The sequence below is a fragment of the Pukyongiella litopenaei genome (genome assembly GCF_003008555.2).
In the GTDB taxonomy this organism is placed as follows: Bacteria; Pseudomonadota; Alphaproteobacteria; order Rhodobacterales; family Rhodobacteraceae; genus Pukyongiella; species Pukyongiella litopenaei.
In genome coordinates this window covers 1,502,546-1,730,495 of sequence record NZ_CP027665.1, presented here as the reverse complement: position 1 = coordinate 1,730,495, position 227,950 = coordinate 1,502,546, and the positions used below count along the sequence as shown (strand labels likewise).

Sequence of the window (227,950 nt, the reverse complement as noted above, 5' to 3'; positions counted from 1 at the left end):
CCGCGGGCGAGGCGATCGGGCCCGAGATCTTCGATTTCTACCGGTCGCTGGGGATCAACCTGAAACAGCTCTACGGCCAGACCGAGGCCACGGTGTTCATCACCGTGCAGCCCGATGGCGAGGTGCGCAGCGATACCGTGGGCGTGCCCGCGCCGGGGGTCGAACTCAGGATCGCGGACAGCGGCGAGGTGTTCTATCGCAGCCCCGGCGTGTTCGTGGAGTATTACAAGAACCCCGAAAGCACCGCCGACACCAAGGATCCGGAGGGCTGGGTGGCCACGGGCGATGCCGGTTTCATCGAGGAAGGCACCGGCCACCTGCGCATCATCGACCGGGCCAAGGACGTGGGCAAGATGGCCGATGGCAGCCTGTTCGCGCCGAAATATGTCGAGAACAAGCTGAAATTCTATCCCAGCATCCTCGAGGCGGTGGTGTTCGGCAACGGGCGCGACCAGTGCACCGCCTTCATCAACATCGACCTGGCGGCGGTCGGCAACTGGGCCGAGCGCAACAACATCGCCTATGCGTCCTACCAGGAACTGGCCGGGCACCGGCAGGTGATGGATGCGATCCAGGCCCATGTGGAAGAGGTCAACCGGTCGGTGGCCGAGGATCCGATGCTGTCGGGCTGCCAGGTGCACCGCTTCGTGGTGTTGCACAAGGAACTGGATGCCGATGACGGCGAGATGACCCGCACCCGCAAGGTGCGCCGCCGCATCGTCGAGGAGAAATACCACGACATCATCACCGCGCTCTATGACGGGTCGGCCGAGGTGAGCACGGTGACCGAGGTGACCTATGAGGACGGGCGCAAGGGGTCGATCAGCGCGACGCTGGAAGTGCGCGACGCCGCGGTGGTGCCGGTCGCGCAGAAGGTGGCGGCGGAATGAGCGTGGCGGCCGGACGGGCGGCGCTCGACCTTCGGTCGTCGCCCCGCCCGCCGTCCCGTGAGGCCGGGTGCATCCGGACAGGAAGGGGAACGACAGATGCTTGACGGGTCCGATGGCTATGTGACCGAAGACGGCCGCAAGATCGGCGCCGTGGTGATGGAGATGAAGAACATCACCCTGCGTTTCGGCGGTGTGGTGGCGATCGAGAATATCTCGTTCGACATCCGCGAGGGCGAGATCCGCGCCATCATCGGCCCGAACGGCGCCGGCAAGTCGTCGATGCTGAACGTGATCTCGGGGTTCTACATCCCGCAGGAGGGCGAGGTCTGGTTCCACGGCGCCAAACGGCCGCCGATGAAGCCCTTTGAAGTGGCGCGGCAGGGGATCGCGCGCACGTTCCAGAACATCGCCCTGTTCGAGGGCATGAGCGTGCTCGACAACGTCATGACCGGCCGCCTGACCCACATGACCGCCGGGATCCCGGCGCAGGCGCTGTGGAAGGGGCGGGCCGAGGCCGAGGAGGTCGCCAACCGTGAGGTGGCCGAGAAGATCATCGATTTTCTCGAGATCCAGCATATCCGCAAGACCCCGGTCGCGCGGCTGCCCTACGGGTTGAAGAAGCGGGTCGAACTGGCCCGCGCGCTGGCCGCCGAACCCCGGTTGCTGCTGCTGGACGAACCGATGGCGGGGATGAATGTCGAGGAGAAGGAGGACATGTGCCGCTTTATCCTGGACGTGAACGACGAGTTCGGCACCACCATCGCCCTGATCGAGCATGACATGGGCGTGGTGATGGATCTCAGCGACCGGGTGGTGGTGATGGATTACGGCAAGAAGATCGGCGACGGCACGCCGGACGAGGTGCGCAGCAATCAGGAGGTGATCGACGCCTATCTGGGGGTGTCCCATGACTGATCGGGCGCGCAGCACGGACGGAACCCGCCGGGGAGGGAGACATGCCTGAACAACTGCTTTTCGCGATCGAGGTCACGCTGAACGGGTTGATGGCCGGTGTGCTCTATGCGCTGGTGGCGCTGGGCTTCGTGCTGATCTACAAGGCCTCGGGCATCTTCAACTATGCCCAGGGGGTGATGGCGCTGTTCGCGGCGATGACCCTGGTCGGCATCATGCAGGGGCAGGTGCCGTTCTCGCACCTGATCAACGCGGTTTTCGGCACCGAGGTGCACCATTTCGGCTGGCATGTGCCCGGTGTGGTCGCGATCCTGCTGACCGTCGGGGTGATGGTGGTGCTGGCCTGGATGGTGCAGCAGTTCGTGATGCGCCACCTGGTCAACCAGGAGCCGATCATCCTGTTCATGGCCACCATCGGGCTGGCCTATTTCCTCGAAGGGCTGTCGGACCTGATGTGGGGGTCCGAGATCAAGAAGCTCGACGTGGGATTGCCGCAGGGGCTGAATGCCTGGATCGACGAGACCACTTTCAACCTGTTCGGATACGGTTTCTTCATCGACAATCTCGACATCGTCGCCACGATCATCGCCGCGCTGCTGGTGGCGGCGCTGGTGGCCTTCAGCCAGTATACCAAGCAGGGCCGCGCCATGCGCGCCGTCGCCGACGACCACCAGGCGGCGCTGTCGGTGGGCATTTCGCTCAATTTCATCTGGGTGCTGGTGTGGTCGGTCGCGGGGTTCGTGGCGCTGGTCGCCGGGATCATGTGGGGCACCAAGTCGGGCGTGCAGTTCTCGCTGTCGCTGATCGCGCTGAAGGCGCTGCCGGTGCTGATGCTGGGCGGGTTCACCTCGATCCCCGGCGCGATCGTCGGGGGGCTGATCATCGGCGTGGGCGAGAAGCTGTTCGAGTTCGCGCTGGGCCCGGCGCTGGGAGGCGCGACCGAGAACTGGTTTGCCTATGTGCTGGCGCTGCTGTTCCTGGTGTTCCGGCCGCAGGGCCTGTTCGGGGAGAAGATCATTGAGCGGGTATGAGCCGGCACCGGCGGGGCATCCCGGGGCTCTGCCCCGGACCCCGGAGTTTTTCGGGCAAGATGAAGCAGCGGGGCGGTCCGGCGCGGCCGGACGTGACAAGGGGACGGGCTGATGTTCTATCGCGAGGCGGGTGATTTCAAGACCTCCTACCAGGAGGACAACCAGACCTTTCCGATCCGGTTCGACCGCTACCGGTATTACGCCGTGCTGGCAGTCGGGTTCCTGGTCATTCCGTTCCTGATCAACGACTACTGGGCCAACGCGATCCTGCTGCCGTTCCTGATCTATGCGATCGCCGCCATCGGGCTGAACATCCTGACCGGCTATTGCGGGCAGGTCAGCCTGGGAACGGGCGGGTTCATGGCCGTGGGCGCCTATGCCTGCTACAAGCTGATGACCGCGATGCCCGAGGTCAGCATGTTCATCCATGTCATCCTGGCCGGCGGCGTCACCGCGCTGGTGGGGGTTCTGTTCGGGTTGCCCAGCCTGCGGATCAAGGGGTTCTACCTGGCGGTGGCGACCCTGGCGGCGCAGTTCTTCCTGGTCTGGCTGTTCAACCGGGTGCCGTGGTTCTACAACTATTCCGCCTCGGGGCAGATCAGCGCGCCGGAGCGCGACGTGTTCGGGATCCTGATCACCGGGCCCAACACGCAGGCTTGGGCCACATACCTGTTCTGCCTGATCTTCCTGACCGGCAGCGCGATCATCGCCCGCAACCTGACCCGCGGCAAGCTGGGGCGGACCTGGATGGCGATCCGCGACATGGACATCGCCGCCGAGATCATCGGCGTGAACCCGCTGCGCGCCAAGCTGAGCGCATTTGCCGCCAGTTCCTTTTTCGTCGGCATTTCGGGGGCGCTGTTCTTTTCGGTCTATCTCGGCGCGGTCGAGGTCGGCGAGGCCTTTGGCATCAACAAGTCGTTCCTGGTGCTGTTCATGGTCATCATCGGCGGGCTGGGCTCGATCTTCGGGTCCTTTGCCGGCGCCGCGTTCCTGGTGCTGCTGCCGGTGGCGCTGAAGGTTGTCGGCGTGGACTGGCTGGGCTGGCCCACCGATATCGTCGCTCATCTGCAGCTGATCATCGTCGGCGCGCTGATCGTGGCATTCCTGATCGTCGAGCCGCACGGGCTGGCGCAGCTGTGGCGCGTCGCGAAGGAGAAGCTGAGGCTCTGGCCGTTCCCGCATTAGCGCGGGGGCGTTTCAATCAACAGGCGGGAAGACCTGCTGCATATCGGAAAACCATCAAGGGAGGAATGAATCCGATGAAACTGAGACTGACCACCCTGGCGCTGGGCGCCGCGCTGGCCGCCGGGCCGGCGCTGGCCGACCTGGTATTCCCGTCGCTGGATTATCGCACCGGCCCATACGCCGCCAACGGTATTCCGGTGGCGGATGCCTATGCCGACTATTTCGAGATGATCAACGCCCGCGATGGCGGCATCGGGGGCGTGCCCGCGCGGGTCCTGCCCTGCGAGACCGGCTACAACACCGAGAAGGGCGTGGAATGCTACGAGGCGACCAAGTCCGAAGGGTCGCTGGTCTATCAGCCCTATTCGACCGGCATCACCTACCAGTTGATCCCGAAGGCCACCGCCGACGATATCCCGATCCATTCGATGGGCTATGGCCGCACCTCGGCCAAGAACGGCAAGGTGTTCAGCCATGTGTTCAACTACCCGGCCAACTACTGGGACGGGGCGTCGATCGCGATCAAGCATATCCTCGACCTGAACGGCGGCGACATCAACGGCAAGAAGGTCGCGCTGGTCTATCACAACTCGGCCTATGGCAAGGAACCGATCCGCACGCTCGAGGATCTGGCCAAGAAGCACGGCTATGAGCTGACCCTGCTGCCGGTCGATCATCCGGGCCAGGAGCAGAAGTCGCAATGGCTGCAGATCCGCCGCGAGAAGCCGGATTATGTGCTGATGTGGGGCTGGGGCGTGATGAACCAGGTCGCGATCCAGGAAGCCGCGAACATCCGCTACCCGATGGAGAACTTCATCGGCATCTGGTGGTCCGGGTCGGAAAACGACGTGTTGCCGGTGGGCGAGGGCGCGCATGGCTACAAGGCGCTGGCGCTGACCTCTCCGGGCAGCGATTTCAAGGTCTACGAGGACCTGAAGAAATACGTCTACGATGCCGGCAAGGCCGCGGGCAATGGCGACCAGATGGGCACCGTGCTGTATAACCGCGGGCTCTATGCCGCCGTGCTGGCGGCCGAGGCCGCGCGCATCGCGCAGGAGATCCACGGCACACCGGACATCACGCCGGGCATGATGCGCGACGGCATGGAGGCGCTGGACATCACCGCCGAACGCCTGGCCGAACTGGGGTTCGAAGGCTTTGCGACCCCGTTCAAGGTCAGCTGCGAGAACCATGGCGGCAACGGCATGGGCGCGGTCCAGCAATGGGATGCGCAGGCCAAGACCTGGACCCTGGTGACCGACTTCATCGTGTCGGATGCCGATATCATCGATCCGCTGATCGCCGAGGACAGCGCCGCCTACGCGGCCGAGAACTCGATCGAAGAGCGGTGCAACTGATGTGAAGCCGCCGGCCGCCGTGCATCCGCGCGGTGGCCGGTCCACCCGATTGCCGAACGGAAAGACCGAAACGATGCTGGATATCGCCGCAGGCACCGAGACGCAGGTCGAAACCCTGCTCGAGGTCAACAATATCGAGGTGATCTACAACCATGTGATCCTGGTGCTGAAGGGCGTCAGCCTGAACGTGCCCAAGGGCGGGATCACCGCGTTGCTCGGTGGCAACGGCGCCGGCAAGACCACGACGCTGAAGGCGGTTTCGAACCTGCTGCATTCCGAGCGCGGCGAGGTCACCAAGGGGTCGATCGTCTATCGCGGCAAGCGGGTGCAGGATCTCGACCCGGCCGAGCTGGTGAAGATGGGCGTGATCCAGGTCATGGAAGGCCGGCATTGTTTCGAACATCTCACGGTCGAGGAAAACCTGCTGACCGGGGCCTATACCCGCGGTGACGGCAAGGCCGAAATCCAGCGCGACCTGGATCTGGTCTATACCTATTTCCCGCGCCTCAAGGAACGCCGCCGCAGCCAGGCGGGGTATACCTCGGGCGGCGAACAGCAGATGGTCGCCATGGGGCGTGCCCTGATGTCGCGGCCCGAAACCATCCTTCTGGACGAACCCAGCATGGGGCTGGCGCCGCAGCTGGTCGAAGAGATATTCGGCATCGTGAAGGATCTGAACGAACAGGAAGGCGTGTCCTTCCTGCTGGCCGAGCAGAACACCAACGTGGCGCTTCGCTTTGCCCATTACGGATACATTCTCGAATCCGGCCGCGTGGTGATGGATGGCCCCGCCGCCGATCTGCGCGAAAACCCGGATGTGAAGGAGTTCTACCTCGGCATGTCCGAGGAAGGGCGCAAGAGCTTTCGCGACGTGCGGTCCTATCGTCGCCGCAAGCGGTGGCTCAGCTGATGCCGGCAGCGATATCCGGGATCATGCGGGGGGCTCCCAGCCCTCCGGCCCGTGGGCAAAACTAGGAAAGAGGGCGCCATGCCGCAGGATTTCTACGACAAGCTCGAAACCCGTTCCGCCGACGAACGCGCGGCCGATATTGCCCGCGCATTGCCCGAACAGATCGCGCGCGCGCAGGAGCTCGCGGGGTTCCGTGCCAGCCTGGGCGATATCGACGCGGCCTCGGTGACCGGGGCCGACGCGCTGGCGGCGTTGCCGGTGCTGCGCAAGTCGGAACTGAGCCGGGCGCAGGCGGCGCAGCCGCCCTTTGGCGGGTTCACGGCCAAGCCGACCAGCGGCTTTGCCCATGTGTTTCAGTCGCCGGGGCCGATCTATGAACCGGGGGATATCGACCATGACTGGTGGCGCATGGGCCGGTTCCTGCATGCCGCCGGGATCGGACGCGGCGATATCGTCCAGAACTGTTTCGGCTATCACCTGACCCCGGCGGGCATGATGTTCGAAAGCGGCGCCCGCGCGGTCGGGGCGGCGGTGCTGCCGGCCGGCACCGGCCAGACCGAATTGCAGGTGACCGCCGCGCGCGACGTGGGCTGCACCGCCTATAGCGGCACGCCGGATTATCTCAAGGTGATCCTCGACAAGGCCGACGAGATGGGGGTGAAGCTGGGCTTTGCCAGGGCGGCGGTCGGCGGCGGCGCGCTGTTTCCCAGCCTGCGCGCGGAATATGCCGATCGCGGCATTTCCTGCCTGCAGGGATACGGCACCGCGGATCTCGGCTCGATCGCCTATGAAAGCCCGGCGATGGAGGGCATGATCGTCGACGAACAGGTGATCGTGGAAATCGTCACCCCGGGCACCGGCGACCCGGTCGCGCCGGGAGAGGTCGGCGAGGTCCTGGTGACCACGCTGAACCCGTCCTATCCGCTGATCCGGTTCGCCACCGGCGATCTGAGCGCGGTAATGGAGGGTCAGAGCCCCTGCGGGCGCACCAACATGCGCATCAGGGGCTGGATGGGCCGGGCCGACCAGACCACCAAGATCAAGGGCATGTTCGTGCGTCCCGAACAGGTGGCCGCGCTGGTGGCCCGGCATGACGAGATCGTCAAGGCGCGCGTCATCGCCGACCGCCAGGGCGAAATGGACGCCATGACCGTGCAGATCGAGGCCGAGGGCGGCAACACGGCCAGCTATGCCCGATCGGTGGCCGAACTGCTCAAGCTCAAGGGCGCGGTCGAGGTGGTGAGCCCCGGCAGCCTGCCGCGCGACGGGCTGGTGATCGAGGATCGGCGCAGCTACGACTGAGCAGGCTTTGCATCTGGAAATTCCGACTGGAATAGTCGAATAGGGGCGAGGCGTGCATGGGGCGCGCCTCGTTTGCGTTGGTGGATGGCCGGTCATGACAGAAACGCGACCACTGGCTCCGCATGGGCGGATCAGCCGGCGCCATGGCGGCTCTTGGCTGCTCGGGACCGGCGCAGTGCTGGTCGCGGGGGCCTGCCTGCTGCCGATGCTGGCGGTGCTCCTGGCGGCGCTGACCGGCGGCACCGACACGCTGCGGCACCTGGCCGAAACGGTGCTGCCGGGCTATGTCGCCACCACGCTGATGCTGGTGGGGCTGGTGGCTGCGGGCACGTTCGCGCTGGGCGTGGGCGCGGCCTGGCTGGTGACGATGACGCGGTTCCCCGGCGTGCGGGTGTTCGAGATCGCGCTGGTGCTGCCGATGGCCTTTCCGGCCTATGTGCTGGCCTATGCCTACACGCATCTGCTGGATCATCCGGGGCTGGTGCAGACCGCCCTGCGCGCGGTCACGGGCTGGGGGCCGCGCGACTACTGGTTCCCCGAGATCCGGTCGCCCGGCGGCGCGGCGGCGATGCTGGTGCTGGTGCTGTATCCCTATGTGTATCTGCTGGCGCGCGCGGCCTTCATGCAGCAGAGCGCCGGGGCCTTCCTGGCCGCGCGGGTGCTGGGCGCCAGCCCCTGGCGCGCGTTCTGGACGGTCAGCCTGCCGATGGCGCGGCCAGCCATTGCCGGCGGTGTCCTGCTGGCGGTGATGGAAACCATCGCCGATTTCGGCACCGTTGCCTATTTCAGCGTCCAGACCTTTGCCACCGGTATCTATACCAGCTGGTTCTCGATGGCAGACCGCGCCGCGGCGGCGCAGCTCGCGCTCTGCCTGCTCGGCTTTGCCCTGCTGCTGGCGGTGCTGGAGCGGATCCAGCGCGGGCGGGCCCGGTTCCACCATGCCGACCGGCGCCACATGGCGATGCCGCCCGCCGAACTGGCCGGCTTGCGTGCGGCGCTGGCCTGGGTGACCTGTGCGGTCCCGGTGGTGCTGGGGTTCCTGCTGCCGGTGGTGATCCTGATCGTCATGGGGATGGGATCCGAACAAAACCTGCTCAGCAGCCGCTACATCGGCTTTGTCCGCAACTCGGTGACGCTGGCCGCCGCCGCCGCCCTGCTGACCCTGCTGGCCGCGATCTGCGTCGGGTTCTACCAGCGGCTGCGGCCGGGGCGGGTTTCGGCGGCTGCGGCCCATGTGGCGCGGCTGGGCTATGCGGTGCCGGGCGGCGTGATCGCGGTGGGGCTGCTGGTGCCCTTCGCGGCGCTCGACAACGCGGTGGACGCCTTCATGCGGGCGCGGTTCGATATCTCGACCGGGCTGCTGGTGACCGGGTCGATCTGGCTGCTGGTCGCCGCCTACATGGTGCGGTTCCTCGCAGCGGCGCTGGGCGCCTACGAGGGCGGGCAGACCACCGTTCATGCCAACATGGATGCCGCCGCGCGGTCCCTGGGCCAGTCGCCGCTGGGCACGCTGCGCCGGGTGCATCTGCCGATCCTGACGCCCAGCCTGCTCACCGCGCTGCTGATCGTGTTCGTCGACGTGATGAAGGAACTGCCCGCCACCCTGATCATGCGCCCGTTCAACTTCGATACGCTGGCGGTGCAGGCGCACCGGCTGGCCAGCGATGAACGGCTCGAGGGCGCGGCGGTGCCGAGCCTGGTGATCGTCGCCGTGGGCCTGCTGCCGGTGATCCTGATCTGCCGCCAGGTCGGGCGGCGGGGCCGCTGAGACAACGGCGGTCGGAAACCAACCCGCCGCGCCCTTTCCCGCATATGCGCAAGAGGCAGGTCACGCCTGCCCGAACGTTTGCCGCGTCGCCGGGCTGCTGCACAGGCCCATGAAGCCCGTGGGTCCCGTGCCATGACCGATCCGGGATGGGGTAAGGTGAGAGGCTGGACAACGACCCAAGCGGGGCTCGTTACGGCTGCTTCCTTCCGGACCTGACCGGGTTGGCGAGGTGCCTGCCCGCGCCAACCTCTCGACCCGTCATATAGCAAGAGCCACGGCGGCGTTCAAGCGGGCGGGTCCGCGGGATCGTGCGATCCGGCCCGGTCATTCAGAGCGGCACGGACAGCAGCAGGAACCCGTCCGTGTCCTGGCCGGTGATTTCGACGCCGCGCCCGTCCAGGTCACCCATATGCGCGGTTGCGCCGGGACCGGTGCGCGCCAGCACGCTTGTGCCCGGCATCGGTGCGAACCGCCAGGGCGGCGGGCCGTTCTCGATGGGATCGCGCGGCAGGTCGCGGCTGACATAGCTGGCCAGGGCCTCGCGGATGCCCAGATGGGGCAGCCTGATCCGCGGGGAGTCGCACAGCGCCCGCACATTGCCGCCGCCATTGGCGCGAAAGGAGTTGAGCGCCACGACAAAGCGGTCATCGGGTCGGACGGGCCGGCCGTTGCAGGCAATACCGGTGACACGACCGTGGCCGTGGTCGCGCGGGCTGCCGTCGGGGGCAAACCGCGCCGGGGCGGACAGGTCGATCACGCAGGTGAGCCCATGCAGCACGTCGAACCCGGTGCCGTTCAGGGACGGGTTGCGCAGGCGCGATCCGGTGCTGCCCGGTTCGATCCTGTTGAAATGGCTGGCCGACATTTCGAGCCAGTCGACCAGCTGCGCGCCGTTCAGTTCGACCGCGCATAGCTGGTTGGGATAGATCTGCAACTGGTTCAGGTGGCGCCGCGTCAGGCTGCCGGCGGGAATATCGGTGTAGTTGCCCGGCCCGCTGCGGCCGCCGCATCGCCCCGGCGAGGCGACCGAAACCAGCGGCAGGCCCGCCAGCGGCGTTCCCTCCAGGCAGGGGCGCAGGGCCGCGGCCTGCGCCGCCGCGACCAGCGCCAGCGCGGGGTCGGGGGCAAGGAAGGTGAAATAGCTGTGCAAATCGGTATCGCTGTGGCCGACATGCTGGCGCAGCCGGGCCCGCGTGGCACCGTGATCGGCGCCCAGCAGCGTCAGCAGGCCGGGGTCTTCGGGGCGTCCGGCGGCCGGGCGCAGGGCGCAGCGCGACCCGGCCACCTGCCAGCGGTTCCCGGCGCGATGCAGGCTCAGGTCGATGACGCCAAGGTCGGACCCGTTGAACCCGGGCATGACCATAGGCGTGCCATGCACCTGTCCGGTCTCGGCATCGACGCCGGGCAGCCCGTCATGGTCGGGGCCGGGCAGGCGCTGATGGGTGTGCCCGGCGATGATCGCGTCGAAACCGCCAAGCTCGGCCAGCGCCAGCGCGGCGTTTTCGCCGTCGGGCCTGCCGCCCGCACCCGCCAGCCCGGTATGGGCCAGTGCGATCACCAGGTCGCAGCCCTCGTCCCGCATCCGGGGCAGCCATGCCCGCGCGCTGGCGGCGATCCCGTCGATTTCGACCCGGCCCTCCAGCTGATGGGCCTCCCATTGCAGGGTCTGCGGCGGCAGGAAGGACAGCAGCCCGATCCGCAGCGGTGTCGGCCGGCCGTTCAGCGGCAGATCCCGGTCGAGCACCGCACAGGACCGGATCGACCCGCCCGGGGCATCATCGTTCAGGCGCAGGTTGGAACACAGGACCGGGCAGGGCGCATCGGCGAGAATACGGTCCAGCACCGCGAGACCCCGATAAAAATCGTGGTTGCCCAGCCCGGCGGCGTCATAGCGCAGATAGCCCAGCGCCCGCATCAGCGGGTGCGGGCGGCCCGGTTCGTCGATTTCGTCCAGCGGTGTGCCCTGCAGCGCGTCGCCATTGTCGAGCAACAGCACCGGGGCGCCTGCCCGCGCGGCTTCGGCACGGGCCTCGGCGATGCGCGTGGCGATACGGGTCAGGCCCCGCGCCGGATCGGCCTGGTCGGCGAGATAATCGTGCCCGGTCAGGTGCATGTGCAGGTCAGTCGTCGCCAGCAGGCGCAGGTTGGTGCCTGCGCTCATCTGCGGCGGCGCCACGCAGCGGTGGGCAACAGGGTCATCGTGTATTCCGGCATCAATCTTCTGTTTACCATGAAACGAATATTCGGTGCTCGCGCAAGGGTTGAGTGGACCTGGTTCCGGCACCGGGGCTTGCCCTTGGTCGCCGCCCGTGGCAGCGAAAGGGCGCAACGAGGAGGCGGCGGGCATGAAACTGGCCGAAACGGTGACATTCGGCGGCGCGGGGCTGGATCGCGCCGCGCATCTGCGCGGGGACGCGGCGGCGCTGACGCGGATGCAGGCGCGCGACGACGCCCGCGTGGTGCTGTTCTGGCGCGGCAAGCCGCTGGTCCGGGGCGAGGGCCGCGACCGGCTGGCGCTGCTGCCCTGCGATCACCCGGTGGTCGCGTCGCGGGATACCGGCGATCGGGTGCTGCTGGGGCTGGCGGCCCGCGAGGCGCCGCGTTTCGCCTGCGACCTGTCGAACTGGGAACCGGAGGATCTGGACCGCAACGAGCTGGGGCAGTATCTCGACCCGTCCGAACAGCACCACCCGGACCTGCCCGCCGATCATGTCTTTGCCGAGCTGCGCCGCCTGATGGCGCGGCTGAGCCCGGTGGATGCCGAACTGGCCGCGACCGGCAAGGCCATTCTCGGCTGGCACCACACGCATGGGTTCTGCGCCCGCTGCGGTGCGCCCAGCGACCTGTCGCAGGCGGGCTGGCAGACGACCTGCACCCGCTGCGGCAGCCATCATTTTCCGCGCACCGACCCGGTGGTAATCATGCTGATCACCCATGGCAATTCGGTGCTGATGGGCCGGTCCCCGGGCTGGCCCGAGGGCATGTATTCGCTGCTGGCGGGATTCGTCGAGCCGGGCGAGACGCTGGAGGCCGCCGTGCGCCGCGAAGTGTTCGAGGAGGCCGGCGTCGCGGTGGGGGCGGTGCGCTATCTGGCCAGCCAGCCCTGGCCGTTCCCGTCGTCGCTGATGATCGGCTGCGCGGGCGAGGCGCTGGGCCGCGATCTGAACATCGATCCGCAGGAAATCGAGGATGCCCGCTGGATCGGGCGGGACGACATGATGGTGGCCTTTGCCGGTGACCATCCGGTCCTGAAACCGGCACGGCGCGGCGCGATCGCGCATTTCCTGCTGCAGAACTGGCTTGCAGACCGGCTGGATTGACGCGAAGTTCACCTTTTAGGGGCAGTATCCGAACAGGACATGCAGTTTTCGAGCAAGGAAGATATCGAGGCGCCGGTCGAGGCCGTCTTTGCCATGCTGGCAGAGGTCGAACGCTATGAGCGGGCCGCCATCCGCCGCGGCATCGACGTGCGCCGCCTGTCCGGTGCGGCGGAAACGGGCGCCGGCATGGAATGGGAGGCCCTGTTTTCGCTGCGGGGCAAACCCCGGACCATGCAGGTGCGGCTGAGCGAGCTCGAACCCAATTCACGGCTGCGGTTCGATTCCGAATCGCACGGGCTGACCGGTTTCCTGAACCTCGAACTCCTCGAATTGTCGCCGCGCCGCAGCCGGATGGCGGTGGTGCTGAACCTGAAGCCCAACACGATCCCGGCGCGGCTGCTGATCCAGTCGCTGAAACTGGCCAAGGCGAACCTGACCCGCCGGTTCAAGCTGCGGGTGGCCGACTATGCCCGCGGGCTGGAGGAGCGATACCGGGAAACGCTGTAGCCCGGCGGGCCGAAATCAGTGGTGTTCGGTATTCGCGGGATAGACCCCCAGGATATCGAGCTTGGTGGTGAAGAACCGCAATTCGTCCATCGCCAGCGTCACGTCGCGGTCATCGGGGTGGCCTTCGATATCGGCGTAGAACTGAGTCGCCGTGAACGACCCGCCGACCATGTAGCTTTCCAGCTTGGTCATGTTCACGCCATTGGTCGCAAAGCCGCCCATCGCCTTGTAGAGCGCCGCCGGAATGTTGCGGACCTGAAAGACGAAGCTGGTGATCATGCCATGGTCGCCGCGCCGGCTCAGATCGGCGTCGCGCGACATGATCAGGAACCGTGTGGTGTTGGTGGCGTTGTCCTCGATATGCCGCGCCATCACCTCGAGACCGTAGGTTTCGCCCGCCAGTTCACTGGCCAGCGCGGCGATCCGGGGGTCGGCGTCTTCGGCGACCTGCCGGGCCGAACCGGCGGTATCGGCGCCGGTGATGCGGTGGATCCCGTGTTCCTGCAGGAACCCCCGGCACTGGCCCAGCAGCACCGTGTGGCTCATCGCGTGGGTGATGTCGCCGAGTTTCGCGCCCGGCAGCGTCAGCAGGTTGATATGCACCCGCACGAAGGCTTCGTCGATGATGTGCAGGCCCGAATTGGGCAGCAGCGTGTGGATGTCGGCCACCCGCCCATAGGTCGAGTTCTCGACTGGCAGCATCGCCAGATCGGCCTTGCCGGCGCGGACCGCTTCGATCGCGTCCTCGAAGGTGCGGCAGGGCATCGGCTCCATCTGCGGGCGGGCCTTGCGGCAGGCCTCGTGGCTGTAGGCGCCGGGTTCGCCCTGGAACGCGATGCGGTTTGTCATGGGTCGGATTCCGTGCAACAGGTGTTTCTTTGGCCTTCGGGGCGCTGTCTATACCTTGCCTAAGACAAGGGGAAGGCTTAGACACCGCGCAAACGGATCAACGGGACGAGCGACCAAATGGACACGATGACGACGACCAAGGTAGCCGCAGCCCTGTGCGGGGCATTGCTGGTATTCCTGCTGGGAAAATGGGCGGCGGAGGGGATCTACCACACCGCGCTGCATGGTGAACCGTCCTATGTGATCGACACCGGAGAGGACGAGGCCGCGGATGAAGGCGCCGAGGAGGAGGTCAGCTTCATCGACCTGCTGGCGCAGGCCGATGTCGAAAAGGGCTCCAAGGTGTTCAAGAAATGCTCGGCCTGCCACAAGCTGGAAAAGGGCGCGAACGGCACCGGACCGTATCTCTACGGGGTGGTTGGCCGTCCGGTCGCCTCGGCTGACGGGTTCGGCTATTCGGACGCACTCGCCGGTCTGGGCGGCGACTGGACCCCGGAGCATCTGGACGAATTCCTGACCAAGCCGTCGGCCTATGCCCCGGGCACCACGATGAGCTTTGCCGGCCTCGGCAAGATCGGTGACCGGGCCAACCTGATCGCGTTCCTCAACACCAACAGCGACAGTCCGGTGAGCTTCGAGGCGGCGGAAGCCGCCACCGACGACGCCAGCGAAGCCGCTGACGCTGCAACCGATGCGGCCAGCGACGCGGCTGACGCTGCTACCGATGCGGCTGACGCTGCGACCGATGCGGCCAGCGATGCCGCTGATGCCGTGACCGACGCGGCCAGCGATGCCGCTGACGCTGCGACCGATGCGGCCAGCGATGCGGCAGACGCTGCAACCGATGCGGCCAGCGATGCGGCTGATGCCGTGACCGATGCCGCCAGCGACGCGGCTGACGCTGCAACCGACGCCGCCAGCGACGCCGCTGACGCTGCAACCGACGCCGCCAGCGATGCGGCTGATGCCGCGACCGATGCCGCCAGCGACGCGGCTGATGCCGTGACCGACGCGGCCAGCGATGCGGCAGACGCTGCAACCGATGCGGCCAGCGATGCGGCAGATGCTGCGACCGACGCCGCCAGCGATGCCGCCGATGCTGCAACCGACGCGGCCAGCGACGCGGTCGAAGGATCGGACGCGACGACCTCGGGCAACTGAGCCCCGGTCCCGACCGGGTGCCCCTGCCCATGCCGGAAACCGCCGCTTCACGCGGCGGTTTCACGTTTTGATGAAGCATTCTCGTCTTGAACATCCCCGTGGCGCACCACTAGCTTACGCAGACAGGATTTGACCCGTGAACGGCCCCGATCGCGGTGCCTGACGTGACCACCCGGAGGACGAGCCAGATGCGGCACCCCAGAACCGCCCTACGCTGTCAGGCCATGACCCGCTGGCCGATGCTGGTCAGCCTGTTCACGCTGACCCTGATCTGTCTCCTTGCGCTGGCGCGCATCGCTGCCGCCGAGGAAACGATCATCAAGAGCCACGGGTTTTCCGAATTCGGCGATCTGAAATATGCCGAGGGTTTCGCGCATTTCGACTATGTCGATCCCGACGCGCCGCGGGGCGGTGAGCTCAGCTATGCCGCGCAGGGCACGTTCGACAGTTTCAACCCGTTCACCCGGCAGGGCCGGGCCGGCGCGCGGGCGGCCGAACAATACGAGTCGCTGCTGATCCCGTCCTATGATGAACCCGCCTCCTATTACGGTCTGATCGCCGAAAGCCTCGAATATCCCGAAAGCCAGGACTGGGTGATCTTCAACCTGCGCCCCGAGGCGCGGTTTTCCGACGGAACGCCGGTTACCGCCGAGGACGTGGTGTTCAGCCATGAGATCCTGCTGGACCAGGGGCTGCAATCCTATGCCGAGGCGGTCCGCAAGCGCATCCCCAAGGCCGAGGCCCTGGGCCCGCACCGGGTGAAGTTCCATTTCGCCGATGGCTATCCCCGCCGGGCGATGATCACCCAGGTCGGCGGAACGCCGGTCTTTTCCAAGGCCTGGTTCGAGGCCGACCCGGACAACCGGCGGCTGGACAAGCCGCGGATGGTGCCGGGGATCGGGTCGGGGCCGTATGTGCTGGACAGCTACGACATCAACCGCCGCATCGTCTATCGCCGCAACCCCGACTATTGGGGCGACCATGTGAACGTGAATGTGGGGCGGAACAATTTCGGCACCATCCGGATCGAGTATTTCTCGGACAGCATCGCCGCGATGGAGGCGTTCAAGGCCGGGGAATTCACCTTCCGGCAGGAAAACAACTCGAAAAGCTGGGCCACGGCCTACAATTTCCCGGCGATCACCGAAGGTCATGTGCAGAAGGTGGAACTGCCCGATGGCGACGTGCCCAATGCCACCGGTTTCGTGATGAATCTCGACCGGCCGCAGTTTTCCGACGTGCGTGTCCGCGAGGCGGTCCAGCTGGCCTTCAACTTCGCCTGGACCAACGAGAGCCTGCAATACGGGCTGTTCCAGCACCGGCAATCGTTCTGGGAAGGCACCGATCTGGAGGCCCGCAACCTGCCCCAGGGCCGTGAACTGGAGGTGCTGAAATCGCTGGGTGACGCGCTCGACCCGGTGTTGCTGGAGACCGCACCGCCGGTGTTGCCCGAAGGCCGCGCCGACCGCCAGACCGACCGCAAGAACCTGCGCCGCGCGATGAAGCTGCTGGACGAGGCCGGATGGATGGTGGGCGATGACGGCATCCGCCGCAACACCAGCGGCCAGCAGCTGAGGATCGAATTCCTGTCGGACGATCCGGCGCTGGACCGGCTGGCCTCGCCGTTTGTCGACAATCTCAAGGCCATGGGGATCGCCGCGGCCTACAACCGGATCGACAACGCGCAGTTCACTCTGCGCCGACGTGAACGCGACTTTGACATGATCTCGGGCGGCTACAGCATGTCGCTGCAACCGTCGACCGGGCTCTACCAGCAGTTCGGCACCGAGGCGGCGGCGTTCTCGGTCTTCAACCCGTCGGGCGTGCATGGGCCGGATATCGAACCGCTGATCGACAATATCGTGTCGGCCAGGGAAACCGAGGAACTGGTGGCGAATGTGCGCGCGCTGGACCGGGTGTTGCGGTGGAAACGGTTCATCGTGCCGACCTGGTATCTGGGCAAGCACTGGGTCGCCTACTGGGATCAATACGGCTATCCGGCCAATCTGCCGCCCTATGCGCTGGGGCTCGAGGATCTCTGGTGGGCCGACAAAGAAGGTGCCGCGGCATTGAAGGCCGCCGGCGCGCTGAGGTAGTCCCGCCGCATGGCCGCCTATATCCTTCGCCGCCTTCTGCTGGTGATCCCCACATTGCTGGGCATCATGGTGATCAACTTTGCCCTGGTGCAATTCGTGCCGGGCGGCCCGGTCGAACAGATCATCGCGCAGATGGAAGGCGGCGGCGACGTGTTCGAAGGCTTTGCCGGTGGCGGGGCCGACGTGGACACCCAGTCCGCCGGGGTATCCGACCGCTATGTCGGCGCGCGCGGCCTGCCGCCCGAGTTCATCGAGGAGCTTGAGCGGGAATTCGGGTTCGACAAGCCGCCGCTGGAACGGTTCCTGACGATGCTCGGCAACTATGCCCGGCTGGATTTCGGCGAAAGCTATTTCCGGTCGATCTCGGTGACCGACCTGGTGCTGGAAAAGATGCCGGTGTCGATCAGCCTCGGGCTGTGGTCCACCCTGATCGCCTATATCGTGTCGATCCCGCTGGGCATCCGCAAGGCGGTGAAGGATGGCAGCAGCTTCGATACCTGGACCTCGGGCGCGATCATCGTCGCCTATGCGATCCCCGGTTTCCTGTTCGCGATCCTGCTGCTGGTTCTGTTTGCCGGTGGTTCCTACTGGCAGATCTTCCCGCTGCGCGGCCTGACCAGCGACAACTGGGACAGCCTGAGCCTGATGGGCAAGATCGGCGACTATTTCTGGCACATCGCGCTACCGGTGATCGCCAGCACGATTTCCGCCTTTGCCACGCTGACGCTGCTGACCAAGAACAGCTTTCTCGACGAGATCAAGAAACACTATGTCATGACCGCCCGCGCCAAGGGGCTGAGCGAGAGCAGGGTGCTCTACGGGCATGTGTTCCGCAACGCGATGCTGATCGTGATCGCCGGGTTCCCGGCGGTGTTCATCGGCGTGTTCTTTTCCGGCAGCCTGATCATCGAAACCATCTTTTCGCTCGACGGGTTGGGGCGGCTGGGTTTCGAGGCGGCCGTGGCGCGGGATTACCCGGTGATCTTCGGCACGCTGTTCATCTTCGGCCTGATGAGCCTCGTCGTCGGCATCCTGTCCGACGTGATGTATGTGCTGGTCGATCCGCGGATCGATTTCGAGAAAAGGGAGGGCTGAGATGGCGCTGTCCCCCCTGAACGCCCGCCGCTGGCGCAATTTCAAACGCAACCGCCGCGCCTTCTGGTCGCTGTGGATCTTCGCGGTGCTGTTCAGCCTGTCGCTGTTCGCCGAGTTCCTGGCCAACGACAAGCCGATCCTGGTGCAGTATCGGGGCGACTATTATGCCCCGATCTTCCGGTTCTATCCCGAAACCGCCTTTGGCGGCGATTTCCAGACCGAGGCGATCTATCGCGATCCCGAGGTGGAATGCCTGATCGTGTCAGGCGGGCTGGAAAGCTGTTTCGACGATCCCGAAGGGGTGATCGCCGAGGCCGCGACCGGCATGGTCGCCGGCGAACCGATCGAACGCGGCTGGACCGTCTGGCCGCCGATCCCCTACAGTTTCAACACCACCGTGGATCGTCCGGGCGCGGCGCCGCTGCCGCCCAACCGCCAGAACCTGCTGGGCACCGACGACACCAAGCGCGACGTGCTGGCGCGGGTGATCTACGGGTTCCGCCTGTCGATCCTGTTCACGCTGATCGTGACCGGCGTGGCCAGTCTCGTCGGCGTCTTTGCCGGCGCGATCCAGGGGTATTTCGGCGGCTGGCTGGACCTGGTGTTCCAGCGGGTGATCGAAATCTGGTCGGCGACGCCGTCGCTCTACGTCATCATCATCATGTTCGCGATCCTGGGGCGAAGTTTCTGGCTGCTGGTGTTCCTGATGGTGCTGTTTTCCTGGACCGGGCTGGTCGGCGTGGTCCGCGCCGAGTTCCTGCGCGCGCGCAACCTGGAATATGTGCGCGCGGCCAAGGCGCTGGGGGTGGGCAACATGACGATCATGTTCCGCCACATGCTGCCCAACGCCATGGTGGCGACGCTGACCATGCTGCCCTTTATCGTCACCGGCACGATTTCGGCGCTGGCCAGCCTCGATTTCCTGGGTTTCGGCCTGCCCTCCTCGGCGCCGTCGCTGGGCGAACTGACATTGCAGGCGAAACAGAACCTGCAGGCGCCGTGGCTGGCCTTCACCGCGTTCTTCACCTTCGCGGCGATGCTGTCGCTGCTGGTGTTCATCTTCGAAGGCATCCGCGACGCCTTTGACCCGCGAAAGACGTTTTCATGAGCCTGCTTGCGGTCGAGAACCTCACCGTGTCGTTCCGGCAGGACGGCAAGACCACGCAGGCGGTGCGCGGCGTGTCATTCTCGGTGGACCGGGGCGAAACCGTGGCGCTGGTGGGCGAAAGCGGGTCGGGCAAATCGGTCACGGCGCTGTCCACCGTGTCGCTGCTGGGCGACAGCGCGCAGGTGGACGGGTCGATCACCTATGACGGCCAGCAGATGATCGGGGCCAGCCCGGCGCGGCTGCGGCAGGTGCGCGGCAACGACATCAGCTTTATCTTCCAGGAGCCGATGACATCGCTCAACCCGCTGCACACGATCCGCCGGCAATTGGCGGAATCGCTGGAGCTGCACCAGGGGCTGGTCGGCGAGGCCGCGCATGACCGCATCGTCGACCTGATGACGCGGGTCGGCATCCGCGACGCCGCTGAGCGGCTGGACAGCTATCCGCACCAGCTGTCGGGCGGGCAGCGGCAGCGGGTGATGATCGCGATGGCGCTGGCCAACAAGCCCGATATCCTGATCGCGGACGAACCGACCACCGCGCTCGACGTGACCATACAGGCGCAGATCCTCGATCTGCTGGCGGAACTGAAGCGATCGGAAAACATGGGGCTTCTGTTCATCACCCATGATCTGGGTATCGTGCGCCGGGTGGCCGACCGGGTCTGCGTGATGAAGGATGGCGAGATCGTCGAAACCGGCCCCACGGCCGGGATCTTTGCCAATCCGCGACACCCCTATACGCAGAAACTGCTGGCCGCCGAACCGTCGGGGGCGCCGGACCCGGTATCCGACGGTGCCGGGGAAATCGCCCGCACCGATCACCTGAAGGTCTGGTTTCCCATCCAGCGCGGGTTGTTCAAGCGCACCGTGGGGCATGTGAAGGCGGTCAATGACGCCTCGATCAGCGTGCGCGAGGGCGAAACGCTGGGTATCGTCGGCGAAAGCGGGTCGGGCAAGACCACGCTGGCGCTGGCGCTGATGCGGCTGATCGCCTCCGAAGGCGGCATCACCTTTCGCGACCGCGACGTGCGCAAATGGTCCACCCGCGAATTGCGGCGCCTGCGCAAGGACATGCAGATCGTGTTCCAGGACCCGTTCGGCAGCCTGTCGCCGCGCATGACCTGCGCCCAGATCATCGCCGAGGGCCTGGGCATCCACCATGTCGATCCCGACCGCGACACGCGCGAACTGGTCGCCGAGGCGATGCGGGAAACCGGGCTCGATCCGGCGGCGATGGATCGCTACCCGCACGAATTCTCGGGCGGACAGCGCCAGCGGATCGCCATTGCCCGCGCCATGGTGCTGAGACCCCGGCTGCTGGTTCTCGACGAACCGACATCGGCGCTGGACATGACGGTGCAGGTGCAGATCGTCGATCTCCTGCGCGACCTGCAACGCAAATACGGGCTGGCCTACCTGTTCATTTCCCATGACCTGAAGGTCGTGCGCGCGATGTCGCACAAGGTGCTCGTCATGCGGCATGGCGACGTGGTGGAACAGGGGCCGGTGGACGCGCTCTTTGACGACCCCCAGACCGACTATACCCGCGCGCTGATCGCTGCGGCGGGCTGACGGCCCCTCACCTGTCGCCCCCGTCATTTGGTCCGATGCGGTTTTTCGGATGCGCTCCGGTGCAGCAGTCGATGGGCAAGCGGCGCATGCTGGTCATCGCGGTTTCTGACGCCATCTGATCCTGCCGACCGGTCACATCGCGAGCAATGCCTGAACGGAGCCCGCCCCTGACCGCCGGCCTCGGCGTGTCCGGTCAGACAGGTTACGCATCGGGCCCGGAATGACATGCAAGAATGGCCGGGGCGTCCGCCACCGGCCATTCCGCGTGTCGTTGTCCGGACCCGTTTCCGGATTTCCTAGAGCCCCGGGTCGATGTCGTCGAGATCCAGCCCGGCGGCGAGACCGGCGCCGATCAGGTCGTCGCCATCCATCCCGCCCGCAGCACCGCCCGCGTCGACGGCGCAGGCGTCGGCGCCGCAGGCATCGTCGTTCATGGCCCCGGCATCCGCGCCGCAGGCATAGCCCCCGCACCCGCCCGGCGCGGCTGCGGGCGCCAGGTTCAGATCCTGTCCCGGAAACTCGCCGCCGTTGAAATTGCCCGGTTCGTCACCTTCGTCGTCTTCATCGCCCTCGTTGCCCTCATCGCCCTCGTTGCCTTCGTCGTTCTCGTTGCCTTCGTCATCCTCGTTTCCTTCATTGCCCTCGTTGCCTTCGTCGCCCTCGTCACCTTCATCGCCTTCGTTGTCCTCGTAGCCTTCGTTCCCTTCGTTGTCCTCGTTTCCTTCGTCGCCCTCGTTCCCCTCGTTGGCCTCATCGCCTTCATTGCCCTCGTCGTGTTCGTTGCCTTCGTTGTCCTCGTTTCCTTCGTTGCCCTCGTTGCCCTCATTCCCTTCGTTCCAGCGGCCGGTCATGTTGCCTTCGTCGCCTTCGTCATGCTCGTCGTGTTCGTTGTCCTCGTTGCCTTCGTCGCCCTCGTTGCCCTCGTTTCCTTCGTCGCCTTCGTTGTCCTCGTTGGCCTCGTCGCCCTCGTTGCCTTCGTCGCCCTCATCGCCCTCGTTATGTTCGTCGCCCTCGTCGCCCTCGTTGTATTCATCGCCCTCGTCGTATTCGTCGTCTTCGTTGTCCTCGTCGCCTTCGTTGCCCTCGTCCGGACCCGAGGCCTCGTCGCCCTCATCCCCCTCGTCGTCCTCATCCCCCTCGTCGGCCTCGTCGCCTAGCAGGTCGTCGTCAGGTATTTCGTCGTAGTAATAGGGTTCATCGCCCTCGTCGGCTTCGTCGCCCTCATCTCCCTCGTCGCCTTCATCGCCTTCGTCGCCCTGGGTGCCGTCGAGCTCGTCGCCCTCGTCATGCTCGTCATCCTCGTTGCCCTCGTCGTTCTCGTTGCCCTCGTTGTCCTCGTCGTTCTCGTTGCCTTCGTTGCCCTCGTCGCCCTCGTCATGTTCATCGCCTTCGTTGTCTTCGTCGTCCTCGTTGCCCTCGTCGTGTTCGTCGCCCTCGTTGCCCTCGTTATTTTCGTTGTTCTCGTTTCCTTCGTCGCCTTCGTCGCCCTCGTTGCGTTCATTGCCCTCGTTGCCTTCGTTGCCTTCATCGCCCTCGTTGCCCTCGTCGTAGCGCGGGTTGTTCTCGTTGCCCTCGTTGCCCTCGTCGCCTTCGTCGCCCTCGTTTGATTCGTTGCCCTCGTTTCCTTCGTCGCCCTCGTCGTGCTCGTTGCCTTCGTTGCCCTCGTTGCCTTCGTTGTTCTCGTCGCCCTCGTCGCCTTCGTCGTCCTCGTTGCCCTCGTTGCCTTCGTTTCCTTCGTCGCCTTCGTCGGCCTCGTTGTTCTCGTCGCCTTCGTCGCCTTCGTTGTACTCGTCACCGGTGTCATGGCCGAAGCGGTCGTTGGCGGCGTTCTCGTCGCCTTCGTCGCCCTCGTCATGTTCATCGCCTTCGTTGCTTTCGTCGCCCTCGTCGCCCTCATCGTTCCCGTAGCCGAAAGCGACATCCGGGTCGGGAGCCCCTTCCGTGGTCACGAACGGGACATTGGCGTCGGATTCGCTCTCGTCATATTCATTGCCCTCGTTTCCTTCATCGCCCTCGTCGCCTTCGTTGCCCTCGTCACCCTCGTTGCCCTCATCGCCCTCGTCGCCTTCGTCACCCTCGTTGCCCTCGTTGTGTTCGTCGCCCTCGTTGCCCTCGTTTTCCTCGTCTCCCTCATCGCCCTCGTCGCCTTCATTGGCTTCGTCGTCCTCGTTGCCTTCGTCGCCTTCATTGCCTTCGTTGTCCTCGTCGCCGAGGTTCATCTCGTTGCCTTCATTGCCCTCGTCGCCCTCGTCGCTCTCGTTGCCCTCGTTGCCCTCGTCGCCCTCGTCATTCTCATCGCCCTCATTGGCCTCGTTGCCCTCGTTGCCTTCATCGCCCTCGTTGCCCTCGTCGTAACGCGGGTTGTTCTCGTTGCCCTCGTTGCCCTCATCGCCCTCGTTCCCTTCATTGGCCTCGTTGCCCTCGTCCCCTTCGTCGTTTTCGTCGCCCTCGTTCGATTCGTTGCCTTCATTGCCCTCGTCGCCCTCATCCCCCTCGTTATGTTCGTCGCCTTCGTTGCCCTCGTTGCATTCATCCCCCTCGTCGCCTTCATCGCCCTCGTTGGCTTCGTCGCCCTCATCGCCCTCGTCGTTTTCGTCGCCCTCGTTGCCTTCGTAGCCCTCGTTTCCTTCGTTAAACTCGTCGCCCTCATCGCCCTCGTCGTCCTCGTTGCCCTCGTCGCCTTCGTTGCCCAGGTCGCTTTCGTTGCTGTCGACCGGGAATTCCGGGCTTTCCTCGCCCTCGTCGCCTTCGTCGCCCTCGTTCCCCTCGTCGTTTTCGTCGCCTTCGTCGTCCTCGTTGCCCTCGTCGCCTTCGTTGTTCTCGTCGCCCTCGTCCCCTTCGTTCATCTCGTCGCCTTCATCGCCTTCGTTGCCTTCGTCACCCTCGTTTCCCTCATTGCCCTCGTCGTTTTCGTTTCCTTCATCGCCCTCGTTGCCTTCATCCCCCTCGTCGCCATTGATGAGCTCGTTGCCCTCGTTGCCTTCATCACCCTCGTTTCCCTCGTTCCCTTCGTCGCCCTCATTGCCTTCATCGCCTTCGTTTCCCTCATTGCCTTCGTCACCATCGTGGCGGGTGTCGGTATGCTTGGCGGGATCGGCGGGCATGCCGCCGCGGATGGTCGTCGCGACCGAAGGCTCAAGCGGGCGAAGACCGCTGTCGGCGGCGGCGGGCACGGGGCGCAGAAAAATTGCAAAGCCGTTGCGGAGCGAGGAAAGGGCGGTCATCAAATCGTTCTCCAATCGGTGCCGGACCGGGATCCGGCGGGCCAGGGGCTGAAATTCACCCAAGGGTCAAAAACGGGATGCCGTCATTCGCCCCCTGGAAATGACGGTTTTCAAGGTATCTTAACGAGTTCGGACCGCGTCTGTCGATTCTGAACGCGGGCAAGCCATCCGATGCGGCCCGGCCGCCTTGCGCGACCGGCCCCCGACACCCTAGCCTGACGCCAGGCGCGCCCGCGCAGGTCGAACCGGAGAGGAAGCCAGCCATGCCATTTGCTCTGAAGATCCTTGAAATGCTGGTGCTGTCCTTCGTGACGCTGATCGGGTTCGCCGGGCTGGTGCTCGTGGTGATGTTCATCATCGACCGGACCCAGACCGCCGATGCGATCCGGCGCAACTACCCGGTGATCGGGCGGTTCCGGCGGCGGTTCACCCAGCTGGGCGAATTCTTCCGCCAGTATTTCTTTGCCATGGATCGCGAGGAAATGCCGTTCAACCGGGCGCAGCGGGACTGGATCGACCGCGCCGCCGAAGGCCGGGGCAACACGGTCGCCTTCGGATCGACGCGCAACCTGTCCGTGCCCGGCACCGCGGTGTTCATCAACGCGCCGTTCCCGCCGCTCGACGACCAGTTCGCCAGTGCCGGGCCGCTGGTGATCGGGGCGGGGGCGCGTCATCCCTACGCGGCGCCTTCGTTCTTCAACATCTCGGGCATGAGCTTTGGCGCGATCTCGAAACCCGCCGTGCGGGCGCTGAGCCGGGGCGCGAAACAGGCGGGCATCTGGCTGAACACCGGCGAGGGCGGTCTCAGCGCCCATCACCTCGAAGGCGGCTGCGACATCGTTTTCCAGATCGGCACCGCCAAATACGGGGTGCGCGACGCCGGGGGCGGGCTGGATGATGCCAAGCTGGCCGAGGTGGCCGGCCACCAACAGGTGCGCATGTTCGAGATCAAGCTGGCGCAGGGCGCCAAGCCGGGCAAGGGCGGGATCCTGCCCGGCGCCAAGGTGACCGATGAAATCGCGGCCATTCGCGGCATCCCGGCGGGGCAGGACAGCCTGTCGCCGAACCGGCACCGCGAGGCGCGGGATTTCGACGGGCTGCTGGACCTGATCGCCCATGTGCGCGACATCACCGGCAAACCGACCGGGATCAAGACCGTGGCGGGGGCCGAACCGGCGATGCGCGCCCTGTTCGACGCGATCCGCCGCCGGGGTGAAGCCGCGGCGCCGGATTTCATCACCATCGACGGCGGCGAAGGCGGCACCGGCGCCGCGCCGATGCCGCTGATCGACCTCGTTGGCATGTCGATCCGCGAGGCCCTGCTGATGGTGGTCGACCTGCGCGACGAATACGGGCTGACCGACCGCATCCGGTTGATTGCCAGCGGCAAGCTGGTCAATCCCAGCGACGTGGCCTGGGCGCTGGCGGCGGGGGCGGATTTCGTGACCTCGGCGCGGGGCTTCATGTTCTCGCTGGGCTGCATCCAGGCGCTGAAATGCAACCGCAACACCTGCCCGACCGGGATCACCACGCATGATCCGCGGCTGCAAAAGGGGCTGGTGGTGGCCGACAAGGTCGATCGTGTCGCCCGCTATGCCGCCGGGATCGTGCACGAGGTCGAGGTTATCGCCCATTCGGTCGGGGCGGCGGGGCGCGCGGGCTGGACCGCCACCATGTGCGTATCGTGCAGCCCGCAGGAAACTCGCTGCCGCTGGACGTGATCGCGCCGGGTCGCGGGGCCGTCGCTGAAACGTGACCCGGATTTGTTTGGCCTGCGGGCGAAACACCGGCTACCTCATGGTCGACGGGAACGGAGGGACGCATGGCACATCGCTGGACCAACAACCTGACACGGGCGGATGTCACGCCCTACGGGGCCTATCTGAACCGGCGGGAACTGATGGCCGGACTGGCGGGTCTGGGTTTGGGGCTGGCCGGGATCACCGCGTCCCCCGCGCGGGCAGAGACGCTCGAACCGAACAGCTGGGACGACATCACCAGCTACAACAATTTCTACGAATTCGGCACTCGCAAGGACGACCCCAAGGCCAATGCCGGCGGGATGACCACAACGCCCTGGTCGATCCGGCTGGACGGCATGGTGGATCGCCCCGGCACCTATGACCTGGCCCAAATCCTGCCGCAGATGATGATCGAGGACCGCATCTATCGCCTGCGCTGCGTCGAGGCCTGGTCGATGGTGGTGCCGTGGCAGGGGTTCGAACTGGCCGACCTGCTGGACCTTGCCGGGGTTCAGGACGGCGCGCGCTATGTCGCCTTTGAAACGCTGCTGCGCCGTGACGAGATGCCGGGCACCCGGTATCCGGTTCTCGACTGGCCCTATGTCGAGGGGCTGCGGCTGGACGAGGCCCGCCATCCGCTGACGATCATGGCCACCGGCATCTACGGTAAACCTCTGCCGAACCAGAACGGCGCGCCGCTGCGGCTGGTGGTGCCGTGGAAATACGGGTTCAAGTCGATCAAGTCGGTGGTGCGCATCACCCTGACCGACAGCGAACCGCCGACATCGTGGAACAAGGCGGCCCCGGGCGAATACGGGTTCTACAGCAACGTGAACCCGAACGTCGATCATCCGCGCTGGAGCCAGAAGGCGGAACGGCGCATCGGTGGCGGGCTGTTTGCCAAGAAAGTTCCGACGCTGATGTTCAATGGCTACGAACAGGACGTGGCCGGGCTCTATGACGGCATGGACCTTGCCCGGCATTTCTGAGGCGACGGGCGGGTGCAGGGGGTCCGCCGGTTCGGACCGGGCGGGCCGGCGGCGCTGAGATGTTCGCCGATCGGATCAACCGCGCCCTGAGGCGGCTGCCGGCCTGGCCGGTCTACCTGCTGGCGCTGGCGCATGTGATATGGCTGATCTGGCTGGGCGCGACCGGCGGCCTGGGGATCGAACCGATCGAGGCGCTGGAACATGCGCTGGGGCTGACCGGGCTGAAACTGATGATCGCGGCGCTGGCGGTCACGCCGCTGCGCCGGTTCGCCGGGATCAACCTGCTGAGGTTTCGCCGCGCGCTCGGCCTGACGACGTTCTTCTATGTCACGGTTCATCTGCTGGTGTGGCTGGTTCTCGATATCGGCGATCCGGCGGCGATCTGGGCCGATATCGTCAAGCGCCCATATATCACGGTGGGGATGGCGGGGTTCGTTCTGCTGGTCCCGCTGGCGATCACGTCGAACGACTGGTCGGTGCGCCGGCTCGGGCCGGGCTGGCGCCGGTTGCAACGCCTGTCCTATCCGGCGGCCCTGCTGGGGGCCTCGCACTATGTGATGCTGTCGAAAGGTTTTCAGCTGCAGCCGATGGCCTATCTGGCCGCGGTTCTGGCGCTGTTGGCCCTGCGGCTGCCCTGGAAACGGTGGCGGCGCGAGATTCCCACCGCCTGATCGTGATTCCGCCAGATTCCGCCAGCTCGGGCCAGATCGGGAGATGACGACTCGATTCACCGGTGATTCCGGTGCTGAATCGGACCGATTCAGCACCTAGTTGGGGATAACCCTGTGGAGAACACCACATTTGGTGCCGGGGCCGGAATCGAGTCTCCCGATTCATCGTTGTTGCCAGGTGCATAGACGGGCGCGAAAGCCGGGTGGGCAACTTTTCATACTCACTAACAGATTGATATTGCTGCGTAATAGAAGAAAACGAAAAAAATATGACGTTTCTCGAAAAAAGGGCTTGCGGCCCCCCGGCCCAATCCGTAAATACCCCCTCACCGGCGGCGCTGAGGCGCACAACGGAACGCCAGACGGAACGACGGAGCGACGCTCCAGAGGGAAGCGAGGCAAGAAAAACTGAGGTAACTGAGGCGGGGCGCGCCAAAGAGAATATTGGCGCATCCGGTTGATTTTGTCTCTACGCTCTTTGAAATCGCGAGTATCTGAAGAGATATGTGGGCGGTTTGGTTCATTCGATGGATCAGTCTCGCATATCGCGCTCCTAGGACTTCGGTTCGATAATGGAGTGTCAGCTTCACTGTTTGTATGGACACCGTTCCTTTTGGAACGATGCACGACAAACAGAGACTGTCCCGGTCATGCCGGCCGGGACGATGTGCAGAGGTTCGAACGTCAAGGATAAGCTGGCAACAGCTTTTCAACTTGAGAGTTTGATCCTGGCTCAGAACGAACGCTGGCGGCAGGCCTAACACATGCAAGTCGAGCGCGCCTTCGGGTGAGCGGCGGACGGGTTAGTAACGCGTGGGAACGTGCCTCTCTCTAAGGAATAGTCTCGGGAAACTGAGGGTAATACCTTATACGCCCTTCGGGGGAAAGATTTATCGGAGAGAGATCGGCCCGCGTTAGATTAGGTAGTTGGTGGGGTAACGGCCTACCAAGCCTACGATCTATAGCTGGTTTTAGAGGATGATCAGCAACACTGGGACTGAGACACGGCCCAGACTCCTACGGGAGGCAGCAGTGGGGAATCTTGGACAATGGGCGCAAGCCTGATCCAGCCATGCCGCGTGAGCGATGAAGGCCTTAGGGTTGTAAAGCTCTTTCGCTGGGGAAGATAATGACTGTACCCAGTAAAGAAGTCCCGGCTAACTCCGTGCCAGCAGCCGCGGTAATACGGAGGGGACTAGCGTTGTTCGGAATTACTGGGCGTAAAGCGCGCGTAGGCGGATCAGCAAGTTAGGGGTGAAATCCCGGGGCTCAACCCCGGAACTGCCCTTAAAACTGTTGGTCTAGAGTTCGAGAGAGGTGAGTGGAATTCCGAGTGTAGAGGTGAAATTCGTAGATATTCGGAGGAACACCAGTGGCGAAGGCGGCTCACTGGCTCGATACTGACGCTGAGGTGCGAAAGTGTGGGGAGCAAACAGGATTAGATACCCTGGTAGTCCACACCGTAAACGATGAATGCCAGTCGTCGGCAAGCATGCTTGTCGGTGACACACCTAACGGATTAAGCATTCCGCCTGGGGAGTACGGTCGCAAGATTAAAACTCAAAGGAATTGACGGGGGCCCGCACAAGCGGTGGAGCATGTGGTTTAATTCGAAGCAACGCGCAGAACCTTACCAACCCTTGACATCCTGTGCTACATCCAGAGATGGATGGTTCCCTTCGGGGACGCAGTGACAGGTGCTGCATGGCTGTCGTCAGCTCGTGTCGTGAGATGTTCGGTTAAGTCCGGCAACGAGCGCAACCCACATCTTTAGTTGCCAGCAGTTCGGCTGGGCACTCTAAAGAAACTGCCCGTGATAAGCGGGAGGAAGGTGTGGATGACGTCAAGTCCTCATGGCCCTTACGGGTTGGGCTACACACGTGCTACAATGGCAGTGACAATGGGTTAATCCCAAAAAACTGTCTCAGTTCGGATTGGGGTCTGCAACTCGACCCCATGAAGTCGGAATCGCTAGTAATCGCGTAACAGCATGACGCGGTGAATACGTTCCCGGGCCTTGTACACACCGCCCGTCACACCATGGGAGTTGGGTTCACCCGAAGGCCGTGCGCCAACCTCTTCGGAGGGGGCAGCGGACCACGGTGAGCTCAGCGACTGGGGTGAAGTCGTAACAAGGTAGCCGTAGGGGAACCTGCGGCTGGATCACCTCCTTTCTAAGGATGATCGGGTATCGTTGAGTTCGCTCAACGTCGAAGATCACTTAGCAGAAGTTCTCTACCTTTGGAGAACACATCATACGGACCAGGCCGTCCTCATATCTCTTCAGAACCTGACGAGCTACCGCTCGTTGCTTGGGTCGGTAGCTCAGGTGGTTAGAGCGCACGCCTGATAAGCGTGAGGTCGGAGGTTCAAGTCCTCCTCGACCCACCACCGTCTCTTTTGCCTGCAAGAGATGACGAAATGACAGTGGCATCCGTGCCGGGTGCCATCCATGTCGATCCTGGGGCCTTAGCTCAGCTGGGAGAGCGCCTGATTTGCATTCAGGAGGTCAGGAGTTCGATCCTCCTAGGCTCCACCATCGCCCGATTAGATCGTTAAGAACTGTCCGCAGTTCTTTACCGTCCAATCGGACACCGCTTCTTCGGAAGCTTTGACATCGTAAAGAGAGATACAATATCAACACTGCTTGATCGTGCCGAGTATGGCATGATCTCGGTAGGTGCCCTTCGGGGCAAGCCCGCAGCCGAGGTGCTTCCTCGCCTGGTTGCATGGTATGCCTTCCGAAACGAGCAGCGTTGTCCAAGTCAAGTACACTAACCAAATGTTCTTGCTGACCGACATCAGCAAGAGCGGGATAGTATGCTTTTGGTTCAGAAACAGAAGGCGCCGGTCGAACCAGCCCGGTGCCATGATAGACGCAAGTCTGTCTCTTTCTGGATCAAATCAAGCGCGAGAAGGGCGTTTGGTGAATGCCTTGGCAGCAAGAGGCGATGAAGGACGTGATACTCTGCGATAAGCCATGGGGAGCTGAGAATAAGCTTTGATCCATGGATTTCCGAATGGGGCAACCCACCTGACAGTTCGATATAATTGCCTTCGGGCAGCTTATATCTTGCTGAAACAGGTACTTAAGACCTGAATACATAGGGTTTTAAGAGCAAACCCGGGGAACTGAAACATCTAAGTACCCGGAGGAAAGGACATCAATTGATACTCCCCTAGTAGCGGCGAGCGAACGGGGACCAGCCGAGCCTTGAGAGTGACCAGAACAGTCTGGAAAGACTGGCCATAGCGGGTGACAGCCCCGTATGGGAAGCTCGATAGGACGTATTAAGTAGGGCGGGACACGTGAAATCCTGTCTGAAGATCGGAGGACCACCTTCGAAGGCTAAGTACTCCTTGCTGACCGATAGCGAACCAGTACCGTGAGGGAAAGGTGAAAAGCACCCCGACGAGGGGAGTGAAACAGTACCTGAAACCGAACGCCTACAATCAGTCGGAGCCCCCTTGCGGGGTGACGGCGTACCTTTTGTATAATGGGTCATCGACTTGGTCTCACGTGCAAGCTTAAGCCGATAGGTGTAGGCGCAGCGAAAGCGAGTCTTAATAGGGCGTCGAGTTCGTGGGATCAGACCCGAAACCGAGTGATCTAGGCATGGCCAGGCTGAAGGTAAGGTAACACTTACTGGAGGGCCGAACCCACATCTGTTGAAAAAGATCGGGATGAGCTGTGCCTAGGGGTGAAAGGCCAATCAAACTCGGAGATAGCTGGTTCTCTGCGAAATCTATTTAGGTAGAGCGTCATCCGAATACCCTCGGGGGTAGAGCACTGGATGGGTAATGGGGCCCCACAGGCTTACTGATCCTAACCAAACTCCGAATACCGAGGAGTACTAGATGGCAGACACACTGCGGATGCTAACGTCCGTAGTGGAGAGGGAAACAACCCTGACCTCCAGCTAAGGCCCCCAATTCGTGGCTAAGTGGGAAAGCAGGTGGGATGTCCAAAACAACCAGGAGGTTGGCTTAGAAGCAGCCATCCTTTAAAGATAGCGTAACAGCTCACTGGTCTAATCAAGACGTCCTGCGGCGAAGATGTAACGGGGCTCAAGCCACGAGCCGAAGCTGAGGATGCCGTAAGGCATGGTAGCAGAGCGTAGTGTGACATAACTCCATGTCTCCTTACCGGGACGGTCTTTTCGAAGGCCTGGCCGGATTGGAGACGCGGAGTTTTCTGTGAAGCCGGGGCGTGAGCCATCCGGTGGAGAGATCACTAGCGAGAATGATGACATGAGTAGCGACAAAGAGTGTGAGAGACACTCTCGCCGAAAGTCCAAGGGTTCCTGCTTAAAGCTAATCTGAGCAGGGTAAGCCGGCCCCTAAGCCGAGGCCGAAAGGCGTAGGCGATGGGAACCAGGTTAATATTCCTGGGCCAGGAGGATGTGACGGATCGTGAAGGTTGTTCACCCTTATCGGATTGGGTGGGCCGCTGATCGGTTCCTGGAAATAGCCCTCCACCAGACCGTACCCTAAACCGACACAGGTGGACTGGTAGAGAATACCAAGGCGCTTGAGAGAACGATGTTGAAGGAACTCGGCAAAATACCTCCGTAAGTTCGCGAGAAGGAGGCCCAGTTTCTAGGCAACTAGTGGCTGGGGGCACAAACCAGGGGGTGGCGACTGTTTACTAAAAACACAGGGCTCTGCGAAGTCGCAAGACGACGTATAGGGTCTGACGCCTGCCCGGTGCCTGAAGGTTAAAAGGAGGAGTGAGAGCTCCGAATTGAAGCCCAGGTAAACGGCGGCCGTAACTATAACGGTCCTAAGGTAGCGAAATTCCTTGTCGGGTAAGTTCCGACCTGCACGAATGGCGTAACGACTTCCCCGCTGTCTCCAACATCGACTCAGCGAAATTGAATTGCCTGTCAAGATGCAGGCTTCCCGCGGTTAGACGGAAAGACCCCGTGCACCTTTACTACAGCTTCACATTGGCATTAGGCCGAGCATGTGCAGGATAGGTGGTGGGCTTCGAAGCAGGGACGCCAGTCTCTGTGGAGCCTCCCTTGAGATACCACCCTTGCTCTGCTTGATGTCTAACCGCGGTCCGTTATCCGGATCCGGGACCCTGTGTGGCGGGTAGTTTGACTGGGGCGGTCGCCTCCTAAAGCGTAACGGAGGCGCGCGAAGGTTGGCTCAGAGCGGTCGGAAATCGCTCGTTGAGTGCAATGGCAGAAGCCAGCCTGACTGCGAGACTGACAAGTCGAGCAGAGTCGAAAGACGGCCATAGTGATCCGGTGGTCCCGAGTGGAAGGGCCATCGCTCAACGGATAAAAGGTACGCCGGGGATAACAGGCTGATACTGCCCAAGAGTCCATATCGACGGCAGTGTTTGGCACCTCGATGTCGGCTCATCTCATCCTGGGGCTGGAGCAGGTCCCAAGGGTACGGCTGTTCGCCGTTTAAAGAGGTACGTGAGCTGGGTTTAGAACGTCGTGAGACAGTTCGGTCCCTATCTGCCGTGGGTGTAGGATACTTGAGAGGAGTTGCCCCTAGTACGAGAGGACCGGGGTGAACGATCCACTGGTGGACCTGTTGTCGTGCCAACGGCAGTGCAGGGTAGCTATGATCGGACAGGATAACCGCTGAAGGCATCTAAGCGGGAAGCCCCCCTCAAAACAAGGTATCCCTGAGGGCCGTGGGAGACCACCACGTCGATAGGCCGGAGATGTAAGCGCAGCAATGCGTTCAGTTGACCGGTACTAATTGCCCGATAGGCTTGATTTGATCCAGTAGAAGGCAGACTTCTACGATCACGAGCATACGTCCAGAACGTATTTGACTTGGAGTTCAGAGGTTTTTTTCGGTTTGGTGGTCATAGCGCAAGTGAAACACCCGGTCCCATCCCGAACCCGGCCGTTAAGCACTGTAGCGCCGATGGTACTGCGTCTTAAGACGTGGGAGAGTAGGTCACCGCCAAACCTAAAAAAGCCTCTGAGAACGTATCTCTCTTTCGATGCTCTCCCAACAATGACTGAACTCTTCGCGCCACCGGCGCCCGGCGCGTTCATGCGCGCGGTTCTGTAGATCCGCGGTGATCGCCTGCGGGTTGCCGCATCGCTTGCCCATCGTCCGGCAATGAGAAATAATGCTTGCCTGAGGCTATGTTTTTCCTCGTGCAGAGCGGCTGGGCGACTTTCCGACATATGGCAGACCTTCCCGACATTGCGTCACTCTGGATCGGCGGGCGGTTGTCCTGGCTCGAACAGTTGTGTCTGAAATCATTTGCGGATGCGGGCCATCACATCACGCTCTACAGCTATGAGCCGATCGACAACCTGCCGTTGGGTGTGCATCCGGGCGATGCGGCAGAGATCTTTCCGGCCAAACCTATGCTGCGACATGCGCGCACCGGCAGCCCCGCGATCCATGCGGATATGTGGCGGCTGCACCTGTTGAAGAAGACCGATAAAATCTGGGTCGACGCGGATATGTTCTGCCATCGGCCCTTTGATTTTTCGAACCCTTTCGTCTTCGGGTGGGAAAAGCCCGGTCTGGTCTGCAATGCCGTCCTCGGCCTGCCGAAAACATCGAAAACGCTTTCCTGCCTGATGGAATTCTTCGAGGATGAATATGCCATCGCTCCGTGGCTAAAGCCCTGGCAGGTGGCAGAGCTCGAAGCGGAGCGGGACGCAGGCCGGCCGGTCCATCTGACCGAACAGAACTGGGGGTTTACCGGACCTGCCTCGGTGACATGGTTTCTCACCCAGACCGGCGAGATCCGGCACGCTCTTGGCGAACCGGCATTCTATCCGATTTCCTTCAAGGATCGGAACAAGATGATCCTGTCGCGTTACAACGACTTTGTGGAAGAGCGGATCACGTCCGAAACCTATGGGGTGCACTTCTGGGCGCGTCGGATGAAACCGCGCCTCGAAGAGAAAGAGGGCAACAGCCCCCGCCGGGGCAGCTTCATGGAAAGCCTGATCGACAAACACGGCATCGACATCGCAGCCGCTCCGATCCCGGCCAAGAAAAAACCTGCGGCCAGCCGGTCCGACGACCCCGAATTCAAGGCGATGATCGGGATCGAGGCTCTCAAGGGCGAGGCCAGCATGGACAAGATCTGCCGCGATCACCTGGTCGACAAGCATTTCGTGAAACAATGCCGCGACCGGATTGTCGAAGGCGCGTCGCAGCTTTTCAGGACAGGGTGACGGATGGGTGTTGATCTGACCGGGGAAACCCAATCTTCATCAATCCCCCATATCGCGAAACCGCAGGCAGTTTCGTGAACCGGGCAGATTAGATGGGCAGGACGCGACGCAGGAACCGCATTCACGCATGTCACCTCAGCACGGTCTCCGTGGGCGATGTTGTCATGCTTGACGCCGTGGTGACGGGCGATGGTGACGTGGCGCTCTACTTCACCCACGATACGCTGTTCGATGCGATCAAACCGGGCGAGGGCGTGACAGTCCGGAACGCGGTGTCCGTGGGCAATGCACCGCTGTTTGTCGTGCATGCCGGTGGCGGCGATACGTTGCCGATGGTCTTTGGCGGGGTCGGTGTCGAATTGCACCCGTCAGCCCCCGAACCGGACCTGATGAACGGGCGCAATGTCGGGTTGACCACGCGCAACGGCGAGCCGGCCGAGTCGGTGCTGGACTGGCTGCAATGGCATGCCACGCATCACGGCATGAACGGCGCGGTCATCCTGAACCGGTCGAAACCGGGAACCGATCTGCGCCTTGCCGAGGATCTGTCCGAGGGGATCAGGGCACGGGGGATCGACTGTCATGTGATCCTTGTCGACGTGGATCATCCGCTGGGGCGGCGTGACAGGCCGGCTGAATCGCATCCGTTCTGCGTGCCCGGAGCCCCCGGCAAGGATCGCATGACCGTGCCGCCGCCGGCCCCGTGGGAATCACCCCTTGCCGATGTCCTATACTACCAATGGGCGAGAGCGCGGTTTCTCGGCGCTGCCCGCGCGGTGATGAATGTCGAGATACACGACCTGGTCCTGCCGCATGAGGCAGGGTGCGTGTTCGATCGGGCGGTTGCCAGCGAAACCGGGTATCTGCAGCTGCTGGGGCGGCATTGTTTTCCGTGGCGCGTGCGCAAGGGCGACAAGCCGCATTTTGCCGATCATGGCTGTATCCAGTTCGATGCCAGCGGCGTCACGCGCCGCTGGTGCGTCGTGCCGTCCAGGCTACCGCCGGGATCGATTCTGCGCCCGAATCGGGTCGGGGGTGCGATGCACGCGCCCGACACCCACCATGCCTTTTTCCGGTTCATGGGACTGCGCCACCCGACCGATTCGGTATCGACCATCGTTCCCAAGACATCGCTGATCGAACACCCGCCCCTGCTGCGGCTGATCGAGGGGCATTTTGATCACAAACCCGTCCGCATGCCATCTGAAAATGTGACCAGGGCCAAGAACGGGCGCCGTGCGATCCTCACCACGATGAAGAACGAGGGGCCTTTCATTCTCGAATGGATCGCCTATCACCGCGCCATCGGGTTCGACGATTTCCTGATCTATACCAATGACTGCGACGACGGGACGGTCGAACTGCTCGATCTGTTGCAGGACCGCGGCATCGTGCAGCGCCGCGACAACCCGTTTCAGCAACTCGGGCTGAAGCCGCAACATGCCGCGCTGCAGGACGGGCAGGATCTGCCGGTCATGCGCGACGCCGAATGGTGCATCTGCATGGACGTTGACGAATACGTCAACATCAAATGCGGCGACGGCACGCTGGATGCCCTGTTCGGGGAACTTGGCGACGTGAACATGATTTCCTGCACCTGGCGCCTGTTCGGCAATGCCGATAGGCATGAATTCAAGGATGGATTCGTCGTCGAGCAGTTCTGCCGCAGCGCCCGTGAATTTGCCAACAAGCCGCACCAGGCCTGGGGCTTCAAGACCCTCTACAAGAATGTCGGCCTGTTCAGGAAGATGGGCGTGCACCGCCCCAAGGGGCTGAAATCCCAATTGTGGGAACAGGTCCGCTGGGTCAACGGATCGGGCAAGCCGCTGCCCAAGGCCATGTATCGCAACGCCTGGCGGTCGACATCGTCCACCTATGGCTATGACCTCGTGCAGCTCAATCACTACGCCGTGCGCTCGGCCGAGAGTTTCCTGGTCAAACGCGATCGTGGCCGGGTGAACCATGTCAATCGCGAACAGGGGCTGGCCTACTGGTTCCGGATGAACAACAACGCGGTCGATGAAACCTCGATCCTGAAACGCCTGCCGATGCTCAGGGCCGAATATGACCGGTTGATGAGCGACCCCGAGATCCGCGCCGCGCATGAGCATTGCGTCGCCCGGCATCGCGACAAGATCGACGAATTGAGGGCGACGCCCAAATACGCCCGCTTCTACGAGGACCTGACCGGGCCACGGATGGAAAAGCTGTCAAAGATGCACCGCCATTTCGGCGCCGCGGTGTTCATGCAGGGGCCGGATTCGGTGCCCGACGAGGTGGTCGCCCGCGATCCGGATGCCGAGTTCTTTTTCACCGTGGACGAAAAGAAACACGGCCCCGAAGGTGCTTAGCGGCGCGGAGGTGCCCGCGCCGTTCAGAAATCGAGATTCTCCACGCTCAGGGCGTTCTGCTGGATGAACTCGCGGCGGGGTTCGACCACGTCGCCCATCAGCTTGGTGAACAGATTGTCGGCTTCGACCATGTCATCGACCTTGACCTGCAGCAGCGTGCGCGCGTCCGGGTCCAGCGTGGTTTCCCACAGCTGGTCGGGGTTCATCTCGCCCAGCCCCTTGTAGCGTTGCAGGGTCAGGCCCTTTTCGCCCTCGTCCAGAATCGCGCGCAACAGCCCCAGCGGGCCATGGATCGCCTGTGCCCGGTCGCGCCGGACCAGCGATGCCGTGGTGCCATAGATTTCCTGCAGGCTCTTGGTAAAGCTGCCGGTCTTGCGCGCCTCGCCCGACCGCAGCATCGGCCCGTCCAGCGTGCGCACCTCTTCGACGCCGCGCAGGATACGCGCCAGCCGGATACCGTGATCCTGAGTGATCCGCCCCTGCCAGCCGCGTTCATATTCCAGCGCGATCTGGTCGAGCCGCGCGGCCACCCGGTCGGCGACGCCCTGAAGATCGGCATCGACCGCGCCGGGCACGAACGCCCCGGCAACGGCCGCCTGTTCAAGGATATGATGCGGGTAATGGGTCGGGAAGGCATCGAGAACGCGTTTGAGCTGCCGGGCCTCCTCGACCACGCGGGCCAGATCGGCGCCGGCGATCTCTTCGCCCGATCCCAGCCGCAGCAGCGCGCCCTCGACACCCTGTTCGATCAGGTAGTTGTCCATCTCGGCCTGGTCCTTGAGATAGGTCCCGGACTTGCCGCGGCTGACCTTGTAGAGCGGCGGCTGCGCGATATAGAGATGCCCCATCTCGATCAGTTCGGGCATCTGCCGGTAGAAGAACGTCAGCAGCAGCGTGCGGATATGCGCCCCGTCCACGTCGGCATCCGTCATGATGACGATCTTGTGGTAGCGCAGTTTCGAGATGTCGAATTCATCCCGCCCGATGCCGGTGCCCAGCGCCATCACCAGGTTGCCGATCTCCTGGCTGGACAGCATCCGGTCGAACCGGGCGCGTTCCACGTTCAGGATCTTGCCCTTCAGCGGCAGGATGGCCTGGATGCTGCGGTCGCGCCCGGTCTGGGCCGAGCCGCCGGCGCTGTCGCCTTCGACCAGGAACAACTCGGTCTTGGTGGCGTCCTTCTCGGAACAATCCTTGAGCTTGCCCGCGAGGAAATTCACGTCCATCGCGGTCTTGCGCCGGGTCAGTTCGCGGGCCTTGCGCGCCGCTTCGCGTGCCAGCGCCGCCTCGATGATCTTGCCGACGATGATTTTCGCCTCGTTCGGGTTTTCCTCGAACCATTCGGCCAGTTTTTCGTTCACCAGCCCTTCGACGGCCGGGCGAACCTCGGACGATACCAGCTTGTCCTTGGTCTGCGAACTGAATTTCGGGTCAGGCACCTTGACAGACAGCACGCAGGTCAGGCCCTCGCGGGCGTCGTCGCCGGTAAAGCTGACCTTTTCCTTTTTCGCGATCCCGCTGGACTGCGCATAGTTGTTGATGGTCCGGGTCAGCGCGCCGCGCAGCCCGGCCATATGGGTGCCGCCGTCGCGCTGCGGAATGTTGTTGGTAAAGGGCAGGACGGTTTCGTGGAAACTGTCGTTCCACCACATCGCCACCTCGATCCCGATATCGTCGCGCTCGCCGGTGATGAAGATCGGGTCCTGCATCACCGAATGCTTGTTGCGGTCCAGGTATCGGACGAATTCGCGCACGCCGCCTTCGTAGAACAGTTCGGTGCGCAGTGGCTCGGCGGGGCGTTCGTCGATCAGGATGATGCGCACGCCGGAATTCAGAAACGCCAGTTCGCGCAACCGGCGCTCCAGCACCTCGAAGGAATAGTCCAGGTTGGAGAATGTCTCGGTCGAGGCGAGGAACCGCACCTCGGTCCCGGTGCGGTCGCCCGCTTCGCCCACCACGCGCAGGTGTTCGGCGGTCTCGCCGTTTTCGAACCGCGCGTAATGTTCCTTGCCGTCGCGCCAGATCCGCAGTTCCAGCCAGACCGACAGCGCGTTCACCACCGAGACCCCGACCCCGTGCAGCCCGCCCGACACCTTGTAGGAGTTGCTGTCGAACTTGCCGCCCGCATGCAGCTGGGTCATGATCACTTCGGCTGCCGAAACGCCTTCCTCGGCATGGATGTCCACGGGGATGCCGCGGCCGTTATCGGCCACCGATACGCTGCTGTCGGGGTGGATTTTCACCGTCACAGCGTCGGCGTGACCGGCCAGTGCCTCGTCGATGCCGTTGTCGACGACCTCATACACCATATGGTGCAGGCCCGACCCGTCATCCGTGTCCCCGATATACATGCCGGGGCGCTTGCGGACAGCTTCCAACCCCTTGAGAACCTTGATCGAATCCGCGCCATAATCGTCGCGCGCGGCAGTCTCGTCCGACATCCGGAAAATCCTTGTTGTTCGGATCATGTTATAGGAATTCCTGGGGGGATTGTCACGCCGAACCCCAAGATTTTGTGTCAGGTGAAGGGGATCACCAGCCCCACCGCCACCAGCAGCCAGCCGGACACGAGATTGACCCGCCGCAGCGTGCCGGGGCGGGTCACCAGCTGCCTGGCCTTGCCCACGAAGGCGGCCAGGGCAAGGTTGCCGGCCAGCGGCACGGCCAGCGACAGCAGGGTGATCGCGGCGATATCCGGGACGGACACGGCGGTCAGGTCGAAGAACCCCGGCAGCACGCCCATGTAGAACAGGATCGCCTTGGGATTGCCCAGGATCGCGGCGATGCCGGCGGCAAACCCGGCGCCGATGCCGGGGCGGGTCAGGCTGCGGTTCTCGTCGATCGGTGCGCCGGCACGGCGGATCACCTGCCAGCCGATCAGCAGGAACACCGCGCAGGCGCCATAGCGCAGCAGCGTCATGAACCCGTCGACTTCGGCCACCAGCCAGGCGAGCCCGAGCACGGCGAGCAAGGGCCAAACCATGTCGCCCACCGCAACCCCCAGCGCCAGCGGCCAGGCGGCGGCGAACCCGCCCGACAGCGTGCGTGCGATCAGCGCCAGCCAGACCGGGCCGGGCGTCAGGAACAGGATCAGCAACGCACCCGCATAGAGCACCAGGTCGACCGCCGCGATGGTCATTGCGGTCTCGCCCCGGAAACGCCCGCCGTTTCCGTCACTTCGAAGACCTGCGCGCGTGCGCCGAGTTCGCCGAACAGTTCGGCCCCGGTGCCGGTCATCCAGGCCTGCGTGCCCAGCGCGCAGATTTCGTCGAACAGCGCCGCGCGGCGGTTCGCGTCCAGATGGGCGGCGACCTCGTCCAGCAGAAGCAGCGGCGGCAGCCCGGTCCGCGCCGCCAGCGCGCGGGCATTGGCCAGCACCAGCGAGACCAGCAGCGCCTTCTGTTCGCCGGTGGAGCAGTCCCGCGCCGCCATCTCCTTGGCCGCATAGCTTGCCTGCAGATCGGCGCGGTGCGGTCCGATCAGCGTGCGCCCGGCCGCGATGTCGCGCGGGCGATTTTCGGCCAGCGCCCCGGCCAGCGCCCCGGCATCGCCGGGCAGCGGGCCGTCGGCATGGACCAGCACCAGGTCGGCGGCGGGGAAGGCGGTTTCGGCCCCGTCCTGCGCCCCGTGCAACTCGGCGATCGCGGCGCGGCGGGCGGTGTCGATGGCGCTGCCCGCCTGCGCCATCTGCGCCTCGAGCGCCCCGTACCAGGCCGGATCGCCGATCTGGTCGCGCAACAGCCGGTTGCGTTCGCGCATCGCCTTTTCATAGGTCAGCGTCCGGTCGGCATGGTCGGGATCGAAACTCAGCGTTACACGGTCCAGAAACCGCCGCCGCCCTTCGGCGCCTTCGGTCCACAGCCGGTCCATTGCCGGCACCAGCCACAACACGCGCAACAGCCGCCCCAATGCCAGCTGCGACGCGGATTTGCCGTCGATGCGGACCTGCCGCGCCGCGCCGTTTTCAGACCAGGTGTCGATTTCATGCGCCTGGCCGGGCGTTGCCAGCAGCGCCGAGACCTTCCAGCCCGGCGCATCCGGCCGGCGCATCATCTCGGCGGCGGCGACCCGGCGCAATCCGCGCCCGGGCGACAGCATCGATACCGCTTCGAGGATGTTGGTCTTGCCCGCGCCGTTTGCCCCGTGCAACACAACGGGCCGTCCGTCGAGATCGAGCCGCGTGCGCGGGTGGGACCGGAAATGCGACAGGCCGAGCCGTTCGAGAAAGAGGGCCGTCACACCCGCATCGGCATCACGACATAGACCGCGCTGGGGTCGTTGCCTTCGCGCATCAATGTCGGGTCGCCGGCCGAGTTGAACAGAAACACCGCGTTCTCGCGATCCACCTGGCTGGCGATTTCATGCAGATACTTGGCGTTGAACCCGATCTCCAGCCGTTCGTCGCCATAGGCCACCGGCAGTTCCTCTTCGGCGGCGCCGCTGTCGGGGGCGTTCACCGACAGCACCAGCCGGTCATCCTCCATCAGCAGCTTGACCGCGCGCGACCGTTCCGACGACACCGTGGCGACCCGGTCCACCGCCTGGGCAAAGGCGCTGGCGTCGACTTCCATCCGGCGCGGGTTGGCCTGCGGGATCACCCGCATGTAGTCGGGAAAGGTGCCGTCGATGACCTTGGAGGTCAGCAGGACGCCGGGGGCCTCGAACCGGATCTTGGTTTCGCTGACCGCGACCCTGATGCTGCCCTCGTCGTCATCCAGCAGCTTGCGCAGTTCGTTCACGGTCTTGCGCGGCACGATCACGCCGGGCATGTCCGCCGCGCCCGCGGGCAGGTCCGCGTCGATCCGCGCCAGCCGGTGGCCGTCGGTCGCCACGCAGCGCAGCACCTTTTCGCCGTCGGCCTCGGCCGCATGCATGTAGACGCCATTCAGATAATAGCGGGTTTCCTCGGTCGAGATGGCGAATTTCGACTTGTCGAACAGACGCCGCAGCACCGGCACCGTGGCGGTGAAACTGGTCTGGTAATCGGTCGAGGCCATCTGCGGGAAATCTTCCTTGGGCAGCGTGGCCAGCGAAAAATTGGATCGCCCCGCATCGACCGTCAGCCGGCCGGCGGCGGAATCGGCGGTCAGCGTCACCAGCGCCCCGTCTGGCAGCTTGCGCACGATTTCATGCAGGGTGGTCGCGGCAACGGTGGTCGCGCCCGCGCGTTCGACCTGGGCGACAGCATCGTCGACGATCTCGATATCCAGGTCGGTGGCGCGGAACCGCACCATGTCGCCCTCGGCCTCGATCAGGACGTTGGCCAGAATCGGAATGGTGTTGCGCCGTTCCACGACCGATTGCGCCTGGGCCACGGCCTTGAGCAGCGCGCCGCGTTCGATGCTGATTTTCATCTGTCTCCGTCCTCCCCATTGGCCGGGTCCGGCCGATACGGGGCCGGGAGGCAAACCTAACGGTTTCCCGTCCCGGCACAAGCGTTTCAGGGAAGTTTCTCGGCCCAAAACCGGGCCATCGTCAAGGCGGCACCGGGCGTCGGGTCGCAACTATGGCATCGGTGCCACCGGCTGTTCAGGCTTCGAGCGCGCGGCGCAGGATTTCCACGTCCTCGGCGATCTGCCCGTCGGTGGTCTTGAGCTCCTCGATCCGGCGCACCCCGTGCATCACCGTGGTGTGGTCGCGCCCGCCGAACCTGCGCCCGATTTCGGGCAGGGACCGGCTGGTGAGCTGTTTGCACAGATACATCGCCACCTGGCGGGGCCGCGCATAGGACCGCAGCCGCTTGGGGCCGATGATGTCGCTGAGGCGGATGTTGTAATAGTCCGACACCCGGCGCTGGATCTCTTCGACGCTGATCTTGCGCTCCGAGGCGCGCAGCACGTCCGACAGGCAATCCTGGGTCAGGTCCATGTCGATCTCGCGGCCGACCAGCGACGCAAAGGCGAACAGCCGGGTCAGCGCCCCTTCGAGAACCCGCACGTTGGTCGAAATCCGCTGGGCGAGGAATTCCAGCACGCCATCCGCGATCGTCAGCCTCGGATAGGTGGCGCTGTGCTGCTGCACCTTGTTCTGGAGAATACCCAGCCGCAGCTCGTAATCGGTCGGGTGCAGGTCCACCACCAGGCCGCATTGCAGGCGGGATTTCACCCGGTCCTCGAGATCCTTGATCTCGCCCGGCGCGCGGTCGGCCGAGATGATGATCTGCTTGTTCTGGTCCACCAGCGCGTTGAAGGTGTGAAAGAACTCTTCCTGCGTGCTGTCCTTGCCGGCGATGAACTGCACATCGTCCACCATCAGCACGTCCACCGAGCGGAACAGGTGCTTGAAATCCATCATGCGGCGTTCGCGCAGCGCCTGGACAAAGCGATACATGAACTGTTCCGCCGACAGGTAGAGCACGTTCAGATCCGGGCGGCGGGCGCGCAGTTCCCAGGCGATGGCGTGCATCAGGTGGGTCTTGCCCAGCCCGACCCCGCCATAGAGCACCAGCGGGTTGAAGGTCACGGACGCGCCTTCGGCGACGCGACGCGCGGCGGCATGGGCCAGTTCGTTGGGCTTGCCGACGACAAAGCCCTCGAAGGTAAAGCGCGGGTCCAGCGGCGCGGCCTGCAGTTCCTCGCCATTGGCGGCGGCAGGTTCGGCGCCAGCCGGTTCGGCAGCGGGTTTTTGTGTGGTCGTCGGCCGGTCCGGCCTGTTGGCCACGGCGTTGAAGGCCACCCGCTGGACCTTTTCACCGGCATTGTTCAGTTCATAAAGGATCAGGTCGGCGAAGTTCTGGCTGACATAATTGCCCATGAAATTCGTCGGCACCTGGAACGTGGCCACGCCATCCTGCAGCCGATCGAACTCGAGCGGTTCGATCCAGGTCGTATAATTGTTCTGCCCGACTGTCTTGCGCAGCCTGAGCCTGAGTTCACCCCATTTTTCTTGTGTCATCCGTGCCTCGCGTTATCCGCTGTTGAGTCTTTGTTGACCCGTTGGAGTCTCTATTGACCCGTCCCCTATTATCCCGGTTCTGCCAAACCGGCGGATGCACGTCGCTCGGGGCACAAGAATGCAGTCGGCAGGCAACAAACCTCCCGCGGCCCCGAAATCGGGTCCGTTACGGCAATTGATCGATGCAAACATTCCCACTGATGCGGGGCCGTTTCCGACGACACGCAGCCGTTACACACACTTGCTATGACAGGGCTGAATTCCGGTGCAGCTCCGGATACCCAGCAAGCCGGTTGATCGGTTGTCCCGGTCCCCCGACGATTGCAGTCCCGCCGCCTCGATTCCCGTCGAAACGGCGCGATTGCAGCCTGTCCCCCCAGGCGAGTGAATCGCTGTATCTTTGGTAGCAAGTCGGGGTGCGGAGCGGCAACGAAACTTCGCTGTTGACTCAGCCCATCCGGCCAAAGAATCCCTCGGGGGCGCTCTCTCATAGGTAGAGTGTTGCTTTTTCGTCGCCCCAAAAAGAAGAATCGGGGCACAGCCTGCGGCTTTGCCCCGATTCGATGATTTCGGTTTTTCCAGGTTTTCCGGCGGGTGGGCCAGGATCAGCCCAGCGCCTTCACGCGCGCGCTCAGGCGCGACATTTTCCGGGCGGCGGTGTTCTTGTGATAGACGCCCTTGGTCACGCCGCGCATCAGTTCGGGCTGGGCCGCCCGCAGTGCCGCGGTGGCCGCGGCCTTGTCGCCCGAGGCAATCGCCTCTTCGACCTTGCGCAGATAGGTGCGGATGCGCGAACGGCGCGCCTTGTTGATTGCGAAGCGCTTTTCGTTCTGGAGGGCGCGTTTCTTTGCCTGGGGCGAATTTGCCATCTGTTCAGACCTTCGTCAGGTTTCGGTTCATTTCGATCAGCGCAATGCCAAACCCGAACCGGTCCTGTCCCACCGGAGTGATTCTAGCCTGAGCGGGCTGCACGCGCATATATGGCGGCGGTGCCTACCTGAAACCGCCCCGGTTGCCAACCGGAAAATGCGCGGGCTGGGCGATGCACCCACGGCCGGCGCGGCGGGTTACTTGTCGCGGAATTGCGGCTGGCGTTTTTCCATGAAGGCGGCCATGCCTTCTTTCTGGTCCTCGGTGGCGAACATGGAATGGAACACGCGGCGTTCGAACAGGATGCCTTCGTTCAGCGTGGTCTCGTAGCTGCGGTTCACCGACTCCTTGACCGCCATGACGGTGGGTTGGGATTTCTCGGCGATCTTCTGGGCCGTGCCCTGCGCCTCTTCCATCAGCTTCTTGGCGGGCACCACCCGGCTGACCAGCCCGGCGCGCTCGGCTTCTTCGGCATCCATGAAACGGCCGGTCAGGTTCATTTCCATCGATTTCGATTTGCCGACAAAGCGGGTCAGGCGCTGGGTGCCGCCCAGGCCCGGGATCACGCCCAGGTTGATCTCGGGCTGGCCGAATTTCGCGGTATCTGCGGCGATGATGAAATCGCAGGCCATCGCCAGTTCGCAGCCGCCGCCCAGAGCATAGCCCGCCACCGCGGCAATCACCGGCTTGCGGATCTTCATCAGACGGTCGCTCGGGTCGGCAAAGAGGTTGGTCGCGAACACCTCGGCAAAGCTCATCGACGACATTTCCTTGATGTCGGCGCCGGCGGCAAAGGCTTTCTCGGACCCGGTCACGATGACGCAGCGCACCTTGTCATTGGCATCGGCCTCTTCCAGCGCGGTGCAGAGCTCGGACAGCAGCTGGGTGTTCAGCGCGTTGAGCGCATCCGGCCGGTTCAGGCGGATCAGGGCGACGTGGTCTTCTACTTCGACGATGATCGTCTCAAAGGCCATTGTGGATGCTTTCGGTTGTTCGGTTTCGGGGACGAGTCCATACTCACGGCCTCGCCATGGATCAAGCTATCTTTGACAGCGCGGGCAATGGAAGCTCGAGCGGCCGGACTGAATGACGCGACGTATCGTGCCATCGCAGCCCGGATTGCGGCAGGGCTGGCCCTCGCGGCCATAGACATCGAAACTGTGCTGAAAATAGCCGAGTTCGCCATTCGCCTGCCGGTAATCGCGCAGCGACGACCCGCCGGCGGCAATCGCGTCCTCCAGCACGGTGCGGATGACCGGGACCAGCGCCGCAACGCGCGCCGCGGAAATGTTGCCGGCCTTGCGCAGCGGCGAGATGCCGGCGCGGAACAGGGCTTCGCAGACATAGATATTGCCGAGACCGGCGATGAGCCCCTGGTCCAGCAGCGCCGCCTTGATCGCCGTCCTGCGCCCTTTCAGCGCGTCGATCAGGTAGGGTTCGCCGAATTCGTTACCCAGCGGCTCGGGCCCCAGCACCGCCAGCAGCGGGTGGCGGTCCTGCCCGTCGGAGGCCAGCAGGTCCATGGCCCCGAACCGGCGCGGATCGTTATAGGTGACGCGCGCGCCGTTGCCCATGTGCAGCACCACATGATCGTGTTTTTCCCGCGCGGGATGGTCGTGCGCGAACCGGCCCAGCGGATCGCCCGAGACGGTGATCCGCCCTGACATCCCCAGGTGGACTAGCAGCGTTTCACCGGAATCGAGACCGGCCAGCAGGTATTTCGACCGCCGTCGCAACCGGTCCACCCGCCGCCCCGTCAGCCGCTCGGCCATGCCCTCGGGCAGCGGCCAGCGCAGGTCGGGGCGATTGACCTCGGCCTGCGCGATCACCGCGCCTTCCATCACCGGCGCCAGCCCCCGGCGCACGGTTTCCACTTCGGGTAGTTCCGGCATTTCACCCCCTGTTCGCCGCCCGCGTCAAAAGGGGCGCATTGTGCACAGCCCCCGGCAGCCTATAACAAGGACGAATCGACGATGGCGGCAAGGCTTCATGACCAACGACAGCACGGATAGCGACGGCGAAACCGCCGATTTCGGGTTCCAGACCGTGGCCAGGGCCGACAAGGCCCGGATGGTGCAGGGCGTGTTCAATTCGGTCGCGTCGAAATACGACATCATGAACGACGTGATGAGCATGGGCATCCACCGGCTGTGGAAGGACGCGATGATGGACTGGCTCGCCCCGCGTCCGGGCCAGCGGCTGCTGGACGTGGCGGGGGGCACCGGCGATGTCTCGTTCCGGTTCCTGGCGCGCGCGGGTCACGGCCATGCCACCGTGCTGGACCTGACCGCGCCGATGCTCGAGGCGGGCCGCAAACGCGCCGAGGCCGAGCGGCTGGCCGGCAGTCTCGACTGGGTGGTCGGCGATGCGATGGCGCTGCCCTTTGCCGACAACAGTTTCGATGTTTACACAATCAGTTTCGGCATCCGGAACGTCACCCGGCCCGCCGACGCGCTGGCCGAGGCCTATCGCGTGCTGCGGCCCGGCGGCAGGCTGATGGTGCTGGAATTCAGCCAGATCCCCAACGACATGATGCAGAAGGTCTATGATCTCTATTCCTTCAACGTCATCCCGCGCATGGGCCAGGTCATCGCGGGCGACAGGGACAGCTATCAGTACCTCGTCGAATCGATCCGCCGGTTTCCCGATCAGGACACGTTCCTGTCGATGATCCGCGCCGCCGGGTTCGGAAACGCGAAATACCGCAACCTGAGCCTCGGCATTGCCGCGCTGCATTCCGGCTGGAAACTCTGAGCGATGCGCGGACCTCACAACATCCTGCGGCTGGTGCGCACCGGCGCCACGCTCGAGCGGACCGGCGCGATGGCGGTGGTTCTCGATGCGTTCGAGGCCCCCCGGCCGCTGCGCGTCGTTGCCCGTGTCATCGGCTGGCCGTTCATGTGGCTGGGCTACAAGGGCGACCCGGCCATGCCGCCCGCCACCCGCGCGCTGACCGCGCTGGGACCGGCCTATATCAAGTTCGGGCAGGTGCTTTCGACCCGGCCCGACGTGGTCGGTCTCGAACTGGCCGACCAGCTGCGGGTTCTGCAGGACAAACTGCCGCCATTTCCCGCCGCCGAGGCCCGCGCCGAGATCGAACGCGAACTCGGCCAGCCGGTCGAAGAGCTGTTCACCGAGTTTTCCGAACCCATCGCCGCCGCGTCCATCGCGCAGGTGCATCGGGCGCGGACCGCCGAAACCGGGCAGGATGTCGCGGTCAAGGTGCTGCGGCCGGGTATCGAACGGGCCTTCCGCAAGGATATCGACGCCTTTTACCTCGCCGCCCGCATCGTCGAGCTGTTCGCGCCGGGGGCGCGGCGGCTGCGGCCGATCGAGGTGGTGACCCATTTCGACGGCGTGGTGCAGGGCGAGCTGGATCTGCGGCTGGAAAGCGCCGCGGCCTCGGAATATGCCGCCAATACCGACGGCGATGCCGGGTTTGCCCTGCCGCCGGTCATGTGGTCGCTGTCATCGCGCCGCGTGATGACGCTGGGCTGGGCCGACGGTATTCCGCTGGGCGACAACGCGGCGCTGGATGCCGCCGGCCATGATCGCGTGCGGCTGTCGGAACGGGTGCTGGAACTGTTCCTGTCCCACGCCCTGCGTGACGGCTATTTCCACGCCGACATGCATCAGGGCAATCTCAAGGTGGCTCCGAACGGCGACATCATCGCCTATGATTTCGGGATCATGGGCCATATCGACCAATATACGCGCCGGGTCTATGCCGAGATCCTCTTCGGCTTCATCCGCCGCGACTACAAACGCGTGGCCGAGGTGCATTTCGAGGCCGGCTATGTGCCCGCCGACCGCGATGTGGACGAATTTGCCCGCGCCCTGCGCGCGGTGGGCGAACCGATCTTTGGCATGGACGCGAACCGGATATCGATGGGCCGGCTGCTGAGCTACCTGTTCGAGGTGACCGAACGGTTCGGGATGCAGACCCGGACCGAGCTGATCCTGCTGCAGCGGACCATGGTCGTGGTCGAAGGCGTGTCGCGGTCGCTCAATCCCAACGTCAACATCTGGGAAGTCGCGCGCCCGGTGGTCGGCGACTACATCAAGGTGTCGATCGGGCCGCGCGCGACGCTGGGGGATCTGGCCAGCACCGCGCGGGTGATGGCCCGGTTCGGGCCGCGTCTGCCGCAGCTGGTCGAAAACGCGCTGATCCGTCAGGCGACCCCGCCGGAGCCGCCGCGCGGCAATGGCTGGGGCATCGCGCTGGCCGCCGGGCTGGCCGGCGTTGCGCTGGGGGCGCTGGCCGTGATGGCGCTGGGCTGATCGCCCGCGCCGGAGGCGCCGGTCTCAGAAATCGAGGTCGGTGTAATGCGGCGGCGGGCGAAACCCCGGCACCTGGTCGGCCAGGATCGACCGGAAGGCGGGGCGCGACTTGATCTTGGCATACCAGTCCTTGACCACCGATTGCCGGTTCCAGTCCACGTCGGAGATGTAGTCCAGCGCCGACAGATGCGCCGCGGCGGCGAAATCGGCGAGCGTCATCATGTCGCCCGCCAGCCAGCGCCGCCGGTCCAGCAGCCATGCCATGTAGTCGATGTGATACTTGATCGCCTTCGCCCCGGCCTTGATGTTGCCGCTGTCGGGATAGCCCTGCCCGGTGATCTTCTTGTTGACCCGTTCATAGAGCAGGTTGGCCGTCACCTCGTGGTGAAACTTGTCGTCGAACCAGCCGATCAGGCGCCGCACCTCATAGCGTGCCTCGGGCGTGTCGGGCATCAGCGCCGGTGTGGGGCGGGTTTCCTCAATATATTCGCAGATCGCCGCGCTTTCGGTCAGCAGCTTGCCGTCCAGGCGGATCACCGGCACCTTGGAGGCCGGGTTGCGGCGCAGGAAATCCGGGTCCGCTTCCCAATAGCGTTCCTCGACCAGTTCGACCTCGATCTTCTTTTCCGCCAGCGACAGGCGGACCTTGCGGCAAAACGGCGAGAGCGGGACGTGATAGAGGCGGGCCATGATCAAACTGCACTGGTTCGGGATTGCCGATCAATGCCCGGTCGCGGCGGGGTTTTCAATCCTCGAAACAGGCGGCCCTGCCATCTGCGCGGATCGTGGCCGCCCCGTCCATGATCTGCGCGGCGCGGCTGCGCACGGCGGATGTCGGTTTGCCGGCCGAGCGCGATCTGGGCGCGGGCAGGATCGCGGCGATGCGGGCGGCCTGCGTGGGTGACAGTTTTGCTGCCGTGGTGCCGAAATGGTGACGCGCCGCGGCCTCGACCCCGAACACGCCCGGGCCCATCTCGGCCAGGTTCAGGTAGATCTCGAGAATGCGGCGTTTGGACCAGATCAGTTCGACCACCGGCGTGATCGCGGTTTCCAGCGCCTTGCGCAGCCAGCTGCGCCCCTGCCACAGGAACACGTTCTTGACCACCTGCTGGGTGATCGTCGAGGCGCCGCGCTGACCGCCGCCATCTATCGCCTGCCGGACCGCGGCCACGTCGATGCCCCAATGCAGGCAGAAATTGGCGTCCTCGGCCGCGACCGCCGATCGTGCCATGACCGGGGCGATCGCCTCGATCGCCACCCAGTCGCGGTCGACCCCGCCCAACCGGCGGGATTCGGACCAGATCGTGTAGGTGACAGGCGGATTGACCACCGTGAACAGGACCGTCAGCACCAGCACCAGCGCGACGAGGCCGAGAGCCGCGCGCAGGACCAGCCGGCGCACCCGTTGCCACAGGCGCTGGCCCGGTGGATCCGCAGGTCTTGCGCCCGATTTCTTCCGTGATGTCTTGCGGTCCGTTCGCGCCATGTCCCAGCTATAGGCGGCGCGCGCAGGTCAGGAAAGCACCGGACCGGCGATCCCGCGCCAGACGTGCAGCCGTGCCACGCGCCCCGGTCAGTTCAGCAGCGCGCCGGCGATCAACCGCGATTCGCGGGCCGGTGCCTCGGGGCGGACGGTTCGCACCGGACCCGCCGCGCCGAACAGGGCCGCTGCCTCGGCCCGTGCCGCCGCCGAGGCGAAATGGCTTTCGGTCCAGATCCCTTCGGACCGCACCAGGTGGTGCCGGTCGAAACCCAGGTGCAGGTAGGTGACCGCGCGGCTTTCGACGATCCTGATCCGGTCGCCGTCCACCAGGTGCCGTGCCGGAACCAGGACCCCGTCGATGCCGGCAAAGACCTCGGCCGCCCAGCCTTCGATCAATATGCGGTGCTGGGGGCTGACCAGCAGATCGCGGGTGTTGCCCAATGTTCCGGCCGCGATGCGGACCGGGGCCATGCCGCCACGGGCCGCCACGGTTGCGCAGCCGGTCCAGGCGACCCGCTGCAGCCCTGCATCGGCGGTCAGCACCAGGTCGCCGACGGCGATTCGCTCCACCGGGCGCGACCCGTGGGCGGTGTCGATCAGCACGCCCGGCGTAAAGCAGGACGGCACGAGGCTGTTCACGTCCATCCAGGTCGAGACGGTGACGTATTCCGTATCCTGCAGGGTTCCGTCCTGAAGGGCCTGACCATCCGTCGGGATAAAGACAGGCGGCCCCCCGTCGATATAGAAGGTCACCCCGGCATAGGTCACCGGCCCCTGTCCCGGCACGTTTACCGTCACCTCGTCGCCGTTCCAGACGTTGCGGATCAGCGCGCCTTCGAACCGGTCGCCGGGGCTGATCCGCCCGTCATCGTCATGGTCGATGAATTCAAACTCGCGCACGAACAGACTGGTCCCGTGGCCCGGCGGGTTGGCCGGGTCCATCACATAGAAAAAACTGGTATAGCTCGTCGCCATGACTGCCTTCCGCTGGTTGCGGAGGGCAGGATCACCCTAAGATGTTGCTATTTCGTTCACGGTCCTGTCGCGGCCTTGTTCACGGCGGGTGGGGCGCTGCCATCCGCCGTGACGGTGCCGGGGCGATCAGGCGGCGTCGCGCAGCAACAGGGCTTCGCGGCGCCTGGCGACCGGGCGCGCGGTTTGCGCAAACCCCGCGGAATTGCGCAGCAGCTCCGGGAACAGGTCCAGGGTCTCGCGGTTCACCCCGGCCTCGGCGCGATCCACCGCAAAGGCGGGCAGGAAGCTTTCGGATGCGATACCTTCGGCGAACACGATCTGGTGGCGGTCGAACAGCAGGTGGATGTAGTCCACCGTTTCGGTTTCATCGATCACGATGCTATTGCCGTTCACGAGATGTTTGGCGGCAACCAGGACCTCGTCAGACCCGGTCGCCATTTCGGCGCGCCAGCCCGTGATCAGCATCCGGTGTTCCTGGCTGACGCGCAGGTCGCGCCGATTGCCCAGCGCGCCTTCGCGAATCAGAACCGGCGCGCATTTGCCCCTTGCGCGGAATGTCCGCCGTTCGAGCCCCAGAAGCGTCTGCAATCCGGCATCGGCGGTGCGTACCAGATCGCCGGGCCGCAGCGTTTCAATGGCGCGCGCGCCATCGGCGGTGTCGATCAGCGTGCCGGGGGTAAAGCAGGGCGGGCCGAATCGGTCGGTCGGCACACCACTCTGACCCGGAGACAGTTGTTCCGTGGACTGGAAGTAGGTTTCTTTCAGAACCGTGCCGTCGATTGGCGTAAACAATGTGCCGCCGCCCGCAAAATAGTAGGTGACGCCGGTGATGGAATATTCGCCGCCCGCGATGTTGTCGTCATCTACGCTGATCCTGTCGTCGGGCCAGGATTGCGTGATGGTCCTGCCGTCGATGGTGTCGCCGGGGCCGATCACACCATCGTTGTCCACATCCACCATTTCCAGGAATTGCGGCGTCAGCAGCGTTCCCGGCGAGGGCGGGGAGAAGGGATCAATGTCGTAGAATTGCTCGTTAAATGTCGTCATGGGGCACTCGCGATCGGGCTACTACGATTAACTTTCCCGCCCGATACTAGTTGCCCGATATTGTTTTGAAAAGGCCGCGCCATACTCTGTGTTAACATCGCGGCCTCGTTGTGACAGTTCGGTCGGCTACTCTGCCGGGATGGCCGCATCCTGCTGGCGCAGCGGCGCGGGCAGATGGGCCAGCATCTCCTTGGGGCAGACCTGCAGGAAACTGCCTCTTTCGGTTTCCCAGTGCTGCAGGATGTCAGAGGCCTTGCGGCTTCCGGTCTCGGCGGCGTGGTGTTCGATCAGGCTGCGCAGTTCGGCCTCCCAATGGGGCGTTTCCACCGGTCCGATCACCAGCGTTTCGGTGTTCATCAGGGCCCGTGCGGTGCCGTCGGGGTCATACACATAGGCCATGCCGCCGGTCATGCCGGCGCCGAAATTGGCCCCGATCCGGCCCAGGATCACCGCGACGCCGCCGGTCATGTATTCGCAGCCGTTCGACCCGCAGCCTTCGATCACCACACGGGCGCCCGAATTGCGCACCGCGAAGCGTTCGCCGGCGCGCCCGGCGGCAAAGAGATAGCCGTCGGTGGCGCCATAGAGCACCGTGTTGCCGATGATGGTGTTGTCATCGGGTTTCAGCGGGCTGGCCATGGGCGGGCGCACGACGATGGTGCCGCCGGACAGGCCCTTGCCGACATAGTCGTTGGCATCCCCGGAGACTTCCAGTTTCAGCCCCGGCGCGGCAAAGGCGCCCAGGGATTGCCCGGCGGAGCCCTGCAGCTTGACATGCAGGTGGTCGGGCTGGAACCGGTTGTTCATGCCGAAATTGCGCACGATATGGCTGCTGGTGCGGGTGCCCACGGTGCGGTGCGTGTTCTGCACCGCATAGGACAGCTGCATCTTTTCGCCGTCCTGCAGGAACCGCGCGGCATCGCGCACGATCTGCGCATCCAGCGTGTCGGGCACCGCGTTGCGGTCGCGGTCGCGGTCATAGACGATGCCCGACGACCCGTCGACGGTGATCAGCAGCGGGTTCAGGTCGAGATCGTCCAGATGGGCGCTGCCCCGGCTGACCTGCGCCAGCAGGTCGGCGCGGCCGATGATCTCGTCCACCGACCGGGCGCCCAGCGATGCCAGGATTTCCCGCACCTCCTGCGCGTAGAAGGTGATCAGGTTCACCACCTTGTCGGCGCTGCCGGTGAACTTGGCGCGCAGGGTTTCATCCTGCGTGCAGACGCCGACCGGGCAGGTGTTGGACTGGCACTGGCGCACCATGATGCAGCCCATCGCGATCAGCGCGGCGGTGCCGATGCCGTATTCCTCGGCGCCCATCATCGCGGCCATAACGATGTCGCGCCCGGTGCGCAGCCCGCCATCGGTGCGCAGCGTCACGCGCGACCGCAGGTTGTTCATCGCCAGCACCTGATGCGCCTCGGTCAGGCCCATTTCCCACGGCAGGCCGGCATATTTGATGCTGGTCGCCGGGCTGGCCCCGGTGCCGCCATTGTGGCCCGAGATCAGGATCACGTCGGCCTTGGCCTTGGCCACGCCGGCCGCGATCGTGCCGACACCGCTGGAGGCGACGAGTTTCACCGTCACCTTGGCGCGCGGGTTGATCTGTTTCAGGTCATAGATCAGCTGCGCCAGGTCCTCGATGGAATAGATGTCGTGGTGCGGCGGCGGCGAGATCAGCGTCACGCCCTTGGTCGAATGGCGCAGCCGCGCGATCAGGTCGGTGACCTTCATGCCGGGCAGCTGGCCGCCCTCGCCGGGCTTGGCGCCCTGGGCCACCTTGATTTCCAGTTCCTCGCACTGGTTGAGGTATTCGGCGGTCACGCCGAACCGCCCCGAGGCCACCTGCTTGATCTTGGCGGACGGGTTGTCGCCATTGGGTTCGGGGACGAAATGCGCCGGATCCTCGCCGCCCTCGCCGCTGTCGGATTTCGCGCCGATCCGGTTCATCGCCACGTTCAGCGTCTTGTGCGCCTCGGGGCTGAGCGCGCCCAGGCTCATCCCCGGCGTCACGAACCGCTTGCGGATGGCGGTGATGCTCTCGACCTCTTCCAGCGGGATCGGTTTGCCCAGCGGCTTGAAATCCATCAGGTCGCGCAGATGGATCGGCGGCGCCGACTGCATCTTGGCCGAATACTGTTTCCACAGCTCATAGGACGCCTTGTTGCAGGCCATCTGCATCAGGTGCATCGAGGTCGCTTCCCAGGCGTGGGTCTCGCCCGACTTGCGCGCCTTGTAGAACCCGCCGATGGGCAGCACGTCGATCCCCGAATGCCAGCCCTTGGTGTGAATCGCCTCGGCCTTGGACTGGATCCCGGTCACGCCGATGCCCGAGATTCGGCTGGTCATGCCGGGGAAATACTCGGCGCACATCGCCCGAGACAGGCCGACCGCTTCGAAGTTCAGCCCGCCGCGATAGGACGAGATCACCGATATCCCCATCTTGGCCATGATCTTGAGCAGCCCCTGGTCGATCGCCTCGCGGTAGCGCGCGATGTTCTCGGTCAGGTTTCCGTCGAGCAGCCCGCGATTGATCCGGTCGGCAATCGAATCCTCGGCCAGGTAGGCGTTGACCACGGTCGCTCCGCACCCGATCAGCACCGCGAAGTAATGCGGATCGATACATTCGGCGCTGCGCACGTTGAGCGAACAGAAGGTCCGCAGCCCCTTGCGGGTCAGGTGCGAATGCACCGCAGAGGTGGCGAGGATCATCGGCATCGCCACCTTGTCGGCGTCCGATTTGTGATCGGTCAGCGCCAGGTGCCCCGCGCCCGATGCCACCGCGTCCTCGGCTTCGGAGCGGATCCGCGCCAGCGCCGCCGCCAATGCGCCCTTGCCGGGGCGGAAGGTGCAGTCGATCTCGACCAGGGGCGCGTTGAACTGCTCGGCCAGCTTGTTCCACTGCGCGTTGCCGACAAAGGGGCTCTCCAGCACCACGATCTCGGTCTGGCTGCTGTCCTCGTCCAGCACGTTCTTGAGGTTGCCGAACCGGGTCTTGAGGCTCATCACCCGGTATTCGCGCAGCGAATCGATCGGCGGGTTGGTCACCTGGCTGAAATTCTGCCGGAAGAAATGGCTCAGCGGGCGGTATTGCTTGGACAGCACCGCGCTGGGCGTGTCGTCGCCCATCGACGCGATGCTTTCCTTGCCGTCCTCGGCCATCGGGGCGAGGATCTGTTCGAGTTCTTCGATGGAATACCCGGCGGCGATCTGCCGCTGGCGCAGTTCCGCGCCTTCAAAGAGCGGCTTTTCGGTGACCGAGGCCATGATGCCGTCGGCATCGTTGATCTTGCCGACCCAGTCGCCAAAGGGCAGCGCCGATGCGAGCTTGTCCTTGATTTCGGCGTCGCGGAACAGGACGCCCTTCTGCATGTCCACGGCCAGCAGCTGACCCGGCCCCAGCGCGCCCTTTTCCACGACATTGGCCTCGTCGACCGGCACCATGCCCGCCTCGGACCCGGCGATCACCAGCCCGTCGCCGGTCACCACATAGCGCATCGGGCGCAGCCCGTTGCGGTCGAGCCCGGCGCAGACCCAGCGCCCGTCGGTCATCGCCAGCGCGGCGGGGCCGTCCCAGGGTTCCATCACGCTGTTGCAGTAGGAATACATGTCGCGCCAGGCTTGCGGCAGTTCCACCGCCTGTTTCGACCAGCTTTCCGGCACCAGCATCGTCTTGGCCATCGGCGCCGAACGGCCGGCGCGCACCAGCACCTCGAACACCGCGTCCAGCGCGGCGCTGTCGGACGATCCGCCCGCCACGATCGGCTTGATGTCCTCGGCCATGTCGCCGAAGAAATTCGACGCCATGCGGATCTCGTGGCTCTTCATCCAGTTCAGGTTGCCCTTCAGCGTGTTGATCTCGCCGTTATGGGCCAGCATCCGGAACGGCTGGGCCAGCCACCATTGCGGGAAGGTGTTGGTCGAATAGCGCTGGTGGTAGATGGCAAAGGCGCTTTCGAACCGGTCGTCCATCAGGTCGGGGTAGAACACCGCCACCTGTTCGGCCAGCATCATGCCCTTGTAGATGATCGACCGGCAGGACAGCGAGGCGATGTAGAGCCCGTTGATACCCTGCGCGGCCGCCGCCTTTTCGATCCGGCGGCGGATCACATAGAGTTCGCGTTCAAAGGTCTCCTCGTCCACGCCCTTGGCGTTCGAGATCAGGATCTGCTCGATTTCCGGGCGCGTCGCGTTGGCCTTTTCGCCCAGGCAGGTGACATCGACCGGGACGTGGCGCCAGCCATAGATGTAATAGCCCAGCCGCAGCACCTCGGTTTCGACGATGGTCCGGCAGGTTTCCTGGGCGCCGAAATCGGTGCGCGGCAGGAACACCTGGCCCACGGCGATCATCTCATCCTTGCGCGGCGTGTGCCCGGTGCGTTCGATCTGGTCGTGGAAGAACGGCACCGGGATCTGCACATGGATCCCCGCCCCGTCGCCGGTCTTGCCATCGGCATCCACCGCGCCGCGGTGCCAGATCGCCCTGAGCGCATCGATCCCGGCCTCGACCACCTTGCGGCTGCGCGAGCCGTCCACCGACACGACCAGCCCGACCCCGCAGGAGGAATGTTCCTCGGCCTCGGAATACATGCCGTTTTCGGCCAGCCACTTGCGCTTGGCCTCTTCGCGCGCAACCCATGCGGCATCGTAATTCGTCATTGGCTCTCTCCTTCGGACGGAGGGGCAAAGGCAGCGATCACCTCGGCCTCGGTCATTTTCCTGGTTTCGCCGGCCATGGCATAGGCCGCCGGTTTGTGGTCGATATAGATCTCGGTCGTCAGCTCCAGCCCCGCAAACGAATCCAGCGTTCCGGCGCTGAGGCTCAGCAGGCCCTGCGCCGGGCCGGGGGCGGTCATCCGCCAGAACAGGCTCGATCCGCAGCGGGAACAGAACCCGCGTTCGGCCCAGTCGGAACTGGCGAAGGTGCGGATGAAATCCTCGCCCTGCCAGGTGATGCCGCCCGGCGGCACCTCGATCCCGAGCTCGATGCCGCCCGAGAACCGCCGGCACATGCTGCAATGGCAGGCGTCGATGTGATCGGGCGCGGTTTCGAGCCGATAGCTGACCGCGCCGCAGAGGCATTTGCCGGTCGTCGTTCCCGTCTCGCTCATGTCATCACTTTCTCGAATTCGACCGGCGGCGATGCCGCCCTGTCGGTGGTGCCGTGCCACGGGGGTCGGGCAGGGTGCCGGACAAAGATCCGGGCAGGGTTCCGGGCTATTCCGCCGCCATCGCGGATGCCGCGCCCAGCTTGTCCAGGATCGCGTCGGCGCAGTCGCGCCCGTCGCGGATGGCCCAGACTACCAGCGATGCGCCGCGCACGATGTCGCCGACCGCATAGACCCCCGGAAGATCGGTTTCGCCGGTGGTGAACTGCGCCTTGATGGTTCCCCAGCGGGTCACGGGCAGGTCCGGCTGATCCCACAGGGTCGGCAGGTCTTCGGGTTCGAAACCCAGCGCCTTGATCACCAGGTCGGCCTCTTCCACATAATCCGCGCCCTCGATCACCTCGGGCGATTGCCGGCCCGAGGCATCGGGGGCCCCCAGGCGCATCCGCTGCACCATCACGCCGGTGACCTGCCCGTCGCCGGCAAAGCCCCGGGGCGCGCTGAGCCATTCGAAGATCACGCCTTCTTCCTCGGCATTGGCGACCTCGCGCTGCGATCCGGGCATGTTCAGCCGGTCGCGGCGATAGAGGCATTTCACGCTGTCCGCCCCCTGCCGGATCGCGGTGCGCACGCAATCCATCGCCGTGTCGCCGCCGCCGATCACGACCACCTTGCGGCCATGGGCGTTCAGCCGCCCGCTGTCAAAATCGACCACCGCGTCGCCAAAGCTCTTGCGGTTGGACGCGGTGAGATAGTCGATGGCCTTCTCGATCCCGTCCTGCCCGCTGCCGGGCATCTCCAGGTCGCGCGACTTGTAGACGCCGGTGGCGATGATGACCGCGTCATGTTTCCCGCGGATCTCGTCGAAGGGGATGTCGCGCCCCACCGTGCAGTTCAGCACCAGGCGCACGCCACCGTCCTCGAGCTGCCGGTTGCGGCGCAGGACCACGTCTTTCTCCAGCTTGAAGCCGGGGATGCCATAGGTCATCAGGCCGCCGGCGCGGTCGTGGCTGTCATATACCGTGACCTGGATGCCGGCGCGGCGCAGCCGGTCCGCCGCGGCCAGACCGCCGGGGCCGGCGCCGATGATGCCGACGCTCTCGGGCCGTTCCGAGACCGGTGCGGGCGGCTCAACCCAGCCCTGTTCCCACGCGGTATCGGTGATGTATTTTTCGACCGCGCCGATGGTGACGGTGCCATGCCCCGACTGTTCGATCACGCAATTGCCTTCGCACAGCCGGTCCTGCGGGCAGATGCGGCCGCAGATCTCGGGAAAGGTGTTGGTGGCCTGGCTCAGTTCATAGGCTTCGCGCAGGCGGCCCTCGGCGGTCATGCGCAGCCAGTCGGGAATGTTGTTGTGCAGCGGGCAGTGGCTCTGGCAATAAGGCACGCCGCACTGGCTGCAGCGGCTGGCCTGTTCCGCCGCCTTGGCGCGCGCGAATTCGGCATAGATCTCGTGGAAATCCTCGCGGCGATTGTCGGCTGCCCGCTTCTCCGGCATATCGCGATCGATCTGCACGAATTTCAGCATCGGTTGCTTTGCCAAGGGTGGCTCTCCCTTTCTCGCGCCGGACCGGCGCGGGGTGTGTCATTCAGGTCTGTAGATAGGTCAGCAGACGTGACCAATATATCGGGTGGCTGGCTTCGTTTACCGCGAATCCCGCGCGTTGCGCAACAAATATAAGGAACGATGCGGACCTAAAATCGCTCTTTTCTTTTCAAGCCAAGGGCTTGATACCGTTTCCGACGTGAAAGCCGCCCGAAGGGATGCCCCCGATGCCCCTGTTTCAACTGATCCTCGTCGCCCTGATCCAGGGGGTGACCGAGTTCCTGCCGGTGTCGTCGTCGGGGCATCTGATTCTGCTGCCGGGGCTCACCGGCCTCGAAGATCAGGGGCTGGCCATCGACGTGGCGGTGCATGTGGGCACGCTGGGCGCGGTGGTCCTGTATTTCTGGGCCGACGTGCGCATGGGGCTGGCGGGGCTGCCCCGGCTGCTGACCGGGCGGGCGGACACGCCGGGGGCGCGGCTGGCGCTGGGCCTGATCGTGGCGACCGTGCCGGTGGTGATCGCGGGCGCGCTGCTGAAATTCACCGGGCTGACCGAGGCGCTGCGGTCGGTGGCGGTGATCGGCTGGGCCATGCTGGGCTTTGGGATCGTGCTGTGGTGGGCGGACCGCACCGGCGCCGAAACCGGGCGGTTCGACGACTGGAGCCTGAAACACGCTCTCATCATGGGGCTGTGGCAGGTGCTGGCGCTGATCCCCGGCACGTCCCGGTCCGGGATCACCATCACCGGCGGGCGGCGGCTGGGTTACGGGCGCGAGGATGCGGCAAGGATCGCGATGCTGATGTCGATCCCGACCATCGCCGCGTCGGGGGTGCTGCTGGGGGCCGACGCGGTGGCCCATGCGAACGGCGCCGTGCTGCGTGACGGCGCCATCGCCGCCGCGCTGGCCTTTGGCTCGGCGCTGCTGGCGCTGAAGCTCATGATGCGCCTGCTGCGCTCGGTCAGCTTTACGCCCTATGTGCTGTATCGCGTGCTGCTGGGCGTGGTGCTGCTGGTGATCGCCTATTCCGGCTGAGCCACCGGGATATCAGGCCAGCCGGGCCACCACATAATCGGCCAGGTCGTCGAGCAGGTTGCGGATCGGATGATCGGGCAGGGCCGACAGGGCGGCCCGCGCGCGATCGGCCCAGGCCATCGCGTCGGCACGGGTGTCCGCCAGCGCGCCGTGACGGTGCAGCAGCTTCAGCGCATGATCCAGATCGCCTTCCTGCTGGCGGCCCTTCTCGATGGTCCGCACCCAGAATGCGCGTTCGTCGGCATCGGCCCTCGCCACCGCCTTGATCAGCGGCAGGGTCAGCTTGCGTTCGCGGAAATCGTCGCCGACATTCTTGCCGGTGGCGGTCGCGTCACCCTGATAATCCAGCAGGTCATCGGCGATCTGGAAGGCGATCCCCAGCGCGTCGCCATAGTCGAACAGGGCCTGCACATGCGGCTCGGGCGCCCCCGAGATCACGCCGCCCACCTGGGTGGCGGCGGAAAACAACGCCGCCGTCTTGCCGCGCACGACCTGCAGATAGACCGCTTCGTCGGTGCGCAGGTCGCTGGCCGCGCTCAGTTGCAGCACTTCGCCCTCGGCGATGGTGGCCGCCGCGTTGGACAGGATATCCAGCACCCGCAGCGAGCCGGTCTCGACCATCAGCTGGAACGACCGGGCAAACAGGTAGTCGCCCACCAGCACGCTCGACTGGTTGTCCCACAACAGGTTCGCGGTTGGGCGTCCGCGCCGCTGGGCGCTCTCGTCCACCACGTCGTCATGCAGCAGCGTCGCGGTATGGATGAACTCGACCGTCGCCGCCAGCTTGACGTGATCCGCTCCGCGATAGCCGCACATCCGCGCGGCCGCCAGCGTCAGCATCGGCCGCAGCCGTTTGCCGCCGGCCTCGACCAGATGCGCGGTCACCTCGGGAATGCGCGGGGCATGTTCCGACGCCATGCGGTCGCGGATCAGGGCATTCACGGCGCCCATGTCATCCGCCAGCAGCTCTGCCAGCCGGTCATGTGGTTTGGCGATCGCGGTGGTGTCCATTCGTTTCCCGTTGCAAGGCTCGACTAAGCTGCGCCCTGCCCTTACATCCCCACACATGAAGGAACTGTTCCGCAGCACCGACCCGACCGTCATGGCCTTTGCGTCCGCCCTTCTTCAGGGCGAGGATATAGACTGCTTTCAGATGGACGTAAATATGAGCATTCTCGAAGGCGGAATCGGCATTTTCCCGCGCCGGATGATGGTGCGCACGCAGGATTACGACCGCGCCGCGCGGGTCATGCGGGACAACGGGATCGCGCTGGGCGCGTATTCATGACCGGCGACGCCGACCTGACGCGCAACGCGTTTCTCGGTGGCCGGTTCCATCTCTGGCAGCCGCGCCGCGGCTATCGCGCCGGGGTCGATCCGCTGCTGCTGGCGGCCAGCGTGCCGGCGCGGGCGGGGCAGTCGGTGCTCGAACTGGGATGCGGTGCGGGCGCGGCCAGTCTCGCGCTTGCCGCCCGCGTGCCGGGGCTGGAGCTGACCGGGGTCGAGCTTCAGCACCGCTATGCCGGGCTGGCGCGGCGCAATGCGGCGGAAAACGGGGTCGAACTGGCGGTGACCGAGGCCGACCTTGGCGCACTGCCCCCGGATCTGCGGCAACTGCGTTTCGATCATGTCATCGCCAACCCGCCCTATTTCGTCGCCGGTGCCCATAGCCCCGCGCGGGACGGCGGCCGGCGGGTGGCGCTGGGCGGGGAAACGCCGCTTGGCGACTGGATCGCCGTGGCCGCCCGCCGGCTGGCGCCGCGTGGCCTGCTGCACATGATCCAGCGTGCCGAACGGCTGCCCGAGATGCTGGCGGGCTGTGCCGGGCGGTTGGGCTCGGTCGAGATCCTGCCGCTTTGCGCGCGACAGGGTGACGCACCCGGCCTGGTGATTCTGCGCGCGCGCAAGGATGGCCGCGGGCAGTTCCGGATGCACGCGGCGGTCGCGATGCATGACGCCGGGGCCGGGTTGCCGCAGGGCAAGGACTATACCGCGCGGATCGCCGCCGTCCTGCGCGATGGCGCGCCGATCGGCTGGCCCGGATGATCGGCGCATTTCGTGGCGTGACAGCCGGTCGTGGATATGCTCATATCGTTCGGCAACTTGTTCAGAGGAGGATTCCATGAGCGTTGGCTCGCATCTGGAGGAACTGAAAAGGAAGCACCAGGCACTGAGTGTCAAAGTGGAAGAAGCCCAGCGGGCACCCGGTATCGACGGGCTGCAGCTGGCCGATCTCAAGAAGCAGAAGCTGAAACTGAAGGAAGAAATCGAACGATTGTCTTCCTAGGCGTGGCGCAGGCTGGCGCGCGCCGCAACCAGCGCGCCGGCCGTGATCAGCGCCGCGGCAGCGCCCAGCGCCCATGACGGCGCGGCGATCCCCGTAATGACCAGAATGAGGGTGGACATGAGCGGCGCGGCATAGGACGCGGTGCCCAGCAGCTGGATGTCGCCACGTTTGACCCCGATGTCCCAGACATAGAAGGCCAGCCCGACGGGGCCGAGCCCCAGCGCCAGCGTGGCCCCCCAGCCGATCGCGCCCCGTGGCCAGACGGTGGGCTCGATCCACAGGTGCAGCAGCGCCGACAGCGCCGCCGAGGCCAGGCAGAACACGGCGACCGAGGCCGTAGGCACCTGGCCCAGCCGCCGCGACAGCACCGAATAGCCCGACCATGTCAACGCGCAGAGCAGCGCCATGCCGTAGCCCGGCAGATAGGCGGTGCGGAACCCCAGCCCGCCGGCGCCGCTCAGGATCAGGGCCGCGCCGGCAAAGCCGAGCAGCGCCCCCGCGAGATGGCCGCGCCGCAGCGTTTCGCCGGGCAGCAGGCCGGAAAACAGCACGATCAGCAGCGGCCAGAGATAGGCGATCAGGCCGGCCTGCGCGGGTGGCGCAAGCCGCAGCGCCGAGAAATAGAGCGCGTGATAGCCGAACAGCCCGGCCGCGCCAAAGACATAGACCCCGACCGGCACCTGCCGCAGCTTGCCCAGCTCGCCGCTGGCGGCGACCCAGATCAGCCCCAGCCCGCCGCCGATGCCGAAACAGATGGCATTCAGCAGCAGCGGCGGGGTCGGTGCGCTGCCCACGGTCAGCAGCGCCAGCAGCGCCCAGAGCAGGATCGCGACAAATCCGGTAAACGTGGCTCCGCGGCGGGTCATGGCAGGTCTTCCATCTCGGTGAAGCCGTAGCGTTCGCCCGGCGACGGCACCGCGTCAACCCGCGCCCGGCCGGAAACCCGGCCGGCGGGGCCGGCGCGACGCGTCAGCCGCAAAACGAAGGGGCCGGAGATCGCTCTCCGGCCCCGCCATGCGGATCCGTCCGTGGCTCAGACGAAGAATTGCCCGCCATTGGCCGAGATGGTGGAGCCGTTGATGAAGCCCGCATCGTCAGAGGCGAGGAACACAACGCAGCGCGCGATTTCCTCGGGTTCGCCGAGACGGCCGGCCGGGATCTGGCCGATGATCGCCTCGCGCACCTTTTCCGGCACGGCCATGACCATGTCGGTGGCGATATAGCCGGGGCAGATCGCGTTGGCGGTGATGCCGGCGCGGGCGCCTTCCTGCGCCAGCGATTTCACGATGCCCAGATCGCCGGCCTTGGTGGCGGCATAGTTGACCTGCGCGAACTGGCCTTTCTGGCCGTTGATCGAGCTGATCACGATCACCCGGCCGAACTTGCGGTCGCGCATACCCGGCCAGACCGGGTGCACGGTGTTGAACACGCCGGTCAGGTTGGTGTCGATCACCTCCTGCCACTGCTCCGGGGTCATCTTGTGGAACGGCGCGTCGCGGGTGATGCCGGCATTGGCGACAACCACGTCGACGGGGCCCAGATCGGCCTCGACCTGGGCGATGCCGGCCTTGCTTGCCTCGTAATCCGCCGCGTTCCACTTGAAGGTCTTGATGCCGGTTTCCCCGGTGAACTTGGCGGCGGCTTCGTCATTGCCGGCATATGTGGCGGCGACGGAATAGCCGGCGTCCTTCAACGCCTTGGAAATCGCGGCGCCGATACCGCGGCTGCCACCGGTGACGAGAGCTGTACGGGACATATGGGTCTCCAGAATTGCCTGGGCAACATCGTTGCCGGTAAAGATTCGGGCGCGCAACTATCTTGCGCGCCCATATTCTGTTAGTCGCGTTCGACGCACATGGCAACACCCATGCCGCCGCCAATGCACAGGGTGGCGAGGCCTTTCTTGGCGTCGCGGCGTTTCATCTCGAACAGCAGGGTGTTCAGCACCCGGCAACCCGAGGCGCCGATCGGGTGGCCGATGGCGATGGCACCGCCGTTCACGTTCACGATGGCCGGATCCCAGCCCATGTCCTTGTTCACCGCGCAGGCCTGTGCGGCAAAGGCTTCGTTGGCTTCCACGAGGTCGAGATCCTCGGGTTTCCAGCCGGCCTTTTCCAGCGCCTTGCGGCTGGCATGGATCGGGCCGACGCCCATGATCGACGGGTCCAGGCCGGCGGTGGCGTAGGATGCGATTCGGGCCAGCGGCTCAATCCCGCGCTTGTCGGCGTTCTCGGCCGACATCAGCAGCGTCGCGGCCGCGCCGTCATTGATGCCCGACGCGTTGGCGGCGGTCACCGACCCGTCCCGGGTGAAGGCGGGGCGCAGTTTCTGCATCGCCTCGATGGTGGCGCCGTGGCGGATGTATTCGTCCTTGTCCATCACGATCTCGCCCTTGCGGGTCTTGATGGTGAACGGCACGATTTCATCCGCGAACCTGCCGGCCTTCTGCGCGGCTTCCGCCTTGTTCTGGCTGGCGACGGCGAACTCGTCCTGCTGCTCGCGCGAGATCTGCCATTTCTCGGCCACGTTCTCGGCGGTCTGGCCCATGTGATAGCCGTTGAACGCGTCCCAGAGACCGTCGCGGATCATGGTGTCGATATATTTCATGTCGCCCATCTTGTGACCGGCGCGCAGGGCCGCGGCATGGGGGCTGAGCGTCATGTTTTCCTGGCCGCCGGCGGCCACGATATCGGCATCGCCGAGCTGGATGTGCTGGGCGCCCAGCGCCACGGCGCGCAGCCCGGAACCGCAGACCTGGTTGATGCCCCAGGCCGAGCTGTCGACCGGCAGGCCGGCATTGACATGCGCCTGGCGCGCCGGGTTCTGACCCTGCGCGGCGGTCAGGACCTGGCCCAGGATGGTCTCGCTGACCTCGGCCTTGTCGATGCCGGCGCGTTCGACGACGGCTTCCAGCACGGCGGCGCCAAGGTCATGGGCCGGGGTGTTGGCGAACGAACCGCCAAAGCTGCCGACACCGGTGCGTGCGGCGGATGCGATAACTACGTTGGTCATGGGCTGTGATCCTCTGCCAGCTTGTGGGGAGGACGGTGACGCCGGCGCATGTCCGGGCGAAAGTGACGCAACGTCCATCCTCCCGTTGTTCACAGGATCGGGACATAGAACATCGCTGCACCCGCCACAACTGACAGGGTGTCTCACGGCTGAAATCGGTCACGCGGGGCGCGATTTTCCGCGAATACGGGGCCGCGCCGGGTCAGGCGCTCGCGCGTTCGGCGGCCCCCTCGACCCAGGGCGGCGACACGGTCGGCGCACCGAAGAGGTAGCCCTGCATGCAGTCCACGCCGATCTCGGTCAGCACGGCCGCGTCACGCGCGTCCTCGACCGATTCGGCGATCGTCATCAGGTCGAGTTCGCGGGCCAGGGCGGCCAGCGCGCGCAGCATCGCCGACGCGTCGCGATCCATATGTGCGCCGCGCACGAACTGCCCGTCGATCTTGACGGCGTCGAACAGGAAGTCACGGAAATGCCGGACAGAAAAGCTGCCTGAGCCGAAATCGTCCAGTGCGAACGCGATGCCGTGGCCCTGCAGCCGGTCCATGAAATCGATCACCAGTTCCGGCACCGTCATCGCCGATGCTTCGGAGATTTCGAGGATCAGGCGTTCACCCAGCGACGGGTCGCGCCCGAGATGCCGTTCGAGGATCTGCATCCAGCGGCGAAAGCCGATCGACCGCGCCGACATGTTCACCGACAACCGCAGCCCGGTGTGGCGGGCCAGGGTGCGCAGGCCGGTTTCCAGAGCGTTGCAATCCAGCAACCGTCCGAGTTCGGTGTCCTCGACCTGCCGCATGAAATCGCGGGCGGGAATCATCCGGCCGGTTGCGTCGGGAACCCGCACCAGCCCCTCGTAGAAGGCGATTCTGTCCGGCGCGCGCGTCTGCACCACCGGTTGATAGGCCAGCAGCGTCTGCCGGTGCCTGATCGCGTCGGCCACCATGTCGATGGTCGACCGGTCGCGTGCCGCGACAGCCGCATCCAGCGGGCTGTGGTCGCCATCGGCGAGATCGGCGAATCGACTGCGGTGTTCGGCCATGGCATCGGCTCCGGATTTCCTGTTGCCGCCGGGCGGCTCGGATCATCCTTGGCGCCAATTGGTAAACCGGGGCTTAAGTATCGCAATTTTCCGAAAATCGCGGCAATCTCGGCGCGAACGGAGGTGGCGATGGAACGATGCGGCTGGGCCGGGCCCGAACCGATCTACACGGATTATCACGACCGGGAATGGGGCGTGCCCGAATGGGACAGCCGGGCGTTGTGGGAAAAGCTGATCCTCGACGGGTTCCAGGCCGGGCTGAGCTGGATCACGATCCTGAAGAAACGCGACAATTTCCGGGCCGCCTTTGCCGGTTTCGACCCCCGCGTGATCTGTGGCTGGGGCGAGGCCGAGGTGGCGCGGCTGTTGCAGGACCCCGGCATCGTGCGCCATCGCGGCAAGATCGAGGCGACGATTGCCAATGCCCGCGCCTGGGTCGCGATCGAGGAGGACCGGGGGTTCGACCGGTTCCTGTGGGATTATGTGGATGGGCGCCCGGTCCAGAACCGCTGGCCGGCGCTCGGGGACGTGCCGGGACACACATTGCTGTCGGAGCGGATCTCGAAGGATCTGAAGGCGGCGGGGTTCCGGTTCTGCGGGCCGACCATCGTCTATGCCTTTATGCAGGCGGTGGGCATGGTGAATGACCACGTTCTCACCTGTCCGCGCCACGCCGAGGTGGCGAAGATGGCGGACAGGCCGGGTTTGCGGCCGTGACGCGGGGCGTCAGGCGAAGGCGCCGCGGGCGAGGCCGATCAGCCCGGTCGTGAGCGTCCCGGCGGCGCCCAGGATGGTCAGGGCAAAGCCGAGGGGAATGAGAAAGAACGGTTCGCGCAGGATCCCCTGGTCGTCGACCGTGGCGCCGATGGCGCTGTAGAGAAGCGCACAGGCAAGCCCGGCCAGGCCGATGGCGAGAAACAGCAGCATTGTTCTGGGCAGCGTCAGTCGGTGCATCGAAATCACTCGTACGAAAATGAATTGGCAGACCGTTCCCAGATAAGGGCTGATTCGCAGAATTCAACCTCCGGCGGCCAGATCCGTTAACGCGGACCGGTCAGCGAAAGCCGGGTTCGCCCGCGTCTTCGGGGTGGCGGGCCAGGTGTTGCGCCTTGAGCCCCTCGGTGGTGTCGCGGCTGCCGTCATGGGACCAGCCGGGCGGCCCGAAGGCATAACCCAGCCGCTGGCGCAGGGTCAGGCCGGGCGTCAGGGCATCGCGGAACAGCCCGATCCATTCGTGGAACGCCACCCGGACCGGATTGAACGTGCCGAGGTTGTAGACCAGCCCGTAATCCGGCTTTTCGCTCTCCTGTTCGGGCACGAAGGTGCCGAACAGCCTGTCCCAGACGATGAACACGCCGGCATAATTGGCGTCGAGATAGCGGGCGTTGCGCCCGTGATGCACCCGGTGGTGGCTGGGCGTGTTCATCACCGCTTCGAACCAGCGGGGCATCCGGCCGATGGCCTCGGTATGGATCCAGAACTGGTAGATCAGGTTCAGCCCGCCGCAGAACAGCACCATCGCCGGGTGGAACCCGAGCAGGATCAGCGGCGCGCGCACCACCATCATGAAGGTGAAGGTCCCGGTCCAGGTCTGCCGCAGCGCGGTGGTCAGGTTGTAGTGCTGGGACGAATGGTGGTTCACATGGCTGGCCCATACCCAACGGATGCGATGGCCGAACCGGTGCACCCAGTAGTAGCGCAGATCGTCCAGCACGAAACACAGCGCCACGACCCAGAGCGATGTGCCCAGGTCGAACGGGGTGAGCCGCCACAGAAACATGAAGAACCCCCAGGCGATGAAGCCCAGCAGGATCCCCGAGGCCACGTTGCCCGCGCCCATGATCAGCGACGTGACCGCGTCGCGGGTCTCGTAGCGTCCGCCACGACCCCTGATCGCGATCCACGACAGTTCGATCAGGATCGCGACGATGAAAAAGGGAACCGCCCATTTCACCACATCCGGATAGGTCAGCATGTCGGTCATTGACGGGTGATCCTTTCCAGCCAGTCGTGGCGTTCGGCCCCGGTCAGGTCCAGGGTGACGGTGGGCGCGGTGTGGTCGTGCAGGCGCAGCCGCAACCCGCGGCGGGTGTTTTCGGCCGAACAGCCGTCGAGCCGCCGCGCCACCGTATCCGATCCGAAGGCCCAGACCAGCCCCGGCCCGTCCGGCGTGGCCACCAGCGCGGCGTGACCGTCCCGCGCCACGGTCACTTCGCCCACGCGGTCGCCGGGAAACTGGCGCAGCCACCCGGCGCGTGCCGTGGCCGCCGTCAGCAGCACCCGTTCGGACCGTCCCGTCAGGTGCAGCAACAGCGTGATCGCGCTGATCCCGCCGATGACCAGCACCAGAAGAAGCGTGAGCGGCATTCGGCCCCCGTTTGTCATCGCACGGGCCACATAGCACAGGCCGGCCCACGGCCCTGTCAAGTCGGGCGTGGCGTCAGGCGCGGTGCGGCGGGTCAGCCCGCCGGTGTCTCGGGTACCCGGTTCAGCACCTCGTGGGCCACCACCCGTTCGACAAAGGGCACCAGCCCCTCCGGTCCCGACGCGCGGTCCTTCAGGTGGATGCTCAGGTCGGGCCGCTGCGCGGCGATCACGCCGATCAGCCGTCCGCGTGTGGCATCGTCCAGACCCGCGCCCATGATGACGCAGGCGATGCGCGGTTCGGTCCCGAGCTGGCGCGTGACCTCGCCGGCGTCATGGGCCCCCAGCCATTCGATCGGCAGGTGATCCAGTTGCCGCGCCACATCGCCGATCACATGCGGCAGCTTTCCGATCAGAAGCACAACGGGTTTCATCGCGTCCTCCCTTTCCTCGTCCCCAGTCCAGTATAGCACGGCGGTGGCCGCCGCGCTCACTCGGCCCGGGTCGAGACGAAGAAATAGACCCATTCGCCCTTGAAACCGGAATCGCGCTCGCGGGCTTCAGCGATGCGGGATTTCAGCCAGTCCAGATAGGGCGCCGCCGCTTCCTGAACGGGCCGCAGCCCGTCATAGAGCGGGCTGGAGGCGGCAAAGGCCACCGCGATCTCCTGCCCGTAGGGCGGGCCGATGAACAGCTGCAGCCCGCCATCCCCGCCGCCGACCTCCAGCGCCGCTTTCGCCGTCGTCCGTTCCAGCGGTGCGTGATCGTTGGGCACCAGGTGCAGCACGTTGCCGCCCGCGTCGAAATAATCGACATAGAGATAGGCGTCGTAGTCCGGCGCGGTCATGTCCAGCGTCAGCCGGTCGCCATCGACAAAGCCGAAGACGCGGGCATGGGTATCGGCACCGATCAGCAGCGGGTTGGTGATCTGGTCGGTGGATTGCGGCAGGCCGGCATCGGCGATGCCGGTCAGCATCCCGCATTGCGGGCGCGGCAGGATCAGGATGTTGTCGGACACCGCGATATCGGCGCCCATCTGTGCCTTCAGCGCCGCCAGCACCGGCGCGCGCAGGTCGCCCTCGGGAACGTGGCCATTGACCTGCAGGGTGGCGCTGGCCGGATCGAACCCGACCTGCAGCCGCGAACAGGGCACCTGCGCCAGCAGTGCCGCGATCCCGTCGCGCATCGGGTCGGCCCGGGCGGTGGCGTCGCCGGGGCGCATGAAGCTCTGGAACGCGGCGATGGATACCGGGTCCACGTCACCGTCGCCGCTGCCGGAAAAGGCCAGCGCCGCGGTCAGGCGCAACGGGTCCGGGTCCGAGGCGGCGGCGGGGGCGGCGTCAGGCGTGGCGGCCGGCACGCCCTGCGCCTGCGGCACGGCGGGCGGCACCGATGTGGCGGCGTCCACCTCGGCGCGCAGCGCCACGGGTCGAGGCGTTGCGGCGGGCACCGGCGTGGCGCTGGAACCGGCCGCGCCGATCGGGCGCGGGCGCGGCAGGGTTGCGGCAACGGCCAGCGCCGGTTGCGCGGCGGCGGCGAGCGGGGTCGCGGCGGGGCGGTCCGGCGCGATGGATTGGGCCGCGGGCCGGGCGGGTGCCGCCTGCTGGACCGGCGCCGGGGCTGCCGCGGCCTGAACCCCGGCTGGCAAAGCCGCCGCCAGCCGTCCCGCGGCGGCCTGTGCCGGGGCCAGCCTGTCGGCGGGCGGAACCCGGGCCCGTGCCCGCGACCGCGGGATCGCACCGGGCGCCAGTGCGGCGGTTTCGGCCTGGCTTTCCTCGGCCTGTTGCCCATGCGCCGGGGCCTCGCGTGCCTGCTGGCGGTCGAGCCGGTAGCTCTCGACCTCGAATTCGCTGCCGGGCATGGGCTGTTCGTCGACCGGTTCGGGCCGGATCGCGGCCCAGAGCAGCGCCGCCATGCCCAGATGCGCGGCGGCGGACCCGGCCAGCCCGGCGGCCCAGAGCAACGCCGCGCGGCTCATCCCGGTTCCGGCCGGGGGGTCACCACCAGCACCACGTCGCGTATGCCCGTTGCCTCGGCCAGACCGACCAGCGGCAACACATGGCGCAGCTCGGCCTCGCGATGGGCGTTCACCCGCAGCCGCAGGTCCGGGTCACGCGCCAGCATCTCGGCCAGCCGGCCGCCCAGCCGGTCGCGGTCGATGCCCGTGCCGTCCAGCGCCAGCGCCCCGTCGCGCGCCACCGACAGGGTCGCGCCGCCCGCCGGCATGTCGGTGCCGCTCTGCGCCACCGGCGGGCTGACCTCGAACGGGGCGGTGGCGTCCATGCGCCCGATCAGCATGAAGAACACCAGCAGAAAGAACACCACGTCGATCAGCGCGATGATGGTCTCTGAATGGGCGGGCCGGGCCGGGCGTTTCAGCTTCATGGCCGCGCCTCCAGCCGCACGACCCTCAGCCGCCGGGCGCCCGCCCGCGTGGCCGCGTCCATGACCGAGATCAGCGCCTGCGTGGTTGCCGCGCCCGACGGCAGGACGATCACCTGCGCCAGCGGATCCTCCGCCAACCGGTCGCGCAGCAACGCAGTCAGCGCCGGGCCGGGCAGGGCGCTGCCGCCCACCACCGGTATCCCGTCGCCGCCCAGGCGGATCATCACCGTGTCGCCGGGCGACGGGGCCGGGCTGGGGGCTGGGTCGGGGGCGGCCGGGGCGTCGCTGCGCCGGGCGGCGGGGATCATGTCGAGATCGAGATAGGTCGACGTGACCATGAAGAACACCAGCAGGATCAACATCACGTCGATCATCGGCACCAGCGAGATCAGCGGTCCCGCGCGGGCCGGGCGTTTCAGTGTCATCGCGCTGGTCCGGGTCATGGCCGCGCCGCCTCAGACCGGCGGGTTCTGGTCGATCAGCAGCAGCCGGCCGACGCTGTTCTCGATCATCTGCGCCGCGCTTTCGATCCGCGCCGACAGCAGCCCCGCCGCCACGGCGGCCGGGATCGCCACCAGCAGGCCCGCGGCGGTGGTCAGCAGCGCCTGCCAGATCCCGCCGGCCAGCACCGAGGCATTGGCCGCACCTTCGGCCAGTTCCAGTTCCTGGAACGACTGGATCATTCCCAGCACCGTGCCCAGCAGGCCCAGCAGCGGCGATACCATCGCGATCAGTTCCAGCAGCCGGATCAGCCGGTTCATCTGCGCGACCTCGTCATTGCCACGCCGCTGCAACTCGGCCTCAAGCGCCGGCCCCTTGAACCCGGAAGCCAGCGCCTGCATCGCATAGGCGGTGACGCGGTCGGCGGGCGACCGGCCGGCCTCGACCGCCTTGCGCGCGCCGTGCTTGTCGCCGGATCGCCACATCCCGAACGCCTCGTCCCGCATCGCCGCGCCCGAGCGGCAGTTCCAGAGCGCGAGGCATTTCACCACGATCACCGCCAGCGACAGCAGCGACATCGCGGCCAGCACCGCGATGATCGGCCCGCCGGTGCCCAGCGTGTTCCACCAGCCGGACATGCTATTTGACCAGCGGCGCCGCGGCGCGGCTCGACAGGTCGATGATCGGGAAACAGTCGGTTTCCTCGGCGTTCTGCGGCTTGCACGAGGTGATTTCGTGCAACAGGACCTCGGAAATGTTGGTGCAGGCGATCTGCGGGATCTCGAACAGTTTCAGCGTGGTCCGCGCCACCGGCAGCGGCGCGGCGTCGATCGACAGCAGCCGGTCGATCACCCCCTGCCCGTCGAGAATGGCCAGCGACATCTCGAAACCCTCGAAGCTGTTGCCGGTCTCGTTGCGGAACAGGAAAAACGCGCGGCAGCCGCCTTCGCCGGTGTCCTCGACCTTGTTCAGCTCGACCGCCAGCCGGCCGGTTTCGGCATTGGCCGCCATCCCGCAGAAACAGGCGACCAAGGCCGCGGCGAGGGGTTTGATTGTTCTCATGATGTCCTCCTGTTGGGGGCGCCGGGGCGCCGGCGGTGATCGTGACCGCCCGGCCCGGTTCCGGGTACCCCGGCACGCGCGGGGGGAAAATTCATTGACTTTGAGAAAACGATAAGGCTGAAATTGGGTCAAGGCACTGTATTTGTTTGATTGCGTTTGAAAAGAACGGGGCGCCTGACAACAATATGTTGTGGACCGGATTGGTAAGTGTGCTACCGTTCGTCTCGGAGGAGACTTGATGAACCTTGAGGGGTTCCTGCAACCCATGGACGAGGGTTCGCCCAGCGGCGAAAACCTCGAGTATGATCCGGTGTTCATGGAGCTGGAGCTTGCGGCTCAGCCCAAGGAAGGCACCGAGATGGGCAATGCGGTAACCGAGGCCGAGCCGCCCGATTACCGTGAGATGTCGAAAAAGGCGCAGGAGGTGCTGGAACGCAGCCACGACCTGCGCGCGGCGGTCTATCTGGCGGATGCCGCGCTGAACATGGACGGGATGGCCGGCTTTGCCGAAGTCACCTCGTATATCCGGGGATGTCTCGAACAATACTGGGACAGCTGTCACCCCGAGCTGGACGAGGATGACGACGACGACCCCACCATGCGGATCAACACCATCCAGGGCCTGTGCGGCCAGCCCGACGGGCTGGGCGGGCCGTCGCCCGTGTTCCGGTCGCTGCGCCGGGCCGCGCTGACCAACAGCCGTGGGCTGGGCATCTTCTCGATGCGCGACATCGACCTGGCCACCGGGCAGATCCCGGTGCCCGAAGGCGCGGACGCGCCCGACATGACCACCATAACCGGCGCGTTTCGCGACACCGATGGCGACTGGCTGGCCGGGACGCTGGCGGCGGCGCGGCAGGCCAATGACGACGTGCGCGCGATTTCGGCGGTGTTCGACGAACAGACGCCGGGGCAGGGCCCGGAACTCGACCCGCTGATCAAGCTGCTCTACCGGATCAATCAGACCCTGGGGGAACATGCGGGCGGGGCCGATCCCGCACCCGAGGGCGAGGCGGCACCGGATGCGGCGGCGTTGGCACCGGCGGCGGCGAACGCCGCGGCCCCGGCGGGTGGTGGTGGCGGCGCGGTCGGCGCGATCAACACGCCGGCGGATGTGTCGAACGCGCTGGACCGGATCGTCGACTATTACCGCCGGTCGGAACCGTCGAGCCCGGTGCCGGTGCTGCTCGAACGGGCCAAGCGGCTGGTCAATGCCGATTTCCTGACCATCGTGAAGGACATGGCCCCCGAAGGCCTGGAAAACGTCAACCTCATCGGCGGTATCGTCGAGGAAGAAGAATACTGACAATCCGGCCCGTTCCATGAGGGAACGGCGGGCCGGAAACATGAACCAGCAAGGAGACTTTCATGGCTGACAGTTCACAGAAATTCATCGCCAGGAACCGCGCTCCGCGGGTCCAGATCGAATATGACGTCGAACTCTACGGTGCCGAGAAAAAGGTGCAGCTGCCGTTCGTGATGGGCGTGATGAGCGACCTCGCCGGCAAATCCGAGGTGGAACAGCCCGCGGTGGCCGACCGCAAGTTCCTGGAGATCGACGTCGACAATTTCGACGAACGGATGAAATCCATGGCGCCCCGGGCCGCGTTCACGGTGCCCAACACCCTGACCGGCGAAGGCAACCTGGCGGTCGATATCACGTTCGAGAGCATGGACGATTTCAGCCCCGCCGCGATCGCCCGCAAGGTCGAACCGCTGCGCGAACTGCTGGATGCGCGCAGCCAGTTGTCGAACCTGATGACCTATATGGACGGCAAGACCGGCGCCGAGGAACTGATCGGCAAGATCATCCAGGATCCGGCGCTGCTCAAGACGCTGGCGGCGCAGGCGGCACCCAAGGCCGACGACGGCGCAGAAGAACAGGAGTAACCGATGGCCGAAGAACAAGCCCAGGCAGAAGCCGGCGCCGAACAGACCGCGTTCGGGTCCAGCGAATTCGAGGCGCTGCTGCAAAAGGAGTTCCGCCCCAAGTCCGACCAGGCCAAGACCGCCGTCGAAAGCGCGGTCAAGACGCTGGCCGAACAGGCGCTGGCGCGCACCGACCTGATTTCCGACGACGCGCTTCGGTCGATCGAAAGCATCGTCGCCGAGATCGACAAGAAACTGACCGAGCAGGTGAACCTGATCCTGCACAACCCCGAGTTCCAGCAGCTCGAAAGCGCGTGGCGCGGGCTGCACTATCTCGTCAACAACACCGAAACCGACGAGATGCTGAAGATCCGGGTCATGAACATCTCCAAGAAGGACATGCACAAGACCCTGCGCAAGTTCAAAGGCACCGCCTGGGACCAGTCGCCGATCTTCAAGAAGCTCTATACCGAGGAATTCAGCCAGCTGGGCGGCGAACCCTACGGGTCGCTGGTGGCCGACTACCATTTCGACCATTCGCCCCCGGATGTCGAATTGCTGGGCGAGATGTCCAAGATCGCCGCGGCCGCCCATGCGCCGCTGATCACCGGCGCCAAGCCCGAGCTGTTCCAGATGGACAGCTGGTCGGAACTGTCGAACCCGCGTGACCTGACCAAGATCTTCCAGACCCCGGAATACGCCGCCTGGCGCAGCCTGCGGGAATCGGAGGATTCGAAATATGTGGGCCTGGCGATGCCGCGTTTCCTGGGCCGGCTGCCCTATGGGTCCAAGACCGACCCGGTCGAGGAATTTGCCTTCGAGGAAGATACCGAAGGCGCGGACAGCAACAAATACGCCTGGGTGAACGCCGCCTATGGCATGGCCACCAACATCACCCGGTCGTTCAAGGAATTCGGCTGGTGTTCGCGCATCCGCGGGGTGGAATCGGGCGGGTCGCTCGAAGGTCTGCCGTCGCATACCTTCCCCACCACCGATGGCGGCGTGGATCAGAAATGTCCGACCGAGATCGCGATCGACGACCGGCGCGAGGCGGAACTGGCCAAGAACGGCATGATGCCGCTGATCCACCGCAAGAATACCGATGTGGCAACCTTCATCGGGGCGCAGTCGCTGCACAAGCCGGCGGAATATGACGATCCCGACGCCACCGCCAACGCCAACCTGGCGGCCCGTCTGCCCTATCTCTTCGCGACCTGCCGGTTCGCGCACTACCTGAAATGCATGGTGCGCGACAAGGTGGGCTCGTTCAAGAGCCGGAACGACATGGAGAAATGGCTGCAGGACTGGATCGACAATTATGTGGATTTCAACGCCGATGTTTCCTCGGAAAGGGAAAAGTCGCGCAAACCGCTCGCCGCGGCGGAAGTCGTCGTTGAAGAAGTGGAGGGCAACCCCGGCTATTATTCGTCGAAATTCTATCTTCGCCCCCACTACCAGCTCGAAGGGCTCTCGGTGTCCTTGAGGCTGGTGTCGAAGCTGCCTTCGGAGAAAGGCGGGGGATAATTCTGGCCCCCGACGGAAGGTGTAGTCTGAAAAGGCGCGTAGCGCCGGTTAGTGAAAGGAAAAACCATGGAAAACACATATGTTTTCATCAAAGGTATCGACGGTGAATCGCTTGAGGTCGGCCATCCCAAATGGATCCCGGTCAAGACGATCACCTGGGACGTGAAACGCACGCTGGACATGACCGACCTGGGCACCGCCCAGCGCGGCTATGCCAACACGGCCTTCAACCAGATCAAGATGACCTCGGAACTCAGCCTGCATTCGACCAAGCTGATGCTGTCGGTCGCCGACGGCACGCCGCACAAGGAAATCAAGATCGAGATGTGCCGGGCCGGTGACAGCAAGGGCAAGGGCATGGAGCCCTACCTGATCTTCAAGCTGTCCGATTCGGTGATCGACGAATACGAGGTTTCCGGCGGCGAAGAGCAGATACCGGAAGAAACCTGGTCCATCGCCTATCGTCACATTTCGATCGAATACATGAAGGCCGATCCCAAGTCCGGCGCGCTGTCCAAGGGCGGCACCTTCGACTGGGATGTGATGACCGGTCAGCAGGGCAGCGCCTGATCGCAGGTCCTGACCACCGGACCCGGGCCTGCCGGCCCGGGTTCTTTCTGCACGATATCGAACAAACTTGCTGCATGAGGCCGGCCACATGGTTTCCCCTGGACCCGAAGATCACCTGAAATCCGGCGATCTCGACGCCACGCTGGCGGCGCTGCAGGACAAGGTGCGGGCCGATCCCTCGGATGCCCGGCTGCGGATCTTCCTGTTCCAGCTTTTGTGCGTGCTGGGCGACTGGAAACGCGCGATCACCCAGCTGAAACTCGCCGCCGAGATGGACGAGGCGGCGACGATGATGGCCAAGACCTACCGCGAGGCGATCATCTGCGAGGTCTACCGCGAAAAGGTGTTCGCCGGCGAGAAGGAACCTCTGATCTTCGGCGAGCCGCAGGAATGGCTGGCGCTGCTGATCGAGGCGCAGAAGGTGCTGGCCGGCGGCAACCCGCAGGGCGCGGCCGATCTGCGCGCCCGCGCGTTCGACGCCGCCCCGGCCACGCCGGGCATGATCAACGGCGAACCGTTCGACTGGATCGCCGATGCCGACATGCGTCTCGGCCCGGTGCTCGAGGCGGTGATCAACGGGCGCTATTTCTGGCTGCCCTTCAGCGCCATATCGGCGCTGGAATGCGAGGCGCCCAGCGACCTGCGCGACGCGGTCTGGACCGCGGGTATGCTGACGCTGGCCAATGGCGGCGAGGTGGCCGCGCTGATCCCGACCCGCTATGCCGGGACCACCGCCACCGGCGATCACGCCGCGCTGCTGGCGCGCGCCACCACCTGGGCCGATGCCGGCGCCGACACGTTCACCGGCTGCGGCCAGCGGCTGCTGGCCACCGACAAGTCCGACGTGGCGCTGATGGACATTCGCAGCCTGACCATCACCGGCGCAACCGCAGGGCAGGGCGATGGCTGACAAGACCATTGCCGAACGTCTGCAGCCGTCGCTTCTGGACCGGCTGACGGATGATGCGCCCGGCAACCCCAAGGAAACCCGCGAATCCCGCGTGATCGACCTGTCGCGGCTGCGCGACATCATCCAGCGCGACCTGTCCTGGCTGCTGAACACGTCGAATATCGACAACATGATCGACGCCAAGGCGATGCCCAACGTGGCGAAATCTGTGCTGAACTACGGCCTGACCGAGGTGTCCGGAGAATTCTCGACCCGTGAACGCGCCGAGGCGATCCGTCGCTCGATCCAGCGCGCGGTCATGCTCTACGAACCGCGGATCATGCGCGGGACGGTCGAGGTCACGCTGAGCGCCGATGACAGCAACGACATGACCGTGGCGCTGGAGATCCGGGCCGACATGTGGGCACAGCCGATGCCGCTCGAGCTTTACCTGCGTTCGAAGGTGGATGTGACCACCGGCGAGGTGCAGGTGGAAAGGAGCTACTAGCGCCATGGATACGCGGCTCATGAAGCATTACGAAAGCGAGCTGCTGTTCCTGCGCGACATGGGGGCGGAGTTTGCCGCCGCCTATCCCAAGGTCGCGTCGCGGCTGGGGATGGAGGGGGTCGAGGTGCTCGACCCCTATGTGGAACGGCTGCTGGAGGGCGTGGCGTTCCTCTCGGCCCGCGTGCAGCTCGAACTGGAGCTGCAATATCCCAGCTTTACCTCGAACCTGCTGGAGATCGTCTATCCGCATTACCTGGCGCCGACACCGTCGATGATGATCGCCGCTTTTGAACCGGATGCGTCCAATTCGGCGGTGAAATCGGGCTATGTGCTGCCGCGCCAGTCCGTGGTGCGCAGCCGGCTGATGGAGGGCGAACAGACGCCCTGCGAATTCCGGACCGCCGCGGACCTGACGCTCTGGGCGGTCGAGATCGAACAGGCCGAATATATCGACGGGCGCGGCGAACTGGTGGCCGCCGGTGTCGCCGGGGCCGAAGGCGCGCGGGCGGGCGTCCGGCTGCGGCTGCGGCGCAAGGATGGCGGGCCGATCCGCGATCTGCCGATGGACCGGCTGACCCTGTTCCTGGGCGGGGCCGCGGGAAACAGCTGGGCGCTGCTGGAACTGCTCTGCACCCAGGGTATCGGCATCTGCGGGCGCTCGACCGACCGGCGCGCCGACTGGGTCGAGCGGCTGGAAGGCTGGGGGATCGAACACAAGGGATTCGGCAAGGACGAGGCGCTGCTGCCGCCCACGCGCCGGGTGTTCGATGGCTACCGGCTGCTGCAGGAATATTTCGCGATGCCCGAACGGTTCCTGTTCGTGGAATTGCAGGGGCTGAAACCGGCGCTGAAGCGGGCGACGGGGCCGGACGTGGATCTCTATGTCCTGCTGGGCGAGGGGCGGCGCGACATCGCGTCGATGGTCGTGCCGGATGCCTTCACGCTCAATGCCGTGCCGGCGGTGAACCTGTTCCCGAAACGCTGCGACCGCGTGCATGTCACCGCGCGCGACACCGAACAGCATGTCCTGCCCAGCCGCACGGCGGGGCTGGACTACGAGATCTACCGCATCGAGCGCGTCACCGGGATCACCGGCGGCGGCGGCGACGATGTCGAGTTCCGCCCGTTCTATTCCACCACCGATTTCACCGCGGCCGGGGAAATCCACCCCGCCTATTACACCCTGCGGCGCCGGATGCGGCAGCGGTCGGAAAAGGAACGCCTGCGCGGGGTGCGGACGTCCTATCTCGGCTCCGAGGTGTTCCTGACGCTGGTGGACCGCAGGCAGGCGCCCTATTCGGCGGCGCTGGACCAGCTGGCGGTTTCGGCGTTGTGCACCAATCGCGACCTGCCGCTGCTGCTGGCCACGGGAAACGAGGACGTGTTCCAGCTGCCCGAAGGCGGCCCGGTCAGGAAGATCCGACTGCCGGTCACGCCGACCCGCCCGCACCCGACACTGGCGCAGGGCGATACCGCCTGGCGGCTGATCAGCCATCTCAGCCTGAACTACCTGTCGATCGCCGATGGCGGCAATGGCGATGCCGCCGAGGCGCTGCGCGAACTGGTCGGGCTATATGCGCCGATCGGCAACCGGGTGACAGAAAAACAGCTCGAAGGGCTGGTCTCGGTCGCCTCGCGCCCCATCGTGCGCCGGATGAGCGACGAGGTGCTGTCGACGGCGCTGCGCGGCACCGAGATCACCATCGGCTTTGACGACAGTTTCTTTGAGGGCAGCAGCGTTTATGTGCTGGGCGCGGTGCTGGAGAGGTTCTTCCGGCGGTATGCCACGCTCAACAGTTTTACCGAAACCGTCCTGACGACGCAGACACGGGGGGAGATCGCCAGATGGCGGCCGGAACGGGGCCTGGGTCGGATGATCTGAGGCCCGGGCAATTGAGCCTTGCCGAGCGGCTCGAACGGGAACCTGAAAAACATCATGTTTTTCAGGCGCTTCGGATATTGGAGGCGATGCATCCCGAAACGCCCAGGCTGGGCGAAAGCCGCCGCCCGCGCCAGGACCCGGTGCGGTTGGGGCAGGAAGCGGAAACCGCCTTTCCGCCATCCACGGTTGCCGCGTTCCGCCCCGGCGAAGGCGGCGGGCCGGCGCGGCTGACCAACCGGTTCTTCGGGTTGTTCGGCCCGAACGGGCCGCTGCCGCTGCACCTGACCGCCTATGCCCGCGACCGGCAGCGCAATCACCGCGATCCGACCTTTCTGGCATTCGCCAACATGTTCACCCACCGGATGATGAGCCTGCTCTACCGGGCCTGGGCATCCGGTCAGCCGGCGGTCAGCCACGACCGGGGCGAAGACCCGGTCGCCGACAAGGTGGCCGCGCTGGCCGGGTTTCACGGCGCCGGGCTGAGAAACCGCGATGCGATGCCCGATCTCGCGCGGCTGCATTTCGCCGGGCTGCTGGCGCCGGGGCCACGGCACGCCGAGGGGCTGGTGTCGATCCTGTCGGCGTTTTTCGACGTGCCGGTGCGGGTGCAGCAATTCGTCGGCTGCTGGCTGGACCTGGAGCCCGATGACCGCTGGCAGCTGGGCGCGCGCACCGGGCTGGGGCAGTCCACCAGCATCGGCCAGCGGGTCTGGAGCCGCGCGGCCAAGTTCCGCATCCGCATCGGCCCGCTGGGCCTGCGCGACTATGAACGGCTGTTGCCGGGCAGCGGCGCGCTGGAACGGCTGCGCGCGATCGTGCGCACCTATGCGGGCGACGAGCTTGACTGGGACGTGAACCTGATCCTCGCCGGGGACGAGGTTCCGCGCGCCCGGCTCGACGGCACCACGCGGCTGGGCCACACCGGCTGGATCGGCGGGCGGCTGGGCGGAGACGACGACCGCCCGGATGCAGAGGACCTGTTCCTGCATCCGGGCCTGAACGGGACAGCGGCGCAGCCGTGACCGGCACGCGCAGAGGGAAGGAAAGGACAGAGACATGACCGAGATCAGCCGGGTGGCGTTGTTCGGCAAGCTCAACAGGCTTGGATACCAGGCGGTGGAGGGCGCGACCGTCTTTTGCAAGATGCGCGGCAATCCTTATGTCGAGGTGGTGCACTGGCTGCACCAGATCCTGAACGGACAGGACAGCGACCTGCACCGGATCATCGGGCATTACGATCTCGACCCCGGCAAGATCGCGGCGGAGATGACGCGGGCGCTGGATGCGCTGCCGCGCGGGGCCTCGACCATCTCCGACCTGTCGGATCACCTGATGGACGCGATGGAGCGCGGATGGGTCTGGGGATCGCTGCTGTTCTCTGACAGCAAGGTGCGGACCGGCTACCTGCTGCTGGGGATGCTGAAGACCCCGGCCCTGCGCAACATCCTGAATTCGATGTCGCCCGAACTGGGCCGGATCGGCCCCGACGACCTAGCCGACCATTTCGGCGAGGCCACGGATGGCTCGCCTGAGGAAACGCTGGGCGCGCAGGACGGAACCACCGTCGGCGGCGGGGCCGAGCCGGGCGAGGCCTCGGGCGCGATGGCGCCGGGCGCGATGGGCAAGGGCGAGGCGCTCGAACAGTTCTGCACCGACCTCACCGCGCAGGCCCGCGCCGGAGAGATCGACCCGATCGTGGGCCGCGACGAAGAGATCCGCCAGATCGTCGATGTGCTGATGCGGCGGCGGCAGAACAACCCGATCCTCACCGGCGAGGCCGGGGTGGGCAAGACCGCCGTGGTCGAGGGGTTCGCCCTGCGCATCGCGCGCGGCGACGTGCCGCCCGCACTGAAGGATGTGCGCCTGCTGGTGCTGGATGTGGGCCTGTTGCAGGCGGGCGCCTCGATGAAGGGCGAGTTCGAGAACCGCCTGCGCCAGGTGATCGACGAGGTGCAGGCCAGCCCGACGCCGATCGTGATGTTCGTGGATGAGACCCACACGCTGGTCGGTGCGGGCGGTGCGGCGGGCACCGGCGACGCCGCCAACCTGCTGAAACCGGCGCTGGCGCGTGGCACCCTGCGCACGATCGGCGCGACGACCTGGGCGGAATACAAGAAATACATCGAAAAGGATCCCGCACTGACCCGCCGGTTCCAGGTCGTCCATGTCGAGGAACCGGGCATTCCCAAGGCGGTGCTGATGATGCGCGGCATCGCCTCGATGCTGGAGAAACACCACCAGGTGCAGGTGCTCGACGAGGGTATCGAGGCCGCGGTGACGCTGTCCGCCCGCTACATCCCGGCGCGGCAGTTGCCCGACAAATCCGTGAGCCTGCTGGATACCGCCTGCGCCCGCGTCGCGGTCAGCCAGCACGCGGTGCCGGCCGAGGTGGATGACAGCCGCCGCCGGATCGAGGCGCTGACCACCGAACTCGAGATCATCGACCGCGACGAAACCGCCGGCTACGACGTGGCCGACCGTCGCGTGGCCGTGACCGCCGCGAAAGAGGCCGAGGAAACCCGGCTCGAGGGGCTGACCGACCGCTGGGACCGGGAAAAGGCGGTCGTCGAGGGCATCCTGGACCTGCGCGCGAAACTGCGCGAAGGCGGCACCCCGGTCGAGGCTGAGCCCGGCAGCGAAGAGGCCGAGGCCAGCCCGCTATCCGACGAGGATCGCGGCAGGCTGCTGGACGAATTGCGGGCAAAGAACGCTGAACTGGCCGAGGTTCAGGGCGACAGCCCGCTGATCCTGCCGATCGTCGATCACCAGGCGGTGGCCAGCGTGGTGGGCGACTGGACCGGCATTCCGGTCGGCCGCATGGTCAAGGACGAGATCGAAACGATCCTGAACCTGGACGAGCGCCTGGCGCAGCGGGTGATCGGGCAGGATCATGCCATGAAGATGATCGCCAAGCGGGTGCAGACCTCGCGCGCCGGGCTGGACAACCCGAACAAGCCGATCGGGGTGTTCCTGCTGGCGGGTACGTCGGGCGTGGGCAAGACCGAAACCGCGCTGGCGCTGGCCGAGGTGCTCTATGGCGGCGAACAGAACGTCATCACCATCAACATGAGCGAATACCAGGAGGCGCATACCGTCAGCAGCCTGAAAGGCGCGCCGCCGGGCTATGTCGGCTATGGCGAAGGCGGCGTGCTGACCGAGGCGGTGCGGCGCAAGCCCTATTCGGTGGTGCTGCTGGACGAGGTCGAAAAGGCCCATCCGGACGTGCACGAGATCTTCTTCCAGGTCTTCGACAAGGGCGTGATGGAGGATGGCGAAGGCCGGCTGATCGACTTCAAGAACACGCTGATCCTGCTGACCTCGAATGTCGGGACCGAGATGATCATGGATCTTTGTGCCGATCCCGACCTGATGCCAGACCCCGAAGGCATCGCCAAGGCGCTGCGCGATCCGCTGCTCAAGGTGTTCCCGCCGGCGCTGCTCGGGCGGCTGGTGACGATCCCCTATTATCCGCTCAGCCCGCACATGATTGCCGAGATCACCAAGCTGCAGCTGGGCCGGATCAAGAAACGGGTGACCGAGGCGCATGGCGTGCCGTTCGACTATACCGACGCGGTGGTCGACGAGATCGTCAACCGCTGCCAGGAACTCGAAAGCGGCGGGCGGATGATCGATGCCATCGTGACCAATACCATGCTGCCCGACATCTCGGCCGAATTCCTGCGCAGGATGATGGAGGGCCACGAGGTCAGCAAGGTTGTGATCGACGTTACAGACGGGGAATTCACATACGGGTTTGACTGATCCCGCTCCGGGCGACCGGCCCGGACGGATCGATCGGACCCCGCGGCGGAGGCAATGAATGGAGACGAGTAACCAGACCGGGACCCTGACACTGCGCGCCCGCGCCCGCGATTTCATCGAGCGGCCGAAGGTGACCAATGCCATTCTGGCGGTGATCATCTTCAACGCGGTCACCCTGGGCCTGTCCACGTCGCAGACGATGCAGGACAGCATCGGCGGGCTGCTGACCGTGATCGACAGGGTGGTGCTCACCATTTTCGTGGTCGAGCTGCTGATCAAGTTCTATGCCTATGGCCTGCGGTTCTTCAACAGCGCCTGGAACATTTTCGATCTGGTCGTGGTCAGCGTCGGGCTCTTGCCCGACAAATCGGGCCTGTCGGCGCTGCGCGGGTTGCGGGTGATCCGGTCGCTGCGCCTGCTGTCGGTGATCCCGCAGATGCGGGCTGTGGTGCAGGCGCTGCTGGATGCGCTGCCGGGCATGGGCGCGGTCATCATCATGATCTCGATCATCTTCTATGTGTTCGGGGTGATGGCCACGCTGATGTATGGCGCGGCATTCGACGAATGGTTCGGCACGCTGGGCCGGTCGCTCTATTCGCTGTTCCAGATCATGACGCTGGAAAGCTGGTCGATGGGCATCGTGCGCCCGGTGATGGCCGAGTTCCCGACCGCCTGGGCGTTCTTCGTGCCCTTCATCGTGATCACGGCCTTTTCGGTGCTCAACCTGTTCATCGGCCTGCTGGTCAACACCATGCAATCGGCGGTCGAGGCCGAGGCCGAGGCCGAGTTCGAACAGCTGCGCGAACTGGTGAAATCGGAAACCGACGTGGTGGATGAACATGTGATGGAACTGCACGGTGAAATCCGTGCCCTCCGGGCCGAGGTCGCGGCGCTGAAGGATGGGAGGCGATGAGCGGGTCACAGAAATTCATCGCGCGCAACCGCGCGCCACGGGTCCAGATCGAATATGATGTCGAACTGTATGGCGCGCAGAAAAAGGTGCAGCTGCCGTTCGTGATGGGTGTGCTGTCGGACCTGTCCGGCAAGTCGAAACAGGAACCGCCCGCGGTCGAGGATCGCGGCTTCGTCGAGATCGACGTTGACAATTTCGACGAGCGGATGAAGGCAATGGCCCCGCGGGTGGCCTTCTCGGTGCCCAATACGCTGACGGGCGAGGGCAACCTTGCGGTCGATCTGACCTTCGAGAAGATGTCGGATTTTTCACCCGGCGCGATCGCGGCCAGGGTGGATGCGCTGCGTCCGCTTCTCGAGGCGCGGACGCAACTGACCAACCTGATGACCTATATGGATGGCAAATCCGGCGCGGAAACGCTGATCGAAACCATCCTGAACGATCCCGGTCTGCTCGCCGCGCTGGGCGGGACCGGCGGTGACGGCGCGGACATGACCGCCGCGCTGGAAACCCTGCGCGATGCGCTGCCCGACACGGCTGACGCCACGGACGGCGCGGCCGAGGTTCTCGATGCGCTGAAGGCGCAGGCCCCGGCGGGCGACGCGCCGGCCGATCGCACCGGCGATGTGCTGGCCGGTCTCGCCGCCGCCGCGCCCGGCACGGTTGCGGTGCCGGATGATGAGGCACCGGTGGACACAACATCCGATACGCTCGACGCGCTGCGCGCTGCGGTGCCTGACGACGCGCCCGCCGGGGATGCTGCCGGGGATACCGCCAGTGCCGCGCTGGATGCGCTGCGCGACGCGGCCCCCGCGCCCGAAGAGGACCCGGCGGACAGGCCCGCAGACAAGAGAGACGAGGTGTTGTCCGGCCTCGGCGATCTGGCGCCGCCCGATGCCGCCGGCGATGCGGTGGGCGATGAGGTGTCCGATGCGCTGGGCAGCCTGGCCGCCGCCGCGCCCGAGGGCAGCGCGACACCGGCAGATGACACCGGCGCGGCCCTGGACGGCCTGCGGGCCGCGATACCGGACCAACCCGCCGCCACGGATGCAACCGACGATGTGCTGGCGGGTCTGGAGACCCCCGTATCCGAAACGCCCGAAGCCGATGATCTGGACGACATACTCGGCAGCATCGAGGCGACCGAGGCGCAGGCCGATCCGGGCGGGACAGCCGATGACGTTCTCGCCGGTCTTGAGGATGCCACCCCGGACGCGCCCGAAGCCGATGATCTGGACGACATACTCGGCAGCATCGAGGCGGGCGGAGCCGCGCCTGCCGAAGACGACCCGGCGGATGATGTTCTGGCCGGGCTTGAAAGCGCCGCGCTGGATGAGACCCAACCGGAGGGCGCCGGAGAGGGGGACCTGGATGACATTCTCGGCAGTCTTGAAACGGCAGGGCCCGACACGGTGCAGGACGCTGCGACCGACGATGTTCTTGCAACGCTCGACAGTGCCGAACCCGTCACCGACGGGGATGATGATCTCGACGACCTCCTCGGCAGTCTTGACATGGCGGACCCTGAGCCCGTCGAGGACGGCACGCCGGATGATGGGCCAGTCGATGCGGAAACCCCCGTAGCCGAAACGCCGGAGGCGGATGATCTCGACGATCTTCTCGCCGATCTCGAGGCCACCGAACCGGAACCCGCCGGTGGCGATACGCCGGACGATCTTCTCGCCGATCTCGACGGGCTCGTATCCGAAGCACCCGAGGCGACTGACCCCGCCGCAGATGATGCGGGCGGCGATGATACCGCGTCGGATGATCTCGACGATCTCCTTGGCGATCTGGGGGATGCCGACCCCGAGCCGGAAACCGGTGGGGACGATCTGGACGACCTGCTCGCCGAACTGGGGGCATCCGATGATGCCGAACCCGAATCTGGGCCGGGAGAGGATCTGGACGACCTCGTGGCCGAGCTGGGCAAAGATGAGACCCCGCCCGCAGACGATACGGACGAATTGCCCCGGCCCGGCGACGATCCGGTGGCCTCCGAGGACGCGCCGGACCTCGGCGCCATCCGTCCGGCGGACCCGCAATTTGCCTTTGGCACGATCAGCGCCGACCGGCCCGATGCGCAGAAACTGAACCGCAAACGGTTCCGCATGGCGATTTTCGGCGATTTTACCGGCCGCGCGGTGCGTGGCGATTTGGGCACCGGTGCCGAACTCGCGGCGCGGCGGCCGATCCCGCTCGATCCCGACACCGCCGAGGACGTGATCGCGGGCTTTGCCACCGAACTGGTGCTGCCGATCGGGCGGGACGGGGCCGGCGTCGCGGTAAAACTCGGCGGGCTGGACGACCTGCATCCCGACGAGATCTATGAAAATGTCAGGCTGTTTGCGGAACTGGCCGGGCTGAAACAGCAACTGTCCAGCGGCGCCACGGCCGGGCACGCCGCCGCGACCCTGCGGGACTGGGGCGAGAAACACGGCCAGCGGGTTGCGCCGCCGAAAACGCGGTCTGCCGGCAACGCCGTGCCCGCCGACCTGCGGCTGAGCGAGTTTCAGAAGCTGATCGGCGATACCTCGGGGCAACTGGCGCAGCCCGGTCCGCTCGACGATCTGATGGCCCGGATCGTCGGGCCGCATATCCGTGCAATTCCCGACGCCGATGCGCAGGCGATGCAAAAGGCCGTGGACGAGGCGCTGTCCTCGGCGATGCGGCTGCTGCTGCACCACCCGGAGTTCCAGTCGGTCGAGGCGCAGTGGCGGTCGATCGACCTGATCGCCCGGTCGATCGAAACCGACGACACGCTGGACGTGGTTCTCTACGATGTCTCGGCGGCCGAGATTGCCGCCGACCAGGCGGCGGCGGATGACCTGTCGCAATCCGGGTTGGTGCAACTGCTGACCGGTGAACCGCTGGACGAGGAAAACGGGCGCGGCGGCTATTCCGCCCTGCTGGGGCTCTATACCTTCGAAGAGACGCCGCCCCATGCCGAGCTTCTGGGCCGGATCGCGCGGGTGGCCGCCCATGTCGATGCGCCGTTCTTTGCCGCGATGACGCCCGCGTTTCTCGACACGGCCAACGAGGACCGCCATCCGCTGGTGGCGCGGGCCTGGGACACGCTGCGGGCGATGCCGGAATCCGGCCATCTGGGGCTGGTCACGCCGCGGTTCCTGCTGCGCCGGCCCTATGGCGCGAAAACCGAACCGATCTACGAATTCGAATTCGAGGAATTTACCCTGGCCGAAGGGCTGCGCGGCATGCTCTGGGCCAATCCGGTGCTGCTGGTCGCGATCCTGCTGGCGCGGTCGTTCCGGCAGAACGGCGCCCATATGGGGCTGGGGTCGATCATGTCGCTGGGCGGGATGCCCTACCATTATGTGACCGACCGTTATGGCGACCAGGTGGCGTTGCCCTGCACCGAACGCAACATGGCCGAGGACGGGATCGCCGCCGCGCTGGGGCGCGGTTTCATGCCGGTGGTGTCGATCAAGGGGCGCGACGAGGTGCGTCTGGCCTCGTTCCGGTCGGTCGCGGGGGACGAGATCCTCGGGCCGTGGACCGGCCAGCCCGCACCGCCGCCATCGCCACCCGATCCTGTCGCGGCGCCGGAACCCGTGGCCGGACCCGATACCGGGGATCGCGAACCGGTGGCCGAGGCCGCGGATGACGATACAGGGGCCGATGCGGCGGGCGATACGGGGGCCGATACGGGCGGTGTCGACGACGAACTTGACGCATTGCTGGCCGGGTTCGATGATGGGGGAGATACCGGCAGTGATGACGGCGATATTGACGCCGAGTTGGCGGCACTGCTGGACGATTTGTGAAGATGCTGATTTTATGAAGGTATTTCAGTCAAGTAACGGATTTCCGAATGCGGTGATTCGCGAAAGGATAAGAGTATGCCTGTAAGCAAAGCGACCGACTATTCCGTGGTCTGGATGTCGGGCGACTATGTGTCCGAGGACCTGATGCTGCACAGCGCCATCGTCGACGAGGGGATCAGCAAGCTGACCCGCGCGCGCGTGCTGTTCATGAGCAAGAGCCCCGATATCGACCTGGACGAATTCCTGGGCCGCGCCATGCGGCTGCATGTGCAGACCGAGGGAGAGGCCGAACGCGTCATAACCGGCATCTGCACCTCGGTCGAACATCTGGGATTCCAGGGCACCTACGATTTCTACACCGCCGAATTCCGGCCCAAGCTGTGGCTGCTGACGCGCACCAGCGACTGCCGGGTGTTCCAGAACAAGACGGCGGTCGAGATCATCAAGCAGGTGATGGATGAGGCGGGGCTGACCGACTATACCGACAGCCTGACCGGCACCTACGAAACCCGGACCTATTGCCTGCAATACCGGGAAAGCGATTTCAGTTTCATCTCGCGGCTGATGGAAGAAGAGGGGATCTACTATCTGTTCCGCAACGCGCTGGATTCGACCTCTCCCGAGAACATGATCCTGTGCGACGCGCTGAGCGCGCATGAGGACTGCCCCGAGCGGTCCGAGTTCAAGTATCTACCGCTGAAGAACAAGGAACGCGTCTACGAGGACGCGATCGCCGAGTGGGCGGTGTCGGGCGAAATGCGGCGGGGCAAGGTGACGCTGGCCGATTTCGATTTCGAGGCGCCATCGGCGGATACCACCGTGGTTCAGCAGATCCAGTCGGGCGGAAACCCCCATAACAGCAGCGAGGTCTACGAATATCCCGGCCGCTATCGCAACGTCTCGGCGCTGGGCAATGCGCGGGCCCAGGTGCGGATGGAGGCGGACGCGGCGCGGTATGCCCAGATGCGCGGCACGGGGATGATCCGGACCCTGTGCGCCGGCGGCAAGATGTCCTTCGCCCTGCGGGACGGAACTGAATATTCGCCCAAGGTCGAAGGCTATGTCGGCGATTACATCGTCACCCAGGCGACCCATTACTTCATGGAGGAGTTCAGTTTTCAGGGCGGCGGCAAGCGCGGCAGGGAGCGCGGCGGCGATGCCCGGACCGCCAGCCGGTCGGGCCGGGACACCAAGGACGGGGACGAACCCAAGGTTCTGATGCCACGGAACTGGGATTTCCCCGACGAGATTAAGGACATGCCGTTCCCGGTCTTTACCAGGTTCGGGGCGATCCCCGAGGCGGTGCAGTACCGGGCGCCGCTGACGACCCCGTGGCCCCGGGTCACCGGGCTGCAGACCGCCACCGTCGTCGGGCAGAACGGCGAAGAGATCTGGACCGACGAACATGGCCGGATCAAGATCCAGTTCCACTGGGACCGCGAAGGCAAGGACGATGAAAATTCGTCCTGCTGGGTGCGGGTGGTCACGCCGTGGTCGGGCAAGGAATGGGGCTTTGTCGCGGTGCCGCGCATGGGGCAGGAGGTCGTGATCCAGTTCGAGGAGGGCGACCCCGACAGGCCGATCTGCACCGGCATGCTCTACAATGCCGACACCATGCCCCCCTATACCTATCCGCAGGATGCCACCCAGCTGGGGATCAAGACCCAGAGCAGCAAGGATGCCGAGGGCTATAACGAGCTGATGTTCGACGACAAGGCCGGCGAGGAACTGATGCGCGTCCAGGCGCAAAAGGACCACCAGGTGCTGATCAAGAACAAGTCGGTGGTCACGGTCGGGCTCGACGAGGTCAATGCCGGGGATCACGACGAGGATGGCAGCGTGTCGCGGGTGGTCCGCAACCACGTCACCGAGACCATCCAGGAGGGGGACCATTATTTCACCATCTCCACCGGCAACCAGGAAATCGACATCGCCACCGACCGGACCCAGACCATCGGCGGCAATCACACCAAGACGGTGACGGGCAATGACGACACCACGGTCGAGCAGGGCGACCTGACCATCGGCGTGTCGTCCGGGTCGATCGCCATCGAGGCGGCCATGGAAATCACATTGACCGTCGGCGGCAGTTCCATCACCATCGACAATTCGGGTGTGACGATCAGCGCACCGATGGTCACGATCTCGGCCGACGGCATGGCCGAGATGTCGGGTACGACGACCACCGTCAAGGGCGACACGTTGCTGACGCTCAAGGGCGGCGTCACCAAGATCAACTAGGTGCCGGTATGAGCGAGCGTTTCAAGAACATGGTGAAAGTGCCCGACCAGCCGGCGGCAAAACTGCTGGCGCGGGCGAATATCCGGCTGAAGACCCGCCTCGATGCACCCGCCAGTGCATCCGCCGAGGCGGTGCTGGAGGAACTCGACGGCAAGAAGGCGATGATCGACATGCTGCTGCTGATGTCGGTGCTGCTGCCCCCGCGCGAACGGGTCTGGTGGGCCTGTCTTGCCGCACGGGATTACATCGGCCCGAAATCGGACAAGGATCCGCCGTCGCTGGCCGCGTCCGAGATCTGGGTGTTCAAGCCGACCGAGGAAAACCGCAACGCCGCGCGCAACACGCTGGACCACGCCTATGTGGATGACGACACGGTGAACTGCGCCACCGCGGTGCTCTATGCCGATGGCACGCTGGGTCCGGGCGATCTCAAGGAGTTTCCCGCCCCCGCCGGCGCGGCCGAGGCGGCGGTTTTCACCATGAACATGGTGGCCTTGAAGCACCTTTCTGCTAGATTCGAGGCACATGGCCAACTGCTGATCGACCGGGCCGTGGACATCGCCCGCGGCGGCAGCGGGCGGGTCGAGGCAAAAGTAGCCCAAGAGGAGGCCGGAACATGACCAGACCCCAGGCGCGCGTCTCCGACCAGGTGCTGTGCGCGATGTTCTCGGTCACGCCCGCGGGGGTGACGGTTCCGGGCACGTCGGCGATCATTCCGCCCTGTGCGCCCACGGTTCTGGTGGGCAACCTGCCGGCGGCGCGGATCGGCGACCTGCACCCGTCGGGGACGGGGCCGCATCCGAATGTCAGCTCTTCGGCCACCGTCATCATCCAGAACATGCCGGCCTGCCGGGTCGGCGACTCTACCGCGTGCGGCGGTGCGATCACCAAGGGTGATTTCACCGTGCTGACGGGAGGATAAACGCCGGAATGCCGGTCACGCTGAAATTCCAGTCCTCGGGCACCATGCCCGGCAATGCGCGCCCGATCCAGATGCAGGGCGGTAGCCTGACCGTGGGCCGCGGTCCGGCCAATGACCTGGTGCTGCCCGATCCCGACCGCACCCTGTCCAAGAGCCACTGCGTGATCGAGGACCACAACGGCAACATCGTGATCGTGGACCTGTCGTCGAACGGCACGTTCCTGAACTATTCCAAGATCCCGCTGGGACGCACGCCGACGCCGCTGAACAACGGCGATGTGCTGGCGCTCGGGAGCTATGAGCTGCTGGTCGAGATCAGCGACGACCTGCCCGATATCGACGACCTGATCGCCGCTCCGGCGGCGCAGGGGTCGGTGTCGCCCGGGCGGGCCGAAAACGCGCCCGACCCGATGGCGCTGCTGGACGATGCCGGTCCCGAAGGCGATTTTCTCGACGACCTGCTGGGCGGCAGCAACAAGCCCACCGGGCCGTCGCAGCTCAATCCGGTGGACCCGATCGACGAATTGCTGCCGCCGATCGGTGACGAGGAAGACCCGTTTTTCGGCAAGCCCGATGACGGGCGCGGCGACGGTCCCGCGCAGCCCATGCACAACCCGTCGGGGCAGGATGCCTTTTCGCCACAGGGGACCGGTCAGGGTGCGGGGCAGAGCCTGATCCCCGAGGATTGGGACGACGATTTTCTCAATCCCGACCCGCCTGCCGCCGCGCCGCCGCCTCAGCCCTCGGTCGTCCCGGCGCCACAGTCTGAAACTCCGCCCGGAAATCCGCCCGAAAACCAGCCCGAACCGCCGGCCGACCCGGATGCCGAGCCGACGACCGTGCCCGCCGCGGCCGAACGGCCGGACCCGCCGTCGCGCGGTGCGACCCCGCCCTCTGCGGCCGAGCGCGAGGCGGCACAGCCGGCCGCGCCGCAACCGGCGGCGACCGGCGATGATGCGTTGCTGCGGGCGTTCCTCGAAGCGCTGGGCGCCGAGGGTGTGCAACTGGCGGACGAGGACCCGGCCCGGACCATGGCGCGCATGGGCCGGGTGATGAAAACGCTGGTCACGGGCATGCGGGAAATCCTGATGACCCGCACCTCGATCAAGAGCGAGTTTCGCATCGAACAGACGATGATTTCTGCCGGGGGCAACAACCCGCTGAAATTCTCGGTCAGCCCGGAACAGGCGATCGAGGCGATGGTGAAGCCCGCCGCGCGTGGCTATCTCGGCCCGGAATCGGCCGCCGAACAGGCGCTCGACGACATCAAGGCGCATGAGGTCGCCATGCTGACCGGCATGGAGGCGGCACTGCGCGGGGTGCTGCTCAAGCTCGACCCCGAGGTGCTGGCGGGCCGGATCGAAACCAGTGGCGCGCTGGGCAGCCTCCTGAAAGGCAAGAAGGCGCGGTACTGGGAGGTGTATGAAAAGATGTATGCGGATATTTCCGACCAGGCCGAGAACGATTTTCACGACCTGTTCAGCCGCGAATTTGCACGCGCGTATTCCGAACAGCTCCAGAAGCTGAAGTAGCGCGAGAAGAGGGGGAAACAGGTGTCCTGGGACAGCAAGGTGCTTTGGACCGAAGGGTTGTTCCTGCAACCCCATCATTTCCAGCAATCTGAGCGCTATACCGAGGCGCTGGTGACCGGGCTGGCCCGGCGTATCCGCCCCTATGCCTGGGGGCTGAGCGCGCTGGAACTGGATGACGAGGTGCTCAAGGTCGGGCAGATCGCGCTGAAATCCTGCGCCGGTCTGACCCAGGACGGAACTGTGTTCCGGGTGCCGTCCTCCGACGACCATCCCCCGGCGCTCGAGGTGCCGGAAACGATCAAGGACTGCATCGTCTACCTGACCGTGCCGCAGCGGCGGCAGGGCGCGGTCGAGGTGGACCTGAGCGGCGCCGAGATGTCGGCCAGCCGGCTGCGGCCCTCGGAACTCGAAGTGACCGACACGATGGGCCGCGACCGCAAGCCGACGACGCTGGCGGTGGGCAAGACCCGGCTGCAATTCGCGCTGGCGGTCGATGACCTGGCCGACCGGCTGGCGATCCCGGTGGCGCGGATCATCGAGGTCCGCCCCGACAAGGAAATCGTGCTCGACCAGGCGTTCATACCGTCCTGTCTCGATATCCGCGCCGCCGCGCCGCTCGACGGGTTCCTGCGCGAACTCGAGGGGCTGCTGTCGCACCGGATGCAGGCGCTGGCCGGGCGGTTGTCGGAATCCGGCGGCGCGCGCGGCGTGGCCGAGGTGTCGGATTTCCTGCTGCTGACGATCATCAACCGGATGCTGCCCGTGGTGCGCCACCTGACCACGATCGAGAACCTGCACCCCGAGGACCTGTTCCGCACCTGCGCGGCGCTCGCCGGCGAATTGTCGGTGTTCATGACCGCCGACAAATACCCGCCCGAACTGCCGCCCTATCGCCATGACGACCTGACCCGCAGCTTCACGCCGCTGATCCGGGTGCTGCGGCAATATCTCAGCTCGGTGCTGGAACAGACCGCGATCCCGATCGCGCTGGAGGCGCGCAAATACGGCATCAGCGTGGGTGTGATCGCGGACCGCAAGCTGCTGGGCAATGCCGGGTTCGTGCTGGCGGTGGATGCGGACATGCCGTCCGAGGACGTGCGCCGCCATTTCGCCGGGCAGGCCAAGATCGGCCCGGTCGAGGAAATCCGGCAACTGGTCAACTCGGCGCTGCCGGGGATCACCCTGCGCCCGTTGCCGGTCGCGCCGCGGCAGATCCCCTACCACGCGGGCGTGGTATACTTCGAAATGGACGCCGACAGCCCGTACTGGAGCAAGATGACGACCTCCGGCGGCATAGCGGTGCATGTGTCGGGGCAGTATCCGGGGCTCAAGATGGAGCTTTGGGCGATCCGGAACAGCTGAGGAGCCGATTGGGACGATGATCGACGACGACCCGTTCGCCGAACCGGACGACACCGACAAGACGGTGATCAAGCCCAACCCCGGAGGGCGGCTGTCGGCCACGCCTGCGCAACCCGCGGCGGCGCCGCAGCCCAGCGCCCCCGCCGAACCGGCGGCCCCGGCCGAAGACGCCTTCGGGGTGCCGCAATCGGCGGCCGCGCCGCAGGACCGGCGGTCCGGGGCCAAGGCGCCGGCCATCGCGATGACCGGGATGAACCGGCTGATCGCCTGCGCCAGCCCGTTGTTTTCGCTGATCAGCCGGATTCGCAACCGTGCCCAGCACATGGATCCGGAAAAGCTGCGCCAATCGGTCGTGGCCGAGGTTCGCGCCTTTGAAAACCGCGCCCTGCAGGCGGGTATCCCGGCGCAGACGGTCAAGGTGGCGCGCTATGCGCTCTGCGCGACGCTGGACGATGTGGTGCTGAACACGCCCTGGGGCGGGCAGTCGTCCTGGGGGCTGCAATCCATGGTCGGCACCTTTCACCGCGAAACCGTGGGCGGCGACCGGTTCTATGACCTGCTGGCGCGGCTGGAAAAGGAACCGGGCAACAATATCGACCTGCTCGAATTCCTCTACATGTGCATGTCGCTGGGGTTCGAGGGCCGCCTGCGCGTCGAACAGGGCGGCAGCGAGAAACACCAGCAGATCCGGGCCGCGTTGGCGCGGATCATCCGAGCGCAGCGCGGGCCGCTGGAACATGACCTGTCGCCGCATTGGGAAGGCGTGACCAAGCCGTTCAAGGCGCTGTCGGCCTGGCGGGTCGTCTGGATCGCGCTGGGCGTCACCGCCGGGCTGCTGGTGGCGGAATTCCTGGGGTTGTCCTGGGCCTTGTCGCGCACGACCGAACGGGTGGTCGGGCAGCTGTCGGTGATCGATTCGGGACCCGTGGCCGAGCTTCAGCGCCGCGCGCCGCCACCGCCGCCGACCCCGGCGACGCCCACCGCCGAACAGCAGTTGCTGAAGGTCGAGGGGTTCCTGCAGGAAGAGATCGACGAGGGCATCGTCGAGGTGTTCCGCAAGGGCAACACGCTGATCATCCGGGTCGCCGGCACCGGCATGTTCGGGTCGGGCTCGGACACGCTGCAGAAGGATTTCGTGGCGCGTATCGACCGGGTGGCGAAATCCCTGAACGACGAACCGGGGCCGGTGATCGTGGTCGGCCATTCCGACAACGTGCCGATCCGGTCGTCGCGGTTCCCGTCGAACATGGCGCTGTCGCTGGCGCGGGCAAGATCGGTGATGGAGGGCATGGCGCGGGTGATGGACGATCCGTCGCGGCTGTCGGCCGAAGGCCGCGCCGACAAGGAACCGATCGCCGACAACGCCACCCGAGACGGGCGGGCCAAAAATCGCCGGATCGAGGTGCTGCTGGTGCAGGAGGGTGACGGATGAAGGCGGTTCTGAAGGTTCTCGGCTCGATCTATTTTGCCCTGTTTTTCGCCGCGCTGGTGCTGTCGCTCTGCGTCTGGTTCTTTGCCCCCTTCATCGGCTGGGGCGAATTCCGGCCCTTCGACGGCATCCTGTCCCGGCTGATCACCATCGGCGTGCTGTGGCTCATCTTCGGGCTGATCATGCTGATCATCTTCCTGCGGCGGCGCAAGCGCGACAAGGAAATGGCCGAGGAGATCGCCGAGGTCGCCGAGGCCGCCGCGCCCGAGGACGACATCGCCGCCGAGGAACTGGGCGAGCTCAAGTCCAAGTTCAGGGACGCGATCACCGCGCTGCGCAAGTCCAAGAACGGGCGGCGGCATCTGAACGAATTGCCGTGGTATGTGATGATCGGCCCGCCCGGCGCGGGCAAGACCACGGCCATCGTCAATTCCGGGCTGCAGTTTCCGCTGGCCGCCGAGATGGGCAAATCCGCCATCGGCGGGGTCGGCGGCACCCGCAACTGCGACTGGTGGTTCACCAACGAGGCGGTGCTGATCGACACCGCCGGGCGCTATACCACCCAGGAAAGCGATGCCGAGACCGACAATGCCGCCTGGCTGGGCTTCCTGTCCCTGCTCAAGAAATACCGCAAGCGCCAGCCGATCAACGGCGCCATGGTCGCGATCAGCCTGTCCGACCTCTGCCTGCAGGACGAAATCACCCAAAAGGCCCATGCCGAGGCGGTGCGCCGCCGGCTCAACGAGCTGCGCGAACGGCTGGGGGTGCGGTTCCCGGTCTATGTTCTGTTCACCAAGGCCGACCTGATCGCCGGCTTCGCCGAGTTCTTCGACCATCTGGGCAAGGAGGAACGCGAACAGGTCTGGGGCTTTACCCTGCCGGTCGACAGCGGCAAGGGCGAAGCATCGCCGGTCGCCGGGTTCGACGATGAATTCGCGCAGTTGCTGGGGCAGCTGAACGCGCAATCGCTCGAACGGATGCAGGCCGAAACCGATCACCAGAAACGCGCGCTGATCGCCGGGTTCCCGGCCCAGGTGGCGTCGATGCGCGGGGTGGCGCGGGATTTCCTCAACGAGGTGTTCCAGGAAAACCGCTATCAGCATCGCCACGCCCTGCGCGGGGTCTATTTCACCTCCGGCACGCAGGAAGGCACGCCGATCGACCGGCTGATGCTGGGCATGGCGCAGACCTTCGGCATCGGCCGTCAGGCGGTCGGCAGCGGGCAGGGGTCGGGCCGGTCCTATTTCCTGACGCGCCTGCTGGAAACGGTGATCTTCAACGAGGCCGGGCTGGTTTCGGCGGATGACAAGGTCGAACGCCGCTATCGCTGGACCCGGCGCGCCGCGATCGCCGCGACGGTTCTGATCGCGCTGGCCACCGGCGCGATCTGGGTGCGCAGCTATCTGGGCAATACCGAACTGCTGGCCGCCGCCGAAGACCATGTCAGCCAGTATCAGGCCGCCGCCGCCACGTTGCCGCCCAGCCCGGTGGGCGACACCGACCTGCCGCCGGTGGTGCAGGCGCTGAACATCCTGCGCGACATGCCGGGCAACCCGGTGCTGGACGATCCCGCGCCCGAGGGCCGCCTTCGCTACGGGCTCTACCAGGGCGAGGTGGTCGGCACCCAGGCCGCACAGACCTATCGCGCGGCGCTGAACCAGCGGTTCCTGCCGCGCCTGCTGTTGCGGCTCGAGGAACAGATCGGCGCCAATGTGAACAACCCCGACCTGCTCTACGAGGCGCTCAAGATCTATCTGATGCTGGGCCTGCAGGGACCGATGAACGCGGATCTGGTCAAGGAATGGATGCAGCTCGACTGGTCGCTGGCCTATCCCGGCGTCGCCCGGCAGGATCTGCGCGCCGACCTGGCCAGCCACCTGGACGCGCTGTTGTCGCAGCCGATGCAGGAGGTCGCGCTGAACGGCCCGATGGTCGAACAGGTGCAGGGCATCCTGTCGGAAATGCCGCTGGCGCAGCGGGTCTACAACGGCATCATCAACAGCGCGACCGCCACCGCTCTGCCGAAATGGCGGATCACCGAGGCCGGCGGCCCCGCGGTTTCGCGGGCGCTGGTGCGGTCCTCGGGCAAGCCGCTCAACGAGGGGATCGAGGGCATCTTCACCTATGACGGGTTCAACAACGTGTTCCTGCCCGAGGCGGTCAGCGTCGCCGGGCGGGTGCAGCGCGAAAGCTGGGTTCTGGGGCCGCGCGGCGAGGCGGAACAGACCGAAGGCGCGCTGTTGCAGCTCAGCCGCGATGTGCTCGACCTCTATTACAACGACTATATCGCGCGTTATGATGGCATCCTCGGCGATATCGACATCATGCCGATGGAGTCGCTGTCGCATGCCGCCGAGATCACCAATGTCCTGTCCGGCCCAACCTCGCCGATCCGCAACCTTCTGACCGAGATCAGCAACGAAACCAAGCTGACCGAGGACCGGTCGCTGCTGGAAACCGATTCGCTGGAAAGCGGCGCCAAGACGGTGCTGAGCATCGAGGCGCGGCAACAGCTGAGCATCCAGAGCCAGATCATCCTCGAGGCGCTGACCAGCGCGGCGGCGGCCAATACCGGCGAACCGCCCCGGCCGCCGGGTTATTATGTGGAGGAACGGTTCCGCTGGCTGCACGAACTGGTGGCCCGGCCCGAAGGCCAGCCATCGCAGCTCGACGATCTGCTGGGCGTCCTTACGGATGTCTACAAGCAGCTCAACTCGATGTCCTTTTCCGGCGTGACCTCGAGCGAAGCCAGCGGCGAGGCGATCGCGCAGTTCCAGCAGGTGGCGAGCCGGATCGACGGGCCGATGGAACGCTGGTCGAAACAGATCATCGCCGGATCGTCGGGTATCGCCGCGGACGGCACCCGCGCCTCGATCAACGCGCGCTGGCAGTCGAGCGTGCTGCCCTTCTGCGAAAAGGCGCTGACCGACCGCTACCCGTTCAATCGCCGGGCGCGCGCCGACGTGGCGATGGCCGACTTCTCCAAGCTGTTCGCGCCGGGCGGGCTGATCGACGGGTTTTTCAACGACAATCTGCTGAAATTCGTCGATACGCGCAGCCGGCCCTGGACCTGGAAACGGGTCAACGATGTCGATCTGGGCATTTCGCCCTCGGTGTTGCAGCAGATGCAATATGCGGCCGAGATCAAGGACACCTTCTTTGGCGGATCGCCCCACGCGGCGGTGAAATTCCAGATCACCCCCGAGGCGCTCGATCCCAAGGCCAAGTCGGTGCTGCTGGAAATCGACGGCCAGCAGGTGCCGTTCCAGCACCGGGCCCAGCCCAACCCGGTCGCGGTGACCTGGCCGGGGACCGTCGGCATGGCTCGGGTGACCTTTGCCCCGGACAAGCGCAACCTGGAAAGCCAGGTGTCGCGCGATGGCCCCTGGGCCTGGTTCCGGCTGCTCGATGCCGCCGAGGTGCGCAAGACCAACGCCTCGGACCGCAAGAGGGTGATCTTCAACATCGGCGGGCGCATCGCGATCTTCCAGCTTCAGTCCGGGTCGGTCCTGAACCCGTTCGCGCTGCCGGCGCTGGCCAAGTTCAGCTGCCCGAAGTCAATGTGATGGAGGCAGGGTTCGGCGCTTTCGGCAAGATGCCCGCGGTCGGGGATTTCTTTCGCCTGTCCCCGCCCAAGGGGTTCGTCGCGGTCTGGGACGACTGGGTGCAGCAGACGCTGCTCGCCGCGCAGTCGGCCTTTGGTCCGGACTGGGACGCCCATTACATGTCGGCGCCGATCTGGCGGTTCTCGCTGTCGCCGGGGCTGGCCGGGCCGCGCAAGGCGCAGGGCGTGCTGATGCCGTCGGTGGACCGGGTCGGGCGGCGGTTCCCGCTGACGCTGGTTGCCGGGCTGCCGGGGCCGGGCCCGGCGGCGCTGGATCATTTCGCCGATGCCGGACTGTTTGCCAGGCTCGAGGATGTGGCGCTGGCCGCGCTCGACGATGGCATGACCCGTGACCGGCTGGCCGAAGATCTGGCGCAGGTGCCGGTTCCCGGTCCGCGCGACTGCGCACCGCTGCGCGCGGCGGCGCGCGGGCTGGTGATGACCCAGCCGGGGCCCGGCGGGCTCCTGCCCGATCTGGCCGCCGACCTGCTGGCCGCGCGGACCGACCGGCCCAGCCTCTGGAGCGCGGTGATCGGCGGCGTGCCTCGGCTGATGATCTGCGAAGGCCTGCCGCAGGGCGACGAGGCGCTGGGGCTGTTCAGCCTCACCGCGCCGATCTGGTCCGAGGCGCGGCCGATATGACCGGGCCGGCGAGGTTCCGATACAACGCCAAGACCCATGTCGGTCTGCGACGCAAGGTCAACGAGGATTCGGTTCTGGCGCTGCCGGGGCATGACATCTGGCTGGTCTCCGATGGCATGGGCGGACACGATGCCGGCGATTTCGCCAGCCGGCTGGTGGCGGATTCGGTGGCGATGATCCCCGCGGGGCTGGACCCGACCGCCCGGATGCACGCACTGCGCGATGCCATCCGCGCGGCCCATGGCGCGATCCAGGCCGAGGCCGCGGCCCGCGGCGGCAACACGATCGGGGCCACCGTGGTGGCGCTGATGATCGCCAACGGGCATTTCGTCGGTCTCTGGGCCGGCGACAGCCGCCTCTACCGGCTGCGGGCGGGAGAGATCGAGATGCTCACCACCGATCATTCGGTGGTGGCCGGGCTGGTGCTGGCGGGACAGATGAGCTGGGACGAGGCCGAGAACCACCCGCAATCCAACGCGATCACCCGCGCCGTGGGTATCGGCGACGATTTCGAACTGGACAAGATCCGCGGGCAGATCCGGCCGGGCGACCGTTTCCTGCTGTGTTCCGACGGGCTGACCAAATATGCGGGGGTCGCGACGCTGGCGCGGATGCTGGGATCGCTGCCGCTGGAAACCGTGACCGACGAGCTGGTGCAACTGGCGCTGGCGGGCGGCGGGGCCGACAATATCAGCGTGATCGTCGTGGACGTGATCTGAAAGCTAGGGTTTCGCGGTTTCCAGGATCCGGCTGTCGAGCGACAGGATGCGGGTGCCGTTGACGCCCGCATGGGCCTGCAGCGCCTCGGCATAGCCCTTGGCGGATTCCGAGGTGGGCCGCATCCCGTCGAACAGCGGGGCGGTCGAATGCAGGACCAGGATCTTGCTCTTGCCCAGCGTGCTGTCATCGACGGTAAAGGCGATCTGCCCCGGCCCGGCATCGGCCACCGGATAGGCCACCCGCACCGTGACATCGCCATCCCGGCCGCCGCGCAGGCCGGCCACCGCGTTGTCCTGCCGGTTGATGTTCGGCAGCAGGTGAAACACGTTGCCCGACACGTCGAGGATCGACACCGACAGGTATCCGTCGGTCACATCCGCGGGCAGGGTCAGGTCGATCACCGGGTTCTCGCCCACGAAGAACCGGCCCGAGGGGTTCGGTTCGTCCCGGTCGCCGACCGTGAACCCGATCGCGATCCCGCCGGCGGGGGCGGTGGGCAGGTGGCTTTCGATCAGGCAGAGCGTGGGGTTCAGAACCTCGACATCCACGACCACGTTGCGGTCGCCCGCCAGGTCCCTGAGCCCGTCGAACAGCTGCACCCGCGTTGCCGTGCCCGCCACCTTTCCGGTCACGGTGATCGCCGATTGCGGGCCATAGCCCAGCTGCGGCACGCCGGGCAGCGTCAGCGGGCCGCAATCGGCGAGCCCGTCCAGTTCCGCCTGCACCTCGTCCGGTGCCAGGAACTGCGGCACCAGCGTGATTTCCGCGCGACCCGTCAACGCCCCCGGCAGGCCCGAGGCGAGCGCAGCCGACAACCGTTCCTGCAACGCCTTGTCCGCGGTCGACCCGGTGATGTCGACACTGCTGCCATCGACCACCACCCGCCAGGCGTTCAGGCCATCCATGTCGCGCAGCAATGCCAGCACGTCCGCCCCCCAGCTGTCGGGAATATCGCCGCTGGCCAGTTGCAGCTCCGACGTGCCGAGGCCGGTTTCGGCAAACCCGGCCAGCGCGGCCAGCGCGTCCTCTGACGGGGCATGGCCGGTCAGGTTCACCCCGTCGCCATCGCGTTTCTCGGCGATCAGCGTATAGGGGTCGGCAATCGGGTATTTCGGCCCCAGCAGCCCGTCCAGCGCCCCCGAAAACCATGCCCCCGCCCCGGCGGCGATCAGAACGACCACGGCCAGCATCGCGAACAGCCCGCCGCGCGACCGGGTTTCGCCGCGGCTGGCAGGCGCGGGTTTGTCGCGGGGGTCCGGGGCGGGTGCCACGGTTGCGGCGGGCGCGTCCGCGTTCCGGGCCCGGGGCACGATCACGGTGGCGTCCGGGTCGGCCCCGCCATCGGATGGCGCGGCGGGCGGGGCTGCATCGGGCGCGTCCAGAAAGGCCAGCACCTCGGCCGCGCTCTGCATCCGGTTTTCCGGCTCCGGGGCGGTCATCCGGTCGATCAGGGTCTTGAGCGGCTCGGGGACGCCTTCGGTGTTCAGCGGTTCCGCCTTGCGGGTGACGACCTCCATCGGGCTGTTGCCGATATCGGGCGAAGCGCCACGGAAATTCGCCAGCAACAGCGCCCCCAGCGAATAGATATCCGTCCGCGCGTCGGTGTTTCCGCTGAGCTGTTCCGGCGCGGCATAGGCGTATTTGCCGGCAAACTCGTTGCCGACGATGGTTTCCGCGCCGGGGTTGGTATCCTTGGCGATGCCGAAATCGATGATCACCGCCTGCGCCGGGTCGCCGTCGCGCAGGATGATGTTGTCGGGACTCAGGTCGCGATGGACGATATTGCGGTCATGCGCGGCCTGCAGGCCCTCGGCGACGCGGCGGCAGACGGTCAGGATCTCGTCGGCCGGCATCGGCCCCTGTTTCAGCTTGCGGTCCAGCGCCGGGCCTTCGACATAGTCCATGACCAGGTAGACGAGCCCGTGTTCGGTGCGGTGGTTCTCCGAGTAGCGCACCACCGCGTCGTGGCGCACCTCGCGAATGCCCTCTTCGCGGGTGAGCAGCACCAGGTAGTCGTCATTGCCGGAAAACTCGGCCTTGAGCACCTTCAGCGCCACCAGCCGGCCCGAGATCTCGGACCGTGCCTTGTAGACATCCGAGGTCCCGCCGCGTCCGAGCAGGCTCTCGATGCGATAGGTGTTGTTGACCAGATCGCCGGGCTGGAAGGCATCGCCGGGGCGGGAATCGATCACGGCGCGTCCTCTCCGCCCTGTCTGTTCATGGATGTGCCCAGCGGTTCAGCCCAGGGCCTGGAATTCGACGCGGCGGTTCACGTCCGCGCCGGGGTCGGCGCTGTCAAAGGGCGCGTTTTCGCCCATGCCGATGGCCTGCAGCCGATCATCGGGAATGCCGCAATCGGACACCAGGTGCCGCTTGACCTCTTCGGCGCGCAGCAGCGACAGCCGTTCGTTATAGGCGGCCCCGCCCGAACTGTCGGTGTGGCCGATGATCTGGAACACGGACACGTCGACCGATTTCATGACCTGGCAGAGCGTCGCCAGTTTCGGTTTCTGGTCGGCCCGCAGCGCGGCGCTGTCGAAATCGAAGGAAATCTGGACATTCACCTGATCGGCCTGGTCCACGGCGGTGTAGGCCGGGGTCGCCGCCGGTGTGACGGATGCGGATTCGGTTGCCGCGGCAGGCTGGTCGCCGCCCGATGGTACGATCACGAGCCCGCGCGTTTTCTGTTTCTTGAAGGCCTGGGTCATCTCTTCGGCCGTCATTTCGGTTTCGGACTGTGCGGAAACGGCGAACGGGGCGGCGAGCGCCAGCCCGGCTGCCGCGATGAAAATGGTGATCTTGCTGGGGCGGACCATGGTTGTCATTACCCTTGAATGAATGAAATGAAGGTTACCGATACGAATATATCACAGCCCCTGCGCGGGCAAAGGTCAAGATTTTGTGCCGGCCGGTGTGTTTCGCCCAGAAAATACTTTACTCTCAATGGGCAGATGGGCTGAATTGCGCGGGAATTCAGGAGGTCGGATGCGGGTTCTCCCGGCGGTCATCATTGCAATCGGGCTGGTCTTGGCGCCAGCGGTGTTCTTCGGGCTGAAGCTCCTGTTGTCCGAACAGGATTTCCAGGGCTCGGCGGTTGATTCGGGGGCCCGGATCGAGGTCGAGATGCTGCGCCAGCAGGTCGAGGACCTGCAGGCCCGGATGCAGACGCTGGAACGGTCGGTTGCCGGGTTGTCGGCGGGGGGGATGCAGGCGCCGATGGCCGCCGACCCCGATGCCGAGGATGAAATCCTGCGCGGAACCGGGCCGAACGAGATCCTCGATGCCTATGCGCAGGTGGTGCTGATCGCGGACCGGCTGAACGTGAACCGGGGCCTGAAGGTGGCGACGCCGGATTATCTCGAGGCCAAGCTCGGCCGCCCGCGCGAGGTTCTGTCGGACCAGTGCGAGGCGATGACCAATGCGGCGCTGGCCGAAAAGCTGGTTCTCGAACAGGTCGGGCCGATCCGGGTGCGGATGCTGAGGCCCGCCGCCGAATCGCTGGCCCGCGTGTTCGAGAACGTGAAACGGGCAGATCCCGACCTCTATGCGCGGATCAACACCTCGGGGTCGCTCTGTGTCCGGCGGATCAGGGGCACGCAGGACCGGCTGTCGACCCACAGCTACGGGCTGGCGCTGGATCTCAATATCGACGGGCACCTGGACAATTTCACCGATGGCAAGACCCAGCTGGGCCTGACCATCCTGGCCGATTTCTTCCGCGAGGAAGGCTGGGTCTGGGGCGCCGGGTTCCGGCGCGAGGACAGCATGCATTTCGAGGTCAGCCGCCGCCAGCTGGACGAATGGCTGGCCGCGGGCATGCTCTAGGCGGGTGCCGGTTCCGGGGCCGGCGGTGGCTTCGGGTTATTCCTCGAGGCCAAAGGCCAGCCGGATCGCCTTGCGCGTGCCGGGGCCGAATTCTCCGTCGATGCCGCCCGCATAGAACCCGTTGTCCCTGAGCGTCGTTTGCAGCGCGCGGCGGGTCTGGCGGGTGAACATGGTCGGCCGGTCCGACAGGATGTTCAGGACGTCGGGGCTGCCGGAACGCAGCGCTTCATAGAGATAATGCGCCGAATCCTTCGGCCCCTTGCTTTCGATATGCCCGTCGTCGATCAGCGCGGCAAAGTTGAACTGCGCCTGCGGGTGGCGCAGGTCGGCGGCGCGTTCGAACAGCCGCAGCGCCTCTTGCGGGTTCGGATCCAGCCCCAGCCCGCCCTGGTAGGTGAGAAAACCGAGATCGTTGATCGCATCCGCGAAATCCTGGTTCGCGGCGGCGCGGTATAGTTCGAGCGCGCGGGCCTCATTCACCGGGACGCCGGTGCCGCGCTCGTAGAGCTTGGCCAGTTCGAACTGCGCCTCGGGCGATCCTGCCGCGGCGGCCCGTTCGAGGAATGACACCGCCTCGACGGGGTCGAACCGGCCCTGGTTCGGGTTCAGCCGCATATAGGCCAGACCCAGCATCGACCGGGTGTCGCCAAGTTCGGCCAGCGCCAGCAGCTGTTCCTCCTGGTCGGGGCGGATCGACGACCAGGCGTCGAGCGTGCTGGCATCGGCCACGTCCTGCTGCCCTTCGGCGGCCCCGGCCAGATAGAAGGGCACGCCGGTCAGCGACCCGTAGGTATGCGGTTCCTGCCGGTTGCCGGTCTCGCGCAGGACCATGTCGCGGACCTGCCGGAACATCAGGCTGATCTCGACACCGGGCTGCGCCATCTTTTCCATCAGCGCCGTTGCATAGGGGCTGTTTTCGCCGGTGCCGTCCAGCGCCACCTGACCGTCGCGCGCCGCATAGGCCACCAGCGTGCCGCGATCGGGGTTCGCCACCGCCAGCCCGCCGCCGCCACGGCTGTCGCCCGGCGCGGACGAGGACGCGCCGGTATCGACCGTATCGAGCAGGTCGCCCAGCGGGTTGTCGCGGCAGCTGTCGAGAATGACGATGCGCATCTTGCGCGCCCGTTCGACCGCCGTGAGCATCTGTTTCAGCGAAACCGACTGGCGCTGCACGTCGCGGTTCGATTTCACATCCGCGTCGACCGGGATCATGAAGTTCTCGCCCTGCACCTCGACCCCGTGACCGGCGTAATAGATCAGCGCCAGGTCGGCGGTTTCCGAACGAAAGGCGAAATCGTCCAGCAACTGTCGCATGTCGTCCCCGGTCGGGTCCAGCGCCAGCGTCACGTCGAACCCGATCCGGTCCAGCACGCGGGCCATGCCGGTGGCATCCTTGCGCGGGTTGTCCAGCGGCGTGATGGTGCGATAGTCGCTCAGCCCCAGCACCAGCGCGACCCGGTCGGAGGCGGCCAGCGCCGGGCCGGCCACGATCGCGGTGAACAAAAGAACAATCGTGAAATGTCTGAACATGGATGCAGAAATGCCCTTGGTATCGCGTTTGGCCCGAACCTATCACGACTGCGGCCACGGAACAGTCATTTTGACGGCATCTGCCGTGATCTCCCGCCACCCGTCCGCATCCCGGCGGGTTTGCTTTCCGGCGTGAAATAAAATAACTTTTATGCCATAGTTTTATGTCCAGGATACTGGTTTGGGGGATTCCATTGAAACATTTTGCACTGGCGTCATGGCCGCTTTCGGGGGTTGCATTTGCGATCGTATTTGCCGCGCAACCATCGACAGCCGTGGCCGACGCCCCGGGAATGGTCGCGGCCGAAATTCTTGCGCAGGCTGATATCGTTGCACAGGGCGGCGTCGATACGCTTTTCGGCCAGGATGAAAGCGACGGCGAAACCTGCTGCAGCAACGAACCGGGGCCAGATCCCGAACAGGGCGGCCCCGGCGAAGACGAGGGCGCCGACAATTCGGGCGACAGCGGCATCAACGACAATGACAGTGTCGCAGGCGACGGGTATGAAGGCGACCCGGCCGGAGACTACGAGGGGGACCCGGAGCCCGATCCATCCCCGTCGCCATCCCCGCCCGGAGGAGAAACGAGCCCGGCGGGCGTTGGCGGAAATCCCAGCGCGAATTCGGCGCCGCGCGCGGTGCGCAACCAGCGGATCAACACCGGCCAGGCGCCGCGCACCGAAATCGAACCGCCGCAAACCGTCGAGCCGCCGCGTTCGACGGTGCTGGCGGCCCCGGTGGCCAGCCTCGCCGCCACGGTGGACAGCATCACCACGACGCTGAGCCGGTCGAACACGGTCTGTTCCCAATTGCCGGTCCAGTATCAGGTCGACTGTCTGTCGGTCTATTACCGCAAGGCGCTGGCGGAAACCCCGCGTGACCGCGAGTTCGCCGAGGTCCGCACGGTCCTGCGCGACACCGCCAACAAGCTGGACAAGCTGGCGCGGGCCAACCGCGATACGACCCAGCCCCGGCTGAAAGTGCGCCCCGCCACCGGGCCGGACACGATCAAGACGGGGCCGATCACCGCGGTCAAACCCGAAACGGTCGAGGCGACACGCGCAACCGCGCTCGCGATCATCGAAGAGGCGGAAACCCTGTTGCTCCGGTCGGCGGAAACCCGTGCCGAGGGACAGAACGAATTTGCCCAGATCGCCGAGGCCATCGGGTCGACCAAGGTCCTGCTGCGGTCCTGAACGGCAATGCACATGACGTAGGGTCACGATGAAATCCCGGCTTGCGGGTTTGCACGTCCCACCGGGTTGCGACTAGGTTTTGCGCGACAGACCGGCAGGCAAGGCGAGGGGACGGCATGACCATTGCAATCGACTATGAACGGATCGGGGATATCGCGGTTCTCAAGGCGCAGAACCCGCCGGTGAACGCGCTGGGACAGGCGGTCAGGCAGGGGCTGGTGGACGGTATCGCGCGGGCCGAACGCGAAGGCGCGAAAGCGGTCGTCATCTACGGTGACGGGCGCACCTATTTCGCCGGCGCCGATATCCGCGAATTTGGCAAGCCGCCCACCGATCCCTGGCTGCCGGATGTGTGCCAGCGGCTCGAGGACAGCCCCCTGATCACCGTTTCCGCGATCCACGGGACCGCGCTGGGCGGCGGGCTCGAAGTGGCGCTGTCCACCGACTACCGGGTTGCGGTGCCGTCGGCGCGGGTGGGGCTGCCCGAAGTGCATCTGGGCATCCTGCCGGGGGCCGGCGGCACCCAGCGCCTGCCGCGCGTGGCCGGGGTCGAGGCGGCGCTCGACATGATCACCTCGGGCCGGCATGTCGGCGCGCGCGAGGCCGAAAAACTGGGCGTGATCGACCGGGTTGTTGATGGCGATGTGCGCGAGGCCGGGATCGCCTATGCGCGGGACCTGCTGGACGCGGGCGCCGACACGCGCCCGGTGGGCCGGATGCCCGCGCCCGCGCCGGTCGATTTCGATGCCGCCCATGCCGCGGCGCTGGCCAAGGGGCGCGGCCAGCTGTCGCCCGCGCAATGCGTGCGGGCGGTCCAGGCGGCCTGCGAACTGCCGTTCGACAAGGGCCTGGAACGCGAACGCGAACTGTTCCACGAACTGATGGAAAGCGACCAGCGCGAAGGGCTGATCCACGCGTTCTTCATCGAACGCGCGGTGGCCAAGCTGCCCGAGCTCGACGGGGTCGAACCGCGCGGCCTGACCGCCATCGGCGTGATCGGCGGCGGCACCATGGGGGCGGGCATCGCCACCTCGGCGCTGCTGGCCGGGCTGACCGTCACGCTGCTGGAGATGACGCCGGAGGCCGCGCTGGCGGCCAGGGGACGGATCGAAGCCAATCTCGGCGGGGCGCTCAAACGTGGCAAGATCAGCCAGGACCAGTTCGCGCATCTCACCGAAACGGCGCTGCGCCCGACCACGGATTACGGTGATCTCGGCGATGCCGACCTGGTGATCGAGGCGGTGTTCGAGGAAATGGACATCAAGAAGGACGTGTTCCGCAAGCTCGACGAGGTCGCGAAACCGGGCGCGGTGCTGGCGACCAACACCTCCTATCTGAACGTGGACGAGATCGCCGCCATGACCGGGCGGCCGGAGGACGTGCTGGGGCTGCATTTCTTTTCCCCCGCGCATGTGATGAAGCTGCTCGAGATCGTCGTGGCCGACAAGACCGCGCCCGACGTGCTGGCCACCGGCTTTGCGCTGGGCAAGCGGATGGGCAAGGTTTCGGTGCGCGCAGGCGTCTGCGACGGGTTCATCGGCAACCGGATCCTGGCCACCTACCGCACCTGTGCCGATCACATGGTGCTGGATGGCGCCAGCCCCTACCAGATCGACAAGGCGCTGACCGATTTCGGTTTCGCGATGGGGCCGTTCGCCGTGGCCGACCTGGCCGGGCTCGACATCGGCTGGGCCGTGCGCAAGCGCAAGCGGGCCGAGGGGATCGACCCGCGCGCCCGTGACAGCGCCTATGCCGACACCCTGTGCGAGGCGGGCCATTTCGGGCAGAAGACCGGCAAGGGCTATTATGTCTACGAGGCGGGCAAACGTGCCGGCGTGCCGAACCCGGAGGTGATGCCGCTGATCGAGGCCGAGCGCGCCGCGCAGGGCATCACCCCGCGCGACTTCACCGATGCCGAGATCGTCCGCCGCTACATGGCGGCGATGGTGAACGAAGCGGCGCGGGTGGTGGGCGAGGGCATCGCCCGGCGGCCGCTCGACGTGGATGTGACGCTGCTCTACGGCTATGGATTTCCGCGCTATCGCGGCGGACCGATGAAATGGGCCGACATGGCCGGCCTGCCCGGCCTGCTGGACGATATCCGCAACTGGGCCGCCGAGGACGCCTATTTCTGGCAGCCCGCGCCGCTGCTCGAACAGCTGGTGGCAGAGGGCCGCAAGTTCGAGGATCTGAACGGCTGAACCATCGGGCCGAGAACGGAGGACGACATGGATCTGGCATATTCACCCGAGGAACAGGCGTTCCGCGACGAGGTGCGCGCGTTTCTGGCCGAAAACCTGCCCGACGACATGGCCGACGCGGTAAAGGCGGGGCGCGATCTGGGCAAGGAGACCTATGACCGCTGGCACGCGATCCTGAACCAAAGGGGCTGGCTGGCGCCGAACTGGCCGAAGGAATTCGGCGGCTGCGAATGGAACGCGGTGCAGCGCCATATCTTCGACGAGGAATGTTCCTTTGCCGGGACGCCGCGGGTGGTGCCCTTCGGGCTGACCATGCTGGGGCCGGTGCTGCAGAAATTCGGCAGCAAGCAACAGCAGGACCGGTTCCTGCCGCGCATCCTGTCGGGCGAGGACTGGTGGTGCCAGGGCTATTCCGAACCCGGCGCCGGGTCGGATCTCGCCAGCCTCAAGACCCGCGCCGTGCGCGACGGCGATCACTATGTGGTCAACGGCCAGAAGACTTGGACCACCCTGGGGCAGTATGCCAACTGGATCTTCTGCCTGGTGCGCACCGATCCCGAGGTCAAGCACCAGGAAGGCATTTCCTTCCTGCTGATCGACATGGACACGCCGGGGATCGAGGTGCGTCCGATCGTGCTGCTCGACGGGACACCCGAGGTGAACGAGGTGTTTTTCGACAATGTGCGCGTGCCGGTCGGAAACCTGGTGGGCGAGGAAAACAAGGGCTGGACCTATGCCAAATACCTGCTGACCCACGAGCGCACCAACATCGCGCAGGTCGGGTCGTCGCAGGCGGGGCTGGCCGCGGTGAAACGCATGGCGCGGGCCGAGATGTCCGGTGGCCGCCCCCTGATCGAGAACCCGCATTTCGCCGCCCGGCTGGCGCAGGTCGAGATCGACCTGATGGCGATGGCCACCACCAACCTGCGGATCATCTCGCAGGCGGCGGTGGGACAGGCGCCAGGGGTCGAGGCCTCGATGCTCAAGGTCAAGGGCACGGTGATCCGGCAGGAGATCAACGATCTCGCCCGCCGCGCGGCCGGCCCCTACGCGCTGCCCTTCGCCTCCGAAGCGGTCGAGGGCAGCAATGAACCGGCGGCCGGGGCAGGCCCGGTATCGGCGCAGTATTTCAACAATCGCAAACTGTCGATCTTTGGCGGATCGAACGAGATCCAGCGCGGGATCATCGCCAAGGTCAAGCTGGGGGGCGGCAAATGAATTTCGATCTTACCGAAGAACGGCAGATGCTGCAGGACACGCTGCGGCGATACCTGGCCGACCGCTACGATACCGGCGTCCGCAACGCGATCCTCGACAGCGACACCGGGTTCAGCGCCGAGATCTGGGCCGGGCTGGCCGAGCTGGGCGTCATCGGCGCGCTGTTTTCCGAGGCTGACGGCGGCTTCGGCGGCGCCGGGTTCGACATCGCCGTGGTGTTCGAGGAACTGGGCCGTGCCGGCGTGGTCGAACCGATGCTGGACACCGCCATCCTGGGCGGCGGCCTGGTCGCCGCGCTGGGCAACGCCGAGCAGAAGGCGCTGGTCGAGGACGTGATCGCCGGCGGCGCGCATCTGGCGCTGGCCCATGGCGAACCGGCCAGCCGCTATGACCTGAACCGGGTGGAAACCACCGCCCGGACCGAGGCTGACGCCATCGTGCTGAACGGGCGCAAGGCCGTCGTGGCCAATGCCGAGGCGGCCGGTCACCTGATCGTCTCGGCCCGCGAAAGCGGCGCGGTGGACGAACCGGATGGTATCTCGCTGTTCCTCGTTCCGGCGGGCATGGCGGGCGTGACGCTGACAGGCTATCCGATGTTCGCCGGCGGACGCGCCGCCGAGGTGGTGCTGGACGATGCCCGCCTGCCCGCCTCTGCCCGTCTGGGCGCGGCCGGGGCGGCGTTCCCGGCGCTGGAAACCGCCGTGGCGCGTGCCGGCGTGGCGATGGCCGCCGAAACGCTGGGCGCGATGCACGCAGCAACCGCGCTGACCCGCGAATACCTGCTGACCCGCAAGCAGTTCGGCCGCCCGATCGGCACGTTCCAGGCCCTGCAGCACCGGTTCGCCGACATGCTGATCGAACTGGAACAGGCGCAATCCGCGGTGATCAACGCCGCCGGCCACCTGGGCGAGGATGCCCCCCGGCGCGACCTGCATGTCGCATCGACGCGCAACCTGATCGGGCGCGTGGGCCGGCTGGTGGCCGAGGAATCGATCCAGATGCATGGCGGCATCGCGATGACGCAGGAATACGAACTGGCCCATATCGCCAAGCGCATCGTGATGGCCGATCACCGGTTCGGCGACACCGATTACCATCTGGAGCGGTTCATTGCCCTCTCGACCGCGGCAGCCTGACACCGGCGGGATCATCCGCGAACAGTCGGGATGCCAGGCCGCGGTGGGGTATGAGGTGGATGTGAGCCACCCTGACCGGCGGGCGCGCACCACGCTCACCATCGGGCCGGACCATCTGAACCGGAACGGAATGCTGCATGGCGGGATCATCGCCATGCTGCTGGACAGCGCCTGCGGATTTTCCGCCTCGATGGCGCTGGGCGGCGATGCGCTGACGCCATTGGTCACGGTGTCGCTGACGACCCAATTCGTGGCCGGCGCGCCGGTCGGGGCCGAGGTCACCGCGCTGGGGACGGTGTCGGGCGGCGGGCGCAAGATCTGCCATGTGACCGGCGAATTGCGCGACGGCGACGGGCGGCTGCTCGCCACCGCGCAGGGGGTGTTCAAACGGCGCCCGCCGGACGGCCGGGTTCAGGCATAGACGCCTTCGGCCGCCGCGCGAATGGCGCGGATATTGTCGCCATAGGCCTGCGGTTCGGCGGCCGAGCCGCCCCGGAACACCGCCGATCCGGCCACCAGCACGTCCGCGCCCGCCTGCGCCACCAGCGGCGCGGTGGCGGGATCGACGCCGCCGTCGATCTCGATATGGATGGGCCGGTCTCCGATCATCGCCCGCAAGGCCCTGATCTTGGCGGTCTGGTCGATGAATTTCTGGCCGCCGAAACCGGGGTTCACCGTCATCACGCAGACGAGATCGGCGAGGTCCAGCAGCGGTTCGACCGCCGCCGCCGGCGTGCCGGGGTTCAGCGCGATGCCCGCCCTGGCGCCGGCGGCGCGGATGGCCTGCAGGGTGCGGTGGGTATGCGGTCCGGCCTCGACATGGGCGGTGATCACATCCGCGCCCGCCTGCGCGAAGGCGTCGATATAGGGATCGACCGGGGCGATCATCAGATGCACGTCCATGACGCCGCGGATATGCGGCCGGATCGCGGCGCACATGGCCGGGCCAAAGGTGATGTTGGGCACGAAATGGCCGTCCATCACGTCCACATGCACCCAGTCGGCGCCCTGCGCCTCGATGGCTTCGCATTCGGCGCCGAAACTGGCGAAATCGGCGGCGAGGATCGACGGGGCGATCTTGATACGGCGGTCGAAGGGCTGGGTCATGGGGGCACCTCTGGCTGGTCTCGCGCTGCATATAGGGGGTTGCAGCGGCCATGGATAGGGTCTGCGGCAATTCCGCCTCAGCCGGTGAGCGGGAATCGCCGGATCAGGTGAAACCTGCCATCCGCGTCCTCTCCGGCCAGCGCGATGTCATAAAGGATATAGGGCGCGGGCAGCAGCGGCACCAGCCGTTCCCCCAGCGCGGTTTCCGCCGCCGCCAGCGCCCCCACCGGCAGGCGGCCGGTCAGGGTGATGTGGAACCGGAACATGTCCATCACATGCGGATAGCCCCAGTGATCGAGATTTTCCTGCTGCCGGGGCGACAGGCCGGAGGCGCGGCGGCAGGCCAGTTCCGCGTCGTCGGGCGGAGCGCGGAACAGGTCCGTTTTCCGGACGCAGGCGGCCGCCAGCCTGTCGGCAGGTGCCGCGCCGCCGGTCGGGCAGAGGGCCAGGAACCGCCCCATCCGCACCAGGTCCAGCGCCGGTATGGTCGCCGGGGCCTGCCGTGCGGCCAGCGCGGCAACGGCGTCTTCCAGCCCGGCGCGATCCTTCCCGCGGGCCAGCCGGAACGGCGGTTTCAGCGTTGCATGCAGCCCGTAGCGGCGCGGCGCCTCGGTCAGCCGGTCAACGGGCAACCCGGACATGTCGGGATGCGTCACCGCGCTGCCTGCGATCATGTCCCAGCCCAGCCACCGGGTGGCGAACCGTGCCCAGTCCGCCTCGGCGGGCGGGACGTGGAATATGGCGAAACGCCGGAACGCCACCGCATCAGGCCCGGTAGAACAGGTAGCGGTCGGGCGCGATCGTGTCCGGCCCGGCGATCTGCGCCAGCCCGACCAGCGGCTGACCGGACACCACCAGCCCGCCGGGCTGCATCACGGCGGCCAGCCACGGCGACAGGCGCGCGGCCTCGGCCACGTCGTTGTTCTTGATGCCGCTGCCGAAATCGTAATGCGCCAGTGCCACCCGGACGCCGCTGTCCGCCAGCTGCCGCAGCATCGGTTCCGCCTCGCCTTCGAGGAAATCGGCCGCGGGCGGTGTGCAGGAGGGATGGCATTGCAGCACCCGGTCGATGACGCGGATCCGGCGACCCGGCAGGATTTCGCGCAGATGATCGTAGGTGCGTCCGTTGCCCAGCCCGAGGTCGAGCACCTCGCCCTCGAGCCCGGAAACCTGCCCGGCGGCCCAGTTCAGCCCGTCGCGTTGCGCGGCAAGACGGCGGAGCATGGAATCGAGGCGGCTCATGTGGTGTCCTTTGCAGGTGGCAGGTCGTCGAAACTCCAGGCCCGCGTTGGGCCGTTACGCAAACGCGACAGCAATCGCGCGGTGAAATCCCAGATTGCCCCGTCATGCGCAAGGTGATGGGTGAGCAGCCCGTAGGGTTCGTCATTGTCGGCATAGCCCGACCGCCTGTCGGCCAGTTGCAGCGCCATCTGCGCGATCAGCCGGTCCGGAGCGACCAGCGACCGGGTGCCGCGCCAGTCGATTGGGTCGAGATGGGTGTTGATCCGCGCCAGCCCCGGCGCGGCCAGCGCGGTCTTGCGCGGGGCAAAGGCAGAGAGCGCGGCAAAGCCCAGCCCCGCCAGTCCCGCCACCAGTTCGGGCGCGATCCGGTTCCACGGCGGCACGAAGACCGGGCGCAGACGCGGGCCGAACAGATCCGACAGGCGGGACAGGCCCCAGGCGATGTCGGCCTTCATCTCGGCCGGTGGCCGGTGGGGGCCGAACTCGGCCTTTTTCTGGCCCTCGGGCGCGTGGTTTTCATGGGCGCGGCCATGGACCAGCGGGATCAGATGCGTGTGTGCGGCAACCAGCGCGCCCAGCGCGGCATCGGCGCCGGCGGGGATCACCGCCAGATGCACCGGCAGGCCGGTTTCCGTCGACAGCGCATCGAGCTGCCGCAAGGCGGGCGTGTCGGCAACCGCGTCATCGTCGCGCCACCAGAGCGGCAGGGTCATCCCGGCCTTGTCCCAGGCGTCGAATTCGCGATCCAGCGGTGTCCAGTCTTCGGTCATGTCCGGGCCTCTGCCATGGCGTGGGCGATGGTGACACTGTGGAGGGCGCCGTCGAAATCCACCCTCTGGCCCGGCCGCCGTCCCTGGGTGATGACATCGGCGACGCTCCGGGCCAGGCTGTCGGCGGTCAGATACGCGGTTTTCAGCACGGCTATTCCCGGCAGAGGGGCCAGGCTGCGCGCCCGCAGACCCTGTTCCACCTCATTGCCCGCATCGAACGGCACCAGGACCGCCGGGACACCCGTCTGCAACACGTCCATCGCCGTATTGTAGCCGCACAGGCTGACCGATGCAGCGGCGTGGTGCAGCATCTGCCGGAAATCGGGCCGCGCGGGCTCCAGCACCACGTTCGCGGGCGCATCGGCCCGCAGCGCCGCGATGCGCCGCGCCGCGTCGCCGCCCACCAGCAGCCGCCAGCGCGAACCGGGCGTGGCGCTGGCGGCCCCCAGCGCCGCGCGAAAGACCGGGTCGCCCACGGCACCGCCGCCGGCGCTGACCAGTATCTCGCCCGCGCCCGCGCGTTCCGGATGCGGTTCGGGCGGGGGGGGCGCGACATAGCCGGTATAGCGCAGTCGCCGTTCAAGCGCGGGGGTGACCGGCCAGCTGGCATCGAGACGCGAAACGGTGGGATCTGAATGCACCAGCACCGCGTCATAGCACCCGGCGATCAGCGCCGCCGCGCGGGTGGCCTTTTCAGGTTTCGACGGCGGTGCCGGAATATCGCGGATCGACGACAGGATCACCGGGCGGCGTGGCAGGACCTGTGCGGCGTCGAGCAGGGCGGTGAACTCGGTGGCCAGGCTGCGCCGTCCGAAGGGAAACAGCTCGGTGATCAGTATGTCGGGCCGCATCCGGTCCAGCGCCGCCACCAGCGCCGCGCGGCGGGCATCGAACAGGGCGGCATCGGCCCGGCCGCCATGCGCATCCAGCAGCCGCGAGAAATCGGTCCCGTCCGAGCGCAGCGGCGGCAGTTGCAGCAGGCCGATCCCCGACAGGTCCAGTTGCGGTGCCGGGAACCCGCCTGAAACGAGCAGGACATCGTCACCTGCCGCGACAAAGGCGCGGGCCAGCGTCAGGGCGCGGCTCAGGTGCCCGGTGCCCAGCAGATGGGTGACGGTGATCATGGCCTTCATGGCGCGTCGCCGCGTGTCAGCAGGCGCACCGGGTCCGGTTCGGGACGCAGGCGGGAACCGTCCAGATGCAGCACGAACAGCCGGTTGCGCTTGACGCGGAACGGGGCGGGGCCGCTGAAATCCCAGCCATGGGCCAGCGCCAGCAGCACCCGCATCACACCGATATGGCAAACCGCCACCGCATCGCCATCTATTCGCCCCAGCCAGCGCGACAGGCGGGTGCGCAGCTCGGCCGGGCTCTCGCCGCCCGGCGGCCGATAATCCCATCCCCAATCCTCGATATGGCGATAATCCATCGCCGGGTCCGCGAGCAGATCGGCCCCGCGCCGGCCTTCCCAGTCGCCCCAGTTCATCTCGGTCAGATCCGCGTCGATGCGCGGTTCGGCCCGCGCCACCAGGCGCGCGGTGTCGACCGCCCTGACCAGCGGGCTGGACCACAGCGCGGCGCGGTCCCAGGGCGCGGGCAGAGCAAGCCCGTCCAGGTCCGCGCGGGCGGTATCATCCAGCGGGATGTCGCTCGATCCCTGGATCCGGCCCGCGCGGTTCCAGGCGGTGTGCCCGTGGCGCAACAGCGCGAGGCGGGTCATGCGGCCCGCTCCAGCACCGGCATCGCGGCGGTCCAGAAGGTGTCGGTGGCGGTGGCCAGCAGGTGGTGGCGGGCGACATGGGCGCGCGCGGCGCGGCCTTGGGCGTCCCGGCTGGCGGGATCGTCCAGCAGCTGCCGCAGCCGCCGCGCCAGCGCCGGTGCGCCCGCGCCGGGTGACGGGTAATCGCCCGGGGCCAGAACGTCGCGCACGCCGGGACGATCCTGCGCCGCCACCGGCAGCCCGGCCGCCTGCGCCTCGAGATAGACCCGGCCCCAGGCCTCGTTCGCGCCGGGCCAGAGAAACAGCGCCGCCCCCGCATAGGCCGCGGTCAGCGCCGCGCGATCGAGCTGGCCCAGGAACAGCACGCGCGGTCCGAACCGCGCCATCAGCGCCGCGACCTCGCCACGGGCCGGGCCGTCGCCGGCGATGTCCAGCCGCCAGTCGCCATCGAGCAGCGCCAGCGTGTCGGCGATGATCCGGTACGAGGCCAGCTTGTCGCCCGCGCGCATCATGCCGACGCTCAGCATGGTGGTGGCGCGGGCGGTCCGCGCCGCAGCGGGCAGGGTGTCGGTGGGCAGGAACGGGCGCAGGCGGGCCAGCCGCTGATGCGGCGGGCGGTCGCGGTCCAGCGTGATCAGGTCGAGATCGGTGAGGTGGAAAATCAGGTCGGCCGCATCGCAGGCGGCCTCGGCGGCGGCGGCGAACCCGGCCCACGGGCCGGTCAGGCGGCGGCGGGCGCGGGTGGCCTCGATCTGGACATAGGGAACCCCCAGCGCCCTGCATACCTCGGGGCCGATCAGGTCGGGCGACTTGTAATAACTGTGATAGGTCACCCACAGCGCCGGGCGATCATCGGCAAGGCGGCGGATCAGTCGGGCGGTTTCGGCGCGGGCCCGATCCGCCAGCGCGGCCTGCTGCGCGGCGTCACCCGCGCCGTCATAGATGCGCAGTTCCGAGACCTGATCGACCGCCGCGCCGCCTGCGCCGATGGCGGCGATCAGGGCGCGCGCCATTTCCCGGTCGCCGGACGGGGTCGGGTGGCCGGGCGGTTTCAGCGGCGCATAAAAGGCAACCCGCATCAGGCCGCAACCGGGGAACAGAGCGCGGTCAGCCGTTCGGACAGGCGGGCGATGCCGGGATCCATCCGGAACCGGGTCCGCAACCGCTCCAGCGCGGCGTCGGCCATTGCGGCGGCGCGGGCCGGATCGGCGGCCAGCGTCGCGATCGCCTGCGCCAGCGGGACCGGGGCGGGATCGACCAGCAGCCCGTGGATGCCGGTTTCGATGAATTCGGGGATCGCGGCGGTCGGTGTCGCCACGATCGGCAGGCGCTGCGAGGCGGCTTCCATCAGGACATTGGGCAGCCCGTCGCGGTCGCCATCCGCCGCGATGCGGCTGGGCAGCACGAACAGGTCGGCTGCGCGCATGGCGGCGATCACCTCGGGCTGGTCGCAGGCGCCGCGCCAGTCGATGCGCGCGGCGATGCCCGCCGCTTCGGCGCGGTTGGCCAATTCCTGTCCCAGCGCGCCGCCGCCGATATGGATCCAGCGCCAGTCCAGCCCTTCGGGCAGGCCGGCCAGCGCGCCGATCAGCCGGTCAAAGCCCTTTTTCTCGACCAGCCGGCCCACCGACAGCAACCGGAGCGGATCACCCGGATGGCGAAGCGCGCGCCGGGGCGGCGGCGGAAACCGCGACAGGTCCAGCCCGTGATAGATCAGGTCGATCCGTCCCGGATCGGCGGCCAGGTCGCGCAGGCGCGTGGCGCCATAGGCGGTGCAGGTCGCGCCGAACCCGGCCCCGCCCGGCCCCGTTTCCAGCTTTTCGGCGATGTCCCAGTCGGGCGAGGTCCAGATGTCCTTGGCATGGGCCGAGAACCCCCAGGGCAGGCCACGCATCAGCGCGGCATACCGCGCCACCGACGCCGGGGTGTGCAGGAAATGCGCATAGAGCCCGCGGGTGCCGGCAGGCAGTTCGGCGGCCATCACGCAGGCCTGCCCGAACCGCCGAATGCGGTTGCGGCTGCGGTCGCGGGCCAGATCGGCGCGCCAGATCGCCCGCGCCTGCGCATAGCCCGGGAGCGTCCGCGCCACCGCGCGCGCGGCGTCGACGCGGCCGGGGTCGTCATGCAGGTATTCCGGCAGGTATCGCACCCGCGCCCACAACCGGTCATGCAGCGGATGGCGCTTGGTATCGGTGGGGTGGCGCAGCGACCAGATATCGAACGTGTGCCCGGCTGCCTCGAGCGCGACCAGTTCCTGCGCTATGAAGGTCTCCGACAGGCGCGGCCAGCCCTTGACCACCACCGCAAGGCGCGGGGGCTGGGTCATTCCGCGGCCTGCTCGGCCGATCCCGTCAGCAGCACGCCGACCCGGTCGGTCACGCGCTCGAGCCCGTCCAGCAGCCCGGCGGGCATCGCATGTGACGGGCGCTGCTGGTCCGGAAGCCCGCGAATGGCGTCGATCATAGCGCCGGGCGTCAGTTCGCCGTCGCGTTCGTCGAGCATCGACACCAGCCCGATCGCCCTGGCGCTGGTGGCGCGGATATACTGTTCCAGCCGGGGCCGGGTGCGTGGCACGATCACCGCGCGCTGGTCGAAGGACAGCACCTCGCAGAACGTGTTGTAGCCGCCCATGCAGACCACCCCCGCCGCGCCCGCATAGATCGTTTCGATCTGCGATTCGAAACCGACCGCCGTCACCCGCCCGTTCAGCCGGTCGACACGGGCCTGAAACGCGGCGCGTTCGTCGCCCGACAGGAACGGGCCATAGACCAGCATCGCGCGCGGGGCCAGGGTCGGGTCGCGCTCATAGGCGGCCAGCACCAGGTCGACCAGCGCCTGCCCGTCGCCGCCGCCACCGGGGGTGACGAGGATATAGGGCTGCCGGGGCGGATCGGCGGGCTGGCCGATCTCGCGCCGCAGGTAGCCGGTCCAGTGGATCCGCGACCGCGCCGCCGCCGACAGCGGCAGGCCGGCGATGGGGTCGTGGATCGACCTCAGGCCATAGACCCAGATTTCGTGGTAATAGGTTTCGGTCGCCGCCACCGCGCCCTTGCGGTCCCATTCGGTGGCCAGGACCTCGGGTTCGTCGAGCACATCGCGCAGCCCCAGCACCATCCGGGCCCGGCCGCGCGTGGCCAGGTCGTCCAGCGCCGGCAGCAATTCGCCGCGAAAGCCGGTCGGTTCCTTGTCGACGATCAGGATGTCGGGGTCGAACTGTTCCGCGGCGGACCGGATCAGGCCCGCCCGCAATTCGGTCACATCCTCGATATCCATGCCCATCGTGGCCGAGGCATAGCTGCCGTCGCGCCGCTTGGTGACGCCGGGCAGGCGGACATGATCGACCCGTTCGGGAAAGGTGAAACGTCCGGCCACAGGCGACCCGGTCAGGATCAGCGCCGAGGCGTCCGGGTCGGCCTGCACGATCGCCGTGGCAAGAGCCCGTGACCTGCGCAGATGCCCCAGCCCGAACGTGTCGTGGCTGTAGAGCATGATCCGCGCGCCGCGCGGCCGGTCGGTTTCCTGCGCGGTATCCGTGGGTATGGTCAAGGTCCTGCCTGTCGTCTCAAAGCCGGGCAGGGCCGCTTTACTACCGAACCCCATTGATATGCAAACTGATTCACGCAGTCAGCCGCGGTTGCCGTTTGCGCGACCCGGTGCGCTCCTGTAGCGTTCCCTTGCCACGCAGCTATCCGGGAAGAACGCCAAAAATGCTCCAGCTCGCGCAGCGCATCGTTTCGAACTTCTGGGCCGTCCTGGCGGTTGTCCTGATCCTGTCCGGCGCGGGACCGGCTGTGGCGCAGGGTGCCGGTGGCGGTGGCGACGCGGCGTCTGCCGACCTGACCGCGGCCATACGCGAGGCCGCGGAAAGCGGCGTGAACGTGGTGGTGATCGACGGCTCGGGCAAGCTGATCGCCTCGGGCGGTCCCGCCGCGGACCCGGCCCGGCCCGCCGAGGCGGAAACGAAGGCCGAGCACGCATCGTCGCTGATGAAGGCGCAGCACCGGGTCAGCGAGTTTCGCGAAACCCTGAACCGGCGTCTCGAGGTGCTGCCGGTTTCGCTGAACGAGGTGGCGTTCATCCTGCGTGCAACCAGCCCCGACGGCCGGATCATGACCTATGTCTCGGTGCTGGTATGGACGCTGCTGCTGTTCGCGGTGGCGCGGGTGATCACCGGCGAAATCTATGGCCGCCGGTTCGCCCGGCATTTCGTCGTCGCGCGTGTCTCGGAGGCCCCGCAGGGCTACAGCGAGAAGATCCCGTTCCTGGTGTTCCGGTTCTTCATGGGCATCGGCGGTTCCCTGTTCACGATGCTGACCGCCTATATCGCCGGGGTGCTGATCTTTGGCCCGATGGAGGATTCCTCGCTCCAGCTGACCATCGCCGCGATCTACCTGGCCTTTTTCATGGCCTATACCGTGTCGGACATGTGGCGGATGGTGCTGTCGCCCTACCTGACGCAATACCGCATCCCGCACCTCTCGGACCGCGATGCCAGGCGGCTCTATCACTGGGCCTGGGTGATGGCGACCTATTCGGTGATCACCGTGATGTTCTCGACCTGGATCGCGGATTTCGGGCTGAACTACAACGTCTACGCGCTGATCTATGGCATCCTGTCGGCCTTTGGTGCCGTCGGCTACATCCTGCTGATCCTGTTCAACGCGGGTCCGATCTCGAATGCGATCCGGGGCGGTTGCGATATCGACGAGGTCAGCTGGATCACCCGCATCCTGTCGCGCGCCTGGGCGCCGATGCTGATCGGCTATGTCCTGTTCAGCTGGCTGCGGCTGGCCTTCGACCTGGTGCTCGAGCGGGAAACCCCGGTGCCGATGGTGGCCGGGGCCTACATGATCTTTCTTGCCATCATCGTGGTCTATGGCGGCATCAACTATCTGATCGAACGCTATTTCAACCGCTCGCGCGAAGCCGACCGGATCAACGCGGAACAGGCCGCCGCGGAGGCCGGGGAACGCGATCCCGACGCGCCGCCGCCCGAGGCCATGCCGGCGGTGCGGCCGCTGACCTTCGAGGGGCTGGCCCGCCGGGTTGCCGGCATCCTGGCCTTCGTGGCGGGCAGCTATGCGCTGATCCTGATCTGGAACCCGCGGATCACCTTCATCGACGATTCGATGGTGAACCGGGCGCTGGACGTGATCGTGATCGTGTTCATCGGCTACATCATCTACAACCTGTTCCGGATCTGGATCGACGCCCGGATCGCCGAGGAAACCGTCGACGACGGCGACGCCGCACTGGGCGACGAGGGCGGCGCGGGCGGCGCCAGCCGGCTGGGCACGCTGCTGCCGCTGTTCCGGGGTGCGATCCTGGCGGTGGTGGTGGTGACGATCGCGCTGATCGTGCTGCTCGAACTGGGCATCAATGTCAGCCCGCTCTTTGCCGGTGCCGGCGTTGTCGGGCTCGCCATCGGGTTCGGGGCGCAGACGCTGGTGCGCGACATCTTCTCGGGCGCGTTTTTTCTGATCGACGATGCGTTCCGCAAGGGCGAATACATCGATATCGGCGATGTGAAGGGCACGGTCGAGAAGATCTCGGTCCGCTCGTTCCAGCTGCGGCACCACCTGGGCGCGCTCAACACCATCCCGTTCGGAGAAATCAAGGTCCTGACCAACTATTCCCGCGATTGGGTGATGATGAAACTGCCGCTGCGGGTGACCTATGACACCGATGTGGAAAAGGTGCGCAAGCTGATCAAGAAGCTGGGGCAGGACCTGCTGAGCGATCCGGTGATCGGCGAGAACTTCATCCAGCCGCTGAAATCGCAGGGGGTGATCGAGATGCAGGACAGCGCCATGATCATCCGGGTCAAGTTCATGACCAAGCCGGGCGATCAGTGGCTGGTGCGCAAGAAGGTCTACGAGGAAATCCGCCAGCTGTTCGAACGCGAAGGCATCAAGTTCGCCCATCGCGAGGTCACGGTGCGGCTGGCGGATGGCCAGTCAGGGGACCTGACCCCGCGGCAGCGCGAGGCGGTGGCGGGCGCGGTGCAGGCGGCGATCGACGAGGACATGCTCGACGATGGCGGCGAACGCGGCGACGACCGTTAGGACGGCGGGCGGCCCAGCAGGGCCGCCACCAGCGCCCGGGCGCTGTCGGAATGCCAGTCCGCATCGCCGATCAGCCGCCCGATTTCGCGGCCCTCGGGGTCGATCAGCACCGAAACCGGCAGGCCGAGCACCGCCATTTCACGCGCCAGCGCCTGTTTCGGGTCCGCGTGGCGGGGCAGGTTGTCGATCCCGGTCTCGGCAAAGAACCGGTCGATCCCCGCCGGCGTGTTGCGGCCGGTGGCCAGCGTCAGCACCTCGAAACCGTCGCCGCCGAACTCTGCCTGTAGCGCCGCCAGCGACGGCATTTCCTTGCGGCAGGGCGCGCACCATGTCGCCCAGAAATTGACCAGCACATATTTGCCGCGCCAGTCGGCAAGCGATGCGGTGCCGCCCGTTTCCAGCGTGAATGTCGCCTGCGGGGCCGGTGCCGGGTCCGCGTGCAGGTTCAGTTTCTTCATGTCGCCGTCGCGCAGCGCGTCGAGCGTGGCGATATCGGCGGCCAATGCCGGGTTTGCACCAAGCGCGATGGCCAGATAAAGGGACAGCAGACGGATCAGGCGCATTTTCACCTCGGGCACAGACATGACAGACCAGACCTCGAACCAGATGTGGGGCGGCCGCTTTGCCGCCGGGCCGGACGCGATCATGGAGGCGATCAATGCCTCGATCGGGTTCGACAGGCGGATGGCCGCGCAGGACATTGCCGGGTCACGGGCCCATGCGGCCATGCTGGCCGCGACAGGCGTCATCAGCGATAGCGATGCGCAGGCGATCAGGGAAGGCCTGCTCACCGTTTTGTCAGAGATCGAGGGCGGGACATTTACCTATTCCACCGCGCTCGAGGACATCCACATGAACGTGGAGGCGCGGCTGAAGGACATCATCGGCGAACCGGCGGGCCGGTTGCATACCGGCCGCAGCCGGAACGACCAGGTCGCGACCGATTTCCGGCTCTGGGTGCGCGACCAGCTGGATGCCGCCGATGCCGGGATCGTCGCGCTGCTGCGCGCGCTGCTCGCCCAGGCCGGGGCCGGGGCAAACTGGGTGATGCCCGGTTTCACCCATCTGCAGACCGCTCAGCCGGTGACCTGGGGGCACCACATGATGGCCTATGTGGAAATGTTCGGGCGCGACCTGTCGCGGGTCCGCGATGCCCGCGCGCGGATGAACGAATCACCGCTGGGCGCGGCGGCGCTGGCGGGCACCTCGTTCCCCATCGACCGCGACATGACCGCGGCCGCGCTGGGCTTTGATCGGCCCTGCGCCAATTCGCTGGACGCGGTCAGCGACCGGGATTTCGCGCTCGAGTTCCTCTCGGCGGCGTCGATCTGCGCGATGCACCTGTCGCGGCTGGCCGAAGAGCTGGTGATCTGGTCCAGCGCCCAGTTCCGGTTCGTGGCGCTGTCCGACCGGTTCTCGACCGGGTCCAGCATCATGCCGCAGAAGAAGAACCCCGACGCGGCCGAGCTGATCCGCGCCAAGATCGGGCGTATCTTCGGCGCCAACACCGCGCTGATGATGGTGATGAAGGGGCTGGCGCTGACCTATTCCAAGGACATGCAGGAAGACAAGGAACAGGTCTTCGACGCCGCCGATTCGCTGATGCTGGCGCTGGCGGCGATGGAGGGCATGGTGCGCGACATGGCAGCGAACCGCGATGCGCTGGCCGCCGCCGCCGGGTCGGGGTTCTCGACCGCGACCGATCTGGCCGACTGGCTGGTGCGGGTGCTGAACCTGCCGTTCCGCGATGCCCATCACGTCACCGGCACGCTGGTGGCGATGGCCGAGAAACGCGGCTGCGACCTGCCGGACCTGCCCTTGGCCGACATGCAGTCGGTGCATGCGGGCATCACGCAGGACGTGTATTCTGTTCTCGGGGTCGAAAACTCGGTAAACTCGCGCATGTCCTATGGCGGCACCGCGCCCGCGCAGGTGCGGGCGCAGATCGCGCGGTGGAAGGAAAAGCTGGGATGACACGTCTGCCCGTTCCCGTTGCCCTGCTGCTGCTGGCCGCGCTGGCGGCCTGCGGCGCCGATGGCGACCCTCAACCGCCGACGCTGGATACCACGGTGACGCTGGCGGCGGGCAGCGGCGGTGGCGGCTATGCGCAGGGCGGTATCGGGCTGCGCCGGGGGCCGGTCGGGCTCTATTTCGGGTTCTGAGCCGTGTCGCCCCTGCGGATGATCTACCTGGCGCTGGCCCTGTGGGGCGCGGTGCAGCCGATGATCCATTTCTCCGCGTGGTTCCGCGCCAACGGCTTTGACCTGCGGGCGCTGGTCGCGGCCTGGCACACGAACGCGGCCAGTTCGGGCCTGGCCTGGGAACTGACCATCGCCGCAATCGCGCTGTGCGTGTTCGTGATCGCCGAGGTGGCGGTGCGCCGCAACTGGCCCGCGCTGGTCGCGATCCCGGCAACCTTCTGCATCGGGGTGGGCTGCGGCCTGCCGCTCTACCTGTTCCTGCGCACCCGGCCGGTGGTCTAGCGCCGGGTTTGCCGTTGATCCGGCGGCGGTTTCCGGTCTAATCGCGCCTCATGGATCATTTTCTCTATCGCGACGGCGCCCTGTTCGCCGAGGACGTGCCGGTGGCCGAGATCGCGGCCGCCGTCGGCACGCCGTTCTACCTCTATTCGACCGCGACGCTGCTGCGCCATTTCCGGCTGTTCGACGAGGCGCTCGACGGGACCGACCACCTTGTCTGCTATGCGATGAAGGCCGCCAGCAACCAGGCCATCCTGCGCACGCTGGCGCAGGCCGGTGCGGGCATGGATGTGGTCAGCCAGGGCGAATACCTGCGCGCCAGGGCCGCCGGGGTGCCGGGGGGAAAGATCGTGTTTTCCGGTGTCGGCAAGACCGCCGAGGAGATCCGCACCGCGCTGGCGGGCGGCATCCGCCAGTTCAACGTCGAATCTGAACCGGAAATGGAGGTACTGAACGCGGTGGCGCTGGAGATGGGCAAGGTCGCGCCGGTCACGCTGCGGGTGAACCCGGACGTGGATGCCCGCACCCATGCCAAGATCGCCACCGGCAAGTCCGAGAACAAGTTCGGCATCCCGATCGCGCGCGCCCGTGCGGCCTATGCCCGCGCCACCGCGCTGCCCGGGCTCGAGGTGATCGGGATCGACGTGCATATCGGCAGCCAGCTGACCGAGCTTGCCCCGTTCGAAGCGGCCTATGCCAAGGTTGCCGAGCTGACCGAAACCCTGCGCGCGGACGGTCACGACATCCGGCGGCTGGACCTGGGCGGCGGGCTGGGCATCCCCTATGCCCGGTCGAACGAGGCGCCGCCGCTGCCGCTGGAATACTGCGCGATGATCAAGCGCGTCCTGGGTCATCTGGACTGCGAGATCGAGATCGAGCCCGGCCGCCTGATCGCGGGCAACGCGGGCATCATGGTGTCCCGGGTGATCTATGTGAAATCGGGCGAGGGGCGCGATTTCCTGATCGTCGACGGGGCGATGAACGACCTGATCCGCCCGGCCATGTACGAGGCGTATCACGACATCGTGCCGGTGATCGAACCCGAACCGGGGCTGGAACGGCGGCCCTATGACATCGTCGGCCCGGTCTGCGAAACCGGCGATACGTTCGCGCGCGGCCGCGATCTGCCGCCGCTGGCGGCGGGCGACCTGATCGCGTTCCGCAGCGCCGGAGCCTATGGCGCGGTGATGGCCAGCGAATACAATACCCGCCCCCTGATACCCGAAGTCATGGTGAACGGGGATCAATTCGCGGTTATTCGTCCAAGGCCAAGCTATGAAGAGATGATAAATCGCGATACGATCCCGCCGTGGCTGTGATGCAGATCCGCGTCGTTGCCGCGCGGAGAGACCCATGCGCCGACGCGCCCGACCCGATCCCGAACTGACACCGCTGCGCTGGCCGCTGCGGCTGACCCGCGCCGGGCTGGTGGCGGAACGGGCGCTGCGCGCATTCTGGCCGCTGGGGTCGCTGGCGCTGGCGCTGCTGGCGGCGCTGATGCTGGGCCTGCACGAGATCCTGCCGGTGGAACTGGTCTGGGGCGGTGCGGTCGCCGGGGTGCTGGGGCTGTTCATCTGCCTGTGGCGCGGGCTGCGGCGGTTCCGCTGGCCATCGCGGCAGGACGCGATCGCGCGGCTCGACCACACCATGGCGGGCCGACCGATCCGCGCCATGCTCGACGAACAGGCGATCGGTGCGGGTGATCCGGCATCGCGCGCGCTGTGGCAGGCGCATCAGGCCCGCATGGCCGAGGCGGCGGCGCGGGCGCGCCCGCCGCGGCCGGACCTGCGTATCGCGCGGCGCGACCCGTTCGGGCTGCGGCACATGGCGGTGCTGCTCTTCGCGGTGGCGCTGCTGTTCGGGTCGCTCTGGCGGGTCGGCACCGTGACCGAACTGGCACCCGGACAGGCGGACGCGCTGGCGGCCGGTCCCACCTGGGAAGGCTGGCTCGAGCCGCCGCGCCATACCGGCCTGCCCACGATCTATCTCGCCGATGTTCCGGGCGCGACGCTGACCGCCCCGGAAGGCAGCCGCGTGATCCTGCGCTTCTACGGCGAGGTGGGGGCGCTGACCCTGTCGGAAACCGTGTCGGGGCGCACGGGCGAGGTGCCGCCTGCGTCGAGCCCCGAACAGGATTTCACGATCGCGCAGTCGGGCGAGCTGCGCATCGACGGCCCCGGCGGGCAGGGCTGGCAGGTCGACATGGTGCCCGATGCGCCGCCGCGGATCTCGGCCGCCGGGCCGCCCGAAACCGGGACGCTGGGGCGGATGTCGCTGCCGTTCACCGCCGCCGACGACTATGGCGTGACCGGGGGCGAGGTGCGGATCGAACTGGACCTGGCGGCGGTGGATCGCCGCCACGGGCTGGCCGTCGATCCAGAACCGCGCGACCCGGTGACCGTGCCGCTGCCGCTGCCGGTGGCGGGCGACCGGCGCGAGTTTGCCGAAACGCTGATCGAGGATTTCTCGGAACATCCCTGGGCGCATCTGCCGGTGGTCTTTGCCATGTCGGTCGAAGATGCCGCCGGGCAGACCGGCGCTGCCGTGCCGCTGCGGGCGGCGCTGCCGGCGCGGCGGTTCTTCGATCCGCTGGCGGCGGCGGTGGCCGAACAGCGGCGCGACCTGCTGTGGGCGCGGTCCAATGCGGGGCGGGTGGCGCAGGTCCTGCGCGCGGTGTCGCATCGCCCCGAGGACGTGTTCCGGTCGGAAACCGCCTATCTGCGGCTGCGGGTGATCCTGCGGCGGCTCGAGACCTTTGCCCGCTATGGACTGAGCACCGACGGCCAGGCCGAGATCGCGCAGGCGCTGTGGGATCTCGCCATCCTGCTGGAAGAAGGCGATCTGGGCGACGCGCTGGAACGCCTGCGGCGGGCGCAGGACCGGCTTTCGGAGGCGATGAGGAACGGGGCATCCGACCAGGAAATCGCCGAGCTGATGCAGGAGCTGCGGCAGGCGACCGACAATTACCTGCGCCAGCTGTCGCGCGAGGCGCGCGAACGCGGGCAGCAGCCGGGCGAACAGGGCGACCAGCTGTCCGGCAACGAAATGCAGATGTCGCAGGACGACCTGCAGCGGATGATGGACCGGATTCAGGATCTGATGGAGCAGGGCCGCATGGCCGAGGCGCAACAGGCGCTGCAGGAGCTTCAGCAGATGATGGAAAACATGCGCGTCACCCAGAACGGCCAGGGCCAGGCGGGCCAGTCCCAGGGCCAGCAGGCGATGGAGGGCCTGGCCGACACGCTGCGCCAGCAGCAGGGCCTGTCCGACCAGGCATTCCGCGATCTTCAGGAACAGTTCGATCCGGGCGCGCAGGCCGGTCAGAACCAGGACAATGAGGGCCGCTCGGGCGGGCTGGGCCGGGGGCAGAGCCATGACGGGCAGGGTGGCCGTGGCGGCACGGATGATCCGAACCGCCAGGGCGAGGGTCAGGGCAATGGCGACGAGGGCAACCTGGCCGACCGGCAGCAGGCGCTGCGGGATACGCTGCGCGACCAGCGCGAAAACCTGCCCGGCGCCGGAACCGAACAGGGCGATGCGGCGCGCGATGCGCTGGACCGGGCGGGACGGGCGATGGATGGGGCCGAAGAGGCGTTGCGCGGCGACGACTATGCCGATGCCATCGACCGCCAGTCCGAAGCGATGGAGGCGCTGCGCGAAGGCATGCGGTCGCTGGGCGAGGCGCTGGCCGAGATGCAGCAGGACCAGCCCGGACAGGGCCCCGAGGACGGTGACATGCAGGGCGAGATGCGCGACCCGCTGGGCCGCCGTGCCGGTGCGCGCGGGTCGATCGGCAGTGACGAGAACATGCTCCAGGGCGAAGATGTCTATCGCCGCGCCCGCGAATTGCTGGACGAGATCCGCCGCCGGTCCGGCGATGGCGACCGTCCGACGCTGGAACTGGACTATCTCAAGCGGTTGCTGGAACGGTTCTGAGCCGACCTATCGCAGCCCCATCGCCTGCGCCTGCACCGTCAGCCACAGCCGCGCCGCGTTCACCTTTTCCACATAGACCGTCAGGGCCGGTTCCGCCTGTGGCACCCGCTCGGCGATCCGTGCGGCGTTGACATAGGCCAGCACCGCCAGCGCCGCGATCACCAGCGCGGTGAGAAAGCCGCGGGCAAATCCGGTGCCGCCCGGCCGCGCGGGGGCGGGCGCCGGTGCGGGGACGGTTTCCGTGGCCACGCCATCCCGTGCCGCCGGCATGTCGCGCTCCGGCGCGGCGGGTGTCGGCGTGGCATCCTGCTGGCGCAGGCGGGTTTCGCGTTCCGCCTCTTCGCGCAGGATCCGCAGAACCTCGGGGCTGTGTTCGAGCCGCGGCGGCGGTTCGAAGTTCTCGTCGTCTCCGGCAGGCGCATCGGTCTCCGCATCGGTCGGCGCCGGGTGCATCGTTTCGGCATCGGCGATCGCGACCGGTTTCTGCAGCCAGACCCGCCCGCAGCTGGGGCATTCGACGATGCGGCCGGTTTCGGGGATCACCCCGCCCGGTACGTCATAGAGGATTCGGCAACTGGGACAGGACAGGCGCATCGCAGGCTTTCCGCGCAATCGTTCGGAGCCGCGATCATAGGAATTCCACGCGCCGGGGCAATGGCGCATCGACCGCTCGGCGCCGGGACGCCTGCGCGGCATTGAAACCGCGCCGGTGCTGGGGCAAAACCGGGTGACCGGGGCCGGGCGAAAGGAACGACAGGGATGGGACAGGCGATTCAGTGGCTGCGTTCGCTTTTCTTCGTCCTGTTCATCTACGGGTTCATGGCAGTCTGGGGGCTGTTGTTCGCGCCCTGGGCGGCGGTATCGCGCAAGGGCGCCCGGGCCGCCTGCAAGAGCTATTGCAAGGTGGTGCTGTGGACGGCGCGGGTCATGGTCGGCATCCGCACCGAGGTGCGCGGCACCCCGCCGCAGGACGAGGTGCTGATCGCGGCCAAGCACCAGTCGTTTCTCGATATCCTGATCATATTCGACGCCGTGCCCTGGCCCAAGTTCATCATGAAGCGCGAATTGCTGTGGACGCCGGTGATCGGCCTCTACGCCAAGCGGCTCGGCTGCGTGCCGATCGACCGCAGCAAGCGCGGCGCGGCGCTGGCAAAGATGGTGCGCGATGTCGCCGCCGAGGTGGCCGAACCCGGCCAGCTGATCATCTATCCGCAGGGCACGCGTGTCGCGCCGGGCGACCATCGGCCCTATAAATCCGGGCCGGGTGTGCTCTATCGCGAACTCGGGCAGCCCTGTGTGCCGGTGGCGACCAATGTCGGCCTGTTCTGGCCCCGCTCGGGGGTGATGCGCAGGCCGGGGCTGGGCGTGGTCGAGTTTCTCGACCCGATCCTGCCGGGGTTGTCGCGGACCGAGCTGACCGCCGAACTGGAGCGGGTGGTCGAGGCGAAATCCAACGCGCTGATGCGCGAAGCGGGGTTTGATCCAGATGCAGTACATTGACGACATTCCGGCGCTTGAGGCGCTTTATGGCCGCCCCGGCGCCCCGGCGTTGCGCAAGGTGGCGCGGCGGATGACGCCGCTCTACCGGCGCTGGATCATGGCGTCGCGGCTATGTGTGCTGACCACGGTCGGCCCGGACGGCACCGATGGCAGCCCGCGCGGCGATGATGGCCCGGTGGTGGCCGAACTGGACCCCGGAACGCTGGCCCTGCCCGACTGGCGCGGCAACAACCGGCTGGACAGCCTGCGCAACATCGTCGCCGACGGGCGGGTGTCGCTGCTGTTCCTGGTACCCGGCTCGGACAGCGTGATGCGCGTCAACGGGACGGCGCGGCTGACCGCCGACGCTGCGCTTCGGGCGCGGTTCGAAAAGAACGGCCGCCAGCCGGCCACAGTGATCGTGATCGCGATTGCCGAAATCTACAGCCAATGCGCCCGCGCGCTGATGCGGTCCGGCACCTGGGACGGCATCGCCCGGCGCGACGATCTGCCCACGGCGGGCCAGATCCTGGCCGAAATGACCGATGGCGAAGAAGGCGGCGCGGAATACGACCGCGAATGGCCCGCCCGCGCCGCAAATTCGCTCTGGTAGGCAGGCCGCCCGATCCTGCGGTGAACATGACAATGGCCCGGAAGAAACCGGCGCTGCCTTGCTCAGAGCGCGGCGGCGATGTCGCTGGTCTGGTCGTAGAGCCGCCGGAACAGCCCGTAATGCCGCCGGTGGATGTCTTGCGGGGCGGCGACGACCCGCTCGGCAACCGGGTTCCAGTCGTCGATATCCGCCGCCGACGCCGTCCCGACCGCGCAGGCGGCGAGGAACGCATCGCCAAAACTGGCCCCCACGGTCTTGTCGCAGACGATCTGGTCCAGCCCGCTGAAATCGCCCGTCGCCTCCAGCCACAGCCTGTTTTGCGTGCCGCCCCCGACCGCCAGAACGCGGTCCGGGCGCTGGCCGGCCTCGGCATAGGTTTCGATCACATGGTTGGTGCCGCAGGCGATGCCTTCGATCAGGGCGCGATACATGTCGCCGCGCCCATGGGTCAGGTTCAGCCCGAAAAACGCGCCCTTGGCGGCGGGGTCGTGGATCGGGGTGCGTTCGCCCGAGAAATAGGGCAACAGCAGCAGGCCGTTGGCCCCCGGCGGGCTGTGCGCGGCCTCGGCGGCAAGCGTCGCGAACGCGGTGTCGCGGTCCAGGTCGCGGGCAAAGGTGTCGCGGAACCAGTGGGTCAGCGTGCCCGAGGTGGCCAGCCCGGCCATCGACGCGTGCTGACCGGCGAACAGCCAGGGCGCATACCACAGGCGGGCGTCGCGCAGCCGGGTGTCGGTCAGGGTGATGATGAAGATGGTCGAGCCATACATCATCATCATGTCGCCGTTGCCCCTGACGCCGACGCTCACCGCCTCGGCGGCGGCGTCGATGGTGCCGCAGGTGACCGGCGTGCCAACGGCCAGTCCGGTTTCCGCCGCCGCCCGCGCGGTGATCCGGCCGGCGATTTCGTTCGACCACATCAGCCGGGGCAGCCGGTCGCGGTCGATCAGGTCGGGGGCCAGTTCGTCGGTCCAGTCCAGCCGGTCGACATCATAGAGCGGCGCGAAATTGGCGGCGGTATAGTGGTCGATCACCACCTCGCCGGTCAATTTCATCACCAGATACGAGGTCGAGGTCAGGATATGGCGGGCGCGGGCGAAGATCCCGGGGTGTTCGTCCTGCAGCCACTGGATCTTGGGGCCGACCGCCTGACTGGTCAGCGCATTGCCGCAACGCTCTAAGATGGTGTCCGCGCCGATCCGGGCGTTCAGCGCGTCGATCTGCGCGGTTGCCCGCGTGTCGACGCCGTAGAGCACGGCGTTCATCAGCGGCGTGCCATCGCCGTCGACCGGCAGCATGCAGGGACCGATGGCCGAACAGGCCACGGCACCGATCGCCCGCGCCTCGATGCGGCTGTCGGCCAGCAGGGCGCGCGTGACATGCACGAAATCGCCCCACCAGTCCGCTTCGGCCCGGTGTTCGGCGCGGCCGGGGCAAGGCACGATCATCTCATGCGCACGGGCCGCCTGCGCGACGATCCGGCCGCCGCCATCGACCAGGACGCCCTTGGTCTGATAGGTGCCGATATCGACGCCCAGCGTATAGGTCACGGGGTTCGTTCCAGCGGGAAATCCGGTCCGATGCGGGCCAGCGCGGCCAGCAGCAGGCGGGTGAGGCCTTCGAGATCGGACAGGTCGCACATTTCCTGCGCCGAATGGGAATAGCGCATGGGAAAGCCCAGATCGACGCTGGCCACGCCGTCGCCGACCAGCTGGACATAGGACAGGTCGGTCAGAACGCCCACCTGCGCGGATCGTTGCAGGGGCAGCGCCCCGGCGGCGGCGGCGTTCTCGACCAGTGCGACGAGGCCCGGATGCGGGATCACCCCGTTCAGGGTGCCGCGCCCGTGAAAGGAATAAAGGCTCATTCCCGGCCCGCCGCCCAGCCGCATATCGCCCCGGTCGGCCATCTCGGGCGTGTCGGTGGCGTTCATCAGGTCGATCTGGATCGCGATGTCGGGGCGCAGCGCCTGCGCCGCCACCACCGCGCCGCGCAGGTTGAATTCTTCCTGCACCGAAAACACCAGATGCACCGGCGGGCCGTTTTCGCGCGCCGCCAGCGCACGCGCCACTTCCAGCAGCACCGCGCAGCCGGCGCGGTCGTCGACCGCCGTGCCGGCAATGCGCCCGCCCGCCAGTTCGGTGGCCGACGGCCGGTAGACCACCGGCACGCCGATGCGGATACCCGCCGCCTCGGCCTCGGCGCGGCTGGAAAACCCCGCGTCGATGCGCAGGTCGGGCGCGCGCAGGACATGGTATTTCTCGTCCGGCGTGGTGGCGTGGTGGCTCTTGTTGGCGATCAGGGCCGGGATGTCGGGCTGGCCCGGCGGGCACAGGATCACCGGCTGCGCGGCCAGCGCGCGTTCGGGCACGCCACCCAGCCGTTCGACCCGGATCGCCCCGTCATCCTCGATCCTGCGCACGATGAACCCCAGCTGGTCCATATGGGTGAACAGCATCACCGAGGGGCCGGTGCCGGGAAAGCTGGCGATCAGGTTGCCGAGCCGGTCGCCGCGCGCCTGCACGCCGCCGGGCAGCCGGTCGCGGATCGCGCCGCGCACCCGGTCCTCGTGCCCCGATAGCCCCGGTACCAGCATCAGGTCGGTCAGGTCGGTTTTCAGGCGCTCGCGCATCGCCCGCCCCTCAGCCGCCGCGCGCGGCCCGGGCGCGGGCCATGAAATCGGCGGCGCGCTCGGCATCGACCGGGTTCCAGGTATCGCCGTCGATCTTCAGCGACGATCCCACCACGCAGCCATCGGCGATGCGCAGCACATCGGCGACTGTGTCGTGTTTCACCCCGGTATTGGCCAGCACCGGCACCTCCGGCAGCGCCGCCTTGACCGCCTGCAGATCGCCCATCTCCGCCGCCTCGCCGGTGATCTGCCCCGACACCAGCACCGCGTCGGGGATCGACGAAAACACCGCCGAACGCGCCCGGTCGGGCAGCGGTCGGCGGTCGAGACTGTCGGCGAATTCGGCCGAGACATTGTAGAGCATCGCCAGGTCGCGCCGCCCCAGCCGGTCGCGATAGCGCAGCGCCGCGCCCGCGTCCGGCGTCCACGGCCCCATGTCGGAGGCATAGGTGCCGGTAAAGATCTCGCGGCAGAACGCGGCGCCGGTGGCGGCGGCCAGCGCCACGGTGCTGTGCGGATCCCACAGCACGTTGACCCCGAAGGGCACGGTGATCTCGCCGCGCAACTGCCCGATCACGAAGGCCATGGTGGCGGTCGAGGCGCGGTCGACATCGAATTCATAGGGGCGGTCGTTTTCGTTGCCGAACATCACCGCATCGACCCCGGCGGCCTGCAGGGCGGCCAGATCGGCGCGGGCGGCGGCAACCAGCCCGTCCAGCCCGGCATCCGCGTCATGCAGCGGCGCACCCGGCAAGGCGCCCAGATGCACCATCGCAATGACCGGCTTTCCATCGCCGAACACGCGCCTGAAATTGTTCATGCGCCTCCTCCCCCTTTGTGCTTGAAACGGAGCCTAGCGGGGTTTCTTATGCAGGCAAGGGGAATTGGCCCCCGGAAGAACCCGGAAGAACCCGGCCGCAGGGGAGGGCGCGCATGGGACTTGAGAGTTGCCACTGGGACCGGATCGGCAATGGCGGGCTGGATTTTACCCGGCTCGGGTTCGGCACCGCGCCGCTGGGAAACCTGTATCGCGCGATATCGGACGATGACGCAAACGCGATCCTGGACCGGGCCTGGGCCGCCGGTGTGCGCTATTTCGACACCGCGCCGCTCTACGGGATGGGCCTGTCGGAAACCCGGCTCAACCGGTTCCTGCGCGGCAAGCCGCGCGACAGCTATGTGCTGTCCACCAAGGTTGGCCGCCTGCTGCGGGCCTGCAGGCCCGAGGACCGGGACGGGGTCGGCAAATGGTTCGACGTGCCATCGCGGCGCGAGATCTACGATTACGGCCATGACGGGGTGATGCGGTCGGTCGAGCAGTCGCTGGAGCGGCTGGGCGTGGACCGGATCGACCTGCTGTTCGCCCATGACATCGACATCTTCAACCACGGCTCGGCCGAGGCGCTGGCCGCGCGGATCGAGGAATTCATGGCGGGCGGATACCGCGCGCTGCTGTCGCTGCGCGACCAGGGCGTGATCCGGGCCTTCGGTGCGGGGGTGAACGAATGGCAGCCCTGCCAGACGCTGGCCGAACGGGGCGATTTCGACATCTTCCTGCTGGCCGGGCGCTATACCCTGCTGGAACAGGAGGCGCTGGACAGTTTCCTGCCGCTGGCGGAACGGCGCGGGATCGGCGTGGTGATCGGCGGGCCGTATAATTCCGGCATCCTCGCCAGCGGGCCGCGCCCCGGCGCGTTCTACAATTACGACCCGGCGCCGCCGGAGATCCTCGACCGCGTCGCCCGGATCGAAACGATCTGCGCCGCGCATGGGGTGCGGATGGTCGATGCGGCGTTCCAGTTCCCGCTGCGCCACCCCTGCACCCTGTCGGTGATCCCCGGCGGGCAGGGCGTGGCCGAGATGGACAGCAACCTGGCGGCGGCGCAGGCCGAACTGCCCGCCGCGCTCTGGGCCGATCTCAGGGATGCGGGCCTGCTGCGCGCGGATGCGCCGGTCTGACGGAAAGGGCTACGACATGCGGATCGATGCGCACCAGCATTTCTGGCAGCCCGCGCGGGGTGATTACGACTGGATGCCCAAGGACGACCCGACGCTGTCGCGGGTCTATGGCCCCGGCGACCTGGCGCCGCAGCTGGCGGCGGCGGGGATCGGCGCCACGGTGCTGGTGCAGGCCGCCGCCACGGTGGCGGAAACCGAATACATGCTGGGGCTGGCCGATGCGACGCCCTTTGTCGCCGGGGTCGTGGGCTGGGTCGATTTCGAGGCCCCCGCCGACCGCGCCCATCTGGAACGGCTGGCCGCACATCCCCGGTTTTGCGGTGTGCGGCCGATGATCCAGGACATCCCCGATGACGACTGGATGCTGCGCGCCGACGTGCAATGGGCCTATCGCGCGCTGGTCGATCTCGACCTGAGCTTTGACGCGCTGGGGTTTTCCCGGCACCTGGAGAATTTCCACACCATCCTGACCCGCCACCCGGATATGCGCGTGGTGATCGACCATTGCATGAAACCGCAGATCCGCGACCACCCGGACGATTTTCGCCGCTGGGCCGATGGCATGACCCGGCTGGCGCGGGACACCGCCGCGTGTTGCAAGCTGTCGGGGCTGATCACTGAGGCGGGCGAGAGCTGGACCGTGGACGTCCTGCGGCCATATGCCGAACATGTGCTGGACGCCTTCGGCCCCGACCGGGTGATGTGGGGGTCGGACTGGCCGGTCTGCCGGCTGCGCGGGGAATATGACCGCTGGCTGGCCGCCGCCGAAACCCTGACGGAAGGTCTCGACGATGCCGGGCGGGCGCAGGTCTTTGGCGGGACCGCCGCCGGGTTCTACCGTCTTGATGCCTGACCTGCCGCCTGATCGGTCGGCGCGAACAGGTCGGGACGGCTGTCGCTGAGCGGTTCGAGATAGGTCAGCAACTGGCGCAGGTGCAGCCGTGTCGCGGCCCGCGCGGCATCGGCATCGCGGGCTTCGAGCGCGGCGACGATGTCCTGGTGTTCGCGCAGGGTTTCGGCCACCCGCCCCGGTTCCGGCAGGATCAGACGCCGTGCACGGCTGACCTGAAGCCACACGGTTTCGGTCATTTTCGCCAGCCGCCGAAACCCGGTGAACGACAGCAGCAGGGCATGCATCTCGGCGTCCATTTCGTAGAACCCGGCAATGTCGCCATCCTCCACCAGCGCCTGCTGCACCCGCAGGTTGCGCCGCAATTCGACGAGCTGATCATCGGTGATGCGGGGCGCGAGATAGTCCACCGCCGCCAGTTCCAGCGCCTCGCGCAGGAACACGCTTTCGCGGATCTCCTCGATCGAAAACCGCGCCACGAAACTGCCCGCCTGCGGCAGGATCACCACCAGCCCCTCGGCCGCCAGCCGCCCCAGCGCCTCGGAAACCGGGGACCGCGACACGTTCAGCCGTTCGCAGACCGGCTGCTTGCGCAGGATGTCCCCGGGCCGGTACTCCAGCGACAGGATGGCATCGCGCAATGACAGGTAGACCCGGTTGGACAGCGAGCCCTCGAACAGGTCCAGCGGTTTCAGCGCGGGTGGGCGCGGGGCCTCTTGTGCATCCTCGTCCTTCGCAGGTATCATGCTAACATGTTAGTTTGTCGCGCGGGGCTGTCAACACCGGCCCGGGACTGCGGGAAGGAAGCGATGTGACCACGGGCACGACCAGATCCGTCCGTCTGCACGATGACGACAACGTCCTTGTTGCGCTGGCCGACCTGCCTGCCGGTGCGCCGCTGGAGGGAACGGCGGCGGCGCTGCGCGAGACCGTTGCCAAGGGCCACAAGGTCGCCGCGCGCGACATCGCCGCAGGCGAGCGGGTCATCCGCTATGGGCAGGTGATCGGGGTTGCGACCGACGCCATCCCCGCCGGCGCCCATGTGCATGTGCATAACCTGGGCATGTCCGGCCACAGCACGGATTATGCCTTTTCCAGCGCTTGCCGGCCGCTGCCGGCCGCCGGGACCGGCCGGGTCTTTGATGGTTACCGCCGCGCCGACGGCAAGGCCGGAACGCGCAACTACCTGGGTGTGCTGACATCGGTGAACTGTTCCGGCAGCGTCGCCCGGTTCATCGCCGAAGCGGCGGAGCGCACCGGCTGGTTCGCGCAGATGGACAATATCGACGGCGTGGTGCCGATCGTGCATGGCACCGGATGCGGCATGTCGGGCCGGCACGAAGGCTATGACACGCTTTACCGCACGCTGCGCGGCTATGCCCGGCATCCGAATTTCGCCGGCATCCTGCTGGTCGGGCTGGGCTGCGAGGTGATGCAGGTGCCCGACCTGATCGGGCAGGGGCGGATGCGCGCGGACGACAATTTCCGCTACATGACCATCCAGGCCACGGGCGGCACGCGGCGCACGGTGGAAACCGGGGTGGCGATCCTGCGCGACATGGCCGAAACCGCCAATGCGGCACGGCGCGAACCGGTCCCGGCGTCGGAGCTGATGGTGGGGCTGCAATGCGGCGGCTCGGACGGCTATTCGGGCATCACCGCCAACCCGGCGCTGGGCCATGCCTCGGACCTGCTGGTGCAACAGGGCGGCACCACCATCCTTGCCGAGACCTCGGAAATCTACGGCGCCGAACACCTGCTGACCGCCCGCGCGGTCAATGAAACGGTGGGCCGCAAGCTGATCGACCGCATCCGCTGGTGGGAGGATTACACCGCCCGCAACGGCGGCGAGATGGACAACAACCCCAGCCCCGGCAACAAGCGCGGCGGGCTGACCACGATCCTGGAGAAATCGCTGGGCGCGGTGGCCAAGGGGGGCAGCGCGCCGCTGGTCGATGTCTACCGCTTTGCCGAGCCGGTGGACAAGCATGGGTTCGTGTTCATGGACAGCCCCGGCTATGATCCCTGTTCCGTCACCGGCCAGATCGCGTCGGGGGCGACGCTGATCGCGTTCACCACCGGGCGCGGGTCGGTGTCGGGCTACATGCCCACGCCCTGCATCAAGCTGGCCACCAATTCCGAGATGTTTGCCCGCATGGAGGAAGACATGGATATCAATTGCGGCGATATTGTTTCGGATGGGGTCTCGATTTCCGACAAGGGAGCGGAGATATTCGAGATGTTCCTGGACGTGGCTTCGGGCAGGCGTACGAAGAGCGAGGACCTGGGCTTCGGCGGGGCCGAGTTCGTGCCCTGGCAAATGGGCGCGGTCATGTGACGGAGACAGGCCGGTGAGGGAGGCAGGCTGGTGAGGGAGGCAGGCAGGTGAGGCTGAAGGGAAAGACGGCGTTCGTGACCGCCGCGGGCGCCGGAATCGGACAGGCCACGGCGCGGGCCTTTGCCGCCGAGGGGGCCAGGGTGATCGCAACCGACATCGATGGCGACGCGCTGGCGCCGCTGGCCGCCGACGGCGTGGACACGGCACGGCTCGACGTGACCGACGCGGCCGCGGTGCAGGCGGCGGCCGATGCGGCGGGCGTGGTGGACATCCTGTTCAACTGCGCGGGCTTCGTGCATCACGGCACCATCCTCGATTGCGACGAGGCGGCGTTCGGATTTTCGATGGAACTGAACGTCTGGGGCGTCTACCGCATGACTCGCGCCTTCCTGCCGGCAATGCTGGCGGCCGGAGGCGGGTCGATCATCAACATGGCGTCGGCGGTCTCCTCGATCATCGCCGCGCCCAACCGCTTCGTCTATGGCGGCACCAAGGCCGCCGTGATCGGGATGACCAAATCGGTTGCCGCCGACTACATCACCGGCGGTATCCGCTGCAACGCGATCTGTCCCGCCACGGTCGAAAGCCCGTCGCTGCAGGAACGCATGAAGGCGATGGGCGATTACGACACCGCACGGGCGGCTTTCGTCGCCCGCCAGCCGATGGGGCGGATCGGCACGCCCGAGGAAATCGCCGCGCTGGCGGTCTATCTCGCGTCGGACGACGCCGCGTTCGTCACCGGGCAGGCCATCACCATCGATGGCGGCTGGACCAACACCTGAAAGGAACTCGACCATGAAACTGTTGCGCTACGGGCCCGCCGGGTCCGAGAAACCGGGGCTGCGGCACGACGACGGCACCATTCGCGACCTGTCGGCCCATGTGGCGGATATCGGCGGCGAGGTGCTGACCGGCGCCGGGCAGGACATGCTGCGGGCGCTGGACGCGGACAGCCTGCCGGTGGTCGATGGCGACCCGCGGCTGGGGCCCTGCGTGGCCGGCGTGGGCAAGATCATCGCCATCGGGCTCAACTATGCCGACCACGCCGCCGAAGCCGGCATGGAGGTGCCGCCCGAACCGGTGATCTTCTTCAAGGCCACCAGCGCCATCTGCGGTCCGAACGACGATGTCATCATCCCGCGCGGGTCCGAAAAAACCGACTGGGAGGTCGAGCTGGGCGTGGTGATCGGCAAGCCCGCATCCTATGTGGACGAAGCGGACGCGATGGACCATGTGGCCGGTTACTGCGTGGTCAACGATGTGTCCGAGCGGGCGTTCCAGATCGAACGGGCGGGCCAGTGGGTCAAGGGAAAATCCGCCGACACCTTCGCGCCGATGGGGCCGTGGCTGGTCACCCGCGACGAGGTGCCGGAGCCGCAGAACCTGAAAATGTGGCTCGATGTGGACGGGCATCGCTATCAGGACGGGTCGACCGCCACCATGGTCTATGGCGTGCGGCACCTGGTGTCCTACCTGTCGCAATTCATGTCGCTGCAACCGGGTGACGTGATTTCCACCGGCACCCCGCCCGGCGTCGGCATGGGGCAGTCGCCGCAGGTCTATCTGAGGCCGGGGCAGGAAATGCGGCTGGGCATCGAGGGGCTGGGCGAACAGCGCCAGCTCACCCGCGCCTGGGATGGCTGATCGGACCGGGGAGAGCCACATGACGCAAGGCACCGAAGACGCGCGGGCAGAGGTGATTGCCGCCTGCCGCAGGATGAACGCGCTGGGCATCAACCAGGGCATTTCGGGCAATATCAGCCGCCGCGATGGCGACGGGTTCCTGATCTCGGCCTCGGGCGTCGACTATGATGCGATGCAGCCGCAGCATGTGGTGGCCATGGACATGGACGGCGGCTTCGAGGGCGGGATCAGGCCGTCGTCGGAATGGCGGATGCACCGTGACATCCTGCGCGCCAACCCCCGGGCCGGCGCGGTGGTGCATACCCATTCCACCCATGCCACCGCGTTGTCCTGCCTGCGCGTCGACATTCCGGCGTTTCACTACATGGTGGCGGCGGCGGGCGGCAATTCGCTGCGCTGCGCCGATTATGCCACGTTCGGAACGGCGGAGCTGTCGGACAACATGTTGCGGGCGCTGGAGGGCCGCCGCGCCTGCCTGCTGGCCAATCACGGGATGATCTGCTTCGGCTCGACGCTCGACCGGGCGCTGGCGCTGGCGGTCGAGGTGGAAACCCTGTGCCGGCAGTATTTCATTGCCCGCCAGTCCGGTGAACCGGTGATCCTGGACGACGCCGAAATGGACCGGGTGCTGGAGCTGTTCAAGGGCTACGGCGCGGGGCAGCAATAGGCCGGGCCGGGGTGACGGCCCGGGCGGCACAGGCGGCCCGGTCGTGGTCGCGGTTGCGTCATAGGCCCGGCTTATGAATCATATAGGTTCATCCAACTTGTTAAATGGCGCCGCGCGCTGCATCCTGCATGCCTGACGAGGCTGCGGGGGCGGCGCGCATGGCGGCACCGGACGGGTCACGCTCCTGTTGCAATCGTCGACAACAACAACCGGACCGGCACCCGGTGAAGGCGCGGCCGTCTGGGGATGGTTCACCCGCGGCAGGTGGTCTGCGCGGGCCCCGGCGGCGCCGGTCACGAAAAGAGGAAGAGCGAGACATGACCATCCAGACCCCGATCCTGGCCAACGAACGGATCTACCCGGTGCCAAAGGTGCCGGCGATCGCGATCTGCCTGGACGGATGCGAACCGGCCTATCTGGACGTTGCGGTTGCCGCGGGCCTGATGCCGACGCTGAAGCGGATGCGCGAAACGGGCACGGACCGGCTGGCGCATTCGGTGATCCCGTCCTTTACCAACCCCAACAACCTGTCGATCGCCACCGGGCGGCCGCCGGCGGTGCACGGAATCTGCGGCAACTTCCTCTATGATCCGGAAACCGGCGAAGAGGTGATGATGAACGACGTGCGGTTCCTGCGGGCGCCGACCGTGTTCAAGCAGTTCTACGATGCCGGGGCCAGGGTCGCGATCGTCACCGCAAAGGACAAGCTGCGCGCGCTGCTGGGGGCCGGGCTGGCCTTTGACGACGACCGGGCAAAATGTTTCTCGGCCGAGAAATCGGCCGGTTCGACCGCGGCCGAACACGGGCAGGACAACGCCGCTGCATGGCTGGGCATGGCACAACCCGAGGTCTATTCGGCGGACCTTTCGGAATTTGTCTTTGCCGCCGGGGTCAGGCTGCTGAAGGACTGGTACCCCGACGTGATGTACCTGACCACCACCGACTATGTGCAGCACAAATTCGCGCCCGAGGAGGACGAGGCCAAGGAGTTCTACCGGATGTTCGACACCTACCTGGCGCAGCTCGACGCGATGGGGGCGGCGATCGTGGTGACCGCCGATCACGGGATGAAGCCCAAGCACCGGGCCGATGGCAGCCCGGCGGTGGTCTATGCGCAGGACCTGATGGATGACTGGCTGGGCAGGGGCGCGGCGCGGGTGATCCTGCCGATCACCGACCCCTATGTGGTGCATCACGGTGCGCTGGGCAGCTTTGCCACGGCCTATCTGCCCGACGGGGCGGATGTCGCCGACGTGGCGGCCAGGCTGGCGGCGACACCGGGCATCATCGACGTGTTGACCCGCGACGAGGCGGTGACCCGGTTCGAACTGCCCGCCGACCGGATCGGCGATATCGTGATGGTGTCGGGCGAGAACATGACCATCGGCACGTCGGAACACCGCCATGACCTGGCCGCGCTGGGGGAACCGCTGCGCAGCCATGGCGGGCTGACCGAACAGGAGGTGCCGTTCATCTGCAACCGGGTGATCGACCTGCCGCGGGCGCCGCAGCTGCGCAACTTCGACGCCCTTTTCTACGCCACCACGGCGGCAGCGCTGTAACATGGAAACCGGCACGGCGCCTTCCCAGGACCAGGAACCAGACATGAAAGACAGCATCGAAATCCGCAACGAGGGCATGCGCATCGGCGGCGAGGTCGTGTTCACCGACGAGGTGATCGAGGTGCGCTATCCCTATACCGACGAGGTGGTCGGCACCGTGCCGGCGGGCCGGGCCGAACACGCCGCCCGCGCCTTTGACATCGCGGCGGCCTACAAGCCGGCACTGACCCGCTATGAACGCCAGCAGATCCTGTTCCGCGCGGGCGAGCTGATCCGCGAGAAACGCGACTGGCTGGCGAAATGGCTGGTGCTGGAACTGGGCATCTGCCACCAGCACGCGCTCTATGAAACCGGGCGGGCCTATGACGTGTTCACGCTGGCCGGGCAGATGGCGATCCTCGATGACGGGCAGATCTTCTCCTGCGACCTGACCCCGCAGGGCAAGGCCCGCAAGATCTATACCAAACGCGAACCGGTGCGGGCGATTTCGGCGATCACGCCGTTCAACCACCCGCTGAACATGGTCAGCCACAAGATCGCGCCGGCGATTGCCACCAACAATTGCGTGGTCTGCAAGCCCACCGAACTGACGCCGCTGACCGCGATCGCGCTGGCCGATATCCTCTACGAGGCCGGCCTGCCGCATGAGATGTTCCAGATCGTCACCGGCTGGCCGCGGGATATCGGTGACGAGATGGTCACCAACGACAATATCGACATCATCACCTTTACCGGCGGTGTGCCGGTGGGCAAGCTGATCGCGGGCAAGGCCGGATACAGGCGCACCGCGCTGGAACTGGGTGGCAACGACCCGCTGATCGTCCTGAACGACCTGTCGGATGCCGATCTGGACAAGGCCGCCACCATCGCGGTGGCGGGTGCGACCGGCAATTCCGGCCAGCGCTGCACCGCGGTCAAGCGGATCCTGGTGCAGGACAGCGTGGCCGACGCCTTCGTGCCGCTGGTGCTGGAAAAGGCGCGGGCGATCCGGTTCGGCAATCCGCAGGACCCGGAAACCCAGCTGGGCTGCGTGATCAGTGAACAGGCGGCGGAAACCTTCGAACGCCGGGTGTATGATGCCGAGAAACAGGGTGCGAAGGTGCTGTATGATCCCGGCCGCAAGGGCGCGCTGCTGCCGCCCATCGTGGTCGATCACGTCCCCCATGACTGCGAACTGGTGATGGAGGAGACCTTTGGCCCGATCGTGCCCATCCTGCGCGTGCCCGATGACGACGCGGCGGTGATGGAGATCTCGAACGGCACGCCGTTCGGCCTGTCCTCGGGGGTGTGCACCAACGACCTGAACCGCGCCATCGCCTATGTCAACGGGCTCGACGTGGGGACCTGCAACATCTGGGAGCAACCCGGCTATCGCATTGAAATGTCTCCCTTCGGCGGTATCAAGGACAGCGGCAACGCCGTCAAGGAAGGCGTGCTCGAGGCGATGAGGTTCTTTACCAACGTCAAGACCTATTCCCTGCCCTGGCCTGAGTGACGCGGCGCGGCCGGTCCCATTGCACAGTTGGCGGGACCGGCCTAGGTTAACCTCATGGCAGTCCTGTCTTTTCTCGTCCACCTCGCCGGAGCCACGCTGTTCCTGCTGTTCGGTGTCCGCCTGGTGCGGACCGGCATCGAACGGGCCTTTGGCGCGCGGTTCCGCCGGCTGCTGACGCGGTCAGCCACCGCGCCGCGCGCGGCGGGAACCGGGTTCGGGCTGGCGGTGCTGCTGCAAAGCTCGGCCGCGGTGGCGTTGCTGGCCGCCGGTTTCGTGGCCAACGGCACGGTCAGCTTCGCGCTGGCGATGGCGGCGGTGCTGGGGGCGGATCTGGGCTCGGCCTTCATCGTGCAGGTGCTGTCGTTCCGGGTCGACTGGCTGGTGCCGGTGCTGCTGACGCTGGGCGGCGCGCTGTTCCTGAACGCCGACCGCAAGCGGTTGCGGCAGGCGGGCCGGATCGTGCTGGGCGTGGCCATCATCCTGATTTCGCTGCGGTTTTTGCGCGAAACCATGGACCCGATCCGCGACAGTGCCTTTCTGCCCGCGATCGCCGGCTATCTCGAACGGGACGTGATCACCGCCTATATCGTCGGCGCGGCGCTGGCCTTTGTCATGCATTCCAGCGTGGCGGCGATCCTGATGTGCGTGACGCTGGTTTCCGTCGGCGCGTTGCCGGTCGAAGCGGGCGTGTCGCTGGTCATCGGCGCCAACCTGGGATCCGCGCTGGTGCCGGTCTGGCTGTCGCGGGGGATGGCGCCCGCGGCGCGGCGGGTGCCGCTGGCCAATCTCGGGCTGCGCGGAACCTGGACCATGCTGGTGCTGCTCCTGGTCAACCTGCTGCCGGTATTGCCGTGGATCGCCTCGGCACAACCGGGGCAGACGCTGGTCAATACCCACCTGGCGCTGAACGCGGCGCTGTTGCTGGCGGTGCCGCTGACGCGGTGGCTGGCCGCTCCGATGGCGGCGATCCTGCCTGATCCGGCCGACGCGCGGCCCGATGCCGACCCGGAACACCGGTCGGTTCTGGACGATGCCATGCTGGACAACCCGATGCTGGCCCTGACCAGCCTGCGGCGCGAGGTGCTGCGCATGGTGCAGCTGGTCGAACGCATGTGCGAACCGGTGATGGAACTGTATACCCAGATCGACGAACCGCGCGCCGAGGCGGTCATACACGAGGACCGGCACGTCAACGCGGCGCTGGACGGGGTGCGGCAGTATGTGTCGCGGTTGCCGATGGCCGAGATGAGCCGCGACCAGCGCCGGCAGGTCCGGGAACTGGCGGAATACGCGATCTCGATCGAATCCGCCGGGGACACGGTGGTCAAGCGGCTGGTGCCGCGCGCCCTGCAAAAGGCGCGTGACGGTGTGAAACTGTCGGCGGCGGGGATGGCCGAGCTCCGGCAGATGCATGAAAACGTGATGGCCAACTTTCATCTGGCCGCCAACGTGCTGGTGTCCGAGGACCTGGAGAGCGCGCGGCTGCTGCTGGTGGAAAAGACCGAGATGACCGGGCGCGAACGGCGCAGCCGCAAGAAACACCTGAAACGGCTGTCGCGGGGCGAGACGCTCAGCCTCGACAGCAGCAACGTCCACCTGGAAACGCTGATGGCGCTGAAGGATCTCAACAGCCAGGTGGCCTCGATTGCCTACCCGATCCTCGTGCGCCACGGGCAGCTGCTCGAAACCCGGCTGATTACCGAACTCAAACGCGTCGGCGAAGACTGACCCGCTAGCCGGTCAGGGCCATGAAATCCGGCCAGGCTTCGGGGTCGGCCACGGTCTTGTCGCGGCAGAACGGGTTGCAGAAGCCGTAGATGCGCCCGTCCATGTCCATCAGGTCGGTGACCGGGCGGCCGGAATAGGGGCAGGCGCTGTTTTCGGGCGTGCCCGCTGTCACGGCACGGGCCGCGCGCGGGGCGGGGCCGGGCCAGTCCACGACGCGGTGGGGCTGGGCATAGCGGGCCAGCGTCGCGCCCCGCACCAGGCCCATGGCCCGCCAGCGCCGGAATGCCGGGTCGGCCAGGTGCCGGTCGACATAGGCCCGCGCCGCCGCGCCGACCGGCAGGTCATAGCCCGCGATCCGCGCCGCCACCGGGGCAAAGAACGCATCCGCCGCCGAATAGGCGCCGAACAGCCACGGCCCGTTGCCGCCGGTCGCCGCCGCGTGGGCCCAGAGGGTTTCGAGCCGGGCGAGATCGGCCAGCACCCCGGGCGAGGGGGCGGTATCGGCATAGGCGGTGCGCAGGTTCATCGGACATTCATTGCGCAGCGCCGCGAAACCCGAATGCATCTCGGCGGCGAGGCTGCGGGCGGTGGCGCGGGCGCGCGGATCGTCCGGCCACAGCCCGGCCTCGGGGTGACGCGTGGCCAGTTCCTCGGCAATGGCAAGGCTGTCCGATACCACCGCGCCGTCGGGCGTAATCAGCGTGGGGACGGTGCGGGCGGGCGGGTAGTCGGAGAGCTGGTCCGCCAGCGGATCATCGGCCGAGAAATCCAGCATCACGGTATCGCGGGCCAGCCCGAATTTTTCGAACAGCAGCCAGCCGCGCAGCGACCAGGAGGAATAGGCATAATCGCCCAGGATCAGCGTATGGGTCATGCGGCGCAGTCTAGCGATGCGTGATGCGCTGCGTAAAACGTGAATTCGTGGGCCACCCCATCAGGGCCGGTGATTGATCTCGCCTGTGTCCCAGCCGCCGGGCAGCCGGGTCAGCGCGGTCACCGACAGGTTGTCGATGCGCCGGGCAAAGGCCTGTTCGGGGGCGAGATCCAGCGCCCGCTGCACCTGGCTCAGGATCACGCCGAAATGCGCCACCACCACGAGTTCGCGCCCCGGATGCGCCGCGATCAGCCGGTCGATGGCCCCGTCGACGCGGCTGCGCAGGTCGTGCCAGCTTTCGCCGCCGGGGGGGCGGGTGTCGCCGGGTCGTTCCCAGAACGCGCGGATGCGTGCCGGATCCTCGGCCTCGATCTCGGCATGGGTGCGCAGCTCCCAGCTGCCGAAATGCATCTCGCGCAGGTCCCGGTCATGCGGCAGGCGGACGCGGGGGCCTTGGATGGCGTCGGCGGTGGCCGTGGCGCGGGACAGGTCCGACGAGATCACCACCGCCCCGGCGGGCAGATGCGCGGCCAGCCGGGCAATCGCGGCGGTGTCGCCCAGATCGGCGGGCAGGTCGGACCAGCCGACCATGGATTTCGCGTGGGTGGGGCCGTGACGGACCAGGTGCAGCCGGGTCACCGATCGCCGCCCTTGAGCGCCATCGGCAGCCCCGCCACGACCTGAACCACCCGGTCGGCCTGTGCCGCAAGCTCGATATTCAGCCGCCCCTGCGCCTCGCGGAACCGCCGCGCCAGCGCGTTGTCGGGGACGATGCCCAGGCCGACCTCGTTGCTGACGACCACCAGCGGCGCGCGGCAGGCCCGCATCGCGTCCAGCAGCGCCGCCTGCGCGCGGTCCAGGTCGCAGTCGGCCAGCAGCATGTTGCTGAGCCACAGCGTCGCGCAGTCGAACAGCCCCATCTGCGCGGGCGTCATCGCGGCCAGCACCGGCGCCGGGTCCAGCGGGCATTCATGGGTGATCCAGTCGGGGCCGCGACGGGCGATGTGGATGCCGATCTTGGCGCGCATTTCGTCATCGAGCGCCTGCGCGGTGGCGATATAGACCGGGGCCAGCCCCGAGGTCGCCACCATCCGTTCGGCGTGAACCGATTTGCCCGCCGCCGCGCCACCGATCACCAGTGTCAGCCGTGGATGCATCGCTGTCGCCCCCGGTTGTTGCCGCGCAATCGCTACACGCGGTTGGCGGGGCTTGCAACCGGCGCGGGCCGGGTGCAACAGTTCGCGCCATGAAGCGGCTGGCCCTCACCATCTCTGCCTGCGCGGCGCTCTGGACGGTGTTCTGCACGGCATGGATCACCGGTGCCGTGGCGGGCGCGGTGTCCGACGACCTGCGCGCGGCGATGGCGCGGGCCGACGTGGTGATTTTGGGCGAGGTGCATGACAATCCCGGCCATCACCGCCTCCAGGCCGCGGCGGTCGAGGCCCTGGCCCCGGCGGCGGTGGTCTGGGAAATGCTGACACCGGAGATGGCGGCGCGGTTCGACGCCGCGCTGCTGTCCGACCCGGACCGGCTGGAGGCGGCGTTGGGCTGGGCGGATACCAGCTGGCCGTCCTTCGGGCTCTATTACCCGGTCTTCGCGGCCTCGGGTGCGGCCCGGGTCTATGGCGGCAACGTGCCGCGTGCCACGGCGCGGGCGGTTGCCGGGGACGGGCCGGCCGCGGTCTTCGGGGCGGATGCGGGGCTCTACGGGCTCGATATGGCGCTGCCCGCCGCGGAACAGGCCGAGCGCGAGGCATTGCAGCGCGCGGCCCATTGCAACCAGTTGCCCGAGGACCGGCTGGCCATGATGGTCGACATCCAGCGGCTGCGCGACGCGGTGATGGCGCGGGCGGTGATCGCGGCCCATGAGGAAACCGGCGGGCCGGTTGCGGTGATCACCGGCAACGGCCATGCGCGCAGGGATCGCGGCGTGCCCCGGTTCCTCGACCATGTGCGGCCCGCCCTGCGGGTGCTGTCCGTGGGCCAGTCCGAGCAGGGCGGGATCGACGGCGCGTTCGACCTGGTGCTGGACAGCCCGGCGCCTGACCGCGACGATCCCTGTGACGCGTTCAAGACAACGGATTGACCGGATGCTGAGTGGCAAGCGAATTCTCCTGATCATCGGCGGCGGGATCGCCGCCTACAAGTCGCTCGACCTGATCCGGCGGTTGCAGGAGCGCGGCGCGGCGGTGACGCCGGTGCTGACGCGGGGGGGCGAGCAGTTCGTGACGCCGCTGGCGGTGTCGGCGCTGGCGGGCGCGGCGGTGCATCGCGACCTGTTCGACCTGACCGTCGAGGCCGAGATGGGCCATATCCAGCTGTCGCGCAGCGCCGATCTGGTGGTGGTGGCGCCGGCCACCGCCGACCTGATGGGCAAGATGGCGAACGGGCTGGCGGATGACCTGGCCTCGACCCTGCTGCTGGCCACCGACACGCCGGTGCTGGCGGCGCCGGCGATGAACCTGCGCATGTGGCTGCACCCGGCGACCCAGCGCAACCGCGCCGCGCTGGCTGCCGACGGCGTCCGGTTCGTCGGGCCGAACGAGGGCGACATGGCCTGTGGCGAATTCGGGCCGGGCCGCATGGCCGAGCCGCTGGAGATCGTCGCCGCGATCGAGACGGCGCTGGGCGGCGGGCCGCTGGCCGGGCGGCGGGTGCTGGTGACCTCGGGGCCGACGCATGAACCCATCGACCCGGTGCGCTATATCGCCAACCGGTCCTCGGGGGCGCAGGGCACCGCGATCGCGGGGGCGCTGGCCGGCCTGGGGGCGGATGTGGTGTTCGTCACCGGACCCGCCGAGGTGCCGCCTCCGGCGGGTGTGCAGGTGGTTGCGGTGGAAACCGCCGCGCAGATGGCCGAGGCGGTGCGGGCGGCGCTGCCCGTCGATGCCGGGGTGTTCGCCGCCGCCGTCGCCGACTGGCGGGTGGCCTCGGCCTCGGACCGCAAGCTGAAGAAGACCCGCGACGGGATCCCGGCGCTGGAGTTCGCCGAGAACCCGGATATCCTGAAGACCGTCGCGCGGATGACGGAGGGGCGGCCCGGGCTGGTGGTGGGCTTTGCCGCCGAAACCGACGATGTGGTGGCCCATGCCACCGCCAAGCGGGCGCGCAAGGGGTGCGACTGGATCGTCGCCAATGACGTGTCGCCCGCGACCGGGATCATGGGCGGGTCGGAAAACGCGGTCGTCCTGATCACCGCCGACGGTGTCGAGGACTGGCCCCGGATGAGCAAGGCCGAGGTGGCGCAACGTCTGGCGGCGCGCATCGCCTCGGCGCTGGGCGGCTGAGTTTTCATGCCTCCGGCGGGAGTTTTTCTGGCAAGATGAAGGGAAAGCCAATGGTCACGATCCACGTCATGCGAGACGAGGGCGCCGATCCGTCGGTGCCGTTGCCATGTTATGAAACCGCCGGTGCGGCGGGGGCGGATCTGCGTGCGGACCTGCCCGGCCGGGGCGAGCTGGTGCTGGCGCCGGGGGCGCGGGCGCTGGTGCCCACGGGGCTCAGGGTCGAGATCCCCGCGGGCTATGAGGTGCAGATCCGGCCGCGATCGGGTCTGGCGCTGAAACACGGGATCACGCTGGTGAACGCGCCGGGGACGATCGACAGCGATTATCGCGGGCCGCTGGGGGTGATCGTGATGAATGCCGGGACGGATGCCTTTGTCCTGACCCATGGCGACCGCATTGCGCAGATGGTGGTGGCGCCGGTGATCCACGCGGAGTTTGCCGAGGTCGCAGCTCTGGGCGACACCGAGCGCGGGGCCGGCGGGTTCGGGTCGACCGGGCGCGGCTGATGCTGCTGGTCCTGATCCTGTGCGGCGCGCTCTGGGGGTTGGGCTGGCTGGTCGGTTCGCCGCCGCGGCTGCGATGGGTGATGATCGCGCTGCTGCTGGCGGGTGTCATACTGGGGCACTTGCTGTTGCCCGACGGGCACGCGCTGCGCGTGGTGACCGGGGGCGCGGCGGCGCCGTGGTTTCTGCTGCTGGGGTGTGCGGCGCTGGCCGGTGCCTATGCGCTGGTGGTGCGGTGGCTGCGGCGCAGGGCGGTGGCGCGCGAGGAACCGGTCCCGCACGCGGCTGGGTTTTCGGATGCGGAGCTGGATCGCTATGCGCGTCACATCGTGCTGCGCGAAATCGGCGGGCCGGGCCAGAAGAAGCTGAAGGCCGCCCGCGTTCTGGTGATCGGGGCCGGCGGGCTGGGGGCGCCGGCGCTGCAATACCTGGCCGCTGCCGGGGTCGGGACCATTGGCGTGATCGACGATGATGTGGTCGAAAACGCCAACCTGCAACGGCAGGTGATCCACCGTGACGCGGATATCGGCCTGCCTAAGGTGTTTTCGGCGCAACGCGCGATGGAGGCGCAGAACCCGGCCGTTGCCGTGCGCCCCTATCATCGCCGGCTGACCGGTGAGGTGGCGGCCGACCTGTTTGCCGATTTCGACCTGGTGCTGGATGGCAGCGATAGCAGCGAAACCCGCTACCTGGTCAACCGGACGGCGGTCGCGGCGGGCATTCCGCTGGTTTCAGGCGCGTTGTCGCAATGGGAAGGCCAGCTGAGCATATTCGACCCCGCCCATGGCGGCCCGTGCTATCAATGCGTGTTTCCCGAGGCCCCGGCGCCGGGACTGGCGCCGTCCTGTGCCGAGGCCGGGGTGCTGGGGCCGCTGCCCGGCGTGATCGGCGCGATGATGGCGGTCGAAGCGATCAAGCTGATCACCGGGGCGGGCGCGGTGCCGCGCGGCGACATGGTGATCTATGACGCGCTCTGGGGCGAGACCCGGAAGATCGCGTTGAAACGGCGGGCGGATTGCCCGGTTTGCGACAAGAGGACTGGATGACGATGACCAACCCGCTGCTGGATACCTGGGACACCCCGTTCGGGATCGCGCCCTTTGCCGCGATTTCCGATGCCGATTTCGACCCGGCGCTGGACCGGGCGCTGGCGGCGCACCGGGCCGAGATCGACGCCATCGCCGGTGATCCCGCGCCGGCGGATTTCGACAACACGATCGGGGCGCTGGAGGCGGCGGGGCGGGATCTGGACAGGGTTCTGTCGGTGTTCTCCACCGTAGCGGGGGCTGACAGCACCCCCGACCGCGAGGCGTTGCAGCGCGCGTTTTCGCCGAAACTGGCCGCGCATTTTTCCGACATCTCCGCCAACAAGGCGCTGTTCGGGCGGGTGGACGACCTGTGGCAGCGGCGCGATACGCTGGGTCTGGACGACGAACAGGCGCGCGTGCTGATGCTGACGCGGCGGGGGTTCGTCCGCTCGGGCGCGGCGCTGCGCGGGGCGGACGAGACGCGGATGAAGGACATCAAGGCGCGGCTGGCGACCCTGGGCACCGCGTTCACCCAGAACCTGCTGGCCGATGAACGGGACTGGTCGATGCCGCTCGGGCCCGGCGACCTGGACGGGCTGCCCGATTTCGTGATCGCCGCCGCCCGCGCGGCGGGCGAGGAAAAGGGCGCGCCGGGTCCGGTGGTGACCCTGTCGCGGTCGCTGATCGTGCCGTTCCTGCAGTTTTCGGCCCGCCGCGATCTGCGCGAACGGGCGTGGCGGGCGTGGTCGGCGCGCGGGGCCAATGGCGGTGATACCGACAACCGGGACATCGCCGCCGAGATCCTCGCCCTGCGCGAGGAACGGGCCGGATTGCTGGGCTATGACAATTTCGCCGATTACAAGCTGGAAACCGAGATGGCCGGCAGCCCGGAAAAGGTGCGCGACCTGCTGATGGCGGTCTGGGAGCCCGCGCGGGCGCGGGTCGAGGCAGATGCCGGGGTCCTGACCGCGATGATGCAGGCCGATGGCGTCAACGGGCCGCTGGAGCCCTGGGACTGGCATTTCTACGCGGAGAAACGGCGCCGGGCCGAACATGATCTCGATGAGGCGGCGCTGAAACCCTACCTGCAGCTCGACCGGATCATCGAGGCGGCCTTTGCCTGTGCGCAGCGGCTGTTCGGCCTGAAATTCGCGCCGCTCCCGGATCTCGACCTCTACCATCCCGATTGCCGCGCCTGGGAGGTGACGCGGGACGGGCAGCATGTCGCGGTGTTCATCGGCGATTACTTTGCACGCGGCTCGAAACGTTCGGGGGCGTGGTGTTCGGCGATGCGGTCGCAGGCGAAGTTCCCCGAGCCGCAGACCCCGGTGGTGATCAATGTCTGCAACTTCGCCAAGGGCGAACCCGCGCTGCTATCCTGGGACGATGCGCGCACGCTGTTCCACGAGTTTGGTCACGCGCTGCACCAGATGCTGTCCGACGTGACCTATGAAAGCATCTCGGGCACCTCGGTCGCGCGGGACTTCGTCGAACTGCCGAGCCAGCTTTATGAACACTGGCTGGAAGTGCCCGAGGTGCTGGCGAACTATGCGACCCATGCCGAGACCGGCGCACCGATGCCGCGCGACCTGCTGGACCGGCTGCTGGCGGCCTCGACCTATGACATGGGGTTCCAGACGGTCGAATATGTCGCCTCGGCGCTGGTCGACCTGGCCTTTCACGACGGGCCCGCCCCCGCCGATCCGATGGCGCGCCAGGCCGAGGTTCTGGCCGGGATCGGGATGCCGCACGCGATCGCGATGCGCCATGCGACCCCGCATTTTGCCCATGTCTTTGCCGGTGACGGCTATTCCTGCGGTTATTACAGCTATATGTGGTCCGAGGTCATGGATGCCGACGCCTTTGCCGCCTTCGAAGAGGCGGGCGGCCCGTTCGACGCCGACCGCGCCCGGGCGCTGGAGGATCACATCCTGTCGCGCGGCGGATCGGCCGAGGCGGCTGACCTGTATCTGGCCTTTCGCGGCAGGCTGCCGGGCGTCGAGGCGCTGCTCAGGGGGCGCGGGCTGGCGGCATGACCGGCGATGATTTCAACGCCTTCTGCGGCAGCCTGCCGGCGGCCACCCATTCGGTGCAATGGGGCGGGTCGGATGTCTGGAAGGTCGGCGGCAAGGTGTTCGCCATCTGCGGATGGGGCACGGGCGAGGCCGCGTTCACCTTCAAGGTCAGCGATATCGCCTATGAGGTCCTGACCGGCATGGAGGGGCTGCGCCCGGCCCCCTATCTCGCCTCGCGCGGGTTCAAATGGGTGCAGCATCACGCCGCGCCGGGGCTGTCGGATGACGAGCTGAAACGCCATATCCGCGCCTCCTACGAGATGATCCGCGATGCTCTGAGCCGCGCCAGGCGGGCCGAGCTGGGGTTGACCGGGCCGGATCAGTAACCCAGGTCGCGGTCCACGAGATGCAGGAACGGCTCAGCCGCTTCGCCGCGGCGGATGTTCTCGGCAATTGCCTGCGACGCGGTTTCGGCACGGGTTTCGGACGCGATATGCGGCGTGACCGTCACCCGTGGATGCGCCCAGTAGGGATGATCGGCCGGCAGCGGTTCGGTGCGGAACACGTCGAGCGTGGCATGGCCGACCTGCCCGGCGTCCAGCGCCGCCAGCAGCGCGTCATCGTCGATCAGTGTGCCCCGGCCGGGGTTGATGACCGTCGCGCCGCGCGGCAGGCGGGCCAGCGTCTCGGCGTTCAGGACATTCGTCGTCGCCGGCGTGTCGGGCAGCAGCAGCACGAGGATCTGCGCGCTGTCCAGCGCGGCGGTCAGCCCGTCCGGCCCGTGCAGGCAAAGCAGGCCGGGGATGGATTTGGGCGACCGGCTCCACCCGGTGACCGGAAACCCCAGCGCGGCCAGTGTTTCACCGCAGGCCCGGCCCAGTTCGCCCAGACCCAGGATGGTGACGGGACGATCGGCCGCCAGCGGCGGTATCGCCTTGCGCCAGACACCGTCCTGGCCGGTGATCTGCGCGTCCATGCCCAGGTGATGGCGCATCACATGGCCGGTAACCCATTCGACCATGCCACGGGTCAGCCCGTCATCCACCATCCGCGCCAGCGGCACCCCCAGCGTGCGGTTGCCGGTGATCGTTTCGACCCCGGCCCAGAGGCTCAGCACCGCCCTGAGCCGTGTGAACGGCGTGAAATCCCGCAACGGCGATGAGGGCGCATAGACGATGTAATCGACCAGTTCCGGCGGGAAATCGGTGCGCAGATCGGCGGCGACCCCGGCGCGGTCCAGCGCATCGGACAGGGGCGCCCGGTAGGTATCCCAGTTCTCCGCGCGGGCGGCAAACAGCACGTTGACGGTCATGAAATCCTCATCTCGGGCGGTGGATATGGGCGCTCTGGACGATGCCGAAGGCCGCCATGAGCACGAGCATTGCCGAACCGCCATAGCTGACCATCGGCAGGGGCACCCCGACCACCGGCGCCAGCCCCATGACCATCGACATGTTGACGGCAAAGAACAGGAAGAACGTCATCGCGATGCCCAGCGTCACCAGTGACGAGAACCGGTCGCGGGTCGCCAGCGCGGTGGCGACGCAGAACACGATGATCAGCGCGTAGAGCGTGAGGATCGAGATGCCGCCGATGAACCCGAATTCCTCGGCCAGGGTGGTAAAGATGAAGTCGGTGTGTTTCTCCGGCAGGAAGTTCAGCCGGGTCTGGGTGCCCTGCATGAAGCCGCGCCCGCCCCAGCCGCCCGATCCCAGCGCGATCTTGGACTGGGTGATGTGATACCCGGCCCCCAGCGGATCCTGGGACGGGTCGAGAAAGGTGTCGATGCGGCGGAACTGATAGTCCTTGAGCAACTGCCAGTCCGTGCCGCGGCTCTTGAACACGGCGGTGATCAGCCCGACGCCCGCGGTGATCACGGCGACGAAATAGGCCCAGTGCACCCCGGCCAGGAACATCAGCCCGCCCCCGGCCGCCAGCAGCAGGATCGAGGTGCCCAGATCGGGCTGGCGCAGAACGAGAAAGGTCGGAAACAGGATGATCGCGACCGGCACTAGGACCCAGAACGGGCGCGAGGTGCGCTCGGCGGGCAACCAGTCGTAATAGGCGGCCAGCAGCATCACCAGCGTGATCTTCATCAACTCGGACGGTTGCAGCCGCATGAAGCCGATGTCGATCCACCGCTGCGCGCCCATGCCGACCGTCCCGAACATCTCGACCGCGATCAGCAGCAGGACGGACCCGCCATAGGCCAGGGCGGCCATGTTGCGCCAGAACCAGATCGGCACCATCGCGATGGCCAGCATCACCGCCAGCCCCAGCACGAAGCGTTTCATCTGCGGTTCGGCCCAGGGCTGGAACGATCCGCCGGCGACGGAATAGAGCATCAGGAAGCCGACGCAGGCCACCGCCGTCAGCAACAGCGTCAGCGGCCAGTTCAGATACAGCACTTTGCGCAGGCCCGTCGGCGTGGATTGGACCGTCGATTCGAGATAGCTCATGCCCGGTCGCTCGCCTCTGCCCGCAGCGCGGGGAAATCCTGTTCCATCTGTTCCTGCTGGGCCTTGATCCGGCCGCGGTCGCCCTTGGGATAGGCGGTCAGCGGCGGCGGTCCGCCATAAAGCGCCTGCAACAACACGTCGCGTGCGATCGGCGCCGCCGCGGTCGATCCGCCACCGCCATGTTCGACCACCACCGAGACCGCGAAACGCGGGTTTTCATAGGGCGCGTAGCATACGAACAGCGCGTGGTCGCGCCGTTCCCAGGGCAGGTCGCTGTTGCGGATGACCCCGCGTGCGCGTTCTTCCTTCGTGATGTTGCGCACCTGGCTGGTGCCGGTCTTGCCGGCCATGCGCTGTTCTTCGGCGATGATGCGGTTGCGATAGGCCGTGCCGCGCCGGTCGTTGCTGACCGCGTACATGGCGCGGCGGATGCGGTCCAGGTTGGCCCTGTTCACGCCCAGATCGCCGCCGCCGCCCGAGGGCTGCTCGATCCCGTCCACCGATTTGACCAGCCGGGGCGCGACCGCGCGGCCGGTGGCGATCCGGGCCGACATTATGGCCAGCTGCAGCGGCGAGGCCAGCATGTAGCCCTGTCCGATCGAGGCGTTGACCGTGTCGCCCACGCGCCAGTCCTGGTCGTGGACCTGATTCTTCCACGCCCGGTCCGGGGCCAGCCCGCGCGCCACCGCAGACATCGGGATGTCGTGCCGTTCACCCAGTCCGAACCGGTGCGCCATCGCCGAGATCTTGTCGATGCCGACCCGCAGCGCCAGGTCGTAGTAATAGACATCGCAGCTCTGTTTCAGCGAATTCAGAAGGTTCACATGGCCGTGGCCGCCGCGCCGCCAGCAATGGAACCGACGCCCGGATACCTCCATGTGGCCGGGGCACCAGACGGTTTCCTCGGGGCCGACCAGGCCTTCCTCGAGCGCCGCCATCGCGGTGATCATCTTGAAGGTCGAACCGGGCGGATAGGTGCCCTGCACCGTCTTGTTGGCGAGCGGACGATACTTGTCCTCGGTCAGCGCCCGGTAATCGCCCACCGAGATGCCGCGCACGAACAGGTTGGGATCGAAGCTGGGGGCCGAGGCGATCGCCCGCAGGTCGCCATCGGCGCAGTCGATCACCACCGCCGCCGCGCTTTCACCCGCCAGCCGCGCCTGCACATAGGTCTGCAGTTGCGCGTCCACGGTCAGTTGCAGGTCGGCGCCCGGCTGGCCTTCGCGCCGGTCGAGCTCGCGCATCACCCGGCCGGTGGCATTGACCTCGACCCGCTTGGCACCGGCCTTGCCGCGCAGCACGTCTTCGCGCTTGGCCTCGAGCCCGACCTTGCCGATCTGGAACCGGGGGATGCGCAGCACCGGTTCGGGATCTTCGATCTTGCTCAGGTCGTAGTCGCTGACCGGGCCGACATAGCCGACAACATGGGCGAAATCCGCGTTGCGGGGGTATTCCCGCGTCAGGCCGACCTCGGGCGTCACACCGGGCAGGGCCGGGGCGTTCACGGCAACGCGGCTCACCGCCTCCCAGCTGACCTGGTCGGCCAGCGTCACCGGCAGGAAGGGCGGCGACCGTTTCATCTCGGTCATCGCGCGGTTCAGGTCTTCCTGGTCCAGTTCCACCAGCTGCGACAGCCGCGAAATGACCGCGTCCACGTCGCCGGCATCCTCGGGCACGATGATGATGCGGTAGCTGGGCGTGTTGCGGGCGATCACCCGGCCCTCGCGGTCGAACAGCTTGCCGCGCGCCGGGGCGATCAGCCGGATGTTGATGCGGTTTTCCTCGGCCAGCAGGCGGAACTGGTCGGCCTCGTCGACCTGAAGCCGGTGCATCCGCCAGGCCAGCGCACCGGCAAACCCGCCCATCAACCCGCCGACCAGCAGGGTGCGGCGGCTCATGCGGCGGTGGACCTGTTCCAGTTCCTGGGGATTGCGTTTCATGCCCTCAGCCCCACCTGTTCACCCGAGCCGGGCGCCGGGCGCCGGACGCCCAGCAGGGCCTGTGACGCGGCCACCACCAGCGGATAGGCCAGGATGGTAAAGCCCGCGCGGCTCAGCACCAGCGACAGCGGCGACTGGACCGTCAGCGACAGCCCCATCACGACCCGGGTCAGGACCGGGATCGCCAGCATCACCAGCGCCACCACCAGCCATTCGAACAGGAACCCGGTATCGCGCATCCCCGGCCCGCGCGCGCGCAGGAACTCGGCCCCCAGCAGCACCGCCAGCGCCGTCAGCCCCGGCGGGCGTTGCAGCAGGAGGTCGGCCAGCAGCATCGCGGCGGCGATGGACAGCGGCGGCACATAGTCGGGGCGGCGCAGGACCCAGGCAAAGGTCAGCGCCTCGAACAGGTCGGGCGGGGCGATGCGCCGCGGCACCGTGTCCAGCGGCAGCAGGTGAAAGAACAGGATCACCAGCACGAGGCCGAAATAGGCGGCCCGCATCAGCCAGAGCCGGGTCAGAGGGGCGGCGCTATCCATCGCCGCCACCTTCGCCGGGTTCGGTCCGGTCGGCCTGCACGGCGGTGCGCGGCGCGACGATGCCGCCGGGATCGGTGATGCCCTCATGGCCGTGGTGGCGCAGCACGCGCAGGTATTCCAGCCGCTCGAAATCCGCGGCCAGCCGCACGCGCAGCCGCCCCGACGGGTCGGCGGCGACCGACCCGATCAGCAGGCCGGCGGGAAACACCCCGCCATCGCCCGAACTGATCACCCGGTCGCCGGGGCGCACCAGGTCGAGATTTTCCAGGAAATCGACAATCGGCGTGGCCGAGTTGTCGCCGATGATCATCGCCGTCTGTCCCGACGGGCGGATCTGGGCGGGCACCGCGCTGACCGGGTCGGTCAGCAGGATCACGCGCGACGTGGTCTTGCCCACGCCCGAGATCCGGCCCACCAGCCCGATCCCGTCCATCGCCGCCCAGCCATCGACGATGCCGTCGCGCGCGCCCACGTTCAGCAGCACCGACTGCCGGAAGGGCGAGCCGCTGTCGGCCATCACCACGCCGGTCACATAGGTCAGCTGCGGGTCAAGCCGCACGTTGTTGAGATCCAGCAGCCGGGCGTTTTCCTGTTCCAGTTGCAGCGCCGCCTCGCGCCAGGCCCGCATCCGGCGCAATTCGCTGCGCAGGTTGGCGTTCTGTTCGACCAGCCGCTGATAGCTCTGGAAATCGCGCACCAGGTTGACCGCCCCGGTGACCGGGCGCATTGCCCAGTCCAGGCTGGGCACGACCCGGTCCGTGACCTGGGCGCGGAACCGTTCGACCCGCGGGCTGTCGATGCGCCAGACGATGAACACCGCCAGCAGGAACAGGCACAGCAACGCGACCAGCAGCCGCCGCAGCGGGCCGGCGAAATCGTCGTTTTGTGATCGGTCCTTGGCCAACGGGTTTCCCTTGGCTGCGCCGCCCTTGCGCGCGGCCCTGTCACCGCAGGGTGCGCGTCCTAGCTGTCGTAGTCAATCGCGTGGCGCAGCTGCTTTTCATACTCCAGCGCCTTGCCGGTGCCCAGCGCGACGCAGGTCAGGCTCTCGTCGGCGATCGACACCGCCAGCCCGGTGCGTTCGCGCAGGGCAAGGTCGAGATCGCCCAGCAGCGCCCCGCCGCCGGTCAGCATCACGCCGCGGTCGACGATGTCGGCGGCCAGGTCCGGCGGGGTGGCTTCGAGCGCGGTCATCACCGCCTCGCAGATCTGCTGCACCGGCTCGGCCAGCGCCTCGGCCACCTGGGCCTGCGATATCTCGATTTCCTTGGGCACGCCGTTCAGCAGGTCGCGGCCCCGGATATGCATCGACGCGCCGCGCCCGTCATCGGGCATCCGCGCGGTCCCGATCGAGGTCTTGATCCGTTCGGCGGTGGATTCGCCGACCAGCAGGTTTTCCTTGCGGCGCAGAAAGTTGATGATGCTTTCATCCATCCGGTCGCCGCCGACCCGGACCGACTGGGCATAGACGATGTCGCCCAGGCTCAGTACCGCGACCTCGGTGGTGCCGCCGCCGATATCGACCACCATGTTGCCGGTGGGATCGGTGATCGGCATGCCGGCGCCGATCGCCGCCGCGATCGGTTCCGCGATCAGCCCGGCGCGGCGCGCGCCCGCCGACAGCACCGATTGCCGGATCGCGCGCTTTTCGACCGGGGTGGCGCCATGCGGGACGCAGACGATGATCTTCGGCTTGGAAAAGGTGGTGCGCTTGTGAACCTTGCGGATGAAATGCTTGATCATCTCTTCGGCCACATCGAAATCCGCGATCACGCCCTGGCGCATCGGCCGGATCGCTTCGATGCTGCCCGGCGTCCGGCCCAGCATCAGCTTGGCATCCTCGCCCACGGCCAGCACTTTCTTGACCCCGTCCTTGACGTGATAGGCGACCACCGATGGCTCGGACAGGATCACGCCGCGTCCCTTGACATAGACCAGCGTGTTGGCGGTGCCCAGGTCGATCGCCATGTCCGACGAGAACAGGCCGCCAAGGTTTCCGAGTATCGACATAAGAGATTGATCCTGCTGAAACTGCCTATTGGCCCAGCGACTCTGATGGTCGCAGGGCCAAGACCTTATAAGCGGGCACCGCTTGCGGCGAAAGTCCCCAATATGCGCGGGGTGGCACGTTTCTGCCTTTCCGCCCGCGCGGTTGCCCGTTGCCGTAGCGGCAGGTCGATGCAGGGTATCCGCGCGATCAGTTCACGTCCTTGTAGCTGATTTCGCGCATGTCCGATCCCGGCCCCGTCTTTTCGCGGCGCACCAGCAGCCGGTTCAGCGCGTTCACATAGGCCCGCGCCGAGGCGACCACCGTATCGGTATTGGCCGATTGCCCGGTGGCGATCATGCCGTCTTCGCCGAGCCGGACCGAAACCGTCGCCTGCGCATCCGTGCCCTCGGTCACGGCATGGACCTGGTAGAGCTCCAGGTGGGCGTTGTTCGGAAAGAGCTTGCGGATCGCCTTGAACGTGGCGTCCACCGGTCCGTCGCCATGGGCGGTGGCGGACAGGTCCTCGCCGTCGATCTCCATCTCGACGGTGGATTCCGCCGGGCCGCCGGTGCCGCAGACCACCTTCATCGACACCACCTGCAGCCGGTCGTTCGCCGGGTCCTCGCCCGCGCGCATCAGCGCCACGATATCGTCGTCGAACACCTCTTTCTTGCGGTCGGCCAGTTCCTTGAACCGCACGAAGATGTCCCGGAGCTGGTTGTCGCCCACGTCATAGCCCAGCTGGCGCAGCTTGTCGCGCAGCGCCGCGCGGCCGGAATGCTTGCCCAGCGGCAGCGACGTGCCGGCGAGCCCGATATCCTCGGGGCGCATGATCTCGAACGTGTCGGCGCTCTTGAGCATGCCGTCCTGGTGGATGCCGCTTTCATGGGCAAAGGCGTTCTTGCCGACCACCGCCTTGTTGAACTGCACCGGAAACCCGGACACGGTCGAAACCCGGCGCGAGATGTTCATGATCCGGGAGGTGTCGATGCCGGTTTGCCAGGGCATGATGTCATGGCGCACCTTCAGCGCCATCACCACCTCTTCGAGCGCGGTGTTTCCGGCGCGTTCGCCCAGGCCGTTGATGGTGCATTCGATCTGCCGCGCGCCGCCGGCCACGGCGGCGAGGCTGTTGGCGGTCGCCATGCCCAGGTCGTTGTGGCAATGGGTCGAAAACACCACGTCAGCAGCGCCCGGCACCTCGGCGATCAGCCGCCGGATCAGGTCGGCGCTTTCGACCGGGGCGGTATAGCCCACCGTGTCGGGGATGTTGATGGTGGTGGCGCCGGCCTTGATCGCGATTTCGACAACGCGGGCGAGATAGTCCCATTCGGTGCGGGTGGCATCCATCGGCGACCATTGCACATTGTCGCACAGGTTGCGCGCATGGGTGACCGTCTGGTGGATCAGGTCGGCCATCTCGTCCCGGGTCAGGTTCGGGATCGCGCGGTGCTGCGGCGAGGTGCCGATGAAGGTGTGGATGCGCGGTTGCTTGGCGTTGCGGACGGCTTCCCAGCAGCGGTCGATATCGCCGAGATTGGCCCGGCTGAGGCCGCAGATCACCGCGTTGCGCGCATTCGCGGCGATCTCGGACACTGCCTTGAAATCGCCTTCGGAGGCGATCGGGAAACCGGCTTCGATGATGTCGACGCCCATTTCGTCCAGCAGCCCGGCAATCTCGAGCTTTTCGTCATGGGTCATGGTGGCGCCGGGGCTCTGTTCGCCGTCGCGCAGTGTCGTGTCGAAAATGAGGACGCGATCCGTGTCGGTCGTGGTGGTCATGGCGATGTCTTTCGTTGGTGTTTCCTGAATCCTTGGCGCGCGGGCGGCATCCTCTGAGCGGGCGCGCCGAATGGCACGCTCAGAGGCGGCCTAGCAGTACAATCGCCAGGGTCAGGAGGCCACGCGGCGCCGCGCCGCGATATGCGGCGGCAGGTGCGATATGGGCGTGGCTGGTCATGGCGCCCGACTATACGCGTTGCGCCACGGATGGAAAGGCGAAAATCGCACCGCTCAGTCGGTCCCGGCCGCCGGTGCCGGATCGGCATCCGCGGCCGGTTGCGGTTCGGCGGGTGCGACCAGGGCGCCGTTTTCCCATCTGCCGCTTTCCTCCTGCCCCGAGGCATAGCGCATGGTGCCTTGACCCTGCCGTTTGCCATCGCTGAATTCGCCGTCATAGACATCGCCATTGGCATAGGTGGCCACGCCGCGCCCCTTGATTTCTCCGGTTTTCCAGTCGCCGGAATAGCGGAACCCGCTGGCCATGGTGATCTCGCCCCGGCCGTCGCGCTTGCCGTCGACGAAACCGCCCTCGTAGATGCTGCCATCGGCATAGGTGGCCTTGCCCTGTCCGCTGCGCTTGCCGTCCTTCCAGTCGCCGTCATAGCGATACCCGTCGGGATAGGTCATCACGCCCCGGCCGTGGTTGCGCGCATTGCGAAACTCGCCGTCATAGACGACCCCGCCGGGATAGGTGGCCACGCCGTTGCCCTCGATCACCCCGTTCACCCAGTCGCCGTCATAGGTGGCGCCGTCGGGATAGGTGATCTTGCCGCGCCCGTGGGCCAGATCGTCGAGGAACTGGCCGGTATAGAACGACCCGTCGGGATAGGTGACCTTGCCGCTGCCGGCGATCTTTCCGGCCTTCCATTCGCCGTTATAGACATACCCGTCCTGCCCCTTGAACAGGCCCTGTCCCTCGCGCTGGTCGTTCACGAACCCGCCGCGATAGGTGTCGCCATTGGCATAGGTGACCTGGCCGGTGCCTTCGCGGCGGCCCTTGACCAGATCGCCTTCGTAGATGTCGCCGTTGGGTTGCACCAGCCGGCCCTTGCCGTTGATCTGGCCGTCTTCCCATGTGCCCGAGTAATCCAGCCCGTCGGGCAGCGTCAGGCGGCCTTCGCCATGGCGTTTGCCGAACTTGAACCCGCCCTCGTAGACGCCGCCATCGGCATAGGTCACCGTGCCCTGCCCGTGCAGCTTGCCGTCGGCCCAGTGGCCGTCGAACCGGGTGCCTTCCGCATCGGTCAGGATGCCCGCGCCCTGGTATTTGCCGGCGCGGAAACTGCCGTCATAGCGGGCGCCGTCGGGATAGGTGGCGACACCGTCCCCGTCGATCACGCCAGCGGTCCAGCCGCCCTCGTAGGTGCTGCCATCGGCATAGGTGATCCTGCCCTGGCCCTGCGGCTTGCCGGCGGCAAAGCCGCCTTCGTAGACCGCGCTGTCGGGATAGCGGGCGACGCCCTGGCCGCTGATTTCGCCATCGACCCATTCGCCCTGGTACTCGAAACCGTTCGGCAGGCGATAGGTGCCGGTGCCGTGCTGAAGCCCGTTGCGGAACGTGCCTTCGTAGATGCCGCCGACCTCGTCCTGGACCGTCTGCGCCGATTGCTGCGCCAGCGCCGGTTGCGCCAGTCCGATCAGCAGCGGCAGCAGGAATATCTTGCAGTTTGCCATGTCTTGCCCGTCCGGTTCTGAACCGCGCCCCTGGGCGCGCCGTGAACCTAGAACGCGCCGCCGCCGGATGGAACCGCAATGTTCCCGCCGATGCCCGACTGCCCACGGATTGACCATGACCGGAGGGCAGGCGCCCGGTTTTCCGCGCAAACCCTTTCCTGTGCCGGGTGATCTGGTAAACGGCTTGGGAGGGAACAGGGCAGGTTGAGAGGCAGGGAACAGATGGCCGACCGATTCCGCGTGACGCTGGCACAGCTCAACCCCGTCGTGGGCGACCTGGACGGCAATGCCGCCAAGGCGCGCCAAGCGTGGGAACAGGGTCGCGATGCCGGGGCCGACCTGGTGGCGCTGCCCGAGATGTTCATAACCGGCTACAACACCCAGGACCTGGTGATGAAGCCCGCCTTTCACACCGCCGCGATCGAACGGGTGCGTGCGCTGGCCGCCGAGTGCGCCGACGGGCCGGCCCTGGCGATCGGCGCGCCCTGGGTCGAAGGCACCTCGCTCTACAACGCCTACCTGATCTGCAAGGGCGGGCGAATCGTGGCGACCCCGCTCAAGCACCACCTGCCCAACGAAACCGTGTTCGACGAGATGCGGATTTTCGATGCCGGTCCGCTGGGCGGGCCGTATGTGGTGGGCGGTGTCCGGATCGGGTCGCCGATCTGCGAAGATGCCTGGCATGACGACGTGGCCGAGACCCTGGCCGAGACCGGGGCCGAGTTCCTGCTGGTGCCGAACGGATCGCCCTATTACCGCGACAAGTTCGAGGTGCGGCTCAACCACATGGTAGCCCGCGTGGTCGAAACCGGCCTGCCCGTCATCTATCTCAACATGGTCGGGGGGCAGGACGATCAGGTTTTCGATGGCGGCACCTTCGCGCTGAACCCCGGCGGCGAACTGGCGCTGCAGATGCCGCTCTTTGACGAGGCGATTGCCCAGGTGGACCTGGAACGCACGCCCGAGGGCTGGCGGCTGATCGGGGGCGAGGAGCATGTTCATCCGGACGCGTGGGAGCAGGATTACCGGGTGATGGTCACCGGCCTGCGCGACTACCTGGCCAAGTCGGGGTTCGCCAAGGTGCTGCTGGGGCTTTCCGGCGGGGTCGATTCGGCACTGGTGGCGGCGATCGCGGCGGATGCGCTGGGCCCGGAAAACGTGCGCTGCGTGATGCTGCCGTCGGAATACACCTCGCCCGAGAGCCTGGAGGATGCCGAGGCCGTGGCAAAGGCGCTGGGCTGCGGCTACGATCATGTGCCGATCTCCGAGGGGCGGGCGGCGATCACCCGCACGCTGGCGCCGCTGTTCGAGGGGCTGGAGCCGGGGCTGACCGAGGAAAACATCCAGTCCCGGCTGCGCGGGCTGCTGCTGATGGCGCTGTCCAACAAGTTCGGCGAGATGCTGCTGACCACCGGCAACAAGTCCGAGGTGGCGGTGGGCTATGCCACGATCTATGGCGACATGGCCGGGGGCTACAACCCGCTCAAGGATCTTTACAAGACCCGCGTGTTCGAAACCTGCCGCTGGCGCAACGCCAACCATCGCGACTGGATGATGGGGCCCGTGGGGCAGGTGATCCCGCCGCGGGTGATCGACAAGCCGCCGAGCGCCGAACTGCGCGAGGATCAGAAGGACAGCGACAGCCTGCCGGATTACGCCGAACTGGACGCGATGCTCGAGATCCTTGTGGACCGCGACGGGTCGATCGCCGATTGCGTCGCCTCCGGGTTCGACCGCGAAGTGGCGCGCAGGGTCGAACGGCTGATCTATCTCAGCGAATACAAGCGGTTCCAGTCGGCGCCGGGGCCACGGCTGACCAAGGGGGCGTTCTGGCTCGACCGCCGCTATCCCATCGTCAACCGCTGGCGCGACCCGTCCTGAACCGGTAGCCCGCTACAGCATCATCTGGTAGCCGTGGGGTACATAGTGGAACCCGTCGTCGCGGGTGTCGACGAACCCCAGCGCCGGGAACGGCATGTGGTATCCGATCAGCGGTATCCCGTCGGCGGCCAGCATTCCCAGCACCTTGCGGCGCGATGCGGCGGCGGCGGATTTGTCCATGTCGAACCTGACCTCCCAGTCCGGATAGGCGAGCGACCAGACATAGTGGTTGGCCAGATCGGCCATCAGCAACAGCTGTTTGCCGCCGCTTTCCAGCATGTAGGTCATGTGCCCCGGCGTGTGGCCGAAGGCGGCCATCGCGGTGATGCCCGAAACCACGCTGCCACCGTCGTTCAGGAACTCGGTTCGCTCAGCCACCGGGCGCATCTGCGCCTCGAAGGTTTCGTTCTCCATCCCGGCCCAGGCATCGAATTCGACCTGGCCGGTCAGAACCCGCGCATTGGCATAGGTGGGGGCGCCATCCTTCATCATCCCGCCGATGTGATCCCCGTGCATGTGGGTGATCACCACCGTGTCCACCTGGTCGGGCGCATAGCCGGCGGCGGCCAGCGCGGCGGTGGTGGCCGCGGCGTTCAGGCCGGTGTCGAACAGGATCAGTTCGGGCCCGGTATTGACCAGCGTGGGGGTAAAGAAGAACCGCGTGCGGTCGGCGGGGATATGCGCGGCTGCACTGGCGGCGGCAAATTCCTCGGCCGGGGCGTTCATGCCGAAAATGGTCTGCGGGTCGTCCACACTGCGCGACCCGGCCAGGATGGTCGTCACCTCGAATTCGCCCAGTTTGAACCGGTAATAGGGCGCGTTGCGGCCGGACGACATCGGGGCTCCGGCCTGCGCGCGGCCCGTCGCCGCCGCGGCTCCGGCCAGGGCGGCGGCGCCGGTCAGGGCGGCGCGGCGGGTCAGTTTGGGGCTGGTCATGTCGGCACTCCTCTCGTTGTGATTGTATGAACGCTAACATGGCCGCCGAGTCGGACAAACCGCCGCGCACGGGGCTGTGAACGCGCGCGGGACGTGATATCCTGACCGGCATGGCCGGCAACAAGACCGTTCCCACCGGCGCCGATGTCGCCGGGTTTTTCGACGCCGTGACGCCGCCGCGCCGGGCCGCCGATGCCCGCGCGCTGGACGCGCTGTTCCGGCGTGTCACCGGGTTCACCCCGGTGATGTGGGGGCCGTCCATCGTCGGATATGGCCGCTATCACTATCGCCATGACAGCGGGCGCGAGGGCGATTTCCTGGCCACCGGGTTCAGCCCGCGCAAGGCGTCGCTGGTGATCTACATCATGCCGGGCTATTTCGGGTTCCCCGACATCCTGCCGCGATTGGGCAAGCACCGGTCGGGCAAATCCTGCCTCTACATCAACACGCTTGCCGATGTGGACGAAACGGTGCTGGAAGACCTAGTGGCCGCGGGGCTGGCGCGGCTGCGGGATATCTGGCCTGTAATGCCGGCCTGACCCGCCCGTTTGCTGGACAATCGCCCCCCCCTGTGACAAAGGGCGCCCGTTCACAGGAGACATCCATGACCACCACCCGTTTCGCCCCGTCGCCCACCGGCTATCTCCATGTCGGCAATCTGCGCACGGCGCTGATGAACTGGCTGATCGCACGCAAGGCGGGCGGAACCTTCATTCTGCGCATCGACGACACCGACCCGGAGCGGTCGAAGGAGGAATATGTCGATGCGATCAAGCAGGATCTCGAATGGCTGGGCCTGCATTGGGACCGAGTGGAACGGCAGTCGGAGCGGCTGGACCGCTATGCCGAGGCGGCCGACCGGCTACGCGGGATGGGCCGGTTCTACGAAGCGTTCGAGACCCCGACCGAACTGGACCTGAAGCGCAAGAAGCTGCTGAACATGGGCCGTCCGCCGGTCTATGACCGCGCCGCGCTGTCATTGTCGGAGGACGAAAAGGCCGCGCTGCGCGCCGAGCGCGGCAATGGTGTCTGGCGGTTCAAGCTGGACCAGGAACGGATCGAATGGCCCGACGGCATCCTCGGCGACGTGTCGATCGATGCCGCAAGCGTGTCGGACCCGGTGCTGATCCGTGGCGACGGGCAGGTGCTCTATACGCTGGCCTCGGTGGTGGATGACACCGAAATGGGGGTGACGGATGTGGTGCGCGGGGCGGACCATGTCACCAACACCGCGACCCAGATCCAGATCATCGCGGCGCTCGGTGGCAACTGCCCGCGCTTTGCCCACCATTCGCTGCTGACCGGCCCGCAGGGCGAGGCGCTGTCGAAGCGGCTGGGGGTGCTGGCGCTGCGCGACCTGCGCGCGGCCGGGGTGCAGCCGATGGCGCTGCTGAGCCAGATGGCGCGGCTGGGCTCGGCTGACCCGGTCGAACTGCGCTCGGACATGGCCGCGCTGGTCGACGGGTTCGACGTGACCCGGTTCGGGACCGCCCCGACCAAGTTCGATGTCGAGGATCTCTATCCGCTGACGGCCCGCCACCTGCAGGCGCTGCCGCTCGAGGCGGTCGCCGTCGATGTCGCGGCGCTGGGCGTGCCGGACGAACTCGCCCCGGCTTTCTGGGCCGTGGCGCGGGACAATATCACCACGCTCGGCGATCTCGGCGAATGGTGGGCGCTGTGCCGCGACGGGGCCGAGCCGCTGATCGACGAGGGCGATGCCGAGTTTGTGGCAAAGGCGATCGCGCTGTTGCCCGAGGGGCCGTTCGACGAAACCAGCTGGGCCAGCTGGACGCAGGCGGTGAAGGGCGCGACCGGCCGCAAGGGCAAGGGGTTGTTCATGCCGCTGCGCAAGGCGCTGACGGGGCGGGAACATGGCCCGGACATGTCGGCGCTGATGCCGCTGCTGCAGGTGATCCGCGCCCGCTCCTGACCGCAGCCGCCGGCGCGGGTGGCTGGCCGCGGGAGCCTCCGGCGGGGATACTTTTGGCAAGAGGAAGCGGCGCGGTCAGGCGGCGGTGATGATCGTGGCGCCGCAGGTGCCGAGCAGATCGTCGACCAGCGCGGTTTCCGCCTCTGTCAGGCGTTGGTGCCGGGGATAGCGCGGCGCGGCGCGGTCATCCAGCACCGGCGCCTGCCAGCCATCGGTGGAGGCGAAGAACCGCGCGGCACCGGGTTCGCCGAATTCGCGCAGGTAGCCCTGCACCACCACGTCGAGATAGCTCAGCAGGATCGGGTGGTCACCGCCGGGGGCGTTGCGATGCCGGGGCGGGACCGAATAGACCGCGATTTCGCGCGGATGCGGGGCGGGGTGGGTGACCTCGGCGGTGACGGTGATCCGGTCATAGGCCCATTCGCGGGCGTCGAGCGCAGCCCAGTCGCTGCCGGGCACGCGCGCGGTCAGCCCGTCGATTTCGGCCTGAGGGTCCGCCGGCACGATTGTGAGAAAGGCCACGCTGCGCAGCGAGGTCTGCGCCCAGGCCCGGCGCCAGCCCCTGAGCCGGGCCCGGTGCAGGTCGGGATAGGCATGGGTGGCGCGGTTCACCAGGCTGCCATAGCCAAAGAAATGCGGGTCGGACACGGGCGGTTTCCGTCTTGTTCGGGTCGGATTGATATATGTCAAACCGATTTTTCCGGGCCTGTGCAAGAAGACAGTCTCCGCAATGTGACAGGAGGGATTCCGTGCGAATCACGAAACGAACCAACATTGCCGTTCGCCTGTTGATGTATTGTGCGGTCAATGACGACCGCCTGGTGACCAAGGCCGAGATCGCGTCCTGCTGCAACATCTCGGAAAACCATCTGGCGCAGGTCATCAACCAACTGGCGCAGCTGGGGTATCTCAACACCCAGCGCGGCCGCAACGGGGGCATGTCGCTGGCGCATGCCGCGCGCGAGATCCGCATCGGGGATGTGTTCCGCGATGTCGAGGGGGATCTGCCGGTGGTCGAGTGTTTCGCCGATGCCGACAATACCTGTCCGCTGACCGATGTCTGCCGGCTGAAGCTGGCGCTGGCGGATGCGGCGCAGGCGTTTTTCATGGCTCTGGACGAGGTGACGCTGGACGCGCTGGTCTGCGACAACGGCGACCTGGTGCGGATGCTGCAACCGGTGGTCTGCGCCCGCTAGGCCGTCCTCAGTCGCGGCTGCGCAGGATCCGTGCCGGTCGCGCCGCCAGCGGCCGGGCGGCAAAGGCCAGCCCCGCGAGCAGGGTGGCGGCGATGCCGCCGGACACGATCGCCAGCGCCGCCGGCCAGACCACAGTGAACCGGGTTTCGAACACGAAGCGGCTGACCGCCCAGCCGCCCGCGATGCCGGCGGCCAGCGCCACCAGCCCCGCCGCCGCGCCGAGGATTGCCGCCCGCAGCGCAAAGCTGGCCAGAATGCGCCCGCGGGTCGCGCCCAGCGTTTTCAGGATCGCCGCCTCGTAGGCGCGGGCCGCCTCGCCCGCGGCACCGGCGCCGATCAGCACCAGGAACCCGGTGACCAGCGTGACCGCCGCGCCCAGCGATGTGGCCGACGCCAGCCCGGCGAGGACACCGGACACCCGGTCGATGGCGTCGCGCACGCGGATCGCGGTGATGTTGGGATAGGCCCCGGCGAGATCGCGCAGGATCGTGGCTTCGCCGCTGGCCTCGGCATAGACCGTGGCGATGAAGCTGTGCGGGGCGCCGGCCAGCGCGGCGGGGTTCATCGACAGCACGAACCCCATGCCGGCGGTCGAGAAATCGACCTCGCGGAAGCTGGTGATGGTGGCGGTGATGTCGCGGCCGAGAATGTTGACGGTGATCCGGTCACCCAGCCGCAGCCCCATTTCGGCGGCCTCTTCGGCGGCAAAGCTGACGCGGGGCGGGCCGGAATAGCCGGGGGGCCACCATGTGCCTTCGGTGATGGTGGTGCCGGGCGGCGGCGCATCGGCATAGGTGACGCCGCGATCGCCCCGCAGCACCCAATGGTTGCCGGCAACCTCTTGTGCCGGACGGCCGTTGATGCGGGTGATCACGCCGCGCAGCATGGGGGCGGAGTCGACCCGGCTGACCGACGGGGCCGCGTCGAGCCGCGCCGTGAAGCCGGGCATCTGGTCGCGCTGGATATCGACGAAGAAGAACGAAGGCGCGATGTCGGGCAGGTTGCCGGTGATGGCGCGGCGCAGGTTGCCGTCGATCTGGCTGACCGCGGCCAGCACCGACAGGCCCAGCCCCAGCGACAGCACCACGGACATGGCCTGTTCGCGCGGCCCGCCGATGGCCGCCAGCGCCCAGCGCAGGGCCGGTCGCCCGCGCGCGCCGGATGCGCCGCGCCGCGCCAGGCCGCGGATCGCCAGCGCCGCCAGCGACAGCGCCGCCAGCGTGCCGATGATGCCGCCCGCGGTCCACAGCGTCAGCCAGCGCCGCCCGCTGAACCCGGCGGCCAGCGCCAGCAACAGAGCCAGCGCCGCCAGCGCGAGCAGCAGATAGCGCGGCCGGGGCAGAACGCGGCCCGCCGACAGGGCATCGCGGAACAGGGTGGCGGCGCGGACCTCTTCGGTGCGGGCCAGCGGCCAGAGCGTGAAGATCAGCGCCGTGAGCATCCCGTAGATCGCGGCTTCGGCCAGGGGCAGGGGATAGACCGCAAACACGGCCGGGACCGGAAGGCGGGCCGCGATCAGTGGAGACAGCGCCAGCGGCAGCGCCCCGCCCAGCACGAGGCCCAGCACCACGCCCAGCCCCGACAGCAGGCCGACCTGCAGGAAATACGAGGCAAAGACGGTGAACCGGTCCGCGCCGAGCGTCCGCAGGGTGGCGATGGTGTCCGTCTTGCCCGCGAGATAGGCGCGCACGGCGGCGGACACTCCGATGCCGCCCACCGCCAGCCCGGACAATCCGACCAGCACCAGGAAGGCGCCCAGTCGATCCACGAACCGCGCCACGCCCGGTGCGCCGTTGCGGGCATCCCGCCAGCGCAGGCCGCTGTCGCGGAACGCGGCGCGGGCCGCGTCCGCCAGCGGCGCGAGCGCCGCCCCGTCGGGCAGCAGCAGGCGGTAGTGGCTCGAAAACAGCGTGCCGGGGGCGAGCAGGCCCGAGGTTTCGAGCGCGGCGGAGGCGACGATGCTACGGGGCGCGAGGGCAAAGCCCGCCGCCGCCCCGTCGGGTTCGCCGGTCAGGGTCGCGGTCAGCACGAAGTCGCGGGTGCCAAAGCGCAGCCTGTCGCCCGGCGACAGTCCCAGCCGCTCCACGAGGCCGCGTTCCATCACCACGCCGGGCAGCCCGTCCCGCCCGGCCAGCGCTTGCGCCAGCGTCATCTCCGGGGACAACGCGACCCGGCCCGTCAGCGGATAGGCGTCATCGACCGCCTTGACCTGGGTCAGCGCGCGGTCGGCCGCGTCACCGCTGCCGGCCACCGCCATCGACCGGAAATCGATCACCTCGGATATCGCGGTGGCATGGCGGCGCATCCAGTCGCGTTCCGCGTCACTGGCGCGGCGATAGGTAAAGCTCATCTCGGCATCGCCGCCCAACAGCACCGCCCCGTCGCGCACCAGCCCCGCGTGGATCGCGCTGCGGGTGCTGCCGACCGCGGCGATCGCCGCGACGCCGAGCGTCAGGCAGGCCAGCAGGATGCGGAACCCGCGCAGCCCGCCACGCAGTTCACGCCGGGCGAGACGGGCGGCCATGGGCAGGCTCACCCGGCGGCCTCGGTGGTGGCATCGTCCTCGACCCGGCCGTCGCGCAACCGCACGACCCGATCGCAGCGCGCGGCCAGTTCGGGTGCGTGGGTGACCAGCACCAGCGTCGCCCCGTGACGGTCCCGAAGGCCGAACAGCAGGTCCATGATCGCCGCGCCGTTGGCTTCGTCGAGATTGCCGGTGGGTTCGTCGGCCAGCAGGATCTCGGGGCGCGGGGCCGAGGCGCGCGCCAGCGCGACCCGCTGCTGTTCGCCGCCCGACATCTGCGCGGGGTAATGATCGGCGCGGCCCGACAGGCCGACCGTTTCCAGTTCGGCCGCTGCGCGGGCAAAGGCATCGCGATGGCCCGCCAGTTCCAGCGGCGTGGCCACGTTTTCCAGCGCGGTCATGGTCGGGATCAGGTGAAAACTCTGGAACACCACCCCCATGCGGTCGCGGCGGAACCGGGCCAGCGCGTCCTCGTCCATCGCGGCGAGGTCGTGACCCGATGCGATGACGCTGCCGCCGGTGGCGCGTTCCAGCCCGCCCATCAGCATCAGCGCCGAGGATTTGCCGGACCCGGACGGCCCGACCAGGGCCAGTGATTCTCCGTGCTTCACCTCGAATGTGAGATCGTGCAGGATGTTCACCGGCCCGGCATTGCCGTTCAGCGTCAATGCGGCCTGCCTGAGCGACAACGCGGGTTCGGAAGGGGAAGGCGACATGCGCAAGGTTCTGCTGGCTCTCGTGATTGGTCTGCTGGCCGGCCATTTCAGCACGGCGGCGCGGGCGGAAACGGTTACAGTGGCGATGTTCGGCGACAGTCTGACCCAAGGATACGGGCTCGTCCAGAGCGAAGGGCTGGTGCCGCAGCTGCAGGCGTGGCTGGATGCGCGCGGCGCGGATGCGCGCCTGATCAATGCCGGGGTGTCGGGGGATACGACCGCCGGGGGGCTGGCGCGAATCGGCTGGACCCTGACCGGCGAGGTGGACGCGGTGGTGGTGGCGCTGGGCGGCAACGACATGCTGCGCGGCATCGACCCGGCGGTCAGCCGTGCCAATCTCGACGGGATCCTGGACGCGGCCGACAGGGCCGGGGTCGGGGTGCTGCTGATGGGGATGAAGGCGCCGGGAAATTTCGGCCCGGACTACAAGGCCGCCTTCGATGGCATGTATCCGGACCTGGCGCGGGCGCATGGGGTGGCGCTGCACCCGAACCTGCTGGGTGGCATCGGTCGCGCGGTCGGTGGTGACGCCACCAGGCTGCGGCAGTATTTCCAGGGCGACAACATCCATCCCAACGCGGCAGGGGTGGCGGTGATCGTCGAGGATATCGGGCCGGCGGTGTTCGACCTCACCCGCGAACTGCGGCGGTGATCATGCCCGTCACAGCACGGTGACCACGGTTCCGACCGGCACCCGTTCATACAGGTCCACCACATGTTCGTTCAGCATCCGGATGCAGCCGTTGGACACGGATTGCCCGATGGTCTGCGGCTGGGTGGTGCCGTGGATCCGGAAATAGGTGTCGACCCCGTTCTGGAACAGGTAGAGCGCCCGCGCGCCCAGCGGGTTGTCCGGCCCGCCCGGCTGGACATAGTCGTTGTCCTTGAACCTGCCATAGGTGACGGGATCGCGTTCGATCATCTCGTCGGTCGGGCGCCAGGTGGGCCATTCCTTTTTCACCTGGATGATGGCCGATCCGGTGAATTCCAGCCCCGCCTTGCCGACCCCGACGCCATAGCGGATCGCCTTGCGCGGTTCGGTCACATAGTAGAGGTAGAAGGCACGCGGCACGATCAGGATCTGGCCCGGCAGGAACTGTTTCTTGATCCGCACATATTGCGGCATGGGATCGAACGGCTCGGCCGTCTTGGCCAGCGCCGGCAGGGGCAGGGCGGAGGCCGCCGCGGTGGCAGCCAGGAAATTGCGACGAGAGAACATGATTGACCTTTCACCTGTTGACGGGCACCCATTTTTGGCCCGCAGATGTGAATGGTCAATGAATTTGGGCCACTTCTCCGAAATGTGAAACCCGCGCGGCCATTGGGCCACAGCCCCTTAGACGGCCCTTTTGGGGGCCGCGTCGGGGGAGAAACGGGGCGTGCGGCGATGTGCGCGCGCCCCGCGACAACTCAGACGAGCTGGATGTTCGACGCGCTTTCGCGGCCGTCGCGACCTGCTTCGACGTCGTAGGTCACTTTCTGGTTGTCGGCCAGACCGGTGAGCCCGGCGCGCTCAACCGCGCTGATGTGAACGAAAACGTCCTTGCCGCCCGATTCCGGTGCGATGAAGCCGTAGCCTTTGGTGGCGTTGAACCATTTCACGGTGCCGTTGGCCATGTCCGTGGTCTCCTGTGTTGTGCCGCACGCGGAAGTGCTGCGGCCTGGCGTCTGTCAGTCTTGATCGAGGGACTGAACGCCGTGTTAGGGAGACAGTGGGTCGATAGAGAGTAACGTAGCACCGCGTAGGTGGGCGAGACCGGCGCGAATTGCAAGGGTTTTCTGCGGCGCGCGGCGGTGTCAGGCCGTCGTTTCCGCGGCGATCCAGTCGAGATAGGCGGCATTGGCCTGCATCGTCATCCGCAGGATCGGCGGCACGTCATAGGGGTGCAGCCGGGCGATTTCCGCCTCGACCCGGTCGGCCAGGTCGGGCCGGGTCTTGAGCAGCAGCGGATGTTCCTCGGCTGTCTCGATTTCGCCCTGCCAGCGATAGCGGCTGCGGATCGGGGCATGGCGGTTGGAACAGGCCACCAGCCGCGCCGCGATCAGCGCATCGGCGATCGCATCGGCGGTGTCGGCGTCGGGACAGTTCACGAGAAAGGCGACGAGAGGCATGGGCGGCTCCGGCTGCGACGCCCGGAGCCTATGCGGTTTCGCCGCCGCTGCGAAGGGCAACCGGTGCAAGGGGGACAGGATTTTACCCGGCCTTAACCGGCGCCGTGCTGTGGATGAGCCATGACCTGCTATCGACGTGCCCGTGTTCCGGGCGCCAGGTATTTCTTTACCCTGGCCCTGGCCGACCGCCGCTCGGACCTTCTGGTTCGCGAGATTGCGCTGTTGCGGTGCACCTATGCCGCGACCCGGCAGGAGCGGCCGTTCTGGTGCGATGCCTTTGTCGTGCTGCCGAACCACCTGCACGCGATCTGGACGCTGCCGCCCGGCGACGCGGATTTCTCGACCCGCTGGGGCGCGATCAAGTCCCGGTTCACGCGAGGTGTGAAAGCGTCGGGCAGGATGGGGTTGAACCCCATCCTACGATCCCGGTCAAAGGTGGCGAAAGGCGATGCGGGGATCTGGCAGCGCCGGTTCTGGGAACACCGCATCCGCGACGAGGAGGATTACCGCCGCCACATGGCCTGTTGCTGGGGCAATCCGGTGAAACACGGGCTGGTCGATCGGGCGGTGGATTGGCCCTATTCGTCGATCCATCGCGACATCCGAGCCGGCCGGGTCGACCCGGACTGGGCCGGGGGTGTCGAAACCGGTGACTACGGCGAACCGTAGGATGGGATTTCATCCCATCCTGAGCGGGTATCGGTGGCGATGGGGTGGAACCCCATCCTACGCTTGCTAGGGTTGGGCGGTGCCAGTGATGCCATTTACCTCTAAGGTTTTTGCGATCGGGCCAAGCGTACGGAACAAGTCGCTAGCAACCTGCTTCATCATAGGGTGGGATGGTGGTTTGCCAAAAATCCGATGCGAAACGTTAAAGCGATGCATGTCCTTGACTTCCGGCTCCTTTGAGTTGCCTCTGAAGATCGGCACGTCAAAATGAACGCCGCCTAGCTTTCTAGCATACAACAAAATGATTTTCTTTGGGGTTACGGAACGTCCCCCAAGAATGCCTATCTCAGAGGCGAGGTATTCTTCACAGCTTTGAACTATGTCCCACGGTGGTTGGGGCATTGGGGGGTGATTGCCCGCTGATTTTGGCGCAAATATTTGATATAATGGATCTAAATCCGATATTTTTCGTTCTGTTTTTGGGCCTCGAAACACATACCTCGTCACAAGGAGTTCTAGCGCAGTACGTTTGGCCACATAAGACGCCACTGAGTGCTGATCTATAAATAGGCGTCGAAGCAACCCTGATGCGCGTAACATGTTGTAATGGCTGTTCGCGTCAGATCGTAGTGCCTGTTGGAGGCTCAAATAATCATTGAATAGTATGTAGGCCGCTTCTCGAAAGACGTTGTCGCGTCGGTACTCTTCCGAGATTCTAGGGCAAATTATGTTTGCCATATTTCATCGCCGCAGAGCGTAGTAACGTCAGGTTGGATTTGAAGTTTGTTCGAATCAACGAGAAAACTTCTTATACTTCAACCGCTTCGGCTCCAGTGCATCCGGCCCCAGCCGCCGCTTCTTGTCCTCTTCGTAATCTTCGAAGTTGCCTTCGAACCATTCCACATGCGCGTCACCCTCGAACGCCAGGATATGGGTGCAGATACGGTCGAGGAAGAAGCGGTCGTGCGAGATCACCACTGCGCAGCCGGCGAAATCGACCAGCGCGTCTTCGAGCGCGCGGAGCGTTTCGACGTCGAGATCGTTGGTCGGTTCGTCGAGCAGCAGCACGTTGCCGCCCTCTTTCAGCAGCCGCGCCATGTGCACACGGTTGCGTTCGCCGCCCGACAAGAGGCCGACTTTCTTCTGCTGATCGCCGCCCTTGAAGTTGAACGATGAGCTATAGGCGCGGCTGTTCACCTGCGCGTCGCCCAGTTCGATCAGCTCGGCCCCGCCCGAGATCGCCTCCCACACCGTGTCGCCGTCGTTCAGGTCGTCGCGGCTCTGGTCCACGTAGGACAGCTGCACCGTGTCGCCATAGTCGATGCTGCCCGCATCGGGCTCCAGCTGACCGGTCAACATGCGGAACAGGGTCGATTTGCCGGCGCCGTTGGGGCCGATCACGCCGACGATGCCGCCCGGCGGCAGCGAAAATGACAGGCCCTCGATCAGTTGCTTGTCGCCCAGGTGCTTGGCCAGGCCGTCGACCTCGATCACCTTCGAGCCCAGCCGCGGGCCGTTGGGGATGACGATCTGCGCGCGGGTGATCTTGTCGCGTTCGGACTGGCCCGCCAGTTCGTTATAGGCGTTGATCCGGGCCTTCTGCTTGGCCTGCCGCGCCTTCTGGCCCTGCCGCATCCATTCCAGTTCGCGTTCCAGCGTCTTCTGGCGCGACTTGTCCTCGCGGGCCTCCTGCGCCAGCCGCTTGGCCTTCTGTTCCAGCCAGGCCGAATAGTTGCCCTCGTAGGGAATGCCCCGTCCGCGATCCAGTTCGAGGATCCACCCGGTGATGTCGTCGAGGAAATAGCGGTCATGGGTGACGATCAGGCAGGTGCCCTTGTAGTCGATCAGGTGCTGTTGCAGCCAGGCGATGGTTTCCGCGTCCAGGTGGTTGGTCGGTTCGTCCAGCAGCAGCATGTCGGGGGCTTCGAGCAGCAGCTTGCACAGCGCCACGCGTCGTTTTTCACCGCCCGAGAGCGTCGCGACATCGGCATCGTCCGGCGGGCAGCGCAGCGCCTCCATCGACACGTCGATCTGGCTGTCGAGATCCCACAGGTTCTGGGCGTCGATCACGTCCTGAAGCTCGGCCATCTCGGCGGCGGTTTCGTCGCTGTAGTTCATGGCGAGGTCGTTGTAGCGATCGAGAATGTCCTTCTTTTCCTTGACCCCCAGCATGACGTTCTCGCGCACGCTGAGCGCCGGGTCCAGATCCGGTTCCTGCGGCAGATAGCCGACTTTTGCGCCGTCTGCGGCCCAGGCTTCGCCGGTGAAATCCCTGTCCAGACCGGCCATGATCTTCATCAGGGTCGATTTGCCCGCGCCGTTGACGCCGACGACGCCGATCTTGACGCCGGGCAGGAAGGACAGGTGGATGTTCTCGAAACATTTCTTGCCGCCGGGATAGGTCTTGGAGACGCCCTGCATGTGGTAGACATATTGATAGGCGGCCATGGTTCTTCCTGTTCTGTCCGGGTCAATGTCACCGGGCTTGATAGCGAAGCCGCGACGCGGGGGCAATCGCGATGCTGCGTCATGCGGGCGCTGCGCCTTTCGGCTGGCGGGGCGCCGGTCGGCATGGCATACCGTCGCCCGAGGAGCCGGGATGAACCTGAACCTGCCACGACGACTGATGGCCGCCTTCGTGCTGTTCGCGGCGCTGGATTTCGCCGGTGTCGGGTCCGCGCATTCGGCGGCCCGCACCGCGGCGGCGCTGGGGCCGGCATCGGCCGGATACGATCTGGCCGATATCTGCGGTGCCGGCGGTGCCGGGGATGCCATCGCGGCCCGCGACTGCCCCTGGTGCCGGGTCGCCGAGATCGTGGCGCTGCCCGGGCTGCTCTGCCCGCCGATGCCGATGGTGCTGGAGCCGCAAGCGACGCGCCGCCCGGACGCAAGCGGGCGGCTCGCCACGCCCTCATATGGCCGGACACCACCGGCCCGCGCACCGCCGCGCCCTGTCTGAAAACCGACTTCTTCAAACCCATCGCTCTGCGGGGCGGTGGCCGGATATCTCTGACAGGACTGAAATCAATGAAACTTGTGAAACTGGCGGCGCTGCTTGCCGCAACCACGCTTGCTGCGCCGGTCTTTGGTCACGCATCGCTCGAAACCCAGAAGACCGCCGCGGGCGGCGGCTACAAGGGGGTGATGCGGATCGGCCATGGCTGCGACGGGCAGGCGACGCTGATCGTGCGGATCGACATCCCCGAAGGCGTGATCGCGGTCAAGCCGATGCCCAAGGCGGGTTGGACGCTGGAGACCGTGACCGGAGATTAAGAACACGAATACGACTATTTCGGGACCCCGATGACGGCGGGCGTCACGCAGATCAGCTGGAGCGGCGAGCTGCCCGACGCGCATTACGACGAGTTCGTGTTCAAGGCGTGGATCGACGCCTCGGTGGTGCCGGGGCAGGTGATCTATTTCCCGACGGTGCAGGAATGTGCCGACGGGCGCGAGGAATGGGTGAACCGGCCCGCCGCCGGTCAGGACAGCCATGACATCGACGGCCCCGCGCCGGGGCTCGAGATCATCGAGGGCGGCCAGGCGCATCATTGAGGCGTTCCTGCGCTTTCAACAACACGGGACGGGCGGCGGTTACCGCCCGTTTCCCTGCGCGAATATGGACATTCCCGCCGGCCCGGCTCATGAAAGGCGCCACTGGGAGAGGCTGAGATGCGTCATGTCGTTCCGTTCGCCCGCGCCGGCATGACCGTGGGGCTGTTCGGCGGGTCGTTCGACCCGCCCCATGCCGGTCATGTGCATGTCACGCGCGAGGCGCTGAAGCGGTTCGGGCTGGATCGCGTCTGGTGGCTGGTCAGCCCCGGCAACCCGTTGAAGGCTCGCGGCCCCGCGCCGCTGGAGGCGCGGATGGCGGCGGCGCAGGCGCTGATGCGGCATCCGCGTGTCGAGATCACCGATATCGAGGCGCGGCTGGGAACCCGCGCCACCGCCGACACGCTGGCGGCGCTGCGGGCGCGGTATCGGGGGGTACGGTTCGTCTGGCTGATGGGGGCCGACAACCTGGTCCAGCTGCATCGCTGGCAGAACTGGCGGTCGATCATGGAAACGGTGCCGGTGGGCGTGCTGGCCCGGCCCGGCGACCGGATTGCGGCGCGGATGTCCCCGGCGGCGCGGATCTATGCCCATGCCCGGCTGGACGGCCCGGCGGCGCATCTGCTGGCGCAGTCGTCCCCACCGGCATGGTGTTTCGTGAACGTTCCGATGACGCATGAAAGCTCGACCGCCATCCGGGCCCGTGGCGGCTGGTCAGCGCCGCAACATGGCCGAGATCAGCCCGGCTCCGATCACCAGCGCTAGCCCGGCCCAGGTCAGCGCGTCGGGCAGATCGCCGAAGGCGATCCAGCCCAGCCCGGTCGCCGCGATGAGCTGGAAATAGACCAGCGGCGCCATCCGCGATGCCGGCGCGCGGGCATAGGCGACGATCAGCAGCATGTTGCCGAGCATCGAAAAACCGGCGCTGGCCAGGGTCAGGACGATCACCGGCGCGGTCAGCGGGGGTGTTTGCGGCAGGCCGACGGGTGCCAGCAGAACCGCGCCCAGCAGCAACTGGGTAAAGCTCAGCCCCCGCGCGGTGCCCAGATGCGCCAGCCAGCGCGATGCGGTGAGATAGGCCCCGTAGAACAGCCCCGCCAGCAGCGCCCAGCCGATGCCCGGCGCGCCGCCGAAGCCGGGGCGTGCGACCAGCAGAACGCCTGCAAACCCCAGCCCCATCAACGCAACGCGCAGCGGTCCGACCGGTTCGCGCAGGAAAAGGACGGACAGCGCAAAGCTGACCATCGGGCCGATGAAGAAGGCGGCGAACACATCGGCCATCGGGGCGGTGCGCAGCGCGGTCTGGATCGACAGGATGCCGCCGGCGAGAAACATGGCCCGCAGCCATATCCGCCAGTCGCGCAGCAGGCGCCAGGGTATCCGGCCGAGAAACGGCAGGATCATCAGCGTCCCCAGCGCAAAGCGCGACCAGCCGACAAAGGCGGGCGCGACACCATGCCCGCCGGTCAGCAGCTTGCCCGCGAGATCCCCGGCAGGGATCATCGACATGGCAATGAACATGAGAATGACCGCCTGCCCCATGCGTCGCCATTATCACCCCCGTGCAGACAGAGGAACCCGGCCGGATGTATGCTTGTCCCGCGATGCAAGCTGGGGTTAAGTGCGGCCATGACGGGTAACACCACGCGGCGGGGTTTTCTGGGCGGGCTGGGCGCGCTGGCGCTGGCCGGGCCGGGCTGGGCGCGCGCGCCCGAGATGTCGCTGCGCCCCCATGCGCGCGGTGCGGGATTTGCCGCAAGGGCCGCCGGTGGGATCGAGGGGCTGATCGCGCGGTTCGGGTTGCCCGGTGCCGTGGCCTGTTCGGTGGCCGATGTCGAAACCGGCAAGATGCTGGAGAGCGCGTCCGGTGACGCGGGGCTGCCGCCGGCCAGCGTGGCCAAGACGCTGACCGCGCTCTATGCGCTCGACGTGCTGGGAGCCGATCACCGGTTTTCCACCCGGCTGCTGGCGAACGGGCCGGTCGAGAATGGTGTTCTGCAAGGTGACCTGATCCTGTCGGGCGGTGGCGACCCGGTGCTGGTGACCGACGATCTGGCGGCGATGGCCGCGGCGCTGAAAGAGGCGGGTATCGGCGAGGTGCGCGGCGCGTTCCTGGTGCATGACGGGATGCTGCCGCATGTTCGCAGTATCGACCCGGGCCAGCCCGATCAGCTGGCCTATAGCCCGGCGGTGTCGGGTATCGCGCTGAACTTCAACCGGGTGCATTTCGAATGGAAACGCGCGGGCGAGGGGTATTCTGTCACCATGGACGCGCGCACCGGGCGTTACCGGCCGGATGTGCAGATGGCCAGCATGCAGATCAGGCCGCGCAAGATGCCGGTCTATACCTATGCCAACGGTGGCGACGCGGATCGCTGGACCGTGGCTTCGGCGGCGCTGGGCGATGGCGGCGCGCGGTGGCTGCCGGTGCGCAAGCCGGCGCTGTATGCCGGGGACGTGTTCCGCACGCTTGCGCGGTCGCATGGCATCGTGCTGGAGCCCGCACGGGTGATCACCTGGCTGCCCGAGGGCACCGAGGAGCTCGTGCGGCACCGGTCGCAGGAGCTGCGCCCGATGCTGAAGAACATGCTGAAATTCTCGACCAACATCACCGCCGAGATGGTGGGGCTTTCGGCGAGCGTGGCGCTGGGGGGGCGTCCCGAGACCCTTAAGGCCTCGGCGGCGCGGATGAGCGCATGGGCGGCACGGCGGTATGGCATGACCGGGACCGCGCTGGCCGATCATTCGGGGCTGGGCGATGCGTCCCGGATGACGCCCAACGATCTCGTGGCCGCGCTGCTGCAGGCCCGCAAGTCGGGTATCCTGCGGCCGCTGCTGAAACCGATCGGAATGCGCGACCGCCACGGCCGCATCGTCGACGACCATCCGGTCAAGGTGGACGCCAAGACCGGCACGCTCAACTTCGTGTCCGGGCTGGGCGGATTTCTCACCGCCGCGGACGGGCGGGAAATGGCCTTTGCCATCTTTACCGCCGACATGGAACGCCGCGCCCGCATCGCGCGCGCCGACCGCGAACGGCCCGAGGGCGCCCGCGAGTGGAACAGCCGGGCGCGGATGTTGCAGGCCCGGCTGCTGGAGCGCTGGGGCACGATCTACGGCAGCTAGCCGCAGGCCATTCAGGTCAGGTGCCGCGCCCGCGCGCCGCGTTCGATCGCCGCGGCGTGCAGCCGGTCGATATTCAGTTCGTACCGCATCTCTTCCAGCAGCCGGTTTTCCGGCCCCGCGACCTTGCCATCGGCGGCGGCCACGTCGCAGGCCAGCGCATAGGCGGTTTCATAGAGCCGCTCCGGCAGGTTTTCGCGGATCAGCCCGAACAGCGCGTCGAGCCCGTCCTCCTGTTCGATCAGGTCGAAGACGATCTGCGACACCACGTTCATGCGGTCGATATCGTATTCGGCAAAGATCGGCAGGTTGTTGACCGCCGACTGGATCTTGACCAGTTCCGAGGTGCGGATGTTCTCGTCGGAGGCGGATACGGTGACCATCACGGCCACGAGGCAGTCCTGCGCGGAAAGCACATGGGTGTCTGAGTTGCTCAAGGTGCTGGCCTTTCGGGAAGTTCCGTTGCCGTGCAGATTATTGACGGCTCAGCCCCGGCACAATAGGTAGCGGCGCATCGCCGCGCCGCAGCGGCCAGATCCCGGAGAACGACATGACCCAGTTGCGCGATACCGCCCTTGCGTCCAAGGCCTGGCCTTTCGAGGAAGCGCGCCGGGTGTTGAAACGGTATCGCAATGGGCCGCCCGAAAAGGGCTATGTGCTGTTCGAAACCGGCTATGGGCCCAGCGGTCTGCCGCATATCGGCACCTTCGGCGAGGTGCTGCGCACCACCATGATCCGCCGCGCCTTTGCCGAGATCAGCGATATTCCCACCCGGCTGATCTGTTTCTCGGACGATCTCGACGGGATGCGCAAGGTGCCCGGCAACGTGCCGAATCGCGACATGCTGGCCGAACATTTGCAAAAGCCGCTGACCAGCGTGCCGGACCCGTTCGGCACCCATGACAGTTTCGGCGACCACAACAACGCGATGCTGCGGCGGTTTCTCGATACGTTCGGGTTCGACTACGAGTTCGTGAGCGCCACCGAATTCTACCGCTCGGGCCAGTTCGACGACGTGCTGCTGCGTGCCGCCGAACGCTATGACGACATCATGAAGATCATGCTGAAGAGCCTGCGCGAAGAGCGCCGGCAGACCTATTCGATCTTCCTGCCGATCCATCCCGAAACCGGCCGGGTGCTCTATGTTCCGATGAAGGAGGTGAACGCCGGGGACGGCACCGTCACCTTCGACGACGAGGACGGGCGCGAATGGACGCTGCCGGTCACCGGCGGCAACGTGAAATTGCAGTGGAAGCCCGATTTCGGCGCTCGCTGGGCGGCGCTGGGCGTCGATTTCGAGATGTATGGCAAGGACCATTCCACCAACACGCCGATCTATGACGGCATCTGCCGGGCGCTGGGCGCGCCGGCGCCCGAGCATTTCACCTATGAGCTGTTTCTCGATGAGAACGGGCAGAAGATCTCGAAATCCTCGGGCAACGGGGTCAGCATCGACGAGTGGCTGACCTATGCCAGCAGCGAGAGCCTGTCCTATTTCATGTACCAGAAACCCAAGACCGCCAAGCGGCTCTATTTCGACGTGATACCCAAGGCAGTGGACGAGTATCACCAGCAGTTGCGGGCCTATCCGGAGCAGGATGAGAAGGCACGGCTGAATAACCCGGTCTGGCATATCCATGGCGGCCAGGTGCCGGAATCGAACATGCTGGTGCCGTTCGCGATGCTGTTGAACCTGGCGTCCGTATCCGGGGCCGAGAACAGGGAACGGCTGTGGGGGTTCATCAACCGCTACGCCCCCGAAGCCACGCCCGAGAACAATCCCGACATGGATGCGGCGGCGGAATGCGCGGTGCGGTATTTCAACGATTTTGTAAAGCCGACAAGGGTTTACCGCGCGCCGACCGACCTGGAACGCGAGGCGCTGGAGGCGCTGCGCGGCGACCTGGCGCGCTATGACGGTGCGTTGGATGACGAGGCGCTGCAATCGGTGGTCTATGCCGTGGGCCGCGACCGGTTCGACCCGCTGCGCGACTGGTTCAAGGCGCTTTATGAGGTGCTGCTCGGCGCCAGCCAGGGGCCGCGGTTCGGCGGGTTCATCGCGCTCTACGGGGTGGATGAAACCGTGGCGCTGATCGACGCGGCGCTGGCGGGCGAACTGGCCTGACGGACTGGCCTGACGGACCGGCCCGCGCCCGGCGAATGACCCGACCCTGCGGATAGGGCTGGCCCGGTGTCTGACGCGCGGCCCGTGCAGCCTGTGCAGCCTGTGCGCAACGGGCACCGTGACGGTGCCGTGAGAACCCCTTAACGGTTCGGTATTACTTCCCTTTCCTCGCGTTCGGGGCTGTCCGGCGCCGGGACGATCTTCATGCCGGGTCTGCTGGGATCCGCGCGCGAACTGGGAAAGGGATTGGGATGAACATGGCGATCACCAGCGGCGTTGCACTGATGCCGTCCGCGTTCGAGGCTGGATTGGGTCAATGGTCGAGCGGGAACGGGACGCCGGGGTCCGACACCTATTCCGGCTCGACCAATGCGGCGTTTGTGCCGGCGGATCAGGATTTCGGTGGCTGCCTCGAGCTGCTGAAAGCCGAGGCCACGCAGAAGCTGCGGTTCATGCAGAAAACCCCGATCCTGCCGGGGTGCTACCTGCGCATCACCGCACGGGTGAAGGCGATGAGCGGCAACCTGCCATCGGTGCGCATTGCCGGCTGGGCGGGCAGGAGCAACGGCGCGCATCTGGGCGGCGTGGGCGAAACCGGCCCGTCGGTGGCGCTGTCGCGCTATGGCGAGGTGGTCCAAGTGTCGGCGATCGTGGGCACCGGAGCGCGGGCGGGCGTGGACATGGCGTGGGGCGTTGACGCCGATCATGGCCATTTCGGCCTGGATCTGACCGGCGACAGCGGCGGCGTGGTGCGGATCGACGATATCGAGATCAGGGATGTCACGAACGAGTTCATCCGCCAGATGATCAGCGTCATCGACGTGCGCGATTATGGCGCCCTGGGCGATGGCAGCACCGATGACAGCGCCGCATTCATCGCCGCGAACGCGGCCGCGAATGGGCGCACGCTGCTGGTGCCGCGCGGAACCTACAGGCTGAACAGGGACGTGACCATCGACGTGCCGGTGCGGTTCGAGGGCAAGGTCGTCATGCCGACCGCCAGGATGCTGCTGCTGACGGGCAGCTTCGATTATGCCACCTATGCGGAGGCCTTCAAGGATGAGGAACTGGCGTTCCGGAAGGCCTTTCAGGCGTTGCTGAACAACTCCGACCACGAATCGCTGGATCTGTGCGGCCGAAAGATCACCGTGACCGGCCCGATCGACATGCAGGCGGCGGTGCCGAACAAGACCAGCTATGCCACGCGCCGGGTGATCCGCAACGGGCAGCTGGTCGCGGCCTCCTCTTCGAACTGGTCCGTCAACTCGGTCAAGTCCTACGCCACCTACAACCCGTCGGATTCCAGGAAGCTGACCGCGGTGAACAACGCGGCCAATATCCAGGTTGGCGCGCAGGTCACCGGATCGGGCGTCGGACGCGAGATCTATGTGAAATCGGTCAATGTCGGCGCCGGAGAGGTTACGCTGAACGCGCCTCTTTATGATGCGGCCGGACGGCAGAACTTCAATTTCCGAAACTTCCAATACATGCTCGATTTCAGGGGTTTCAGCAGCCTGTCGAAATTCGTGATCGCGGATGTCGAACTGCAGTGCCAGGGCTACGCCAGCGGCATCCGGCTGGCCCGCGGCGGGTCGATTTTCCACCTGCGCGACTGTTTCATCAACCGGCCCAAGAGCCGTGGGGTGACCTCGATCGGAAGCGGGTGTCAGGGGATGCTGATCGACCGCTGCCAGTTCCTGTCGGACGAGGATGCCAAGGATGTGTCGCAACGGGTAACAGTCGCGATCAACGCCAATTCCAACGATGTGAAGCTGCGCAATTGCCGCGCCACCCGGTTCAGGCATTTCGCGTTGCTGGCCGGTGGCAACAGTGTCGTGATCGGCAACCATTTCTTCCAGGGCGACAGCGTTGCCAACGGGGTTCGCAGCGCCGGGCTGATCATTGCCGCGAACCACACTAGCGCCACCATCACCGGCAACTATATCGACAACTGTTTCATCGAGTGGACCAATGAACGCGACGCGACCCCGCGTTTCACTTCGGGCTATTCGTTCAGCGCCATGAACATCACCGACAACATCTTTCTGTCGGGGGATGTGGCGCCGTGGTTCAGCTATATCGTGGTCAAGCCGCATGGCACGGGCCATTACCTGAACGGTGTCAACATCAGCGGCAACCGGTTCCGCAGCATCAATGGCAATATCGACCGGGTGGAGCGGGTGGATACCTCGTTTGCCGATCTGGATTATTCGAAATTCAAGAACGTGACCTTCACCGGCAATTCGTTTCACGCGGTGGACCAGCAGGCGGCCAACCCGCTGCGGGTCGAACACGGGCAGAACAGCAACGCCGTGGTCTGGAGCATCGGAACCGATAACCGGTTGCCCTTCGGTGCGCAGGCGCGTCACGTCGAATCGATTGTCGCGCGGGGCGCGATCAAGGACGCGAACGGGTCGCGGAACCACGACATGCCCTATGCCGACCCCGGCAAGGGAGCGGCGAAAGACAAGGTCAACCTCGTCTGGGCCAGGGCCGTCAGGGGCAAGGTCCTGGTCACGGTGCGGATCGACGACGACTGAGGCGGCATCCCGTGGCGGCGGATCAGAACCGCCGCCACAGGTCCAGTGACAGGCCCACGGCCTCCGGTGTGACCGATTTCGCCTCGAGCCCGAGCACGAAGGTGAGGCCCGGATACCAGTCGAACATCAGCGCCGGCCTCAGCGTCCATTCCACCGGCTGGCCCCGCGTCTGATATGTTTCGAGCCGGACCAGCGGCTTGAAACGGGGGCCGGATGACATGCCCAGTGTCGCATCGAGCTTGAACACCGGGTCGGACAGGCCGGCGCGCCGTTCCGCGGCGAGATCAAAGGCGAACCAGCCGCCGCCCCACGGGATCTCGAACCCCCGGCCGAGAGCCAGCGTGGCCTTGTACATGGGATGAAACTCGGGCGTTTCGCCGAGGTAATATTCGAGGTGATGGACGCCGGCGCCGATTTCGGCGGCGAGTTTGGTTTGTTCCCAGGGCGATGGCAGCGGCAGGCGGGCAAAGGCCAGCGCGTGCCCGACCAGTTGCGGCTTTTCGTTGACATCGAGCCCCAGCGTCAGCCGCGGCCAGGCACCGTATTCGGCGTAGAGCCGGTATTCCTGTTCCAGCACATAGCGGTTGCCAAAGGCGCTACCGCCCAGCGACAGGAAGGTTTTCCCCTGCTCTTGCAGCCAGGCGCCGGCATCGGCGCGGCCGGCCGGGGCGAGGCAGGCCAGAGTGAGGCAGGCCAGCAGGATGGCAGACAGGCGGCGCATGATTCCTCCTCTGCCGCGCATGGTTTCGCGTCAGGGTTAACGGGGCGTTACTATCGGTGGGCCGCGTCGTTTTGGGCGTTGCGCCGGGTCCGGTTGCCGCTAATCTGGTCGCGAACCGGGGAGCGGCCGTTTGGGACAGGTCATCACGATTGCGCAGCAGAAAGGCGGCGCCGGCAAGACCACGCTGGCGGTGAACCTTGCGGTCGGGTTCGCGCGCGAAGGCCGATCCGCCGCTCTGGTGGATACCGACCCGCAGGGCAGCGCCGGGCGCTGGTTCATGGCGCGGCTCGACGGCGGCATCGACGGTGCCGAGATCGAGTTTTCGACGGCGTCGGCCTGGGGCGTGCCCTATGAGAGCCGCAAGCTGGCCGGGCGCCATGACGTGGTCATCATCGACACCCCGCCCAAGGCGGACAGCGATCTGCGCCCCGCGCTGAAAGCGGCGGACCTGGTGCTGGTGCCGGTGGCCTCGTCGCATGTTGATCTGTGGGCGGTCGAGGCGGTGCTGGATCTCGCTGCGCGCGAACAGGTCCCGGCGGTGCTGGTGATGACCCGCGCGCGGTCCGGCACGCGGCTGGGTGCCGACGTGGCCGCAAGGCTGGCAGAGATGGAGGCCGGCCGGCTGGATGCGACCATGGCCAACCGGGTGATCTATGCCGAGACGCTGGGGCAGGGGCGCGCGGCGCAGGAGACGCCCAGGAACCCGGCCCATGACGAAGTCGCGCAGCTGGTGCAGGAAGTCGGCGCAATGCTTGCGCGGTTGTGATACGTTCGACCAAAGACAATGGGAGGTCCCGATGCTGACGATATCCGCTGACAACAACGTACAGACGGTCATCACCACGTTCGAGATGACGCCGGGCACCTGTCAGGATCTGCTGGACGCGCTGACCGATGCCTACGCGTCCTTCATTTCAAAACAGCCGGGGTTTTTGGGCGCGGTGCTGCATGTGAACGATGCCCAGACGCGGATCGCCAACTATTCCCAGTGGAAGCGGCGCGAGGATTTCCAGGCGATGCTGCGCAGCGATGAGATGCGCGCCCGCAACCGTGAGATTGCCGGGCTTTGCAAGAGCTTCGAGCCGGTCATGTACGATGTGGCGGCCAGTTTCAGCTCCGATAGCTGACATGGATCATGGTCCGGGCCGCCGGGCCGGGGCAGACTTGACCGGAGCTGACGGAGGCCAAGGCAATGTATCACAACATTCTCGTCCCGATCTCGTTCGACACCGAACGCGATGTCACCGGATCACTGAAACTGGCGCGGCTGCTTGCCACGTCCGAGGCAAGGATCACCCTTCTGCATGTGGTCGAGGCGATCCCCACCTATGCGATGACCTATATGCCGACCGATTACCTGATCGAGGCGCGCAAGGCCACGGAGCGCGAGCTGGCAAAGCTCGCCGCCGAACTGCCGAACGCACAGGCGGTGGTGATCGAGGGGCATTCGGGCCGGTCGATCCTCGATTGGGCCGAACAGAACGGGCCGGACCTGATCATCATCGCGTCGCATCGCCCCGGCATGCAGGACCTGCTGCTGGGGTCGACCGCGGCCCAGGTTGTGCGTCACGCGGCCTGCGCGGTGCATGTGGTCCGCTAGGGCGGTGCGTGGCTCCGTTAACCGCATGTTCGTATTCATGCGGGCAAGATGGAAAATGACAGGGGCGGGAGGATGATCGGGATGCCCAGGATTTCGGTACTGTTCGCGGCGGTGATGTTGCTGCTGGTTCCGGCCGCCGGTCCGGTGGCGGCGCAGCAGGTCGTGGGCAGCTACATCGCCTATATCGGCGAGGACGACCTGTTCAATTCGAAGGGCGTGCGCCTGGATGCGCCATGGCAGGTTCTGCGGCAGGACCGGGCCAATTACCACCGGTTCGGCATCCGCCAGTTCGGCGATGAGGGCGACGGTTTCTTTGCCGATGCGGGCAATCGCGCCAAGATGGAGCGCATGCTGATGAACGGGCGGATGGACCCGGCGGCGGCGCGGCTCATCCTTCGCGGTGGCGCGATGGTGCTGGTTACGCTGTACGGATCGGGGGCGCGGGCCGATTATATCGAGGTGACGGTGGCCAGGTGACCGGCACCGCCCTGTTTCGCGGTCCTCCGGGGATCGACCGGACGCGACAGCTTGTCCTGCCGTTGCCGCGCAGGCCGGAAACCGGCTAGCCGCGCAGGGTCAGGAAGTACCACAGCCAGGCGGGCAGTTCGCGCAGCCGGCTCTTGAGCAACCGCAATCTGGGGGCTCCGGCGGGCGCGGGGCAGGACAGGGTTGCGCAAAGGCCCAGCCGCCGGGCGGCCAGGCGCGCACGTGGCGCATGGTAGCGGTCGGTGACGATCACGGCGCCCGCGATCCCGAGACGGTCGAGGATCGGCCGCGCATTGCGCAGGTTGCCGGCGGTGTTGGCCGACCGGTCCTCGAGATGAACCATCGCGTCGGGCAGGCCCGATGCGCGGCAGATCCGGCGGATTGCCTCGGCCTCGGTCGGGGCGTGGTCGCCCGGCCCGCCGCAGCCGATGATCGCCCCCACTTTGCCTGCGTGGAACAGGGCGATCGCGTGGGCCGTCCGGCGGCACAGGGCGGGGGACGGGCTCCCGTCGGGGCGGACCGCGGCGCCCAGCACCAGCGCCGCCGGCAAGCCCCTGTCATGATTGCCCCTGTCCGCCATGCCCCCAGTCTAGGCGGCGGCGGTCAGAGGCACCAGATCTGGGGCGCCAGATCGGGGGCGCCAGAACGGGGGGCCAGATTGGGGGCCTGACGGTTCGGTTGCAGTTGCGCGCGCGCGCCTTGCTGCCTAGCGTGGCCGCATGACGCATGCGCAGATCCATGACAGCGGTTACTCCTGGCTCCGGCTGGCGATCACGTTGCTGATCGCCTCGGTGGCCAATGTGGGCATGTGGGCGGTGATCGTGATCCTGCCCGCGGTCGAGGCCGAGTTCGGGGCGGGCCGGGCCGAGGCATCGCTGCCCTATACGCTGACCATGGTCGGGTTCGCGCTGGGCAACCTGCTGATCGGGCGGGTGGTGGACCGGTTCGGGGTGACGCTGGCGCTGATCGGTGCCGCCATGCTGAGCGCGGCCTGCTACGGGCTGGCGGTCCTGGCGCCGTCGATCCTGGTGCTGTCGCTGGTCCATCTGGGGCTGGGGATCGGCACCGGGGTCGGTTTCGGTCCGCTGATCGCCGATATCTCGCACTGGTTCCTGCGCCGGCGCGGTATCGCGGTCGCGTTGGTGGCGAGCGGCAACTACCTGTCCGGGGCGATCTGGCCGATGCTGCTGGCGGGCCTGCTGGCCGAGAGCGGCTGGCGGCAGGTCTACCTGGTGCTGGCGGTGGTGACGCTGGCGGCGCTGGTGCCGCTGTCGCTGCTGCTGCGGCGGCGGGTGCCTCCCGAGGCCCATGGGGTGGCCGAGGCGGCATCGGCCGGCAACCGCCGCAGCACCGGGCTGTCGCCGCGGGCGCTGCAATGGCTGCTGGGGCTGGCGGGCATCGCCTGCTGCGTGGCGATGTCGATGCCGCAGGTGCATATCGTCGCCTATTGCGTCGGGCTGGGCTATGGGCCCGCCGTGGGCGCCGAGATGCTGTCGCTGATGCTGCTGGGCGGGGTGGTGAGCCGGGTGATCTCGGGGCTGGTGGCCGATCGGCTGGGCGGCGTGGCGACGCTGCTGGCGGGATCGGTGCTGCAATGTATCGCGCTGTTTCTCTACCTGCCATGGGACGGGATGGTGCCGCTCTACCTAGTCAGCGCCGTGTTCGGGTTGTCGCAGGGCGGGATCGTGCCCTCCTATGCGCTGGTGGTGCGCGAATTCATGCCCGCCCGCGAAGCCGGCGCGCGGGTGGGGTTCGTGATGATGATGACCATTGTCGGGATGGCGCTGGGCGGCTGGCTGTCGGGCTGGATCTATGACCTGAGCGGCAGTTACCAGCTGGCCTTTGTCAACGGGATCGCGTGGAACGGCCTGAATATCGCCATCGTTGCGATGCTGATGCTGCGGGCGCGCCCGCGCCGGGTGGCCACGGCCTGACCCCGGTTGCGCGGCGCCGGTGCATGTGGCCGGCGGCGGGAGCCTCCGGCGGGGATATTTACGGCAAGAGGAAGGGGGCGGTCACTGCCCGGCCAGGTGTGTTTCGCCGCGCGCGCGGGCCAGCGCGATCTGTTTCTGCCGTTCGCGGAAGCGGGCCTTGTCGGTCTCGCTGGTTTCGCCGATGCACAGGTGGCAGGAAACGCCCTGTTCGTATTCCGGGCGGGCCGTGTCCGCGGGCAGGATCGGCCGGCGGCAGCCATGGCACAGCAGATGCGGCCCCCGGCGCAGGCCGTGGCCGACGCTGACGCGGTTGTCGAACACGAAGCAGTCGCCCTGCCAGGCGCTGTCGGTTTCGGGGATTTCCTCGAGATAGCGCAGGATGCCGCCCTTGAGGTGGAACACGTCCTCGACCCCCTGGCCCAGCAGGTAGTTGGTGGATTTCTCGCAGCGGATGCCCCCGGTGCAGAACATGGCGATCCGCTTGTTGTGGAACCTGTCGCGGTTCCTTTCCCACCAGGCGGGGAAGTCGCGGAAGCTCTCGGTCTGCGGGTCGACGGCGCCTTGGAAGGTGCCGATGGCGATTTCGTAGTCGTTGCGGGTGTCGATCACCGCGACATCGGGCTGGCGGATCAGGTCGTTCCAATCGGCGGGGTCGACATAGTGGCCGGTGCCGGCGCGCGGATCCACCTGCGGCTGGCCCATGGTGACGATTTCGCGTTTCAGCCGCACCTTGAGGCGTGGAAAGGGCGGGGCGTCGCTGGTGGCCTCTTTCCAGTCCAGCCCGGCGCAACCCGGCAGGGCGCGGATATGGGCCAGAACCGCGTCGATCCCGGCCCTCGGCCCGGCGATGGTGCCGTTGATGCCTTCGCGGGCCAGCAGCAGGGTGCCTTTCACGTTGCGGGCGGCGCACAGGGTTTCGAGCGCCGGTTTCAGTGCGGCGGGGTCGTCGAACCGGGTGAAGTGGTAGAGGGCGGCGATGACATGCATGGCCGCGATCTAAGCGCGGGCGGGCGAACCCGCAAGGGCCGGATTGACGCGGCCGCGCGCGCCGCCTACCCCTGAGGCGCAGCAAGGAGACGCCCATGACCCAGGCCCTGATCGTGATCGACATGCAGAACGATTTCTGCCCCGGCGGCGCGTTGGCGGTGCCCGGCGGCGATGAGATCGTGGATGGCATCAACGCGCTGATGGACGGTTTCGACACCGTGATCCTGACCCAGGACTGGCACCCGGCGGGGCATTCGTCCTTTGCCTCGTCGCATCCGGGAAAGGCGCCCTACGACACGGTCGGGATGAGCTATGGCACCCAGGTGCTGTGGCCCGATCACTGTGTCCAGGGCAGCGATGGCGCGGCGTTTCACCCGCGCCTGCGGCTGGACGGGGACCTGATCCTCCGCAAGGGGTTCCGCCCCGGCATCGACAGCTATTCCGCCTTTTTCGAGAATGACCAGACGACGCCCACCGGGCTGGAAGGTTACCTGCGCACGCGCGCGATCGACGCACTGATGCTGGTCGGGCTGGCCACCGATTTCTGCGTGCATTTCTCGGCGGTTGACGCGGCGCGGCTCGGGTTCGCGGTGACCGTGCGCGAGGATCTCTGCCGTGCGATCGACCTGGACGGATCGCTGGCGGCGGCGCGCGATGCGATGCGGCAGGCCGGAGTTTCGCTGGCCTGAGCGCCGGTGGCAATTTGTTAACCCGGCATGGCCTAAGCTCGGCCCGGATGCGTAGCCGGTCCGGGGTAGATCATGTCGCAGCAAGCCACGGCAGAAGCCGAACAGCTTGTCGAACAGCTGGAAGAGCATGAGGACCGGTTCAGCCGCCGTGGCCTGCTGATCCGCTATGCCCGCGGCCGGGTGCGCCATTTCGCCAGCCGGCAGGTCATCACCTTCATCGGCGGTGCCGTGCTGTTTCTGACCAACGGGCCGATGAGCGGGCTGGCGGCGGTGCTGGTGGCGCTGGCCGGGGAAATCACCGACTGCGCCTATCTGCGGGGCATGAAACGCCGGCTCGATGCCGGGGCGCCGCGCCATCGCGAGGCGGCGATCAGCGCCGTGACCGCCGGGTTGCAGGCCTTTGCCATCGCCCTGTGCGTCAGCATGTCGTGGTATGGCGGCGTCAGCGGCGATTCGCCGTTGTTTGCGGTCGCCTTCCTGGCCGGGGCGGCGGTGAATGCCGGGCTGGTGATGCCGTTTCACCCCGCGGCCGCCTTTGCCCGCCTGTCGATCTATTCCGCCACCGCGCTGCTGTTCTTCGCCGGGGACTGGCTCGGCGGCAACAACCGCAGCGCGGGGTTCGCCATGAACGCGATCGGGACGCTGACGCTGGGCATGATGGTGGCGACCTGCATCCATTCGGTGCAGCGCGGGTTCCGGCGCGACCGGCGCGATACCCGCGCGCTGCTGGCGCTGAGCCGGGAACTGGTCGCGTCCAAGCAGGCGGCCGAGGAGGGCGCGCGCGCCAAGGCCGAATTCCTGGCCACCATGAGCCATGAAATCCGGACACCGATGAACGGCGTGATCGGGATGGCCGATCTCTTGTGTGAAACCGACCTGGACAGCGGCCAGCGCCAGAACGCGGAAACCATCCGAAGCTCGGCCGGATCGCTGTTGCGCATCCTCAACGACGTGCTCGACCTGTCGCGGCTCGATGCAGGACGGATGGAGCTGAACCCGACCGATTTCGACCTGCGCGCCTGCATCGCCGACGCGGTGCGCCTGTTTGATCCGCAGGCGGCGCGCAAGGGGCTGTCGCTGGACCTGGACCTGCCGACCGGGCTGCCCGCGCATGTGCGTGCCGATGACGGGCGGTTGCGGCAGATCCTGGTCAACCTGGTCGGCAACGCGGTCAAGTTCACCGAGACCGGCGGGGTCCGGATACAGGTACATCTGCGGCAGGAAAACGGGGCCGAGCTGCTTGACGTCGCGGTGTCGGATACCGGGATCGGCATCGAGGCCGGCAAGATCGGCCGCGTCTTCGAGCGGTTTTCCCAGGCCGAGGCCAGCACCACGCGCCGGTTCGGCGGCACCGGGCTGGGCCTGACCATATCGCGCCTGCTGGCCGAGGCGATGGGCGGCACCATCACCGTGCAATCGGCGCCGGGGCGCGGGTCGTGTTTCACCCTGACTGTGCCGGTTGGCCGCTGCGCGGGGCCGGCGCGGCCTGCCGGGCGCGGCGATCAGCCGGACCTGCCCGCCGGCCTACGCGTGCTCGTGGCCGAGGACAACCGGGTGAACCGGTTGCTGGTCAAGAAATTCCTGGCCAGCCAGCCGCTGGAGCTTGAATTTGCCCATGACGGGCTGCAGGCCGTCGAAAAGGCGCTCTGCGCGCCGCCGGACGTGATCTTCATGGATATGTCGATGCCGGGTATCGACGGGCCCGAGGCCGCGCGGCGCATCCGGGCGGCGCCGGTGCGGCAGCCGGTGATCATCGCGCTGACCGCCAACGCGTTCGATTCGGATCGCAACGCCTGCCTGGCCGCCGGGATGGAAGGGTTCCTGACCAAACCGGTGTCGCGCGCCGATCTGGTTGCGGCGATCGCCCGTTACGCCGCCGGCCGCGGATGTTGCGCGGCGGGTTGATTTTGCATGGTTTTCGGCTTCGCGCTAACGTATCAGGCGGAAACCGAACCATCGAGGCCGCGCCGTGGATATTGCAACCCGCGTCTACAATCACAAATGGAAGATCGATCCGATCATCCGGTCGCTGATCGACACCGATTTCTACAAGCTGCTGATGTGCCAGTCCGTGTTTCGCAACCGGCCGGACACGCGGGTGACCTTTTCGCTGATCAACCGGACCGGCACGGTGCCTCTGGCGAGGCTGGTCGACGAGGGCGAACTGCGCGAACAGCTCGATCACATCCGGTCGCTGTCGCTGTCGCGCGGCGAAAGCACCTGGCTGCGCGGCAACACCTTCTACGGCAAACGCCAGATGTTCCGCCCCGATTTCATGGAGTGGTTCGAGGGGCTGCGCCTGCCGCCCTACCATCTCGAACGCCGGGGCGACCAGTATGAACTGACCTTCGAAGGCGCCTGGCCCGAGGTGATGCTGTGGGAAATCCCCGCGCTGGCGGTGCTGATGGAACTGCGGTCGCGCGCGGTGCTGCATGATATGCGCCGGTTCGAACTCAAGGTGCTCTATGCCCGCGCGATGACCCGCGTCTGGGAAAAGATCGAACGCCTGCGCGAGATCGACCGGCTGGGCATCGCCGATTTCGGCACCCGGCGGCGCCATTCCTTCCTGTGGCAGGACTGGTGCGTGCAGGCGATGATCGAGGGGCTGGGCGACAAGTTCGTGGGCACGTCGAACTGCCTGATCGCCATGCGCCGCGAGGTCGAGGCGATCGGCACCAACGCCCATGAACTGCCGATGGTCTACAGCGCGCTGGCCGAAACCGACACCGCGCTGGCCCGCGCGCCCTACGAGGTGCTGTCGGACTGGCATGACGAACATGACGGCAACCTGCGCATCATCCTGCCCGATACCTACGGCACCCGGGGGTTCCTGGAAAACGCGCCCGACTGGCTGGCCGGCTGGACCGGCATCCGCGTCGACAGCGGCGATCCGGCCGAGGGCGCCGAGATCGCGATCGACTGGTGGCGGTCCCGCGGCGAGGACCCAAGGAAGAAACGGATCATCTTCTCGGACGGGCTGGACGTGGATACGATCGAGGATCTGCACACGCGTTTTGCCGGCCGCGCGCTGATCTCGTTTGGCTGGGGCACGCTGCTGACCAACGATTTTCGCGGCCTGGTGCCGGGCGATGCGCTCGCGCCGTTCAGCCTCGTGTGCAAGGCGGTGGCGGCGGACGGGCATCCGACGGTGAAACTGTCCGACAACCCGGAAAAGGCGATGGGCCCGCCGGACGAGATCGACCGCTACAAGCGCGTGTTCGGCGTCGGCGATCAGCAGCCGCGCGCCGTGGTGGTCTGACCGGCCTCACTCCCAGAGATCGGTGGACAGGTATTTCAGGCCGCTGTCGCAGATGATGATGGCCACCACGCCGCCGCGTTCCGGCCCCTCCAGCAGCTGCAGCGCGGCGGCCAGGTTGGCGCCGGAGGAAAACCCGGCAAAGATACCGGCCTCGCGCGCCAGGGCGCGGGCCGCGTCGCGCGCCTGGTCCCCGGTCACCGACAGGTAGCCGTCCACCGGCGCCTCCGCCAGCAATGCCAGGTCCTTCATGCCATAGCCGCCGCCCTGGATCGGGTGGCCGGGCACGTGCAGGTCCGCCCCGGCCAGCACCGCCGCGCCCTCGGGTTCGACCAGGTAGCCGCGCAATGCCGGGTCATGCGCCTTCAGGGCCCGCACGCAGCCGGCATAGGTGCCGCCCGACCCGGCGAAATCCGCGAATGCGGTCAGCGTGCCCTCCGAATCCGCCCATAATTCCGGCCCGGTGGTGTCGAAATGCGCGCCGGCATTGCCCGGATGGCGGAACTGGTCGGCCCGGAACGCGCGCCGCGCCCGCGTCAATCGCTGCGCCTCGGCCTCGACGCGGTCCAGGTCGGCCCCCGACACCTGCCCCGGCACGCCGCCCGGCGCCTGGTCCACCAGCACGACCTCGGCCCCCAGCGCCGCCATCATCCGCGCCCGTTCCGCGGAGTTGCCACGGCTCATCACCGCCACGAACGGGTGCCCCATCTGCCCGCAGACAATCGCCAGCCCGGTGCCCATGTTGCCGCTGGTCAGTTCCACCACCGTCTGCCCCGGCACCAGGGCGCCCGATGCCCTTGCTGCGCGGATGATGCCCAGCGCGGCGCGATCCTTCTTGGAAAAGCCGGGGTTGAGATAATCCAGCTTGGCCAGGATCCGCCCCTGCAGCCCGCGCGCCGCCACCATCCCGTCCAGCCAGACCGACGGCGTGGTCCCGATTGCCCCGAGTATCGATGCCAGCGCCATCGCTCACCTCTTCATCTTGCCCGGAAAACTCCGGGGGTCCGGGGGCTGGCCCCCGGTCAGCCGGTCCAGTCCAGCACCACCTTGCCGGAATTGCCGGACCGCATCGCCGAAAACCCGGCCTCGAAGTCGTCGATCCCGAACCGGTGGGTGATCACGCCCGACACGTCCAATCCGTTCTGCAGCATCGCGATCATCTTGTACCAGGTCTCGAATATCTCGCGGCCATAGACGCCCTTGATCGTGATCGCCTTGAACACGATGCGCGACCAGTCGACCGGGGATTTGCCCGGCGGAATGCCCAGCAGCGCGATGCGCCCGCCCATCACCAGGGTCTCGACCATCTGGTCCAGCGCCGCCTGGTTGCCGGACATCTCCAGCCCCACGTCGAACCCTTCGCGCATCTTCAGCGCGCCCTCGACCTCGCGCAGTTCCTGCCGTGCCACGTTCACCGGCACCACGTCCACCACCTTTGCGGCCAGGTCCAGCCGCTGCTGGTTCACATCCGTGATCACCACATGGCGCGCGCCCACATGCCGGGCCACGGCTGCGGCCATGATCCCGATCGGCCCGGCGCCGGTGATCAGCACGTCCTCGCCCACCAGGTCGAAGCTCAGCGCGGTATGCACCGCGTTGCCCAGCGGGTCGAGTATGGCGCCGATATCGTCGGGGATATCGTCGGGCAGCGGCACCACGTTGAAGGCGGGCAGGCGCAGATATTCGGCAAAGGCGCCCTGTTCGTTGACCCCGATACCGCGGGTTTCCGGGTCGAGGTGAAACTTGCCCGCGCGGCTCTGGCGCGACTGTTTGCCGATCAGGTGGCCTTCGCCGGAACAGCGCTGGCCCACCCGCAGGTCCTCGACATTGCGCCCGACCTCGACGATCTCCCCGGCGAATTCATGGCCGGTGATCAGGGGCACCGGGACGGTTTTCCGCGCCCAGTCGTCCCAGTTCCAGATATGCACGTCGGTGCCGCAGATGCCGGTCTTGTTGATCCGGATCAGCACATCGTCGGGGCCGATTTCCGGCACCGGGGCGCGGGTCATCCACAGGCCCGGTTCGGGTTTCGATTTCTCCAGCGCCTTCATCGTGTTCGGGTTCATGCCAATACCCCCACCGCCTTGCCCGCCGTCTCGAACGCCGCCAGCGCCCGGTCCAGGTCGTCGCGGGTGAGCGCCGCGTTCATCTGGGTGCGGATGCGGGCCTGCCCGCGCGGCACCACCGGAAAGAAGAAGCCCGAGACATAGACCCCCTCGTCGAACAGCCGGGCCGCCATGTCCTGCGCCAGTTGCGCCTCGCCCAGCATGACCGGCACGATCGGATGTTCGCCCGACAGCAGGTCAAAGCCCAGCCGTTCGAGCCCCGCCCGCCAGTAGGCGGCGTTGTCGAACAGCCGCGCGCGCAGGCCGTCCCCCGCTTCGACCAGCCGGATCGCCTCGAGCCCGGCGGCGACGATTGCGGGCGGCAGCGAATTGGAGAACAGGTAGGGCCGCGCCCGCTGCCGCAACAGGTCGATCACCGGCTGCGGCCCCGCGGTATAGCCGCCGATCGCCCCGCCCAGCGCCTTGCCCAGCGTGCCGGTCAGGATGTCGGCCCGCACCCCGAAATGCGCGGGCGTGCCCTTGCCCTTCGGCCCCATGAAGCCGGTGGCGTGGCAATCATCCACCATCAGCACCGCGTCGTAGCGGTCGGCCAACGCCCGGATCTCGGGCAGGTTCGCAAGGTAACCGTCCATGCTGAACACGCCGTCGGTGGCGATCATGACATGGCGGGCGCCGTCACTGCGCGCCGCTTCCAGCTGCGCGGCCAGGTCGTCCATGTCCGAATTGGCATAGCGATAGCGTTTCGCCTTGCACAGCCGGATGCCGTCGATGATCGAGGCATGGTTCAGCGCGTCCGACACGATGGCGTCCTCGGGGCCCAGCAGGGGTTCGAACAGCCCGCCATTGGCGTCGAAACAGGCGGCGAACAGGATCGCGTCATCCATGCCCAGGAACGCGGCCAGCCGCTGTTCCAGCTGCCGGTGGATGTCCTGGGTGCCGCAGATGAACCGGACGCTGGCCATGCCGAAGCCCTTGGGTTCCATCGCGTCCCGCGCCGCCGCGATCAGGTCGGGGTGGTCGGCCAGCCCCAGGTAGTTGTTGGCGCACAGGTTGATCACCTGCCGGCCGCCCACGGTGATCTCGCCCCCCTGCGGCGACGTGATCATCCGTTCACGCTTGGTCAGCCCCTCGGCGTCGATCTGCGCCAGCGTTCCGGTCAGGTGATCGAGAAAGGTTTGCGACATGACGGCGGCTCCTCTGCTGGGCCCTTTCTAACATAACAGATAGGTTTCCGCTATAGAGGATTTCACCGAAGTGGGACGGGAGGGCCCGCCTATGGCGCGGTCACCACCAGAAAGGCACGCGCGGCCCCGTCGAGCGCGCGGATCGAATGGGCGATATCGGCGGCATAGCGGGCCACGTCGCCGGCCCCGACCCGCTGTTCGGCCTGCCCCGAGGCAACGGTCAGGGTGCCGTCGATCACCGCCAGCTGCTCGGCGGCGCCGCGCCCGTGGGGCTGGCTGATCAGCGCGCCGCCGGGGGCAAAGACCAGCTCATACAATTCGTGCCGGCCCGCATCCTCGGGGGGCGACAGGATGCGGACGCGCACGCCGTGGCCCAGGTTGTCGATTTCGGGCACCTCGTCGGCCCGCAGCACCTCGACCCGGTCGCCTTCCTGCCCGGTATCGAGCAGCCCGGCGAAATCGACCTGCAACGCACGGGTCAGGTTCCACAGCGTCGCGATGGTGGGGCTCGATTCGCCGCGTTCGATCTGGCTGACCATCGACCGCGAGACGCCCGAGAGATTGGCCACCGCTTCGAGCGACAGGCCCTGCGCCTGCCGCGCCGCCCTGAGCCGCGCGGGCAGGCGGTTCAGGATATCGTCCTGCGTTTCCGTCATAACGGATTTCTGCGCATGTGACGTGACGCTGTCAACGGCAAAGGCGCTTTGCGCTGGCATCCCCCCGGGGCTGGGCGCATAGTCCGCGCGACCAGACATAATGAGGAAAATCATGACCGATATCGTTCTTCTCGACGGCGCGCGCACGGCCATCGGCACCTTTGGCGGATCGCTGGCGGGTACCGCGCCCATCGACCTGGCGACGGTGGCAACCAAGGCGGCGCTGGAGCGGTCGGGGGTCGAGGGCGGACAGGTCGGCCATGTGGTGTTCGGTCATGTGATCAACACCGAACCGCGCGACATGTATCTGTCCCGCGTTGCCGCGATGCAGGCGGGTATCCCGCAGGAAACCCCGGCGATGAACGTCAACCGGCTGTGCGGATCGGGGGCGCAGGCGATCGTGTCGGCGGTGCAGGCGCTGATGCTGGGCGATGCCGATTTCGCGCTGGCCGGCGGGGCCGAGGCGATGTCGCGCAGCCCGTTCATCATGCCGCAGGCGCGCTGGGGGCAGAAAATGGGCGATGCCGCATCGCTCGACATGATGCTGGGCGCGCTGAACTGCCCGTTCGGCACCGGCCACATGGGCGTGACAGCGGAAAACGTCGCCGCCGAACACGGGATCACCCGTGCGGCGCAGGACGAATTCGCGCTGACCAGCCAGACCCGTGCGGCGGCCGCGATCGAGGCCGGGCATTTCGACAGCCAGATCGTTCCGGTGCAGGTCAAGATCCGCCGCGATGTCGTCGATTTCAAGGTCGACGAACACCCCAAGGCCACCACCGCCGAGGCGCTGGCCGGGCTGCGCACGGTGTTCCAGAAGGACGGCACCGTGACGGCGGGCAATGCCAGCGGCATCAATGACGGCGCGGCGGCGCTGGTGCTGGCGCGTGCCGATGCGGCGGAAAAGGCGGGTCTGAAACCCAAGGCCCGCGTGCTGGGCTATGCCCATGCCGGCGTGCGCCCCGAGGTGATGGGCATCGGCCCGGTTCCGGCGGTGCGCAACCTGCTGGAGCGCACCGGACTGTCGGTGGGCGATTTCGACGTGATCGAAAGCAACGAGGCCTTTGCCGCGCAGGCGCTGGCGGTGAATGCCGAACTCGGGCTCGACCCGGCAAAGGTCAACCCCAATGGCGGCGCCATCGCGCTGGGCCACCCGGTCGGCGCCACCGGCGCGATCATCACCGTCAAGACGCTCTATGAACTGGAACGCATTGGCGGCTCAAAAGGGCTGATCACCATGTGCATCGGCGGTGGCCAGGGTATCGCGCTGGCCATCGAGCGCATGTGATCAAAGGACCGTATGGCTGAGGCACTGCATGAACGGCTGAAGGCGCAGGCGCGGGCAGAAGGTTTCATCGCCGCCCGCATCTGCCGTCCCTGGGACGTTCCGAAAGTGCCCGAACGGCTGGCCGCGTTTCTCGATGCGGGGCGGCATGGCCAGATGGGCTGGATGGCCGAACGCAGCCATTGGCGCAGCGATCCCGCCGCGCTGTGGCCGCAGGCGCGCAGCGTGATCATGCTGGCCGAAAGCTATGCGCCGGACCATGACCCGCTGGCGGTGCTGGGCCAGCCCGACCGCGGCGCGATTTCGGTCTATGCGCAGAACCGCGACTATCACGACCTGGTCAAGAAACGCCTGAAGCGGCTGGCCCGCTGGCTGATCGAGGCCGCCCGCAAGGGCGGCTGCCGGGATGAGCAGACCGGCAAATGGGTGCGGCTGGATGGCGGCGACCCGCAGGACGCACCCGAGGTCAAGGTGTTCGTCGACACCGCCCCGGTGCCGGAAAAGCCGCTGGGCCAGGCCGCCGGTCTGGGTTGGCAGGGCAAGCACACCAACCTGGTCAGCCGCGACTGGGGCAGCTGGGCCTTCATCGGGTCGGTGTTCACCACGCTCGACCTGCCCGCCGATGCGCCGGAACGCGACCATTGCGGCAACTGCCGGGCCTGTCTCGACATCTGCCCGACCGATGCCTTTCCGGCGCCCTACCAGCTGGATGCGCGGCGCTGTATTTCCTACCTGACCATCGAACACAAGGGGCCGGTCGACGAAGAGTTGCGGGCGCGCCTGGGCAACCGCATCTATGGCTGCGACGATTGCCTGGCGGTGTGCCCGTGGAACAAGTTCGCGGCGGCGGCCAGCGACATCCGCTATGCCGCGCGCGACGATCTGCGGGCGCCAAAACTGGCCGACCTGGCGGCGCTCGACGATGCCGGGTTCCGGGCGCTGTTCTCGGGCTCTCCGATCAAGCGGATCGGGCGCGACCGTTTCGTGCGCAACGTTCTCTACGCGATCGGCAATTCGGGGGATCGGGGCCTGCGCGCGGCGGCGCGGGCGCTGATCGACGACCCGGATCCGGCGGTGGCCGACGCGGCGCGCTGGGCCGTGGCGCGGTTGCCGGGCTAGGGGGGCGGGCATGGCGCTGTTGCTGGGGGTCGATACGGGCGGAACCTATACCGACGCGGTGCTGATCCGCGATGAAACGCAGGTGGTCGCCAGCGCCAAGGCGCTGACCACGCGGGCGGACCTGGCGGTCGGGATCGGCGCGGCGGTCGGTTCGGTGCTGGAACGCTCGGGCGTGCGGCCGGGCGAGGTCGCGCTGGTGTCGCTGTCCACGACGCTGGCCACCAACGCGCTGGTCGAGGGCCATGGCGGCCGCGTGGCGCTGGTCTATGTGGGCTTTCCGGCCTCCGATCTCGACCGCCACGGCCTGTCCGAGGCGCTGAACGGCGACCCGGTGGCGGTGCTGGCGGGCGGGCATGGCCATGACGGGGCCGAGGCGGCGGCGCTGGACGAAGCCGCGCTGGCCGGTTTCGTCGAGACCCACGGCACGGGTGTGACCGGCTTTGCGGTGGCGTCGCGCTTTGCCACCCGAAACCCGGCCCATGAACGGCGGGCGGCGCAGATGATCGCCGAGGCCAGCGGAGCGCCGGTGACCTGCTCCCACCAGCTCTCGGCGCGGCTGAACGGGCCGAAACGGGCGCTGACCGCGGTGCTGAACGCGCGGCTGGTGGGCATGATCGACCGGCTGATCGCACGGGCGCAATCGGTGTTGGACGGGCTTGGCCTGACCGCGCCGCTGATGGTGGTGCGCGGCGACGGGGCGCTGATGTCGGCGGAACAGGCGCGCGCGCGACCCATCGAGACCATCCTCAGCGGACCGGCGGCCTCGATCGTCGGCGCGCGCTGGCTGACCGGGGCGCAGGATGCGCTGGTTTCCGATATCGGCGGCACCACGACCGACGTGGCGATCCTGCGCGGCGGCCGGCCCGCCATCGACCCCGACGGCGCTCGCGTCGGCGGGTTTCGCACCATGGTCGAGGCGGTGGCGATGCGCACCACCGGTCTGGGCGGTGACAGCGAGGTTCACCCGCGCAGCGAAGGTCTGGCGGGGGGCGTGACGCTCGGGCCGCGCCGGCTGGTGCCGGTGGCGCTGATCGCCGCCGAGGCGCCGGAGGCCGTGCATCGGGCGCTGGACCGGCAGTTGCGGTCGGTGACGCCGGGGGAAATGGATGCGCGGTTCCTGCGTGCGGTGCCGGGGATACCGGCATCCGGGCTCGATGATCGGGCCGCGGCGCTGCTGGCGCGGATCGGCGACGCGGTGCAACCGCTGGGGGCGGTGCTGGGGTCGCGGATGGATCGAACCGCCCTGCGGCGGCTGTCGGAACGGGGGCTGGTGCAGCTGGCCGGGGTGACGCCGACCGACGCGGCGCATGTGCTCGGGGTCCAGACCGGCTGGGATGCCGGGGCGGCGGACAAGGCGCTGGCGCTGATGGCGCGCAAGCGTATCGGCAGCGGCGACAGGCTGGCGCCCGACGCGGCATCGCTGGCACGCGTGATCGCCGCGCAGCTGACCGACCAGACCGTCCAGGCGCTGCTCGAGGCCGCGCTCGCCGGTGAGGGCGCGGATCTGGCCGCCGATCTCGCCACCCATCCGCTGTTGCAGCGCGGGCTGGACGGGCATCGCGGGCTGCTGGCGCTGGATGCGGCGGTGAATGTCGACGTGGTGGGGCTGGGGGCATCGGCCCCGACCTGGTACCCGGCGGTGGGCGACAGGCTGCGCGCGCGGATGGTGCTGCCCGAACATGCCGGCGTGGCCAATGCGATCGGCGCGGTGGCGGGGCGCATCGCGGTGCGCCGGTCGGGCACCGTCACCGCACCGGCGGCGGGGCGGTATCGCGCCCACCTGACCGGCGGGCCCGAGGATTTCGCCGACCCGGAGGCCGCCCTGGCGCGGCTGGAGGCGGAATTGCGCAACCGGGCCGAAGCCGCCGCGCGCGGCGCCGGGGCCGACGAGATCGAGCTGCATGTCACCCGCGACATCCGCACCGCCACCGTCGAGGCGCGTGGCGTTTTCGTCGAGGCGCAGGTCACCGCCGAGGCCAGCGGCCGCCCCCGCATCGCGTTGGGCTGAGCGCGGGCCTGTCCCCGTCTCAGTATTGCGGCGGCGGTGGCAGGCTGTCGCAGGCCACCTGTGCGGCGCGGCCAAAGGTCAGCCCGTCCAGCACGGCCCGCTGGCCGCAAAAGACCATCTTGCAATCATGGCCCGCATCGCCCAGGCGAATGCCGCTCTCCGGCGTGATCCTGAATTCCAGGCGGCACGGGCGTCCGAACTCGTCGCTCTCGTGGACCCAGCCCCCTTCGGTCGGATGCGCGATGCCGCTCACGCCGCAGGAATGCCCGCCGCCCTGCCAGCTTTCCAGCGAAAACCGCGCCCTGCCATCGGCACCCACATGGAACCGGAATTCGTCGCCCTCGGTCTTGTAGCAATAGCCGGTGTTCCCGGCCGGTGCCGGTGCCGTGCCGGTGTCGCAGCCACGGTCCGACAGCTGCCAGCCGGGGCCGCCGACATCGTCGAGCCGCCAGAACCCGTCCTCGACGATGAAATCGAAGTGAATCTGCGCGGGCTCGCCGAAGCTGGAGAACCGCGCGGTCACGCGCTGCCGCGTCGCATCGCCGGTCGCGGCGGTGGCCAGGGTGCGGGCGATCTCGGCGGCATCGTAATCGTTGCCGGGGATCTCGAACCCGGGTTCGAAACAGGCGGCGGCGAGGTTCTGGCCGTTCCCGGTCATGATGTCATTGGCATCGTAGAGCCGCACCAGCCGCTGCGACAGGTAGGTCCGGCGCTGTTCGGGCGTGGTGAGATGATGCAGCCCCCTGGCCTGCCTGTCGGGCGGCCGCGCCAGCGAGGTGTAGATCCAGCGCACGAGGTCCTCGGGGCTCTGCGCCCATGCGGGCCAGGCCAGGCACAGCGCCAATGCCGTCGCGAACCATCTTGCCATCATCCCCGTCCCTTTCCGCTTTGCTGCATCCTAGCGGGCCGTGGCCGATTCGAAAAAGTTGTCATCTGCGCGGAGCTTGCCCTTGCCCGGATGCGCGGCACGGGCCATCGTGCGCGGCAATGGAATTCGGACCTTACCTGATGCTGGCCTCGCTCGAAGGGGCCGTGACCGCGGCGGTGCTGGCGCTGACCGCGGTTGGCCTGAGCCTGGTGTTCGGGGTGATGCGGGTGGTCAACGTGGCCCATGGCGAGTTTTACATGCTGGGCGCGGTGCTGGCCTGGTGGATCGCCACCGCTGTCGGCGGGCACCCGGCGCTGGGCTTTGCCGCGGCGCTGGTGATCGCGCCGCTGCTGGTGGGGCTGCTGGCGGCGGCGGCGGACATGACCATCCTCAAACGGCTGGACTATGACCCCGAACGCACGATCGTCGCCACCATCGGCATTCTCTACATCCTGCAACAGGTCACGCTGATGACCTATGGCCCCGACGCCCGCCCGGTCGAGCCGCCGTTCAACACCCGGCTTGCCCTGCCCTGGATCGAACGGGGCGACGGCGGCTGGCAGCTCTACTGGCCCTGGGGGCTGTCCACCACCAGCTACAAGCTGGCGGTGATCGGCGCGGCGGCGGCGGTGCTGGCCGGGGTCTGGGCGGTGATGGCGCGGACCAGGCTGGGGCTGGTGATGCGCGCCACCCAGCTGGACCGCGACATGGCGCTGGCCTTCGGCATCCCGGTGGACCGGGTCTATGCGGCGGTGTTCGGCATCGGCGCGGGGCTGGCGGCGCTGGGGGCGGTGCTGATCGTGCCGATCCAGCAGGCCCATTACCTGATGGGCGGCGACCCGTTGCTGCTGTCCTTTATCGTGGTGATCATCGGCGGGCTGGGCAGCCTGCCGGGCACGGTGCTGGCGGCGGTGCTGATCGGGCTGTCGGATGGCATCATCTCGGTCTTCTTCTCGCCCACGCTGGCCAAGATCCTCGCCACGCTGCTGGTGGCGCTGGTGCTGGTGTTCCGGCCGCAGGGGCTGTTCGGGACCCGCGCGGCATGAGCGACGGCGCCCGGGTTCTCGGCCTGCACCTGGGGCTGCTGGCGCTGCTGTTCGCGCTGCAATTCCTGCTGCCCGCCTATCACCACGGCAACCTGGCCCGCGTGATGGTGCTGGCCAGCTATGCGATCGGCTACAACATCCTGTTCGGCTATACCGGACTGCTGAGCCTCGGGCATGCGCTGTTCTTTGCCGCCGGCATGTATGGCATGGGGCTGGCGATCCGGCTGGGCGGCGCCGATCCGGGCCTCGCGCTGCTGGCCGGGCTGGCGGCGGGGCTGGCGGTGTCGGCGGTGCTGGGGCTGCTGGCGCTGCGCACCTCGGGCGTGGCCTTCATGATCGTCACCTTGATGTTCGCGCAGGCGGGATACCTGGCCATCCTCTATTTCGGAGAATACACCCGTGGCGACGAAGGGTTCGTGATCGGGCAGGCGCAGCGGGTGCTGTGGGGGATCGACCTGTCGGCGCCCGCCAACCGCTATTTCGCCGCGCTGGCGCTGTTCGGAACCTGCCTGCTGGCATCGCTGTGGCTGGTGCGCGCGCCGTTCGGACGGGTGCTGGTGGCGATCCGCGAGAACGAGGAACGCGCCCGGATGCTGGGCTATGACACCTTTGCCCGCAAGCTGGGCGCGGTGGTGATCTCGGGCACGATCTCGGCCGCGGCCGGTGCCGGGTACGGGCTGCTTTTCGGCTATGCCGGGGCCAGCTTCGCGTCTGTCCAGTATTCGATCTTTCCGCTCTTGTGGGTGCTGCTGGGCGGGGCGGGTACGGTGCTGGGGCCGTTCATCGGCACCCTGTTCATGTTCTACCTGATCGACCTGGCCAGCGGGCTGACCCCGGCCTACATGCTGATCGCGGGGGTAGTGCTGGTGCTGCTGACGCTGTTCGCGCCGCAGGGGCTGGCGGGCGAGTTGCGCGCGCGGGTCTGGCGGTGGTTGCCATGAGCACGATCCTCGCCACCCGTGGCCTGTCCAAGCAGTTCGCCGGCCTGCGCGCGGTCGAGGGCGTCGACCTCGACATCGCCAGCGGCGAGGTGCGGGCGCTGATCGGCCCCAACGGCGCGGGCAAGACCACGCTGGTCGGGATGCTGTGCGGCCGGATCGAACCGTCGGCGGGAACGGTTGCCTTTGACGGGCGCGACATTTCGCGCATGCCCGCGCACCGGCGCATCAACCTGGGCATCGCCTACACGTTCCAGATCACCTCGGTCTTTGCCAATCTCAGCCTGCGCGAAAACGTGGCGCTGGCGGCACGGCGGCACCGGCGCGGGGCCGGGGTCGCCACGGCGGTGGCCGAAGCGCTGGACCGCGTCGGCCTGGACGAACCGCCGGACCAGAAGGCCGGCGACCTGTCCTATGGCCACCAGCGCCTTCTGGAGATCGCGATGGGGCTGGCCCAGCGGCCACGGCTGCTGATCCTCGACGAACCCACGCAGGGGTTGTCGGATGCCGAGATTGCCGCGTTCAAGGCGCTGATCCGCGACCTGTCGGCAACCACCACGATCCTGCTGATCGAACATAACATGCCGGTGGTGATGGAATGCGCGGACCGGGTCACGGTGCTGAACTTCGGGCAGATCCTGGCCGAGGGCGACCCCGATACGATCCGTGCCGACCGTGCGGTGCAGGCCGCCTATCTGGGGACGGGCTGATGCTGGAGCTGCGCAGGGTCGGGGCGGGCTACGGACGGGCGCAGATCCTGCGCGACCTGTGCCTGACCGTGCGGGCGGGCGAGATCCTCTGCCTGCTGGGCCGCAATGGCGCGGGCAAGACCACCACGATGAAGGCAATCATGGGGCTCGTGCCGCTGATGGAGGGCGAGGTGCGGCTCGACGGTGCCGATATCGGCGCGCTGCCCGCGCACCGGGTGCCTGCCGCCGGGCTGGGCTATGTCCCGCAGGGGCGGCGCCTGTTCGGGGAACTGACCGTTGCGCAGAACCTCGAGATCGGGTTGATGGCGCGGGGGCGTGCGGGCGGTGGAGCGGGCAGTGGAGCGGGCGGCCGGGCCGCGGTGCGCGACGCGGTGCTGGAACTGTTCCCGCGCCTGCGCGAACGGTTGCGCCAGCGTGCCCAGACGCTGTCGGGGGGCGAACAGCAGATGCTGGCCACAGCCCGCGCGCTGTGCCTGGAGCCCAAGGTGCTGTTGCTGGACGAACCCACCGAGGGGTTGCAGCCGTCGATGATCGACGCCATTCGCGAGGTGATCGTGCTGATGCGGGCCCGTGGCACCGCCGTCCTGCTGGTCGAGCAGCGCGTCGACGCGGTGCTGTCGGTTGCCGACCGGGTGGCCTTCATCGAGAACGGCCGCAACCTGGAAACCCTGCCGGCCGAGGACCTGCGCCGCGATCATGCGATCGTCGAGCGGCATCTGGGCCTGTGACCGGGGCGGCCGCGGTTCAGGTGATCTTTTCCAGCAGGCGCAGGAATTCGCCGCGTTCGTGCGGCTCCAGCGGCGTCAGCGTCATCCGCGTCACCGCGCGGGCCTGGTCCTCGAGCCCTTCATAGAGCGCCCGCCCCTCGGCGCTGGCGACCAACCGCAGGCGGCGCTGGTCGTTCGGATCGGGCGAGGCGGTGACCAGGTCGCGGGCGCGCAGCCGGTCCACCACGCCCTTGATCGTGGCCGCGTCCATCGCGATGGCGCGGCCCAGCGCGTTCTGCGACAGGTCGCCCAGTTCGCACAGCTTGGCCAGGGCGGCGAACTGTCTCGGGGTCAGGTCGGGGATGCGTTCCGAGAAGATCCCGATATGGCGCTGGTTGGCCCGCCGCATCAGGAACCCGACCTGCTGGTCGAGGATATAGACTGCACCGGATTCGGGGCCGGTTTCCGGGCTGGTTTCTGGCCCAATGTCTGGCCCGGCATTTGGCCCGGCATTTGGCCCGGAACTTGGCCCAGAATTTGGCAAGGTGGCGTTGCTCGGTTGACAGTTCATGACAGTATCCCGCAAAATCCCTCAAAACCTGTTTGCACACTAACAAATAATTTGGGTTGAGGGCCAGAGGAGGGGGAAAAATTGGCTCAATATCACCGTCCCGACGATCTTGAACGGGCCGTTGCGCTGCTGGCAGGCGGCAGGATGACGGTGGCGGCGGGGTGCACCGACCTGTTTCCGGCGACCGCCCGGCCCGGTTTGGCGGGGTCGGTGGTGGACCTGACCGGTATCGCGGCGCTGCGCGGCATCACCGAAAATGCCGGGGGCTGGCGGATCGGGGCCACCACCACCTGGGCCGATATCGTGGCCGCGGACCTGCCGCCGGGTTTCGACATGCTGCGCCAGGCCGGGCGCGAGGTCGGATCGGTGCAGATCCAGAACACGGCGACGGTGGCGGGCAACCTGTGCAACGCGTCACCCGCCGCCGATGGGGTTCCGCCGCTGCTGGCGCTGGGTGCCGAGATCGAACTGAGATCGGATACCGGCACCCGCCGCATGCCGCTGGAACGGTTCCTGACCGGGGTGCGCCGGACCGCGCTGCGGCCGGGCGAGATTGTCACCGCCATTTTCATCCCACGCGCCTCGGGGGCGGGGCGCAGCCGGTTCCTGAAACTGGGTGCGCGGAAATACCTGGTGATCTCGATCGCGATGGTTGCCGCGCGTATCGAGGAACAGGCCGGCCGCATCACGCGCGCGGCCATGGCGGTCGGGGCGTGCAGCGCGGTCGCCACCCGCCTGCCCGAGCTCGAAACCGCGCTGGTCGGGCTGCCGATGGCCGAGGCCGCGGACGCGGTGGCGCCTGATCTGCTGGCCCCGCGCCTGTCGCCGGTATCGGATTTGCGGGGCGACGCAGCCTATCGCCAGGAGGCGGCCGCGGAACTGGTGCGCCGGGCGCTGGGTGACCTGGCCTGTGGAACCAGGGGAGGCATCGGAATATGAGCGATGCGCTGAATCTCGTGGTGAATGGCCGGACCGTGTCGGCGGGGTCCGATCCGGGGCGGCGGCTGTCCGAGGTGCTGCGCGGCGAACTGGGCCTGACCGGCACCAAATCGGGGTGCGACGCGGGCGATTGCGGGGCCTGCACCGTGTTGCTGGACGGGGTTCCGGTCTGTGCCTGCCTGACGCCGGTGGCGCAGGCGGCGGGGCGGCGGGTCGAAACCGTCGAGGGGCTGGCCGGCGCTGCTCCGTCGGGGTTGCAGGCGGCGTTCCTGCGGCATGGCGCGGCGCAATGCGGGATCTGCACGCCGGGGATGCTGATGGCGGCGCAGGCGCTGCTGACCCGCAACCCGACCCCCGATCGCGGCCAGGTCGAGGAGGCCATCGGCGGCGTCCTCTGCCGCTGCACCGGGTATGCCGCGATCGTCGACGCGGTGCTGGATGCGGCGGGAACGGGTGCGGCGGCCACGCCCCCGGCGGGGCAGGCAGTGGGCGCATCGGTCGAGCGGCTCGACGGGCCGGACAAGGTGACAGGGGCCGAATCCTTCGGGGCCGACCACATGCCCGAGGGCGCGTTGCTGGTCCGCGCGGTGCGGTCGCCCCACGCGGCGGCGCGGTTCGGGTTCGGAGATCTCGCGGCATGGGCCGCGGCGCAGCCGGGTGCGGTTCATGTTTTCACCGCCGCCGATCTGCCGGGGCCGAATATCAGCGGGGTGATCCCCGATTTCGCCGATCAGCCGGCCCTCGCCGAGACCCATGTGCGGATGCGCGGCGAAGCGGTGGCGATCGTCGCCGGCGACCCGGACGTGGTCGCGGCGCTCGATCTCGACGGGTTCCCGGTCGACTGGGCGCCGGTTGCCGCGCTCGAGGACGTGGATGCCGCGCGCGCACCCGGCGCGGCACAACTGCACGAGGGCCGCGCGGGCAATATCCTGACCGGGGGGCATGTCGTGACCGGCGATGCCCGATCGGCCCTGGAACGCGCCGCCCATGTGGCATCGGGGACGGTCCGCACCGGCTTTGTCGAACATGCCTATATCGAACCCGAGGCGGGGGTCGCCTGGATGGATGGCGACACGCTGGTGATCCGCGCCTGCACCCAGGCCCCGGTGATGGACCGCGACGATACCGCCCGCGTGCTGGGGCTGCCGCCGGACCGGGTCCGCATCATCCCGTCGGCGACCGGGGGCGGGTTCGGCTCCAAGCTCGACCTGTCGGTGCAGCCGCTGATCGGGTTGGTGGCGCTGAAGACGGGGCGCCCGGCCCGGATGGTCTATTCCCGCCGCGAAAGCATGGCCGCGACCACGAAACGCCACCCGGCCAGGATGAATGCGCGGATCGGCGTGGATGCGGATGGCCGGATCACCGGCATGGAGTTCGACGGCGATTTCGATACCGGGGCCTATGCCAGCTGGGGGCCGACCGTCGCGGTGCGGGTGCCGGTCCATGCCTCGGGGCCATACCGGGTGCCGAACTATCGCGCCGATGCGCGGGCGGTGCATACCAACGGGCCGGTTTCGGGCGCATTCCGGGGTTTCGGCGTGCCGCAGGCGGCGATCCTGCAGGAATCCCTGTTCGACGACCTGGCCGACATGGCCGGGCTGGACCGGCTCGCGTTCCGCCGCCGCAACGCGCTGCGCGATGGCGACCGCAGCGTGTGCGGGCAGGACATGGACGGGGTCGGCATCGGCGATTGCCTCGCCGCGCTCGAAGATTCCTGGACCGCCGCGCTGGAGCGCGCCCGCGCCGCCAATGCGGATGCCGGCCCGCTGCGGCACGGGGTCGGGGTGGCGTCCTGCTGGTATGGCTGCGGCAATACCGGGCTGCCGAACCCGTCGACGATCCGGCTGGGGCTGACCGGGGACGGGCGGCTCTGCCTCCATCAGGGCGCCACCGATATCGGGCAGGGGTCGAACACGGTGATCCCCCAGATCGCCGCGGATGCGCTGGGCCTGCCGGTTTCGGATTTCACCCTGATCGGTCCCGACACCGCGCTGACACCCGATTGCGGCAAGACCTCGGCGTCGCGCCAGACCGTGACCACGGGCAAGGCCGCCTGGCTGGCGGGGCGGGCGCTGCGGGGCAGGCTGCTGGCGCTGGCCAACATGGGCGGCGACGCGCGGCTGGAACTGGACGGGGCGGTGCTGCGGCTGCGCGAAGGCCGCGCCAGTCGTGACATCGACCTGGCCGCGCTGGCCCGCGATGCGCGGGGCTATGCGCTGTCGGTCGAGGAAAGCTATGACCCGCCCACCACCGCGCTCGACGCGAACGGGCAGGGGGCGCCCTATGCGGTCTATGGCTACGGGGCGCAGATCGCCGAGGTGACGGTGGATCCTGCGCTGGGAACGGTCAGGGTGACGCGCATCACCGCGGCGCATGACCTGGGCCGGGTGATCAACCCGGTGCTGGCGCGTGGACAGATCGCGGGCGGGATCGCGCAGGGGCTGGGGCTCGCGCTGATGGAGGAATACATCCCCGGCCGCACCGACAACCTGCATGACTACCTGATCCCGACCGTGGGCGACATGCCCCGGATCGACACGATCCTGCTGGAACATCCCGACCCGGAGGGGCCGCTGGGGGCCAAGGGGCTGGGCGAACATGCGCTGATCCCCACCGCCCCGGCGATCCTGAACGCGATCCGCCATGCCACCGGTGTGCGGATCGACCGGCTGCCGGCGCTGCCGCACCGGGTTCTGGCGGCGCTGCGGCGGGGAACGACAGAGGCCGCGGGCGCATGAGCGGGACACGCGTCAGACCCGGCGACAAGATCCGCTGCGATGCCTGCCCGGTCATGTGCTACATCGCCGAGGGCCGGGTCGGGGCCTGCGACCGCTATGCCAATGACGGCGGCAGGATCGTGCGGTGCGATCCGATCACCGTGCTCGACCGGCGGCTGGGCGAGGGCGGCGAGGTCAGCCCCTTCCTGCAGCGGGAATGGGACGGAGACGTTCTGGGCGGCGACACGCTGGCGGTCACCGCGGTGGGCGCCGGCACCACCTATCCCGACTACAAGCCCGCCCCCTTCATCGTCAGCCGCGAGGTGGATGGCGCCGATTTCGTCACCGTGGTGACCGAGGCGATATTTTCCTATTGCGGGGTCAAGGTGAAGATCGACACCGACCGTCACATCGGGTCCGAAATGGCGGCGGTGCGCGCGGGCGGCGAGGCCGTCGGTCATGTGACCACGTCGGAATATGGCAGCCAGATGCTGTCGCTGGGCGGGGTCGAACACCTGACCGGCGGCTCGAAACCCGAAGGCCGCGCCACCTGCGATGCGCTGCTGCGGCTCTGCAACCGCGAACCGGTCGAGCTGTCAGTTGACGGTGGCGCGCAGGTCATCGTGCAGGCGGGTCAGGCGCCGGTGGTGAACGGTCATCGCGAGGACCGGATGCGGGTCGGCTGCGGGTCGGCGGCCATCGGCATGTTCGCATCGCAATGGCAGGGGCTGGTGGACGAGGTGGTGGTGGTCGACGACCACATCACCGGCGTGGTCAGCGAACACCAGGCGGGCAAGGTGCTGGGCTGGCCCGATACCGGCATCCGCATCCGGGGGCGGCGGTCGACACCGGGCCGCTATTTCCGGGTGGCGGACCCGGGCTCGGGCTGGGGCGGCACCGATATCGACGACCCGCTGACCATTCTCGGCGACTGGAACCCGAAGAAGGGCGCGCGGCCGGGGCTGACCCTGCTGATGGTGTCCACCACCGGCGAGCAATGGGGCTATTACGTTCTGGACGATGCCCTCGTGCCGCAACCGGCGGCGTTGCCGCCGGAACTGGACCCCACGGTGGCGCTGATCGCCGAGAACTGCGAACCGGCGCTGTGCACGGTGCTGTTCATGGGCGGCGCCGGGGGCAGCCTGCGGGCGGGGGTCACGCGCAACCCGGTGCGCCTGACCCGGTCGGTGCAGGCGCAGCGGACCCGCGTCACCGTGGGCGGGGCGCCCGCCTATGTCTGGCCGGGTGGCGGTATCACCCTGATGGCCGATGTCACCCGGATGCCGGTGAATGCCTTTGGTCATGTCCCCACCCCGGCCCTGGTGGCGCCGCTCGAGTTTACGCTGCCGCGCGATGAATACCGCGCGCTGGGCGGCCATGACGAAGCGGTGCGGACGCTGCGGGACGTGCTCGAACGGGGGGGCGAATACGGCGCGGATTTCCGCGCCGTGCCGCCAGAGGGGGGGTGAACATGCCGGGCGCTCAGGCCGCGATGCTGCCCGACGGGCGGCGGATGCATCTGCATCACGGACCTATCGACCTGGTGCTGGATGCCGCCGGGCCCGGCCGCGACGCCGCCCTGCGGGCCGCCCGCGCCCGTTTCGACAGCCTGCTGCAGGAACTGGTCGACGAACTGCCCGACCTGCGCCGCGCGGTTTCGTGCCACCCGGTGCTGAAAGGACCGGTCGCGCGCGCCATGCTGGCGGCGGCTGCCCCCTTTGCGCCCGGTTTCATCACGCCGATGGCCGCCGTGGCCGGTGCGGTCGCCGACGAGATCCTGGCGGCCATGACCGGCGCGGGCGCGCTGACCCGCGCCTATGTGAACAATGGCGGCGATGTTGCGGTCCACCTTACCGGCGGCGAAACCATGACCGCCGCGCTCGGGTCCGGCGTGGCGGGGCGGGTGCGGATGGGCGCGCAGTGCCCGTCGCGCGGCATTGCCACCTCGGGTTGGCGCGGGCGCAGCCAGTCGCTGGGCATCGCCGACAGCGTGACCGTCCTTGCCGCGACGGCCGCACAGGCGGATGCGGCCGCAACGATGATCGCCAACGCGGTCGACCTGCCGGACCATCCCGCCATTCACCGCCGGCCGGCGAACAGCCTGTTCCCCGACAGCGACCTGGGCGACCGACCCGTCACGGTTTCGGTGGGTGCGCTGACGCCCGCGGATGTGGCCCGGGCGCTGGATAGCGGACAGGCCGGCGCCGAAACCTGCCATGCGCGCGGCCTGATCGACGCCGCGCTGATCACGCTTTCCGGGGCGATCCGCACCGTTGGTGCCCTGCCGCTCGCCGAACCCCCAACACAGGAGCCGATCCATGCCTGACTTTCCCATCCGAAAGACGATGATCCTCATCGAGGACATCCGCCACGAAGGCGGCCCGCCGGCCGCGACCCCCCGCCGCCGCGGCGTGATCCTCGCCGTTGTCGCGAACCCGTTCGCGGGGAGGCATGTCCCGGACCTGATCGGGGCGATGGATGACCTCAAGCCGCTTGGGCTCGAGATGTCCGACCGGCTGATCGAGGCCATGGGCGGGCTCGACGGAATCGACGCCTATGGCAAGGGGGCGATCGTGGGCGAAGGCGGCGAACTGGAACACGGCGCGCTCTGGCATGTGCCCGGCGGCTACGCCATGCGCGAACGGCTGGGAGAGTCGAAGGCGATCGTGCCGTCGGCCAAGAAGGTCGGCGGTATGGGCGCAAGGCTCGACGTGCCGCTGGGCCACATCAACGCGGCCTATGTGCGCAGCCATTTCGATGCGATCGAGATCGGCCTGCCCGACGCGCCGCGGGCCGGCGAGATCGTCTATGCGCTCGCCATGGCCCGCGGCCCACGCGTGCATGCCCGCGTCGGCGGTCTGACGGCGGCTGAGGTGACCGGAAAGGACGGCTTGCGCTAGGGTCAGGCGGGCAGAGAACCGGAAGCCGAACTTTTTTGCCCCGACCCCTTGCAGCCCGCCGCGACTCTGTCTAGGTAACCCTCACTTGGCGCGGGATGGAGCAGCCCGGTAGCTCGTCAGGCTCATAACCTGAAGGTCGTAGGTTCAAATCCTACTCCCGCAACCAACGCCTCGCACCCATCTGGGTTGAACTCAGACAAACCAACAGTGAGTGCAGGCTTGTCGCGACCGGAAGCGACAGACAGAATACCCGCCAAATCGCCAACAAGATCAATAATAGGCATACCACGCTCCACCGAGGGCGTCAGAACGATTGCCTCAATCATTGATCGAATGAGCTCAGAAGCTTCCTCACGGTGCTCTGAGCTGTTCAGAGACTCGATGAGCCTCTTCACCTCGCGCTTGTAGCGCGCGGCAATACCCGGCTCAAAAATAGACGGGCGTTCAATTTTTCCATCGAGCAGCTTTTCGAGATGTCCCATGCGCTTTTCGATTCGCGCAGCGTCATCTTTCAAGAATTCAGCCGACACACCGTCCAAGATGGACTGCACAACCTTCTTCTTCTCGCGTTGCAGCTTTTGCAGCTCTGCCTCGTACTGATAAAGCGATGCGTTATGACGCTTGGTCAGTTCTCCCATGTGTCGCGCGTATTCTTCGCAGAAAACTTCGCAGAGCTCTTCGTTCATCAAATGATCGCGTAGCGACCCAAGCACAGTCTCTTCGAGCTCAACCCGAGGGATCGTTTGCTTGTTATCGCAGGTGGCCTTGTTTCGCGCGTTTGAGCAGCCAATCCGACCCTTCGACACGGTAGAGCAGCCGCCGCCACAGACACCGCACTTGATCAGATAGGCAAAGATGTTTCTTGGACGATTGGTCTGCCAGAGTTTCGGCTTGCTGTTCAGGCCAGCTTGGCGTGACTTCGCTTTCTCCCAGAGTTCTTCAGACACAATGCGCAGGTCAGGCACTTCCTGGATGATCCAATCATCTTCAGGGTTCATCTTAGAGACACGCTTGCCGGTCTGAGGGTCTTTGAGATACCTCAGCCGGTTCCAGACAAGGCGTCCGATATATAGCTCGTTGTTCAGGATACCAGTGCCACGCTGACGATTGCCGTTGATGGTGCTTTGCCCCCACCCTTTGCCGGATGGACTTAAGATACCTTCCTTGTTCAACGCGGCGGCAATCGCTTTAGGTGACTTGCCAGCGCCGTAGTCTTCGAAAATCCTGCGTACGACAGCGGCTTCAACATCATTGATGGTGCGCTGACCGCGTTCTTCACCCGGAACGACATCGTAGCCGTAACACTTCCCGCCACCAGACAGGCCCTTTTCAACCCGACCGCGCAAGCCACGGCGGGTCTTGTCGGCCAAGTCCTTCAGGAACAGGGCGTTCATGGTGCCTTTCAGGCCGATATGGAGTTGAGAGATTTCACCCTCAGACAGTGTGATGATAGCGATGCCTGCAAAGCTCAGACGCTTGTAGACTGCGGCAATGTCTTCCTGATCGCGAGAAATTCGGTCCAGCGCCTCCGCGTAGAGCACGTCAAACTTACCAGCCGCCGCGTCCTGCATCAGCATCTGAATGCCAGGGCGCATCAAAGAAGCACCAGAGACCGCATGGTCAGTGTAGCTTTGTTCGATTTCCCCGCCATTGGCCTTTGCCCGTTCTTCGCACAGCCGGATTTGGTCTTCGATAGAAGACTGACTTTGTAGGTCTGTGGAGTATCGGGCGTAGATGGCAATGCGGGTCATGGTTGTCTCTTCAATGTGGTTTTGGCGGGTTCTTCGTTTCTTTCAGTTTCTTCTTTCGCTGGCGTTGCAGCCAACTTTCATGATCTTCATCTGCTGCACGCCTGGCAAGGTACTTTACCAGTTCACGTAGTTGCTGATCGGACGAGGTGCTGCGCGCATCGCGCAGGGCCGTTCGCCAGCTGTTATCTGAGCGCCGACGGGACATATTATGCCACTTTCTTGAATCTTTGGAGGCAAAAAGTCTGTGGATAACTTTTCTGAGCCTCAGATTTCATTGTACCATGGCCAATCGCGCGACTGCAAAAAGCTTGGTGTGCTCCTTTATTGCTGTGAGGGTGCATCATGACTGCGTTTCCCCCAGTTTCTTCCAGATGATGAGAGGGCAGTTGTCTTGTCCGTGTGTATCGAAAGACTCTGACACGAGCGGAAGGCCGGCATAGCGGCACCAGCTATGGCTTGCAGTGTACTGAACCCTCAAATGCGGAAGGCCCAGCGTCAGAATGACAACAACAAGAGCAGCTGGTCCAACAGCCTGCTTCGATGGCAAAAGTAGGCCGAGCGCAGCAAACAGGGGGCGCAATAGCGGACGCCTTGCACGTTTGACCATACGCGTTCCGATGCGAGTAGCAGCTGCACTACCGCCCTTGATCTTCAGTTTCACCCGTCCCAAGAATTGCTTTCCGCCATGCAGCGGATTTGCCGCTACGACCTTTCGCCACGGTGAAATCTCTTGATAACCTGCTTTTAAAGCTCGAATTGGCGGCAGGTTTTTGAGGAAGATAATTTGTTCATCATCTGGCAGACGGCGCACTTCGTCTGGCGTCATCAGAGGTTTGGTTCGTTTTCCAAGGCTCAAAGTTGGCATGCCGAGAACTTCAGCGCCCAGACCGAAACTTTCGGAAGAGAGTTCTTCTTCGCCCAACATTTTGCTGACGAGCTGAGCCGTCTCCAACGACGACACCCCGAAGAATTGCTTTACGTCGGTTTGGCTCAAAATCGTTGAGAGCGCTTCGTTGCCGTATACGCGGGCAATCTCTTTCAGTTCTTGGACGACCATCCAGCAGCGCACGCCGTAACCGCCAAGTGCCGTCAAGGCATTGGGCAAGCCACTCAGCTTGTAGTTTGTGAACTCATCCAAAATGAAATGAACGGGTACATCACTGTCTTCGCGAATGAGCTCCTTCAGTGCGGCCCACATTAGCAGGCCGAGCCATGGCGCAAAGACATCCATGCGCGAGTAGTCGCAGACCATGAATAGCGTGCATGTGCGCGACTTCAGATCGCGGAACCGAAAGTCGCAGTGAGTCATGCTAGGTGCAAGGCGACCACTTGGGCCGAACGCGGTCAGGGATTGGATTGCGCCTTCGCGAAATGACTCGAAATGCTTTGGGTTATCATCCCAAGTCGCTGCGATGTTTGACGCAAGTTTAGAAAGCTCACCAGCAAGCACGTCACTTCCCCGTGCTTGCTGGAGAAGTTTCTCGAACTCGTCATTGTCACCGAACAATTCAAATGCCCTTGGCAGATTGGCCTCTGCCTCATCGAACAGTACGCAGAGCGACACGATCACAAAAACCAGCATCTTGCGCGTACCATTTGGCCAAAACGGATCACGGTCGCCGCCCGGAGCTTGAGGGACGAGCTGCATTGCCATCGACCATGCGTCGGAAATCACGTCCTCTTTCCCATGTTCCAGATCATCCAGAATGATCTGCATCGGGTTGTAAGCGGCGTTGCCTAGATCGAATTTGTGGGCAGGGTTTAGGATAATGACGCTCTGATTAGCCCTCGCAGCAATCAACTCACTGGTCTGAGCTGCAAGATCGCCCTTCATGTCAGCCACAATCTTGGACGCGCCGAAGTCATGAATAATCGCTGGCATGACAAAACTGGTTGTCTTGCCTTTTCGCGCCGGTGCGCAGATCAATCCATGAACGCCGTCTGACAAAAACAGAGGCTGACCGTCCGCGATGCCCAGAAACAGGCCAGCTGTTTTGGAGAGGCCAGCTTTGCGGGCCTGACGTTTTGTCAGCCAGTTTGCAGAAGCGTTGCTTAGTTTTGGGCGCATGGCGCGGAAGGTGCGATGCACATTTTGCGTCAGCGCAGCCAGGTCTCGAATTGCAGATGCTACACCGAGACCTGTTACGAGCGCGAAGCCACCCCATGCATAGAGTTGCCACTCTTCCGCACCACCGCCGTTAACGATTGGCCATGTCACATAGAGGCCATAGCCAATCGCCGATGTAATAAGCAGACGCCCAAGTGCGCTGCCTTCGCTGTTTTCGTTTGGGGCTCGCATCAGTTCACCCCTCCCGGCCACGGGCAGGTTTGGCGTGCTGCATCAATATCCGACGGAGACACGTCCAACTGGTCACGGTCCGAAGCGCTGAGATCGATGGCTTCAACTCGCCCATTCGCATCGCGCACGGCCAAGCCGACACGCGGATCGAGACCACTGCTGTCGATGATGGCCCAGCAGAATGACCGAATGATCCCTGTGCGCGCCGCCGCGTTCTGATAGATCGTCCCGACGACCACGCTCACGCCATCCTTGATAGGATCACCTTGCGTGAATACGAGATTCTGGCCTGCCAGTGCGTTTTCTGCCTGCTGCCGTGCAAGGTCTGCTGCATCGCGAGCGGAATCTGCCGCCCTGATTGCATCGACAACACAAGCACTGTCCTTTGCGGGCATTCCAACTGCGCATCGAGTGGAAGCAATCCATTCGTCTGGAATGGGAAGTTGCGTATTGAGAATGAGCAGACCGAGCGCAACTGTTGTTAAAACGAAGGCACCGCCGGTCAGCGTTGATACTGAATTTCGAACGAGTTTCATGTTCAGTTTCCTTTTTTCTGTTTGCGATTTGTTGTCGGACGCATCCCCGCTGCAAAGAACAGCAAGGCACTGATCGGCCCAAAGGCATCGAGGCTGACAGCCAAGGCCAGTTGCGGAAGGTGATCACCGGCGTAGAGAAGCGTGATCTTGGGCGCTGGAATGAGCTCCGCGCGGACAGCCGCCGGAATTTCCTTTGCCTCGATCTGATCGATCATTCCCGCCATCGTCAGTGATGACGCGTTTTCAGAGGCGATGATTTCGCTCAGTGCATTCGCTTGCCCTGGGGACACGGTGCTCTTGAGAATGTCGAGCTCACGTACAGCCAGTCCGATTGCGTCGTAGCTTGCGCGAATTGAGCGCATGCGGTCGGTCGCGCGAAGGTCTTCAAGTTGCCCCTCAAGGATGCGGGCAAGACCGATGAAAGCAATCTCGCGCTCGCTGAGCGTCAAAGATGTATCCAGCACAAGAAGATCGATCTGGCGCGAACGCTGGCGAATTTCGGCAACTAGCGGAGTAGTGCTTGCCAGTGTTTGCTGGATTGCTTCAGCCATTGCTGACTTTCGTGTGCACAGTGATTGCAGTTTGCTTGCAACCGGCCCGGTTCCTCGCGCTCCACTAATGAGACCTGTTGTCAGTTCGGTTTGTGCTTTGGTGCAGGCGTCTTCCGCCTCGGGAATGATAAATGCCGAGGCATTTTCCAATTCGACGACGCGCATGCGGAGCGCACTGGCATAGGAAGAATAGGCGCGCATGTGAAAAAGGGCGAGCGCGGCAATCTGGTTGTTTACGCCAACACCATCACCAAGACCGAAGAGCAGGACGACGGCAGCGAAGAAGAACGCAAGATTCCCTTCATGAAGGGCTATAGCGTTTTCAACGTCGAGCAGATCGAGGGTTTGCCAGAGCACTACTATGCGAAGCCCGAGCCGGTCATTGATCCAGCGTCGCGGATCGACCATGCGGAAGAATTTTTCAAGCACACCCGCGCCGACATTCGGCACGGTGGCAATTCTGCCCATTATTCAGGTGGCAGTGATCATGTGCAGATGCCGCAATTCGAAACGTTTCGTAGTCCTGAAGCGTACTATGCCACGCTTGCGCATGAGCTGACCCACTGGACAAAACACAAGAGCCGCCTTGATCGTGAATTTGGCCGAAAGAAATGGGGCGATGAAGGCTATGCGCGCGAGGAACTTGTTGCCGAACTTGGCGCGGCATTCCTTTGTGCCGATCTGGAACTGACTCCCGAGGTTCGAAGCGATCACGCGGCCTATATTCAGAGTTGGTTGAAGGTGTTGAAAGAAGACAAGCGGGCGATCTTTTCAGCCGCCGCCCATGCGCAGCGCGCCGCTGATTTCCTGCATGGGTGCCAACCGGTTATTGAGGAAGAGAAACAAGGAGCCGCCGCATAAGGCGGCTCTAAGCTCAGAAAATTTCGCCCGCCAGTCGGCGGGCGGAAAATCCATGGTTTGGATTTATGTGGCTTTGCTCAGTCGGGTTGAGCAAAACACTCTCTATGCAAACCTTGATCGCGTGCTCAAGGTTTGAGGTGGCGTAGGCGGTCCAAGACCGCGCTGCGGATCGAAGTGACAAGCACTTCTGGAAATCCTGCGGGAAGTGCAGCGAAGGTTTTGTCCATAGCGGCCTTGGCGGATGCTTGGATATCGTCAAAAAGATCGGCAATGGCTTTGCGGGACAGGCCGGACTCAACTCCGGTCTCCATGATGTGCCGCCCAATGATATCGCCGACCTTGTAGTGATTAGACTTGCCAAAGCGCATGGCGAGCTTGAAGTCTTTTCTGTTCAGTTGGTTAGCATCCAATGTCGGTTGAACGGTCAGCACGTCATAAAATGGCGTTAGCCGGAAACGTCCGCCTGGCATCAAGGCGAGACTGAAATTCTTGGCATGCCCATCGGTGGCCCCGCTCAGCCAGAACAAGATATTGGCTTTGAAGAAATCTAGTCGATCTTGCACGGGCTCGTCACTTCCGAGCAAGAGCCCCATGATTTCGGCGATACCTGGCCCGCCTTCATTCTGGTATTTCTGTGTCGGCGGCACTGATAGGGCTTGCGCGCAGTCTTCTTGCGGCAAGCGGATGAGGCGGCCATCCTTCGTCCAGAGCCGGTCAAACCGCTCGATAACAAGAGCCTTGCGCGCGCCGAAGCTGGCCATTCCGATATTTGCGGCGCGCAGGCCAAAGCCTTCCATCAGTTTCAGGCACAGATATTCATTCTCGACGCTGTTCGACAAATCCATGCCATTGGGGAGCCGTCCGATCTGCGGCTTGATGATATGCGTTGTCGGTGTTGTGCCCGAAGGCTCTAACCACTTGCCGTCATGCCAGAGCAGGGCAGTTTTTTCCTGTGCGCCTGCCACCGATATCCGGAAGTCTTTTTCTCTCCTGATGCCGAGCGGTGCGACGTCGAGCTCACCCAGCAGCGCCTCGATGTCCGTCTCACTGACCGGATGACCGGTGAGATCGTCGGCGGCTTGCGGTTCTTCACCGTCCGGCAAGAATTGAAGCGCGCCCACACAGTCGCGGCCAATTTCGCTTAGCAGGCTGTAGGCGTCCGTGCCCGCCGCGCCAACGCGCTCGGCAACGCGCCGTCTGATAACATCATTGTCCGGTAGCAGATTTTCGAAAACGGCTATGACAGGCGCGCCGACATAACGATCTTCTCGCAGTGGAAGTGACAGGGACACTGGCAAGCGGTGCTCCCAAGCCAGCCAGTCTTGATCATAGACAAAGCTGATCGCGCCCGTGCTTTCGCGCAGGAGTTGGCCAACATGGCGCGCATTTAGAAAGACATTTAGCGGCGGATAGCTTCGTTTGCGTCCCATCTTAGAAGATGTCCTCGAAGCTCTCGGTCGAGCCCTTGCTGCGGCTCTGCACCTGAATTTCCAGGTCGAGCGCGGCAAAGATATCGAAAATGGTTTCCAGCTTGGTGCCGGACAAACCGTTCTCGACCTTGGAAACCGTCTCCTGCCAGACGCCGCTGCGCTCAGCGAGCTCTTTCTGCGTCAGCTTTTTTGCCTTACGGGCTTGGCGGATGGCGTGCCCGATATCGTTTGGTGTGCGTGCCAGGTTCTTCATCTTTGACTCCTTAGAGCTAGTATGATCTTTAAATCATAAAATGTCAATATGATCTATAGGGCATAAATTGAGCTTATGATCTACGGCGCATTAATCGGAAAAATGATCTGAAGATCATGAATGCCTGACGGACGCACAATGACTAACGAAAAAATGCGGCTGACCGCGTGGCCAGCCGCATCAGATCAGATGCTTGGCGAACGGGTCGCCAGTTCATCCTCGATGTTGCGCATCGATGCCAGCGCATCGCGGCGCTGATCGCTACCGCGCGGAGCTTTTGCAAAGGCGTTGAAAGCCTCGGTCAGTAGACCGTGCAATTCTGCCGTACTGCGGGATGCCGCTTCGAATCGTGAGACGAGTTTCATGGCACTCCTCCTCTTGTTTCAAGGAGGCCCCGAACCACTCAGGGCCTTTCGGCCCGGACACACGAAAATCATCGGCCAGTGAAGGCGCTGATGGTTCGGAAATGATCTTGGGACAAAGGGGAGTGATGCGCTTGAGGCTCGCTCATGTTGATTTGTCAGGCTTATTCAGCAGGCGGAAGGATTGATCAGACGACAGACGGAGCTGTTCAGTATCCATTTGCCAACCGCGCTGGTAGATTCCGCGCTGCTCTTGCTCTTTCTGCATCGAAATTCTCAGAAGGGGATTACGGCGCAATGCCAAGGTTGATCTTCGGCGATGCTCACCGGATAGGCCGCGATTTATCGAAGGCCAGAGTTTCCAGCCTTGCTTGGGGCTTGCTTGCAACAAGAACCCTAAAATCCCTAGCCGGATGCGGCTCAGTCTTCAATGTTCTGCCCGCACCACCTGGCTTCGCCAGCCGTGTTGAACATGCACCCTGATCCTTTGCCTCCGGCTTATCGGGAGGTCGTAAGCAAGCAAGCCCCAAGCAAAGGAGAAAAAACATGGCACGCGAAAACACAAACCAATCCCATCAAATCAATGCGCCAGACTATCTGGCTTGGCACGTCACCCAAAGGGCTGAAAAATCCTTCTGGAACAAGGTCGGAGCAGCATGGAAACACAAGGACGAACGTGGCTACACGCTTCAGCTCGAAACCTGCCCGATCAATGGCCGCATCGTCCTGCGCCTTCCGCTAGAAGATGCGCCGGACACAACAAACCAAGCGGGGCGCGCATGAGCGCCCCCATCACTTCCCAGATCGTCTGGGACGGCGTTCAGGTCGAGATCACCTTCCACCAACGCCGCTGGAAATCAGATTTCGACCATATCGAACTTCACGTTGAAGAAGGCCGGATCATCCCTGTCACAGAAACCGGATATCGCTCGCACTTCCTGTCGGCGGGCATCGTGGAAGAGTACGGAGGTCCTGAAGACTTCGTCCGAGCTTGGCTCGACCATGAGACCGCAAGCTCAGACTGGAAGAAGCGTGAAGAAGCTGCGCGGCAGATGTCGTTGTTTTGAGAGTTTCCTTTTGCCAACAGTGATTTGGTTTCAGCAGAGTCATCGTTTGCCAGGTGAGATGTCACCAACAACAAGGAATATGGCAGAGCACAACATATAGGTATCATGACAATTGACTCAACAATATGTTCATGCTCTACTTCAAAAAAAGAAACGAGGCAAGCAGTGGACAACGACACAAAGGCCGTATTAGCGGCGGCAAAATTATTGCATCCAGATCGAGAAATCGACGAAAGGCTCGCAGCAGCGTTTGCCATGGCAATAAGAGAATCTTTAGGATTACCGGAGGATGGGCATCTAGAGGTGATTGATAATGCCGAAGACTTGCAACCCAAGCCAAGTCAAAAAGAAGATGAACGAAAGTACAGAGAGAGTATAGCAAATATTCTTGGCCATCGGGAGTGTCCTGAAATCTGTGTATCTGGCCCGGCCCATGCGGTTTCAGATACTCAAGCGTCGAAGCGCTCGCCGAACATTATGGCGAACTGATTGCGGGCTGCAAACCATTCCCGGACGTTTCGGCCATCCTTTTCGAACTTGCGGATTGCCAGGTAGATCAGCTTGGTCGCGGCCTCGTCGGTCGGGAAGGAACCCCGCGTCTTGATCGATTTGCGGATCACGCGGTTCAGGCTTTCTATGGCATTCGTCGTGTAAATGATCTTCCGGATCGCCGGATCGAAGGCAAAGAACGGGATCACCTCCTGCCATGCCCGGCGCCAGGCCGGGGCGATGGACGCGTATTTCCCGGCCCATTTCTCCTCGAAGGCGTCGAGCTCAGCTTCAGCCAAATCGGCGGTCGGGGCGCTGTAAATCCGGCGCAGATCGGCGGCCACGACCTTGCGGTCCTTCCAGGAGCAGAAGTTCAGAGAATGGCGCACCAGATGCACGATGCGTGTCTGGACCATGGCGTCCGGGAAGGCCGCCGTGATCGCTTCGGGGAAGCCCTTGAGCCCGTCGACGACGGCGATCAGGATGTCCTGCACGCCCCGGTTCTTCAACTCGTTCATCACCGAGAGCCAGAACTTGGCACCCTCATTCTCGGCGATCCACAGGCCCAGAACCTCACGGCTCCCATCACGGGTGACGCCCAAGGCGACGTAGACCGCCTTGTTCTTCACCGTTCGGCTGTCGGCATCACGGATCTTCACCCGCAGCGCGTCGAAGATCACGATGGGATACATCCGGTCCAGCGCGCGGCTCTGCCATTCCCTGACCTCGTCCAGAACGGCGTCGGTGACGCGGCTGATCAGGTCGGGGGAAACCTTCAGGCCGTAAAGATCGAGCAGGTGGGCCTGGATGTCCCGCACCGTCAGCCCGGCCGCATAAAGCCCGACGATCTTGTCATCGATTCCATCGATCCGGGTCTGGCCCTTCTTCACCAGCTCCGGCTCGAAGCTGCTGTCGCGGTCGCGGGGCACCGCCAGCGGCAGTTCGCCGTCCTGACCCTTCAGCACCTTGG

General features: G+C 66.4%; 200 protein-coding genes, 3 tRNA genes, 3 rRNA genes, 1 other RNA gene and 3 pseudogenes (2 of these 210 cut by a window edge). 119 read left to right on the top strand and 91 right to left on the bottom strand.

The annotated features are described in order from the left end of the window. The 8 genes from C6Y53_RS08640 to C6Y53_RS08605 form a co-directional block, all read left to right on the top strand. Window positions 1-890, top strand: partial view of an AMP-binding protein gene (locus tag C6Y53_RS08640; protein WP_106472065.1) — the end only. It extends 1,081 nt beyond the left edge of the window; 890 of the gene's 1,971 nt are visible here — the last part of the coding sequence; the start codon falls outside the window, past its left edge; it ends in the stop codon at window positions 888-890. Between the two features lie 96 nt (window positions 891-986). Further along, on the top strand, window positions 987-1,805 hold the full coding sequence (locus C6Y53_RS08635) for an ABC transporter ATP-binding protein (protein ID WP_106472064.1): 819 nt from the start codon (window positions 987-989) through the stop codon (window positions 1,803-1,805). Between the two features lie 41 nt (window positions 1,806-1,846). Further along, window positions 1,847-2,833: a branched-chain amino acid ABC transporter permease gene (locus tag C6Y53_RS08630; RefSeq protein WP_106472063.1), complete on the top strand. Its 987-nt coding sequence runs from the start codon at window positions 1,847-1,849 to the stop codon at window positions 2,831-2,833. Between the two features lie 111 nt (window positions 2,834-2,944). Next, window positions 2,945-4,021, top strand: coding sequence for a branched-chain amino acid ABC transporter permease (locus C6Y53_RS08625; protein ID WP_106472062.1), 1,077 nt, complete (start codon window positions 2,945-2,947; stop codon window positions 4,019-4,021). A gap of 74 nt (window positions 4,022-4,095) precedes the next feature. Beyond that, window positions 4,096-5,379 (top strand): ABC transporter substrate-binding protein, encoded by a 1,284-nt coding sequence (locus C6Y53_RS08620; protein ID WP_106474019.1) that lies wholly within the window; start codon window positions 4,096-4,098, stop codon window positions 5,377-5,379. Window positions 5,380-5,452: 73 nt separating this feature from the next. After that, window positions 5,453-6,289: an ABC transporter ATP-binding protein gene (locus C6Y53_RS08615; RefSeq protein WP_106474018.1), complete on the top strand. Its 837-nt coding sequence runs from the start codon at window positions 5,453-5,455 to the stop codon at window positions 6,287-6,289. A gap of 78 nt (window positions 6,290-6,367) precedes the next feature. Beyond that, on the top strand, window positions 6,368-7,591 hold the full coding sequence (locus C6Y53_RS08610; protein WP_106472061.1) for a phenylacetate--CoA ligase family protein: 1,224 nt from the start codon (window positions 6,368-6,370) through the stop codon (window positions 7,589-7,591). 94 nt (window positions 7,592-7,685) lie between these two features. Continuing rightward, window positions 7,686-9,359: an ABC transporter permease gene (locus tag C6Y53_RS08605; protein ID WP_106472060.1), complete on the top strand. Its 1,674-nt coding sequence runs from the start codon at window positions 7,686-7,688 to the stop codon at window positions 9,357-9,359. Window positions 9,360-9,514: 155 nt separating this feature from the next. On the opposite strand, the gene ffs is transcribed toward C6Y53_RS08605, so the two are convergent. Next, window positions 9,515-9,611: signal recognition particle sRNA small type (gene ffs / locus C6Y53_RS08600), an RNA gene on the bottom strand. Between the two features lie 76 nt (window positions 9,612-9,687). After that, the gene (locus C6Y53_RS08595; protein WP_211299497.1) at window positions 9,688-11,520 is read right to left on the bottom strand and encodes a 5'-nucleotidase C-terminal domain-containing protein; all 1,833 of its coding nucleotides are present in this window, start codon (window positions 11,518-11,520) and stop codon (window positions 9,688-9,690) included. A 184-nt stretch (window positions 11,521-11,704) separates the two neighbouring features. Between C6Y53_RS08595 and nudC the strand changes: the two genes are divergently transcribed. Next, window positions 11,705-12,679 (top strand): NAD(+) diphosphatase, encoded by a 975-nt coding sequence (gene nudC, locus C6Y53_RS08590; RefSeq protein WP_106472058.1) that lies wholly within the window; start codon window positions 11,705-11,707, stop codon window positions 12,677-12,679. A 39-nt stretch (window positions 12,680-12,718) separates the two neighbouring features. Next, window positions 12,719-13,186 carry an SRPBCC family protein gene (locus C6Y53_RS08585; protein WP_106472057.1) on the top strand — a complete coding sequence of 156 codons (468 nt, stop codon included), beginning with the start codon at window positions 12,719-12,721 and terminating at the stop codon, window positions 13,184-13,186. 15 nt (window positions 13,187-13,201) lie between these two features. Here the strand turns inward: C6Y53_RS08585 and C6Y53_RS08580 are convergent, their stop codons facing one another. Further along, window positions 13,202-14,035 carry a prephenate dehydratase gene (locus C6Y53_RS08580; RefSeq protein WP_106472056.1) on the bottom strand — a complete coding sequence of 278 codons (834 nt, stop codon included), beginning with the start codon at window positions 14,033-14,035 and terminating at the stop codon, window positions 13,202-13,204. Window positions 14,036-14,152: 117 nt separating this feature from the next. Between C6Y53_RS08580 and C6Y53_RS21395 the strand changes: the two genes are divergently transcribed. From C6Y53_RS21395 to C6Y53_RS08555, 5 genes are all read left to right on the top strand, one after another. Further along, the gene (locus C6Y53_RS21395; protein ID WP_106472055.1) at window positions 14,153-15,196 is read left to right on the top strand and encodes a c-type cytochrome; all 1,044 of its coding nucleotides are present in this window, start codon (window positions 14,153-14,155) and stop codon (window positions 15,194-15,196) included. Window positions 15,197-15,420: 224 nt separating this feature from the next. Next, the gene (locus C6Y53_RS08570; protein ID WP_244614978.1) at window positions 15,421-17,292 is read left to right on the top strand and encodes an extracellular solute-binding protein; all 1,872 of its coding nucleotides are present in this window, start codon (window positions 15,421-15,423) and stop codon (window positions 17,290-17,292) included. A 9-nt stretch (window positions 17,293-17,301) separates the two neighbouring features. Continuing rightward, on the top strand, window positions 17,302-18,387 hold the full coding sequence (locus C6Y53_RS08565) for a microcin C ABC transporter permease YejB (protein WP_106472053.1): 1,086 nt from the start codon (window positions 17,302-17,304) through the stop codon (window positions 18,385-18,387). A gap of 1 nt (window position 18,388) precedes the next feature. Continuing rightward, window positions 18,389-19,495, top strand: a complete 1,107-nt coding sequence (locus C6Y53_RS08560; protein WP_106472052.1) for an ABC transporter permease — start codon at window positions 18,389-18,391, stop codon at window positions 19,493-19,495. After that, window positions 19,492-21,069, top strand: coding sequence for an ABC transporter ATP-binding protein (locus C6Y53_RS08555; protein WP_106472051.1), 1,578 nt, complete (start codon window positions 19,492-19,494; stop codon window positions 21,067-21,069). The genes C6Y53_RS08560 and C6Y53_RS08555 overlap by 4 nt, the downstream gene beginning before the upstream one ends. 296 nt (window positions 21,070-21,365) lie before the next feature. Here the strand turns inward: C6Y53_RS08555 and C6Y53_RS20990 are convergent, their stop codons facing one another. Continuing rightward, window positions 21,366-24,293 (bottom strand): putative sodium/potassium/calcium exchanger, encoded by a 2,928-nt coding sequence (locus C6Y53_RS20990; RefSeq protein WP_211299496.1) that lies wholly within the window; start codon window positions 24,291-24,293, stop codon window positions 21,366-21,368. Between the two features lie 263 nt (window positions 24,294-24,556). Between C6Y53_RS20990 and C6Y53_RS08545 the strand changes: the two are divergent. From C6Y53_RS08545 to C6Y53_RS08500, 10 genes and pseudogenes are all read left to right on the top strand, one after another. Continuing rightward, window positions 24,557-26,049, top strand: a pseudogene (locus C6Y53_RS08545) (FMN-binding glutamate synthase family protein). A 66-nt stretch (window positions 26,050-26,115) separates the two neighbouring features. Beyond that, window positions 26,116-27,024, top strand: coding sequence for a protein-methionine-sulfoxide reductase catalytic subunit MsrP (gene msrP, locus C6Y53_RS08540; protein WP_106472050.1), 909 nt, complete (start codon window positions 26,116-26,118; stop codon window positions 27,022-27,024). Window positions 27,025-27,083: 59 nt separating this feature from the next. Continuing rightward, window positions 27,084-27,695, top strand: coding sequence for a protein-methionine-sulfoxide reductase heme-binding subunit MsrQ (gene msrQ, locus C6Y53_RS08535; RefSeq protein WP_106472049.1), 612 nt, complete (start codon window positions 27,084-27,086; stop codon window positions 27,693-27,695). Window positions 27,696-28,405: 710 nt separating this feature from the next. Continuing rightward, window positions 28,406-29,869 (top strand): 16S ribosomal RNA (locus C6Y53_RS08530). A 140-nt stretch (window positions 29,870-30,009) separates the two neighbouring features. Beyond that, window positions 30,010-30,086 (top strand) — tRNA-Ile (locus tag C6Y53_RS08525). A 72-nt stretch (window positions 30,087-30,158) separates the two neighbouring features. Then, window positions 30,159-30,234, top strand: a tRNA-Ala gene (locus C6Y53_RS08520). A gap of 363 nt (window positions 30,235-30,597) precedes the next feature. After that, window positions 30,598-33,440 (top strand): 23S ribosomal RNA (locus C6Y53_RS08515). Window positions 33,441-33,520: 80 nt separating this feature from the next. Further along, window positions 33,521-33,635, top strand: a 5S ribosomal RNA gene (gene rrf / locus C6Y53_RS08510). Together the 16S, 23S and 5S rRNA genes with 2 tRNA genes alongside form the textbook arrangement of a ribosomal RNA operon. A 224-nt stretch (window positions 33,636-33,859) precedes the next feature. Continuing rightward, entirely contained in the window at window positions 33,860-34,870 is a 1,011-nt protein-coding gene (locus tag C6Y53_RS08505; RefSeq protein ID WP_106472047.1) for a glycosyltransferase family 32 protein, read from the top strand. A gap of 164 nt (window positions 34,871-35,034) precedes the next feature. Beyond that, complete coding sequence (locus C6Y53_RS08500) at window positions 35,035-37,221, top strand: glycosyltransferase family 2 protein (RefSeq protein ID WP_106474017.1); 2,187 nt, start codon at window positions 35,035-35,037, stop codon at window positions 37,219-37,221. A gap of 23 nt (window positions 37,222-37,244) precedes the next feature. On the opposite strand, the gene gyrB is transcribed toward C6Y53_RS08500, so the two are convergent. The 8 genes from gyrB to mutM form a co-directional block, all read right to left on the bottom strand. Then, complete coding sequence (gyrB, locus tag C6Y53_RS08495; RefSeq protein ID WP_106472046.1) at window positions 37,245-39,662, bottom strand: DNA topoisomerase (ATP-hydrolyzing) subunit B; 2,418 nt, start codon at window positions 39,660-39,662, stop codon at window positions 37,245-37,247. Between the two features lie 77 nt (window positions 39,663-39,739). Then, window positions 39,740-40,360: a LysE family translocator gene (locus C6Y53_RS08490; RefSeq protein ID WP_106472045.1), complete on the bottom strand. Its 621-nt coding sequence runs from the start codon at window positions 40,358-40,360 to the stop codon at window positions 39,740-39,742. Next, window positions 40,357-41,460 carry a DNA replication/repair protein RecF gene (gene recF, locus C6Y53_RS08485; RefSeq protein WP_106472044.1) on the bottom strand — a complete coding sequence of 368 codons (1,104 nt, stop codon included), beginning with the start codon at window positions 41,458-41,460 and terminating at the stop codon, window positions 40,357-40,359. Before recF ends, C6Y53_RS08490 begins: the two co-directional genes overlap by 4 nt. Beyond that, window positions 41,457-42,575: a DNA polymerase III subunit beta gene (dnaN, locus tag C6Y53_RS08480; RefSeq protein WP_106472043.1), complete on the bottom strand. Its 1,119-nt coding sequence runs from the start codon at window positions 42,573-42,575 to the stop codon at window positions 41,457-41,459. The genes recF and dnaN overlap by 4 nt, the downstream gene beginning before the upstream one ends. Window positions 42,576-42,750: 175 nt before the next feature. Next, window positions 42,751-44,115 (bottom strand): chromosomal replication initiator protein DnaA, encoded by a 1,365-nt coding sequence (gene dnaA / locus C6Y53_RS08475; RefSeq protein ID WP_106472042.1) that lies wholly within the window; start codon window positions 44,113-44,115, stop codon window positions 42,751-42,753. 605 nt (window positions 44,116-44,720) lie between these two features. Beyond that, window positions 44,721-44,984: a 30S ribosomal protein S20 gene (gene rpsT, locus C6Y53_RS08470; protein ID WP_106472041.1), complete on the bottom strand. Its 264-nt coding sequence runs from the start codon at window positions 44,982-44,984 to the stop codon at window positions 44,721-44,723. A gap of 198 nt (window positions 44,985-45,182) precedes the next feature. Further along, window positions 45,183-45,959: an enoyl-CoA hydratase gene (locus tag C6Y53_RS08465; RefSeq protein ID WP_106472040.1), complete on the bottom strand. Its 777-nt coding sequence runs from the start codon at window positions 45,957-45,959 to the stop codon at window positions 45,183-45,185. Window positions 45,960-46,025: 66 nt separating this feature from the next. After that, complete coding sequence (mutM, locus tag C6Y53_RS08460) at window positions 46,026-46,877, bottom strand: bifunctional DNA-formamidopyrimidine glycosylase/DNA-(apurinic or apyrimidinic site) lyase (protein WP_106472039.1); 852 nt, start codon at window positions 46,875-46,877, stop codon at window positions 46,026-46,028. A 97-nt stretch (window positions 46,878-46,974) separates the two neighbouring features. Between mutM and ubiE the strand changes: the two genes are divergently transcribed. Beyond that, complete coding sequence (ubiE, locus tag C6Y53_RS08455) at window positions 46,975-47,739, top strand: bifunctional demethylmenaquinone methyltransferase/2-methoxy-6-polyprenyl-1,4-benzoquinol methylase UbiE (RefSeq protein WP_106472038.1); 765 nt, start codon at window positions 46,975-46,977, stop codon at window positions 47,737-47,739. 3 nt (window positions 47,740-47,742) lie between these two features. Further along, the gene (gene ubiB, locus C6Y53_RS08450) at window positions 47,743-49,266 is read left to right on the top strand and encodes a 2-polyprenylphenol 6-hydroxylase (protein WP_106472037.1); all 1,524 of its coding nucleotides are present in this window, start codon (window positions 47,743-47,745) and stop codon (window positions 49,264-49,266) included. 24 nt (window positions 49,267-49,290) lie between these two features. Here ubiB and fzlA read toward each other — a convergent pair whose 3' ends face one another. From fzlA to C6Y53_RS08415, 7 genes are all read right to left on the bottom strand, one after another. After that, window positions 49,291-49,956, bottom strand: a complete 666-nt coding sequence (gene fzlA / locus C6Y53_RS08445; RefSeq protein WP_106472036.1) for an FtsZ-binding protein FzlA — start codon at window positions 49,954-49,956, stop codon at window positions 49,291-49,293. Between the two features lie 55 nt (window positions 49,957-50,011). Beyond that, complete coding sequence (gene mtgA, locus C6Y53_RS08440; RefSeq protein WP_106472035.1) at window positions 50,012-50,752, bottom strand: monofunctional biosynthetic peptidoglycan transglycosylase; 741 nt, start codon at window positions 50,750-50,752, stop codon at window positions 50,012-50,014. An 87-nt stretch (window positions 50,753-50,839) separates the two neighbouring features. Further along, on the bottom strand, window positions 50,840-51,724 hold the full coding sequence (locus C6Y53_RS08435; protein ID WP_106472034.1) for a Hint domain-containing protein: 885 nt from the start codon (window positions 51,722-51,724) through the stop codon (window positions 50,840-50,842). A 126-nt stretch (window positions 51,725-51,850) separates the two neighbouring features. After that, a complete protein-coding gene (locus tag C6Y53_RS08430; protein WP_106472033.1) occupies window positions 51,851-52,771 on the bottom strand; it encodes a Hint domain-containing protein in 921 nt (306 codons plus the stop codon). 126 nt (window positions 52,772-52,897) lie between these two features. After that, window positions 52,898-57,430, bottom strand: coding sequence for a glutamate synthase large subunit (gltB, locus tag C6Y53_RS08425; protein ID WP_106472032.1), 4,533 nt, complete (start codon window positions 57,428-57,430; stop codon window positions 52,898-52,900). Next, window positions 57,427-57,882, bottom strand: a complete 456-nt coding sequence (locus tag C6Y53_RS08420) for a GFA family protein (RefSeq protein ID WP_106472031.1) — start codon at window positions 57,880-57,882, stop codon at window positions 57,427-57,429. The genes gltB and C6Y53_RS08420 overlap by 4 nt, the downstream gene beginning before the upstream one ends. A 106-nt stretch (window positions 57,883-57,988) precedes the next feature. Further along, the gene (locus C6Y53_RS08415; protein WP_106472030.1) at window positions 57,989-59,425 is read right to left on the bottom strand and encodes an NAD(P)-dependent oxidoreductase; all 1,437 of its coding nucleotides are present in this window, start codon (window positions 59,423-59,425) and stop codon (window positions 57,989-57,991) included. A gap of 230 nt (window positions 59,426-59,655) precedes the next feature. Between C6Y53_RS08415 and C6Y53_RS08410 the strand changes: the two genes are divergently transcribed. Then, a complete protein-coding gene (locus C6Y53_RS08410) occupies window positions 59,656-60,462 on the top strand; it encodes an undecaprenyl-diphosphate phosphatase (protein WP_106472029.1) in 807 nt (268 codons plus the stop codon). A 12-nt stretch (window positions 60,463-60,474) separates the two neighbouring features. On the opposite strand, the gene C6Y53_RS08405 is transcribed toward C6Y53_RS08410, so the two are convergent. Then, window positions 60,475-61,473, bottom strand: a complete 999-nt coding sequence (locus C6Y53_RS08405) for a polyprenyl synthetase family protein (protein ID WP_106472028.1) — start codon at window positions 61,471-61,473, stop codon at window positions 60,475-60,477. A gap of 55 nt (window positions 61,474-61,528) precedes the next feature. Between C6Y53_RS08405 and C6Y53_RS08400 the strand changes: the two genes are divergently transcribed. From C6Y53_RS08400 to C6Y53_RS08390, 3 genes are all read left to right on the top strand, one after another. Next, on the top strand, window positions 61,529-61,750 hold the full coding sequence (locus tag C6Y53_RS08400; protein ID WP_106472027.1) for a putative signal transducing protein: 222 nt from the start codon (window positions 61,529-61,531) through the stop codon (window positions 61,748-61,750). Next, the gene (locus tag C6Y53_RS08395; protein ID WP_106472026.1) at window positions 61,747-62,508 is read left to right on the top strand and encodes a tRNA1(Val) (adenine(37)-N6)-methyltransferase; all 762 of its coding nucleotides are present in this window, start codon (window positions 61,747-61,749) and stop codon (window positions 62,506-62,508) included. The genes C6Y53_RS08400 and C6Y53_RS08395 overlap by 4 nt, the downstream gene beginning before the upstream one ends. Before the next feature lie 76 nt (window positions 62,509-62,584). Beyond that, on the top strand, window positions 62,585-62,749 hold the full coding sequence (locus C6Y53_RS08390; RefSeq protein ID WP_106472025.1) for a YdcH family protein: 165 nt from the start codon (window positions 62,585-62,587) through the stop codon (window positions 62,747-62,749). Here C6Y53_RS08390 and yddG read toward each other — a convergent pair. From yddG to C6Y53_RS08370, 4 genes are all read right to left on the bottom strand, one after another. After that, on the bottom strand, window positions 62,746-63,615 hold the full coding sequence (gene yddG, locus C6Y53_RS08385) for an aromatic amino acid exporter YddG (protein ID WP_106472024.1): 870 nt from the start codon (window positions 63,613-63,615) through the stop codon (window positions 62,746-62,748). The genes C6Y53_RS08390 and yddG overlap by 4 nt on opposite strands. Before the next feature lie 167 nt (window positions 63,616-63,782). Continuing rightward, window positions 63,783-64,505: an acetoacetyl-CoA reductase gene (phbB, locus tag C6Y53_RS08380; RefSeq protein ID WP_106472023.1), complete on the bottom strand. Its 723-nt coding sequence runs from the start codon at window positions 64,503-64,505 to the stop codon at window positions 63,783-63,785. 80 nt (window positions 64,506-64,585) lie between these two features. Next, on the bottom strand, window positions 64,586-65,761 hold the full coding sequence (locus C6Y53_RS08375; protein ID WP_106472022.1) for an acetyl-CoA C-acetyltransferase: 1,176 nt from the start codon (window positions 65,759-65,761) through the stop codon (window positions 64,586-64,588). 202 nt (window positions 65,762-65,963) lie between these two features. After that, window positions 65,964-66,803: an EAL domain-containing protein gene (locus C6Y53_RS08370; protein WP_106472021.1), complete on the bottom strand. Its 840-nt coding sequence runs from the start codon at window positions 66,801-66,803 to the stop codon at window positions 65,964-65,966. Window positions 66,804-66,932: 129 nt separating this feature from the next. Between C6Y53_RS08370 and C6Y53_RS08365 the strand changes: the two genes are divergently transcribed. Continuing rightward, window positions 66,933-67,520 (top strand): DNA-3-methyladenine glycosylase I, encoded by a 588-nt coding sequence (locus C6Y53_RS08365; protein WP_106472020.1) that lies wholly within the window; start codon window positions 66,933-66,935, stop codon window positions 67,518-67,520. Window positions 67,521-67,529: 9 nt separating this feature from the next. Here the strand turns inward: C6Y53_RS08365 and C6Y53_RS08360 are convergent, their stop codons facing one another. From C6Y53_RS08360 to C6Y53_RS08320, 9 genes are all read right to left on the bottom strand, one after another. Further along, a complete protein-coding gene (locus tag C6Y53_RS08360) occupies window positions 67,530-67,757 on the bottom strand; it encodes a DUF3955 domain-containing protein (protein ID WP_211299495.1) in 228 nt (75 codons plus the stop codon). A 100-nt stretch (window positions 67,758-67,857) separates the two neighbouring features. After that, the gene (locus C6Y53_RS08355) at window positions 67,858-68,787 is read right to left on the bottom strand and encodes a sterol desaturase family protein (protein WP_106472018.1); all 930 of its coding nucleotides are present in this window, start codon (window positions 68,785-68,787) and stop codon (window positions 67,858-67,860) included. Then, window positions 68,784-69,170 (bottom strand): hypothetical protein, encoded by a 387-nt coding sequence (locus C6Y53_RS08350; protein WP_106472017.1) that lies wholly within the window; start codon window positions 69,168-69,170, stop codon window positions 68,784-68,786. The genes C6Y53_RS08355 and C6Y53_RS08350 overlap by 4 nt, the downstream gene beginning before the upstream one ends. Window positions 69,171-69,262: 92 nt before the next feature. Next, a complete protein-coding gene (locus tag C6Y53_RS08345) occupies window positions 69,263-69,601 on the bottom strand; it encodes a hypothetical protein (RefSeq protein ID WP_106472016.1) in 339 nt (112 codons plus the stop codon). Window positions 69,602-69,657: 56 nt separating this feature from the next. Beyond that, on the bottom strand, window positions 69,658-71,145 hold the full coding sequence (locus tag C6Y53_RS08340; protein WP_149615501.1) for a DUF4384 domain-containing protein: 1,488 nt from the start codon (window positions 71,143-71,145) through the stop codon (window positions 69,658-69,660). Continuing rightward, a complete protein-coding gene (locus C6Y53_RS08335) occupies window positions 71,142-71,552 on the bottom strand; it encodes an ExbD/TolR family protein (RefSeq protein ID WP_106472014.1) in 411 nt (136 codons plus the stop codon). The genes C6Y53_RS08340 and C6Y53_RS08335 overlap by 4 nt, the downstream gene beginning before the upstream one ends. After that, a complete protein-coding gene (locus C6Y53_RS08330; protein ID WP_244614977.1) occupies window positions 71,549-71,995 on the bottom strand; it encodes an ExbD/TolR family protein in 447 nt (148 codons plus the stop codon). Before C6Y53_RS08330 ends, C6Y53_RS08335 begins: the two co-directional genes overlap by 4 nt. Before the next feature lie 12 nt (window positions 71,996-72,007). Further along, window positions 72,008-72,631, bottom strand: coding sequence for a MotA/TolQ/ExbB proton channel family protein (locus C6Y53_RS08325; RefSeq protein WP_106472013.1), 624 nt, complete (start codon window positions 72,629-72,631; stop codon window positions 72,008-72,010). A gap of 1 nt (window position 72,632) precedes the next feature. Continuing rightward, window positions 72,633-73,055: a hypothetical protein gene (locus C6Y53_RS08320; RefSeq protein WP_106472012.1), complete on the bottom strand. Its 423-nt coding sequence runs from the start codon at window positions 73,053-73,055 to the stop codon at window positions 72,633-72,635. A gap of 238 nt (window positions 73,056-73,293) precedes the next feature. Here C6Y53_RS08320 and tssA point away from each other — a divergent pair, with 238 nt between their 5' ends. The 20 genes from tssA (at window position 73,294) to C6Y53_RS08220 (ending at window position 101,208) form a co-directional block, all read left to right on the top strand. After that, window positions 73,294-74,361 carry a type VI secretion system protein TssA gene (gene tssA / locus C6Y53_RS08315; RefSeq protein ID WP_106472011.1) on the top strand — a complete coding sequence of 356 codons (1,068 nt, stop codon included), beginning with the start codon at window positions 73,294-73,296 and terminating at the stop codon, window positions 74,359-74,361. A 62-nt stretch (window positions 74,362-74,423) separates the two neighbouring features. After that, entirely contained in the window at window positions 74,424-74,945 is a 522-nt protein-coding gene (gene tssB, locus C6Y53_RS08310) for a type VI secretion system contractile sheath small subunit (RefSeq protein ID WP_106472010.1), read from the top strand. A gap of 3 nt (window positions 74,946-74,948) precedes the next feature. Next, window positions 74,949-76,448, top strand: coding sequence for a type VI secretion system contractile sheath large subunit (tssC, locus tag C6Y53_RS08305; RefSeq protein ID WP_106472009.1), 1,500 nt, complete (start codon window positions 74,949-74,951; stop codon window positions 76,446-76,448). A 66-nt stretch (window positions 76,449-76,514) separates the two neighbouring features. Beyond that, entirely contained in the window at window positions 76,515-77,018 is a 504-nt protein-coding gene (locus tag C6Y53_RS08300; protein ID WP_106472008.1) for an Hcp family type VI secretion system effector, read from the top strand. 88 nt (window positions 77,019-77,106) lie between these two features. Next, entirely contained in the window at window positions 77,107-77,928 is an 822-nt protein-coding gene (locus C6Y53_RS08295; protein WP_106474015.1) for a type VI secretion system accessory protein TagJ, read from the top strand. Continuing rightward, complete coding sequence (gene tssE, locus C6Y53_RS08290) at window positions 77,921-78,415, top strand: type VI secretion system baseplate subunit TssE (protein ID WP_106472007.1); 495 nt, start codon at window positions 77,921-77,923, stop codon at window positions 78,413-78,415. The genes C6Y53_RS08295 and tssE overlap by 8 nt, the downstream gene beginning before the upstream one ends. 4 nt (window positions 78,416-78,419) lie before the next feature. Then, entirely contained in the window at window positions 78,420-80,297 is a 1,878-nt protein-coding gene (gene tssF / locus C6Y53_RS08285; protein WP_106472006.1) for a type VI secretion system baseplate subunit TssF, read from the top strand. Next, window positions 80,261-81,319 (top strand): type VI secretion system baseplate subunit TssG, encoded by a 1,059-nt coding sequence (gene tssG, locus C6Y53_RS08280; RefSeq protein ID WP_106472005.1) that lies wholly within the window; start codon window positions 80,261-80,263, stop codon window positions 81,317-81,319. The genes tssF and tssG overlap by 37 nt, the downstream gene beginning before the upstream one ends. A 34-nt stretch (window positions 81,320-81,353) precedes the next feature. Continuing rightward, the gene (gene tssH / locus C6Y53_RS08275; RefSeq protein ID WP_106472004.1) at window positions 81,354-84,059 is read left to right on the top strand and encodes a type VI secretion system ATPase TssH; all 2,706 of its coding nucleotides are present in this window, start codon (window positions 81,354-81,356) and stop codon (window positions 84,057-84,059) included. 58 nt (window positions 84,060-84,117) lie between these two features. Next, a complete protein-coding gene (locus C6Y53_RS08270; protein ID WP_106472003.1) occupies window positions 84,118-84,972 on the top strand; it encodes an ion transporter in 855 nt (284 codons plus the stop codon). Continuing rightward, window positions 84,969-88,757: a type VI secretion system contractile sheath small subunit gene (gene tssB / locus C6Y53_RS21390; RefSeq protein WP_106472002.1), complete on the top strand. Its 3,789-nt coding sequence runs from the start codon at window positions 84,969-84,971 to the stop codon at window positions 88,755-88,757. Before C6Y53_RS08270 ends, tssB (C6Y53_RS21390) begins: the two co-directional genes overlap by 4 nt. A 75-nt stretch (window positions 88,758-88,832) precedes the next feature. After that, entirely contained in the window at window positions 88,833-90,998 is a 2,166-nt protein-coding gene (locus C6Y53_RS08260; RefSeq protein ID WP_106472001.1) for a type VI secretion system Vgr family protein, read from the top strand. Between the two features lie 8 nt (window positions 90,999-91,006). Continuing rightward, window positions 91,007-91,618 (top strand): DUF6931 family protein, encoded by a 612-nt coding sequence (locus C6Y53_RS08255; protein WP_106472000.1) that lies wholly within the window; start codon window positions 91,007-91,009, stop codon window positions 91,616-91,618. Then, window positions 91,615-91,920 carry a PAAR domain-containing protein gene (locus C6Y53_RS08250; protein WP_106471999.1) on the top strand — a complete coding sequence of 102 codons (306 nt, stop codon included), beginning with the start codon at window positions 91,615-91,617 and terminating at the stop codon, window positions 91,918-91,920. Before C6Y53_RS08255 ends, C6Y53_RS08250 begins: the two co-directional genes overlap by 4 nt. 8 nt (window positions 91,921-91,928) lie before the next feature. Beyond that, window positions 91,929-93,452, top strand: a complete 1,524-nt coding sequence (gene tagH, locus C6Y53_RS08245; protein WP_106471998.1) for a type VI secretion system-associated FHA domain protein TagH — start codon at window positions 91,929-91,931, stop codon at window positions 93,450-93,452. Between the two features lie 21 nt (window positions 93,453-93,473). After that, window positions 93,474-94,814 (top strand): type VI secretion system baseplate subunit TssK, encoded by a 1,341-nt coding sequence (tssK, locus tag C6Y53_RS08240; protein ID WP_106471997.1) that lies wholly within the window; start codon window positions 93,474-93,476, stop codon window positions 94,812-94,814. A 16-nt stretch (window positions 94,815-94,830) separates the two neighbouring features. Beyond that, entirely contained in the window at window positions 94,831-96,246 is a 1,416-nt protein-coding gene (icmH, locus tag C6Y53_RS08235) for a type IVB secretion system protein IcmH/DotU (protein ID WP_106471996.1), read from the top strand. Further along, window positions 96,243-99,809, top strand: a complete 3,567-nt coding sequence (gene tssM / locus C6Y53_RS08230; protein ID WP_106471995.1) for a type VI secretion system membrane subunit TssM — start codon at window positions 96,243-96,245, stop codon at window positions 99,807-99,809. The genes icmH and tssM overlap by 4 nt, the downstream gene beginning before the upstream one ends. After that, window positions 99,809-100,489: a type VI secretion system-associated protein TagF gene (gene tagF, locus C6Y53_RS08225; RefSeq protein WP_106471994.1), complete on the top strand. Its 681-nt coding sequence runs from the start codon at window positions 99,809-99,811 to the stop codon at window positions 100,487-100,489. The genes tssM and tagF overlap by 1 nt, the downstream gene beginning before the upstream one ends. Beyond that, window positions 100,486-101,208, top strand: coding sequence for a PP2C family protein-serine/threonine phosphatase (locus C6Y53_RS08220; RefSeq protein ID WP_106471993.1), 723 nt, complete (start codon window positions 100,486-100,488; stop codon window positions 101,206-101,208). Before tagF ends, C6Y53_RS08220 begins: the two co-directional genes overlap by 4 nt. A gap of 3 nt (window positions 101,209-101,211) precedes the next feature. On the opposite strand, the gene C6Y53_RS08215 is transcribed toward C6Y53_RS08220, so the two are convergent. Together C6Y53_RS08215 and C6Y53_RS08210 are read right to left on the bottom strand one after the other, a co-directional pair. Continuing rightward, window positions 101,212-103,401 carry a serine/threonine protein kinase gene (locus C6Y53_RS08215; RefSeq protein WP_106471992.1) on the bottom strand — a complete coding sequence of 730 codons (2,190 nt, stop codon included), beginning with the start codon at window positions 103,399-103,401 and terminating at the stop codon, window positions 101,212-101,214. A 45-nt stretch (window positions 103,402-103,446) separates the two neighbouring features. Then, on the bottom strand, window positions 103,447-104,025 hold the full coding sequence (locus C6Y53_RS08210) for an OmpA family protein (protein WP_106474014.1): 579 nt from the start codon (window positions 104,023-104,025) through the stop codon (window positions 103,447-103,449). 169 nt (window positions 104,026-104,194) lie between these two features. On the opposite strand from C6Y53_RS08210, the gene C6Y53_RS08205 reads away from it, so the two are divergent. Next, entirely contained in the window at window positions 104,195-105,034 is an 840-nt protein-coding gene (locus C6Y53_RS08205) for a M15 family metallopeptidase (RefSeq protein WP_106471991.1), read from the top strand. Between the two features lie 36 nt (window positions 105,035-105,070). On the opposite strand, the gene C6Y53_RS08200 is transcribed toward C6Y53_RS08205, so the two are convergent. Next, window positions 105,071-106,564 (bottom strand): caspase family protein, encoded by a 1,494-nt coding sequence (locus C6Y53_RS08200; RefSeq protein WP_106471990.1) that lies wholly within the window; start codon window positions 106,562-106,564, stop codon window positions 105,071-105,073. Between the two features lie 194 nt (window positions 106,565-106,758). Between C6Y53_RS08200 and C6Y53_RS08195 the strand changes: the two genes are divergently transcribed. The 5 genes from C6Y53_RS08195 to C6Y53_RS08175 all read left to right on the top strand — a co-directional run bounded on the left by C6Y53_RS08195 (window position 106,759) and on the right by C6Y53_RS08175 (window position 112,736). Beyond that, window positions 106,759-107,760 (top strand): hypothetical protein, encoded by a 1,002-nt coding sequence (locus C6Y53_RS08195; protein ID WP_106471989.1) that lies wholly within the window; start codon window positions 106,759-106,761, stop codon window positions 107,758-107,760. 116 nt (window positions 107,761-107,876) lie between these two features. Then, window positions 107,877-109,961, top strand: coding sequence for a 3-hydroxyacyl-CoA dehydrogenase NAD-binding domain-containing protein (locus C6Y53_RS08190; protein ID WP_106471988.1), 2,085 nt, complete (start codon window positions 107,877-107,879; stop codon window positions 109,959-109,961). 27 nt (window positions 109,962-109,988) lie between these two features. Next, entirely contained in the window at window positions 109,989-111,179 is a 1,191-nt protein-coding gene (locus C6Y53_RS08185; RefSeq protein WP_106471987.1) for an acyl-CoA dehydrogenase family protein, read from the top strand. Beyond that, entirely contained in the window at window positions 111,176-112,315 is a 1,140-nt protein-coding gene (locus tag C6Y53_RS08180; RefSeq protein WP_106471986.1) for an acyl-CoA dehydrogenase family protein, read from the top strand. Before C6Y53_RS08185 ends, C6Y53_RS08180 begins: the two co-directional genes overlap by 4 nt. A 61-nt stretch (window positions 112,316-112,376) precedes the next feature. After that, window positions 112,377-112,736 (top strand): PaaI family thioesterase, encoded by a 360-nt coding sequence (locus C6Y53_RS08175; RefSeq protein ID WP_244614976.1) that lies wholly within the window; start codon window positions 112,377-112,379, stop codon window positions 112,734-112,736. Here C6Y53_RS08175 and rpe read toward each other — a convergent pair. The 9 genes from rpe to C6Y53_RS08130 form a co-directional block, all read right to left on the bottom strand. Then, window positions 112,727-113,422 carry a ribulose-phosphate 3-epimerase gene (gene rpe, locus C6Y53_RS08170; RefSeq protein ID WP_106471984.1) on the bottom strand — a complete coding sequence of 232 codons (696 nt, stop codon included), beginning with the start codon at window positions 113,420-113,422 and terminating at the stop codon, window positions 112,727-112,729. The genes C6Y53_RS08175 and rpe overlap by 10 nt on opposite strands. 77 nt (window positions 113,423-113,499) lie before the next feature. Next, window positions 113,500-114,183: a DUF1045 domain-containing protein gene (locus C6Y53_RS08165; protein WP_106471983.1), complete on the bottom strand. Its 684-nt coding sequence runs from the start codon at window positions 114,181-114,183 to the stop codon at window positions 113,500-113,502. Between the two features lie 4 nt (window positions 114,184-114,187). Then, on the bottom strand, window positions 114,188-114,664 hold the full coding sequence (locus tag C6Y53_RS08160) for a class I SAM-dependent methyltransferase (protein WP_106471982.1): 477 nt from the start codon (window positions 114,662-114,664) through the stop codon (window positions 114,188-114,190). Continuing rightward, window positions 114,661-115,434 carry a polysaccharide deacetylase family protein gene (locus C6Y53_RS08155; protein WP_106471981.1) on the bottom strand — a complete coding sequence of 258 codons (774 nt, stop codon included), beginning with the start codon at window positions 115,432-115,434 and terminating at the stop codon, window positions 114,661-114,663. Before C6Y53_RS08155 ends, C6Y53_RS08160 begins: the two co-directional genes overlap by 4 nt. Beyond that, window positions 115,431-116,567 carry a glycosyltransferase family protein gene (locus C6Y53_RS08150; protein WP_106471980.1) on the bottom strand — a complete coding sequence of 379 codons (1,137 nt, stop codon included), beginning with the start codon at window positions 116,565-116,567 and terminating at the stop codon, window positions 115,431-115,433. The genes C6Y53_RS08155 and C6Y53_RS08150 overlap by 4 nt, the downstream gene beginning before the upstream one ends. Further along, a complete protein-coding gene (locus C6Y53_RS08145) occupies window positions 116,564-117,154 on the bottom strand; it encodes a histidine phosphatase family protein (RefSeq protein WP_106471979.1) in 591 nt (196 codons plus the stop codon). The genes C6Y53_RS08150 and C6Y53_RS08145 overlap by 4 nt, the downstream gene beginning before the upstream one ends. Further along, window positions 117,151-118,233, bottom strand: a complete 1,083-nt coding sequence (locus tag C6Y53_RS08140; protein WP_106471978.1) for a glycosyltransferase family 4 protein — start codon at window positions 118,231-118,233, stop codon at window positions 117,151-117,153. The genes C6Y53_RS08145 and C6Y53_RS08140 overlap by 4 nt, the downstream gene beginning before the upstream one ends. Continuing rightward, window positions 118,233-119,480, bottom strand: a complete 1,248-nt coding sequence (locus C6Y53_RS08135; RefSeq protein WP_106471977.1) for a glycosyltransferase — start codon at window positions 119,478-119,480, stop codon at window positions 118,233-118,235. Before C6Y53_RS08135 ends, C6Y53_RS08140 begins: the two co-directional genes overlap by 1 nt. Then, window positions 119,477-120,643, bottom strand: a complete 1,167-nt coding sequence (locus C6Y53_RS08130; RefSeq protein WP_106474013.1) for a glycosyltransferase family protein — start codon at window positions 120,641-120,643, stop codon at window positions 119,477-119,479. The genes C6Y53_RS08135 and C6Y53_RS08130 overlap by 4 nt, the downstream gene beginning before the upstream one ends. Before the next feature lie 218 nt (window positions 120,644-120,861). Between C6Y53_RS08130 and C6Y53_RS08125 the strand changes: the two genes are divergently transcribed. Continuing rightward, window positions 120,862-123,219: a mechanosensitive ion channel family protein gene (locus tag C6Y53_RS08125; RefSeq protein ID WP_106471976.1), complete on the top strand. Its 2,358-nt coding sequence runs from the start codon at window positions 120,862-120,864 to the stop codon at window positions 123,217-123,219. Here the strand turns inward: C6Y53_RS08125 and C6Y53_RS08120 are convergent. After that, entirely contained in the window at window positions 123,216-123,782 is a 567-nt protein-coding gene (locus C6Y53_RS08120) for a TlpA family protein disulfide reductase (protein ID WP_106474012.1), read from the bottom strand. The genes C6Y53_RS08125 and C6Y53_RS08120 overlap by 4 nt on opposite strands. Before the next feature lie 19 nt (window positions 123,783-123,801). Here C6Y53_RS08120 and argH point away from each other — a divergent pair, with 19 nt between their 5' ends. Genes argH through C6Y53_RS08095 form a run of 5 tightly spaced genes read left to right on the top strand, consistent with a single transcriptional unit; the run spans window position 123,802 to window position 129,635 of the window. After that, complete coding sequence (gene argH / locus C6Y53_RS08115) at window positions 123,802-125,193, top strand: argininosuccinate lyase (protein ID WP_106471975.1); 1,392 nt, start codon at window positions 123,802-123,804, stop codon at window positions 125,191-125,193. Then, a complete protein-coding gene (locus C6Y53_RS08110; protein ID WP_106471974.1) occupies window positions 125,190-125,381 on the top strand; it encodes a hypothetical protein in 192 nt (63 codons plus the stop codon). The genes argH and C6Y53_RS08110 overlap by 4 nt, the downstream gene beginning before the upstream one ends. 3 nt (window positions 125,382-125,384) lie before the next feature. After that, on the top strand, window positions 125,385-125,702 hold the full coding sequence (locus C6Y53_RS08105) for a DUF2834 domain-containing protein (protein ID WP_106471973.1): 318 nt from the start codon (window positions 125,385-125,387) through the stop codon (window positions 125,700-125,702). Window positions 125,703-125,752: 50 nt separating this feature from the next. Beyond that, window positions 125,753-127,018 (top strand): diaminopimelate decarboxylase, encoded by a 1,266-nt coding sequence (gene lysA / locus C6Y53_RS08100; protein ID WP_106471972.1) that lies wholly within the window; start codon window positions 125,753-125,755, stop codon window positions 127,016-127,018. Between the two features lie 34 nt (window positions 127,019-127,052). Further along, the gene (locus C6Y53_RS08095; RefSeq protein WP_106471971.1) at window positions 127,053-129,635 is read left to right on the top strand and encodes a TIGR02302 family protein; all 2,583 of its coding nucleotides are present in this window, start codon (window positions 127,053-127,055) and stop codon (window positions 129,633-129,635) included. Window positions 129,636-129,641: 6 nt separating this feature from the next. On the opposite strand, the gene C6Y53_RS08090 is transcribed toward C6Y53_RS08095, so the two are convergent. Then, window positions 129,642-130,229: a zinc-ribbon domain-containing protein gene (locus C6Y53_RS08090; RefSeq protein WP_106471970.1), complete on the bottom strand. Its 588-nt coding sequence runs from the start codon at window positions 130,227-130,229 to the stop codon at window positions 129,642-129,644. A 165-nt stretch (window positions 130,230-130,394) separates the two neighbouring features. On the opposite strand from C6Y53_RS08090, the gene C6Y53_RS08085 reads away from it, so the two are divergent. Beyond that, entirely contained in the window at window positions 130,395-131,135 is a 741-nt protein-coding gene (locus C6Y53_RS08085) for a lysophospholipid acyltransferase family protein (protein WP_106471969.1), read from the top strand. Continuing rightward, window positions 131,122-131,727, top strand: a complete 606-nt coding sequence (locus tag C6Y53_RS08080) for a pyridoxamine 5'-phosphate oxidase family protein (RefSeq protein ID WP_106471968.1) — start codon at window positions 131,122-131,124, stop codon at window positions 131,725-131,727. Before C6Y53_RS08085 ends, C6Y53_RS08080 begins: the two co-directional genes overlap by 14 nt. Window positions 131,728-131,789: 62 nt before the next feature. Here C6Y53_RS08080 and C6Y53_RS08075 read toward each other — a convergent pair whose 3' ends face one another. From C6Y53_RS08075 to C6Y53_RS08065, 3 genes are read right to left on the bottom strand one after another with little or no spacing between them, the layout of a single operon-like run. Further along, complete coding sequence (locus tag C6Y53_RS08075; RefSeq protein ID WP_106471967.1) at window positions 131,790-133,274, bottom strand: FGGY-family carbohydrate kinase; 1,485 nt, start codon at window positions 133,272-133,274, stop codon at window positions 131,790-131,792. Beyond that, entirely contained in the window at window positions 133,271-134,356 is a 1,086-nt protein-coding gene (locus C6Y53_RS08070) for a M20/M25/M40 family metallo-hydrolase (protein ID WP_106474011.1), read from the bottom strand. The genes C6Y53_RS08075 and C6Y53_RS08070 overlap by 4 nt, the downstream gene beginning before the upstream one ends. Window positions 134,357-134,366: 10 nt before the next feature. After that, window positions 134,367-135,176 (bottom strand): BtpA/SgcQ family protein, encoded by an 810-nt coding sequence (locus C6Y53_RS08065; RefSeq protein WP_106471966.1) that lies wholly within the window; start codon window positions 135,174-135,176, stop codon window positions 134,367-134,369. A 113-nt stretch (window positions 135,177-135,289) separates the two neighbouring features. On the opposite strand from C6Y53_RS08065, the gene C6Y53_RS08060 reads away from it, so the two are divergent. Together C6Y53_RS08060 and C6Y53_RS08055 are read left to right on the top strand one after the other, a co-directional pair. After that, window positions 135,290-136,315 carry an aldo/keto reductase gene (locus C6Y53_RS08060; protein ID WP_106471965.1) on the top strand — a complete coding sequence of 342 codons (1,026 nt, stop codon included), beginning with the start codon at window positions 135,290-135,292 and terminating at the stop codon, window positions 136,313-136,315. A 16-nt stretch (window positions 136,316-136,331) separates the two neighbouring features. Then, on the top strand, window positions 136,332-137,168 hold the full coding sequence (locus C6Y53_RS08055; RefSeq protein ID WP_106474010.1) for an amidohydrolase family protein: 837 nt from the start codon (window positions 136,332-136,334) through the stop codon (window positions 137,166-137,168). Here C6Y53_RS08055 and C6Y53_RS08050 read toward each other — a convergent pair. Then, window positions 137,150-137,911 (bottom strand): GntR family transcriptional regulator, encoded by a 762-nt coding sequence (locus C6Y53_RS08050; RefSeq protein WP_106471964.1) that lies wholly within the window; start codon window positions 137,909-137,911, stop codon window positions 137,150-137,152. The two genes, C6Y53_RS08055 and C6Y53_RS08050, sit on opposite strands and share 19 nt — an antisense overlap. 65 nt (window positions 137,912-137,976) lie before the next feature. On the opposite strand from C6Y53_RS08050, the gene C6Y53_RS08045 reads away from it, so the two are divergent. From C6Y53_RS08045 to C6Y53_RS08015, 7 genes are all read left to right on the top strand, one after another. Continuing rightward, window positions 137,977-139,503 carry a UxaA family hydrolase gene (locus C6Y53_RS08045; protein ID WP_106474009.1) on the top strand — a complete coding sequence of 509 codons (1,527 nt, stop codon included), beginning with the start codon at window positions 137,977-137,979 and terminating at the stop codon, window positions 139,501-139,503. Between the two features lie 47 nt (window positions 139,504-139,550). Further along, on the top strand, window positions 139,551-140,285 hold the full coding sequence (locus tag C6Y53_RS08040; RefSeq protein ID WP_106471963.1) for an SDR family oxidoreductase: 735 nt from the start codon (window positions 139,551-139,553) through the stop codon (window positions 140,283-140,285). 13 nt (window positions 140,286-140,298) lie between these two features. Next, the gene (locus tag C6Y53_RS08035; RefSeq protein WP_106471962.1) at window positions 140,299-141,147 is read left to right on the top strand and encodes a fumarylacetoacetate hydrolase family protein; all 849 of its coding nucleotides are present in this window, start codon (window positions 140,299-140,301) and stop codon (window positions 141,145-141,147) included. Between the two features lie 19 nt (window positions 141,148-141,166). Continuing rightward, window positions 141,167-141,814, top strand: coding sequence for a class II aldolase/adducin family protein (locus tag C6Y53_RS08030; protein ID WP_106471961.1), 648 nt, complete (start codon window positions 141,167-141,169; stop codon window positions 141,812-141,814). Window positions 141,815-142,131: 317 nt separating this feature from the next. After that, window positions 142,132-143,376, top strand: a complete 1,245-nt coding sequence (gene phnA, locus C6Y53_RS08025) for a phosphonoacetate hydrolase (protein ID WP_106471960.1) — start codon at window positions 142,132-142,134, stop codon at window positions 143,374-143,376. A 43-nt stretch (window positions 143,377-143,419) separates the two neighbouring features. After that, complete coding sequence (phnY, locus tag C6Y53_RS08020; protein ID WP_106474008.1) at window positions 143,420-144,871, top strand: phosphonoacetaldehyde dehydrogenase; 1,452 nt, start codon at window positions 143,420-143,422, stop codon at window positions 144,869-144,871. 54 nt (window positions 144,872-144,925) lie between these two features. After that, entirely contained in the window at window positions 144,926-146,599 is a 1,674-nt protein-coding gene (locus C6Y53_RS08015; RefSeq protein WP_106471959.1) for a Na/Pi cotransporter family protein, read from the top strand. Window positions 146,600-146,603: 4 nt separating this feature from the next. Here the strand turns inward: C6Y53_RS08015 and C6Y53_RS08010 are convergent, their stop codons facing one another. The 3 genes from C6Y53_RS08010 to cobU are packed head-to-tail and all read right to left on the bottom strand — an operon-like array spanning window position 146,604 to window position 148,630. Beyond that, complete coding sequence (locus tag C6Y53_RS08010; protein WP_106471958.1) at window positions 146,604-147,473, bottom strand: glutathione S-transferase; 870 nt, start codon at window positions 147,471-147,473, stop codon at window positions 146,604-146,606. A gap of 60 nt (window positions 147,474-147,533) precedes the next feature. Then, window positions 147,534-148,112: a histidine phosphatase family protein gene (locus C6Y53_RS08005; protein ID WP_106471957.1), complete on the bottom strand. Its 579-nt coding sequence runs from the start codon at window positions 148,110-148,112 to the stop codon at window positions 147,534-147,536. Continuing rightward, entirely contained in the window at window positions 148,109-148,630 is a 522-nt protein-coding gene (gene cobU, locus C6Y53_RS08000; protein ID WP_106471956.1) for a bifunctional adenosylcobinamide kinase/adenosylcobinamide-phosphate guanylyltransferase, read from the bottom strand. The genes C6Y53_RS08005 and cobU overlap by 4 nt, the downstream gene beginning before the upstream one ends. 89 nt (window positions 148,631-148,719) lie before the next feature. On the opposite strand from cobU, the gene C6Y53_RS07995 reads away from it, so the two are divergent. Genes C6Y53_RS07995 through C6Y53_RS07970 form a run of 6 tightly spaced genes read left to right on the top strand, consistent with a single transcriptional unit; the run spans window position 148,720 to window position 154,692 of the window. Next, window positions 148,720-149,559 (top strand): ChaN family lipoprotein, encoded by an 840-nt coding sequence (locus C6Y53_RS07995; RefSeq protein WP_106471955.1) that lies wholly within the window; start codon window positions 148,720-148,722, stop codon window positions 149,557-149,559. Window positions 149,560-149,563: 4 nt separating this feature from the next. Next, a complete protein-coding gene (coaBC, locus tag C6Y53_RS07990; RefSeq protein ID WP_106471954.1) occupies window positions 149,564-150,760 on the top strand; it encodes a bifunctional phosphopantothenoylcysteine decarboxylase/phosphopantothenate--cysteine ligase CoaBC in 1,197 nt (398 codons plus the stop codon). A gap of 50 nt (window positions 150,761-150,810) precedes the next feature. Beyond that, window positions 150,811-151,266, top strand: coding sequence for a dUTP diphosphatase (gene dut / locus C6Y53_RS07985; protein WP_106471953.1), 456 nt, complete (start codon window positions 150,811-150,813; stop codon window positions 151,264-151,266). Then, on the top strand, window positions 151,266-152,309 hold the full coding sequence (locus C6Y53_RS07980; protein ID WP_106471952.1) for a HesA/MoeB/ThiF family protein: 1,044 nt from the start codon (window positions 151,266-151,268) through the stop codon (window positions 152,307-152,309). Before dut ends, C6Y53_RS07980 begins: the two co-directional genes overlap by 1 nt. 2 nt (window positions 152,310-152,311) lie before the next feature. Beyond that, complete coding sequence (locus tag C6Y53_RS07975; protein ID WP_106471951.1) at window positions 152,312-154,327, top strand: M3 family metallopeptidase; 2,016 nt, start codon at window positions 152,312-152,314, stop codon at window positions 154,325-154,327. Further along, on the top strand, window positions 154,324-154,692 hold the full coding sequence (locus C6Y53_RS07970) for an MmcQ/YjbR family DNA-binding protein (RefSeq protein WP_106471950.1): 369 nt from the start codon (window positions 154,324-154,326) through the stop codon (window positions 154,690-154,692). The genes C6Y53_RS07975 and C6Y53_RS07970 overlap by 4 nt, the downstream gene beginning before the upstream one ends. On the opposite strand, the gene C6Y53_RS07965 is transcribed toward C6Y53_RS07970, so the two are convergent. From C6Y53_RS07965 to C6Y53_RS07930, 8 genes are all read right to left on the bottom strand, one after another. Then, window positions 154,686-155,618 carry a 2-hydroxyacid dehydrogenase gene (locus C6Y53_RS07965; protein WP_106471949.1) on the bottom strand — a complete coding sequence of 311 codons (933 nt, stop codon included), beginning with the start codon at window positions 155,616-155,618 and terminating at the stop codon, window positions 154,686-154,688. The genes C6Y53_RS07970 and C6Y53_RS07965 overlap by 7 nt on opposite strands. 7 nt (window positions 155,619-155,625) lie before the next feature. Continuing rightward, window positions 155,626-156,765: a rod shape-determining protein RodA gene (gene rodA, locus C6Y53_RS07960; RefSeq protein ID WP_106471948.1), complete on the bottom strand. Its 1,140-nt coding sequence runs from the start codon at window positions 156,763-156,765 to the stop codon at window positions 155,626-155,628. Next, window positions 156,762-158,705: a penicillin-binding protein 2 gene (mrdA, locus tag C6Y53_RS07955; protein WP_106471947.1), complete on the bottom strand. Its 1,944-nt coding sequence runs from the start codon at window positions 158,703-158,705 to the stop codon at window positions 156,762-156,764. Before mrdA ends, rodA begins: the two co-directional genes overlap by 4 nt. Continuing rightward, window positions 158,702-159,244 (bottom strand): rod shape-determining protein MreD, encoded by a 543-nt coding sequence (locus C6Y53_RS07950; protein ID WP_106474007.1) that lies wholly within the window; start codon window positions 159,242-159,244, stop codon window positions 158,702-158,704. The genes mrdA and C6Y53_RS07950 overlap by 4 nt, the downstream gene beginning before the upstream one ends. Then, window positions 159,237-160,148 (bottom strand): rod shape-determining protein MreC, encoded by a 912-nt coding sequence (gene mreC, locus C6Y53_RS07945; protein ID WP_106471946.1) that lies wholly within the window; start codon window positions 160,146-160,148, stop codon window positions 159,237-159,239. Before mreC ends, C6Y53_RS07950 begins: the two co-directional genes overlap by 8 nt. Before the next feature lie 59 nt (window positions 160,149-160,207). Continuing rightward, window positions 160,208-161,254: a rod shape-determining protein gene (locus tag C6Y53_RS07940; protein ID WP_106471945.1), complete on the bottom strand. Its 1,047-nt coding sequence runs from the start codon at window positions 161,252-161,254 to the stop codon at window positions 160,208-160,210. A 187-nt stretch (window positions 161,255-161,441) separates the two neighbouring features. Continuing rightward, window positions 161,442-163,016: a 2-isopropylmalate synthase gene (locus C6Y53_RS07935; protein WP_106471944.1), complete on the bottom strand. Its 1,575-nt coding sequence runs from the start codon at window positions 163,014-163,016 to the stop codon at window positions 161,442-161,444. 231 nt (window positions 163,017-163,247) lie between these two features. Then, window positions 163,248-164,690 (bottom strand): MORN repeat-containing protein, encoded by a 1,443-nt coding sequence (locus C6Y53_RS07930; protein ID WP_106471943.1) that lies wholly within the window; start codon window positions 164,688-164,690, stop codon window positions 163,248-163,250. Between the two features lie 222 nt (window positions 164,691-164,912). On the opposite strand from C6Y53_RS07930, the gene C6Y53_RS07925 reads away from it, so the two are divergent. Beyond that, a complete protein-coding gene (locus C6Y53_RS07925; RefSeq protein WP_106471942.1) occupies window positions 164,913-166,571 on the top strand; it encodes an NAD+ synthase in 1,659 nt (552 codons plus the stop codon). A 12-nt stretch (window positions 166,572-166,583) separates the two neighbouring features. Here the strand turns inward: C6Y53_RS07925 and C6Y53_RS07920 are convergent, their stop codons facing one another. Beyond that, window positions 166,584-167,507 carry an MBL fold metallo-hydrolase gene (locus tag C6Y53_RS07920; protein ID WP_106471941.1) on the bottom strand — a complete coding sequence of 308 codons (924 nt, stop codon included), beginning with the start codon at window positions 167,505-167,507 and terminating at the stop codon, window positions 166,584-166,586. Between the two features lie 110 nt (window positions 167,508-167,617). Between C6Y53_RS07920 and C6Y53_RS07915 the strand changes: the two genes are divergently transcribed. Continuing rightward, window positions 167,618-168,046: a DUF1801 domain-containing protein gene (locus C6Y53_RS07915; protein WP_106471940.1), complete on the top strand. Its 429-nt coding sequence runs from the start codon at window positions 167,618-167,620 to the stop codon at window positions 168,044-168,046. Window positions 168,047-168,111: 65 nt separating this feature from the next. After that, entirely contained in the window at window positions 168,112-169,437 is a 1,326-nt protein-coding gene (gene gltX / locus C6Y53_RS07910; RefSeq protein ID WP_106471939.1) for a glutamate--tRNA ligase, read from the top strand. 75 nt (window positions 169,438-169,512) lie between these two features. On the opposite strand, the gene C6Y53_RS07905 is transcribed toward gltX, so the two are convergent. Further along, window positions 169,513-170,085 (bottom strand): gamma-glutamylcyclotransferase family protein, encoded by a 573-nt coding sequence (locus tag C6Y53_RS07905; RefSeq protein WP_106471938.1) that lies wholly within the window; start codon window positions 170,083-170,085, stop codon window positions 169,513-169,515. A 101-nt stretch (window positions 170,086-170,186) separates the two neighbouring features. Here C6Y53_RS07905 and C6Y53_RS07900 point away from each other — a divergent pair, with 101 nt between their 5' ends. After that, complete coding sequence (locus tag C6Y53_RS07900) at window positions 170,187-170,633, top strand: RrF2 family transcriptional regulator (protein ID WP_106471937.1); 447 nt, start codon at window positions 170,187-170,189, stop codon at window positions 170,631-170,633. Between the two features lie 7 nt (window positions 170,634-170,640). Here the strand turns inward: C6Y53_RS07900 and C6Y53_RS07895 are convergent, their stop codons facing one another. Then, the gene (locus tag C6Y53_RS07895) at window positions 170,641-173,169 is read right to left on the bottom strand and encodes an ABC transporter permease (protein WP_106471936.1); all 2,529 of its coding nucleotides are present in this window, start codon (window positions 173,167-173,169) and stop codon (window positions 170,641-170,643) included. Beyond that, complete coding sequence (locus C6Y53_RS07890; RefSeq protein ID WP_211299494.1) at window positions 173,166-173,873, bottom strand: ABC transporter ATP-binding protein; 708 nt, start codon at window positions 173,871-173,873, stop codon at window positions 173,166-173,168. Before C6Y53_RS07890 ends, C6Y53_RS07895 begins: the two co-directional genes overlap by 4 nt. Here C6Y53_RS07890 and C6Y53_RS07885 point away from each other — a divergent pair. After that, window positions 173,872-174,525 carry an arylesterase gene (locus C6Y53_RS07885; RefSeq protein WP_106471934.1) on the top strand — a complete coding sequence of 218 codons (654 nt, stop codon included), beginning with the start codon at window positions 173,872-173,874 and terminating at the stop codon, window positions 174,523-174,525. The genes C6Y53_RS07890 and C6Y53_RS07885 overlap by 2 nt on opposite strands. A 9-nt stretch (window positions 174,526-174,534) precedes the next feature. On the opposite strand, the gene C6Y53_RS07880 is transcribed toward C6Y53_RS07885, so the two are convergent. From C6Y53_RS07880 to cutA, 3 genes are all read right to left on the bottom strand, one after another. Next, window positions 174,535-175,092 (bottom strand): L,D-transpeptidase, encoded by a 558-nt coding sequence (locus tag C6Y53_RS07880; RefSeq protein ID WP_106471933.1) that lies wholly within the window; start codon window positions 175,090-175,092, stop codon window positions 174,535-174,537. A gap of 191 nt (window positions 175,093-175,283) precedes the next feature. Continuing rightward, window positions 175,284-175,490, bottom strand: a complete 207-nt coding sequence (locus C6Y53_RS07875; protein ID WP_106471932.1) for a cold-shock protein — start codon at window positions 175,488-175,490, stop codon at window positions 175,284-175,286. A gap of 180 nt (window positions 175,491-175,670) precedes the next feature. After that, the gene (gene cutA, locus C6Y53_RS07870) at window positions 175,671-175,985 is read right to left on the bottom strand and encodes a divalent-cation tolerance protein CutA (protein ID WP_106471931.1); all 315 of its coding nucleotides are present in this window, start codon (window positions 175,983-175,985) and stop codon (window positions 175,671-175,673) included. Between the two features lie 120 nt (window positions 175,986-176,105). On the opposite strand from cutA, the gene C6Y53_RS07865 reads away from it, so the two are divergent. After that, a complete protein-coding gene (locus C6Y53_RS07865; RefSeq protein WP_106471930.1) occupies window positions 176,106-176,654 on the top strand; it encodes an REP-associated tyrosine transposase in 549 nt (182 codons plus the stop codon). Window positions 176,655-177,446: 792 nt separating this feature from the next. Here the strand turns inward: C6Y53_RS07865 and ettA are convergent. Beyond that, on the bottom strand, window positions 177,447-179,102 hold the full coding sequence (gene ettA / locus C6Y53_RS07860) for an energy-dependent translational throttle protein EttA (protein ID WP_106471929.1): 1,656 nt from the start codon (window positions 179,100-179,102) through the stop codon (window positions 177,447-177,449). Between the two features lie 151 nt (window positions 179,103-179,253). Between ettA and C6Y53_RS07855 the strand changes: the two genes are divergently transcribed. The 3 genes and pseudogenes from C6Y53_RS07855 to C6Y53_RS07845 all read left to right on the top strand — a co-directional run bounded on the left by C6Y53_RS07855 (window position 179,254) and on the right by C6Y53_RS07845 (window position 180,971). Continuing rightward, on the top strand, window positions 179,254-179,613 hold the full coding sequence (locus C6Y53_RS07855; protein ID WP_149615500.1) for a hypothetical protein: 360 nt from the start codon (window positions 179,254-179,256) through the stop codon (window positions 179,611-179,613). A 68-nt stretch (window positions 179,614-179,681) separates the two neighbouring features. Beyond that, window positions 179,682-180,209 (top strand): annotated as a pseudogene (locus C6Y53_RS07850) (YcnI family copper-binding membrane protein). Between the two features lie 117 nt (window positions 180,210-180,326). Then, on the top strand, window positions 180,327-180,971 hold the full coding sequence (locus tag C6Y53_RS07845) for a nicotinate-nucleotide adenylyltransferase (RefSeq protein ID WP_106471927.1): 645 nt from the start codon (window positions 180,327-180,329) through the stop codon (window positions 180,969-180,971). Here the strand turns inward: C6Y53_RS07845 and C6Y53_RS07840 are convergent. Further along, window positions 180,921-181,727, bottom strand: a complete 807-nt coding sequence (locus C6Y53_RS07840; protein WP_244614975.1) for a DMT family transporter — start codon at window positions 181,725-181,727, stop codon at window positions 180,921-180,923. The genes C6Y53_RS07845 and C6Y53_RS07840 overlap by 51 nt on opposite strands. 108 nt (window positions 181,728-181,835) lie before the next feature. On the opposite strand from C6Y53_RS07840, the gene dacB reads away from it, so the two are divergent. Then, the gene (dacB, locus tag C6Y53_RS07835; RefSeq protein WP_106471925.1) at window positions 181,836-183,332 is read left to right on the top strand and encodes a D-alanyl-D-alanine carboxypeptidase/D-alanyl-D-alanine endopeptidase; all 1,497 of its coding nucleotides are present in this window, start codon (window positions 181,836-181,838) and stop codon (window positions 183,330-183,332) included. Window positions 183,333-183,343: 11 nt separating this feature from the next. On the opposite strand, the gene C6Y53_RS07830 is transcribed toward dacB, so the two are convergent. Then, complete coding sequence (locus C6Y53_RS07830; RefSeq protein WP_425300358.1) at window positions 183,344-183,712, bottom strand: tellurite resistance TerB family protein; 369 nt, start codon at window positions 183,710-183,712, stop codon at window positions 183,344-183,346. A 167-nt stretch (window positions 183,713-183,879) separates the two neighbouring features. Between C6Y53_RS07830 and C6Y53_RS07825 the strand changes: the two genes are divergently transcribed. Both C6Y53_RS07825 and C6Y53_RS07820 read left to right on the top strand, forming a co-directional pair. Then, window positions 183,880-185,454, top strand: coding sequence for a lysine--tRNA ligase (locus tag C6Y53_RS07825; RefSeq protein ID WP_106471923.1), 1,575 nt, complete (start codon window positions 183,880-183,882; stop codon window positions 185,452-185,454). 251 nt (window positions 185,455-185,705) lie between these two features. After that, on the top strand, window positions 185,706-187,994 hold the full coding sequence (locus C6Y53_RS07820) for a glycosyl hydrolase family 28-related protein (RefSeq protein ID WP_106471922.1): 2,289 nt from the start codon (window positions 185,706-185,708) through the stop codon (window positions 187,992-187,994). Window positions 187,995-188,016: 22 nt separating this feature from the next. Here the strand turns inward: C6Y53_RS07820 and C6Y53_RS07815 are convergent, their stop codons facing one another. Then, window positions 188,017-188,715 carry a hypothetical protein gene (locus C6Y53_RS07815; RefSeq protein ID WP_106471921.1) on the bottom strand — a complete coding sequence of 233 codons (699 nt, stop codon included), beginning with the start codon at window positions 188,713-188,715 and terminating at the stop codon, window positions 188,017-188,019. Between the two features lie 130 nt (window positions 188,716-188,845). Between C6Y53_RS07815 and parA the strand changes: the two genes are divergently transcribed. The 4 genes from parA (at window position 188,846) to C6Y53_RS07795 (ending at window position 190,792) form a co-directional block, all read left to right on the top strand. Then, on the top strand, window positions 188,846-189,481 hold the full coding sequence (parA, locus tag C6Y53_RS07810) for a ParA family partition ATPase (protein ID WP_106471920.1): 636 nt from the start codon (window positions 188,846-188,848) through the stop codon (window positions 189,479-189,481). A 31-nt stretch (window positions 189,482-189,512) separates the two neighbouring features. Continuing rightward, on the top strand, window positions 189,513-189,842 hold the full coding sequence (locus tag C6Y53_RS07805) for an antibiotic biosynthesis monooxygenase family protein (protein WP_106471919.1): 330 nt from the start codon (window positions 189,513-189,515) through the stop codon (window positions 189,840-189,842). Window positions 189,843-189,907: 65 nt separating this feature from the next. Next, entirely contained in the window at window positions 189,908-190,315 is a 408-nt protein-coding gene (locus C6Y53_RS07800; RefSeq protein ID WP_106471918.1) for a universal stress protein, read from the top strand. An 81-nt stretch (window positions 190,316-190,396) separates the two neighbouring features. Then, a complete protein-coding gene (locus C6Y53_RS07795) occupies window positions 190,397-190,792 on the top strand; it encodes a hypothetical protein (protein ID WP_106474006.1) in 396 nt (131 codons plus the stop codon). Between the two features lie 85 nt (window positions 190,793-190,877). On the opposite strand, the gene C6Y53_RS07790 is transcribed toward C6Y53_RS07795, so the two are convergent. Beyond that, complete coding sequence (locus C6Y53_RS07790; protein ID WP_106474005.1) at window positions 190,878-191,351, bottom strand: YdcF family protein; 474 nt, start codon at window positions 191,349-191,351, stop codon at window positions 190,878-190,880. A 169-nt stretch (window positions 191,352-191,520) separates the two neighbouring features. On the opposite strand from C6Y53_RS07790, the gene C6Y53_RS07785 reads away from it, so the two are divergent. After that, window positions 191,521-192,735 carry an MFS transporter gene (locus C6Y53_RS07785; RefSeq protein ID WP_106471917.1) on the top strand — a complete coding sequence of 405 codons (1,215 nt, stop codon included), beginning with the start codon at window positions 191,521-191,523 and terminating at the stop codon, window positions 192,733-192,735. A gap of 81 nt (window positions 192,736-192,816) precedes the next feature. On the opposite strand, the gene trhO is transcribed toward C6Y53_RS07785, so the two are convergent. After that, window positions 192,817-193,722, bottom strand: coding sequence for an oxygen-dependent tRNA uridine(34) hydroxylase TrhO (trhO, locus tag C6Y53_RS07780; RefSeq protein ID WP_106471916.1), 906 nt, complete (start codon window positions 193,720-193,722; stop codon window positions 192,817-192,819). A gap of 95 nt (window positions 193,723-193,817) precedes the next feature. On the opposite strand from trhO, the gene pncA reads away from it, so the two are divergent. The 3 genes from pncA to pncB all read left to right on the top strand — a co-directional run bounded on the left by pncA (window position 193,818) and on the right by pncB (window position 197,670). Continuing rightward, a complete protein-coding gene (pncA, locus tag C6Y53_RS07775; protein WP_106471915.1) occupies window positions 193,818-194,411 on the top strand; it encodes a bifunctional nicotinamidase/pyrazinamidase in 594 nt (197 codons plus the stop codon). Window positions 194,412-194,483: 72 nt separating this feature from the next. Continuing rightward, window positions 194,484-196,316 carry an ATP-binding protein gene (locus tag C6Y53_RS07770; protein WP_106471914.1) on the top strand — a complete coding sequence of 611 codons (1,833 nt, stop codon included), beginning with the start codon at window positions 194,484-194,486 and terminating at the stop codon, window positions 196,314-196,316. Between the two features lie 64 nt (window positions 196,317-196,380). Next, a complete protein-coding gene (pncB, locus tag C6Y53_RS07765) occupies window positions 196,381-197,670 on the top strand; it encodes a nicotinate phosphoribosyltransferase (protein ID WP_106471913.1) in 1,290 nt (429 codons plus the stop codon). Window positions 197,671-197,676: 6 nt separating this feature from the next. Here the strand turns inward: pncB and C6Y53_RS07760 are convergent, their stop codons facing one another. The 4 genes from C6Y53_RS07760 to C6Y53_RS07745 form a co-directional block, all read right to left on the bottom strand. Continuing rightward, window positions 197,677-198,633, bottom strand: a complete 957-nt coding sequence (locus C6Y53_RS07760; RefSeq protein WP_106471912.1) for a PLP-dependent cysteine synthase family protein — start codon at window positions 198,631-198,633, stop codon at window positions 197,677-197,679. Between the two features lie 56 nt (window positions 198,634-198,689). After that, the gene (gene tdh, locus C6Y53_RS07755) at window positions 198,690-199,733 is read right to left on the bottom strand and encodes an L-threonine 3-dehydrogenase (protein ID WP_211299493.1); all 1,044 of its coding nucleotides are present in this window, start codon (window positions 199,731-199,733) and stop codon (window positions 198,690-198,692) included. Further along, window positions 199,730-200,917, bottom strand: coding sequence for a glycine C-acetyltransferase (locus C6Y53_RS07750; protein WP_106471911.1), 1,188 nt, complete (start codon window positions 200,915-200,917; stop codon window positions 199,730-199,732). Before C6Y53_RS07750 ends, tdh begins: the two co-directional genes overlap by 4 nt. Window positions 200,918-201,006: 89 nt before the next feature. Next, on the bottom strand, window positions 201,007-201,573 hold the full coding sequence (locus tag C6Y53_RS07745; RefSeq protein ID WP_106471910.1) for a helix-turn-helix domain-containing protein: 567 nt from the start codon (window positions 201,571-201,573) through the stop codon (window positions 201,007-201,009). 112 nt (window positions 201,574-201,685) lie between these two features. Between C6Y53_RS07745 and C6Y53_RS07740 the strand changes: the two genes are divergently transcribed. Genes C6Y53_RS07740 through C6Y53_RS07730 form a run of 3 tightly spaced genes read left to right on the top strand, consistent with a single transcriptional unit; the run spans window position 201,686 to window position 205,985 of the window. Further along, the gene (locus tag C6Y53_RS07740; RefSeq protein WP_106471909.1) at window positions 201,686-202,861 is read left to right on the top strand and encodes an acetyl-CoA C-acyltransferase family protein; all 1,176 of its coding nucleotides are present in this window, start codon (window positions 201,686-201,688) and stop codon (window positions 202,859-202,861) included. Window positions 202,862-202,873: 12 nt separating this feature from the next. Then, window positions 202,874-203,977 (top strand): tRNA epoxyqueuosine(34) reductase QueG, encoded by a 1,104-nt coding sequence (queG, locus tag C6Y53_RS07735; RefSeq protein ID WP_106471908.1) that lies wholly within the window; start codon window positions 202,874-202,876, stop codon window positions 203,975-203,977. A 10-nt stretch (window positions 203,978-203,987) separates the two neighbouring features. Continuing rightward, a complete protein-coding gene (locus C6Y53_RS07730; protein WP_106471907.1) occupies window positions 203,988-205,985 on the top strand; it encodes a hydantoinase/oxoprolinase N-terminal domain-containing protein in 1,998 nt (665 codons plus the stop codon). Between the two features lie 19 nt (window positions 205,986-206,004). On the opposite strand, the gene C6Y53_RS07725 is transcribed toward C6Y53_RS07730, so the two are convergent. Continuing rightward, window positions 206,005-206,853 carry a hypothetical protein gene (locus C6Y53_RS07725; RefSeq protein ID WP_149615499.1) on the bottom strand — a complete coding sequence of 283 codons (849 nt, stop codon included), beginning with the start codon at window positions 206,851-206,853 and terminating at the stop codon, window positions 206,005-206,007. Window positions 206,854-206,972: 119 nt separating this feature from the next. Between C6Y53_RS07725 and C6Y53_RS07720 the strand changes: the two genes are divergently transcribed. The 4 genes from C6Y53_RS07720 to C6Y53_RS07705 are packed head-to-tail and all read left to right on the top strand — an operon-like array spanning window position 206,973 to window position 210,275. Continuing rightward, window positions 206,973-207,899: a branched-chain amino acid ABC transporter permease gene (locus C6Y53_RS07720; protein WP_106471905.1), complete on the top strand. Its 927-nt coding sequence runs from the start codon at window positions 206,973-206,975 to the stop codon at window positions 207,897-207,899. Continuing rightward, window positions 207,896-208,840 (top strand): branched-chain amino acid ABC transporter permease, encoded by a 945-nt coding sequence (locus C6Y53_RS07715; RefSeq protein ID WP_106471904.1) that lies wholly within the window; start codon window positions 207,896-207,898, stop codon window positions 208,838-208,840. Before C6Y53_RS07720 ends, C6Y53_RS07715 begins: the two co-directional genes overlap by 4 nt. After that, window positions 208,837-209,547 carry an ABC transporter ATP-binding protein gene (locus C6Y53_RS07710; RefSeq protein WP_106471903.1) on the top strand — a complete coding sequence of 237 codons (711 nt, stop codon included), beginning with the start codon at window positions 208,837-208,839 and terminating at the stop codon, window positions 209,545-209,547. Before C6Y53_RS07715 ends, C6Y53_RS07710 begins: the two co-directional genes overlap by 4 nt. After that, complete coding sequence (locus C6Y53_RS07705) at window positions 209,547-210,275, top strand: ABC transporter ATP-binding protein (RefSeq protein ID WP_106471902.1); 729 nt, start codon at window positions 209,547-209,549, stop codon at window positions 210,273-210,275. Before C6Y53_RS07710 ends, C6Y53_RS07705 begins: the two co-directional genes overlap by 1 nt. Before the next feature lie 16 nt (window positions 210,276-210,291). Here C6Y53_RS07705 and C6Y53_RS07700 read toward each other — a convergent pair whose 3' ends face one another. Next, a complete protein-coding gene (locus tag C6Y53_RS07700; protein WP_106471901.1) occupies window positions 210,292-210,825 on the bottom strand; it encodes a MarR family winged helix-turn-helix transcriptional regulator in 534 nt (177 codons plus the stop codon). An 81-nt stretch (window positions 210,826-210,906) separates the two neighbouring features. Between C6Y53_RS07700 and C6Y53_RS07695 the strand changes: the two genes are divergently transcribed. From C6Y53_RS07695 to C6Y53_RS21195, 7 genes are all read left to right on the top strand, one after another. After that, window positions 210,907-211,764 carry an FAD binding domain-containing protein gene (locus C6Y53_RS07695; RefSeq protein WP_106471900.1) on the top strand — a complete coding sequence of 286 codons (858 nt, stop codon included), beginning with the start codon at window positions 210,907-210,909 and terminating at the stop codon, window positions 211,762-211,764. Further along, window positions 211,761-214,502 carry a molybdopterin-dependent oxidoreductase gene (locus C6Y53_RS07690; protein ID WP_106471899.1) on the top strand — a complete coding sequence of 914 codons (2,742 nt, stop codon included), beginning with the start codon at window positions 211,761-211,763 and terminating at the stop codon, window positions 214,500-214,502. Before C6Y53_RS07695 ends, C6Y53_RS07690 begins: the two co-directional genes overlap by 4 nt. After that, window positions 214,499-215,950 carry a 6-hydroxynicotinate reductase gene (locus C6Y53_RS07685; RefSeq protein WP_106471898.1) on the top strand — a complete coding sequence of 484 codons (1,452 nt, stop codon included), beginning with the start codon at window positions 214,499-214,501 and terminating at the stop codon, window positions 215,948-215,950. Before C6Y53_RS07690 ends, C6Y53_RS07685 begins: the two co-directional genes overlap by 4 nt. A 2-nt stretch (window positions 215,951-215,952) precedes the next feature. Beyond that, complete coding sequence (locus C6Y53_RS07680; protein ID WP_106471897.1) at window positions 215,953-216,807, top strand: UPF0280 family protein; 855 nt, start codon at window positions 215,953-215,955, stop codon at window positions 216,805-216,807. Beyond that, the gene (locus C6Y53_RS07675) at window positions 216,800-217,381 is read left to right on the top strand and encodes an amino acid synthesis family protein (RefSeq protein ID WP_106471896.1); all 582 of its coding nucleotides are present in this window, start codon (window positions 216,800-216,802) and stop codon (window positions 217,379-217,381) included. Before C6Y53_RS07680 ends, C6Y53_RS07675 begins: the two co-directional genes overlap by 8 nt. A gap of 89 nt (window positions 217,382-217,470) precedes the next feature. Next, window positions 217,471-217,547, top strand: a tRNA-Met gene (locus C6Y53_RS07670). Between the two features lie 307 nt (window positions 217,548-217,854). Further along, window positions 217,855-218,082, top strand: a complete 228-nt coding sequence (locus C6Y53_RS21195) for a hypothetical protein (RefSeq protein ID WP_244614974.1) — start codon at window positions 217,855-217,857, stop codon at window positions 218,080-218,082. A gap of 57 nt (window positions 218,083-218,139) precedes the next feature. On the opposite strand, the pseudogene C6Y53_RS21190 reads toward C6Y53_RS21195, so the two are convergent. The 5 genes and pseudogenes from C6Y53_RS21190 to C6Y53_RS07645 form a co-directional block, all read right to left on the bottom strand. After that, window positions 218,140-219,132, bottom strand: a pseudogene (locus tag C6Y53_RS21190) (recombinase family protein); the annotation flags it as partial. Between the two features lie 10 nt (window positions 219,133-219,142). Further along, complete coding sequence (locus C6Y53_RS07660) at window positions 219,143-219,337, bottom strand: hypothetical protein (RefSeq protein ID WP_149615498.1); 195 nt, start codon at window positions 219,335-219,337, stop codon at window positions 219,143-219,145. 135 nt (window positions 219,338-219,472) lie between these two features. Continuing rightward, a complete protein-coding gene (locus tag C6Y53_RS07655) occupies window positions 219,473-221,431 on the bottom strand; it encodes a type IV secretory system conjugative DNA transfer family protein (RefSeq protein WP_149615497.1) in 1,959 nt (652 codons plus the stop codon). Beyond that, window positions 221,431-221,967: a hypothetical protein gene (locus C6Y53_RS07650; RefSeq protein WP_149615496.1), complete on the bottom strand. Its 537-nt coding sequence runs from the start codon at window positions 221,965-221,967 to the stop codon at window positions 221,431-221,433. Before C6Y53_RS07650 ends, C6Y53_RS07655 begins: the two co-directional genes overlap by 1 nt. A gap of 2 nt (window positions 221,968-221,969) precedes the next feature. After that, the gene (locus C6Y53_RS07645) at window positions 221,970-222,683 is read right to left on the bottom strand and encodes a hypothetical protein (RefSeq protein WP_211299546.1); all 714 of its coding nucleotides are present in this window, start codon (window positions 222,681-222,683) and stop codon (window positions 221,970-221,972) included. A 36-nt stretch (window positions 222,684-222,719) separates the two neighbouring features. Here C6Y53_RS07645 and C6Y53_RS07640 point away from each other — a divergent pair, with 36 nt between their 5' ends. Next, window positions 222,720-223,379 carry an ArdC family protein gene (locus tag C6Y53_RS07640; protein ID WP_244614973.1) on the top strand — a complete coding sequence of 220 codons (660 nt, stop codon included), beginning with the start codon at window positions 222,720-222,722 and terminating at the stop codon, window positions 223,377-223,379. A 125-nt stretch (window positions 223,380-223,504) separates the two neighbouring features. On the opposite strand, the gene C6Y53_RS07635 is transcribed toward C6Y53_RS07640, so the two are convergent. From C6Y53_RS07635 to C6Y53_RS21360, 4 genes are all read right to left on the bottom strand, one after another. Further along, complete coding sequence (locus C6Y53_RS07635; RefSeq protein ID WP_106471893.1) at window positions 223,505-224,809, bottom strand: type II toxin-antitoxin system HipA family toxin; 1,305 nt, start codon at window positions 224,807-224,809, stop codon at window positions 223,505-223,507. A 1-nt stretch (window position 224,810) separates the two neighbouring features. Then, entirely contained in the window at window positions 224,811-225,062 is a 252-nt protein-coding gene (locus C6Y53_RS07630) for a helix-turn-helix domain-containing protein (protein ID WP_106471892.1), read from the bottom strand. A 185-nt stretch (window positions 225,063-225,247) separates the two neighbouring features. Next, window positions 225,248-225,427: a hypothetical protein gene (locus tag C6Y53_RS07625; RefSeq protein WP_106471891.1), complete on the bottom strand. Its 180-nt coding sequence runs from the start codon at window positions 225,425-225,427 to the stop codon at window positions 225,248-225,250. Window positions 225,428-225,569: 142 nt separating this feature from the next. Beyond that, window positions 225,570-225,692, bottom strand: a complete 123-nt coding sequence (locus C6Y53_RS21360) for a hypothetical protein (protein WP_280178365.1) — start codon at window positions 225,690-225,692, stop codon at window positions 225,570-225,572. A 278-nt stretch (window positions 225,693-225,970) separates the two neighbouring features. Here C6Y53_RS21360 and C6Y53_RS07620 point away from each other — a divergent pair, with 278 nt between their 5' ends. The 3 genes from C6Y53_RS07620 to C6Y53_RS07610 all read left to right on the top strand — a co-directional run bounded on the left by C6Y53_RS07620 (window position 225,971) and on the right by C6Y53_RS07610 (window position 226,980). Further along, complete coding sequence (locus tag C6Y53_RS07620) at window positions 225,971-226,207, top strand: hypothetical protein (RefSeq protein ID WP_106471890.1); 237 nt, start codon at window positions 225,971-225,973, stop codon at window positions 226,205-226,207. Continuing rightward, window positions 226,204-226,491 (top strand): hypothetical protein, encoded by a 288-nt coding sequence (locus C6Y53_RS07615; protein WP_106471889.1) that lies wholly within the window; start codon window positions 226,204-226,206, stop codon window positions 226,489-226,491. Before C6Y53_RS07620 ends, C6Y53_RS07615 begins: the two co-directional genes overlap by 4 nt. Window positions 226,492-226,656: 165 nt before the next feature. Further along, window positions 226,657-226,980, top strand: a complete 324-nt coding sequence (locus C6Y53_RS07610) for a hypothetical protein (RefSeq protein ID WP_149615495.1) — start codon at window positions 226,657-226,659, stop codon at window positions 226,978-226,980. Here C6Y53_RS07610 and C6Y53_RS07605 read toward each other — a convergent pair. Next, window positions 226,941-227,950: the 3' portion of an IS256 family transposase gene (locus C6Y53_RS07605; RefSeq protein WP_106471888.1), read on the bottom strand. 205 nt of this gene lie beyond the right edge of the window; 1,010 of the gene's 1,215 nt are visible here — the last part of the coding sequence; its start codon lies beyond the right edge, outside the window — the gene reads right to left on this strand; it ends in the stop codon at window positions 226,941-226,943. The genes C6Y53_RS07610 and C6Y53_RS07605 overlap by 40 nt on opposite strands.

Excerpts from the sequence above, each read along its gene's own strand:
- C6Y53_RS08635 (WP_106472064.1), top strand. The coding sequence starts at position 987 with ATGCTTGACGGGTCCGATGGCTATGTGACCGAAGACGGCCGCAAGATC.
- C6Y53_RS08630 (WP_106472063.1), top strand. The coding sequence starts at position 1,847 with ATGCCTGAACAACTGCTTTTCGCGATCGAGGTCACGCTGAACGGGTTG.
- C6Y53_RS08625 (WP_106472062.1), top strand. The coding sequence starts at position 2,945 with ATGTTCTATCGCGAGGCGGGTGATTTCAAGACCTCCTACCAGGAGGAC.
- C6Y53_RS08620 (WP_106474019.1), top strand. The coding sequence starts at position 4,096 with ATGAAACTGAGACTGACCACCCTGGCGCTGGGCGCCGCGCTGGCCGCC.
- C6Y53_RS08615 (WP_106474018.1), top strand. The coding sequence starts at position 5,453 with ATGCTGGATATCGCCGCAGGCACCGAGACGCAGGTCGAAACCCTGCTC.
- C6Y53_RS08610 (WP_106472061.1), top strand. The coding sequence starts at position 6,368 with ATGCCGCAGGATTTCTACGACAAGCTCGAAACCCGTTCCGCCGACGAA.
- C6Y53_RS08605 (WP_106472060.1), top strand. The coding sequence starts at position 7,686 with ATGACAGAAACGCGACCACTGGCTCCGCATGGGCGGATCAGCCGGCGC.
- C6Y53_RS08595 (WP_211299497.1), bottom strand. The coding sequence starts at position 11,520 with ATGAGCGCAGGCACCAACCTGCGCCTGCTGGCGACGACTGACCTGCAC.
- nudC (WP_106472058.1), top strand. The coding sequence starts at position 11,705 with ATGAAACTGGCCGAAACGGTGACATTCGGCGGCGCGGGGCTGGATCGC.
- C6Y53_RS08585 (WP_106472057.1), top strand. The coding sequence starts at position 12,719 with ATGCAGTTTTCGAGCAAGGAAGATATCGAGGCGCCGGTCGAGGCCGTC.
- C6Y53_RS08580 (WP_106472056.1), bottom strand. The coding sequence starts at position 14,035 with ATGACAAACCGCATCGCGTTCCAGGGCGAACCCGGCGCCTACAGCCAC.
- C6Y53_RS21395 (WP_106472055.1), top strand. The coding sequence starts at position 14,153 with ATGGACACGATGACGACGACCAAGGTAGCCGCAGCCCTGTGCGGGGCA.
- C6Y53_RS08570 (WP_244614978.1), top strand. The coding sequence starts at position 15,421 with ATGACCCGCTGGCCGATGCTGGTCAGCCTGTTCACGCTGACCCTGATC.
- C6Y53_RS08565 (WP_106472053.1), top strand. The coding sequence starts at position 17,302 with ATGGCCGCCTATATCCTTCGCCGCCTTCTGCTGGTGATCCCCACATTG.
- C6Y53_RS08560 (WP_106472052.1), top strand. The coding sequence starts at position 18,389 with ATGGCGCTGTCCCCCCTGAACGCCCGCCGCTGGCGCAATTTCAAACGC.
- C6Y53_RS08555 (WP_106472051.1), top strand. The coding sequence starts at position 19,492 with ATGAGCCTGCTTGCGGTCGAGAACCTCACCGTGTCGTTCCGGCAGGAC.
- C6Y53_RS20990 (WP_211299496.1), bottom strand. The coding sequence starts at position 24,293 with ATGACCGCCCTTTCCTCGCTCCGCAACGGCTTTGCAATTTTTCTGCGC.
- msrP (WP_106472050.1), top strand. The coding sequence starts at position 26,116 with ATGGCACATCGCTGGACCAACAACCTGACACGGGCGGATGTCACGCCC.
- msrQ (WP_106472049.1), top strand. The coding sequence starts at position 27,084 with ATGTTCGCCGATCGGATCAACCGCGCCCTGAGGCGGCTGCCGGCCTGG.
- C6Y53_RS08505 (WP_106472047.1), top strand. The coding sequence starts at position 33,860 with ATGGCAGACCTTCCCGACATTGCGTCACTCTGGATCGGCGGGCGGTTG.
- C6Y53_RS08500 (WP_106474017.1), top strand. The coding sequence starts at position 35,035 with ATGCTTGACGCCGTGGTGACGGGCGATGGTGACGTGGCGCTCTACTTC.
- gyrB (WP_106472046.1), bottom strand. The coding sequence starts at position 39,662 with ATGTCGGACGAGACTGCCGCGCGCGACGATTATGGCGCGGATTCGATC.
- C6Y53_RS08490 (WP_106472045.1), bottom strand. The coding sequence starts at position 40,360 with ATGACCATCGCGGCGGTCGACCTGGTGCTCTATGCGGGTGCGTTGCTG.
- dnaN (WP_106472043.1), bottom strand. The coding sequence starts at position 42,575 with ATGAAAATCAGCATCGAACGCGGCGCGCTGCTCAAGGCCGTGGCCCAG.
- dnaA (WP_106472042.1), bottom strand. The coding sequence starts at position 44,115 with ATGACACAAGAAAAATGGGGTGAACTCAGGCTCAGGCTGCGCAAGACA.
- rpsT (WP_106472041.1), bottom strand. The coding sequence starts at position 44,984 with ATGGCAAATTCGCCCCAGGCAAAGAAACGCGCCCTCCAGAACGAAAAG.
- C6Y53_RS08465 (WP_106472040.1), bottom strand. The coding sequence starts at position 45,959 with ATGGCCTTTGAGACGATCATCGTCGAAGTAGAAGACCACGTCGCCCTG.
- mutM (WP_106472039.1), bottom strand. The coding sequence starts at position 46,877 with ATGCCGGAACTACCCGAAGTGGAAACCGTGCGCCGGGGGCTGGCGCCG.
- ubiE (WP_106472038.1), top strand. The coding sequence starts at position 46,975 with ATGACCAACGACAGCACGGATAGCGACGGCGAAACCGCCGATTTCGGG.
- ubiB (WP_106472037.1), top strand. The coding sequence starts at position 47,743 with ATGCGCGGACCTCACAACATCCTGCGGCTGGTGCGCACCGGCGCCACG.
- fzlA (WP_106472036.1), bottom strand. The coding sequence starts at position 49,956 with ATGGCCCGCCTCTATCACGTCCCGCTCTCGCCGTTTTGCCGCAAGGTC.
- mtgA (WP_106472035.1), bottom strand. The coding sequence starts at position 50,752 with ATGGCGCGAACGGACCGCAAGACATCACGGAAGAAATCGGGCGCAAGA.
- C6Y53_RS08435 (WP_106472034.1), bottom strand. The coding sequence starts at position 51,724 with ATGGCGACGAGCTATACCAGTTTTTTCTATGTGATGGACCCGGCCAAC.
- C6Y53_RS08430 (WP_106472033.1), bottom strand. The coding sequence starts at position 52,771 with ATGACGACATTTAACGAGCAATTCTACGACATTGATCCCTTCTCCCCG.
- gltB (WP_106472032.1), bottom strand. The coding sequence starts at position 57,430 with ATGACGAATTACGATGCCGCATGGGTTGCGCGCGAAGAGGCCAAGCGC.
- C6Y53_RS08420 (WP_106472031.1), bottom strand. The coding sequence starts at position 57,882 with ATGAGCGAGACGGGAACGACGACCGGCAAATGCCTCTGCGGCGCGGTC.
- C6Y53_RS08410 (WP_106472029.1), top strand. The coding sequence starts at position 59,656 with ATGCCCCTGTTTCAACTGATCCTCGTCGCCCTGATCCAGGGGGTGACC.
- C6Y53_RS08405 (WP_106472028.1), bottom strand. The coding sequence starts at position 61,473 with ATGGACACCACCGCGATCGCCAAACCACATGACCGGCTGGCAGAGCTG.
- C6Y53_RS08400 (WP_106472027.1), top strand. The coding sequence starts at position 61,529 with ATGAAGGAACTGTTCCGCAGCACCGACCCGACCGTCATGGCCTTTGCG.
- C6Y53_RS08395 (WP_106472026.1), top strand. The coding sequence starts at position 61,747 with ATGACCGGCGACGCCGACCTGACGCGCAACGCGTTTCTCGGTGGCCGG.
- C6Y53_RS08390 (WP_106472025.1), top strand. The coding sequence starts at position 62,585 with ATGAGCGTTGGCTCGCATCTGGAGGAACTGAAAAGGAAGCACCAGGCA.
- yddG (WP_106472024.1), bottom strand. The coding sequence starts at position 63,615 with ATGACCCGCCGCGGAGCCACGTTTACCGGATTTGTCGCGATCCTGCTC.
- phbB (WP_106472023.1), bottom strand. The coding sequence starts at position 64,505 with ATGTCCCGTACAGCTCTCGTCACCGGTGGCAGCCGCGGTATCGGCGCC.
- C6Y53_RS08375 (WP_106472022.1), bottom strand. The coding sequence starts at position 65,761 with ATGACCAACGTAGTTATCGCATCCGCCGCACGCACCGGTGTCGGCAGC.
- C6Y53_RS08370 (WP_106472021.1), bottom strand. The coding sequence starts at position 66,803 with ATGGCCGAACACCGCAGTCGATTCGCCGATCTCGCCGATGGCGACCAC.
- C6Y53_RS08365 (WP_106472020.1), top strand. The coding sequence starts at position 66,933 with ATGGAACGATGCGGCTGGGCCGGGCCCGAACCGATCTACACGGATTAT.
- C6Y53_RS08360 (WP_211299495.1), bottom strand. The coding sequence starts at position 67,757 with ATGCACCGACTGACGCTGCCCAGAACAATGCTGCTGTTTCTCGCCATC.
- C6Y53_RS08355 (WP_106472018.1), bottom strand. The coding sequence starts at position 68,787 with ATGACCGACATGCTGACCTATCCGGATGTGGTGAAATGGGCGGTTCCC.
- C6Y53_RS08350 (WP_106472017.1), bottom strand. The coding sequence starts at position 69,170 with ATGCCGCTCACGCTTCTTCTGGTGCTGGTCATCGGCGGGATCAGCGCG.
- C6Y53_RS08345 (WP_106472016.1), bottom strand. The coding sequence starts at position 69,601 with ATGAAACCCGTTGTGCTTCTGATCGGAAAGCTGCCGCATGTGATCGGC.
- C6Y53_RS08340 (WP_149615501.1), bottom strand. The coding sequence starts at position 71,145 with ATGAGCCGCGCGGCGTTGCTCTGGGCCGCCGGGCTGGCCGGGTCCGCC.
- C6Y53_RS08335 (WP_106472014.1), bottom strand. The coding sequence starts at position 71,552 with ATGAAGCTGAAACGCCCGGCCCGGCCCGCCCATTCAGAGACCATCATC.
- C6Y53_RS08330 (WP_244614977.1), bottom strand. The coding sequence starts at position 71,995 with ATGACCCGGACCAGCGCGATGACACTGAAACGCCCGGCCCGCGCGGGA.
- C6Y53_RS08325 (WP_106472013.1), bottom strand. The coding sequence starts at position 72,631 with ATGTCCGGCTGGTGGAACACGCTGGGCACCGGCGGGCCGATCATCGCG.
- C6Y53_RS08320 (WP_106472012.1), bottom strand. The coding sequence starts at position 73,055 with ATGAGAACAATCAAACCCCTCGCCGCGGCCTTGGTCGCCTGTTTCTGC.
- tssA (WP_106472011.1), top strand. The coding sequence starts at position 73,294 with ATGAACCTTGAGGGGTTCCTGCAACCCATGGACGAGGGTTCGCCCAGC.
- tssB (WP_106472010.1), top strand. The coding sequence starts at position 74,424 with ATGGCTGACAGTTCACAGAAATTCATCGCCAGGAACCGCGCTCCGCGG.
- tssC (WP_106472009.1), top strand. The coding sequence starts at position 74,949 with ATGGCCGAAGAACAAGCCCAGGCAGAAGCCGGCGCCGAACAGACCGCG.
- C6Y53_RS08300 (WP_106472008.1), top strand. The coding sequence starts at position 76,515 with ATGGAAAACACATATGTTTTCATCAAAGGTATCGACGGTGAATCGCTT.
- C6Y53_RS08295 (WP_106474015.1), top strand. The coding sequence starts at position 77,107 with ATGGTTTCCCCTGGACCCGAAGATCACCTGAAATCCGGCGATCTCGAC.
- tssE (WP_106472007.1), top strand. The coding sequence starts at position 77,921 with ATGGCTGACAAGACCATTGCCGAACGTCTGCAGCCGTCGCTTCTGGAC.
- tssF (WP_106472006.1), top strand. The coding sequence starts at position 78,420 with ATGGATACGCGGCTCATGAAGCATTACGAAAGCGAGCTGCTGTTCCTG.
- tssG (WP_106472005.1), top strand. The coding sequence starts at position 80,261 with ATGGCGGCCGGAACGGGGCCTGGGTCGGATGATCTGAGGCCCGGGCAA.
- tssH (WP_106472004.1), top strand. The coding sequence starts at position 81,354 with ATGACCGAGATCAGCCGGGTGGCGTTGTTCGGCAAGCTCAACAGGCTT.
- C6Y53_RS08270 (WP_106472003.1), top strand. The coding sequence starts at position 84,118 with ATGGAGACGAGTAACCAGACCGGGACCCTGACACTGCGCGCCCGCGCC.
- tssB (WP_106472002.1), top strand. The coding sequence starts at position 84,969 with ATGAGCGGGTCACAGAAATTCATCGCGCGCAACCGCGCGCCACGGGTC.
- C6Y53_RS08260 (WP_106472001.1), top strand. The coding sequence starts at position 88,833 with ATGCCTGTAAGCAAAGCGACCGACTATTCCGTGGTCTGGATGTCGGGC.
- C6Y53_RS08255 (WP_106472000.1), top strand. The coding sequence starts at position 91,007 with ATGAGCGAGCGTTTCAAGAACATGGTGAAAGTGCCCGACCAGCCGGCG.
- C6Y53_RS08250 (WP_106471999.1), top strand. The coding sequence starts at position 91,615 with ATGACCAGACCCCAGGCGCGCGTCTCCGACCAGGTGCTGTGCGCGATG.
- tagH (WP_106471998.1), top strand. The coding sequence starts at position 91,929 with ATGCCGGTCACGCTGAAATTCCAGTCCTCGGGCACCATGCCCGGCAAT.
- icmH (WP_106471996.1), top strand. The coding sequence starts at position 94,831 with ATGATCGACGACGACCCGTTCGCCGAACCGGACGACACCGACAAGACG.
- tssM (WP_106471995.1), top strand. The coding sequence starts at position 96,243 with ATGAAGGCGGTTCTGAAGGTTCTCGGCTCGATCTATTTTGCCCTGTTT.
- tagF (WP_106471994.1), top strand. The coding sequence starts at position 99,809 with ATGGAGGCAGGGTTCGGCGCTTTCGGCAAGATGCCCGCGGTCGGGGAT.
- C6Y53_RS08220 (WP_106471993.1), top strand. The coding sequence starts at position 100,486 with ATGACCGGGCCGGCGAGGTTCCGATACAACGCCAAGACCCATGTCGGT.
- C6Y53_RS08210 (WP_106474014.1), bottom strand. The coding sequence starts at position 104,025 with ATGGTCCGCCCCAGCAAGATCACCATTTTCATCGCGGCAGCCGGGCTG.
- C6Y53_RS08205 (WP_106471991.1), top strand. The coding sequence starts at position 104,195 with ATGCGGGTTCTCCCGGCGGTCATCATTGCAATCGGGCTGGTCTTGGCG.
- C6Y53_RS08200 (WP_106471990.1), bottom strand. The coding sequence starts at position 106,564 with ATGTTCAGACATTTCACGATTGTTCTTTTGTTCACCGCGATCGTGGCC.
- C6Y53_RS08190 (WP_106471988.1), top strand. The coding sequence starts at position 107,877 with ATGACCATTGCAATCGACTATGAACGGATCGGGGATATCGCGGTTCTC.
- C6Y53_RS08185 (WP_106471987.1), top strand. The coding sequence starts at position 109,989 with ATGGATCTGGCATATTCACCCGAGGAACAGGCGTTCCGCGACGAGGTG.
- C6Y53_RS08180 (WP_106471986.1), top strand. The coding sequence starts at position 111,176 with ATGAATTTCGATCTTACCGAAGAACGGCAGATGCTGCAGGACACGCTG.
- rpe (WP_106471984.1), bottom strand. The coding sequence starts at position 113,422 with ATGACCCAGCCCTTCGACCGCCGTATCAAGATCGCCCCGTCGATCCTC.
- C6Y53_RS08160 (WP_106471982.1), bottom strand. The coding sequence starts at position 114,664 with ATGAGCCGCCTCGATTCCATGCTCCGCCGTCTTGCCGCGCAACGCGAC.
- C6Y53_RS08155 (WP_106471981.1), bottom strand. The coding sequence starts at position 115,434 with ATGACCGAAGACTGGACACCGCTGGATCGCGAATTCGACGCCTGGGAC.
- C6Y53_RS08150 (WP_106471980.1), bottom strand. The coding sequence starts at position 116,567 with ATGAAGGCCATGATCACCGTCACCCATCTGCTGGGCACCGGGCACCTG.
- C6Y53_RS08145 (WP_106471979.1), bottom strand. The coding sequence starts at position 117,154 with ATGACCCGCCTCGCGCTGTTGCGCCACGGGCACACCGCCTGGAACCGC.
- C6Y53_RS08140 (WP_106471978.1), bottom strand. The coding sequence starts at position 118,233 with ATGCGGGTTGCCTTTTATGCGCCGCTGAAACCGCCCGGCCACCCGACC.
- C6Y53_RS08135 (WP_106471977.1), bottom strand. The coding sequence starts at position 119,480 with ATGACCCAGCCCCCGCGCCTTGCGGTGGTGGTCAAGGGCTGGCCGCGC.
- C6Y53_RS08130 (WP_106474013.1), bottom strand. The coding sequence starts at position 120,643 with ATGCTCTACAGCCACGACACGTTCGGGCTGGGGCATCTGCGCAGGTCA.
- C6Y53_RS08125 (WP_106471976.1), top strand. The coding sequence starts at position 120,862 with ATGCTCCAGCTCGCGCAGCGCATCGTTTCGAACTTCTGGGCCGTCCTG.
- C6Y53_RS08120 (WP_106474012.1), bottom strand. The coding sequence starts at position 123,782 with ATGCGCCTGATCCGTCTGCTGTCCCTTTATCTGGCCATCGCGCTTGGT.
- argH (WP_106471975.1), top strand. The coding sequence starts at position 123,802 with ATGACAGACCAGACCTCGAACCAGATGTGGGGCGGCCGCTTTGCCGCC.
- C6Y53_RS08110 (WP_106471974.1), top strand. The coding sequence starts at position 125,190 with ATGACACGTCTGCCCGTTCCCGTTGCCCTGCTGCTGCTGGCCGCGCTG.
- lysA (WP_106471972.1), top strand. The coding sequence starts at position 125,753 with ATGGATCATTTTCTCTATCGCGACGGCGCCCTGTTCGCCGAGGACGTG.
- C6Y53_RS08095 (WP_106471971.1), top strand. The coding sequence starts at position 127,053 with ATGCGCCGACGCGCCCGACCCGATCCCGAACTGACACCGCTGCGCTGG.
- C6Y53_RS08090 (WP_106471970.1), bottom strand. The coding sequence starts at position 130,229 with ATGCGCCTGTCCTGTCCCAGTTGCCGAATCCTCTATGACGTACCGGGC.
- C6Y53_RS08085 (WP_106471969.1), top strand. The coding sequence starts at position 130,395 with ATGGGACAGGCGATTCAGTGGCTGCGTTCGCTTTTCTTCGTCCTGTTC.
- C6Y53_RS08080 (WP_106471968.1), top strand. The coding sequence starts at position 131,122 with ATGCAGTACATTGACGACATTCCGGCGCTTGAGGCGCTTTATGGCCGC.
- C6Y53_RS08070 (WP_106474011.1), bottom strand. The coding sequence starts at position 134,356 with ATGCGCGAGCGCCTGAAAACCGACCTGACCGACCTGATGCTGGTACCG.
- C6Y53_RS08065 (WP_106471966.1), bottom strand. The coding sequence starts at position 135,176 with ATGAACAATTTCAGGCGCGTGTTCGGCGATGGAAAGCCGGTCATTGCG.
- C6Y53_RS08060 (WP_106471965.1), top strand. The coding sequence starts at position 135,290 with ATGGGACTTGAGAGTTGCCACTGGGACCGGATCGGCAATGGCGGGCTG.
- C6Y53_RS08055 (WP_106474010.1), top strand. The coding sequence starts at position 136,332 with ATGCGGATCGATGCGCACCAGCATTTCTGGCAGCCCGCGCGGGGTGAT.
- C6Y53_RS08050 (WP_106471964.1), bottom strand. The coding sequence starts at position 137,911 with ATGATACCTGCGAAGGACGAGGATGCACAAGAGGCCCCGCGCCCACCC.
- C6Y53_RS08035 (WP_106471962.1), top strand. The coding sequence starts at position 140,299 with ATGAAACTGTTGCGCTACGGGCCCGCCGGGTCCGAGAAACCGGGGCTG.
- C6Y53_RS08030 (WP_106471961.1), top strand. The coding sequence starts at position 141,167 with ATGACGCAAGGCACCGAAGACGCGCGGGCAGAGGTGATTGCCGCCTGC.
- phnA (WP_106471960.1), top strand. The coding sequence starts at position 142,132 with ATGACCATCCAGACCCCGATCCTGGCCAACGAACGGATCTACCCGGTG.
- phnY (WP_106474008.1), top strand. The coding sequence starts at position 143,420 with ATGAAAGACAGCATCGAAATCCGCAACGAGGGCATGCGCATCGGCGGC.
- C6Y53_RS08015 (WP_106471959.1), top strand. The coding sequence starts at position 144,926 with ATGGCAGTCCTGTCTTTTCTCGTCCACCTCGCCGGAGCCACGCTGTTC.
- C6Y53_RS08010 (WP_106471958.1), bottom strand. The coding sequence starts at position 147,473 with ATGACCCATACGCTGATCCTGGGCGATTATGCCTATTCCTCCTGGTCG.
- cobU (WP_106471956.1), bottom strand. The coding sequence starts at position 148,630 with ATGCATCCACGGCTGACACTGGTGATCGGTGGCGCGGCGGCGGGCAAA.
- C6Y53_RS07995 (WP_106471955.1), top strand. The coding sequence starts at position 148,720 with ATGAAGCGGCTGGCCCTCACCATCTCTGCCTGCGCGGCGCTCTGGACG.
- coaBC (WP_106471954.1), top strand. The coding sequence starts at position 149,564 with ATGCTGAGTGGCAAGCGAATTCTCCTGATCATCGGCGGCGGGATCGCC.
- dut (WP_106471953.1), top strand. The coding sequence starts at position 150,811 with ATGGTCACGATCCACGTCATGCGAGACGAGGGCGCCGATCCGTCGGTG.
- C6Y53_RS07980 (WP_106471952.1), top strand. The coding sequence starts at position 151,266 with ATGCTGCTGGTCCTGATCCTGTGCGGCGCGCTCTGGGGGTTGGGCTGG.
- C6Y53_RS07975 (WP_106471951.1), top strand. The coding sequence starts at position 152,312 with ATGACCAACCCGCTGCTGGATACCTGGGACACCCCGTTCGGGATCGCG.
- C6Y53_RS07970 (WP_106471950.1), top strand. The coding sequence starts at position 154,324 with ATGACCGGCGATGATTTCAACGCCTTCTGCGGCAGCCTGCCGGCGGCC.
- C6Y53_RS07965 (WP_106471949.1), bottom strand. The coding sequence starts at position 155,618 with ATGACCGTCAACGTGCTGTTTGCCGCCCGCGCGGAGAACTGGGATACC.
- rodA (WP_106471948.1), bottom strand. The coding sequence starts at position 156,765 with ATGAGCTATCTCGAATCGACGGTCCAATCCACGCCGACGGGCCTGCGC.
- mrdA (WP_106471947.1), bottom strand. The coding sequence starts at position 158,705 with ATGAAACGCAATCCCCAGGAACTGGAACAGGTCCACCGCCGCATGAGC.
- C6Y53_RS07950 (WP_106474007.1), bottom strand. The coding sequence starts at position 159,244 with ATGGATAGCGCCGCCCCTCTGACCCGGCTCTGGCTGATGCGGGCCGCC.
- C6Y53_RS07940 (WP_106471945.1), bottom strand. The coding sequence starts at position 161,254 with ATGTCGATACTCGGAAACCTTGGCGGCCTGTTCTCGTCGGACATGGCG.
- C6Y53_RS07935 (WP_106471944.1), bottom strand. The coding sequence starts at position 163,016 with ATGACCACCACGACCGACACGGATCGCGTCCTCATTTTCGACACGACA.
- C6Y53_RS07930 (WP_106471943.1), bottom strand. The coding sequence starts at position 164,690 with ATGGCAAACTGCAAGATATTCCTGCTGCCGCTGCTGATCGGACTGGCG.
- C6Y53_RS07925 (WP_106471942.1), top strand. The coding sequence starts at position 164,913 with ATGGCCGACCGATTCCGCGTGACGCTGGCACAGCTCAACCCCGTCGTG.
- C6Y53_RS07920 (WP_106471941.1), bottom strand. The coding sequence starts at position 167,507 with ATGACCAGCCCCAAACTGACCCGCCGCGCCGCCCTGACCGGCGCCGCC.
- C6Y53_RS07915 (WP_106471940.1), top strand. The coding sequence starts at position 167,618 with ATGGCCGGCAACAAGACCGTTCCCACCGGCGCCGATGTCGCCGGGTTT.
- gltX (WP_106471939.1), top strand. The coding sequence starts at position 168,112 with ATGACCACCACCCGTTTCGCCCCGTCGCCCACCGGCTATCTCCATGTC.
- C6Y53_RS07885 (WP_106471934.1), top strand. The coding sequence starts at position 173,872 with ATGCGCAAGGTTCTGCTGGCTCTCGTGATTGGTCTGCTGGCCGGCCAT.
- C6Y53_RS07890 (WP_211299494.1), bottom strand. The coding sequence starts at position 173,873 with ATGTCGCCTTCCCCTTCCGAACCCGCGTTGTCGCTCAGGCAGGCCGCA.
- C6Y53_RS07880 (WP_106471933.1), bottom strand. The coding sequence starts at position 175,092 with ATGTTCTCTCGTCGCAATTTCCTGGCTGCCACCGCGGCGGCCTCCGCC.
- C6Y53_RS07875 (WP_106471932.1), bottom strand. The coding sequence starts at position 175,490 with ATGGCCAACGGCACCGTGAAATGGTTCAACGCCACCAAAGGCTACGGC.
- cutA (WP_106471931.1), bottom strand. The coding sequence starts at position 175,985 with ATGCCTCTCGTCGCCTTTCTCGTGAACTGTCCCGACGCCGACACCGCC.
- C6Y53_RS07865 (WP_106471930.1), top strand. The coding sequence starts at position 176,106 with ATGACCTGCTATCGACGTGCCCGTGTTCCGGGCGCCAGGTATTTCTTT.
- ettA (WP_106471929.1), bottom strand. The coding sequence starts at position 179,102 with ATGGCCGCCTATCAATATGTCTACCACATGCAGGGCGTCTCCAAGACC.
- C6Y53_RS07855 (WP_149615500.1), top strand. The coding sequence starts at position 179,254 with ATGAACCTGAACCTGCCACGACGACTGATGGCCGCCTTCGTGCTGTTC.
- C6Y53_RS07845 (WP_106471927.1), top strand. The coding sequence starts at position 180,327 with ATGCGTCATGTCGTTCCGTTCGCCCGCGCCGGCATGACCGTGGGGCTG.
- C6Y53_RS07840 (WP_244614975.1), bottom strand. The coding sequence starts at position 181,727 with ATGTTCATTGCCATGTCGATGATCCCTGCCGGGGATCTCGCGGGCAAG.
- dacB (WP_106471925.1), top strand. The coding sequence starts at position 181,836 with ATGACGGGTAACACCACGCGGCGGGGTTTTCTGGGCGGGCTGGGCGCG.
- C6Y53_RS07830 (WP_425300358.1), bottom strand. The coding sequence starts at position 183,712 with ATGGTCACCGTATCCGCCTCCGACGAGAACATCCGCACCTCGGAACTG.
- C6Y53_RS07825 (WP_106471923.1), top strand. The coding sequence starts at position 183,880 with ATGACCCAGTTGCGCGATACCGCCCTTGCGTCCAAGGCCTGGCCTTTC.
- C6Y53_RS07820 (WP_106471922.1), top strand. The coding sequence starts at position 185,706 with ATGAACATGGCGATCACCAGCGGCGTTGCACTGATGCCGTCCGCGTTC.
- C6Y53_RS07815 (WP_106471921.1), bottom strand. The coding sequence starts at position 188,715 with ATGCGCCGCCTGTCTGCCATCCTGCTGGCCTGCCTCACTCTGGCCTGC.
- C6Y53_RS07805 (WP_106471919.1), top strand. The coding sequence starts at position 189,513 with ATGCTGACGATATCCGCTGACAACAACGTACAGACGGTCATCACCACG.
- C6Y53_RS07800 (WP_106471918.1), top strand. The coding sequence starts at position 189,908 with ATGTATCACAACATTCTCGTCCCGATCTCGTTCGACACCGAACGCGAT.
- C6Y53_RS07795 (WP_106474006.1), top strand. The coding sequence starts at position 190,397 with ATGCCCAGGATTTCGGTACTGTTCGCGGCGGTGATGTTGCTGCTGGTT.
- C6Y53_RS07785 (WP_106471917.1), top strand. The coding sequence starts at position 191,521 with ATGACGCATGCGCAGATCCATGACAGCGGTTACTCCTGGCTCCGGCTG.
- trhO (WP_106471916.1), bottom strand. The coding sequence starts at position 193,722 with ATGCATGTCATCGCCGCCCTCTACCACTTCACCCGGTTCGACGACCCC.
- pncA (WP_106471915.1), top strand. The coding sequence starts at position 193,818 with ATGACCCAGGCCCTGATCGTGATCGACATGCAGAACGATTTCTGCCCC.
- C6Y53_RS07770 (WP_106471914.1), top strand. The coding sequence starts at position 194,484 with ATGTCGCAGCAAGCCACGGCAGAAGCCGAACAGCTTGTCGAACAGCTG.
- C6Y53_RS07760 (WP_106471912.1), bottom strand. The coding sequence starts at position 198,633 with ATGGCGCTGGCATCGATACTCGGGGCAATCGGGACCACGCCGTCGGTC.
- tdh (WP_211299493.1), bottom strand. The coding sequence starts at position 199,733 with ATGAACCCGAACACGATGAAGGCGCTGGAGAAATCGAAACCCGAACCG.
- C6Y53_RS07750 (WP_106471911.1), bottom strand. The coding sequence starts at position 200,917 with ATGTCGCAAACCTTTCTCGATCACCTGACCGGAACGCTGGCGCAGATC.
- C6Y53_RS07745 (WP_106471910.1), bottom strand. The coding sequence starts at position 201,573 with ATGACGGAAACGCAGGACGATATCCTGAACCGCCTGCCCGCGCGGCTC.
- C6Y53_RS07740 (WP_106471909.1), top strand. The coding sequence starts at position 201,686 with ATGACCGATATCGTTCTTCTCGACGGCGCGCGCACGGCCATCGGCACC.
- queG (WP_106471908.1), top strand. The coding sequence starts at position 202,874 with ATGGCTGAGGCACTGCATGAACGGCTGAAGGCGCAGGCGCGGGCAGAA.
- C6Y53_RS07730 (WP_106471907.1), top strand. The coding sequence starts at position 203,988 with ATGGCGCTGTTGCTGGGGGTCGATACGGGCGGAACCTATACCGACGCG.
- C6Y53_RS07725 (WP_149615499.1), bottom strand. The coding sequence starts at position 206,853 with ATGGCAAGATGGTTCGCGACGGCATTGGCGCTGTGCCTGGCCTGGCCC.
- C6Y53_RS07720 (WP_106471905.1), top strand. The coding sequence starts at position 206,973 with ATGGAATTCGGACCTTACCTGATGCTGGCCTCGCTCGAAGGGGCCGTG.
- C6Y53_RS07715 (WP_106471904.1), top strand. The coding sequence starts at position 207,896 with ATGAGCGACGGCGCCCGGGTTCTCGGCCTGCACCTGGGGCTGCTGGCG.
- C6Y53_RS07710 (WP_106471903.1), top strand. The coding sequence starts at position 208,837 with ATGAGCACGATCCTCGCCACCCGTGGCCTGTCCAAGCAGTTCGCCGGC.
- C6Y53_RS07705 (WP_106471902.1), top strand. The coding sequence starts at position 209,547 with ATGCTGGAGCTGCGCAGGGTCGGGGCGGGCTACGGACGGGCGCAGATC.
- C6Y53_RS07700 (WP_106471901.1), bottom strand. The coding sequence starts at position 210,825 with ATGAACTGTCAACCGAGCAACGCCACCTTGCCAAATTCTGGGCCAAGT.
- C6Y53_RS07690 (WP_106471899.1), top strand. The coding sequence starts at position 211,761 with ATGAGCGATGCGCTGAATCTCGTGGTGAATGGCCGGACCGTGTCGGCG.
- C6Y53_RS07685 (WP_106471898.1), top strand. The coding sequence starts at position 214,499 with ATGAGCGGGACACGCGTCAGACCCGGCGACAAGATCCGCTGCGATGCC.
- C6Y53_RS07680 (WP_106471897.1), top strand. The coding sequence starts at position 215,953 with ATGCCGGGCGCTCAGGCCGCGATGCTGCCCGACGGGCGGCGGATGCAT.
- C6Y53_RS07675 (WP_106471896.1), top strand. The coding sequence starts at position 216,800 with ATGCCTGACTTTCCCATCCGAAAGACGATGATCCTCATCGAGGACATC.
- C6Y53_RS21195 (WP_244614974.1), top strand. The coding sequence starts at position 217,855 with ATGTCCCATGCGCTTTTCGATTCGCGCAGCGTCATCTTTCAAGAATTC.
- C6Y53_RS07660 (WP_149615498.1), bottom strand. The coding sequence starts at position 219,337 with ATGTCCCGTCGGCGCTCAGATAACAGCTGGCGAACGGCCCTGCGCGAT.
- C6Y53_RS07655 (WP_149615497.1), bottom strand. The coding sequence starts at position 221,431 with ATGCGAGCCCCAAACGAAAACAGCGAAGGCAGCGCACTTGGGCGTCTG.
- C6Y53_RS07650 (WP_149615496.1), bottom strand. The coding sequence starts at position 221,967 with ATGAAACTCGTTCGAAATTCAGTATCAACGCTGACCGGCGGTGCCTTC.
- C6Y53_RS07645 (WP_211299546.1), bottom strand. The coding sequence starts at position 222,683 with ATGCGCGTCGTCGAATTGGAAAATGCCTCGGCATTTATCATTCCCGAG.
- C6Y53_RS07635 (WP_106471893.1), bottom strand. The coding sequence starts at position 224,809 with ATGGGACGCAAACGAAGCTATCCGCCGCTAAATGTCTTTCTAAATGCG.
- C6Y53_RS07630 (WP_106471892.1), bottom strand. The coding sequence starts at position 225,062 with ATGAAGAACCTGGCACGCACACCAAACGATATCGGGCACGCCATCCGC.
- C6Y53_RS07625 (WP_106471891.1), bottom strand. The coding sequence starts at position 225,427 with ATGAAACTCGTCTCACGATTCGAAGCGGCATCCCGCAGTACGGCAGAA.
- C6Y53_RS21360 (WP_280178365.1), bottom strand. The coding sequence starts at position 225,692 with ATGCAGAAAGAGCAAGAGCAGCGCGGAATCTACCAGCGCGGTTGGCAA.
- C6Y53_RS07620 (WP_106471890.1), top strand. The coding sequence starts at position 225,971 with ATGGCACGCGAAAACACAAACCAATCCCATCAAATCAATGCGCCAGAC.
- C6Y53_RS07615 (WP_106471889.1), top strand. The coding sequence starts at position 226,204 with ATGAGCGCCCCCATCACTTCCCAGATCGTCTGGGACGGCGTTCAGGTC.